The organism is Hydrogenophaga sp., assembly GCF_030373245.1.
In the GTDB taxonomy this organism is placed as follows: domain Bacteria; phylum Pseudomonadota; class Gammaproteobacteria; order Burkholderiales; family Burkholderiaceae_C; genus Hydrogenophaga.
In genome coordinates this window covers 55,416-280,019 of sequence record NZ_JAUCZF010000004.1, presented here as the reverse complement: position 1 = coordinate 280,019, position 224,604 = coordinate 55,416, and the positions used below count along the sequence as shown (strand labels likewise).

220 protein-coding genes and 5 tRNA genes (2 of these 225 running past the window's edge) are annotated in these 224,604 nt (G+C 63.7%); 87 read left to right on the top strand and 138 right to left on the bottom strand.

Annotation, left to right across the window (positions count from 1 at the left end; all coding sequences use genetic code 11):
• Positions 1-225 carry the end of a sigma-70 family RNA polymerase sigma factor gene (locus QUV25_RS11555; RefSeq protein ID WP_300863982.1) on the top strand. It extends 465 nt beyond the left edge of the window, so the window shows 225 of its 690 coding nt (coding positions 466-690); its start codon lies off the left edge, out of view; it ends in the stop codon at positions 223-225.
• A complete protein-coding gene (locus QUV25_RS11550; protein WP_300863980.1) occupies positions 222-569 on the top strand; it encodes a hypothetical protein in 348 nt (115 codons plus the stop codon). The genes QUV25_RS11555 and QUV25_RS11550 overlap by 4 nt, the downstream gene beginning before the upstream one ends.
• Positions 570-641: 72 nt before the next feature.
• On the opposite strand, the gene QUV25_RS11545 is transcribed toward QUV25_RS11550, so the two are convergent.
• Positions 642-1,019, bottom strand: a complete 378-nt coding sequence (locus tag QUV25_RS11545; protein ID WP_300863978.1) for a hypothetical protein — start codon at positions 1,017-1,019, stop codon at positions 642-644.
• A 245-nt stretch (positions 1,020-1,264) separates the two neighbouring features.
• On the opposite strand from QUV25_RS11545, the gene QUV25_RS11540 reads away from it, so the two are divergent.
• Both QUV25_RS11540 and QUV25_RS11535 read left to right on the top strand, forming a co-directional pair.
• Positions 1,265-3,130: a glutamine--tRNA ligase/YqeY domain fusion protein gene (locus tag QUV25_RS11540; protein WP_300863975.1), complete on the top strand. Its 1,866-nt coding sequence runs from the start codon at positions 1,265-1,267 to the stop codon at positions 3,128-3,130.
• Positions 3,131-3,204: 74 nt separating this feature from the next.
• Positions 3,205-5,124, top strand: coding sequence for a P-loop NTPase fold protein (locus QUV25_RS11535; RefSeq protein ID WP_300863972.1), 1,920 nt, complete (start codon positions 3,205-3,207; stop codon positions 5,122-5,124).
• Between the two features lie 43 nt (positions 5,125-5,167).
• On the opposite strand, the gene QUV25_RS11530 is transcribed toward QUV25_RS11535, so the two are convergent.
• Complete coding sequence (locus QUV25_RS11530) at positions 5,168-5,293, bottom strand: excalibur calcium-binding domain-containing protein (RefSeq protein ID WP_300863971.1); 126 nt, start codon at positions 5,291-5,293, stop codon at positions 5,168-5,170.
• Positions 5,294-5,568: 275 nt separating this feature from the next.
• Here QUV25_RS11530 and QUV25_RS11525 point away from each other — a divergent pair, with 275 nt between their 5' ends.
• Positions 5,569-6,048 (top strand): hypothetical protein, encoded by a 480-nt coding sequence (locus tag QUV25_RS11525; RefSeq protein WP_300863970.1) that lies wholly within the window; start codon positions 5,569-5,571, stop codon positions 6,046-6,048.
• A 363-nt stretch (positions 6,049-6,411) separates the two neighbouring features.
• On the opposite strand, the gene QUV25_RS11520 is transcribed toward QUV25_RS11525, so the two are convergent.
• On the bottom strand, positions 6,412-6,813 hold the full coding sequence (locus tag QUV25_RS11520) for a hypothetical protein (protein ID WP_300863967.1): 402 nt from the start codon (positions 6,811-6,813) through the stop codon (positions 6,412-6,414).
• A gap of 130 nt (positions 6,814-6,943) precedes the next feature.
• Here QUV25_RS11520 and QUV25_RS11515 point away from each other — a divergent pair, with 130 nt between their 5' ends.
• The 3 genes from QUV25_RS11515 (at position 6,944) to QUV25_RS11505 (ending at position 8,410) form a co-directional block, all read left to right on the top strand.
• Positions 6,944-7,810 (top strand): helix-turn-helix transcriptional regulator, encoded by an 867-nt coding sequence (locus QUV25_RS11515; RefSeq protein ID WP_300863965.1) that lies wholly within the window; start codon positions 6,944-6,946, stop codon positions 7,808-7,810.
• A 145-nt stretch (positions 7,811-7,955) separates the two neighbouring features.
• Complete coding sequence (locus QUV25_RS11510; protein WP_300863963.1) at positions 7,956-8,246, top strand: nucleotidyltransferase family protein; 291 nt, start codon at positions 7,956-7,958, stop codon at positions 8,244-8,246.
• A complete protein-coding gene (locus tag QUV25_RS11505; RefSeq protein ID WP_300863960.1) occupies positions 8,246-8,410 on the top strand; it encodes a hypothetical protein in 165 nt (54 codons plus the stop codon). Before QUV25_RS11510 ends, QUV25_RS11505 begins: the two co-directional genes overlap by 1 nt.
• 134 nt (positions 8,411-8,544) lie before the next feature.
• Here the strand turns inward: QUV25_RS11505 and QUV25_RS11500 are convergent, their stop codons facing one another.
• Positions 8,545-9,021, bottom strand: a complete 477-nt coding sequence (locus QUV25_RS11500; protein WP_300863958.1) for a DUF995 domain-containing protein — start codon at positions 9,019-9,021, stop codon at positions 8,545-8,547.
• A 139-nt stretch (positions 9,022-9,160) separates the two neighbouring features.
• The gene (locus QUV25_RS11495; RefSeq protein WP_300863957.1) at positions 9,161-9,487 is read right to left on the bottom strand and encodes a hypothetical protein; all 327 of its coding nucleotides are present in this window, start codon (positions 9,485-9,487) and stop codon (positions 9,161-9,163) included.
• Between the two features lie 14 nt (positions 9,488-9,501).
• Between QUV25_RS11495 and QUV25_RS11490 the strand changes: the two genes are divergently transcribed.
• Positions 9,502-10,224: a hypothetical protein gene (locus QUV25_RS11490; protein WP_300863955.1), complete on the top strand. Its 723-nt coding sequence runs from the start codon at positions 9,502-9,504 to the stop codon at positions 10,222-10,224.
• A 171-nt stretch (positions 10,225-10,395) separates the two neighbouring features.
• Here QUV25_RS11490 and QUV25_RS11485 read toward each other — a convergent pair whose 3' ends face one another.
• Positions 10,396-11,007: an excalibur calcium-binding domain-containing protein gene (locus QUV25_RS11485; protein ID WP_300863953.1), complete on the bottom strand. Its 612-nt coding sequence runs from the start codon at positions 11,005-11,007 to the stop codon at positions 10,396-10,398.
• 2 nt (positions 11,008-11,009) lie between these two features.
• Entirely contained in the window at positions 11,010-11,528 is a 519-nt protein-coding gene (locus QUV25_RS11480; RefSeq protein WP_300863951.1) for a DUF4124 domain-containing protein, read from the bottom strand.
• Between the two features lie 16 nt (positions 11,529-11,544).
• On the opposite strand from QUV25_RS11480, the gene QUV25_RS11475 reads away from it, so the two are divergent.
• Entirely contained in the window at positions 11,545-12,519 is a 975-nt protein-coding gene (locus tag QUV25_RS11475) for a restriction endonuclease (protein WP_300863949.1), read from the top strand.
• Between the two features lie 308 nt (positions 12,520-12,827).
• On the opposite strand, the gene QUV25_RS11470 is transcribed toward QUV25_RS11475, so the two are convergent.
• Positions 12,828-14,291 (bottom strand): sulfatase-like hydrolase/transferase, encoded by a 1,464-nt coding sequence (locus QUV25_RS11470; protein ID WP_300863946.1) that lies wholly within the window; start codon positions 14,289-14,291, stop codon positions 12,828-12,830.
• 4 nt (positions 14,292-14,295) lie between these two features.
• Positions 14,296-15,264, bottom strand: a complete 969-nt coding sequence (locus tag QUV25_RS11465; RefSeq protein WP_300863944.1) for a tripartite tricarboxylate transporter substrate binding protein — start codon at positions 15,262-15,264, stop codon at positions 14,296-14,298.
• Between the two features lie 124 nt (positions 15,265-15,388).
• Here QUV25_RS11465 and QUV25_RS11460 point away from each other — a divergent pair, with 124 nt between their 5' ends.
• Positions 15,389-16,114, top strand: coding sequence for a GntR family transcriptional regulator (locus tag QUV25_RS11460; protein ID WP_300863943.1), 726 nt, complete (start codon positions 15,389-15,391; stop codon positions 16,112-16,114).
• A 472-nt stretch (positions 16,115-16,586) separates the two neighbouring features.
• Here the strand turns inward: QUV25_RS11460 and QUV25_RS11455 are convergent, their stop codons facing one another.
• On the bottom strand, positions 16,587-17,015 hold the full coding sequence (locus QUV25_RS11455; RefSeq protein ID WP_300863941.1) for a hypothetical protein: 429 nt from the start codon (positions 17,013-17,015) through the stop codon (positions 16,587-16,589).
• 290 nt (positions 17,016-17,305) lie between these two features.
• Here QUV25_RS11455 and QUV25_RS11450 point away from each other — a divergent pair, with 290 nt between their 5' ends.
• On the top strand, positions 17,306-17,662 hold the full coding sequence (locus tag QUV25_RS11450; protein ID WP_300863939.1) for a rhodanese-like domain-containing protein: 357 nt from the start codon (positions 17,306-17,308) through the stop codon (positions 17,660-17,662).
• Positions 17,663-17,725: 63 nt separating this feature from the next.
• Positions 17,726-18,058, top strand: a complete 333-nt coding sequence (locus QUV25_RS11445; protein WP_300863936.1) for a hypothetical protein — start codon at positions 17,726-17,728, stop codon at positions 18,056-18,058.
• A gap of 147 nt (positions 18,059-18,205) precedes the next feature.
• Here the strand turns inward: QUV25_RS11445 and QUV25_RS11440 are convergent, their stop codons facing one another.
• The 3 genes from QUV25_RS11440 to pcp form a co-directional block, all read right to left on the bottom strand.
• The gene (locus QUV25_RS11440) at positions 18,206-19,159 is read right to left on the bottom strand and encodes a chemotaxis protein (RefSeq protein WP_300863934.1); all 954 of its coding nucleotides are present in this window, start codon (positions 19,157-19,159) and stop codon (positions 18,206-18,208) included.
• 176 nt (positions 19,160-19,335) lie between these two features.
• A complete protein-coding gene (yghU, locus tag QUV25_RS11435) occupies positions 19,336-20,160 on the bottom strand; it encodes a glutathione-dependent disulfide-bond oxidoreductase (RefSeq protein ID WP_300863932.1) in 825 nt (274 codons plus the stop codon).
• A 106-nt stretch (positions 20,161-20,266) separates the two neighbouring features.
• Positions 20,267-20,941 carry a pyroglutamyl-peptidase I gene (gene pcp / locus QUV25_RS11430; RefSeq protein ID WP_300863929.1) on the bottom strand — a complete coding sequence of 225 codons (675 nt, stop codon included), beginning with the start codon at positions 20,939-20,941 and terminating at the stop codon, positions 20,267-20,269.
• Between the two features lie 87 nt (positions 20,942-21,028).
• On the opposite strand from pcp, the gene QUV25_RS11425 reads away from it, so the two are divergent.
• Together QUV25_RS11425 and QUV25_RS11420 are read left to right on the top strand one after the other, a co-directional pair.
• Positions 21,029-21,682 carry a hypothetical protein gene (locus QUV25_RS11425; protein WP_300863927.1) on the top strand — a complete coding sequence of 218 codons (654 nt, stop codon included), beginning with the start codon at positions 21,029-21,031 and terminating at the stop codon, positions 21,680-21,682.
• A gap of 76 nt (positions 21,683-21,758) precedes the next feature.
• Complete coding sequence (locus tag QUV25_RS11420) at positions 21,759-22,205, top strand: SRPBCC family protein (RefSeq protein ID WP_300863925.1); 447 nt, start codon at positions 21,759-21,761, stop codon at positions 22,203-22,205.
• Between the two features lie 12 nt (positions 22,206-22,217).
• Here the strand turns inward: QUV25_RS11420 and QUV25_RS11415 are convergent, their stop codons facing one another.
• Positions 22,218-22,970 carry a tRNA-uridine aminocarboxypropyltransferase gene (locus QUV25_RS11415; RefSeq protein ID WP_300863922.1) on the bottom strand — a complete coding sequence of 251 codons (753 nt, stop codon included), beginning with the start codon at positions 22,968-22,970 and terminating at the stop codon, positions 22,218-22,220.
• Positions 22,971-23,099: 129 nt separating this feature from the next.
• Here QUV25_RS11415 and QUV25_RS11410 point away from each other — a divergent pair, with 129 nt between their 5' ends.
• Positions 23,100-23,474, top strand: a complete 375-nt coding sequence (locus tag QUV25_RS11410) for a DOPA 4,5-dioxygenase family protein (RefSeq protein ID WP_300863919.1) — start codon at positions 23,100-23,102, stop codon at positions 23,472-23,474.
• 95 nt (positions 23,475-23,569) lie between these two features.
• On the opposite strand, the gene QUV25_RS11405 is transcribed toward QUV25_RS11410, so the two are convergent.
• On the bottom strand, positions 23,570-25,744 hold the full coding sequence (locus QUV25_RS11405) for an Ig-like domain-containing protein (protein ID WP_300863916.1): 2,175 nt from the start codon (positions 25,742-25,744) through the stop codon (positions 23,570-23,572).
• Positions 25,745-25,946: 202 nt separating this feature from the next.
• Here QUV25_RS11405 and QUV25_RS11400 point away from each other — a divergent pair, with 202 nt between their 5' ends.
• Together QUV25_RS11400 and QUV25_RS11395 are read left to right on the top strand one after the other, a co-directional pair.
• Positions 25,947-26,210 (top strand): hypothetical protein, encoded by a 264-nt coding sequence (locus QUV25_RS11400; RefSeq protein WP_300863914.1) that lies wholly within the window; start codon positions 25,947-25,949, stop codon positions 26,208-26,210.
• Between the two features lie 103 nt (positions 26,211-26,313).
• Entirely contained in the window at positions 26,314-26,721 is a 408-nt protein-coding gene (locus QUV25_RS11395; protein WP_300863912.1) for a phage holin family protein, read from the top strand.
• A gap of 12 nt (positions 26,722-26,733) precedes the next feature.
• Here QUV25_RS11395 and QUV25_RS11390 read toward each other — a convergent pair whose 3' ends face one another.
• On the bottom strand, positions 26,734-27,087 hold the full coding sequence (locus tag QUV25_RS11390; protein ID WP_300863911.1) for a hypothetical protein: 354 nt from the start codon (positions 27,085-27,087) through the stop codon (positions 26,734-26,736).
• A 654-nt stretch (positions 27,088-27,741) separates the two neighbouring features.
• Here QUV25_RS11390 and QUV25_RS11385 point away from each other — a divergent pair.
• Complete coding sequence (locus tag QUV25_RS11385; RefSeq protein WP_300863909.1) at positions 27,742-28,170, top strand: CBS domain-containing protein; 429 nt, start codon at positions 27,742-27,744, stop codon at positions 28,168-28,170.
• Positions 28,171-28,301: 131 nt separating this feature from the next.
• Here the strand turns inward: QUV25_RS11385 and QUV25_RS11380 are convergent, their stop codons facing one another.
• From QUV25_RS11380 to QUV25_RS11370, 3 genes are all read right to left on the bottom strand, one after another.
• Complete coding sequence (locus QUV25_RS11380) at positions 28,302-29,261, bottom strand: alpha-E domain-containing protein (protein WP_300864233.1); 960 nt, start codon at positions 29,259-29,261, stop codon at positions 28,302-28,304.
• Between the two features lie 50 nt (positions 29,262-29,311).
• Entirely contained in the window at positions 29,312-30,757 is a 1,446-nt protein-coding gene (locus QUV25_RS11375) for a circularly permuted type 2 ATP-grasp protein (protein WP_300863907.1), read from the bottom strand.
• 94 nt (positions 30,758-30,851) lie between these two features.
• Complete coding sequence (locus tag QUV25_RS11370; RefSeq protein ID WP_300863906.1) at positions 30,852-33,299, bottom strand: DNA internalization-related competence protein ComEC/Rec2; 2,448 nt, start codon at positions 33,297-33,299, stop codon at positions 30,852-30,854.
• Positions 33,300-33,478: 179 nt separating this feature from the next.
• On the opposite strand from QUV25_RS11370, the gene QUV25_RS11365 reads away from it, so the two are divergent.
• The 6 genes from QUV25_RS11365 (at position 33,479) to QUV25_RS11340 (ending at position 43,193) form a co-directional block, all read left to right on the top strand.
• On the top strand, positions 33,479-36,940 hold the full coding sequence (locus QUV25_RS11365; protein WP_300863905.1) for a DUF2126 domain-containing protein: 3,462 nt from the start codon (positions 33,479-33,481) through the stop codon (positions 36,938-36,940).
• A gap of 23 nt (positions 36,941-36,963) precedes the next feature.
• Positions 36,964-37,671, top strand: a complete 708-nt coding sequence (locus QUV25_RS11360; protein ID WP_300863903.1) for a mobilization protein — start codon at positions 36,964-36,966, stop codon at positions 37,669-37,671.
• Positions 37,672-37,786: 115 nt separating this feature from the next.
• Positions 37,787-40,393, top strand: coding sequence for a circularly permuted type 2 ATP-grasp protein (locus QUV25_RS11355; protein ID WP_300863902.1), 2,607 nt, complete (start codon positions 37,787-37,789; stop codon positions 40,391-40,393).
• Positions 40,394-40,445: 52 nt separating this feature from the next.
• Complete coding sequence (locus QUV25_RS11350; RefSeq protein ID WP_300863901.1) at positions 40,446-41,462, top strand: transglutaminase family protein; 1,017 nt, start codon at positions 40,446-40,448, stop codon at positions 41,460-41,462.
• Positions 41,463-41,582: 120 nt separating this feature from the next.
• Positions 41,583-42,053: a RidA family protein gene (locus QUV25_RS11345; RefSeq protein ID WP_300863900.1), complete on the top strand. Its 471-nt coding sequence runs from the start codon at positions 41,583-41,585 to the stop codon at positions 42,051-42,053.
• Positions 42,054-42,425: 372 nt separating this feature from the next.
• Positions 42,426-43,193, top strand: coding sequence for a hypothetical protein (locus QUV25_RS11340; RefSeq protein ID WP_300863899.1), 768 nt, complete (start codon positions 42,426-42,428; stop codon positions 43,191-43,193).
• A gap of 164 nt (positions 43,194-43,357) precedes the next feature.
• On the opposite strand, the gene QUV25_RS11335 is transcribed toward QUV25_RS11340, so the two are convergent.
• The 3 genes from QUV25_RS11335 to QUV25_RS11325 all read right to left on the bottom strand — a co-directional run bounded on the left by QUV25_RS11335 (position 43,358) and on the right by QUV25_RS11325 (position 48,955).
• Complete coding sequence (locus tag QUV25_RS11335) at positions 43,358-44,464, bottom strand: crosslink repair DNA glycosylase YcaQ family protein (protein ID WP_300864231.1); 1,107 nt, start codon at positions 44,462-44,464, stop codon at positions 43,358-43,360.
• A gap of 16 nt (positions 44,465-44,480) precedes the next feature.
• Entirely contained in the window at positions 44,481-46,832 is a 2,352-nt protein-coding gene (gene parC / locus QUV25_RS11330; protein WP_300863896.1) for a DNA topoisomerase IV subunit A, read from the bottom strand.
• Between the two features lie 152 nt (positions 46,833-46,984).
• On the bottom strand, positions 46,985-48,955 hold the full coding sequence (locus QUV25_RS11325; protein ID WP_300863894.1) for a DNA topoisomerase IV subunit B: 1,971 nt from the start codon (positions 48,953-48,955) through the stop codon (positions 46,985-46,987).
• Positions 48,956-49,123: 168 nt separating this feature from the next.
• Between QUV25_RS11325 and QUV25_RS11320 the strand changes: the two genes are divergently transcribed.
• From QUV25_RS11320 to bamC, 5 genes are all read left to right on the top strand, one after another.
• The gene (locus QUV25_RS11320; protein WP_300863892.1) at positions 49,124-50,359 is read left to right on the top strand and encodes an MFS transporter; all 1,236 of its coding nucleotides are present in this window, start codon (positions 49,124-49,126) and stop codon (positions 50,357-50,359) included.
• Entirely contained in the window at positions 50,356-50,484 is a 129-nt protein-coding gene (locus QUV25_RS11315) for a hypothetical protein (protein ID WP_300863890.1), read from the top strand. Before QUV25_RS11320 ends, QUV25_RS11315 begins: the two co-directional genes overlap by 4 nt.
• 2 nt (positions 50,485-50,486) lie before the next feature.
• Entirely contained in the window at positions 50,487-51,047 is a 561-nt protein-coding gene (locus QUV25_RS11310; protein WP_300863888.1) for a bifunctional 2-polyprenyl-6-hydroxyphenol methylase/3-demethylubiquinol 3-O-methyltransferase UbiG, read from the top strand.
• 80 nt (positions 51,048-51,127) lie between these two features.
• Positions 51,128-52,015 (top strand): 4-hydroxy-tetrahydrodipicolinate synthase, encoded by an 888-nt coding sequence (gene dapA / locus QUV25_RS11305; RefSeq protein WP_300863887.1) that lies wholly within the window; start codon positions 51,128-51,130, stop codon positions 52,013-52,015.
• A gap of 71 nt (positions 52,016-52,086) precedes the next feature.
• Positions 52,087-53,178 carry an outer membrane protein assembly factor BamC gene (gene bamC / locus QUV25_RS11300; protein WP_300864230.1) on the top strand — a complete coding sequence of 364 codons (1,092 nt, stop codon included), beginning with the start codon at positions 52,087-52,089 and terminating at the stop codon, positions 53,176-53,178.
• A gap of 91 nt (positions 53,179-53,269) precedes the next feature.
• Here bamC and QUV25_RS11295 read toward each other — a convergent pair whose 3' ends face one another.
• From QUV25_RS11295 to QUV25_RS11285, 3 genes are all read right to left on the bottom strand, one after another.
• Entirely contained in the window at positions 53,270-53,662 is a 393-nt protein-coding gene (locus QUV25_RS11295) for a hypothetical protein (RefSeq protein ID WP_300863885.1), read from the bottom strand.
• 237 nt (positions 53,663-53,899) lie between these two features.
• On the bottom strand, positions 53,900-54,409 hold the full coding sequence (locus QUV25_RS11290; protein WP_300863884.1) for a hypothetical protein: 510 nt from the start codon (positions 54,407-54,409) through the stop codon (positions 53,900-53,902).
• 24 nt (positions 54,410-54,433) lie between these two features.
• Positions 54,434-55,573: a cupin domain-containing protein gene (locus tag QUV25_RS11285; protein ID WP_300863882.1), complete on the bottom strand. Its 1,140-nt coding sequence runs from the start codon at positions 55,571-55,573 to the stop codon at positions 54,434-54,436.
• 14 nt (positions 55,574-55,587) lie between these two features.
• On the opposite strand from QUV25_RS11285, the gene QUV25_RS11280 reads away from it, so the two are divergent.
• Positions 55,588-56,121, top strand: a complete 534-nt coding sequence (locus QUV25_RS11280) for an FKBP-type peptidyl-prolyl cis-trans isomerase (protein ID WP_300863881.1) — start codon at positions 55,588-55,590, stop codon at positions 56,119-56,121.
• A 59-nt stretch (positions 56,122-56,180) separates the two neighbouring features.
• Here the strand turns inward: QUV25_RS11280 and dut are convergent, their stop codons facing one another.
• The 7 genes from dut to xseB form a co-directional block, all read right to left on the bottom strand.
• On the bottom strand, positions 56,181-56,630 hold the full coding sequence (gene dut / locus QUV25_RS11275; protein ID WP_300864229.1) for a dUTP diphosphatase: 450 nt from the start codon (positions 56,628-56,630) through the stop codon (positions 56,181-56,183).
• A 14-nt stretch (positions 56,631-56,644) separates the two neighbouring features.
• The gene (locus QUV25_RS11270) at positions 56,645-58,456 is read right to left on the bottom strand and encodes a TRAP transporter large permease subunit (protein ID WP_300863880.1); all 1,812 of its coding nucleotides are present in this window, start codon (positions 58,454-58,456) and stop codon (positions 56,645-56,647) included.
• The gene (locus QUV25_RS11265; RefSeq protein ID WP_300863879.1) at positions 58,453-59,055 is read right to left on the bottom strand and encodes a TRAP transporter small permease subunit; all 603 of its coding nucleotides are present in this window, start codon (positions 59,053-59,055) and stop codon (positions 58,453-58,455) included. The genes QUV25_RS11270 and QUV25_RS11265 overlap by 4 nt, the downstream gene beginning before the upstream one ends.
• A 192-nt stretch (positions 59,056-59,247) precedes the next feature.
• Positions 59,248-60,327, bottom strand: coding sequence for a TRAP transporter substrate-binding protein (locus tag QUV25_RS11260; protein WP_300863877.1), 1,080 nt, complete (start codon positions 60,325-60,327; stop codon positions 59,248-59,250).
• Positions 60,328-60,599: 272 nt separating this feature from the next.
• A complete protein-coding gene (gene dxs / locus QUV25_RS11255) occupies positions 60,600-62,495 on the bottom strand; it encodes a 1-deoxy-D-xylulose-5-phosphate synthase (protein ID WP_300863876.1) in 1,896 nt (631 codons plus the stop codon).
• A gap of 17 nt (positions 62,496-62,512) precedes the next feature.
• Positions 62,513-63,415 (bottom strand): polyprenyl synthetase family protein, encoded by a 903-nt coding sequence (locus QUV25_RS11250; RefSeq protein ID WP_366945658.1) that lies wholly within the window; start codon positions 63,413-63,415, stop codon positions 62,513-62,515.
• Positions 63,412-63,678, bottom strand: a complete 267-nt coding sequence (gene xseB, locus QUV25_RS11245; protein WP_300863874.1) for an exodeoxyribonuclease VII small subunit — start codon at positions 63,676-63,678, stop codon at positions 63,412-63,414. Before xseB ends, QUV25_RS11250 begins: the two co-directional genes overlap by 4 nt.
• Before the next feature lie 290 nt (positions 63,679-63,968).
• On the opposite strand from xseB, the gene QUV25_RS11240 reads away from it, so the two are divergent.
• The 5 genes from QUV25_RS11240 (at position 63,969) to QUV25_RS11220 (ending at position 72,600) form a co-directional block, all read left to right on the top strand.
• Positions 63,969-65,159: an aromatic ring-hydroxylating dioxygenase subunit alpha gene (locus QUV25_RS11240; RefSeq protein WP_300863873.1), complete on the top strand. Its 1,191-nt coding sequence runs from the start codon at positions 63,969-63,971 to the stop codon at positions 65,157-65,159.
• Between the two features lie 141 nt (positions 65,160-65,300).
• On the top strand, positions 65,301-66,191 hold the full coding sequence (locus tag QUV25_RS11235) for a DMT family transporter (RefSeq protein WP_300864226.1): 891 nt from the start codon (positions 65,301-65,303) through the stop codon (positions 66,189-66,191).
• A gap of 86 nt (positions 66,192-66,277) precedes the next feature.
• Positions 66,278-67,129: a sulfurtransferase gene (locus tag QUV25_RS11230; protein ID WP_300863872.1), complete on the top strand. Its 852-nt coding sequence runs from the start codon at positions 66,278-66,280 to the stop codon at positions 67,127-67,129.
• Positions 67,130-67,223: 94 nt separating this feature from the next.
• Entirely contained in the window at positions 67,224-69,872 is a 2,649-nt protein-coding gene (locus tag QUV25_RS11225; RefSeq protein ID WP_300863871.1) for a PAS domain-containing sensor histidine kinase, read from the top strand.
• Positions 69,873-70,029: 157 nt separating this feature from the next.
• Complete coding sequence (locus tag QUV25_RS11220) at positions 70,030-72,600, top strand: PAS domain-containing sensor histidine kinase (RefSeq protein ID WP_300863870.1); 2,571 nt, start codon at positions 70,030-70,032, stop codon at positions 72,598-72,600.
• 186 nt (positions 72,601-72,786) lie between these two features.
• Here QUV25_RS11220 and QUV25_RS11215 read toward each other — a convergent pair whose 3' ends face one another.
• Together QUV25_RS11215 and QUV25_RS11210 are read right to left on the bottom strand one after the other, a co-directional pair.
• Positions 72,787-73,626, bottom strand: coding sequence for a ZIP family metal transporter (locus QUV25_RS11215; protein WP_300863869.1), 840 nt, complete (start codon positions 73,624-73,626; stop codon positions 72,787-72,789).
• A gap of 82 nt (positions 73,627-73,708) precedes the next feature.
• Positions 73,709-74,608 carry a dienelactone hydrolase family protein gene (locus tag QUV25_RS11210; protein ID WP_300863868.1) on the bottom strand — a complete coding sequence of 300 codons (900 nt, stop codon included), beginning with the start codon at positions 74,606-74,608 and terminating at the stop codon, positions 73,709-73,711.
• A gap of 282 nt (positions 74,609-74,890) precedes the next feature.
• Here QUV25_RS11210 and QUV25_RS11205 point away from each other — a divergent pair, with 282 nt between their 5' ends.
• Together QUV25_RS11205 and QUV25_RS11200 are read left to right on the top strand one after the other, a co-directional pair.
• Positions 74,891-76,240 (top strand): FAD/NAD(P)-binding oxidoreductase, encoded by a 1,350-nt coding sequence (locus QUV25_RS11205; RefSeq protein ID WP_300863867.1) that lies wholly within the window; start codon positions 74,891-74,893, stop codon positions 76,238-76,240.
• A 27-nt stretch (positions 76,241-76,267) separates the two neighbouring features.
• Positions 76,268-76,627, top strand: coding sequence for a DUF5368 domain-containing protein (locus QUV25_RS11200; protein WP_300863866.1), 360 nt, complete (start codon positions 76,268-76,270; stop codon positions 76,625-76,627).
• 28 nt (positions 76,628-76,655) lie between these two features.
• Here the strand turns inward: QUV25_RS11200 and polA are convergent, their stop codons facing one another.
• Positions 76,656-79,466: a DNA polymerase I gene (gene polA / locus QUV25_RS11195; protein WP_300863865.1), complete on the bottom strand. Its 2,811-nt coding sequence runs from the start codon at positions 79,464-79,466 to the stop codon at positions 76,656-76,658.
• A gap of 77 nt (positions 79,467-79,543) precedes the next feature.
• Between polA and QUV25_RS11190 the strand changes: the two genes are divergently transcribed.
• The 5 genes from QUV25_RS11190 (at position 79,544) to QUV25_RS11170 (ending at position 84,199) form a co-directional block, all read left to right on the top strand.
• Entirely contained in the window at positions 79,544-79,867 is a 324-nt protein-coding gene (locus QUV25_RS11190) for a hypothetical protein (protein ID WP_300863864.1), read from the top strand.
• A gap of 4 nt (positions 79,868-79,871) precedes the next feature.
• Positions 79,872-80,879 (top strand): homoserine kinase, encoded by a 1,008-nt coding sequence (locus tag QUV25_RS11185; RefSeq protein ID WP_300863863.1) that lies wholly within the window; start codon positions 79,872-79,874, stop codon positions 80,877-80,879.
• An 18-nt stretch (positions 80,880-80,897) separates the two neighbouring features.
• Positions 80,898-81,704, top strand: coding sequence for a BPSS1780 family membrane protein (locus tag QUV25_RS11180; protein ID WP_300863862.1), 807 nt, complete (start codon positions 80,898-80,900; stop codon positions 81,702-81,704).
• Positions 81,701-82,456 carry an iron dicitrate transport regulator FecR gene (locus QUV25_RS11175; protein WP_300863861.1) on the top strand — a complete coding sequence of 252 codons (756 nt, stop codon included), beginning with the start codon at positions 81,701-81,703 and terminating at the stop codon, positions 82,454-82,456. The genes QUV25_RS11180 and QUV25_RS11175 overlap by 4 nt, the downstream gene beginning before the upstream one ends.
• Positions 82,457-82,564: 108 nt before the next feature.
• Positions 82,565-84,199: a DUF11 domain-containing protein gene (locus tag QUV25_RS11170; protein ID WP_300863860.1), complete on the top strand. Its 1,635-nt coding sequence runs from the start codon at positions 82,565-82,567 to the stop codon at positions 84,197-84,199.
• 28 nt (positions 84,200-84,227) lie between these two features.
• On the opposite strand, the gene QUV25_RS11165 is transcribed toward QUV25_RS11170, so the two are convergent.
• Both QUV25_RS11165 and QUV25_RS11160 read right to left on the bottom strand, forming a co-directional pair.
• A complete protein-coding gene (locus QUV25_RS11165; protein WP_300863859.1) occupies positions 84,228-84,524 on the bottom strand; it encodes a hypothetical protein in 297 nt (98 codons plus the stop codon).
• A 185-nt stretch (positions 84,525-84,709) separates the two neighbouring features.
• Positions 84,710-86,971 carry a PhoX family phosphatase gene (locus QUV25_RS11160; protein WP_300863857.1) on the bottom strand — a complete coding sequence of 754 codons (2,262 nt, stop codon included), beginning with the start codon at positions 86,969-86,971 and terminating at the stop codon, positions 84,710-84,712.
• Between the two features lie 210 nt (positions 86,972-87,181).
• On the opposite strand from QUV25_RS11160, the gene QUV25_RS11155 reads away from it, so the two are divergent.
• A complete protein-coding gene (locus QUV25_RS11155) occupies positions 87,182-87,481 on the top strand; it encodes a hypothetical protein (RefSeq protein WP_300863856.1) in 300 nt (99 codons plus the stop codon).
• 6 nt (positions 87,482-87,487) lie between these two features.
• On the opposite strand, the gene QUV25_RS11150 is transcribed toward QUV25_RS11155, so the two are convergent.
• Positions 87,488-89,896, bottom strand: coding sequence for a UvrD-helicase domain-containing protein (locus tag QUV25_RS11150; protein WP_300863854.1), 2,409 nt, complete (start codon positions 89,894-89,896; stop codon positions 87,488-87,490).
• Between the two features lie 281 nt (positions 89,897-90,177).
• On the opposite strand from QUV25_RS11150, the gene QUV25_RS11145 reads away from it, so the two are divergent.
• Positions 90,178-91,155: a GMP reductase gene (locus tag QUV25_RS11145; RefSeq protein ID WP_300863853.1), complete on the top strand. Its 978-nt coding sequence runs from the start codon at positions 90,178-90,180 to the stop codon at positions 91,153-91,155.
• Positions 91,156-91,275: 120 nt separating this feature from the next.
• On the opposite strand, the gene QUV25_RS11140 is transcribed toward QUV25_RS11145, so the two are convergent.
• A complete protein-coding gene (locus QUV25_RS11140; RefSeq protein ID WP_300863850.1) occupies positions 91,276-92,172 on the bottom strand; it encodes an alpha/beta hydrolase in 897 nt (298 codons plus the stop codon).
• Positions 92,173-92,255: 83 nt separating this feature from the next.
• Here QUV25_RS11140 and QUV25_RS11135 point away from each other — a divergent pair, with 83 nt between their 5' ends.
• Complete coding sequence (locus QUV25_RS11135; RefSeq protein WP_300863847.1) at positions 92,256-93,161, top strand: NAD(P)-dependent oxidoreductase; 906 nt, start codon at positions 92,256-92,258, stop codon at positions 93,159-93,161.
• 51 nt (positions 93,162-93,212) lie between these two features.
• Positions 93,213-93,288, top strand: a tRNA-Ala gene (locus tag QUV25_RS11130).
• Between the two features lie 55 nt (positions 93,289-93,343).
• Here the strand turns inward: QUV25_RS11130 and QUV25_RS11125 are convergent.
• The 3 genes from QUV25_RS11125 to orn all read right to left on the bottom strand — a co-directional run bounded on the left by QUV25_RS11125 (position 93,344) and on the right by orn (position 97,810).
• Positions 93,344-95,212 carry a DEAD/DEAH box helicase gene (locus tag QUV25_RS11125; protein ID WP_300863844.1) on the bottom strand — a complete coding sequence of 623 codons (1,869 nt, stop codon included), beginning with the start codon at positions 95,210-95,212 and terminating at the stop codon, positions 93,344-93,346.
• A 346-nt stretch (positions 95,213-95,558) separates the two neighbouring features.
• A complete protein-coding gene (locus tag QUV25_RS11120) occupies positions 95,559-97,145 on the bottom strand; it encodes an inorganic phosphate transporter (RefSeq protein ID WP_300863842.1) in 1,587 nt (528 codons plus the stop codon).
• 74 nt (positions 97,146-97,219) lie between these two features.
• Positions 97,220-97,810, bottom strand: coding sequence for an oligoribonuclease (gene orn, locus QUV25_RS11115; protein ID WP_300863840.1), 591 nt, complete (start codon positions 97,808-97,810; stop codon positions 97,220-97,222).
• A gap of 75 nt (positions 97,811-97,885) precedes the next feature.
• On the opposite strand from orn, the gene QUV25_RS11110 reads away from it, so the two are divergent.
• The 3 genes from QUV25_RS11110 to rsgA are packed head-to-tail and all read left to right on the top strand — an operon-like array spanning position 97,886 to position 100,473.
• Positions 97,886-99,157, top strand: a complete 1,272-nt coding sequence (locus tag QUV25_RS11110) for a M48 family metallopeptidase (protein ID WP_300863839.1) — start codon at positions 97,886-97,888, stop codon at positions 99,155-99,157.
• A 3-nt stretch (positions 99,158-99,160) separates the two neighbouring features.
• Positions 99,161-99,481 carry a 4a-hydroxytetrahydrobiopterin dehydratase gene (locus QUV25_RS11105; RefSeq protein ID WP_300863838.1) on the top strand — a complete coding sequence of 107 codons (321 nt, stop codon included), beginning with the start codon at positions 99,161-99,163 and terminating at the stop codon, positions 99,479-99,481.
• Positions 99,482-99,507: 26 nt separating this feature from the next.
• Positions 99,508-100,473 carry a ribosome small subunit-dependent GTPase A gene (gene rsgA, locus QUV25_RS11100; RefSeq protein ID WP_300863837.1) on the top strand — a complete coding sequence of 322 codons (966 nt, stop codon included), beginning with the start codon at positions 99,508-99,510 and terminating at the stop codon, positions 100,471-100,473.
• Between the two features lie 38 nt (positions 100,474-100,511).
• On the opposite strand, the gene QUV25_RS11095 is transcribed toward rsgA, so the two are convergent.
• From QUV25_RS11095 to rpsP, 6 genes are all read right to left on the bottom strand, one after another.
• Positions 100,512-101,444, bottom strand: coding sequence for a CobD/CbiB family protein (locus tag QUV25_RS11095; RefSeq protein WP_300863836.1), 933 nt, complete (start codon positions 101,442-101,444; stop codon positions 100,512-100,514).
• Between the two features lie 41 nt (positions 101,445-101,485).
• Positions 101,486-102,184 carry a CoA pyrophosphatase gene (locus QUV25_RS11090; protein WP_300863835.1) on the bottom strand — a complete coding sequence of 233 codons (699 nt, stop codon included), beginning with the start codon at positions 102,182-102,184 and terminating at the stop codon, positions 101,486-101,488.
• Between the two features lie 73 nt (positions 102,185-102,257).
• Positions 102,258-102,614, bottom strand: coding sequence for a 50S ribosomal protein L19 (rplS, locus tag QUV25_RS11085; RefSeq protein ID WP_300863833.1), 357 nt, complete (start codon positions 102,612-102,614; stop codon positions 102,258-102,260).
• 141 nt (positions 102,615-102,755) lie between these two features.
• Complete coding sequence (gene trmD, locus QUV25_RS11080; RefSeq protein WP_300863832.1) at positions 102,756-103,532, bottom strand: tRNA (guanosine(37)-N1)-methyltransferase TrmD; 777 nt, start codon at positions 103,530-103,532, stop codon at positions 102,756-102,758.
• Between the two features lie 140 nt (positions 103,533-103,672).
• Positions 103,673-104,263 (bottom strand): ribosome maturation factor RimM, encoded by a 591-nt coding sequence (gene rimM / locus QUV25_RS11075; protein WP_300863831.1) that lies wholly within the window; start codon positions 104,261-104,263, stop codon positions 103,673-103,675.
• 74 nt (positions 104,264-104,337) lie between these two features.
• A complete protein-coding gene (gene rpsP, locus QUV25_RS11070; RefSeq protein ID WP_300863830.1) occupies positions 104,338-104,592 on the bottom strand; it encodes a 30S ribosomal protein S16 in 255 nt (84 codons plus the stop codon).
• A gap of 225 nt (positions 104,593-104,817) precedes the next feature.
• On the opposite strand from rpsP, the gene QUV25_RS11065 reads away from it, so the two are divergent.
• A complete protein-coding gene (locus tag QUV25_RS11065; RefSeq protein ID WP_300863829.1) occupies positions 104,818-105,348 on the top strand; it encodes a GNAT family N-acetyltransferase in 531 nt (176 codons plus the stop codon).
• A complete protein-coding gene (locus QUV25_RS11060) occupies positions 105,345-105,803 on the top strand; it encodes a TM2 domain-containing protein (RefSeq protein ID WP_300863828.1) in 459 nt (152 codons plus the stop codon). Before QUV25_RS11065 ends, QUV25_RS11060 begins: the two co-directional genes overlap by 4 nt.
• Before the next feature lie 11 nt (positions 105,804-105,814).
• Here QUV25_RS11060 and QUV25_RS11055 read toward each other — a convergent pair whose 3' ends face one another.
• The 19 genes from QUV25_RS11055 to QUV25_RS10965 all read right to left on the bottom strand — a co-directional run bounded on the left by QUV25_RS11055 (position 105,815) and on the right by QUV25_RS10965 (position 125,399).
• Positions 105,815-106,888 (bottom strand): putative sulfate exporter family transporter, encoded by a 1,074-nt coding sequence (locus tag QUV25_RS11055; protein WP_300863826.1) that lies wholly within the window; start codon positions 106,886-106,888, stop codon positions 105,815-105,817.
• Positions 106,881-107,891: an Ldh family oxidoreductase gene (locus QUV25_RS11050; protein WP_300863823.1), complete on the bottom strand. Its 1,011-nt coding sequence runs from the start codon at positions 107,889-107,891 to the stop codon at positions 106,881-106,883. The genes QUV25_RS11055 and QUV25_RS11050 overlap by 8 nt, the downstream gene beginning before the upstream one ends.
• Entirely contained in the window at positions 107,888-108,811 is a 924-nt protein-coding gene (locus QUV25_RS11045; RefSeq protein WP_300863820.1) for a hydroxyacid dehydrogenase, read from the bottom strand. Before QUV25_RS11045 ends, QUV25_RS11050 begins: the two co-directional genes overlap by 4 nt.
• A 114-nt stretch (positions 108,812-108,925) precedes the next feature.
• Entirely contained in the window at positions 108,926-109,372 is a 447-nt protein-coding gene (locus QUV25_RS11040; RefSeq protein WP_300863819.1) for a tripartite tricarboxylate transporter TctB family protein, read from the bottom strand.
• On the bottom strand, positions 109,365-110,870 hold the full coding sequence (locus tag QUV25_RS11035) for a tripartite tricarboxylate transporter permease (protein ID WP_300863817.1): 1,506 nt from the start codon (positions 110,868-110,870) through the stop codon (positions 109,365-109,367). Before QUV25_RS11035 ends, QUV25_RS11040 begins: the two co-directional genes overlap by 8 nt.
• Positions 110,871-110,906: 36 nt before the next feature.
• Positions 110,907-111,869, bottom strand: coding sequence for a tripartite tricarboxylate transporter substrate binding protein (locus QUV25_RS11030; protein WP_300863816.1), 963 nt, complete (start codon positions 111,867-111,869; stop codon positions 110,907-110,909).
• Positions 111,870-111,972: 103 nt separating this feature from the next.
• Complete coding sequence (locus QUV25_RS11025; protein ID WP_300863815.1) at positions 111,973-112,974, bottom strand: galactitol-1-phosphate 5-dehydrogenase; 1,002 nt, start codon at positions 112,972-112,974, stop codon at positions 111,973-111,975.
• Between the two features lie 250 nt (positions 112,975-113,224).
• Positions 113,225-114,400 (bottom strand): UxaA family hydrolase, encoded by a 1,176-nt coding sequence (locus QUV25_RS11020; protein WP_300863812.1) that lies wholly within the window; start codon positions 114,398-114,400, stop codon positions 113,225-113,227.
• 41 nt (positions 114,401-114,441) lie between these two features.
• Complete coding sequence (locus QUV25_RS11015) at positions 114,442-114,723, bottom strand: UxaA family hydrolase (protein WP_291011650.1); 282 nt, start codon at positions 114,721-114,723, stop codon at positions 114,442-114,444.
• Positions 114,724-115,194: 471 nt separating this feature from the next.
• On the bottom strand, positions 115,195-115,398 hold the full coding sequence (locus tag QUV25_RS11010; protein WP_300863811.1) for a hypothetical protein: 204 nt from the start codon (positions 115,396-115,398) through the stop codon (positions 115,195-115,197).
• Between the two features lie 138 nt (positions 115,399-115,536).
• On the bottom strand, positions 115,537-116,712 hold the full coding sequence (serC, locus tag QUV25_RS11005; protein ID WP_300863810.1) for a 3-phosphoserine/phosphohydroxythreonine transaminase: 1,176 nt from the start codon (positions 116,710-116,712) through the stop codon (positions 115,537-115,539).
• Positions 116,713-117,006: 294 nt separating this feature from the next.
• Complete coding sequence (locus QUV25_RS11000) at positions 117,007-117,771, bottom strand: SDR family oxidoreductase (protein WP_300863809.1); 765 nt, start codon at positions 117,769-117,771, stop codon at positions 117,007-117,009.
• Positions 117,768-119,384 carry a choline-sulfatase gene (betC, locus tag QUV25_RS10995; RefSeq protein WP_300863807.1) on the bottom strand — a complete coding sequence of 539 codons (1,617 nt, stop codon included), beginning with the start codon at positions 119,382-119,384 and terminating at the stop codon, positions 117,768-117,770. Before betC ends, QUV25_RS11000 begins: the two co-directional genes overlap by 4 nt.
• A gap of 32 nt (positions 119,385-119,416) precedes the next feature.
• Positions 119,417-120,391, bottom strand: a complete 975-nt coding sequence (locus QUV25_RS10990; protein WP_300863805.1) for a tripartite tricarboxylate transporter substrate binding protein — start codon at positions 120,389-120,391, stop codon at positions 119,417-119,419.
• A gap of 62 nt (positions 120,392-120,453) precedes the next feature.
• Positions 120,454-121,767, bottom strand: a complete 1,314-nt coding sequence (gene hisD, locus QUV25_RS10985; RefSeq protein WP_300863804.1) for a histidinol dehydrogenase — start codon at positions 121,765-121,767, stop codon at positions 120,454-120,456.
• 143 nt (positions 121,768-121,910) lie between these two features.
• Positions 121,911-122,969, bottom strand: coding sequence for an ABC transporter substrate-binding protein (locus tag QUV25_RS10980; RefSeq protein ID WP_300863803.1), 1,059 nt, complete (start codon positions 122,967-122,969; stop codon positions 121,911-121,913).
• Positions 122,970-122,994: 25 nt separating this feature from the next.
• Positions 122,995-123,792 (bottom strand): ABC transporter ATP-binding protein, encoded by a 798-nt coding sequence (locus tag QUV25_RS10975; RefSeq protein ID WP_300863801.1) that lies wholly within the window; start codon positions 123,790-123,792, stop codon positions 122,995-122,997.
• 33 nt (positions 123,793-123,825) lie between these two features.
• Positions 123,826-124,605 (bottom strand): ABC transporter permease, encoded by a 780-nt coding sequence (locus QUV25_RS10970; RefSeq protein ID WP_300863800.1) that lies wholly within the window; start codon positions 124,603-124,605, stop codon positions 123,826-123,828.
• Positions 124,602-125,399 carry an ABC transporter permease gene (locus QUV25_RS10965; protein ID WP_366945657.1) on the bottom strand — a complete coding sequence of 266 codons (798 nt, stop codon included), beginning with the start codon at positions 125,397-125,399 and terminating at the stop codon, positions 124,602-124,604. Before QUV25_RS10965 ends, QUV25_RS10970 begins: the two co-directional genes overlap by 4 nt.
• 222 nt (positions 125,400-125,621) lie before the next feature.
• Here QUV25_RS10965 and QUV25_RS10960 point away from each other — a divergent pair, with 222 nt between their 5' ends.
• Positions 125,622-126,629, top strand: coding sequence for a LacI family DNA-binding transcriptional regulator (locus tag QUV25_RS10960; protein WP_300863798.1), 1,008 nt, complete (start codon positions 125,622-125,624; stop codon positions 126,627-126,629).
• 14 nt (positions 126,630-126,643) lie between these two features.
• Here the strand turns inward: QUV25_RS10960 and QUV25_RS10955 are convergent, their stop codons facing one another.
• The 7 genes from QUV25_RS10955 to QUV25_RS10925 all read right to left on the bottom strand — a co-directional run bounded on the left by QUV25_RS10955 (position 126,644) and on the right by QUV25_RS10925 (position 131,446).
• Positions 126,644-127,426: an inositol monophosphatase family protein gene (locus QUV25_RS10955; protein ID WP_300863795.1), complete on the bottom strand. Its 783-nt coding sequence runs from the start codon at positions 127,424-127,426 to the stop codon at positions 126,644-126,646.
• Positions 127,423-128,136, bottom strand: a complete 714-nt coding sequence (locus tag QUV25_RS10950) for a GntR family transcriptional regulator (protein WP_300863793.1) — start codon at positions 128,134-128,136, stop codon at positions 127,423-127,425. Before QUV25_RS10950 ends, QUV25_RS10955 begins: the two co-directional genes overlap by 4 nt.
• Before the next feature lie 68 nt (positions 128,137-128,204).
• Positions 128,205-128,771 (bottom strand): DUF3299 domain-containing protein, encoded by a 567-nt coding sequence (locus QUV25_RS10945; RefSeq protein ID WP_300863791.1) that lies wholly within the window; start codon positions 128,769-128,771, stop codon positions 128,205-128,207.
• Between the two features lie 50 nt (positions 128,772-128,821).
• Complete coding sequence (locus QUV25_RS10940) at positions 128,822-129,064, bottom strand: hypothetical protein (protein ID WP_300863789.1); 243 nt, start codon at positions 129,062-129,064, stop codon at positions 128,822-128,824.
• 5 nt (positions 129,065-129,069) lie between these two features.
• Positions 129,070-130,281: an FtsX-like permease family protein gene (locus QUV25_RS10935; protein ID WP_300863787.1), complete on the bottom strand. Its 1,212-nt coding sequence runs from the start codon at positions 130,279-130,281 to the stop codon at positions 129,070-129,072.
• Complete coding sequence (locus tag QUV25_RS10930; RefSeq protein ID WP_300863785.1) at positions 130,278-130,937, bottom strand: ATP-binding cassette domain-containing protein; 660 nt, start codon at positions 130,935-130,937, stop codon at positions 130,278-130,280. Before QUV25_RS10930 ends, QUV25_RS10935 begins: the two co-directional genes overlap by 4 nt.
• The gene (locus tag QUV25_RS10925; protein WP_300863782.1) at positions 130,934-131,446 is read right to left on the bottom strand and encodes a Fur family transcriptional regulator; all 513 of its coding nucleotides are present in this window, start codon (positions 131,444-131,446) and stop codon (positions 130,934-130,936) included. Before QUV25_RS10925 ends, QUV25_RS10930 begins: the two co-directional genes overlap by 4 nt.
• Positions 131,447-131,531: 85 nt before the next feature.
• Here QUV25_RS10925 and QUV25_RS10920 point away from each other — a divergent pair, with 85 nt between their 5' ends.
• The 4 genes from QUV25_RS10920 to QUV25_RS10905 all read left to right on the top strand — a co-directional run bounded on the left by QUV25_RS10920 (position 131,532) and on the right by QUV25_RS10905 (position 135,314).
• A complete protein-coding gene (locus QUV25_RS10920) occupies positions 131,532-132,389 on the top strand; it encodes an ABC transporter ATP-binding protein (RefSeq protein WP_300863781.1) in 858 nt (285 codons plus the stop codon).
• A 35-nt stretch (positions 132,390-132,424) separates the two neighbouring features.
• Positions 132,425-133,291, top strand: coding sequence for a metal ABC transporter permease (locus QUV25_RS10915; protein WP_300864224.1), 867 nt, complete (start codon positions 132,425-132,427; stop codon positions 133,289-133,291).
• 17 nt (positions 133,292-133,308) lie between these two features.
• Positions 133,309-134,265: a zinc ABC transporter substrate-binding protein gene (locus QUV25_RS10910; protein ID WP_300863780.1), complete on the top strand. Its 957-nt coding sequence runs from the start codon at positions 133,309-133,311 to the stop codon at positions 134,263-134,265.
• Between the two features lie 152 nt (positions 134,266-134,417).
• On the top strand, positions 134,418-135,314 hold the full coding sequence (locus QUV25_RS10905) for an EamA family transporter (protein WP_300863778.1): 897 nt from the start codon (positions 134,418-134,420) through the stop codon (positions 135,312-135,314).
• On the opposite strand, the gene QUV25_RS10900 is transcribed toward QUV25_RS10905, so the two are convergent.
• Genes QUV25_RS10900 through QUV25_RS10890 form a run of 3 tightly spaced genes read right to left on the bottom strand, consistent with a single transcriptional unit; the run spans position 135,311 to position 137,274 of the window.
• Positions 135,311-135,745, bottom strand: coding sequence for a gamma-glutamylcyclotransferase family protein (locus QUV25_RS10900; RefSeq protein WP_300863775.1), 435 nt, complete (start codon positions 135,743-135,745; stop codon positions 135,311-135,313). The genes QUV25_RS10905 and QUV25_RS10900 overlap by 4 nt on opposite strands.
• A 46-nt stretch (positions 135,746-135,791) precedes the next feature.
• Positions 135,792-136,343 carry a peptide-methionine (S)-S-oxide reductase MsrA gene (gene msrA, locus QUV25_RS10895; protein ID WP_300863772.1) on the bottom strand — a complete coding sequence of 184 codons (552 nt, stop codon included), beginning with the start codon at positions 136,341-136,343 and terminating at the stop codon, positions 135,792-135,794.
• 28 nt (positions 136,344-136,371) lie between these two features.
• Positions 136,372-137,274, bottom strand: a complete 903-nt coding sequence (locus QUV25_RS10890) for a LysR family transcriptional regulator (protein ID WP_300863771.1) — start codon at positions 137,272-137,274, stop codon at positions 136,372-136,374.
• Between the two features lie 103 nt (positions 137,275-137,377).
• On the opposite strand from QUV25_RS10890, the gene QUV25_RS10885 reads away from it, so the two are divergent.
• Complete coding sequence (locus QUV25_RS10885; RefSeq protein WP_300863770.1) at positions 137,378-138,580, top strand: acyl-CoA dehydrogenase; 1,203 nt, start codon at positions 137,378-137,380, stop codon at positions 138,578-138,580.
• A 154-nt stretch (positions 138,581-138,734) separates the two neighbouring features.
• On the opposite strand, the gene QUV25_RS10880 is transcribed toward QUV25_RS10885, so the two are convergent.
• The 12 genes from QUV25_RS10880 to QUV25_RS10825 form a co-directional block, all read right to left on the bottom strand.
• Entirely contained in the window at positions 138,735-140,330 is a 1,596-nt protein-coding gene (locus tag QUV25_RS10880; RefSeq protein ID WP_300863767.1) for a cation:proton antiporter family protein, read from the bottom strand.
• 198 nt (positions 140,331-140,528) lie between these two features.
• Positions 140,529-141,005 (bottom strand): DM13 domain-containing protein, encoded by a 477-nt coding sequence (locus QUV25_RS10875; RefSeq protein WP_300863764.1) that lies wholly within the window; start codon positions 141,003-141,005, stop codon positions 140,529-140,531.
• Positions 141,006-141,250: 245 nt separating this feature from the next.
• The gene (locus QUV25_RS10870) at positions 141,251-142,177 is read right to left on the bottom strand and encodes a LysR family transcriptional regulator (protein WP_300863763.1); all 927 of its coding nucleotides are present in this window, start codon (positions 142,175-142,177) and stop codon (positions 141,251-141,253) included.
• Positions 142,178-142,380: 203 nt separating this feature from the next.
• Positions 142,381-143,109 carry an amino acid ABC transporter ATP-binding protein gene (locus QUV25_RS10865; protein WP_300864221.1) on the bottom strand — a complete coding sequence of 243 codons (729 nt, stop codon included), beginning with the start codon at positions 143,107-143,109 and terminating at the stop codon, positions 142,381-142,383.
• Positions 143,110-143,146: 37 nt separating this feature from the next.
• Positions 143,147-143,839 (bottom strand): ABC transporter permease subunit, encoded by a 693-nt coding sequence (locus QUV25_RS10860; protein ID WP_300863761.1) that lies wholly within the window; start codon positions 143,837-143,839, stop codon positions 143,147-143,149.
• A 54-nt stretch (positions 143,840-143,893) separates the two neighbouring features.
• On the bottom strand, positions 143,894-144,628 hold the full coding sequence (locus tag QUV25_RS10855; protein WP_300863760.1) for an amino acid ABC transporter permease: 735 nt from the start codon (positions 144,626-144,628) through the stop codon (positions 143,894-143,896).
• 53 nt (positions 144,629-144,681) lie between these two features.
• On the bottom strand, positions 144,682-145,557 hold the full coding sequence (locus QUV25_RS10850; protein ID WP_300864219.1) for an amino acid ABC transporter substrate-binding protein: 876 nt from the start codon (positions 145,555-145,557) through the stop codon (positions 144,682-144,684).
• Positions 145,558-145,992: 435 nt separating this feature from the next.
• Positions 145,993-146,802 carry an alpha/beta hydrolase gene (locus QUV25_RS10845; RefSeq protein WP_300863759.1) on the bottom strand — a complete coding sequence of 270 codons (810 nt, stop codon included), beginning with the start codon at positions 146,800-146,802 and terminating at the stop codon, positions 145,993-145,995.
• Positions 146,802-148,103 (bottom strand): TRAP transporter large permease, encoded by a 1,302-nt coding sequence (locus QUV25_RS10840; protein WP_300863758.1) that lies wholly within the window; start codon positions 148,101-148,103, stop codon positions 146,802-146,804. The genes QUV25_RS10845 and QUV25_RS10840 overlap by 1 nt, the downstream gene beginning before the upstream one ends.
• Before the next feature lie 13 nt (positions 148,104-148,116).
• Positions 148,117-148,596, bottom strand: a complete 480-nt coding sequence (locus tag QUV25_RS10835; protein WP_300863756.1) for a TRAP transporter small permease — start codon at positions 148,594-148,596, stop codon at positions 148,117-148,119.
• Between the two features lie 30 nt (positions 148,597-148,626).
• Positions 148,627-149,628 (bottom strand): TRAP transporter substrate-binding protein DctP, encoded by a 1,002-nt coding sequence (gene dctP / locus QUV25_RS10830; protein WP_300863755.1) that lies wholly within the window; start codon positions 149,626-149,628, stop codon positions 148,627-148,629.
• 67 nt (positions 149,629-149,695) lie between these two features.
• Positions 149,696-150,709, bottom strand: coding sequence for a D-cysteine desulfhydrase (locus QUV25_RS10825; protein WP_300863753.1), 1,014 nt, complete (start codon positions 150,707-150,709; stop codon positions 149,696-149,698).
• Between the two features lie 257 nt (positions 150,710-150,966).
• Between QUV25_RS10825 and QUV25_RS10820 the strand changes: the two genes are divergently transcribed.
• From QUV25_RS10820 to QUV25_RS10790, 7 genes are all read left to right on the top strand, one after another.
• Positions 150,967-152,451, top strand: a complete 1,485-nt coding sequence (locus QUV25_RS10820) for a potassium/proton antiporter (RefSeq protein ID WP_300863752.1) — start codon at positions 150,967-150,969, stop codon at positions 152,449-152,451.
• 93 nt (positions 152,452-152,544) lie between these two features.
• On the top strand, positions 152,545-153,300 hold the full coding sequence (locus QUV25_RS10815; protein ID WP_300863751.1) for a TetR/AcrR family transcriptional regulator: 756 nt from the start codon (positions 152,545-152,547) through the stop codon (positions 153,298-153,300).
• On the top strand, positions 153,297-154,478 hold the full coding sequence (locus tag QUV25_RS10810) for an efflux RND transporter periplasmic adaptor subunit (RefSeq protein ID WP_300863750.1): 1,182 nt from the start codon (positions 153,297-153,299) through the stop codon (positions 154,476-154,478). The genes QUV25_RS10815 and QUV25_RS10810 overlap by 4 nt, the downstream gene beginning before the upstream one ends.
• 12 nt (positions 154,479-154,490) lie before the next feature.
• On the top strand, positions 154,491-157,685 hold the full coding sequence (locus QUV25_RS10805) for an efflux RND transporter permease subunit (RefSeq protein WP_300863749.1): 3,195 nt from the start codon (positions 154,491-154,493) through the stop codon (positions 157,683-157,685).
• 42 nt (positions 157,686-157,727) lie between these two features.
• On the top strand, positions 157,728-158,432 hold the full coding sequence (locus tag QUV25_RS10800; protein WP_300863747.1) for a protein-L-isoaspartate O-methyltransferase: 705 nt from the start codon (positions 157,728-157,730) through the stop codon (positions 158,430-158,432).
• 24 nt (positions 158,433-158,456) lie between these two features.
• On the top strand, positions 158,457-158,804 hold the full coding sequence (locus QUV25_RS10795) for a rhodanese-like domain-containing protein (RefSeq protein ID WP_300863746.1): 348 nt from the start codon (positions 158,457-158,459) through the stop codon (positions 158,802-158,804).
• A gap of 79 nt (positions 158,805-158,883) precedes the next feature.
• Positions 158,884-160,194: a TolC family outer membrane protein gene (locus QUV25_RS10790; protein ID WP_300864217.1), complete on the top strand. Its 1,311-nt coding sequence runs from the start codon at positions 158,884-158,886 to the stop codon at positions 160,192-160,194.
• A 57-nt stretch (positions 160,195-160,251) separates the two neighbouring features.
• Here QUV25_RS10790 and QUV25_RS10785 read toward each other — a convergent pair whose 3' ends face one another.
• Genes QUV25_RS10785 through QUV25_RS10735 form a run of 11 tightly spaced genes read right to left on the bottom strand, consistent with a single transcriptional unit; the run spans position 160,252 to position 169,931 of the window.
• Entirely contained in the window at positions 160,252-161,532 is a 1,281-nt protein-coding gene (locus tag QUV25_RS10785) for an O-antigen ligase (protein WP_300864215.1), read from the bottom strand.
• A 46-nt stretch (positions 161,533-161,578) separates the two neighbouring features.
• Positions 161,579-162,493, bottom strand: coding sequence for a glycosyltransferase family 2 protein (locus tag QUV25_RS10780; protein ID WP_300863744.1), 915 nt, complete (start codon positions 162,491-162,493; stop codon positions 161,579-161,581).
• Positions 162,493-162,708 carry a hypothetical protein gene (locus QUV25_RS10775; RefSeq protein ID WP_300863741.1) on the bottom strand — a complete coding sequence of 72 codons (216 nt, stop codon included), beginning with the start codon at positions 162,706-162,708 and terminating at the stop codon, positions 162,493-162,495. Before QUV25_RS10775 ends, QUV25_RS10780 begins: the two co-directional genes overlap by 1 nt.
• Complete coding sequence (locus QUV25_RS10770; RefSeq protein WP_300863740.1) at positions 162,705-163,604, bottom strand: hypothetical protein; 900 nt, start codon at positions 163,602-163,604, stop codon at positions 162,705-162,707. The genes QUV25_RS10775 and QUV25_RS10770 overlap by 4 nt, the downstream gene beginning before the upstream one ends.
• Positions 163,601-164,368 (bottom strand): glycosyltransferase, encoded by a 768-nt coding sequence (locus tag QUV25_RS10765; protein ID WP_300863738.1) that lies wholly within the window; start codon positions 164,366-164,368, stop codon positions 163,601-163,603. The genes QUV25_RS10770 and QUV25_RS10765 overlap by 4 nt, the downstream gene beginning before the upstream one ends.
• Positions 164,365-165,165: a glycosyltransferase family 25 protein gene (locus QUV25_RS10760; protein ID WP_300863737.1), complete on the bottom strand. Its 801-nt coding sequence runs from the start codon at positions 165,163-165,165 to the stop codon at positions 164,365-164,367. The genes QUV25_RS10765 and QUV25_RS10760 overlap by 4 nt, the downstream gene beginning before the upstream one ends.
• Positions 165,162-166,295 carry a UDP-N-acetylglucosamine 2-epimerase gene (gene neuC, locus QUV25_RS10755; protein ID WP_300863736.1) on the bottom strand — a complete coding sequence of 378 codons (1,134 nt, stop codon included), beginning with the start codon at positions 166,293-166,295 and terminating at the stop codon, positions 165,162-165,164. Before neuC ends, QUV25_RS10760 begins: the two co-directional genes overlap by 4 nt.
• On the bottom strand, positions 166,295-167,347 hold the full coding sequence (locus QUV25_RS10750; RefSeq protein ID WP_300863735.1) for an N-acetylneuraminate synthase family protein: 1,053 nt from the start codon (positions 167,345-167,347) through the stop codon (positions 166,295-166,297). Before QUV25_RS10750 ends, neuC begins: the two co-directional genes overlap by 1 nt.
• A gap of 19 nt (positions 167,348-167,366) precedes the next feature.
• Positions 167,367-168,170, bottom strand: a complete 804-nt coding sequence (locus QUV25_RS10745) for an SDR family oxidoreductase (RefSeq protein WP_300863734.1) — start codon at positions 168,168-168,170, stop codon at positions 167,367-167,369.
• 20 nt (positions 168,171-168,190) lie between these two features.
• Positions 168,191-168,901 (bottom strand): acylneuraminate cytidylyltransferase family protein, encoded by a 711-nt coding sequence (locus QUV25_RS10740; protein WP_300863731.1) that lies wholly within the window; start codon positions 168,899-168,901, stop codon positions 168,191-168,193.
• A gap of 13 nt (positions 168,902-168,914) precedes the next feature.
• Positions 168,915-169,931, bottom strand: coding sequence for a Gfo/Idh/MocA family oxidoreductase (locus tag QUV25_RS10735; protein WP_300863730.1), 1,017 nt, complete (start codon positions 169,929-169,931; stop codon positions 168,915-168,917).
• A 97-nt stretch (positions 169,932-170,028) separates the two neighbouring features.
• Here QUV25_RS10735 and QUV25_RS10730 point away from each other — a divergent pair, with 97 nt between their 5' ends.
• The gene (locus QUV25_RS10730; protein WP_300863729.1) at positions 170,029-171,435 is read left to right on the top strand and encodes a glycosyltransferase N-terminal domain-containing protein; all 1,407 of its coding nucleotides are present in this window, start codon (positions 170,029-170,031) and stop codon (positions 171,433-171,435) included.
• Complete coding sequence (locus tag QUV25_RS10725) at positions 171,432-172,679, top strand: glycosyltransferase N-terminal domain-containing protein (RefSeq protein ID WP_300863727.1); 1,248 nt, start codon at positions 171,432-171,434, stop codon at positions 172,677-172,679. Before QUV25_RS10730 ends, QUV25_RS10725 begins: the two co-directional genes overlap by 4 nt.
• A 114-nt stretch (positions 172,680-172,793) precedes the next feature.
• Here the strand turns inward: QUV25_RS10725 and QUV25_RS10720 are convergent, their stop codons facing one another.
• A complete protein-coding gene (locus QUV25_RS10720; RefSeq protein WP_300863725.1) occupies positions 172,794-174,188 on the bottom strand; it encodes a phosphomannomutase/phosphoglucomutase in 1,395 nt (464 codons plus the stop codon).
• A gap of 122 nt (positions 174,189-174,310) precedes the next feature.
• Between QUV25_RS10720 and QUV25_RS10715 the strand changes: the two genes are divergently transcribed.
• From QUV25_RS10715 to QUV25_RS10705, 3 genes are read left to right on the top strand one after another with little or no spacing between them, the layout of a single operon-like run.
• Complete coding sequence (locus tag QUV25_RS10715) at positions 174,311-175,855, top strand: DNA-3-methyladenine glycosylase 2 family protein (protein ID WP_300863722.1); 1,545 nt, start codon at positions 174,311-174,313, stop codon at positions 175,853-175,855.
• Positions 175,852-176,373, top strand: coding sequence for a methylated-DNA--[protein]-cysteine S-methyltransferase (locus QUV25_RS10710; protein ID WP_300863719.1), 522 nt, complete (start codon positions 175,852-175,854; stop codon positions 176,371-176,373). Before QUV25_RS10715 ends, QUV25_RS10710 begins: the two co-directional genes overlap by 4 nt.
• A gap of 48 nt (positions 176,374-176,421) precedes the next feature.
• Positions 176,422-177,333 carry a DMT family transporter gene (locus QUV25_RS10705; RefSeq protein ID WP_300863717.1) on the top strand — a complete coding sequence of 304 codons (912 nt, stop codon included), beginning with the start codon at positions 176,422-176,424 and terminating at the stop codon, positions 177,331-177,333.
• 96 nt (positions 177,334-177,429) lie between these two features.
• Here QUV25_RS10705 and QUV25_RS10700 read toward each other — a convergent pair.
• The 9 genes from QUV25_RS10700 to folC form a co-directional block, all read right to left on the bottom strand.
• Positions 177,430-177,506, bottom strand: a tRNA-Asp gene (locus tag QUV25_RS10700).
• Positions 177,507-177,562: 56 nt separating this feature from the next.
• Positions 177,563-177,638: transfer RNA gene (locus tag QUV25_RS10695), tRNA-Glu, on the bottom strand.
• Between the two features lie 75 nt (positions 177,639-177,713).
• Positions 177,714-177,789, bottom strand: a tRNA-Ala gene (locus QUV25_RS10690).
• A 76-nt stretch (positions 177,790-177,865) separates the two neighbouring features.
• On the bottom strand, positions 177,866-179,251 hold the full coding sequence (gene gltX, locus QUV25_RS10685; protein ID WP_300863715.1) for a glutamate--tRNA ligase: 1,386 nt from the start codon (positions 179,249-179,251) through the stop codon (positions 177,866-177,868).
• Positions 179,248-180,477, bottom strand: coding sequence for an O-succinylhomoserine sulfhydrylase (locus QUV25_RS10680; protein ID WP_300863714.1), 1,230 nt, complete (start codon positions 180,475-180,477; stop codon positions 179,248-179,250). The genes gltX and QUV25_RS10680 overlap by 4 nt, the downstream gene beginning before the upstream one ends.
• Before the next feature lie 18 nt (positions 180,478-180,495).
• Complete coding sequence (gene purF / locus QUV25_RS10675) at positions 180,496-181,998, bottom strand: amidophosphoribosyltransferase (protein WP_300863713.1); 1,503 nt, start codon at positions 181,996-181,998, stop codon at positions 180,496-180,498.
• 30 nt (positions 181,999-182,028) lie between these two features.
• A complete protein-coding gene (locus tag QUV25_RS10670) occupies positions 182,029-182,514 on the bottom strand; it encodes a CvpA family protein (protein WP_300863712.1) in 486 nt (161 codons plus the stop codon).
• Between the two features lie 31 nt (positions 182,515-182,545).
• Entirely contained in the window at positions 182,546-183,277 is a 732-nt protein-coding gene (locus tag QUV25_RS10665) for an SPOR domain-containing protein (protein ID WP_300863711.1), read from the bottom strand.
• A 60-nt stretch (positions 183,278-183,337) separates the two neighbouring features.
• Complete coding sequence (folC, locus tag QUV25_RS10660; RefSeq protein WP_300863710.1) at positions 183,338-184,678, bottom strand: bifunctional tetrahydrofolate synthase/dihydrofolate synthase; 1,341 nt, start codon at positions 184,676-184,678, stop codon at positions 183,338-183,340.
• 266 nt (positions 184,679-184,944) lie between these two features.
• Here folC and QUV25_RS10655 point away from each other — a divergent pair, with 266 nt between their 5' ends.
• From QUV25_RS10655 to argG, 5 genes are all read left to right on the top strand, one after another.
• A complete protein-coding gene (locus QUV25_RS10655; RefSeq protein WP_300863709.1) occupies positions 184,945-185,808 on the top strand; it encodes a DUF6502 family protein in 864 nt (287 codons plus the stop codon).
• Positions 185,795-187,024: a DUF5666 domain-containing protein gene (locus QUV25_RS10650; RefSeq protein ID WP_300863708.1), complete on the top strand. Its 1,230-nt coding sequence runs from the start codon at positions 185,795-185,797 to the stop codon at positions 187,022-187,024. Before QUV25_RS10655 ends, QUV25_RS10650 begins: the two co-directional genes overlap by 14 nt.
• A gap of 118 nt (positions 187,025-187,142) precedes the next feature.
• The gene (locus tag QUV25_RS10645) at positions 187,143-187,490 is read left to right on the top strand and encodes an ArsC family reductase (protein WP_300863707.1); all 348 of its coding nucleotides are present in this window, start codon (positions 187,143-187,145) and stop codon (positions 187,488-187,490) included.
• Between the two features lie 120 nt (positions 187,491-187,610).
• Positions 187,611-187,928, top strand: coding sequence for a pyrimidine/purine nucleoside phosphorylase (locus QUV25_RS10640; protein ID WP_300863706.1), 318 nt, complete (start codon positions 187,611-187,613; stop codon positions 187,926-187,928).
• A gap of 37 nt (positions 187,929-187,965) precedes the next feature.
• Positions 187,966-189,303 carry an argininosuccinate synthase gene (gene argG, locus QUV25_RS10635; RefSeq protein WP_300863705.1) on the top strand — a complete coding sequence of 446 codons (1,338 nt, stop codon included), beginning with the start codon at positions 187,966-187,968 and terminating at the stop codon, positions 189,301-189,303.
• Positions 189,304-189,437: 134 nt separating this feature from the next.
• Here the strand turns inward: argG and QUV25_RS10630 are convergent, their stop codons facing one another.
• Both QUV25_RS10630 and murB read right to left on the bottom strand, forming a co-directional pair.
• Complete coding sequence (locus QUV25_RS10630; RefSeq protein ID WP_300863704.1) at positions 189,438-189,971, bottom strand: hypothetical protein; 534 nt, start codon at positions 189,969-189,971, stop codon at positions 189,438-189,440.
• 122 nt (positions 189,972-190,093) lie between these two features.
• On the bottom strand, positions 190,094-191,158 hold the full coding sequence (gene murB, locus QUV25_RS10625; protein ID WP_300863703.1) for a UDP-N-acetylmuramate dehydrogenase: 1,065 nt from the start codon (positions 191,156-191,158) through the stop codon (positions 190,094-190,096).
• Positions 191,159-191,197: 39 nt separating this feature from the next.
• Here murB and QUV25_RS10620 point away from each other — a divergent pair, with 39 nt between their 5' ends.
• Positions 191,198-191,683: a YajQ family cyclic di-GMP-binding protein gene (locus QUV25_RS10620; RefSeq protein WP_291011806.1), complete on the top strand. Its 486-nt coding sequence runs from the start codon at positions 191,198-191,200 to the stop codon at positions 191,681-191,683.
• A gap of 95 nt (positions 191,684-191,778) precedes the next feature.
• Positions 191,779-192,423 (top strand): retropepsin-like aspartic protease, encoded by a 645-nt coding sequence (locus QUV25_RS10615; protein ID WP_300863702.1) that lies wholly within the window; start codon positions 191,779-191,781, stop codon positions 192,421-192,423.
• Between the two features lie 119 nt (positions 192,424-192,542).
• Here the strand turns inward: QUV25_RS10615 and QUV25_RS10610 are convergent, their stop codons facing one another.
• The 4 genes from QUV25_RS10610 to QUV25_RS10595 all read right to left on the bottom strand — a co-directional run bounded on the left by QUV25_RS10610 (position 192,543) and on the right by QUV25_RS10595 (position 195,237).
• Positions 192,543-192,899, bottom strand: a complete 357-nt coding sequence (locus QUV25_RS10610; RefSeq protein WP_300863700.1) for a RidA family protein — start codon at positions 192,897-192,899, stop codon at positions 192,543-192,545.
• On the bottom strand, positions 192,896-193,525 hold the full coding sequence (gene plsY / locus QUV25_RS10605) for a glycerol-3-phosphate 1-O-acyltransferase PlsY (RefSeq protein ID WP_300863699.1): 630 nt from the start codon (positions 193,523-193,525) through the stop codon (positions 192,896-192,898). Before plsY ends, QUV25_RS10610 begins: the two co-directional genes overlap by 4 nt.
• 55 nt (positions 193,526-193,580) lie before the next feature.
• Positions 193,581-194,081 (bottom strand): aminoacyl-tRNA deacylase, encoded by a 501-nt coding sequence (locus QUV25_RS10600; protein ID WP_300863698.1) that lies wholly within the window; start codon positions 194,079-194,081, stop codon positions 193,581-193,583.
• Between the two features lie 103 nt (positions 194,082-194,184).
• Positions 194,185-195,237, bottom strand: coding sequence for an aldo/keto reductase (locus tag QUV25_RS10595; RefSeq protein WP_300863697.1), 1,053 nt, complete (start codon positions 195,235-195,237; stop codon positions 194,185-194,187).
• 163 nt (positions 195,238-195,400) lie between these two features.
• On the opposite strand from QUV25_RS10595, the gene QUV25_RS10590 reads away from it, so the two are divergent.
• Positions 195,401-196,075: an OmpA family protein gene (locus QUV25_RS10590; protein ID WP_300863696.1), complete on the top strand. Its 675-nt coding sequence runs from the start codon at positions 195,401-195,403 to the stop codon at positions 196,073-196,075.
• Positions 196,076-196,294: 219 nt separating this feature from the next.
• Here QUV25_RS10590 and QUV25_RS10585 read toward each other — a convergent pair whose 3' ends face one another.
• A complete protein-coding gene (locus QUV25_RS10585; RefSeq protein WP_366945655.1) occupies positions 196,295-198,109 on the bottom strand; it encodes an AMP-binding protein in 1,815 nt (604 codons plus the stop codon).
• 35 nt (positions 198,110-198,144) lie between these two features.
• On the opposite strand from QUV25_RS10585, the gene QUV25_RS10580 reads away from it, so the two are divergent.
• Complete coding sequence (locus QUV25_RS10580) at positions 198,145-199,062, top strand: alpha/beta hydrolase (protein WP_300863694.1); 918 nt, start codon at positions 198,145-198,147, stop codon at positions 199,060-199,062.
• A gap of 37 nt (positions 199,063-199,099) precedes the next feature.
• Here QUV25_RS10580 and QUV25_RS10575 read toward each other — a convergent pair whose 3' ends face one another.
• Positions 199,100-199,996 (bottom strand): alpha/beta fold hydrolase, encoded by an 897-nt coding sequence (locus QUV25_RS10575; protein ID WP_300863693.1) that lies wholly within the window; start codon positions 199,994-199,996, stop codon positions 199,100-199,102.
• Positions 199,997-200,100: 104 nt separating this feature from the next.
• Here QUV25_RS10575 and QUV25_RS10570 point away from each other — a divergent pair, with 104 nt between their 5' ends.
• From QUV25_RS10570 to QUV25_RS10550, 5 genes are all read left to right on the top strand, one after another.
• Complete coding sequence (locus QUV25_RS10570; RefSeq protein WP_300863692.1) at positions 200,101-200,637, top strand: hypothetical protein; 537 nt, start codon at positions 200,101-200,103, stop codon at positions 200,635-200,637.
• A gap of 138 nt (positions 200,638-200,775) precedes the next feature.
• Positions 200,776-201,880, top strand: a protein-coding gene (prfB, locus tag QUV25_RS10565) for a peptide chain release factor 2 (RefSeq protein ID WP_300863690.1) whose coding sequence is annotated in 2 segments (ribosomal slippage) — positions 200,776-200,856 and positions 200,858-201,880 — 1,104 coding nt in all. Because the reading frame shifts where the segments join, the coding sequence is not laid out codon by codon here.
• A 53-nt stretch (positions 201,881-201,933) separates the two neighbouring features.
• Positions 201,934-204,630 (top strand): aminopeptidase N, encoded by a 2,697-nt coding sequence (gene pepN / locus QUV25_RS10560; RefSeq protein WP_300863688.1) that lies wholly within the window; start codon positions 201,934-201,936, stop codon positions 204,628-204,630.
• Between the two features lie 87 nt (positions 204,631-204,717).
• Complete coding sequence (locus QUV25_RS10555) at positions 204,718-205,725, top strand: class 1 fructose-bisphosphatase (protein ID WP_300863687.1); 1,008 nt, start codon at positions 204,718-204,720, stop codon at positions 205,723-205,725.
• An 11-nt stretch (positions 205,726-205,736) separates the two neighbouring features.
• Positions 205,737-205,812, top strand: a tRNA-Thr gene (locus QUV25_RS10550).
• 237 nt (positions 205,813-206,049) lie between these two features.
• Here the strand turns inward: QUV25_RS10550 and QUV25_RS10545 are convergent.
• From QUV25_RS10545 to QUV25_RS10455, 19 genes are all read right to left on the bottom strand, one after another.
• A complete protein-coding gene (locus QUV25_RS10545) occupies positions 206,050-206,796 on the bottom strand; it encodes a hypothetical protein (protein WP_300863686.1) in 747 nt (248 codons plus the stop codon).
• Between the two features lie 170 nt (positions 206,797-206,966).
• Positions 206,967-207,455, bottom strand: a complete 489-nt coding sequence (locus tag QUV25_RS10540; protein WP_300863684.1) for a thermonuclease family protein — start codon at positions 207,453-207,455, stop codon at positions 206,967-206,969.
• An 11-nt stretch (positions 207,456-207,466) separates the two neighbouring features.
• Positions 207,467-207,910: a hypothetical protein gene (locus tag QUV25_RS10535; RefSeq protein WP_300863683.1), complete on the bottom strand. Its 444-nt coding sequence runs from the start codon at positions 207,908-207,910 to the stop codon at positions 207,467-207,469.
• A complete protein-coding gene (locus tag QUV25_RS10530) occupies positions 207,907-208,569 on the bottom strand; it encodes a hypothetical protein (protein ID WP_300863682.1) in 663 nt (220 codons plus the stop codon). The genes QUV25_RS10535 and QUV25_RS10530 overlap by 4 nt, the downstream gene beginning before the upstream one ends.
• 31 nt (positions 208,570-208,600) lie before the next feature.
• Positions 208,601-208,873, bottom strand: coding sequence for a hypothetical protein (locus QUV25_RS10525; protein WP_300863679.1), 273 nt, complete (start codon positions 208,871-208,873; stop codon positions 208,601-208,603).
• A 264-nt stretch (positions 208,874-209,137) separates the two neighbouring features.
• Positions 209,138-209,917, bottom strand: coding sequence for a hypothetical protein (locus tag QUV25_RS10520; RefSeq protein WP_300863677.1), 780 nt, complete (start codon positions 209,915-209,917; stop codon positions 209,138-209,140).
• 669 nt (positions 209,918-210,586) lie between these two features.
• Positions 210,587-210,940 carry a hypothetical protein gene (locus QUV25_RS10515; protein WP_300863674.1) on the bottom strand — a complete coding sequence of 118 codons (354 nt, stop codon included), beginning with the start codon at positions 210,938-210,940 and terminating at the stop codon, positions 210,587-210,589.
• 76 nt (positions 210,941-211,016) lie between these two features.
• Positions 211,017-211,235, bottom strand: coding sequence for a DNA-binding protein (locus QUV25_RS10510; RefSeq protein WP_300863673.1), 219 nt, complete (start codon positions 211,233-211,235; stop codon positions 211,017-211,019).
• Between the two features lie 142 nt (positions 211,236-211,377).
• Positions 211,378-212,040 (bottom strand): hypothetical protein, encoded by a 663-nt coding sequence (locus QUV25_RS10505; protein WP_300863671.1) that lies wholly within the window; start codon positions 212,038-212,040, stop codon positions 211,378-211,380.
• Positions 212,041-212,134: 94 nt separating this feature from the next.
• Positions 212,135-213,454, bottom strand: a complete 1,320-nt coding sequence (locus QUV25_RS10500) for a tyrosine-type recombinase/integrase (RefSeq protein ID WP_300863670.1) — start codon at positions 213,452-213,454, stop codon at positions 212,135-212,137.
• Positions 213,455-213,745: 291 nt separating this feature from the next.
• Positions 213,746-215,470 (bottom strand): thiosulfohydrolase SoxB, encoded by a 1,725-nt coding sequence (gene soxB, locus QUV25_RS10495; protein WP_300863669.1) that lies wholly within the window; start codon positions 215,468-215,470, stop codon positions 213,746-213,748.
• 90 nt (positions 215,471-215,560) lie between these two features.
• Positions 215,561-216,211, bottom strand: coding sequence for a sulfur oxidation c-type cytochrome SoxX (gene soxX, locus QUV25_RS10490; RefSeq protein WP_300863668.1), 651 nt, complete (start codon positions 216,209-216,211; stop codon positions 215,561-215,563).
• A 15-nt stretch (positions 216,212-216,226) separates the two neighbouring features.
• A complete protein-coding gene (soxA, locus tag QUV25_RS10485; protein ID WP_300864211.1) occupies positions 216,227-217,000 on the bottom strand; it encodes a sulfur oxidation c-type cytochrome SoxA in 774 nt (257 codons plus the stop codon).
• Positions 217,001-217,124: 124 nt separating this feature from the next.
• Positions 217,125-217,436 carry a thiosulfate oxidation carrier complex protein SoxZ gene (soxZ, locus tag QUV25_RS10480; protein ID WP_300863665.1) on the bottom strand — a complete coding sequence of 104 codons (312 nt, stop codon included), beginning with the start codon at positions 217,434-217,436 and terminating at the stop codon, positions 217,125-217,127.
• Positions 217,437-217,497: 61 nt separating this feature from the next.
• The gene (gene soxY / locus QUV25_RS10475; RefSeq protein WP_300863663.1) at positions 217,498-217,953 is read right to left on the bottom strand and encodes a thiosulfate oxidation carrier protein SoxY; all 456 of its coding nucleotides are present in this window, start codon (positions 217,951-217,953) and stop codon (positions 217,498-217,500) included.
• A 31-nt stretch (positions 217,954-217,984) separates the two neighbouring features.
• Complete coding sequence (locus QUV25_RS10470) at positions 217,985-218,323, bottom strand: c-type cytochrome (RefSeq protein WP_300863661.1); 339 nt, start codon at positions 218,321-218,323, stop codon at positions 217,985-217,987.
• 87 nt (positions 218,324-218,410) lie between these two features.
• Positions 218,411-219,508: a c-type cytochrome gene (locus QUV25_RS10465; protein WP_300863660.1), complete on the bottom strand. Its 1,098-nt coding sequence runs from the start codon at positions 219,506-219,508 to the stop codon at positions 218,411-218,413.
• Position 219,509: 1 nt separating this feature from the next.
• Entirely contained in the window at positions 219,510-220,853 is a 1,344-nt protein-coding gene (soxC, locus tag QUV25_RS10460) for a sulfite dehydrogenase (RefSeq protein ID WP_300863659.1), read from the bottom strand.
• Positions 220,846-221,256: a metalloregulator ArsR/SmtB family transcription factor gene (locus QUV25_RS10455; protein ID WP_300864208.1), complete on the bottom strand. Its 411-nt coding sequence runs from the start codon at positions 221,254-221,256 to the stop codon at positions 220,846-220,848. The genes soxC and QUV25_RS10455 overlap by 8 nt, the downstream gene beginning before the upstream one ends.
• 372 nt (positions 221,257-221,628) lie before the next feature.
• Here QUV25_RS10455 and QUV25_RS10450 point away from each other — a divergent pair, with 372 nt between their 5' ends.
• The 3 genes from QUV25_RS10450 (at position 221,629) to QUV25_RS10440 (ending at position 223,898) form a co-directional block, all read left to right on the top strand.
• Positions 221,629-221,919, top strand: coding sequence for a c-type cytochrome (locus QUV25_RS10450; RefSeq protein ID WP_300863656.1), 291 nt, complete (start codon positions 221,629-221,631; stop codon positions 221,917-221,919).
• Between the two features lie 11 nt (positions 221,920-221,930).
• Positions 221,931-223,214 (top strand): NAD(P)/FAD-dependent oxidoreductase, encoded by a 1,284-nt coding sequence (locus tag QUV25_RS10445; RefSeq protein ID WP_300863655.1) that lies wholly within the window; start codon positions 221,931-221,933, stop codon positions 223,212-223,214.
• A 75-nt stretch (positions 223,215-223,289) separates the two neighbouring features.
• Positions 223,290-223,898: a c-type cytochrome gene (locus tag QUV25_RS10440; RefSeq protein ID WP_300863654.1), complete on the top strand. Its 609-nt coding sequence runs from the start codon at positions 223,290-223,292 to the stop codon at positions 223,896-223,898.
• Positions 223,899-224,034: 136 nt separating this feature from the next.
• On the opposite strand, the gene fba is transcribed toward QUV25_RS10440, so the two are convergent.
• Positions 224,035-224,604, bottom strand: the 3' portion of a protein-coding gene (gene fba / locus QUV25_RS10435; RefSeq protein ID WP_300863652.1) for a class II fructose-bisphosphate aldolase. It continues 498 nt past the right edge of the window; 570 of the gene's 1,068 nt are visible here — the last part of the coding sequence; the start codon falls outside the window, past its right edge; it ends in the stop codon at positions 224,035-224,037.

The window sequence follows — 224,604 nt, the reverse complement described above, 5'->3', positions numbered from 1 at the left end:
GAAGCCCCCGCCAGCGACGGGCCCGGCACCGACCCGGCCCGCCTGCAGGCCGCGCTCGGGGCGCTGCCCGCCCGCCAGCGCATGGCCCTGGCCATGTGGGCCTACGCCGACGCGCAAGCGCCCGAGATCGCCACCGCGCTCGACATCGACACCAACGCCGCCCACCAGTTGCTGTTTCGCGCCAAGCGCAGCCTGCGCGAGCGCCTGCAAGAGGCCCAGCCATGAATTCGCAACAGCCCCGCACCAACCCTGCCGACGCCGACGCCACCCTGCGCCAGGCCCTGCAGCAGTCGCTTCACGACACGCCCGCCGCCGACCACACCGCGCTGCAAGACCGCGTCATGGCGCAATGGCAGCAGCGCCACCCGGCCACCGCGCCCGTGCTGGCCGGAGCGCACGGTGGGAACCTGTCGGGTGGCCGCGCTGGGCGGCTGGGGTGGTGGCTGCTGGCCGGTGGCCTGGTGCTGGCCGCAGCGTTGGCGCTGGGCTGGGCCAACCGGAGCGACCCGGTGCTCGACGAGCTGATGCAGCCCGATGTGTTGTCTCAGATCGGGCTGGGCGAGCTGTGAAGTGAAGCGCGCGCCCGAAACGCGCCAGAGCCTCCGTTCACCAGCCTTTGCGCTTGTGAAGCGGCGCTGAGCTCAGCCGCCCACCGCCAGCCAGGTCAGCACCGCACCGACCGCGGCGCCCGCCAGCGGACCGCCCAGGCGCGCGGCCATCGAGGGCGCTGCATCGCGCCGATCTTCCACCGCCGGAAAGTCAGAAACCGTCGGCTGGAAATCGATGGGCTTTTGCTGCGTGGCGGCGCTCTGGCGCAGCGGGCTGCCCGGCGCGGCCCAGCCGGCCCACAGCGCGTGCGCGTGCGCCGGCACCACCGCGCCCAGCTCCACCGCCTTCTCCACATCGCGCCAGCTCAGGCAGACCCGGACCGCGGGCAGGAACACATCGTCCACCTGGGTGGCTTGCCAGCGAGAGGGGTCGTCGTCCACCTGAATCGTGGCCGGTCCGTCTTTGTCCATGGTGGGTCCTTGCTGTTTTTCGGTGTTGTTCTGGTTCGCGCCGGCAGCCGCAGCCGCGGGCCCGATGCGCCGACCATAGCGGCACCACCCTGCCGCCGAGGCGCCTTGTGGCGCCCCTTGTCGGCCTGCTCGCGCACTGCGGCATGCGTCACGCCCCGCGCGGCATTCCGCGCCCCCACCTGTGTGCAGCACGCCACACCCGGCGCCCGGCGATGAGGCGCGCGCCCCCGCCCTAGAATCGCGCCATGAGCACCCACCCCCCGAAAAGCCCGCCCGCCAGTGGCGCCCACACCTCCGACGGCGAAGCCGGCGAACACAAGGTCAGCAACTTCCTGCGCCAGATCATCGAAAAAGACATGGCGCAAGGCACCTACACCACTCGCCTGTGGGGCGGTAGCCCCGGCGACGCCGCGCACCACGCCCAAGGCCAGCCCGACCCGGCCAAGATCCGCACCCGCTTCCCGCCCGAGCCCAACGGCTACCTGCACGTGGGCCACGCCAAAAGCATCTGCCTGAACTTCGGCCTGGCCGAGGAATACGGCGGCGTCTGCCACCTGCGCTTTGACGACACCAACCCCGAAAAAGAAGACACGGAATACGTCAACAGCATCATCGACGCGGTGAAGTGGCTGGGCTACAGCTGGAACGGCGAGCCGGGCCAGCCGAATGCGGATGCCCTGCCCTACCAGGCCAGCGACTATTTCGATTTCATGTACCGCGCCGCCGTCTACCTGATTGGCGCCGGCCTGGCCTATGTGGACGAGCAGACCGCCGAACAAATGCGCCTGGCCCGCGGCGACTTCAACACCCCCGGCACCGACAGCCCGTTTCGCGACCGCACCCCAGCGCAGAACCTGGCGCGGTTTGAAGAAATGCGCGACGGCAAACACGAAGATGGCAGCATGGTCTTGCGCGCCAAGATCGACATGGCCAGCCCCAACATCAACCTGCGCGACCCGGCGATTTACCGCATCCGCCGCGCCACCCACCACAACACCGGCGACAAATGGTGCATCTACCCGATGTACACCTACGCCCACCCGATTGAAGACGCGCTGGAGCAGATCACCCACAGCCTGTGCACGCTGGAGTTTGAAGACCAGCGCCCGTTTTACGACTGGCTGCTCGAGCGCCTGGCCGAAGGCGGCCTGCTGCCCAGCCCGCCGCCGCGCCAGTACGAATTTGCCCGCCTCAACCTCACCTATGTGATCACCAGCAAGCGCAAGCTCGCCCAGCTGGTGTACGACCACAAGGTCAGCGGCTGGGACGACCCGCGCATGCCCACCATCGTCGGCCTGCGCCGCCGCGGCTACACGCCAGAGAGCCTGCGCCTGTTTGCCGAGCGCATCGGCGTGACCAAGAGCGACAGCTGGATCGACTACAGCACGCTGGAAGGCTGCCTGCGCGAAGACCTGGAAAACAAGGCACACCGCGGCATGGCCGTGCTCGACCCCGTCAAGCTGGTGCTCACCAACTGGGCCGAGGCATTCGGCAGCAACGGCTATACCGAAGATTGCACCCAGCCCGCCCTGCCCCACAGCGCGATTGCCGAAGGCCAGACGCCCCCGCCCGACCGGGTGTTCAAGATCGGCAAAGAGGTCTGGATCGAGCGCGAAGATTTTGAAGAAGTAGCGCCCAAGGGCTACAAGCGTTTGTTCCCAGGCAACGTGATCCGCCTCAAAGGTGGCTACGTCATCGAATGCACCGGCGTTGGCGCCAAAGACGCGAACGGCACCGTGACCGAAGTGCACGCCAAAGTGATCCCCGGCACCAAGAGCGGCACCCCCGGCGCCGACAGCGTCAAAGCCAAAGCCGCCATCACCTGGGTGGGCGCGGCCGATGGCGTGCAAGCCGAAGTGCGCCTGTACGACCGCCTGTTCAGCGACCCCAACCCCGACGCCGGCGGCAAAGACTTCATCGAAGCCCTGAACCCCAACAGCCTGAAAGTGGTGACCGCCTACGTGGAGCCCTCACTGGCCGCCGCGAAGCCGGATCAAAGATTCCAGTTTGAGCGGTTTGGCTACTTTGTGGCGGACCGGATGGATCACTTGGCGGGAGATAAGCCAGTGTTTAACCGGGTGACGGGGTTGAAGGATAGTTGGGGTAAATAACGGTCCAATTTTTACGTTTCGCTCCAACTTTAAACTTTTGTGCTTCGCGAAAAATATGATTCCCAGGGGGTGGCATGATTCTGACTGCACAAGATCACAATGAGTCAATAAAAATATTCCTAGATAGATACTGCAATCAAGATGCCAAACCTAGCTACGCGGTAATGCTCAGAGGGCCTTGGGGCAGTGGAAAGACCTGGTTCATTGAAAATTATAGAAAGGAACTCGAAAAGAGAGATAAACGTGTACTCTATGTAAGTTTCTTTGGCATCTCAAAAATCTCCGAAATCAAAGATCAATTTTTTGCACAAATTCATCCGCGGCTAGCTAGCCAAACAGCGAAGCGAGCTTGGGGCATAACTAAAAGCCTCATCAAGGGTACTATAAAAATTGATTTAAACGGAGACGGATCAGACGAAGGTAGCTGGCAAATCTCATTACCAGAGATTGAAAAATGGGCTTCAACCGAGGGTGCCATTTTAGTTTTTGACGATCTAGAGAGATCAAGCATGAAGATTGAAGATGCGCTGGGCTTCATCAATCAGTTTGTAGAACATGACGGATACAGAGTCATCATCCTTGCAAACGAGTCATCGCAACTATCTACTCCCGAGATTGGCTTCAAAAAAATAAAAGAAAAAGTAATTGGAAGAACCTTTCAGATACAACCTGATGCGGATGGCGCCATTCAGCACTTTCTGACCGAGACCAGCAGTCGTGCAGGTAATGAATTTCTAGACAAAAACAAAACTCAACTGCTGGCCATTTTCAATCGAGCCGGATACCAAAATCTTCGCCAACTGCGACAAGCGATTTTTGACTTTTGCGATCTTTGGGATAGTCTTGATAAAAAACAGATTAGTACAAATGAAAAATTTCAAAAGCAACTTATCAATGACTGCATCACATTATCAATCGAGTATCGATCAGGCAGCCTAACAAGCGAGGACATAGGAGAACTTGGCGAAACAAATTGGTCCGCATACCTTGAGCTGAAGAGCAGCAGCGATCAATCAGTGCCTGAGCGCGAGAAAGATAAAGTACTGAAGCGACATGGACTTGAATACGCTCAACCTTTAGCTCTTCCTCCATCGGCATTTCGTGAGTTTTTTGAGACCGGAAACTTATCCGTGGTTTCTGCAACCGATGCTCTGCGCGACAGCCATCTTCTTGCAGACGAATCAACTCCAGCATGGAGACGGCTTTGGTATCTTCGCTCGCTCAGCAACAGTGATTTTGAAAAACTAGCAAGTGAAACTTTTGCTGGAATGAAGTCAGTGAAGAATTTTGATCTTGCGGAGTTGATCCACTCAGCAGCGATTCTTCTAAATTTATCAAGAATCAAATTGATTCGCCAATCAATGCGTCAAATTGAGATTGTTGCACTTAAATCGATAAAAGTTGCCATCTCCAAGGGCGCAATGAAGCCACCATCTCAACGAGAGCTCAATGAATTACTAAGGCACGGGAGTGCGTTCGGTCTTGGATTCACAGCTCGTGACTCAATTGAATTCCGAAAATTTATTAATAACGCGAAGGCGATAATCACAACCGCCAGACGCTCATGGATTCGGCGGCAGATCACCCCTTGGCTTGCGATGCTTGATACCGATGTGGCACGGTGGGCCAAGCAAATTGCGAGAAACTCAGAAGAACAAGTATGGTTTTCTGATGATCCTGTATTTCATCACGTATCTGCACTTCAGTTTCATAGAAAGTTTATCAATCTACAGGTATCTGAACAAGAACTAGTTCAAGATTCTTTCACTGAAAGATTTACACATCCCAACCTTTACGCAGAATGGTTGATCTTGGAGTTACCATTTCTCGTGAAGCTAAAAGGTGAAATGTCCAAAAATTCTTTGCTGAACAGAAAAACTCCGAGACATCTTTCCCACTACACAGCAAGAGCATGGTTTTCACCAAAACTAGATGAGTATATTAGCTCACTAGAGAATTTCAAAAACGAGATTTCAAAGAAGCCGGGAAATTAGGATATTCGGGGGTCAAGATATTGGGGGTAGATTCCAATTCCACTTATCCACCGAACAGCCCCGCGCACCACTGCTGCTCGCACGGAATCCCGTCGCCATCCCCGTCCATTTCCATGCCCGGGCAGTTCTTCAGAAACAGCTTCGCCTTGTATTCGGGGTCAGATTCCAATTAACCCCCGCTCCACTTGCCCCAATTACCAGCCACTGCATCGAAGCCGGGCCTCCACACAGAGCAGAGGCGCTTACTCGTGCTCAACTTAGCTCCTGTCAACAACATCGGGGGCAGGTCTTGACTGTTGCCTGTAGAGGGACGAGCAAGTAAGCTTGAAGAGGTGAAATACATCATTCAGGAGTTCAACTTTTCCCAGAATGACATTTTTTAGCGTAAGGCATCTCGACTGCCAAAAGATGATAAGGCCCGTAAAACCCTCACAGTAGCGGTATATGAAAAAGATGGTCAGAAATGGAGCGGTAAGGGACGCCCCCCCTAACTGGGTTGTCGCAGCAAAGGGGATGGTAGTCTTGAGAAATATCGTATTGCCTGAAATCTCAAAGGAGAGCTTTATGTCAGGTTTCGCCCGTTTCTGCAAACAATGTTTTTTATTGGTCTACAGATTTGTGGTGGGCGTCCTTTCATTTTTAGTCATTATCGGATTATCGCTTTTGGGTATTCTTTTTACGATTGGCCTTTTTATTTTTGGTTGGCAAATCTATGTTTATTTTCGCTCTGGTTTTCGGGTGTCATACTCTATAATTGATGTACTTAAATATATCAATATTGATTGGGCACATCAACCGTCTGACTGGATTGGTTTTTACAATATGTTTGATTCAATACCGGCATCTCTTGGACTAATGGTTGTTGGTCTTATTTTTGCTGGCATTTCTCACGCTTTTGCCGATTCTTTAGATAGGAAAGTTTGAGGTCAGATTCTTTACTTGGTCACCATAGTCGCAGGGGTAACACTCTGCACTGCATCGCTGCATCGGGGTCACTGCACTGGGTCGGTATTCGGGGTCGGTATTCGGGGTCAGATTCCAATTATTGAGTCCGCAAACCGCATCCGCATCGGGGTCACGCACCGGAGTCAGACACCGTCTTGAAAGTCCACCGAGTCCCCAAGCCATCTGGCGCCGAACACCAAACGGCGCTTCAGGGCACCGAAGTTGAATCGAACCCAGGGGTGCCCTGAGGCACTGACCACGGCCAGGGGCCCCTGGGTGTGAGCTCAGAGAAAGGGCGCGCTGGTCGCGCGCCCTCAAGCAGCGCTGGCGAGCCCCGCTCAATCAGGCCACCGCCAGTGGCTGGGGCTGGCGGCTGCCTGCCCACTCCAGCTCGGCCAGAACGAACACAAACACCGCCTGCAGCAGCACCCAGGCCACGCCCAGGCTGGTGAGCGGCAGGCCAGCGCCCCACACCGCCCACACGCTGGCAGCCACCCACACAAAGTTGCCCGCCGCGAGCAGGCGCACGCCCGCCGCCGGGGGAAGCGCGCGCGACGCCAGCGCGCCCGACAGCAGCACCGTGCCACAGCCAATCACGCCCGACACCTGCAGCCAGACCAAGGGCAGGCCAAGCCAATCGGACAACAGACCGGGAAACCCGAAATGGGCCACGGCCATGCCCAGGGCACCGGCGGCATCCAGCCAAAGCACACGACGCAAGGCGGGGACAGACAGATTCAACATGGTGAACTCCTTGAAAAGTTGGAAAAGTTGTAAAGAGGGAAGCGGAGCCGCCATGCTCGGCGCGCGCCCGCAGCGGGTCCATGACCCCGCAGGTCATGGAAGGCCGGCGAGTGGGCTCTACCATGTGCGCATGCACGCCGCCCCTGCCCTCGCCGCTCCCCCCTCTCGCCGCGCCAGCGTCGGCGATCACCTGCGCCACTGGCGCCAGCTGCGCCGCCTGAGCCAGCTCGATCTCGCCAGTGAGGCCGAGATGTCGACCCGCCACCTGAGCTGCGTGGAAACCGGCAAGGCCAGCCCGAGCCGCGAGCTGGTGCTCAGGCTGTGCGAGCGGCTGGCGGTGCCGCTGCGCGAGCGCAATGCCTGGCTGGTGGCGGCGGGCTATGCGCCGATGTACCGGGAGCACGCGATGGACGACCCCAGCATGCAGGCCGCGCGCCGCGCCGTGCAGCACATTCTGGACAGCCACCACCCCTGGCCCGCGGTTGCATTCGACCGCCACTGGAACATGGTGATGGCCAACCGCATGGTCGCGCCGCTGCTGGTGGGCGTGGCGCCCGAGCTGCTGCAGGGCCGTGTCAACCTGCTGCGCATCAGCCTGCACCCGGGCGGCCTGGCGCCGCGCATCGCCAACCTCAACCAGTGGCGCGAACACCTGTTTGCCCGCCTGCGGCAACAGATCCACCAGACCGGCGACGAAGCGCTGGCCGACCTGCTGACCGAGCTGATCGCCTACCCGGCACAACCCGCCAACACCGCGCAGCGCCTGGACGGCGAACACCCCGGCGTGCTCATGCCCTTTCTGTACCAGACACCGGACGGCATGCTGCACCTGATCAGCACCACCACGGTGTTCGGTTCGCCGGTGGACATCACCCTGCAAGAGCTGGCCCTGGAGACATTCTTCCCAGGCGATGAAGCGACCGCCCGCGCCTTGCGCGAGATGGCCGATGGGCTGGGAGATGGTTCGGCGAAGAGCGGAAGCGACACCGGCCGGTGACGGGATTCGGGGTCACAGGATTCGCAGAATTCGCGAATTCGGAAACTTCGGGGTCGGATTCCAATTGATCGCCTATGTCCCGAGCCTGCAAATCGCGTGTCGCTGCGCGCACTGCAAATGCCACCGAATGGCTAAACTCGACCTCATGCGTCCCTCCCTCGCACTTGCCCGACACCGCTCGCAGATTCGCGAGATCGCGCTGCGTCACCGCGTGGCGGGCGTGAGCGTGTTTGGCTCGGCGATCCACGGGGACGACGTGGAAGGCAGCGACCTGGACTTGCTGGTGGAACCCACACCAGCGACCACGCTGCTCGACATTGGCGCCATTCGCCATGAACTCAAGGCGCTGTTGGGCATGGAGGTGGATGTGTTGACGCCCAACGGCCTGCCAGCCAGCTTTCGCGAGCAGGTGCTGCGCGAGGCGGTGCGCCTGTGATGCGCAGCAAGCCGCTGCGCACCGCGGACTACCTGCGCCACATCGCTGAGGCGATCGACAACATTGTGGAATTCGGGGTCTGGAATTCGGTGGAATTCGGGGTCGGTGGAATTCGGGGTCAGATTCCAATTGATCTCACGGTGATTCAGGCCGGCAGGGGCTGAGAGAACGCACATCTGTATGCCTTCGCCCGGCCGCCTCGCTCAACAGCGTCGTTCTGGAAGATTCCGAACCTGCGGAAGTGGCAGAAGCCCAGCCCCGACGCTTGGGGCGAGCCGATGGGCAACGATGACCAAGGTCAAAGAGGTTTGGTACGCGCTCTGGGTGCGGTCAGTCCGACGTAGGTGATGACCGGGCGAGCAAAGGCATGGGTCTGGCTGTACTTTTGGTAGCGGCCATCGGCCTCTTGCCGGATCCAGCGGCACGACTCGTTGTTGTTTTCCATGCGCAGGCACATGCGTCCGTCGGGCATGACGCGCCAGGTGCCTGTGCGTTGCTGGCCCTGTCGCTGTTGCCGCACTTGCCCATTGGGCGCATAGCGGGACACTGAAACCACGCCGTTGGAAAGGTTCTTGGAGGTCACGGTTTTCCCGGCAAACAGCTGTCGGACTTCGGTGGCGGGAAGTTGGCGACCCGCCTGGAAAGCAGGCGGGAGGTGGCTGCAGCCCGCCAGCGTGAGCATGGCCAGCACAGCGGCGCCGCTGCACAGGGCCGATGACCGTCGGCTGCCGCGCAACTTGGAATGCTCGAGGGGTGGTGTGTTCAGAATGAACATGAAGGCTCCTGAAAAGGGGAAGGAACCTTGACAACGGACCGCGGCGGCGGTTATTCCGTTTTCCCTCTGATGGCGGTGACCGCTTCGCGCGACGTTGACCGACCGGCTATTTGGGGTCCGGCTATTTGGGGTCACACGGCTATTTGGGGCTATTTGGGGTCAGATTCCAATTCGGTCGCGAAATCACACGAACAACCGTGTCGTTTTGGCTCGCTTTGGAGACTTGTTTTCGGGCAAAAGTCGGCTCTTCGGTTCGGCTTCGCAACACCTGCATGGCCTGCGCGCGGCGTTGCGTGACCTGCGCGCCATCGTCGGCCAGCCGTCCGGCGGCGGCGACGACCGCTGATCTGCTGCGCTTGGCCTGCGCACGGTGTGTCGGCGGAAGGGCTGTTTTGAAGTGATAACGTCGCGGCTCTCGGGCTTGCTGAACAACCTGAGCGTCTTTTTCTGTCACAACCTGATCCATCCATCGGAGAAAAAATGAATCGATTTCTGGGAGCCATGGCCATCTGTGTTGCCCTTGCAGGGTGCGCAACCGTCAACCCAATGGCATTTGACAAGGGTGCCAAGTCCATCGACACCAGCGAAAAGTCCGTTGTGCTGATGGCCGTTGAGGTCTCTCGATCCGACGACAGCCGCTACGTCCCGAAGCCTATTGCCGTCAAGCTTGAGCTGCCGAATGCCCAAAGCAAGGAAGAGCGGCAAAACTTCAAACTCGATGCGGACAAAGACACGGTGGCAGACGGGGATCGCATCGTCTACCTGACGCGCATGGCTTTGAAACCCGGCAAATACAAGCTGGGCGATGTGACGGGCCTGGCCAATGCGTTCCCTTTTGTCGGGACCTTCGTTGTGCCTTTGTTGATGGACCTTGACGTGAAGCCGAACTCCATCACCTACATCGGGCGGGTAACGGCCAAGCTGCGGCCCAGGCAAGGAGAGGAGTTTCGCGCCGGGCCGGTGGTTCCTCTGATTGACCAGTCGGTGACCGGCCTGTCAGGCGGCACATGGGATGTGACCACGGAGAACCTCTCGCAGAAGGACCTGGCGCTTTACCGCACCCACTTCCCCGCGCTCGCCTCGGCCACCATTGACAACGCGCCTCTCCCGCCTTTCGACCGTGCGGCGGTGCAGCGTTGGTGGGAAGGGGGCACGTCGCCAGCTCCGACGACGCAGCCCGCTCCGGTGGTGCCCAGCAAATAGAGTCGTCCTGGGGCCGCCTTGGGCACTTCAGGGGTCATGGGCCCCTTGAGCCAGTGCCTTTAGATTCTTTGGAGTAAGACTCCAAAGAATCGCTTATGTCGCAGGCCCACAAACCAGCGGCATGTGAACTGAAATCCCAGGGTATTCGGCGTATTCAGGGTCTGATTCCAATCAGCCCCCAACGCACCACTGCTGCTCGCAAGGCACGCCGTCCCCATCACCATCCATCTCCATGCCGGGGCAGTTCTTCAGGAACAGCTTGGCTTCGCCGCAGGACGTCATTTGCGAGCAGTACCGGCGCCCATCGCAATGGAAGGCGGGCTGCTGCTGAATATGCTGCGTTGTTGCAGCAGACTTCGCGCTCATCAGGCCCTGGGGTGCCGCCGCACGCGATGCTTCAGCCCGATTGGTGTACTCACCATAGACGTACCAGCCCACGCCGGCAGCCAGCAGCAACACCACTAAGCCGAAGACTACAGAACTTGAAGAGGTGCGCTGATCGGGTCGCCGGGTTGGGTGCCGCGCCTGTTCCTTGCGGTTCGCCTTGACGAGGAGTGGCACGCCAGGCCGGCGGACCATCACCGCCCGCTTGCGCCCCTCCTTGTCCAGTTCGATCTCGAACGACAGCGGCTCGCCGATGACGGGTATCCACCCATCACGAGGCATGGCGGACACATGCAAAAACAGCTCCTGACCGCCCTGCTCGGCCACCACAAAGCCAAAGCCTCGCTCAGCGTTCCATTTCTTGAGCGTGCCGTTGAACCGGGTGGCGGATGTTTGCATGTTCAACAGCCCAGAGTGCGGAATCGATTCCGAGTCAGAAACAACCGTGTTTCAGCTTCCCCTAGGCTCTTGGCATCACCATTCTTTACCGCAGCTTCTTGGGATGGCAGCCGCGCATCCAGCCATTTGCATTCGAGCTTCACACTGGCAGGTAGCTTGAACCGGCGCTCAAAAATCTTCTTTTCCTCGTGTGACATGCCAGTCAAGGGGCGCATCGCATCGTTCAGCGCTTTCCTGGTTTGCTCCCGTTGAACGTCTGGCCCCTTGCGGCTCACACCACTGGACTTGTCCAGGCCTTGCGTTGGGGTGGTGTCGACGACGGTGGCGCCAAGACAAGGCTCGTTGGAATAGCTCACCTGGCCTTTCGCCGATTCGCATCGGTACACAGGCTGGCCCTGGGCGACCGAAGGTACGCACCCCAAAAGTCCCGCGCACAGTCCAATCAAGTGCGCCGTTTCGCGGTATCTTGTTTTCATGGAATCCTCCCTTTCTGCGTCTGCGGCATCATCGGCAGCAAACACGGCAGGGAGCATACCAATGAGCCAACGCAACCGCGCGAGACGCAACACACGCAAACGCCCTTCTGAACCACTTCTGGATATGGGCATTCGAGCCCTGGCTTTTGCAGGTATGGCTCTGTTTGCGAGCCTGTTCATGAGCGCAAGTCCGGTATTTGGCCCCGCGGCGCGTACCCTGCAGGCGCTTTTGTGGCTGCCTCTGTGTCTCGGCCTCGGTTTGCTGGCGGTCCACTTCCTCGCCAGACGGGTAGCCGCTGACTCCACCGATGCCGCTCCCCAGAAAGTGAACGTCAGCCGCATGCCGACGGACAGACAGCCGTCAGGGAAGGGCATAGTCCCAGTCCGCTCCACGACGACCCGTTCTACTGGCCTGCGCGACGCAGGCACGAGGTCGGAGCAGAAACAACCGAGCACGCTGGCAGATGCGATCCCTCACCAGGCATCGCGCTGGAGTTCCGAAGTCTTCGCGGCTATCGAGTGGCGACGCTTCGAAGCGGTGGTAGAGACGCTGTTCGCGCAAGCGGGCTTCGAAACGCGCTCGCAATCTCACGGCGCCGATGGTGGCGTCGATATCTGGCTGCACTCGAAAAACGCCGAAGGCCCGATATCGGTAGTGCAGTGCAAGCACTGGCAGGGAAAGGCGGTCACAGTGAAAGAGATGCGAGAGTTTCTGGGCGTGATGGTGTCCAAGGGCGTCAAGCGCGGCACCTACGCGACCACCTCACGCTACACAGCCGACGCTCGCGCTTTCGCTCTAGCACACGGTATCAACGCGCAGGACGGGAACGGTCTGCTCAAGCTGATTGCTCAGCGCACGCCGGAGCAGCAAGCACGCCTGCTGGAGGTGGCCTACGAAGGCGAGTATTGGAAACCCACCTGCGCGCGATGCGGGGTGAAGATGACGGAGCGCACGTCAGGCAAGGACGGCTCCGGATTCTGGGGTTGCATGAACTTCCCGCGCTGCAAGAGCCGGTTGCCCATGAGGATGGCCTGATCCTCATCAACGCGTCGATGCTCTCACCCTGGTCCCGGCTCAGCGGACCGCGCCGCCGCACTCCGTGCAGCGTGTCCGACATGATCTGGTGCACTTCCCGCTCTAGCGCTTTAGAACAATAGAGAACATTAAAGGCCAGCCGCGAATGACCCCGTCAGCAGCGCGGTGCGCGAGACGTTGCCCCAACAAACCGCTCGCGTCTGCTCGCCAGAGCCAACCCAGGCGGTGCCGCACCTCGCCCACCTCGCCTCACAGCCCACCTCACACAACGTTGAGCAAGGCTGGGGGCGAGGCTTAGCGGGCCCGCCCTAGATCTTCATGGCCCGTTGCGGCGAGCGGCTGGGTCGGCGGTTGGCAAATAGCGCGCCGCGCTCGAGCCACTGGTGACAGCTGGCGGCGAGTTCGTCGCGCAGGGTGCGAAGTTCTTCCGCGTGCCACAGGTTGTGGACCTCGCTCGGGTCGGCCTGCAGGTCGTACAGCTCGCCTGCGGTGTCATCTAGGTAGATCACGATCTTCCAGCGCCGGTCCCGGCGCATCAGGATGAACTCGCTGCCGGTCTGGATGTGGTCTCGCGCCAGCTCGGCGTAGACCGCGTCGCGGGGCTGGTGGTCGACGCGCTCCGAAAGCGCACCCCACAGGGTGCGGGCTTCGAAGTCGGCCGGTATGGGCAAACCGGCAGCTTCCAGGATGGTGGGCGCCACGTCAAACATCTGCACCAGTTCGTCGCGCGAGCCGGGTTTGATCTGCAGGTTTTTCGACCAGAACAGCAGCGGCACGCGCACCACCGAGTCGTACATGGTCCATTTCTGGATGTGACCGTGTTCACCGAGAGCGTCGGCGTGGTCGGACGTGAAGATGACCAGCGCGTTGTCGAGGTAGCCGCGCGCATCCAGCGCGGCCATGATGCGGCCGACCTGGTGGTCGATCATGCTCACGTTGGCCGCGTAGTGGCGACGCAAGCGCAGCAGGTCGGCAGGGCTCAGGTCGCGGCGCCAGGCGATCGAGTCGAAGTTGAAATCGATCATGTTGTCGCGCAGCGTGTGCTGGGCAGCAGGCTGGGCGCTCAACTCGGCCTCGGTGATGGTGGGTATCGGGATGTCGACGTCGGCGTAGGCTGCCAGCGCGTCGGGCGTGGGGTCGTACGGCGGATGCGGGCCGGGGAAACCGATCTGCAGGAACAGCGGGTCTTCGTTCTTGCGGTCTTCGAGCCACCAGCAGACGGTGTCGCCAATGAAGTTGTCCGGGTGCATGTCGGTATCGAGATCCCAGGCAAAGGCGCCGAGCGCCCGTTTGTAGCCTTCCGGGTCGGCCGCATGCCGGTTGTAGCGGGAGGGCTTGACGAGCTTGCGCGCGTGCAATGCCTTGTCCCATTCGTCGTAGATCGCGCGGTCCCGCTCCTCCAGGAACATCGGCCGGTCTTTGTTCTCCATGATGAGCCGCTGGTGAAAGCCACCCGGCGCGTCATAAGGGTTGATGTGCATCTTGCCGATGTTCACGCAGTGGTAGCCATGGTCGGCCAGCGAGCTCACCCAGGTGGGCTGCCAGGGCTGGAAGTTGCTGAAGACCTGGCAGCCATGCGGGTACTTGCCGGTGAAGAGGCTGGCCCGCGCGCCCACGCACACGGGCGAGGTGACGAAGCATTCGGTGAAGGCGGCGCCCTCGGTCGCCAGCCTGTCGAGGTGCGGCGTCTGCATCCAGGGTGCTCCCAGCGCACCGATGGTGTCGGCGCGCTGCTGATCGGTCATGATCAGAATGATGTTGGGTCGGCTCATGGATTCAGTCCAGCTTCAGTCCGGTGGAGGTGATGACGCGTTGCCATTTGGCGAGTTCCGAGGCCTGGAAAGCCTGGAACTGCGCCGGACCTTGCACCTTCAGTTCATCGCCCTGAGCGGCCAGTTTCTCGCGCAGGGCTGGCGACTTGGCGGCCTCGGCGCTGGCCTTGGCGATGCGCTCCACCACGGCGGCAGGTGTGCCAGCGGGAACGAAAAGGCCAAACCAGGCGCTGGCCACCACATCCAGGCCAGACTCCTTCAGCGTGGGTACGTTCGGAAACGCCACCGATCGCTCGTTGCCCGTGGTCGCCAACACCTTGAGACGACCCGCCTTCACGTGCCCCTGCACCACCGGGATGTGGTTCAGCGTGAACTGCACCTGATTTCCCAGCAAGGCCGTGATGGCCTGTGCGCCACCGGCATAGGGCACGTGCAGCGGCTTGACGCCGAGCGACTGGTTCATGAGCTCCACCGCCAGGTGGGGGTAGGTGCCATTGCCGTTGGAGGAGAAGTTGAGTGTGGCCCCACCAGACTTGACCATCGCGAGGAACTCGGCCAGCGTGTTGACCGGCGAGGAGGCGTTCACACAGAGCGCCAGCGGCCCTTCGCTGACCTGGGTGACGGGCACGAAGTCCTTCACGGGGTCGTAGCGCAGCTGCTTGTAGACCCAGGGTGCGAAGGCGTGGGTCGCCGCACCGCTGAGCAGGATGGTGTAGCCATCGGCCGGTGCTCGCGCCACATACTCGGCGCCGATCGTGCCGCCCGCGCCAGCCTTGTTTTCAACGATCACCGTGGCAGGCAGGGTGCGCGCCAGCTCTTCGGCCAGCACGCGTGCGGTGATGTCGACCACGCCGCCGGGCGGGTAAGGCACCAGAATCCGGACCACCTTGTTCGGGTAATCTTGTGCAAATGCTCCAAATGGCAGACCAAGACACAGGGCCAGGATGTAGGTCCAGCGGAAAATTCGGCTCATGATCGTTCCTTCGTGTGTCTCGATGCCCATCATCGAGGCATAGGTCCTATCGTTCTATAGTTAATCAGACTGGTCAACCTAGGGCGGACCCTGATGCGCATGCCCTGGCGCGACATTGCGTTGCATGTCCTCCTATTTCAAACACAGTTCGAGTCCCCTCTACGCCCAGGTGGCCGATGCGCTGCGCGAGCGCATCGTCAAAGACGTCTGGCCGATCGGTGCCCAGATACCGACGCTTCCCGAACTGGCGCAGGAGTTTGGCGTGGCCCTGGTCACCGTGCGCCTGGCCGTGAAGCTGCTCAGAGACGAGCATCTGGTGGTGGCCGAGCAAGGTCGCGGCACCTTCGTTCGCAACAAGCCCCAGATACATCCGAAGATGCGCGTGGAGACTTCGTTGAGCAAGCTGGCCGATCTGTACCGCGAACTGGCGCCACGCGTTCTGCCCATTGATGAGGGCTTTGCAACGCCACGCCTGGAACCGGACGAAGGGCTGCTGGCGCCCCGCTACCGGTTTCTGCGCCGTGTGCACGCCAGCGAACGACAGACCACCTCCGTCATTTCGGCCTATCTGGACGAGCGAATCTTCAAGCTGGCTCCCCAGCGATTTCGCAAAGAGCTGATCATCCCGGTGCTGATGGACTTGAAGGGTGTGAAGATCGGATCGGCCCATCAGGTGCTGACGATCGGCACCGCCGGCGCAGAGGCCGCAACAGCGCTGAACATTTCCGTCTCGGCACCTGTGGCCGAAGTGCGGCGCGTGTTCTGCACTCCCGATGGCACGGTCATTTACCTGGGCGAGCTGACCTACCGTGGCGACTTCATCCGCGTCGACATGAACCTGCTGGAATAGCCCGGCCAATCCATCCACCGCAAGCCCTCGCAGGGGCCAATCCCTGGACAACCCACCCACGCTTGGCTTCGGAGCAAACCCAGGCTACCCGGCCATGCTCGCTCGGGGTGATGGCCTGCAGCGAACCCTCGCTAAAACTGGGGGCCGAGACTCCGGCGTGAAGACCACCGTGGCCACGGCAGTGGCTTGCAGCCTGTGCCGACGAAACGACCACGAACACCAGGCCGAGCCTGAGAACCACTGGTGGTTTGCAGACGCAGCAGCCGGCATTCATGGACCTGAACCTCGACGCGCTGGGCTAAACCATCAAGAACAGGCCGCTGGTCAATCGCAGCCTGGTGGCGAGCGTTCGCCAGGGCCGTGCTGACCGCTTTTGAGCGCCACTCATGCCGTCTGTTCGGGTCTGAGCCTGTGCGGAGGCGAAGACCGCGGTTGGCGGTCAGATGCCCGATCGGCGAGATCGTCGCCGCACTCAGTGCAGCGTGTCAGACATGATCTGGTGCACCTCTTGCTCCAGCGCCTTCGAAGGAATGATCACCATCTGCTTGCCACCGAATTCAGCGGAGTAGCGCGGTGTCTCGCTGGCGTGCTGGTAGGCCTCGCCGAGCCGCACGATGAGTTTGCCGATCTCGAGTTGCGACAGGTGGTGTTCTTCGGCGAACTCCTTGAGCCCGGTGACCTTGCCGTCGTGAATCCAGGCTATGCCGAATTTCTTGGGTGGCTTGCCGAGGAAGACAAAGGCCTCGTGCTCGGCTGGCACGACTTCCAGGTGGTCCGACACCTTGTGCGCCAGCTCCGCCAGCGGTGCCTTGATTTCATCGAGGGTGGCCATCGCCGCGTTGCCCGCCGGCAGCGGAGGGTAATCGACTTTGTTGCCGAGAAACTTGTCCAGTAGTCCCATGTTGTTCTCCTTGCATGAAGTTGAAAACACAGCCTGGCAACTGCCTTGGGGCCCGGCGCGTGGGAAGGCAGATGGATCGCCAGACGGTTTGACCATAGACCATTGGGGCGAATTTTTCAAATCGGGACATTCGGGGCTTTGGCGGCAGCAAATGCAAAGCCCACACTTGCCTGGCGCAGGACCAGAGGGGCTTGCACCCAAAGGCCCTGTCTGGTGGATACTCCCGGGTGTAGCTTCACCCGGCCTCGACACCGCGCGATGCGTTCGCCACCACAAGGAGTTTCATGGGTATGGATATCGCAGGTTTTGCTCAGCAGTACTGGCCGCTCATGGCCCTGGCACTCTGGTTTGGATACAAGTGGTGGAACGCCCGCAGGGTCAAGGCCCTGTTGCCAGAGCTGGTGAAGAATGGCGCCACGGTGGTCGATGTGCGGTCCGCGGCGGAGTTTGCGGGTGGCAGCGCGCCGGGCTCGGTCAACATTCCGCTGCCTGAGCTGGGCTCCCGCCTCAGCGAGATCCCCACCACGGCGCCAGTGGTGCTGTGCTGCGCCAGCGGCACGCGCAGCGGCATGGCCAAGATGGTCCTGAAGAAAAACGGCTATCAGCAGGTGTTCAACATCGGCAAATGGAGCAACCTGCTGGGCTGATCGTGGCTGGAGATCGGCGTTGGCCTCCGTACCATTGGGGGCAGACACTCCCACGAATTCCGCATGACCCGCCGCCCACGACTGCACCACAACGTCTATGTGATCGAGCTGCGCCAGGACGTGTTGCTCGAAGGCCGCTTCCGCAAGAACAACCCGGGCTACATCGACGGCAAGCCCTGCGTGTACGTGGGCATGACCGGGCTGGACCCGGATGTGCGCTTCGACAAGCACAAGGCGGGCATCCAGGCCAACGCCTATGTGCAGAAGTACGGGCTGCGCCTGCTGCCGGATCTGTACGAGGGCTTCAACCCCATGAGCTACGAAGCGGCGGTGGACAAGGAAATCGAGGTTGGCATCGACCTGCGTTCAGCGGGCTTCGGAGTGTGGCAGGCCTGAGCACAGCGCTGGCTCAATGTCAAAGTGGGTTGGCGCGCTGAGCCATCGGCGTGGCAGGCCATGGACGCCTCGGCGTTGGATGCGCATATGGCTCAGCGCCCGGGGAGGCCCGCTCGCGTCGCACTGAGGCGGCGCGGGCGCTCGCGTTCACTGCCTGAGCACGCCGCGAATGGTCGCGGCCAGCTCCGCGGCCACGAACTTCGCCACATAGCCATCGGCTCCGACCGATCTCACATGGGCTTCGTTGGCCGTGCCGGTGAGCGAAGAATGGATCACCACCGGGATCAAATTGAAGCGCGCGTCCTGCTTGATGTTGCGCGTGAGCGTGAAGCCGTCCATCACCGGCATTTCCAGATCGCTCAGCACCAGCGCCACCTTGTCCTGCACGGTCTTGCCCTCGGCTCGGGCCTCGGCTTCGAGGGTGTGCAGGTAGTCCCAGGCTTCCTGACCGGTCTTGGTCATGACGTAGGGCGTGCCCATGGCGGTCAGGCCTTGTTCGATCATCATGCGCGCCACAGGGGAGTCGTCCGCCGCGAGGATGATGGACCCCGCCGGCAGGCTCACCGTGGCGCCGACCGACTTCGGTGAGATGGCCTCCTCGGGTGCCGGCATGACATTGCGCAGGATCTGCTCGACATCAAGCACCTGGACCAGCCGCGACTGGCCGTTGTCGTCGTCCAGCTTGGCGATGCTGGTGACCAGATTGCCGCCATGGCCTTCAGCGGCCAGCACGTCGCCCCACTCCATCTGCACGATTTCATCCACCTCTTCCACGGCAAACGCCTGGGTGGTGCGGGCGAATTCGGTGACCATGAGGATGGTGAGCCCGCGCTTGGGAACGCAGCCAACGACCGCGGGCAGGTCGATCACCGGGATGATCTGGCCGCGGATGTTGGCCACACCGAGCACGTGGGCCGGGGCGCTGGCCATGGCCGTGATCTTGGGCATGACCAGGATTTCGCGCACCTTGAAGACGTTGATGCCGAACAGCTCCCGGCGGTCTGACCCCTGCGCTTCTCCGAGCCGGAACAGCATCAGTTCGAACTTGTTGTTGCCCGTGAGCTGGGTGCGCGGGTCGGCTTCTTGTTGCAGATTGGTCATGTGGCATGCCAGAGTTGGAGGGATTCGCTCAGGATAGGCTCCTGGACCCTGGCGCCAACGGTGCAACAGCGCCACGAAAACGCTGCTGTTTGCGGGTTCAGCCAGCGCGCGAACGGCGCGACCGGCAACCCAGACGGACTCGCGGCGAGAGGTCGGATTTCGCCGAAATCTGCAGCTCAGTGGCGCTCGGGCACCTGCTCCGCTTCGTCACCCCAGACGCGGTTGATGCTGCGCCCACGCTGCACCGCGGGGCGCGCGGCGATGGCGGCGGCCCAGCGCTGCACGTGGGTGTACTCGTGCACCGAAAGAAATTCGCCTGCGCTGTAGAGCTTGCCTTCGACCAGGGCACCGTACCAGGGGTAGATGGCGATGTCGGCGATGGTGTAGTCGTCGCCGGCCATGTAGGGGCGCTCGGCCAGGTTGCGGTTGAGCACATCGAGCTGTCGCTTGGTCTCCATGGCGAAGCGGTTGATCGGGTATTCGAACTTTTCGGGTGCGTAGGCATAGAAGTGGCCGAAGCCACCGCCCAGATACGGTGCAGAACCCATTTGCCAGAACAGCCAATTCATCACTTCGGTGCGTTTCGCACCTTGCTGGGGCAGAAAGGCGCCAAACTTCTCGGCCAGGTAGACCAGGATGGAGCCGGACTCGAAGACGCGCGTGGGCGGCTCGGTGCTGCGGTCAAGCAGGGCCGGGATCTTGGAGTTGGGGTTGACCTCGACAAAGCCGCTGGTGAACTGGTCGCCTTCGTTGATCTTGATGAGCCAGCCGTCGTACTCGGCACCGGTGTGGCCCAGGGCGAGCAGTTCCTCCAGCATGATCGTGACCTTCACGCCGTTGGGTGTGGCCAGCGAATAGAGCTGCAAGGGGTGTTTGCCCACCGGCAGCGCCTTGTCGCTCGTGGGACCGGCGATGGGGCGGTTGATGTTGGCAAACTTGCCGCCGCTGGCCTGGTCCCAGGTCCAGACGGTGGGCGGGGTGTAGGGGGTCTTGTCGGTCATGGGTGAGCGTTGGTTGGAGGAAGGGGCTCGCCGCGCCAAGGCGCTGGGCAGACCCCTCATCGTATGCGCTGCGCGCCAGGCTTGCTGGCGGCGCAGACAAGCCCGCTCAGTGCGACGCGCCTGCGCCCAGCGAAGCATCCTGCTGCGCCTGCAAAGCGCAGCGCACAGCCAGCGAGAGGCCGCGCACCACCTCATCAAGCGCCATGCTGGGCGTGCCCTGCTTGGGCAGCCACGGCACATGCACAAAGCCACCGCGGGTGTGGCGCAGCGCTTGGCGCTGGTTGAGTTCGTGCATCAGGCCGAAGAACACGTGGTTGCAGACAAAAGTGCCGGCGGTCTGCGAGACCTCGGCAGCGATGCCTTCGCGCTGCAGCGTGGCCAGCATGGCCTTGATGGGCAAGCTGCTGAAATAGGCCACGGGTGCGCCGGGCACCACCGGGGTGTCCACTGGCTGGGCGTCGGCGTTGTCGGCCAGCGGCGCGTCGTTCACATTGATCGCCACGCGCTCCAGCGACAGGGCGCCGCGCTCACCGGCCTGCCCCACGCAGATGACCAGCGCAGGCTGGTGCCGCGCCAGCAAGGCGCGCAACGCCTGCAGCGATTCCCCAAACACGGTGGGCAACTGCGCGGCGACCACGCGGTGGCCGGCAATCTGTCGGCCGTGCAGCGCCTTCACGGCCAGCCCGCTGGGATTGATGGACGCGCCTCCAAAGGCATCAAACCCGGTGAGCAAGACCTTGCGGGCGGGCTGGGTGATGGCTGAACGCGGGCGTGGGGACATCGGCGCAATTTACCTCAGCAGCGGTGATCCGGATGCGCCGAATGCGCGCTAACCTTGAACGCTGCCGTTTGCGAACCAGGAGCCCCGATGCCCACGAGAAAGGCCCAGACGATTCACTCCCAGGCCAGCGACGCCCAGGTCGATGGCCCTTCGCTGTTTGAGCAGGCGTTGCTGCCGTTGGTGGGCAAGATCCCGGCATCGAAAGAGCGCAAGCACAAGGTACCGTTGGACGCCGCGCGCAAGAAGGCCAACGCGGCGGCCGCCAGGGCTGCGATGGCCGCCGGCGCGCTGGCCTTGCCGCCGGGGCCACTGGGCTGGCTGACGATCCTGCCGGAGATGATGGGCGTCTGGAAGATCCAGAAACAGCTGGTGGCCGACATTGCCGCGCTTTATGGGAAACACGCCCAGCTCACGCCCGAGCAGGTGGTGTATTGCCTGTTTCAGCACACGGCGGCGGCCGGGGTGCGCGACCTGGTGGTGCGTGTGGGCCAGCGCACCATCGTGCGCCGCGCATCACCGCTGCTGATCCGCACACTCACGCGCCGCATCGGCGCCAGGCTGGCGCAGCGCGCACTGGGCAAAGGCGTGGCGCGCTGGCTGCCCATCGTAGGCGCGGTCGGTGTCGGCGCTTACGCTTACTACGACACGGCGCAGGTAGCGGCCACGGCGATCGACTTATTTGAAGGCGTGATCGAGGTGGACGCGAAGGTGCTGCCCGAAGACTCACCTTCCCCTGCCTGACGAAACGCAGCCGCTGCCCCGGCCCGATGCAGCGCTGCGCAACCATCCAACCGGGCTCACCGAAATGACAGCTGTCATGACCACCGGAACCGTCACCCTGCACCGCGTTTTCGCGGCGCCACCCGAGCGCATCTACCGCGCTTTTCTCGACGCAGACGCCTGCGCCAAGTTCATGCCACCGCACGGTTTCACCTGCCACGTGTTTGAACTCGATGCGCGCGTGGGTGGGCGCTACCGCATGCAGTTCACCCAGCTGGCCACCGGCCAGGCGCACGCCTTCGGCGGGCAATACCTGGAGCTGGTGCCCAACGAGCGCATCTTGAACAGCGATGTGTTCGAAGACAGCAACCTGCCTGGCGAGATGAGAACCACCATCACACTCAAGGCGGTGTCGGTGGGCACCGACATCCACATCGAGCAGACCGGCATTCCGGCCATGATTCCCACCGAGGCCTGCTACCTGGGCTGGCAGCAAACCCTTCAGCTGCTCGCCCTGCTGGTCGAGGCGCCGGTGGCAGGCTGATCAGAAGACGCCTCAGAGCACGCTGGACATGCGCAAGGCCAGCAGCCGCTGGTGCGCCTGGCTGTCGCGGTCCAGCGGCAGGCTGCACCTGGCGCTGAGGTAGTGGGTGGTGAAGACGTCGAGCCAGGCGGCCAGGGTGTCGGCAGCGTGGCTTTCACCCGCCAGCGCCAGGCACAGCGCGGCCACTTCGGCGGTGCAGAAATGGTCGTCCCGGGTGGAGCGACGCAGGCGGTAATTGGAGCTTTGACCGGGCTGCAGGCTGAGCACCGGCAGAGCATCCAGGTACGGACTTTTGCGGAACATCTTGCGCGCTTCGGACCAGGTGCCGTCGAGCAGCACGAAGAGCGGGCGGCGAGCGCTGGCTGTTTCACCGGAAAGCGGCGGATCAGCCACTGGCAGCGCGTGCATCACACGCGCCGGATCGGCGAACTCGCCAGGAAAGACCAGGCAGGGCTGCCATTGCGGATCGGAAAGCAGCGCCAGCAGGCCCGGGTCGACTGCGGTGCGCGACCAGCCGAAAGCCCAGGTGTCGGCCACCAGGTCGGCCACCAGCCAGCCGGTGTTGCTGGGTTTGAGGGCCTCGATGTCGCCCAGGATCAGGCACACCCCGGCGTGCGTCTCGACCCTGGGGCGCAGGGCACACAGGCAATGGCTGACCACCAGCCGGCAACCGGGGCAACGCCCGCCACCCGAGCCGCGCGCCACATACGGTTTGGAGCTCGCAGCCAGTCGCTCGGCTCGCTGTCGCGCGACGGCGTGGGGCATTACAACGGGCGGCATGGCGAGGGGCAGTGGACGGCTGAGGGCATGCAGGGACTGTATGCCCTTGAAGAGGCGACCAGCAGCCGACCACCGGCACGCCCTAGGCGGCACCGGGCTGGCACCATGGCACCCATGAACCACGCGACCACCCCAGACCCCGTCATCCACGGCTATCACGCCCATGTGTACTTCAACGCCGACACCCTGCCCCAGGCCCGCGCGCTGTGCGAGGCTGCGGCGGCGCGGTTCCCGCTGAAGCTGGGGCGGATGCACGAAAAACCGGTCGGCCCTCACCCGGACAGGAGCTGCCAGCTGGCCTTCAAGGCAGCGCTGTTCCCCGACGTGGTGCCCTGGCTGGCGCTGCACCGCGAAGGCCTGGTGGTGTTCATCCACCCGCTCACCGGGCAAGACCTGATCGACCACCGCGATCGCGCGATCTGGATGGGCGCGGTGCGTCCGCTGGACCTGAGCGTGTTGCCCGAGCGGACCACGAGCTTCGACCTGTAGCACGGCCCCGGGCAGCGAACGAATCTGGATACCGCCAAAAAAAGAGCGCGGCAAACGCCGCGCTCTTTTGCTCAGATCCGCTGGGGCACGCGCACTCAGGGCAGGTAGTTCAGCCCCTCGGGCAGCGGCAGGCTGATCGGCACCTCGAAGAACGGGTCTGCGCCATCGGGGTCGATGGTCAGCGCGCCGTTGCTGCGGAAGAACTCGGCGATCTGAGTCTGGCCCTGCACCGCGTAGCCCACGGTGGCGCCGCCGCCGATGTTGGTCAGGAAGGTGTGCGGGTTCTTGGGCACGGCGGCGTTGGCGGCCACGGCGAGGTCGTTTCGGAAGTAGGTCGTGCGGTCCTGCAGAGCGCCTGCGCGCACCAGGGCGCTGCTGCTCGGGTTGGGCACGGTGCTGTCGCCCTTGGCGAATTGCACGATCACCGGCTTGGCCGCATGACCCCGCAGCGGCTGCTTGCGGATCAGCGGCGCATACGACACCGGGTTGCCCGATTGCTGCACCCACTCGAAGCGATCCAGCACCTCGGCAATGGCCAGTGCGCCGGGCACCGCATTGACCACCGGCGGCAGGTCGCGCAGCGGCATGTTTTCGTTGAAGTTCAGGTTGAACGGCACCGGCACGCCGGGTGTGGGCGGCAAGTTGAGCAGCTGGGGCTGGCGCGTGGCCAGCGCGGCCGCGGTCAGGAACCTGAATGCGCCGAGCCGGGCCACTTCGGTGATGGAGCCGCCCGCCACGTTGGGCACGCCGGCCTGGATGTTGGGCTCCACGCCGAGCAGGATCGTGCCGTAGATGCCGCCGAACGACTGGCCTGCGTAATAAATGCGGCCGGCGTCAAGGTCGGCACCGCCGTCACCGTCCACATCCATGCCCACCTCGACCTGGCGCACCAGCTGCATGAGGTCGATCACGGTCTGGCGCAAGCCGTCGCGGCTGCCGATGGACTCGCGCGGTGGCGCGGCGTTCACGCCTTCGGTGGAGTCGATGGCGCCGTTGCCATCCTGGTCGATGCCACGACCGCCCGCGGGGATGGTCACCGGCGCACCGGCCAATGACGTGATCCGGAGCGAGCCGGCAGCGCCACCGCCATGGCCGACCACGTTGATGGACAGCGTCGCGATGCCGCGCGAGGCCATCACCGAGGCGACGGTCCAGGGGGCGCCGTACATGCTGTCGGTGAAGCCGTGGCCGAAGATCGCCACTGGCCAGCCCGAAGCCGGCTTCTCCCCGGCTGGCACGAACAGCTGGAACACGAGTTCTTTGTGCCCCTGAGCACGCGGCCAGCCCAGCAGCGAGCCCACCGGGGGAATGAACTGCGCCGAGGTCTGGTAGTCGGGCGAGGTGTAGCGGCCGTAGGCCACCTGGTCGATGGCACCGGGCACGATCTGCAGCGCGGGCGTGGGCAGGAAGGTGGTGGTGAAGCTGGGCGCGGTGGAGATCTGGCGCGTGAACTGCATGGCGGCCAGACCGGTCAGCGGGAATACGGCACGCACCGGGCCAGCGTCTGAGCTGCCGATCATGAAATCGGCGGGAGCCGGCCGGGCGTGCTTGATCTGGCGCATGACCTTGACCAGATCACTGGTGCTGGTCTGCGTGGTGAACAGCGCACCGGCCACCACCTGGGTGCGCCCGCGGATGTGGCGCAGGCCGTCGCGCAGTTCGCGCTGGTAGGCCTGGTCGTCGCGGTGGCGAAGGAAGTGGTGACCAAAGGCAAAGCGGCGGTCCCAGCGGTCGCGCACATCGTCTTGCAGGTAGTCGCTGGTCTTGATGCGTTTGCCGCGCGCATCGCGCACGCCGTTGGTCACCGCGAGCACATAGCGCGACCGCTCGGCGAGCAGCTCGTCCGGTTCAAACACCAGGGTCTTGCTGGCCGGGTCCCAGAGGATCTGGTTGATGCCCACTTTCTCGCCAAAGCCGCGCAGGGTCTGCGTGTCGCCCAGGTTGACGAGGAAAACGGTGTCGCTGTTGACGGTGGACACGTCGATGTCACCGGTGAACGGCACGGTGATGCGCGGCTGGGTGGAAAAGCCGTCGAGCGTGTTGATGACGTCGATGTCTGCGCAGTCGCTCACGCGCACCGCACAGTCGGGCTTGGGCAGGTTGACGCGGCGGTAGGTGGCGTTGGAGAAGTCCAGCACGGTGAGCCGGTTGCTCGGGAACGGGCTGGCCTGGTCGTCGAATCGCACCGAGACGCCGTCGGCCAGCGCGGCCACAGGCAGCACGGCGGCGGTCAGGGCTGCGGCCAGCCCTCGGACAAAAAATCGGCTCATGGCTTGTCTCCAGATGTGAGGCCTGTCCCGACCGGGCGGCCCTTTGTTGTGAACAATCGCACGGTGTTTTATAGGCCGATGGTGCGCAAAGCGCCAGCCCTGCTGGTGTAAACCCGCAGGGCGAATACCCCCAGAGCTGTCCCGCATCGGACAGCGACGCCGGCTGGGGACGCGACGCAGTGGCCTCTGCCACACTCACGGCATGTCAACCTCACCGCCCCCAGCCGCTGGCCCGTTCACGCTCGTGGCGGTCAACGAAGCCGTGGTGCGGGTGCTGCGGGCCGACGGCCTGCTCGTGGGCAACCTCAAGCGGGTGGGCGCGGTGTGGAAATTCAAGGCGGTCGGTTTTGACACCAATGGCGCGATCGAACCCGGCGGCGGACCGCTGACCGACCGGCACAACACGGTCTTCGCGCACCTCGACCCAGATGCGGTCAACGCCGCGCTGATGCCGGCCCGAGGCTGAACCCATGCTCTTTGCCCCGTAAGATCAGAATCAGACCGCAGGGCCTGCGCCTCGTGCGCGCCGCGTCTCGCCGACCCATCACCTGCCTTCAAGGCGTCCCTTCATGCTGGCCAATCTCACCCCGTTCCTGCTCCACTGGGGCATCACCGCCCTGTCGCTCTGGGTGGCCAGCCATCTGTTCAAGGGCATCCGTTTCAGCAGCTCGGGGGCGCTGGCGGTCGCGGCCCTGCTGCTGGGTCTGGCCAACGCGGTGGTTCGGCCCTTGCTGGTGCTGCTGACGCTGCCGCTGACGGTGCTGTCGTTTGGCGTGTTCCTGCTGGTGATCAACGCGCTGATGCTGTTGCTGGTGGCCAAGCTGGTGGAGGGCTTCAAGGTCGAAGGGTTCTGGACCGCGTTCTGGGCCAGTCTGTTCATCACCCTCCTGAGCGTGGTGCTGGGGGCTTTTGTGCTGGGTGGCACGCCGGAGTTCACCATCCAGACCAGCCCGGGAGCTGGCACCGGCTGGCTGTGAGCGACACCAACGCTAACCCCCGGGTTCGAACGTCCAGGTTTGGCGCTGGGTCTTGTCGGTGCTGAGGCAGTTGTCCTTGTCGGTGCGGAGGTACTGGTCGGCGTAGGCCTCGTTGCGGATCCACACCTCGTCGCCGCAGTGAATGGCTTCGCCCGTTCGGCCTTTGGGTTTTTCAACGATCCAGTTGGTTTTGGAGCCGTAGTCGTCCCAGTAATAGAGTTGATGCACATCGCCAAACGCGCCCAGAAAGGTGCGCGCCTTCCACTTGCCTTTCCAGACTTCCGTGGTCTTGATGCTGAGCGAAATGCCGTGGGTCAACGGCCGGTTGCCGCCATCGAGCAGAAGCGTCAGCGCCTGGTTGCCCACCTTGGCGCAGTAGTGACACGCAGCCGTTTCGGAAGCAGCGATGCAGCGGTCGTCGGCGTTGCGCAGTTTGACGCGCGCATTCTTCCTGACGACGACCGTCGAGGGTGTTGGCGCCGGTTCGTCCAGGGCCTATTCTGGGGATTCATGCGGGGAGCCGGGCGCATCAGCTCCGAGTGGGTGGTACATCTCGTGTCTCCTGCAGCGGTGGAACGTCGGGTCGAAAGAACTCCACACCACCCAAGGCCAGCAGCGAAAAACCCTGGGTGTGGACGCTGCGTCCACCTGCAGAGCCTGGATGCGCATCCACGGACGGCACGACCGCCTGGGGCGGTAGGCCAAGGGACTCGACAAAACTGCGCTGCTGCGTATGCTTAGGAACTCCAAAACCCGTTGCAGTGGAGACCTGCGGTGAATACCTTTTATTCCTTGTTGGTGCCGCCCGACGCCACCAGGCAGGCCCTGGTACACATGCGCTCATGCTCGCCCAGCTTGGGCCATCGGCATGTAGCGTTGCCCGCCCTGCACGCGGCGATGGCTGGTGATCTGATCCCATTCCCGACCATTCGAAGGTGATGAGCGAACGCATCACAATGGGGCTGAGCTGACGCTCAGCCGAACGCCACCCAACCACCCCGACCTCCAGGAGACACCGCCATGAAGTCTGTTGCCGAACTGCTCGCCGCCCGAAACTCACCGCTGTGCACGGTGTCGCCCGATGCGTCGGTGTTCGAAGCCTTGCAGATTCTGGCCAAACACGGCGTGGGTGCATTGCCGGTGGTAGAGGGCGACAAGTTGATCGGGGTCGTGTCAGAGCGTGACTACACCCGCAAGATCGCACTGGAAGGCAAGAACTCGCGGGAGGCCCGGGTGGCCGACATCATGACCCGCGAGGTCTTGGTGGTGAAACCCACCTCACGCGCCAGGGAATGCATGGCGCTGATGAGCTCAAGGAAGATTCGGCACCTGCCGGTGGTGGACGGCGATCGCCTGGTCGGCATGCTGTCCATCCGCGACATCCTCGACGCCATCATTGCCGACCAGCAGTCCACCATCGAGCAGCTGGAGAGCTACATCCACTCCTGAGCGCCAGGGGCCCGGCGCTGCTGGGTTGCATCAGAGCTGGCGGACGCAGTGGGGATGGCGATCAGGGCCTGTTCCCACCCCAGGGCGCTTGACCCTTGCACGGGCTGCGCGCCGGGCGGGGCCACTTCACATCAGTTGGTCGGCACCAGGAAGTCTTTGCTGATGCTCATACCCAGCTCGTTGACGCGGTCGAGGAACTGGGTGAGGTAGGCGTGCAGACCGGTGGCGAGGATTTCGTCGATGCGCGCGTACTGCAGTTCGGCCTTGAGCTTGCCCGCGCGTCGCTGGGTCTCACCCGACATGTCATTGGCCACGATGCCGAGGCGGTCAACCACCTCGTTGATGCAGGTGGCCATGCTGCGCGGCATGGCCGGGTTCAGCACCAGCAACTCGGCCACCTTCAGCGGCGTGATCACATCGCGGTAGACCTTGCGGTAGACCTCGAAGGCGCTCACGCTGCGCAGGATGGCACTCCACTGGTAGAAGTCGAAGTCTTCTTCCATCGCCGCTGCGTCGCTGGTGTGGTCCTGGTACGCCGCGTGGTACTTCACGTCGAGCAGGCGAGCGGTGTTGTCGGCACGCTCCAGGAAGGTACCCATGCGGTAGAAGTGGAAGGCCTCGTCGCGCAGCATGGTGCCGATGGCCACGCCGCGCGACAGGTGGGATCGGAATTTGACCCACTCGAAAAACTGGCTCGGGTCGCGCTCGAAGGCATTGCCCTTGAGCATGCGCGAGAGCTCCAGCCAGGTCTGGTTCTGGGTTTCCCAGAATTCGGTGGTGAGGGTGCCGCGCACAGCGCGTGCGTTTTCGCGGGCGCCGCGCAGGCACGAGGCGATGCTGGAAGGGTTGCGCTCGTCGCGCACCATGAAATCGAGCACGTTGGAAGCAACAATTTCGGGACCGTATTTTTCGGTGTATGCGGGCGTCAGCTCGCTGATGCGCAGCAGGCCAGCCCAGGCGGCCTGAGCTTCCTCGCTGGACTGCGGCATGAGCGAGGTGTCGTAGTTCACATCCAGCAGGCGCGCGGTGTTTTCCGCACGCTCGGTGTAGCGGGACATCCAGAAAAGATGATCGGCAGTTCTTGACAGCATCATGGTGTTTCCTATTGGGCGGAAGGCGATGGGCGGCGCGGCTGTCGCGCTCAGCGACCTTCCATGATCCAGGTGTCCTTGGTTCCACCGCCTTGCGACGAGTTGACCACCAGCGAGCCTTGCTTGAGAGCGACCCGGGTGAGGCCGCCGGGCACCATCTGCACCTCGGTACCCGAGAGCACGAAGGGGCGCAGGTCGATGTGGCGTGGCGCGATACCTTCCTTGACGTAGGTGGGGCAGGTGGACAACGACAACGTGGGCTGGCCGATGTAGCCGTCGGGTTTGGCGAGGATGGCTTTGCGGAAATCTTCGATCTCGGCCTTGGTCGAGGCGGGCCCCACCAGCATGCCGTAGCCGCCGGCGCCGTGCACTTCCTTGACGACCAGGTCCTTCAGGTTGTCCAGGATGTATTTCAACTCGTCGGGTTTGCGGCCCATGAAGGTGGGCACGTTGTTCAGAATGGGTTTTTCGCCCAGGTAGAACTCGATCATCTTGGGCACGTAGGGGTAGATCGACTTGTCGTCGGCCACGCCAGTGCCTACCGCGTTGCAGATGTTCACATTGCCGGCGCGGTAGGCTTCCATGAGGCCCGCGCAACCCAGCGTGGAGCTGGGGCGAAACACCTTGGGGTCCAGGAAGTCGTCATCGACCCGGCGGTAGATCACATCCACGCGCTGCGGGCCCTTGGTAGTGCGCATGAAGACAAAGCTGTCCTTGACGAAGAGGTCCTGCCCTTCCACCAGCTCCACGCCCATTTGCTGAGCCAGAAAGGCGTGTTCGAAGTAGGCGCTGTTGTACATGCCCGGCGTGAGCACGACCACCGTTGGCGAGCCGGCAGCCGCGGGCGGCGCCACGGCGCGCAGCGTTTCCAGCAGCAGGTCGGGGTAATGCGCCACCGGCGCCACGCGGTTCTGCCTGAACAGCTCAGGGAACAGCCGCACCATCATCTTGCGGTCTTCCAGCATGTAGCTCACGCCGCTGGGCACGCGCAGGTTGTCTTCCAGCACGAAATACTCGCCCACGCCATCAGCATTGGGCGCGCGCACCATGTCGACCCCCGAGATGTGCGCGTACACACCATTGAACAGGTCAACCCCCTTCATCTCGGGTCGGTACTGGGCGTTGTTCAGGATCTGCTCGGACGGGATGTGTCCAGCCTGGATGATCTCCTGGTCGTGGTAGATGTCGTGCAGGAAGCGGTTGAGTGCGGTCACGCGCTGCACCAGGCCCGCCTTCATGTTCCGCCACTCGTCGTTCGGGATGATGCGCGGGATCACGTCAAAGGGAATCAGCCGCTCCATGCCCGCGGCGTCTTCGTCTTTGTCGCCATACACCGCGAAGGTGATACCTACCCGCCGGAAGATGACTTCAGCCTCTTCACGCCGGTCTGCCATCACCTCGGGCGGTTGCTGGGCAAGCCAGCGTGCGTAACCTTCGTAATGGGCACGGACCTCGTCAGGCGAGGCATACATTTCGTCGAACATCGGTCGGGTCATGGGCATTTTCTCCTCCAGGCAGCATAGCAAGGTCCGCGCCAGGCCACTGCATTGATTGCCGCAAGGGTGCGGCTCTCAGCGCCCGGCGCGGCGCTCAGTCCGGGTCTGGCGCGGGTCCTTCGCGGGGCTCCCCACCGCTGAGGTTGGGCGACAGGTGGTGCCAATAGCGCCGCCCCCGCTCGCGTTCACACAGCACCCGATCGGGCTGGTGGCTGCGCCAGGTGGCGGCGCCACAGTCGGGCGAAGTGACCCAGCTCAGGTCGCGCTCCCGGTAACGCGCCAGCACCTCGGGCGCCGGGTGCCCAAAGCGGTTGCGATAGCCCGACTGCACCAGCACCCAGCGTGGCTTGAGCGTATTGAGCAGCACCGGACTGCTGGAGCTGCGGCTGCCATGGTGAGGAGCCAGCATCAGCGAGGCACGCAGGTCGGGCCGCGCCAGCGCCAGCCGGGTTTCGCGCTCGGCATCCAGGTCGCCGCTGAGCCAGGCGGCCTGTTCACCGGCGCGGATCAGCAGCGTGCACGACATGGCGTTGCTGCTGAGCAGGCCGCTGCCATCGGACCGATAGTGCTCGGGCATGGGGTGCAACACCTCGAAGTCCACCCCATCCCACTGCCAGCGCTGCCCCGCCAGGCAGCGCTGATTCGGGTCAGGGTCGTAAGACGACAGCCAGCGCGCCTGCGGCCAGGCGACCCGCACCGCATCGGCGCCGCCAGCATGATCGCTATCGCGGTGGCTGATCATCACGGCATCGGGTTGCTCACCGAGCGCGCGCAGCAGTGGCAGGATCACGCGCTGACCCGCATCGCTCTCGGGCGAATAACGGGGGCCAGCGTCAAACAGCAGGCTGTGTCCCGCGGTGCGCACCAGCACCGCGCTGCCCTGCCCGACGTCGATCGCCAGCACCTCGAATGCGCCGGGCGGTGGCCGTTGCGGGCTCCAGAACAGCGCGGGCACCATCAGCATAAGCCCCGCAGCCCGCACCACCACCGGCCAGCGCAGCACCAGCAGCACCCCGCCGAGCACCGCCGCCAGCGCCAGCGGCAGCGGCGGGATCGCCCGGTGAATCGCCGCCCACGGCCATTGCCCCAGCCACTGCAGGACAAGTCCCAGACCTTGCAAGGCCAGCGAAGCCAGATCCCACAGCGGTGGCAGCAGGACGCCGAGCATGGCCAGCGGCGTGATCAGCAAGGTCACCCAGGGAATGGCGATCAGGTTGGCCGCCAGCCCCACGACCGAGAACTGACCAAAGAGCAGCAACGCCAGAGGCGCCAGCGCCACCGTCACCACCGCCTGCTCGCGCAGCAGCCCCAGAGCGGGTCGGATCGCTCGCCGCACCGCAGACGGATCTTCTGGTGCCGGCAGGCCTGCACCGCGCCGGCCTGCATCGCTGGCGAACAAAATGCCCACCGCCACAAAACTGAGCCAGAAGCCTGGTTGCAAAAAAGCCCAGGGGTCGAGCAGCAGCACCGCACACATGGCCAGCAACCACACCAGAGGCCAGGGCCATTGGCGCGCGGACAGACGCAGCGCCACCACCACACCCAACATGAGCACGGTACGCTGCGCAGGCACACCCCAGCCGGAGAACAGCGCATAGGCTCCTGCCAGTGCGACACCGCCGACCCCAGCAGCCCAGGGCGCTGGCACCGCCAGCAGCAGACCGGGCCGAAGCAACCCCAGCCGACGCCAGCCCCAGCCGACCAGAGCCACGGCCAGCCAGGCGAACATGGTCACGTGCAAACCGGAAATGCTCATCAGGTGGGCCACACCGGTGGTGCGGAACAGGTCCCAGTCTTCGCGCTCGATGGCGCTTTGATCACCCACCACCAGGGCGGCGAGCACACCGGCGCTGCGCGGCTCGTCGACCCGCGCCTCGATGCGCTCGGCCACCCATTGACGCGCCGCCAGCACAGAAAAGCCACTCGCCTGCCCGACACGCTGGGGCTCCGGGTCGCGTGGGCCGCTGCGCACGTAACCCGTGGCGCCAATGCCCTTCTCCCACAGCCAGCGTTCGCGATCCCAGCCGTGCGGATTGCGGTTGCCATGGGGTTGCCGCAGGCGCACGGTCAGCAGCCAGGTTTCGCCCGCTCGCAGCAGCGGCGCGGAAGCAGATGCGTCGCCGCGCGCCGCGCTGAACCAGCTCAGTTGCAGGCGGCGCGGCAGCACCACCGGCTGGCCATCGAGCATGGCCGAATCCACCCGCAATTCAAAGCGCTGCCCCAACGGGGTGGTCTGGGGCAAAGAGGCAATGCGTCCATTGACGCGGATGTCGCGGCCCTCGAGCGCCGACGGCAGTGCCTGGGCAGCATGGAAAGCGGCGCGCGAGCCAGTGACACCGCTGGCACACAACATGCCGGCCAACAGCCAGACCGGTCCTGCGCGCCAGCCTGGCCGCCAGGCGGCCAGCGTCAGCAACAGCGCGCCGAGCAGGATTCCCAGCGCATACACCGGCCAGGGCCAGAGCGCCGTTTGCTGCAACTGCCCGGCCACGCCCAGCACCCAGCCCAGGGGCAGCAGCAACCAGGGTCCGCTCAGGCTCACGGCACGCGCCCGAAGCCAGGTGATCCGGCCGCTCTTCGCACCCGCGTGGCTGCGAAGTCACCGCACCCTGGCGTGAGAGTTGCTAGTATGGGGAATAGACCCCAGCGGCTTCTGCATCCCTGAGAAACCATGGTTTTTTGCTCCCCCTGTTGCTTCCTGACCCTTTGAAAGCCCCCCGCATGGCCATTCACGCTGCCCTGAGCCACATCACCCATTATCGGTACGACCGCCTGGTCGATCTGGGTCCGCAGATCGTGCGTCTGCGCCCCGCGCCGCACTGCCGCTCGAAGATCGTTTCCTATTCGCTCAAGGTGGAGCCAGCGGGGCATTTCGTCAACTGGCAGCAGGACCCGTTTGCCAACTACCAGGCCCGACTGGTCTTCCCGGAAAAGGTCAGCGAGTTCAAGGTCACGGTGGACGCGGTCTTCGAGATGGCGGTCTACAACCCGTTCGACTTTTTCCTCGAACCCGACGCCGAAGAATTTCCCTTCACCTACGCCGCGGAGCTCAAGGAAGAACTGGCGCCCTACCTCAAGCCCGACCCGGTCACACCGCTGGTGAAGGCCTACCTGGACAAGATCGACCGCACAAAACGGCGTACCGTGATTTTTCTGGTCGATCTGAACCAGATGGTCAGCCGGGACATCAAGTACCTGATCCGCATGGAGCCCGGCGTGCAGACTCCGGAAGAAACCCTGCAGCTCGCCAGCGGCTCGTGCCGCGATTCGGGCTGGCTGCTGGTGCAGCTGCTGCGCCACTGCGGTCTGGCCGCGCGCTTCGTCTCGGGCTACCTGATACAGCTGAAGTCGGACGTGAAAGCGCTCGACGGCCCCAGCGGCACCGAAGTGGACTTCACCGACCTGCACGCCTGGTGCGAGGTCTACCTGCCCGGCGCCGGCTGGGTGGGTCTGGACGCCACCTCGGGCCTGCTGGCGGGCGAGGGTCACATTCCGCTGGCCTGCACGCCACTGCCCTCGGGCGCAGCGCCCATCGAAGGTGGTGTGAGCAAGAGTGAGGTCACGTTCGAGCACCACATGGGCGTGACCCGCATCTACGAATCCCCTCGCGTGACCAAGCCCTACACAGAAGAGCAGTGGGCCGCAGTGATGGCGCTGGGCGACACCGTGGACGCCGAGCTGTTTTCGAACGATGTTCGATTGACCATGGGCGGCGAGCCCACCTTCGTGGCGGCCAGTGACCGCGACGCCGCCGAATGGAACACCGACGCCCTGGGCCCGACCAAGCGTGGCTTTGCCACCGAGCTGGTGCACAAGCTGCGGGACGAATACGGTCTAGGCGGCTTTCTGCACTTCGGACAGGGCAAGTGGTACCCGGGCGAGCAGTTGCCGCGCTGGGCCCTCAACATTTACTGGCGCGCCGATGGGGACCCGATCTGGTCCAACCCGGCGCTGTTTGTGGACGAACGCCATCCCACGCACTGCACCAGCGAAGATGCCCAGCGCTTCACGCAAACCCTGGCGCGCAGGCTTGGCATCACCGACCAGTTCATGCAGCCCGCCTACGAGGACGTCTGGTACTACCTGTGGCGTGAACGCCGACTGCCGGTGAACGTCGACCCGTTCAACTCACGACTCGATGACGAGATGGAGCGCGTTCGGCTGCGCCGCGTGTTCAGCCAGAAACTGGACTCGGTGGTGGGCTACCTGCTGCCGCTGAAACCCTCGGCATCCCAACGTCCGGGTCAAGCGCGCTGGACCACCGGCTCCTGGTTTCTGCGCGACGAACGCCTGTACCTGATGCCGGGCGACTCCCCCATGGGCCTGCGCCTGCCGCTGGATTCCCTGCCCTGGGTCAATGAAGCCGACTACCCCTATCAGGTGGAGTTGGATCCGTCGGTTCCGCGTGGACCCTTGCCACTGCACAGCGCCATCGCCGCGCGTTACGTCGCCGGCACCGACCGAGCGGCGGAGGCACCACGAAGAATGCAGACACCCACCGGCCTGGCTTCGCGCATCCCGACGCTGACCGCCAGGGCCGATGGCCAGGCCGAACCGGCCAACTTCGACCGAACGCCAGCGCTGAACGAATCGGCGCACTGGATCACCCGCACGGCGCTGTGCGTGGAGGTGCGCGACCCGCGCCGGGCAAGTGGCCCCAAAGCCGAAATGGTGGGCAAGGCGTCTGCCGTGCTGTACGTCTTCATGCCACCGCTGGAGAAGCTCGAACACTACCTCGAACTGCTGGCCGCCATCGAAGCCACGGCTGAGGAGCTCAAGATGCCGCTGGTGCTCGAAGGCTATCCGCCACCGCGCGACCCGCGCATGAAGCTGCTGCAAGTCACCCCCGACCCGGGCGTGATCGAGGTCAACATCCACCCGGTCACGCATTGGCGCGAACTGGTGAAGAACACCGAGTTTCTCTACAACGCCGCGTTTGAATCGCGCCTGTCGGCTGAGAAGTTCATGACCGATGGCCGCCACACCGGCACCGGCGGAGGCAACCACTTTGTGATGGGTGGGGCAACGCCTGCGGACAGCCCGTTCCTGCGCAAACCCGAGCTGCTGGCCAGCCTGCTGCTGTACTGGCACAACCACCCGTCGCTCAGCTACCTCTTCAGCGGCATGTTCGTCGGCCCCACCAGCCAGGCACCCCGCGTGGACGAGGCGCGCAATGACCAGCTGTATGAGCTGGAAATTGCCATTGAGCAGATCTACAAGAACCGCGAGATCTATGGCCAGACCATGCCGCCGTGGATCGTCGACCGCACGCTGCGCAACATCCTGATCGATGTCACCGGCAACACGCACCGCAGTGAGTTCTCGATCGACAAGCTGTACTCGCCCGATTCGGCCACAGGCCGCCTGGGTCTGCTGGAGCTGCGTGCTTTTGAAATGCCACCGCATCCGCACATGAGCAGCGCGCAACAATTGCTGCTGCGCGCGCTGGTCTCGCGATTCTGGAAGAGTCCGTACCAGGCGCCGGCCACCCGCTGGGGCACCGAGCTGCACGACCGCTTCATGCTGCCGACCTTCATCCAGCAGGACTTTGTCGATGTGATCGCCGACATGAATCGCGCTGGCTACGCGTTTGACGCCAGCTGGTTCGCGCCGCACTACGAGTTCCGTTTCCCCATGATCGGCTCGATCCACTCAGCCGGCATGGAGCTGACGCTGCGCAACGCGCTGGAGCCCTGGCACGTGATGGGCGAAGAAAGCGCGGCGGGTGGCAACGCCCGCTATGTGGACTCGTCGCTGGAGCGCATCGAGGTGCGCATGACCGGGATGAACCAGAGTCGTTATGTGGTGACCTGCAACGGACACGCACTGCCGCTGCAGAACACCGGCACCGTGGGCGAGTACGTCGCCAGCGTTCGCTACAAGGCGTGGAATCCGCCGAGCAGCCTGCACCCCACCATTGGCGTGCACGCACCGCTGACCTTTGACATCGTGGACACCTGGTCCAAGCACTCCATCGGCGGCTGCGAGTACCACGTGGCCCACCCGGGCGGTCTGAGCTACGAAAACCTGCCAGTCAACTCGTTTGAAGCGGAAAGCCGCCGACTGTCTCGCTTCAAGGCCATGGGCCACACACCTGGGCCGATGGTGATTCCTCCGGCCACCATCCACGTGCCCGGCAGCCGAGAGTTTCCGTTCACGCTCGACCTGCGCCACGCCACCTGAACAAACCCAACTCCAACCCAACCATGGCCACTCTCAATTTCATCGGCGGCGAAAAAGGCGGTGTCGGCAAATCGGTTGCCGCCCGCGTGCTGGCGCAGTACTTCATCGACAAGGGCCAGCCTTTCACAGGCTTCGACACCGACAGGTCCCACACCTCGTTTGCCCGCTTTTACGCCGACTACGCGTCGCCGGTCGTGGTCGACAGCTACGAGGGCCTGGACAAGGTCGCGAGTGTGTTCGAGGAGATGCCGGTCAGCGGCGTGCGTGCCAGCGTGATCGTCGATCTGGCAGCGCAGACCGCTGCTCCGCTGTCGCGCTGGATTCGCGATTCCGATCTGCTCGCGCTGCTGGCGAGCATGGGCATCACGGTGAATTTCTGGCACATGGCCGATGCCGGCCAGGACTCGGTCGACCTGCTGGATCGCCTGGTCAATACCTTTGGCCCGGGGCCCAACTACTTCGTGGTGAAGAACGAAGGCCGGGGGAGCGACTTTTCGCAACTGGAGCAATCTCCGGCGCTGAAGAAAGCCCTCGCACTGGGTGGTCGGGTCGTGACACTGGGCCAACTGCACGAAGCCAGCATGCGCAAGATCGACCGCCGCAACGCCAGCTTCTGGTCGGCCATCCACACCACCACGGGCCCCGATGCCCTGGGCATGCTGGAGCGCCAGCGGGTCAAGACCTGGCTGCGCAACACCTACGCCACCTTCGATGCCCTGCCGCTGAACTGATCCGATGGTCCGACTGCGCCTGGCGAACATGCGAATGGCCGATTTTGTGCACCATGCAACGGCGCGCCGGTTCTGAGCGGCTGCGCGCCGGACGCACCGGGCATACTTGGCCGCAGTGAAACCCGAACCCAACGACTCCCTGTTTGGCGACCTCGGCCCCGGCACGCCTGCCGACTGGGCGCTTTCGCTTTCCATGCCCGCCGACCGCGGCCACCACGACGAGCTGCGCGGGGTGGCCATCAACGGCCAGGGCGCACCGGCTGCACTCGCCACCACCTGGGCCAGCTTTTTTGAACACATCGGCGCCGACGGCTTTGCCGACCTGAATCGCCGACACGCCAACCTGCAGCGCCAGATTCGCGACAACGGCGTGACCTACAACGTCTACGCGGACGCCGACCGCGGCCTGCGCCGTCCCTGGGCGCTGGACCTGTTCCCGATGATCGTCGGCGCCGCCGACTGGGCCCATATCGAAGCCGGTGTGCTGCAGCGCACCCGCCTGCTCAACGCCATCATGGCCGACATGTACGGCCAGCGCGAGCTGCTGCAAAAAGCCATGCTGCCCGCCGCGCTGGTGCAAGGCCATCCCGGATACCTGCGCGCCATGCAGGGCGTGACGCCGCCCGGGGGCACCTGGCTGCACATTGTGGGTTTCGACCTCGCACACGGTCCCGACGGCCGCTGGTGGGTGGTGGGTCAGCGCACCCAGGCGCCATCTGGCCTGGGGTACCTGCTGGAAAACCGCATCGCGATCGCTCGCCAGTTTCCCAAGGCCTTCGCCGGCATGAAAGTGCAGCGGCTGGCCGCCAGCTACCGCGCGCTCGTCGAGGGCATCAAACAGCTCACGCCTGAGGGAGAGAACGCCCGCATCGCCCTGCTCACGCCCGGGCCCTACAACGAAACCTATTTCGAACACGCGTACCTGGCGCGCTACCTCGGCCTGACGCTGGTGGAGGGCAACGACCTCACGGTGCGCGACCAGCGCCTCTTCCTCAAGACCCTCAAGGGCCTGGAGCCGGTGCATGCCCTCATCAAGCGGCTGGACGATGAATGGCTGGACCCGCTGGAGCTGCGAGCCGACTCGACACTGGGCGTGCCAGGCTTGCTGCAGGTGCTGCGCGCGGGCAACCTGGTGCTGGCGAACGCACCGGGCTCGGCGCCGCTGGAGTCCAGCGCCCTGCTCGGCTTCCTGCCAGCCATCAGCCGGCACCTGCTGGGTGAAGAATTGCAGCTGCCCTCGCTGGCCACCTGGTGGTGCGGCGAAGACGCTGCGCTGCGCGAGGTGTTGCCGCTGCTCAAGACCAGCGTGATCAAACCCACTTACCCACGCTCAGAGCTGGACACCGCCATGGGCCAAAGCCTGAGTCCAAGGGAGCTGGACGAGTGGTCGGGCCGAATGGCGCGCCACCCGGAAGACCACACGGTGCAGGCCTGGCTGCCGCTGTCACAGACCCCGACCTGGGCCAACGACCGGCTGATGCCGCGCTCGGGCATGCTGCGCGTCTTTGCGCTGGCCGATGGCCCCAACTCCTGGCGCGTGCTGCCGGGCGGCCTGGTGCGACTGGCGCCACGCGGTCAGCTCATCGCCGCCATGCAGCGCGGCGGCAGCAGCGCCGACTGCTGGGTGCAGACCGAGGGCGCGGTGGACCACACCAGCCTGCTGCACTCGGCGCCCAGCACGCTAGCGCTGGCCAGCCAGAGCCGCACAGTGACCAGCCGCGCGGCTGAAAACCTGTTCTGGCTCGGGCGCTACACCGAACGCGCTGAGAACTCGATTCGCATCGCCCAGATCGCGCTCGATGAGCTGGGTGGCGAAGAGGCCAACTCGCCCAGCGTGCTGGCATGGCTCAGCGCCATGGCACAGGAGAATTCGCTGGTCCTGGAGGACGTGCCGTCGGCCGAACAATCGATTCGCGTGTTCACCCGCTCGCTGGTGGCCAACCTCGCGCCGACCGATCCCAAGCTGGCCGCTCAGTCGTTCAGCGTAGGCCACAACCTGCGTGCGCTCAAGGGGGCGGCGTCCCAAGTGCGCGAACGCCTGTCACAAGAGCAGTGGAAGCTGGTCGAGCGCACCGAAGCCACGTTCACGCGCGACTGCGCCGCCCTTTCTCTCGGCACCGACTATGTGAGCGCCGAGGCACGCGCGGCATTGCAGAGCGCCAGCGAACTGCTGGCGGCGATCACCGGATCGCAGACCGATCGCATGGTGCGCGACGACGGCTGGCGCCTGCTGTCCATGGGGCGCCACATCGAACGCATGATCACCCTCTCGCGGGCTCTGGTGCTGGCGATGGAACACGGCTGCGTGCACGATGCAGCCGGCTTCGAGGCGGTGGTGGCCCTGTTCGACAGCACCATCACCTTCCATGCCCAGTACCAGCAGCGCCGCGACATGGTGGCCCTGGTCGACCTCCTGGTGATGGATCGCGACAACCCTCGTTCGATCGCCTGGGTGGTGCAGACCCTGCGCGCACGCCTGGGCAAGCTCGCGATCAGCGCCGCGCCCCATGACGCCGCCCTGGCCCTCGCCCTACCCGACCCCGATACCTGGGTGCTGGCCGACCTGAGCAGCTGGCAACGCACACCCGAAGGGCAACGCAGCTGGACCGAGTTGACCAACCTGCTGGAAAGCTGCGCAGTGGCCGCCAGCGCGCTGTCGGAAGAGATCACGCACCTGCACTTCAACCACGCAGACCGGCGCAACCAGTCGCTGGGAGCCTGACCATGCCACGGCGGATCCATGCCCATCTCCAGCCCTTGTGCGGGTCGCTGTCATGAGGCTGCGCATCCACCACGAGACGCTCTACGACTACCTGGGCACGGTGGCACTGGCCCAGCACATGGTGCACCTCACGCCGCGCGCGGGCGCGGGTCAGCAAGTGCTGCACCACGAGATCAAGATCACACCCGAGCCGGCGACCCGCAGCGAGACCATCGACGTGTTCGGCAACCTGCGCACCTTTTTCTCTCTGCAGGCTCCCCACGAAACCCTCCGGGTGGATGCACAGAGTGAGGTGGAGACCTCCAAGCCCTGGCCACTGCCCGACAACCCGGCCTGGACCGTGCAGAGCTGGGAATGGCTGCGAGAACATTTCCGCTATCGTGTTCAGGCGCCCTACGATCCGGCGAGCGAGTTCCTGTTCGCTTCACCCTACGTGCCGCGCGACGATGCCTTTGCCGCCTTTGCCCGGCCGGTGTTCGCCACGGGCTTGCCGGTGCTGGAGGCAGTGCGCGCGCTGACGGAGCGCATCCACACCGACCTCACTTACGAGACAGCCAGCACCGAGGTCAACACACCGGCGCTGCAAGCGCTGGAACAGGGCAAAGGCGTGTGCCAGGACTTTGCGCACATCATGCTCGGCTGCCTGCGCAGCCTGGGCCTGCCCGCGCGCTACGTCAGCGGCTACCTGCTGACGCAGCCACCACCCGGCAAGCCGAGACTGATCGGCGCCGACGCCTCTCACGCCTGGGTAGCGCTGTACGTGCCGCTGCCCGTCGGATTCATCGCGCCCGACGGTGCGCCCACCAGCGGCCCAGGCGCATGGTTTGATTTCGACCCCACCAACAACCGATGCGGCTGGGGCAGCCCGGGGGAAGATTACGTGACGCTGGCCGTGGGTCGGGACTTTTCTGACGTCTCGCCCATGCGCGGCGTGATCCAGGGTGGGGCCGGTCATGAGCTGGATGTGGCGGTCACCGTGGCCCCACCCGAAGAATGGGCCCAGCTCGCTCCGCGGGCTCCTGCCTCAGAAGCGACGCAGTCGCAGTCGCAATCCAGCACGCCTGGCTGACAACGCGTCGCAAAAAAAGTCGTGTGAACAGGCCCCAGACCATCCGCACGGGCCAGTCCAGACACAGCTCTAAAATCCAGTGAACCCGACCATCCCCCACCGCATTCAGGAGACCTACCGATGAGCATCTACGACAAACTGGCCGAACTCAAGATCGAGCTGCCCCCGGTGTCCGTCCCAGCAGCAGCCTACGTGCCCTTTGTTCAGACCGGCAATCTCATCTTCCTCAGCGGTCACATCGCCAGGCAAGACGGCAAGCCGTGGGTCGGTCAGGTGGGTCTCACCATGACCACCGACGAAGCCAAGGTGGCCGCGCGCGCCGTCGCGATCGACCTCATGGGCACACTGGCCGCCGCCTGCCTGGCCGGGGGCAAAACGCTGGACGATGTGAAGCGCATCGTCAAGGTGCTGAGCCTGGTCAACAGCACCGCCACCTACACCGAGCAACACCTGGTCACCAACGGCTGCAGTGAACTGCTCGGCCAGGTGTTCGGTCCGCAAGTCGGCGCACACGCTCGCAGCGCCTTTGGCGTGGCGCAGTTGCCGTTTGGCGCTTGTGTGGAGATTGAGCTGATTGCCGAGCTGGGCTGACCGAAGGGCTTTGACGAATGGCCGACAGCAGTTACCGTCGAATCTCGGCGAAACTAGGCAGGGCCTAGGCGCATTCCATTGTCAAGCAGCCCTCCCTCAGGACAAGAAGCACAGGAGAGAACATTGATATCCCGATCTGACCCGCCGCAACCCAGCCCATCACGCAGAACCTTGCTGCAATCACTCGCACTGCTGTCCACTTTTGTCGGGGTGGTTGCCTGTGGCGGGGGCTCAAGCGCTGCACCTTCACAAAGTTCCAGCCCAGCTCCAGCACCCACGCCGCCCGGGACGCCTGCGACGCCGTCGCCTCCCGCAGCTTCGCCGCCCCCCAACGGTCCTCGCGTCCCGGTTTCACTGGGCGCGCGCCTTGCCGTGACCGGCCACTCCATCCCTGACGCCGTCATCAAATACCCATGGGCCGGCGTGATCAGGGCAGCTGGTGCCGCGCCTAACATCGTGTCGACGACCGGCCCATTCGCAGGCGCACGTTTCCGCTGGGAAAACCCGTGGCCTGCACCAGACATCGTTCGTGATGTCATGGAAGCGCCCGGCGCATCGTTCGACCTGTTCCTGGGCACTGAGGCGTTCGGTGGCGACTACGACGGCAGGCAATCGGTGGGCGGCATTGCAGAGAATCCTGACATCGGACCTTGGGCCGTGCTGTGGCACAACCTTGCCGCATCGACCGGCGCCCAGACTTTTTACAGCAACTTCTGGCGCAACGATCCCCCGCGCATTTTTGGCGCTTCATGGCGGGCATCTTGCGATCTTGAGGCTCCGCTGTGGGACGGCATCATTGACTACGTGAACGCAAACCGGGCGGGCGGCACAAGCCCGATGCGCCTTGTCCCATGGTTGCAGGTCTACATGGCCGTCCATGACGCCATTCAGGCTGGACAGATCACCGGCATCACGATGGGCAATCTTTTTTCTGACGACGTGCACCCCGACCGAATTGGCAGATGGGTACAGATGGCCACGATGATGTCTGTGATGTACCACCGCCACCCCGACGAAATGCCCAACGCAGTGCCGTTGGAGTTCGGCGGCTTTGAAACCATCAACGCTGGGCTCGCGGCGCAGCTTCGCCCCATCGTGTGGGCAACCTGCCTCGCCACGTCGAGGGCAGGTCTGGCTTGATCTGGCGCGACCTACGGCAAAAGAAGGGGCAAGTGAGCAATTCGCAGTTGTCGATGGGGGCTTGCCTGACGATGGAATGGATGGCTAAGCTGGGCGGCCTGCAACAAGCCAAAGCCTGTCGGTAGCTCGCGCGTGCGCGAAGCCGCTCGTGAACGGAAGTCCTTTCAGACTGTGCCGCCAAGCCCCAGAAAAACCTCACACTCACCCACGCTTTGCTCCAGCGCCGCTTTGAAAGCGGGCCCCCTGGGCTGGCTGCCCACAAAGCCCAGCTCATGACGCAAGCGGCCACCGTCTGCGCGCAGATTCCCCCAACCCAGCATTTTCTCGCCCCACAGAACCGGCAAGGCATAGTGACCCATGGTGCGCTTCGCAGCGGGCACATAGGCTTCGAACTTGTAGGCCCAACCCCAGAGCAATTCAAACCGGTGACGGTCCCAGACCACAGGGTCGAACGGGGCCAGGAAGCGCAGCTGATCGTCAGGCGAGTGGCGGCGCGAACGCGGATTTTCATCGGCGGGCCAGAACCAGCTTTGGCCTTGCACCTGGGCGTGGCCATAGCGGCTGGTAGCGAGCTTGAGCGCTTCGCGCACCTGGGTTTTCAGGTGGGGCGCGCCATAGGCCAGCAGGCGCGCCAAGTACGCCAGGCTTGCCGCAGGCAATGGCGCATAGAGCGCCACCACACGATCCAGCAGGCCTTGCGCCCGCTCGCGCTTCGCCGCCGCGCGGTCGTCCTGCGCCGGATGCTCCACCGCCTCGAACACCCGCGTGCCAGCCTCGCGCCGCTGCACGCGCAGCAAGCCCCGGTAGTGCATGTCGTCCAGCAGGTGCGTGGTGGCTTGCAGGCTGCTGCCCCAGGCGCTGGTGGCGCGGCCGTGATGAGCAAAAGCCTGTTGCACTGTGGCGGGGTGCACCGCACCTCGCTCGCGCACAAAGGCCAGCAATTCGGCGGCGCGTGCCCGGGTGCTGGCATCCCAGGCCTGGCGCGGCACGCGCGGGTGCAGCAGCGCCAGCGTCTCGCGCGGCAGAAATCCGTAGTTGACGAAGCAGTCTTCATCCACATCCAGCTTGGGATAGCGACGCTCCAGGTCGCCCGCCCGGTAGCCTTTGACTCGGTGGCTCAGGATCAGGTCTTGCGCGCGCGCCGGTGCGCGCATGGGATCGGCCTGCACAAATCCCAGCCGCCTGATGGCGACCGGCAGCGTGGTGGGTTTGAACAGGCTGCGCGCGATGGCGTAGCGACGCAGCTCGTCGAGCGTGAGCGGGCGTGCCACACTCACGCTCACGCCGTCACTCCACCCGCGTGATGCGGTTGGGCTTGAAACCCAGATCGGCTGCCTTGCCTTTGCGCGCTCGGGCGGCGCGGGCGTTGTTCAGGCTGCGAATTTCCAGCGTTTCCTCGCGCTCTTTTCCACCCCGGCCAATGCCTTCGATCTTCACGCTGCGCGTGTAGGCGGCCGCGCCGGCCAGGGTGTCTTTGGGCTCCAGGTCGAGCAGCATCAGGCCGCGGCCGCCCTTCTCCATGACCTTGAGCTCGCCAATCTCGAAGGTCAGGATGCGGCCCCCGGTGGAGGCGCAGGCCACATGGGTGGCCCTGGCCAGCGGCTGGCTGCCCGAGCTGTTGGCCGCATGGGACGGCGCGCACACGGTTTCGCCCTCGCCCACGGTGATGAAGGTCTTGCCCGCCCGCTGGCGCGACACCAGGTTGTCGACCGAGGCCAGAAAGCCGTAACCACCGGTGCTGGCCAGCAGCAACTGGGCGTTGGCCGGGCCGGCGAAGTAGTGCACCGGCTGGGTACCGCTTTCCAGCTCGATCAGCGTGGTGATGGGCTGGCCGTCGCCGCGCGCGCCGGGCAGGCTGGCCACTGGCACCGAGTAGACGCGGCCGTTGCTGCCGAAGACGATCAGCGTGTCCACGGTGCGGCACTCGAAGGTGCCGTACAGGCCATCGCCCTCTTTGAAAGCGAAGCTGGTGGCCTCAAAGCCGTGGTTCTGTCGAGCCCGCACCCAGCCTTTGCGCGAAATGACCACGGTCACCGGCTCGTCCACCACCTTGATCTCGGCCACGGCCTTTTTCTCGGCCTGAATCAGTGTGCGGCGGGCATCGGCGAAGGTCTTGGCGTCGGCCTCGATCTCTTTCACCATCAGGCGCTTCAAACTGCCTGGGTTACCCAGGATGTCTTCGAGCTTGCCCTGCTCTTCGCGCAGGTTGCTGAGCTCCTGCTCGATCTTGATCGCCTCCAGCCGAGCGAGCTGGCGCAGCCGGATTTCCAGAATGTCTTCGGCCTGCCGGTCGCTCAGTTTGAAGCGCGCGATCAGCGCAGCTTTGGGCTCGTCGCTCTGGCGAATGATGGCAATCACTTCGTCGATGTTGAGCAACACCAGTTGCCGACCTTCGAGGATGTGAATGCGGTCCAGCACCTTGTTCAGCCGGTGCTGCGAGCGGCGGACGATGGTGGCCTGGCGAAACTCGATCCACTCGGTCAACATGAGCCGCAGCGATTTCTGTGTGGGCCGTCCGTCGATGCCGATCATGGTCAGGTTGATCGGCGACGAGCTTTCCAGGCTGGTGTGGGCCAGCAACGCGGTGACGAGTTCCTGTTGCTCGATGCGGCTGCTCTTGGGTTCGAACACCAGGCGCACCGGCGCGTCCTTGCTCGATTCGTCGCGCACGCCGTCCAGCACCATGAGCATGCTGGCCTTGAGCTGCGTCTGGTCCTGGCTCAGCGCCTTCTTGCCGGTCTTCACTTTCGGGTTGGTGATCTCTTCGATCTCTTCCAGGACCTTTTGCGTGCTCACACCCGGCGGCAGCTCAGTGACCACCAGATTCCACTGGCCACGCGCCAGGTCTTCGATCTTCCAGCGCGCGCGCACCTTGAGGCTACCGCGGCCGGTGCGGTAGGCGTCGGCGATGTCGCTCGGTGGGCTGATGATCTGGCCGCCGCCGGGGTAGTCGGGCCCGGGCAGGATGGTCAGCAGGTCTTCGTCGCTGAGCTTGGGATTTTTGATCAGCGACACGCAGGCATCGGCCACCTCGCGCAGGTTGTGGCTCGGGATCTCGGTCGCCAGACCGACCGCAATGCCAGAAGCGCCGTTGAGCAAATTGAACGGCAGGCGCGCCGGCAATTGCTTGGGTTCTTCAAACGAGCCGTCGTAGGTGGGAATAAAATCGACCGTGCCTTCGTCGATCTCGTCGAGCAGCAGCCCGGTGATGCGCGCCAGCCGCGCCTCGGTGTAACGCATGGCGGCGGCGCCGTCGCCATCGCGCGAACCGAAGTTGCCTTGGCCGTCGATCAGCGGGTAGCGCTGCGAAAAGTCCTGCGCCATGCGCACCAGCGCGTCGTAGGCGGCCGAGTCGCCGTGCGGGTGGTACTTGCCCAGCACGTCGCCCACCACGCGCGCACTCTTGACCGGCTTGGCCGCCGTGTTGCGGTTCGGCCCGCCAAAGCCCAGGCCCATGCGCTCCATGGCAAAAAGGATGCGCCGCTGCACCGGCTTCTGCCCGTCGCACACGTCGGGCAGCGCACGGCCCTTGACCACAGAGAGCGCGTACTCCAGGTAGGCGCGCTGCGCGTAGTTGGCAAGGTTGTCCTCACCCGGCACATCGGCCGGCCGCAAATCAAGTTCAGGGGTGTCGTTCATACAGATTCAACCATTCAGAGGATCGCAGCGAGCGCGAGACGTTCATCACAGAACATCGCGGAGCCGGCTTCGCCGGGCCGCAGATGTTGCCCCCTGGAAGGGGGGTGACGCCAAAGGCGGCGCGGGGGGAGTCCAGCTCGCGGCGCGGGGGGTCAAACATCCACTTCAATAGAGTCGCCGTGCAATTCCATCAGTTCGCGGCGCGACGCGGCCTCGCCTTTGCCCATGAGCTTGGTGATGAGCGCTTCGGTGCCGGCAAAGTCAAGCGAGCCCAGGGTGACGGGCATGAGGCGGCGAGTGTCGGGGTTGAGCGTGGTGTCCCACAGCTGCTCAGCGTTCATCTCGCCCAGGCCTTTGAAGCGGCTGATCTGGCACTTCTCGCGCGCCAGGCCGTCTTTCTCCGCCTTGTCGAGGATGGCGTGCAGCTCGCCGTCGTCCAGCGCGTACTGCTTGACGGCGGGCTTCTTGCCACGGGCCGGCACGTCCACCCGGTACAGCGGTGGGCGCGCCACGTAGACATGACCGGCCTCGATCAGCTTGGGAAAGTGGCGGAAGAACAGCGTGAGCAACAGCACCTGGATGTGCGAGCCGTCCACGTCCGCGTCCGACAGGATGCAGACCTTGCCGTAGCGCAGGCCGCTCAGGTCAGGCGTGTCCAGCGGTCCGTGCGGATCGACGCCGATGGCCACGGCGATGTCGTGGATTTCGTTGTTGGCAAACAGGCGGTCGCGCTCCACCTCCCAGGTATTGAGCACCTTGCCGCGCAACGGCAGGATGGCCTGGCTCTCCTTGTCGCGGCCCATCTTGGCGCTGCCACCGGCCGAGTCGCCCTCGACCAGAAACACCTCGTTGTGCGCCAGGTCGCGGCTTTCGCAGTCGGTCAGCTTGCCCGGCAACACAGCCACGCCGGAGCCCTTGCGCTTCTCCACCTTCTGCCCGGCCTTCTGCCGCGTCTGCGCCGCCTTGATGGCGAGTTCGGCCAGCTTCTTCCCGTAGTCCACGTGCTGGTTGAGCCAGAGTTCCAGTGCCGGGCGCACGTAACTGCCCACCAGGCGCACCGCGTCGCGCGAGTTCAGCCGCTCCTTGATCTGGCCCTGAAATTGCGGATCCAGCACCTTGGCGCTCAGCACGTAGGAGGCGCGGGCAAACACATCTTCAGGCAGCAGCTTCACGCCCTTAGGCAGCAGAGCGTGCAACTCGATGAAGCTCTTGACGGCCTGGAACAGGCCGTCCCGCAGACCGCTTTCGTGCGTGCCACCGGCACTGGTCGGGATGAGGTTCACGTAGCTCTCACGCACCGGCTGACCGTCTTCGGTGAATGCCACGCACCAGGAGGCGCCCTCGCCTTCGGCGAAGCTGTCGTGTCCGCTGTCGGCAAAGCCTTCGCCCTCGAACAGCGGAATCACCGGTTCGCCGTTGAGCGTCTGCTGCAGGTAGTCGCGCAATCCGCCCTTGTATTGCCAGGCCTGCGTGTCCTGGGATTTTTCGTTCACCAGCGTTACGCTCACGCCAGGCATCAGCACCGCCTTGCTGCGCAGCAGATGGATGAGCTCTGCCATGGGCAGGGTGGCCGATTCAAAATACTTGGCATCGGGCCAGGCGCGCACCGTCGTGCCCTGCTTTCGGTCGCCTTCGCCTCTGGGTCTCAACACCAGCGGCTCGACCACGTCGCCGGCCGAAAAAGCGAGTCGGGCGACCTGGCCCTCGCGAAAACTGGTCACTTCAAGCCGGGTCGAGAGCGCGTTGGTCACGCTCACGCCGACGCCGTGCAGACCGCCGGAAAAGCTGTAGGCGCCGCCCTTGCCTTTGTCGAACTTGCCGCCGGCATGCAGCCGAGTGAACACCAGCTCGACCACCGGGGCCTGCTCTTCCGGGTGCAGGCCAAACGGGATGCCGCGGCCGTCGTCCTCCACGCTGACCGAGCCGTCGGCGTGCAGCGTGACCTTGATCTTCTTGCCATGGCCGGCGAGCGCCTCATCAGCCGCGTTGTCCAGCACCTCCTGGATGATGTGCAGCGGGTTGTCGGTCCGGGTGTACATACCCGGGCGCTGTTTGACCGGCTCCAGCCCTTTGAGGACGCGGATTGAACCTTCGGAATAGTCGGAGTTGCTTTGAGTCGCCATAGGGGAGGATTGTACGGGTCAACCCGGGAAACAACTGTGATTACATACAGATTTCACCCCCCAGTCCGCCGGTCATGAGCCATTTGCAGGCGGTCGATGCAGCCGTTTCACGCAGCGCCTGACGCCTGGGTGCGCGCACGTTGGCGGCGATTTCGCTACAGTCGCCCGATGTCCACCTTTTCCCAGGGCGCCCCGCGCCTCACCGCTGCCCAGGTGCTGATCTGCGGCGCCGCCATCGTCACCCTGTCCATGGGCATCCGCCATGGCTTTGGCCTGTGGTTGCAGCCCATCACCCAGGCCCAGGGCTGGACGCGCGAGAGCTTCTCTCTCGCGATCGCGGTGCAAAACCTGTCCTGGGGCGTGTTCGGCATCTTTGCCGGCATGGCGGCCGACCGCTTTGGCGCCATGCGGGTGCTCATGATCGGCGCCGTGCTTTATGCGCTGGGCCTGATGGGCATGGCGCTGACCACCACGACGCTGGGCTTTGCGCTGACCACTGGCGTGCTCATTGGCGCAGCGCAGGCGGGCACCACCTACGCGGTGATTTACGGCGTGATCGGGCGCCAGATTCCGCCCGAAAAACGATCTTGGGCCATGGGCGTGGCAGCGGCCGCAGGCTCGTTCGGCCAGTTCCTCATGGTGCCGGTGGAAGGGTGGCTGATCAGCGGCTTCGGCTGGCAGGCGGCGTTGCTGATCCTGGCTGGCTCGGTGCTGCTGATCCTGCCGCTGGCGCTTGGCCTGCGCGAATCTGGGTTTGTGGGCGGCATGGCGCCGCCGCGCGAGCAGACCATCTGGCAGGCGCTGAGCGAAGCCATGCGCTACCGCAGCTTCCAGCTGCTGATGGCAGGCTACTTCGTGTGTGGGTTCCAGGTGGTGTTCATCGGCGTGCACATGCCGAGCTACCTGAAGGACAACGGCCTGTCTCCCGAGGTGGCGAGCTATGCGCTGGCGCTGATCGGCCTGTTCAATGTGATCGGCACCTACGCCGCTGGCGCACTCGGCCAGCGCGTGCCCAAGCGCCATATCCTGGCTTTCATCTACCTGGCGCGCGCCGTTGTGATCGCCATTTTCCTCGCGGTGCCGCTCACGCCAATGAGCGTTTACGTGTTTTCTTCGGTGATGGGCCTGCTGTGGCTTTCCACCATCCCGCCCACCAATGCCACGGTGGCACAGATCTTTGGTGTGGCCCACTTTTCCATGCTAGGCGGCTTCGTCTTCTTCAGCCACCAGATTGGCAGCTTCATGGGCGTGTGGCTCGGAGGTGTGCTCTACGACCGCACTGGAAGCTACGACATTGTCTGGTACATCGCGATCGCTCTGGGCGTGTTCGCCGCCCTGATCAACCTGCCGGTGCGCGAGACCCCGATCGAGCGCGGACCACAGCGCGCGGGAGCAATGGCGTGAAGCCGCTGGCGCTCAAGGCCTTGCTGTGGTCGGCTGTGGCCATGGCTCTGCTGGGCACGCTCACGCTCTATCAACGGCCCGATTTCCTCGTGAGTCTTGCCGACCAGCTCTGGAGCTGTTTCTGAGCATGCACAAGCACGGTCTTGAGCCGCCATCCGAATGGGTGCAACGTTGGAGCCATCTGGTGCCAGCGGGCGGGTCGGTGCTGGACGTGGCCTGTGGCCATGGCCGGCACATGCGCTGGTTCGCGTCGCGTGGCCACACCGTCACCGGCATCGACCGTTCCCCCGAGGCCATTGCCGCCGTGGCCGATCTCGGCAGAGCCACCCTGGCCGACATCGAAAACGGCCCCTGGCCGCTGACCGGTGAGACCTTCGACGCGGTGGTGGTCACCAACTACCTCTGGCGGGCACTGCTGCCGCGCGTGGTGGAGAGCGTCGCACCGGGCGGCGTTCTGATTTACGAGACCTTTGCCCTCGGCAACGAAACGGTGGGCAAGCCGTCGAGACCCGACTTCCTGCTGCGCGAAGGCGAACTGCTGACCCTCACCGAAGGACTGCGCACAGTGGCGTTTGAGGATGGCTTCTGCACCGCGCCCGATCGCTTTGTGCAGCGCATCGTGGCAACGCGAAAACGGTCCTCGCCATCCACCGCGCCCGAGCGGTTTGCCCTGAAGGCCGCTGAGTAGAATGGCAGGTTGGCGCGCCGCCTCAGGCTCCTGCCTCCAGATACCCTCGCGGACACCGTCCGCCCCGTGAGACCCTTGTCATGAAAACCATCACTGGCAGCATCGTCGCCCTGATCACCCCCATGCAGGCCGATGGCCGCGTGGACTACCCTGCGCTGCGCAAACTGATCGACTGGCACATCGCCGAAGGCACGGACTGCATCGGCGTCGTGGGCACCTCGGGCGAGTCACCCACCGTCACCACCGACGAACACTGCGAAATCATCCGCGTGGCGGTTGAGCAGGCAGCCAAGCGCGTGCCCATCATGGCCGGCTGCGGCTCCAACTCCACCGCTGAAGCCATCAACCTGGCGAAGTACGCGCAAAAGGTGGGAGCCGACTGCCAGCTGCAGGTCGTGCCCTACTACAACAAGCCGACCCAGGAAGGCCAGTACCAGCACTTCAAGGCCATTGCCGAGGCCACCGGCGACCTGCCCATCGTGATGTACAACGTGCCCGGTCGCACGGTGGCCGACATGTCGATCGAGACCGCGCTGCGCCTGGCGCAGCTGCCTGGCATCGTCGGCACCAAGGAGGCCACCGGCAACATCGAGCGCGCTCAGTGGCTGATCCGTGAGGCGCCAGAGGGCTTTGCCATCTACTCCGGGGACGACCCCACCGCAGTGGCACTGATGCTGTGCGGCGGGCACGGCAACGTGAGCGTGACGGCCAACGTGGCGCCGCGCCTGATGCACGAGCTGTGTGTGGCCGCCATCGCCGGCGACGCCAAACGCGCCATGGACATCCAGTTCCGTCTGATGCCGGTGCACAAACACCTGTTCATCGAAGCCAATCCGATCCCGGTCAAGTGGGCGATGTCGCGCATGGGCCTGTGCGGTCAGACCGCACGCCTGCCGCTCACGCCATTGAGTGAAGCGCTGGAACCCTTGGTGGAAGCCGCCCTCAAAGACAGTGGGTTGATCGACTGAACAAGCGCTCGGCCAGCGCTACCTCTTATCTCTTCTTCGAACTGCTCATGCACACACATTTCCTGCGCCCCTTGTCTTCCGCCTCGCGCTTAGGCGCGATTGCCCTGGCCGCCTTCCTGGCTGCGGGTTGCAGCGTGCTGCAGGAAGACAAGATCGACTACCAGAGCGCCAAGAAAGGCAGCTCGCTGGATGTACCGCCCGACCTCACGCAGCTCAGCCGCGATGCGCGCTACCAGGTGCCTGGCACAGTGGTCACAGCCAGTGGTTATCAGAGCGGCACGCCGACCGCCACCGCCGGGCAAGCAACCGCGGTCAACGCCGTGGCCGACGTGCGCATCGAGCGCGCTGGTGGCCAGCGCTGGCTGGTGGTGGACCGCCCGGCCGACAAGCTGTGGGGACCGATTCGCGACTTCTGGCAAGAGAACGGTTTTGTGCTGGAGTTGGACCAGGAAAAGCTCGGCATCATGGAGACCGACTGGGCCGAAAACCGGGCCAAGATTCCGCAGGACATCTTTCGCCGCACCATCGGCCGCGTATTCGAAAGCCTCTATTCGACCGGCGAACGCGACAAGTTCCGTACCCGACTGGAGCGCAGTGGCGAGGGTCGCACCGAAATTTTTGTCAGCCACCGCGGCATGGTTGAGGTCTACGCCAGTGCCCAGAAAGACCAGACGATCTGGCAGCCACGCGCGGCCGATCCTGAGCTCGAAGCCGAGTTCCTGACCCGCCTCATGGTCAAGCTGGGGGTCAGCGAATCCCAGGCCCAGGCCGCCGCGGCGAGCGCGCCGGTACAGGCCGCGGCCCGTCTGGCGACGGTTGACAACCAACCGGTGATCCAGATCGACGAGGGTTTTGACCGCGCCTGGAGGCGTGTCGGCCTGTCGCTGGACCGCAGCGGCTTCACCGTGGAAGACCGAGACCGCAGCCAGGGCATCTACTTCGTGCGTTTCGTGGCACCCAGCGGCGCCGATGCAGAAAAGCCAGGGTTCTTCGGCCGCATCTTCAGCGGCTCCAAGTCCGACGCCTCTCCGGCGCGTTACCGGGTGGTGGTGCGCAGCGAAGACAACCGCAGCAAGGTCAGCGTCTTGGATGGCCAAGGCCAGCCCGACACCTCAGGCAATGCGGCGCGCATCGCCCAGTTGTTGGTGGACGACCTGAAGTAAGCGGTCGACATTCACGACCGACACCGCAACAAAAAAGCCGCCCGAGGGCGGCTTTTTTGCTTGTGGCGCGCGAGGCACGCCAGCCAGCGATTTACTGCGCAGGCTTCACGGCGCCTTTGGCGGCATCTGCAGCGGCTTTGGCAGCTTCAGCAGCCTGGTCGGCAGCCATCTTGGCGGCTTCAGCGGCCTTGTCGGCGGCTTCCTTGGCGGCGTCCATGGTGGCCGCGGCGCTGTCCTTGGCGGCATCCATGGTGGCGGCGGCGCTGTCCTTGGCGGCGTCCATGGTGGCGGCAGCGCCTTCTTTGGCGGCGTCCATGGTGGCAGCAGCGCCTTCTTTGGCAGCGTCCATGGTGGCAGCGGCACCTTCTTTGGCGGCATCCATCGCGGCCGGAGCGGCAGGCGCTACGGGCATTTCTTCTTTTTTACCGCAAGCGGTCAGGGCGATGGCGGCAAGCAAGCTGGCGAGCAGAATGGATTTTTTCATGATGACAGTTCCAATGGATGAGGATGAACAAACAGGCTTTTTTCTCAGGCGCCAACCAAAAAAAAACCCGGATCCAGGATCCGAGCTTGGTTGACCCAGTCGGGTGGCCGTTTTTGAACATGGCCCACTGACTGAACCGAAATCATATCGAGAAATGTGCATCCGTATTTACCCTGATCATCTTTTTCTTTTGGACACGTTTTTGCGTCGCATTCTCGCAACTTTTAATACAAAAGATCACAATCCCAAGGTGGTCGCTGCAAAGGACGGTGCGCCCTTGTGCCAGCAGGCCTCCAGCCGCTCCAGCAAGTTTGTGCGCCTGGGAGCGTCATGACTGCTGACGCCAGTGGAGCGCACCGGGTCCAGCCGCTCCAGCGTCCAGCCAGGTGACCAGATCGCGCTCGGGAGCTCGCTGCCGGATGCGCCCGGGCAGGCATGGGCCTGCACCCGGTGGCCCCAGGTGGTGCGCCACTGCACCATCCGCGGATGGGCCAGCCTCAAGGGACCGAAGTCGCGCGCCAGCAGGCGGATCTCCCGCCCGTTGCCTGCCCAGCGGCCCAGCGCATCGATCACAGCACGCTCCCCCAGCGGCCAGTCCAGAAAATCAGGATCGCTGAGAACCAGGCTTGGCCAGCCCTCTTGAGCCGCTGTGTCCAGCGCCCGACGCACAAGCTCGGTGAAGGCGTTTCGACCTTCGAACCGGCCGACGGGCAGAGGCGAGGGGTTTGCGCTTGGGGTGTCGGTCATGGTGGCTCCTTGGCGACGCGGCGGTCAGTCGTGTGCCAGCTGCAGCCAGCCGGCTTCGAACCAGTCCTTCAAAAGTGCCTGCGCGTCTGCCGAGGCACGCCGAATCTGCTGCTCGGTCAGTTCACGCCGATCGGCCAGATGGTGCATCAGCCGGGCATCGGCGCCGCCGGCCCGAAAGCTTTCCCCGTTGATGAACACATGGCGCTTGTCGTACATCATGCGCGTGCGACGATCGAGTGTCACACGGCCCGGCCGCCAGGCCACCTGGGGTTCATCAAACCAGACCCGGGGTTTGGGCTCGGTCATCACCTCGCCCAGCGCGCAGGCCAGCGAGTGGCTGTCAGCGACCAGACGTTGCAGCGCATCCTGCGCAAAGGCCTGCAAACCGGCTGGCATGGCGCCGGGCGTGGCGGTTGCGGCCTGGGAAGGGTCACGGTACAGCGTCTCGTCTTCGCTGGCTTCGGCCATGCGCTGCAGCAGCTCGGCCGCCAGAGCCCCGCGTTGCGGCGACCGAAAGCCCACCGACACCGTCATGCAGTCGCCGCCAACCGCGACGCCGTCGTGCGCCCAGCGCGGCGGCAGGTACAGCATGTCGCCGGCCCCTAGCAAGTGCTCTTCCTGTGGCTCAAAGTGGCTCAGGATCTTCAGCGGCATGTCGGGCACCAGGGACAGGTCGCGCTGGTGCCCGATGCGCCAGCGGCGCTGCCCGCTGATTTGCAGCAGGAACACGTCGTAGCTGTCGACATGCGGACCCACACCGCCACCATCGCTGGCCCAGGACACCATGACGTCGTCAAGCCGGGCGTCGGGCACGAAGCGGAAACGGCGCAGCAGATCGTTTGCCGCAGGCAGATGCAAGTCCAGCCCCTGGACCAGCAGCGTCCAGCCGGCCTGTTTGAGCGGCGGCAGGACACTGCGCTTGAAAGGCCCGTGACGCAGGCTCCATGCATCGCCCTGCTTCACGATCAGGCGCGACTCCACTGCGGCGTCCCCGGCCATGGCAAACAGCTGGGCGCGCTCTACCGGGGGTAACGCCTGATCGCCCAGAGCCCGGCGGATCAGCAGCGGCTTTTTCTGCCAGTGGCGGAGCATGAACTGATCGGGCGACAGACCGCCCAGCAGGGTGGTGGGCAGCACAGTGGGTGAAGATGCAGCAGAGGTCATGGGACAATTGTCGGATGAAAATCAGCGAACAATGTGTGGTGTCCCTGAGCTGGACACTCAAAGACACCCTGGGCGAGACGCTCGATGTGCTGGAAGAACCGGTGGAGTTTCTCGTCGGTGGCAGCGATTTGCTGGATAGCCTGGAGCAAGCACTCATCGGACGCCGCGCGGGCGAAGCGGTTCAGTTGCAGCTGGAACCCGAGCAGGCGTTTGGCGACTACGACGATGCGCTGTTGTTTCTGGAACCACGCCACCTGTTTCCAGACGAGCTGGAAGCCGGCATGGGCTTCGAAGGTCTGCCCGCTGGCTGCAACGCTGCGGCGCCCAAAGACCGTCTTTACTTTGTGAGCGATATCTACCCGGATCACGTCGTGATGGATGGCAACCACCCGCTGGCGGGCATCGCCCTGCGCATCAGCCTGAAGGTGCACGCGGTGCGCGACGCCACGCTGGATGAAATCGGCCGCGGCACGCTGGGCACCGGCTTTTTTCGTACCGAGATCACCAGTTCGCCAGGCGACACCGACGGTCAGCCGACCCTTCACTGAGCGTTCCGGCACCAGAAAAAAAGGCCGCAAAAAGCGGCCTGAGCAGGTGCGCTGACGGCTCAGCCGCGGCCAGTAGACCCATAACCGCCCGCGCCGCGCTCGCTGGCCACCTCGAAATCGGCAACCACGCGAAACTCGGCCTGCACCACCGGCACGATGACCAGCTGTGCCAGGCGCTCCATGGGCTCGATGGTGAATGGCACGTCGCTGCGATTCCAGGCGCTCACCATGAGCTGGCCCTGGTAGTCGCTGTCGATCAGACCGACCAGGTTGCCCAGCACGATGCCGTGTTTGTGGCCCAGACCAGATCGCGGCAGGATCAGTGCCGCATAGCCCGGGTCGGCCAGATGCATGGCCAGTCCAGTGGGCACCAGCTGCCAGGCATTGGCCGCCAGAGTCAACGGCGCATCCAGACAGGCCCGCAAATCCAGCCCGGCGCTCCCCGGCGTGGCATAGGCCGGAAGCTGGTCCGCCAGCCGCGGATCCAGCACCTTCACATCAATCTGCATCGAGGCCATGGTGCTCAGTTCGCGGGCTTGACCGCTTCCTCCAGAGCCTTGAGCGCGTCCTGCGCTTCCTTGTCTTCCCCGGTGTCCGGCTGCGGAATGGCCGGGTCGACACCGGGCGTTTCACCCAGGGGCACACGCGGCGGCGGAATGTTGCCGACTTCAGGCATGGTGAAGTCCTGCCCTGGCATGTTCTCGAGCATGTTGTCGATCGCGTTCTCGTCCACCACCACCGGCTTGTCGAGGTTGCCGGTCACGATGCCCGGGTTGAGCACGATCACGGTCACCATGATGATCTGCAGAAAGATGAAAGCAATCGACCCTTTGTAGATTTGCCCTGTGGTCACCGCCTTGATCCGCTGCCCGGTCACCACGTCGTCGTAGTCGCTGCGCGCGGCCACGCTGCGCAAGTAAAACAGTGCGAAACCGAACGGCGGCGTGAGGAAGGAAGTCTGCAGGTTCATCGCCAGGATGATGCCGAACCAGATCAGGTTGATATCCAGCTTCTCGGCTACAGGCGCCAGCAGCGGCACGACGATGAATGCGATCTCGAAGAAGTCGATGAACATGCCCAGGATGAACACCAGCAGGTTCACAAACAGCAGGAAGCCGAGCTGGCCGCCGGGCAGCTTGTCGAACAGGTGCTCGACCCAGATGTGACCATCGGCCGCGTTGAAGGTGAAGCTGAAGACGGTGGAGCCGATCAGGATGAACATCACGAAGATGGACAGCTTGGTGCTGTTTTCCAGCGCCTGCTTGAGCAGATTGAACGACAGCGTGCGCCGGCCGGCGGCCATCAGCAAGGCGCCGAGCGCACCCATGGCGCCACCCTCGGTGGGCGTGGCGATGCCGAGGAAAATCGTGCCGAGCACCAGGAAGATCAGCACCAGCGGCGGAATCAGCACGAAGGTCACGCGTTCAGTCAGGCGCGAGAGCAGGCCCAGGCCAAACAGCTTGTTGGCCAGTGCCAGGCCCAGCGCCAGGAATGAACCGATGGTGGTCGAGAGGATGAAGATTTCGTCCCGCGCAGCGGGCATCTCGCGTCCGAGCATCGGGTTCATCACCGATTCGTGCACACGCGACCAGGCAAACGCCACACCCGCGCACAGCACCAGCAGGACCAGCAGCGAACGGTGACCGCTCGCGCCATTGGGCTCCGAGTAGATGCGCGCCTCGGGCGGCAGCGCCGGCACCCACTTGGGCTTGACGAACGCCACCACGACGATGAACAAGAGGTAGAGGCCCACGAGCATCAAACCGGGCAACAAGGCGCCTGCATACATGTCACCGACCGAGCGGCCCAGCTGGTCGGCCAGCACGATCAGCACCAGCGAAGGTGGCAAGGCCTGAGCCAGCGTGCCCGACGCAGTGATGGTGCCGGTGGCAATGGTGCGGTTGTAGCCATAACGCAGCATGATGGGCATGGCGATCAGACCCATGGAGATCACCGAGGCTGCGACCACACCGGTGGTGGCGGCGAGCAGCGCCCCCACCAGCACCACCGCGATGCCGACGCCGCCGCGCAGCGGACCAAACACCTGACCCACCGTTTCCAGCAGGTCCTCGGCCATGCGGCTGCGCTCCAGAATGATGCCCATCAGCGTGAAGAACGGGATCGCCAGCAGCGTGTCGTTCTGCATGATGCCGATCACCCGCAGCGGCAGCGCCTGGAACAGATTGGACGGGAAAAGACCCAGTTCCATGCCGATGAAACCAAAGAACAGCCCGGTCGCCGACAGCGAGAAAGCGACCGGAAAACCGGCTAGCAGGAAGATCAGCAGGCCGGCAAACATCACCGGCACGAAATTGTTGGTCAGCAGTTCGATCATGACGTTGCTCCGGCTTTGCGGGCCTTTTCCTGCGCCGCGATTTCTTCGGCCAGCAATTCGGTTTCACTCGGACCGGTGTGGCTGAGCACGTCGGGTCCGTCGCCCGTGAGGAAGGCAGCGCGCTTGATCAGCTCGGAGAAGCCCTGCAACATGAGCAGCGCAAACCCCAGCGGGATCAGCGCATAAACCGGCCAGCGGATCAGGCCGCCGGCATTGGTCGACACCTCGCCAGAAACATAGGCCTGCGCCAGCACCGGCCAGGCCAGGGTGGCCATCATGTAGCACAACGGGAACAGGAAAATGAGGATGCCGCCGATGTCGATCCAGTTGCGCGTGCGAGCGCTGAACTTGCTCGAGATGAAGTCAATGCGCACATGGGCATTTTTCAGGAACGCGTAACCCGCGCCCAGCAGGAACACCGCAGCGAACAGGTACCACTGGATTTCAAGCCACGCATTGGAGCTGGTGCCTACGGTTTTGCGGATGATGGCGTTGGCGGCGCTGATCAGCGTGGTGGCCAGAACCAGCCACATGGCCAATTTACCGACAAGGATGCTGAAGCCGTCGATCAGACGGGACAGGCGAAGCAGGAGCGACATGAAGAGTCCCCGGTTGGGAGTCGTGAGGGAAGCAAACACAGCGCCCTTGTGCGGACGCCCGACGATGAGGCTTTAGGCCTCATGGCTTCTAGAAAGGATAGACAAGAGCCGCGGTAAGCAACTGGAAAGCTGGAAAATTCGCGCAAAAAACCCCGCACGCGCGGGGTTTTTTGCGACTGCAATCGCAGCCGATTACAGCTTGGCCGACTGCATGTAGCGGTCGAAGGTTGCTTCGGTGAAGCGGAACCACAGGTTCTGGTCCTTGCGGAACGTCGAGTAGTCGGCGTAGATTTTTTTCCACTCCGGTTTGGTGTCGTTCAACTCGGTGTACAGAGCCATCGACTCCTTGTAGGCCAGGTCCATCACCGTCTTCGGGAACGGCAACAGCTTGGCGCCACCAGCGACCAGGCGCTTGAGCGCGCCGGGATTGCGGGCATCGTAGCGGGCCTGCATCTCGGTGTGCGCGTAGGAAGCAGCGGCTTCCACGATCGCCTGGTTCTCCTTCGACAGGGCGTTGAACGCGGCCTTGTTGATGTAGAAGTCAAGTTGGGCGCCGCCTTCCCACCAGCCTGGGTAGTAGTAGTTCTTGGCAACCTTCTGGAAGCCCAGCTTCTCGTCGTCGTAAGGGCCGACCCACTCGGTGGCGTCGATGGTGCCCTTTTCCAGCGCCTGGTAGATCTCGCCACCAGGGATGTTCTGGGGCACACCGCCCATGCGGGTCAGCACGCGACCGGCGAAACCGCCGATGCGCATCTTCAGACCATTGATGTCAGCCGCCGACTTGATTTCCTTGCGGTACCAGCCACCCATCTGGGCGCCGGTGTTGCCGCCAGGGAAGTTCACGATGTTGAACTGGTCGTAGAACTCGCGGAACAGCTTCATGCCGTTGCCGTCGTAGTACCAGGCGGTGAGCTGACGGCTGTTGAGGCCAAACGGGATCGCCGTACCCATGGCGAAGGCTTCGTTCTTGCCGTGGAAGTAATACGGTGCCGTGTGAGCTGCTTCAACCGTGCCTTGCTGCACGCCGTCGACCACGCCGAAGGCTGGCATCAACTCGCCACCCGGGTGCACCGAAATGGAGAACTTGCCGCCCGACATGTCGTTGACTTTTTGCGCAAACACTTCGGCCGCGCCGTAAATGGTGTCAAGGGCCTTGGGGAAACTGGAAGCCAGGCGCCAGCGAATGGCGGCCTGTGCATGAACAGCGGGAGCTGCTCCTGCGGCCAGCACACCGGCAATACCGGCATGCTTGATGATGGAACGACGATCCATGGTGTTGCTACTCCATTTTGAGGGTTTAACTCGACACACTCACCGGATAAGGTGAGCAGGGCAAGGCGCTTAGGCCCGTGCATTGTAAGGATCGCACCCTCCCGAACCGCACGGGTTTTCCCTTGGGAAGGGACCAGAAATCCCTTGAGCCACAAGGTATTTTGGCGCTTTTCCCGAGGGCTGCAAATTGCTTCAACCTACCCCTGAAATTTGCTCACGCGCACATCTGGACCCAGAGCGGCGGGCACCGCCCTTGTGCGCGGTGGTGGCGCTCAGCCCACTGCCTTGAGACCGGGTGCGGCGTCCAGGAAGGATGCAAACCGGTTCCGCACCGAGCGCTCGATGCCCCCGGCATCCAGCCCCAGCATGGACAGCAACTTGGCCGGGTCGCCATGTTCGACAAACTCATCGGGCAAACCAAGCTGCAACACCGGCAGGTTCAACCCATCGGCCTGCAGCGCTTCAAGTACCGCCGAACCTGCACCACCCTGGATACAACCCTCTTCCAGCGTCACCAGTGCCTCGTGGGTGTGCGCGAGTTCGCGCAGCAGCTCCAGGTCCAGCGGCTTGGCCCAGCGCATGTTGGCCACGCTGGCGCCCAGTCGGTCGGCTGCGGCCAGCGCGGGGTGCAGCAGGGTACCAAAAGCCAGGATCGCCACGCCGCGCCCTTTGCGCGTCCACTCGCCCCGCCCATAGGGCAACGGCTCCAGACCAGCAGGCTGAGATGCACCGATGCCGGCTCCTCGCGGGTAGCGCACCGCCACCGGATGTTCGCGCGCAAACGCCGTGCTCAGCAGCTGGCGGCATTCGGCCTCGTCAGACGGACAGGCCACCGCCATGTTGGGGATGCAGCGCAGGTAGGCGATGTCGTAAGCGCCGGCGTGGGTAGCGCCGTCGGCACCGACGATGCCCGCGCGATCAAGCGCAAACACCACCGGCAGGTTTTGCAGCGCCACGTCGTGGATGAACTGGTCGTAGCCGCGCTGGAGAAAAGTGGAGTAGATCGCAACCACGGGCTTGAGGCCTTCGCAAGCGAGACCGGCGGCAAACGTCACCGCGTGCTGTTCGGCGATGCCCACATCGAAATAGCGCGCGGGGAATCGCCGCTCGAACTCGACCATGCCCGAACCCTCGCGCATGGCGGGCGTGATGCCGACCAGGCGCGGGTCGGCCGCCGCCATGTCGCACAGCCATTGACCAAAAACCTGGGTGAAGGTGGTCTTGGGCGCGGTGGCGGGTTTGGTGAGACCCACCGCCGGATCGAACTTGCCCGGACCATGGTAGGCCACGGGATCGGCCTCAGCCAGCTTGTAACCCTGCCCTTTTTTGGTCACGACGTGCAGGAACTGTGGGCCGCTGTCGTGCTCCAGCAAGTGGCGGATGTTTTCCAGCGTGGGGATCAGCGAGTCGAGGTCATGGCCATCGATGGGCCCGATGTAGTTGAAGCCGAACTTCTCGAACAGCGTGGCCGGCACCACCATGCCCTTGGCCTGCTCCTCCAGCCGCTTGGCCAGTTCGAACAGCGGCGGCGCGTTGCGCAGCACTTGCTTGCCCACGCTTTTGGCCGCCGCATAGAACTGGCCGCTCATGAGCTGCGCCAGGTAGCGGTTGAGGGCTCCCACCGGCGGAGAGATCGACATGTCGTTGTCGTTGAGCACCACCAGCAGGCGGCCATCGGCCACGCCGGCGTTGTTCAAGGCTTCAAACGCCATGCCGGCCGACATGGCACCGTCACCGATGATGGCCACGGCATTGCGGTTTTCGCCTTTGATCTTGGCGGCCAGCGCCATGCCCAGGGCGGCCGAGATGCTGGTCGACGAATGCGCAGTGCCAAAGGTGTCGTACTCGCTTTCATCGCGGCGCGGAAAACCGCTGATGCCGTCGAGCTGGCGCAAGGTGTCCATGCGGTCGCGCCGCCCGGTCAGGATCTTGTGCGGGTAGGTCTGGTGACCCACGTCCCACACCAGCCGGTCTTCGGGCGTGTTGAACACGTAGTGCAATGCAACCGTCAGCTCCACCGTGCCCAGGTTGGAGCTGAGGTGACCGCCGGTGCGCGCGACGCTGTGCAGCAGAAAGTCGCGCAGTTCGTCAGCCAATGGCGGCAACTGATGGCGTGCCAGCTTGCGCAGGTCGGCGGGCGACTCGATGGTGGAAAGCAGTGCACTCATGTGGCGGTGTCCAGTGTTCAATGGGTACGACGGCCGACCCAGTCGGTCAGCGCGTGCAGGGGCTCGACGCGGGCGAGCCCGGTAGCTTGCAGGGCCTCGTGGGCCTGAGACAGCAGCCGATCGGCATAGGCCTGGGCCGCCTGCAGACCCATCAGCGCGACAAAAGTGGGCTTGTCGGCTGCGGCGTCTTTGCCTGCGGTCTTGCCAAGGGTGGCGGCGTCGGCGGTGACGTCGAGCACATCGTCGACGACCTGAAAGGCAAGGCCCAATGCAGCGCCGAAGCGCCGCAGTTGCTCGGTGGTCGTTGCGTTGACATGGCCGCAGGCCGCGCCCATCAGGACGCTGGCCTGCAGCAGGGCCCCGGTCTTGAGGCGGTGCATGCGCTCCAGCGCAGTCTGGTCCAGCGCCAGACCGATGCTGGCCAGGTCCACCGCCTGCCCACCCGCCATGCCCTGGGCGCCAGCCGCACGCGCCAACAGGCGACACAAGTCGCTCGCCAGCCGAGGCTCGACGCTGGACTCGGGCACCAGAAGCTCGAAGGCCAGCGCCTGCAGCGCATCGCCCACCAGCAAGGCCTGGGCCTCACCGAATTGCACGTGCACCGTGGGTTTGCCCCGACGCAGCACATCGTTGTCCATGCACGGCATGTCGTCGTGCACCAGGGAGTAGGCGTGGATCAGCTCCACCGCGCAGGCCGCGCGCATCGCTGCCTCGGTCGCGCCGCCCACCGCCTCGCTGGTGCCCAGCACCAGAAGGGGGCGCAGCCGCTTGCCACCATCAAGCACCGCGTAGCGCATGGCCTCGCCGAGACCGCCGGGCGCATCGCTCACAACCCAGGTCGACAAGGCGCGCTCCACGGCGGTCTGGCGCTCGCTGCGCCAGAGCTCGACCTGTGCCTGGGTGTCGCTTGGGTGGTTCAATCCGCGGTCCAGGTCTTGAGCTCACCACCTTCGAGCACTTTGATCTGGTCTTCGACCGCGTCGAGCCGCTCGCGGCAGAAGGCCAGCAGCTGGGCGCCCCGCTGATAGCGCGACAGCAACTGGTCCAGCGGCAGTTGCCCGGCATCGAGCTGGGACACGAGCTGCTCCAACTCGGTGAGCGCGTCCTCGTAGCTGGACGCTATCGCCACCGACTCCGTGGCGGGAGCGGCGGTCTTGGTGGCGCGGGAAGATGGGGGCGTCATGCAATGGTCGTGGTTGATCCCGGTCGGGCGTCTGTTATGCACAGCATCGGACCGGTTGGATCGCGGTTTCGATTTTAGCCCTCCGGCCCCTGAGCGCCCAGCCTGTGCCCCTTTGCCCGTCGCGGGCGCACTCTTTCACCCCCTGGGGTACACTCCCCCCTCATTTTTTTCTACTGACGGGCCCTGGCTGCCCGGAGGGACGCACCACTTCACCCATCCCGCGCGAATTCGTCTTTTCGAGCAGCGCTCACCCTGCCCCTTCATAGGGGGAGTCTCTAGGTCAGGACCTTATGTCTGATTTAAGTCTTCAACTTCAGCAGGCCAGAAGCCAACTCCCGGTTTCCAGCTATTTCGACCCAGCGCTGTTCCAGCGCGAAATGGAAACCCTCTTCCAGCGCGGTCCCCGGTACGTGGGGCACCAGCTGTCGGTGCCCAACCCGGGGGACTACCACGCCCTGCCACAGGAAAAAGGCGGCAGGGCCCTGGTGCGCACAGAACGGGGCGTGGAGCTTGTCTCCAATGTGTGCCGCCACCGCCAGGCCATCATGCTCAAAGGCCGTGGCAACCTCGGCAACACGCAGCCAGGGAGCGCGGGCGGCAACATCGTCTGCCCGCTGCACCGCTGGACCTACAGCGGTGGCCAAAGCTCCTCATCGTTGGGCAATCTGCTCGGCGCGCCCCATTTTTCCCAAGATCCCTGCCTGGACCTGAATCGCTATGGCCTGCGCGAGTGGAACGGCCTGCTGTTTGAGGACAACGGGCGCGACATTGCCACCGATCTGGCGGGCATGGGGCCACGCGCCGCGCTCAGCTTCGACGGCATGGTGCTTGATCACGTGGAGATGCACACCTGCCACTACAACTGGAAGACCTTCATCGAGGTCTACCTGGAGGATTACCACGTGGGGCCGTTTCACCCCGGTCTGGGCCAGTTCGTCACCTGCGAGGATTTGCGCTGGGAACTCAAACCCGAGTATTCGGTGCAGACGGTGGGTGCGCAAAACCTGCTCGGCAAAGCCGGCAGTCCGACCTACCAGCGATGGCACGAACAGCTGATGCAATACCGCAGCGGTCAGCCACCAGACCATGGCGCCATCTGGCTCACCTACTACCCGCACATCATGATCGAGTGGTACCCCCATGTGCTCACGGTCTCGACCCTGCACCCGGTGAGCCCGACCGAGACGCTGAACATGGTCGAGTTCTACTACCCGGAGGAAATCGCGGCCTTCGAGCGCGAGTTTGTGGAGGCGCAGCGCGCGGCCTACATGGAAACCTGCATCGAAGACGACGAGATCGCCGAGCGCATGGATGCCGGGCGCCAGGCCTTGCTGGCGCGAGGCGACAACGAGGTGGGGCCGTACCAGAGTCCGATGGAAGACGGCATGCAGCACTTTCACGAGTGGTATTCCAAAAAGCTCCCCCCCGCGCCGCCTTCGGCGTCACCCCCCCAGAGGGGCGGCGCAATGCGGCCCGGCTGAGCCGGTTCCGCTGCGCCACTAGGCTGAATGCCCACCATGCCTCGACGATTTTTTCAGGCCACCGCAGAACCGGCTTTGCCGGGCTGCCAGTGGCGCCCCCCTGGGGGGGTGACGCCGCAGGCGGCGCAGGGGGGATAGAAAATTCAAGCCCTCTGGATGCTGCTCGCGTCCTTCTTTTTTGCGACCATGGGCGTGTGCATCAAGTACGCGTCCGACCACTTCAACAGCTTCGAGATCGTCTTCTACCGCGGCCTGGTGGGCATGATTTTCTTGATCCTGCTTACGCGCGCGAGAGGCGTTTCGCTGCGCACCCGCCTGCCCATGATGCATTTCTGGCGCAGCCTGGTGGGCGTGATCGCGCTCACCTCTTGGTTCTATGCCATCGCCGCCCTGCCGCTGGCCACTGCGGTGACGCTGAACTACATGAGCAGCATCTGGATCGCGGCATTTTTGCTCGGTGGTGCGGTGCTGATGCAGAAAAACCAGATGCCGCTGCGCCACCAGAGCCCGCTGTTCATCACGGTGCTGATCGGGTTTGCCGGCGTGGCCCTCATGCTGCGCCCCACCTTCAACCCGGAGCAAATGACCGGCGCGCTGGTCGGCCTGTTTTCCGGCATCTTCTCGGCGTTTGCCTACCTGCAGGTGGCAGCCCTGGCGCGCGCTGGCGAACCGGAAAGCCGCACCGTCTTCTACTTCTCGATTGCGGCGGTGGTGGCCGGCGCCTTCGGAATGGCGTTTGCGGGCGTCAACGCCTGGCATTGGCCCAGTGCCCTGTGGCTGCTGCCCATCGGCTTGCTGGCGGTGTTTGGCCAGCTCTGCATGACCCGCGCCTACTCGCGTGGCGCCACCATGGTGGTGGCCAACCTGCAGTACTCGGGCATTGTCTTCGCAGGCTTTTACAGCCTGACGCTGTTCGGTGACGAATTGCCCTGGATCGGCTGGCTGGGGATGGGGCTGATCATCTTCAGCGGCATCACCGCCACCGTGCTGAGGGCACGGGCCATTCCAAACGCGCCGGCCGAAGGTCACTGAGCGCGTGACAGCCTGCACGCGGACACCGCGCCACTAACACTTTGGTGGAATACCGAGGTGTCGGCGAGCGGCGCACAATCATGCGTATGTATGCCACCCTGATTTCCCCAGAGGAGTTGCAGGCCCTGGATCCCGCGTCCGTCCGGATCTTCGATTGCAGCTCCAACCTGACCGATCCAGCCGCCGGCGCCGAGCAATTCCAGTCTGCCCACTTGCCGGGGGCGGTGTTCGCCGACCTGAACCACGACCTCAGTGGCCACGATCCCGCGCACAACGCCAGTGGTGGCCGCCATCCCCTGCCTGATCGCTCCCATTTCGCCACCTGGCTTCGCCGCCAGGGCCTCAACGTCGGCATGCAGGCAGTAGTCTATGACCGCCAGGGTGCGAACTACTGTGGCAGGCTTTGGTGGATGCTCAAATGGTGCGGCCACGAGCCGGTGGCGGTTCTCGACGGCGGTCTCGCCGCCTGGCAAGCAGCGGGCGGTGCGGTGGTGACTGGCTCTGCCGATCCCTGCGCGGAAGGCAATTTCGTACTGGGTGAACCGCTGGTGAAGGTCCTGCACACCGCGGACCTGACGAAGCGCCTGGGCGATCCCGCACAGACCCTGGTCGACGCCCGTGCCAGCGCCCGCTTTCGCGGTGAGGTCGAGCCGCTCGATCCGGTGGCGGGCCACATTCCCGGGGCGCTCAACCGGCCTTTTGCCGACAACATTGGGCCTGATGGCCGGTTCAAGCCAACTGCCCAGCTGCGCGCCGAGTTCGAGCGCCTGCTGGCTGGCCGCGACCCGATGACGGTGGTGCATCACTGCGGCAGCGGCGTGAGCGCCATCCCCAATCTGCTGGCCATGGAGTTGGCCGGGCTGGGAAGGACAGCCCTGTTTCCCGGCAGCTGGAGTGAGTGGTGCAACACACCGGGGCTTCCCTGCGCCCGGACTTAAGTTGCTTGGCGCTGAGTCGATGTCAATAAGAAAGCAGTCCGCCGCCCCGTGCATCGGGAAACCAGGAAGTTTCAATTAAATCTGTCCAACTGCTTTGAAACCTGAAACTCGTGCGTCCACCGCCACTGCAGCGCTGGACGCAGCCGCCCTGCCCACGCTGAAACTGGTTGCCATGTTGATGGCCTCCAGCGGCGGCCTGCTGGCGATCTACATGTATTTCTTTTCAGTCACGCCGCGAAACTTCATTTCGCCCGCGATGATTTGCGTGCTGGGTGGTATCGCCGTCGTTCTGCTTCGTCGCGGGCATGTCCGTCTGGTCGCGCGGCTGATGGTGACCGGGGTGCTGTTGGCGGCGGTGGCATCGGTCATCGTGTTTGGCTCCCTGCGCTCGCCGGGGGTCATGATGTTCGCAGCCGCTGTGGTCACGGCCGGCATCTTCCTTGGTCGCGCGGACCTCATTGGTTCAATGCTATTCACCTTCCTCGCCCTGCCGATTCTCCTGTGGGTCGAGCAACAGGGATTGATGACGGCGCCATCGATGAAGGTTGACCTCAGAACCTTGATCTCTTATCTGACGATCTTCACCGTGATCGCCCTCGTGGTCTACTACGCCCGCGAAAGAACCTGGCGAGCCCAAGAGCAATTGCTGAAAGCACTTGAAGCGCGCCAAAGTGCCGAGCGCGAGCGCGACCGCAGCCTGGAGCGCTTTGCGCACATCTTCCGCACGAGCCCGACGCCCATGCTGGCGCAGTCGGCGCGCAATGGTCTGATCCTGGATGTCAATCCGGCGTTCGAGCGCTGCTATGGCATTGCGCGTGATCAGATCGAGGGCCGTGACGACACAGCTCTCTGGGCCGATGCCAGGCAACGCGACGCCTACGTGCAACGTCTGTTGGAGCATCGCCACGTGCTCGATTTCCAGTGCAAAGGCCTGCGCACGGACGGCACCACCTTCGACGCGCTGCTCTGCAGCGAAATGGGCAACGACCCCGAGGACAAGCTGATCATCACCACGGTCACCGATGTCAGCGCGCAGACGCTGGCACTGGAAAAGCTGAAGCGCTCCGAAGAGCGGTTTGCAAAGGCGTTCAACTTCAGTCCGCTGAAGATGACCATCACCCGGCTGAGCGATGGCACCTTCGTGGAGGTGAATCAGGCACGCGATCCCGTGCAGGGTCTGCAGCGCCAAGAGCTTCTGGGCAAATCCACCCTCGACACCGGTGGCTGGCTGAGCCCGCAGGAGCGCCAGGCGTTCATTGCGCGCATCCTGCGAGAAGGTCATGTGAGCGGCTATGAAACCCGCATGCGGCACGCCGATGGCCAGCTGATCGACGCCAAGATGTGGGCCGAGCGGATCGAGATCGACGGCGAAGATTGCATCCTTTCCTGCTTTGTCAACACCACCGAAGAAAAGCGCCGCGAAGCCCAGCTGATGGCGCTCAGCAGCGGCATGGCTGGCCCGATTGGCGACGCCTTGTTCAGCGCACTCACGCTGCACATGGCGCAGGCGATTGGCGCCGACATGGTCAGCGTGGGTGAACTGGATAGCAACGAGCACCTGCGTACCCTCGCCGTCTGGAGGGATGGCATCCCTGGCAACAACCTCACCGTCCCGCTCGCGGGCTCTCCTTGCGCCGCAGCGCTGGACCAGCCCGATCTGTGTGTCTTTGAAAGCGGAGTTGCGCAGCAATTCGCACAGCACCCGATCATCACCAGCGAGGGTTTTCAGGCCTACATCGGCCAGTCGCTTCGCGATGAAGACGGCACGCCGATCGGTCTGCTCAACGCGTACTGGCGCCAGCCCGTGCAACTGGGTAGCGAGGCCCGCGCCCTGATTGCGATTTTCGCCAGCCGGGCCAACGCCGAGCTGGTCCGCCTGCATCGCGACCGCGAGATCCAGCGCCTCAATGCCGGGCTGGAGCGGCGGGTGCACGACCGCACGACCGAGTTGCAGAAGCTCAACGCCGAGCTGGACTCCTTCGCCTACTCGGTGTCACACGATCTCAAGTCGCCGTTGCGCACAATCGACGGCTTCACCCGGTTGCTGGGCGAGCAGCTGGGCGGGCGCCTGCAGCCTGAGGAGCAGATGCTGTTCGAGCGCGTGCTCGGTGCGACCCGCCGAATGAGCGCCCTGATCGCCGATCTGCTGGCGCTGGCGCGGGTCAGTCAGGGTCGGCTCGAGCTGTCACCGGTGGACTTGAGCGCTCTCGCGAACCAGATCATGATGAGCGAACAAGAGAAGTACCCCGAACGTGCTCTGCGCTGGCAGATTGCGCCCGGCCTGACCTTACATTGCGACGAACGACTGGTTCGCATTGCCCTGGAGAATCTGCTCGGCAACTCGGTGAAATACACCAGCAAACGGACCGATCCGCTGATTGAACTGGGCCAGCTGGGCGGCGAGACAGGCGGGCCCGGCGAACTCTTCGTTAGGGACAACGGCGTGGGCTTCGATATGGCCCAGGTGGACAAGCTCTTCAAGCCCTTTCAGCGCCTGCACATGCCCAGCGAATTCGAGGGCACAGGCATCGGCCTGGCCACGGTGCACCGCATCGTGGAGCGGCACGGCGGCAGCATCCGTGGAGAGGCCGAGCCGGGTGCCGGAGCGACGTTTCGCTTTACGTTGAGCGAAGCTTCTCGACTGGGAACGTCATCGCCGCTCTCGGCAAGCCCTTCTCTGCTCAGCCCTCGCATCGAAGGCAGCGGGTCAGACGCCAGCTTGATCGATGGGAAGGTGGGTTGATGCAGCGCGCTGATGCAAGCCGGTCACCCACGAGGTGTCCTTGTGCCATTCACTGGCAAGAGGCCGCTTCACCATGGCCGGAGCGATGCCAGAAGGCAGTCGCAGCAAAGCGGGGTCCAGATCCGGTCGGTCCAAACGAGTCCGACTGCGAGATGACATGAGCGAGAACTATTCAGCCAGCCTGTTTCAGACGCCCGGTCAGATCGACACGGCGGAGAGCCTGGACACCCAGCGCCTGCGGTCGCTGCGGGTGTTGCTGCTCACGCTGAGCGTCATCGTTCCCGCCATCGTGCTGGCACTCTGGTGGCGTGGCGGGGCCACGGGCATCGCCCTGGTGGCCGCCGGACTCTGGCTGTCGTCGGTGCTCATGCTGTGGCTGTCGCACACCCGCCTGTCGCACCGAGTTCCCCTGCTCATGATCGTCGTGGTGCTGACCGCGGGTATCGCCGGTGTGATCGCCGACGGATCGGTGCGCAGTGCGGGGGTGCTGGTCATCATGGCCGCCGTGATCGGCGCCGGCACCTACTTGAACCAGCGCGCCATGATAGGGAGTGCGCTGGTTGCGGTGACCTCGCTGGGTTTGCTCAACTTCGCCCAGCAGGAAAACTGGATGCACCCGTCTCGTCTGCCCGGTGACTGGGCCCTGTGGCTGACCCAGACCGCCGTGATGGGCTGCCTGCTGGTGATCGTGTACTACGGGCGAACCCGCCTGGAGGCGGCTTTCGAAGCGCAGCAGCGGACTCTGCAGCACTGGGAGCGGGTGGCACTGGCGTTGCAGGAGAGTGAAGCGCGCTTCATGGGCATGTTCCGCAACAACCCGGCGGCCACGCTGGTGCAGCGCGTGGATACCCGGGCCGTGCTGGAGGTGAACGAGGCCTTTGTTCAGATGATGGGCTACTCACGCGAGCGCCTGATTGGCCAGGCGCCGCCCAGCATGTGGGCGGACGAAGCTCAGCAAGCCGCGTTTCGCCAGCAGTTGACCACCCAGGGTCGGGTGCACAACCTGGCCGCGCGCGGCCTGCGCGCCAACGGCGAAGCATTCGACTGCGTGGTGTTCGCCGAATTTGTGCAGGCGGGCAATGATCCGCTGGTGATCACCATGCTGCTGGATGTCAGCGCCGAAGTGGCCGCGCGCCAGGCCTTGAAGAGATCGGAAGAGCGCTTCTCCAAGGCCTTCAACTTCAGTCCACTGGGCATGACCATCACCCGCACATCCGACGGCCTGTTTCTCGAGGTCAACCCGGCCAATGAGCGCGTGCTGGGCTATTCCCGCGAAGACTTCATGGCGCGCACCTCGATGGCAGCCGGGGTCTGGCTGAGCGAGACCGATCGCAACGCCTACATCGATGCGCTGAGTCGCCAAGGGCGGCTGCTGGGCTACGAAACCCGCATGCGAAACAAACAAGGCGAGGCGGTGGACGTGAAGATCTGGTCTGAACTCATCGAGCTGGAGAACGAGCCGTGCAACCTGGCGTTCACCCTGAATGTCAGCGAAGAAAAGCGCAAGGCCGCGCTGCTCATGCGGGTGGCCAAGGGCGTGTCGGCGCAGACTGGCGAGGCATTTTTCCAGTCGCTGGTGCAGCAGCTCGCGCAAGCCGTCGGGGCGCACGGCGCGGTGGTGGCGGAGACCCGACCCGAGGGCGGACTCACTTCGCTGGCCCTGGCCTGTCAGGGGACATCGGACCTGGACGCCACGCTCAACCTCAATGGCTCGCCCTTAACCCGCACCCTGAGCTCGCCCGGACTGTGGTTTACCCAGCTGAGTCCGGACGAGGTGCGGACCCTGTGTCCCGATCCAGATGCCTACCCGCTGCGCTCGTTCGCGGGCGTGGCCATGCGCGATGACGATGGCACCGCGGTCGGTCTGCTCGGTGTGTTCTGGCTGGAGAACACCGAGCCCACCGCCGACACGCAGGCCCTGATCACCATCTTCGCCAGCCGCTGCAATGCCGAGCTGTTGCGCCTGCACCGCGACCGCGACCTGCACAAACTGCAGACCACGCTGGAACAGCGGGTGGCCGACCGCACGGCTGAGCTGGAGTTGCTCAACCGCGAGCTCGACACCTTCGCCTACTCGGTGTCGCACGACCTGAAATCGCCGCTTCGCTCCATCGACGGCTTCATGCACCTGCTGCAGGAGCAGGCCGCGCCGCGTTTCACAACCGACGACCAGATGCTGATTTCTCGCGTCATGGCGTCGGCGCAGCGCATGCACGGGCTGATCAACGACCTGCTGGCACTGGCGCGGGTCAGCCAGACCCAGCTGCAGCGCACCGATGTGAACCTGAGCGAGATCGCCGAGGATGTGATCCGGCAGGAACGGCACCGTGACCCGGAGCACGCCGTGGACGTGAGCATCCAGCCCGGGCTGATCGCCCACTGCGATGCGCGCCTGGCGCAAATCGTTCTCGAAAACCTGCTGGGCAATGCCTGGAAGTACTCGCGCAAGACCCCCCAGCCTCGCATCGAGTTCGGCAGCATGCCCACTCAGCCGGGCGAAATGCCAGTATTTTTCGTGCGCGACAACGGGGCGGGATTTGACATGAGCCGTTCTGATCGCTTGTTCAAGCCTTTCACCCGGCTGCACCAGCCCAGCGAGTTCCAGGGTTCCGGCATTGGCCTGGCCACCGTGCGCCGCATCCTTGAGCGGCATGGCGGTCACATCGCGGGGGAAGGTGCGGTGGGTCGCGGCGCCGTGTTCCAGTTCCTGTTCGGGCACGCCACCTAGGGACTGTGCTCAAAACTCGCGCCGTGCTCGGCTGGGTGCCTGTGGGATGAGGGGAGAGGCGCGGAAACCAAGGCAAGCCTGGACGGCCCGTCTGATGGTGCAGTGAAGCGCAGCGCTTGCAGTGAGTCAGCACCAAACGGGCATGGCGGCCGTGACGACCCCCATCGCCGAGCTTGAATCACCCGTTCAATGCGCGTGATGGGCCAGGCGGCTGACCAGCGTCACCAGCGCGATGCCGGCCCCCAGCCACGCCACCTGCCCTGCGGTCTCGCGCAGGCTCAGGCGCTTCTGCAGTTGCGGGATCAGATCGGCCAGGGCCACGTAGACAAAGCTGCTGGAGGCCAGCACCAGGAAGTACGGCAGGAAGTTCTCGAAACGCGACAACAGGAAGTAGCCGGTCAAACCCCCGATGGCGGTCACCGTGCCGGCCAGCGATACCTTGACCAGCGCCGCACGCTCGGTGCCCGAGGTCTGGCGCAAGACCACCAGATCGCCCATGTGGTGCGGCACCTCATGGGCCAGCACCGCCAGCGCCGCGACCACGCCCAGACGCATGTCGGCCAGGAAAGCCGACGCAATCAGGATGCCGTCACCAAACGCATGCACGCTGTCGCCAGCCAGCACCGTCCAGCCGCCGGCACGTTGTTCACTGCCGTGGGCATGGTGATGGCCGTGATGGTGCCCGGCATGGCCGCCAGCCTCTGCGTGCTTGACCTGGGCGGGCGCTGCCGGGTCGGGAATGCCGTGATGGTGCTCATGGCCGTGGTGCCACAGCTCGGCCTTGTCGAGCAGGAAGAAAAACACCAGCCCGCCGAGCAGCCAGGCAAACAGCTCATGCGCACCCGCCTGGCTCTCGAACGCCTCGGGCAGCAGGTGCATGAACGCGGTGGCCATGAGCGCGCCCGCGGCCAGGCTCAGCATGTGCGTGGTGAAGCGCGCCAGCATGGCAAAGCTCAGGAAGGCAGCCAGCCAGACACTGCCCACGCCAGCGGCCACCGTGCCGAGGAGGATCGCAATCAGGGTCATGGCAAAAAAACCGTTGTGAGCAAGAAGTCAGACACAAAAAAGGGCCGCATCTGCGGCCCTCGTGGCAGCCAGCGAGGCCTGGTCAGGCCACGCCGTGCTGCTTGAACCATTCGACGGCACGCTTCCAGCCGTCCTCGGCCGCTTCCTTGCGGAAGCTGGGCCGGTAGTCGGCGTGGAAGGCGTGCGGCGCATCGGGATAAACGACGAAAGTCGAAGCCTTGGAGGCCGCATTCCCGCCGCTGAGCACGGCCTTCATCTTATCAACCGTGTCAAGCGGGATTCCGGTGTCGGCTGCGCCGTAGAGCCCGAGCACAGGGCCGTTCAGCTTGGCGCCCACATCCACAGGGTGACGGGGTGTGAGGTCCGAGACCTGGCCGACCAGTCGCCCGTACCAGGCCACACCGGCCTTGACCTTGGGGTTGTGCGCAGCGTACAGCCAGGTCTGTCGCCCGCCCCAGCAAAAGCCGGTCACGCCCAGCTTGCTGGTGTCACCGCCGTTGGCCGCTGCCCACTGGACCGTGGCGTCCAGGTCTTGCATCACCTGGGCGTCGGGCACCTTGGAAATCACCTCGGCGATCAGCTTGGCCATCTCGCCGTAGCTCTGCGCGTCGCCCTGGCGCACAAACAGCTCGGGTGCAATTGCCAGGTAGCCCGCCTGGGCAAATCGGCGAGCGGTGTCGGCGATGTACTCGTGCACACCAAAAATTTCCGACAACACCAGCACCACCGGCAAACCGGTCTTGCCTTCGGGTGATGCTCGGTAGGCGGGCATCTTGAAACCGTTGACATCGATCATCACCTCGCCCGTGGTGAGCCCGGTGGAAGGGGTCTTGATCGCCGTCTGCGCCATGATGGGCAGCGCCGATGCCGCATACCCCACGCCGAGCGCGGCTTTCAGGGCGGTGCGGCGGGTGGTGCCTTGGGCGTTCGACTGCCCGGGCAGGAGGGCATCGAGGTCTTGGGTCAGGTTGTCGTTGAGCATGGGCGTCTCCTGAAGGGTGTTGATTGAGGCGGTGAAAGGCGCAGTGCGCAGCCGGATGGATGGCGTGGAAGCAAAAAGGTTCAGCGGGTGCCCAAGGCGACAGACCGCGCTGCATGAAGCCACCTAAACGGGACCGCCAGAAATGCGCACTGAAGGCGGGGAAGGCAGATGCTACAGCGATCGACATCGAACTTTGACAATTGTCAACCGATTCGCCCTGCTCCAAGCCTATAGTTTGACACTCCCAGGGGTATACAAAACCCGCTGCCAAAGGAGACAAACATGGTCGAACCCCGCCGCCCCGATACCCCGGCCTCGCCAATCGAAAAAGAACGTCGCCGCTTCCTGGCCAGTCTGGGTGTCCTGCCGCTGGCCGTGGCGGTGGCACAGACCCCCAGGCCAGCTCAGGCCGACACGCACAAGACACAGGCGCGCATCGTGATCGCCGGTGGTGGTGCTGCAGGCCTGACCGCTGCCAACCGTCTGGCCTCGGCGCTGGACGGCGCCAGGATCACCGTCATCGACCCGAAAAAGGAACACTGGTACCAGCCCGGCTTCACCCTGGTGGCCGCCGGTATCAAGCCCCAGAACTACACCGTCTCGACCACCGCCGACTACCTGCCCAAGGGCGCGGAACTGGTGGCGGAGAAAGTGGCCGAGATCGATCCGGAAGGCCAGAAGGTGGTGACCGAAAGCGGTCAGGTGATTCCCTATGACTACCTCATCGTGGCGCTGGGCCTGGAGCTGAACTACGCCGGCATTCAGGGCATGAACACCGCGCGCATTGGTCAGAACGGCATGGGCAGCATCTACTTCGGGCCCCAGGCCGCATCGGCCACCTATGCTGCGATGTCGCAATTCGCCGACCAGGGTGGCATCGGCGTGTTTGGCCGCCCGGCCGGCGAGATGAAGTGCGCAGGCGCGCCGCTCAAATACACCTTCATCACCGACGACCACCTGCGCCGCCGCGGCAACCGAGGCAAAGCCGAGATCCACTACATGGCGCATGCGAAGTCGCTGTTTGGCGTACCCATCGTGTCCGAGAAGGTGCGCATGCTGTTTGACGATCGCGGCGTCAAGGTGCACCAGGACCATGTGATGCAGGCGATTGATCTGGACAAGCGCATCGCTACCTTCAGCACACCGGCCGGCACACACGATCAGCCTTACGACTTCATCAACGTGATCCCGCCGATGCGCGCGCCCGAAGTGGTGCGCAACAGCCCGCTGCCCTGGACCGAAGGCCCGTTTGCGGCTGATGGCTGGATGGAGGTGGACCGCGAGACGCTGCGTCACAAACGCTACCCCAACGTGTTCGGTGTGGGCGACGTGGCAGGTGTACCCAAAGGCAAGACGGCAGCCAGCGTGAAATGGCAGGTGCCGGTGGCTGTTGCACACCTGATCGGCGACATCACAGGCCAGCCCTCGAAGGCGGTCTACAACGGTTACACCAGCTGCCCGCTCATCACCCGCCTGGGTCAGGCCATGCTGATCGAGTTCGACTACAACAACAACCTGGTCATGTCGTTCCCTGGCGTGATCGCGCCGCTGGAGGAGCTCTGGATCAGCTGGGTCATGAAGACCATGGCGCTCAAGCCCACCTACCTCAGCATGCTGCGCGGCCGCGCCTGAGCCCTGTAACGACCAAGGAGAACCCAGATGCAAGAACTCGATCCGATGGTGTTCCTGGCGGTGTTCCAGGAGATGCTGGGCCCCATGCTGTGGGTGATGCTGCTGGCGGCCGTGGTGGCGGTGGTGGCCCTTGTGACCCTGGTGCTGCGCGAACGCGGCATCGTCTCGCGGCGACTGGTGTACGCCGAACTGCTGGGTCTGCTCGGCGGCGGCGTGGCGCTGGTGATCATGGCCAAGGTGTCGTCCTCAGGCTTCACCGACGCTGGCGGGCCGGCCGACTGGTTTTTGATTGCGCTGGTGTATGGGGTTGGCCTGGTGGCCACCGTCATCATCACCTATGCGGTCATGGGCTGGATGAGACCGCGCCAGCGCAAAGCCAGCGTTTGAGGTGAGCGCTGCGGGGTGAGCAGGCGCTTCAGTGCGCCTGATCCCAGTTGGGTCCCACGCCCACCTCGGCCAGCAGCGGCACCTGGAGCTCGGCCACGCCGGCCATCAGCCTGGGCACCTCGGCTTTCAGCCAGTCGATTTCGGTCTCGGGCACCTCAAACACCAGCTCGTCGTGCACCTGCATGATCATCTTCGAGGCCTTCCCCTGCTGATCCAGCGCCTTTTGCACCTCGACCATGGCGAGCTTGATGAGATCAGCCGCGGTGCCTTGCATGGGGGCGTTGATGGCCTGGCGTTCGAGCGCGGCGAGTTTGGCGCCTTTGGCATTCTGGATATCAGGCAGCACCAGCTTGCGGCCGAACACCGTCTCCACATAGCCCTGCGCCTTGGCCAAGGCACGGGTGTCATCCATGTACTGCTTGACGCCGGAGAAGCGTTCGAAATAGCGAGTGATGTAGTTCTTGGCTGCGGTGTTGTCGATGCCCAGGGACTTGGCCAAACCGAATGTGCCCATGCCGTAAATGAGGCCGAAGTTGATGACCTTGGCGTAGCGACGCTGCTCGTGGCTCACCTCCGTCACGTCCACACCGAACACCTCGGCTGCCGTGGCCCGGTGCACATCTTCTCCCGCCTGGAACGCACGCAACAACGCAGCGTCGCTGCTGAGGTGGGCCATGATGCGCAGCTCGATTTGAGAATAGTCGGCACTGACGATCACGCTGCCCGCCGGCGCCACAAACGCTTCGCGCACGCGACGGCCTTCCGGCGTGCGAATGGGGATGTTCTGCAGGTTGGGGTCGTTGCTGGAGAGCCGACCGGTCACCGCCACGGCTTGTGCGTAGTGGGTGTGCACGCGTCCGGTGCGCGGCAAAGCGAGCTGGGCCAGCTTGTCGGTGTAGGTGCCTTTGAGTTTGGACAGACCGCGGTGCTCCAGCAGCTTGGCCGGCAGCGGATAGTCTTCGGCCAGTTTCTCCAGCACCTCTTCGTCGGTGCTGCGCGCGCCGGTCGCGGTCTTCTTGATCACCGGCATGCCGAGCTTGTCGAAGAAGATCTCGCCCAGCTGCTTGGGACTGGCCAGGTTGAACGGCTGGCCAGCAATGTCGTATGCCTCCTGCTCCAGCGCGTGGATGCGCCGGCCCAGCTCGTGGCTTTGTTTGGCCAGCGTGGGCGCGTCGATCAGCACACCGTTGCGCTCGACGCGGTACAGCGCCTCGCTGCTGGCGATCTCCAGTTCGTAGATGAAACGCAACTTGTCGTCTGCCTGCAATTGCGGCCAAAGAACGCGGTGCACGTCCAGCGTCTGGTCGCTGTCTTCACACGAATACTCAGCGGCCTTGGCCACATCGACCTGCGCAAACGGGATCTGGTGCGCGCCTTTGCCACACAGGTCCTCGTAAGCGATGCCGCTGCGGCCCAGGTGGCGCTCGGCCAGGCTGGCCAGGCCATGGGGCTTGTGCACCTCGAGCACATAACTTTGCAGCATGGTGTCGTGTGCATAGCCCCGCACCTCGATGCCGTGGTTGGCGAACACGTGGCGGTCGTACTTGACGTGCTGCCCGAGTTTCAGATGGGCCGGGTTTTCCAGCCAGGGTTTGAGCCTCGCCAGCACCTCGTCCATGGGCAGCTGAGCCGGCGCGTCAGGCCCGGCATGGGCCAGCGGGATGTAGGCCGCTTCGCCGGGCTTCACGCTGAAGCTGATGCCCACGATCTGCGCCACCATCTCATCCAGCGACGTGGTTTCGGTGTCCACGGCCACCAGCTCCGCCGCCATGACGCGCTGCAGCCAGGCGTCGAACACGTCCCAGGTCAGCACAGTGTCGTAGGCCATGGTCGACGCCGCGCTGGGGCCGTCTGGCGCCGCCTCGTCAAACAGGCCCGGTGCGGCGGCTGCGCCCGGTTTCGCTGCTGAAGGCACCGGTGCGGCCTTCGGCTCGGCACCAGCCACAGACTTGGCCAGCCCCTTGAATCCATAGGTCTCGTAAAAGACGCGCAGCGGCTCGGTCATGGGCTCGCGAATGCGGATCGCCTCCAGCGAGGGCAGGTCGGGCACCCAGCCATTCAAATCGCAATCTGTCTTGACGGTCAGCAGCTGGCGCGCGGTGGGCAACCAGTCGAGCGCCTGGCGCAGGTTTTCGCCCACCGCGCCCGTGATGTTCGCCGCATGGTCCACGATGCCCTGCAGCGAACCGTATTCGTTCAGCCACTTAACCGCGGTTTTTGGGCCGACCTTGTTCACACCGGGCACGTTGTCCACGGAGTCACCCACCAGAATCTGGTAGTCCACCATCAGGCTGGCGGGCACTCCAAACTCTTCCTGCACACCGGCCAGATCGCGCCGCTTGCCGCTCATGGTGTCGACGATGGTGATCTGCTCGTTGACCAGTTGCGCCAGATCCTTGTCGCCGCTGGAGATCACCACCTTCATGCCTTGCTTCGCCGCGGCCACCGCCAGCGTGCCAATCACGTCATCGGCCTCGACCCCGGGCACATCAAGCACGGGCCAGCCCATTAGCCTGACCACCTCGTGGATCGGCGCGATCTGCGAGCGCAGATCGTCAGGCATGGGACTGCGCTGCTCCTTGTAGGCCGGGTAGATCGCGTCGCGGAACGTCGGGCCCTTGGCATCGAACACGCAGGCGGCATAGGCGCTCGGGTAGTCCTTGATCAGCTTTTGCATCATGTTGATCAGGATGCGAATGGCGCCGGTTTTTTGCACCGTGCCATCGGCCAAGGTGGTGCTCATGCTTTCGCCGCCGGCAAAAAATGCGCGGTAGAGGTAGCTGGAGCCGTCCACCAGCAGCAAAACAGGGGAATCGGAGGGCGCAGAGGTGTCAGACATGCGGTCATTGTCGGGGAAATCGCCAGGTGGTCCAGCCCGCAGACCGACGCCCCGGCGCCCCTTGCCTACAATGGGGCATGCTGTCACTGATTCGCTCTTTCCTGCCTGCACTCGCGCTGGGCTTCTGCCTCTCGGCTGGTGCCCAGGCGCCCGTGGCGAATCCGCCGGAAAGCGCACCCTTGCCGCCCGGCCAGCGGGTGCAGAGCATCACCCACGAAGACCAGCTGACCCGCATCGACGAGCTGCGTGTGGGTGGCCAGACCCGGCGCATCGAAGTCCAGCCCAAGAACGGCTCGCCTGCTTACGACATCGCCCCATTGCGAAGCGAGCTGCCCGGTCAGGGCGCCAGCGAGCGCACCGGCAACAGCGGCAAGAGCAGCTGGCGCCTGCTGGACTTCTGACGCCATGGCCGTCTACACCAACGTTCCCTTCGCGGAAGCCGCCGCGCTCCTGCACACGCTCGACCTGGGTGACCTCACGGATTTGCAGGGTATCCAGGGCGGCATCGAAAACACCAACTATTTCGTGACCAGCGAGCGCGGTGGCGCCACGCTGCAACACGTGCTCACCGTGTTTGAGCGCCTGAGCTTTGAACAACTGCCTTACTACCTGCACCTCATGAAGCATCTGGCCCGCCACGGCGTGCCAGTACCCGATCCGGTGCCCGATGCGCAGGGCGAGATCCTGCACAGCCTGCAGGGCAAGCCGGCCGCGGTGGTGAACCTGCTGGCAGGTGGCAGCGACCTGCAGCCCAGCCTGGCGCACTGCGAGGCGGTGGGCGAAACCCTGGCGCGCATGCACCTGGCGGGCCGCGACTTCGACCGACTGCAGCCCAACCTGCGCGGCCTGACGTGGTGGAATGAGACCGTGCCTGTGGTGCTGCCGTTTCTCACGCCCGAGCAGGCGCAGTTGATGCGCGCCGAGCTGGCCTACCAGAACCATGTGGCGGCGAGCGCGGCGAATGCGGCTCTGCCGCGAGGCCCGATCCATGCCGACCTGTTCCGCGACAACGTGCTGTTTGTTGGCGACACGATCAGCGGTTTCTTCGATTTTTACTTTGCAGGCCACGACAGTTTTGTCTTCGACATCGCGGTGACCCTGAACGACTGGTGCGTGCACCACGGCGGCGATTTCGACGGCGTCCACGATGAAGCGCGGGCGGTTGCCTTGATGGGGGCCTACCAGGCGGTGCGGCCGCTTTCCGCCGCCGAGCGCCAGTTGCTGGGCGCGATGCTGCGCGCTGGCGCCTTGCGCTTCTGGCTTTCGCGCCTGTGGGACCTGCACCTGCCGCGCGAAGCTTCCATGCTCCAGGCACACGACCCGGCCCACTTCGAGCGCGTGCTGCGCCACCGGGTGGCGACGGTGCCCACCGCCGTACCCGCCCTGCTCGACACCTGCCTGTTGACCGCCTGAGCCCGACCTGATCACCGCATGAAACTGCAACTCGTTCCCGCCCGCACCGGCTTCACCTGGGTCAAGCTGGGTATGAAGACCTTTCTGCGTCAGCCCCTGGCCATGGCCGGTCTGTTCTTCATGTTCATGGCGGCGGTGTCGGTGCTGTCGGTCGTGCCGCTGATCGGCAGCGCGGTGTCGCTGGTGCTGGTGCCGGCCGCCACCCTGGGTCTGATGGCCGCCACCCGCGAGGCCACCGAGGGTCGCTTCCCCATGCCCGTGATGCTGATCACCGCGTTCCGCTCCGGTGCTGAGCGTGCGCGGCCAATGCTGATCCTGGGCGGGCTGTACGCCTTCTCGCTGCTGATGGTGCTGGCGCTGGGCTCGCTGTTCAGTGACCCGCGAGCAATGCCTGTGGACCTCGCCAACAAGGAGGTCACCCCCGAGATGATGAGCGCCGCGCTGTTCAGTCCGGGGCTTTGGGTCGCCATGCTGTTTTACGTCCCAGTGCTGATGGCCTTCTGGCACGCACCCGCGCTGGTGCACTGGCACGGCGTGAGCCCGGCCAAGAGCCTGTTTTTCAGTCTGGCGGCCTGCTGGGGCAACCGAGGCGCGATGTTCTTTTACGGCATCGGCTGGGTCGGCGTGTTTCTGCTGGGCGGTATGGCGCTCAGCCTGCTCGGCGCGCTGCTCGGTGGCGCGCAGGCCATGCAGCTCATTCTTTACCCAGCGGTTCTGCTCATGGCCGCGATGTTCCACACCTCGATTTTCTTCAGCTTTCGCGACAGTTTTTCCACCGGAGACTCCGTCCGCACGCCCACTTCCCACGTAGGAGACGCCCCATGAGCCAGCACAGCCTGCAAGGCCGCAGCGAAGAAGAAGTCCTTTGGTTCCAGCGCCGCCAGACGCTGCAGGCCGCTGCGGCCTGGACGGCACTGGGTGGCCTTCCTGCCGCCATGGCCCAGCAGCGCAGCAACGTGGTGGAATTTGTGGGCGACGTGCTGCTCAACGGTCAGCGCATGCGCCCGCAGCAGACGGTGCAGACGGGTGACGATCTGCAGACTGGACCGGCATCTCGCCTGGTGTTCGTGATCGGCAACGCGGCGTTCCACGTGCGGCAAAACTCACGTCTGTCGGTGGGCCGGGGCACCACGATCAACACGGTGAGCCTGCTTCGCATGCTGACGGGCGCGGTGGTCAGCGTGTTCGGCCGCGGCAGCAGCCGCACCATCGCCACGCCCACACTCACCGCCGGCATTCGCGGCACCGGCGTGTACACCGAAGTCATGCCCGACCAGCGAACGTATTTCTGCAATTGCTACGGCATTGTGGACGTGGCGACCCGGGGAGAGCGGACGCTGTCGGAGTCCAGCTACCACCAGTCCTTCTGGGGCGAGGTCGACCCCAAAGGGGGACGCGTGATCACGCCTGCCGACGCCATCAACCACACCGACGAAGAGTTGGAGTTTCTCGCCCGCCTGATCAACCAGCGCACCGCCTGGCAGATCGCGGGCAAGAAAGGTGTGAAGGACGGCAAGGGCTACATGGAAGACAAGCCTGGCCAGATGCACCCTGCCATGATGCCGCCGGCGCGCTGAACGCAAGCGGCTGCGCAGCAACGCAGTGGCCGGGCATCAACACGCATACTTTGCTCTTACAATCCGCGCCACCGCCCCCAGCCGGCACCCGCCGGAGCAACAGCCACCATGTTTGACGCCGCCAGGTCTTTCACCCGTGCACTGCGCGTTCTGCTCGGTGCAGCGCTGGTCGCCGGCACAAGTTCGACCGCATGGGCACAGGCTGGAGCGCCGTTTCCGTGTGACGCGCAGTTCTACCAAATCCGCATTGAGACTTCGAGCAACGCCACGTATCTGGTGCGCTACCCGACGCTGACCACGGCGCCTACCAACGCCTATGCCAGCCTGCCCAACGGCCGGTTGCCGCTGCAACTCAATGCCCTCGGATTCAATTCGCGCGACGGCTACCTGTACGCGCTGTCGACAGGCAACTCCGGCAACCTGTACCGCTTGGGGCAGGCGGGTGCAGAGCTTGTGGGCTCAATTGGTGGCCTGACGGGCTTCGGCAACCCCACAGGCGCGGCGTTTGACGAGGGCGGCCGCTACTACCTGGTGGGCCAAGGCGGTGGTGGTATCAGCCCCCTCACGGTCTTTCGCATCGACAACATTCCGCCTGCGGGCACCTCTGCCGCTCTCACGGTGGCGCGTTCCTACGCACTCAGCGGTGCTGCCAACAACTTCGGCGACATGGCATTTTCCACGGCGAGCGATGGCGTCAACGGCATCCTGTACGGAACCACGGGCACCACCCACTACCGCATCCAGCTCAACGACGCAGCCGCCACGGCCAACCTCACCACGCTGGCCGTGGCGCCCAGCGTGGGTGGTATTGGTTCGGCCTTTTTTGACCGACCGTCCAACTCGTTCTTTGTGTTCAACAACGGCACCAACGAGTTTTTTCGCATCGACAACTTCGCCAGCGGCACACCGGCTGCGGTGGCCATCACAGCGATCCCGGCGGCGTTTGTTGGCGCTGCTGGCACGACCGACGGCGCCCAATGCGCTATCGCAACGGTAGAAGAAGCGGACATCAACGTCCGCAAGACGGTCAGCCCGACCACGCCCGTGACATTCGGCCAGACCGTGACCTTCACCGTCTCGGTGGGCAACCTGGGCCCCAGCCCGGCGCAGTCGGTGACCATCGCCGACCCACTGCCCCCAGGCCTCACCCTGACCAGCACCTCCCCCAGCAGTGGCAGCTACGCCTCTGGCGTCTGGACGCTGCCCAGCCTGCCCGCCTTCTTCACTGAAACGCTGACCCTGGTGGCCTCGGTGAACAGCACCGGCACCGGCACCAGTTCCTACGCCAACGTGGCCACCGTCAGCGGCAGCAACCGCTCGGGCACCACCACCGTGGTGGCCCTGCCCGACCCGGTGACTTCAAACAACAGCGGCACGGCCACCGCCAGCGCCAGCCGATCAGCCAACCTGGCCATCACCAAGACCAATACCGTGAACGGCGTCGTCGCCGGGCAGACCACCATCTACACCATCACCGTGAGTAACCTCGAGGGCTTCAACGTGGCCAACGCGGTGCTGCGAGACCCCTCTACCACCGGGCTCGATTGCTCCGCAGCGCCGGCGCCCGCTTGCAGCGTGACGCCGTCTCCGACCGGTGGCACCTGCCCCACGGTGGGCACCTCACCCGGCCAGCTCTCGGTGGCCAACTTGCAGGCAGCGGGCGGGGTGATCATCCCGGCACTCAATGCCGGCGGTCTGATGAGCTTCACACTCACCTGCACCGTCACGGCGACTGGGCAGTGACGGGCGGCCTTTCAGAGATACAGACCGCTCAGCCGGGGTTCTTCGCCCGGTAGTCGCTCAGGGCCTGGGCCAGATCGACGTTTTCCTCGCAGGTCTTGTTGCCATTCAGCTGCTCCAGCACGGCCAGGTGCTTCTCGGCTTCGGCAGGCTGCTTGAGTTGGCTGTAACCCAGCAGGTTGTGCACCTCGGCGTTGCGGGACTCTTCGCGCGCCGCGGTGTTGAGTTCACTCAGCGCATGCACCCAATCCTTGGCCGCAATGGCTCTGCGCGCCAGCTTGAGGCGCCTGGAGACCGTCGGACCGAAATGGGTGAAATTCGGCTGCAAAAGCCACGGGAGCGGCCAGGACGGCTGCGAACAACAGGCCCGGGAGGGTGAAGTTGATGGCTGCTCCAGGCGTTTCGGAACGGGATGGATCGCCCCGCATTCCGCGCGGTCAGGTTGGACCGTGCAGAAAAAAGCCCGAAGCTCCTGACGAAGCCTCGGGCTTGAGGGCGCGCACGCCGCGCCGGTCAGACGCCGATCACGCCGCCGTCGGTGCGGCGGATCACGATGGTCGCCGAGCGTGGGCGCGAACCTGGCCCGTAGCCGGCGTTGGAAGGCCACTGACTGGTGTGGGTGAAGTCGGTTGCGGCGCCAAGGGCTACCGTGTCTTCGCCAGGGTGCTGGATATTCACGAAGATCGTCTTGCCGTCGGGCGACTCGGTCAGCCCGGTGATCTCACAACCCACCGGCCCGGTCAAAAAGCGGCGCAAGCGGGTTTGGCCCAGGGCCGCGCCCAGGAAGGTAGGCGTAGCCTTGCTGTCACTACCGATGCTGTTGTTGACCGTGATGGCCGAGCCATCGCCCACCTCACCGGGGATGGCGGCGAGCAGCATGTTGTTGGTGACATCGCCATAAGCGCCATCATCGGTCTGGATCCAGCAGATGCCGGTGGCCTGGCTGAACCACAGGCCGTCGGGTGACGAAAAGTCGTTGCTGGCCGTAAGGCCCGACAGGTTGATACCCGCACCCGCGTCTTCCTCGGCGCCAAACAGGAAGATGTCCCAGGTGAAGGCCACCGCCGTCGACGCGCCCGCGGCTTCCTTGAAACGGATGATGTGGCCGTTGGGGTTGCCAGAGCCCGCGTTGCCGTCGCTGTCGCTGTAGGCGCGCGGGTTCGCGGCATCGGTTTGCATCACGCTGCGGCTGCTCAGGTTGGTGTTGGTCAGGCAGAAGTACACCTCGCCGTTTTTCGGGTTGATGGCCCCCCACTCCGGACGGTCCATCTTGGTGGCACCCAGCGCACTGGCGGCGTGACGGGTGTTGACCAGTACATCGGCCTGGTTGTCGAAGGTATAGGCGGTGTAGGGGGTGGTCAACGCATCCACCGCCGCTTTGGTGAGTTCGATCCAGGCGCCGCTGCCATCGTCGTTGAATCTCGCCACATACAGCTTGCCTTCGTTCAGGTACTTGTCGCCAGCGACCATGCCACGGCCCACGTCGGCCGGGTCCCACACCGCAGTGGACACGAACTTGTAGATGTACTCGTTGCGCGAGTCACAGCCCATGTAGAAGGCCAGCGGCTGGCCCTCCACCGGGATGCTGCAGACGGCGGCCTCGTGCGCGAAGCGGCCCATGGCCACACGCTTGGCGGGTTGCGCGTTCGGGCGCAGCGGATCGATCTCGACGTTGTAGCCAAAGGTGTTGGGCTCGTTGCGGAAGTCGTCTGCGGCCGTGGCGCCAGAGGCTGACACGTTCCAGCGGCCAAAGCGGTCGTCGGTCGCGGCCGAGGCCACAGCCGACCAGCCTTGCGATCCGGCTGCCGTGGCGGTACCCGAAAGAGGCACCCGGGCCACACCATAACGTGCACGAGACGCCAGGGTTTTGGCGTCAACCGGCGTCGATCCATTGGGCATGAAGAAGTACACCGCCCAGTTCTCCTCACAACCCAGGTAGGTGCCCCAGGGCGTCTTGCCATGTCCGCAGTTGTTGAGGGTGCCGCGTGAGGTGGCACCGCTTGGGTCGTACTGGGTCGCCATGAACGCGCGGATATCGTTAAGGTGCGCAGCCGGGCCGGCGATGCGCATCACCGTCTGCCCGTTGACGCGGCGGTTGAAGGCCGAGTCCGTCCGGTAGCTCCAGGCTCCCGTGCTGCTGCGGTTGATCTCCACCATCGAGACGCCGTGGTGGTTGATCTCCTTGAGCACCTCGGACTCCAGCCGTGTGCCCAGATCCCAGCCACCGAACTGGCTGAACTTCTTGCCGTTCACGCTGTTGGTGGTCTGACCGCGAGCATGGAAGAAGTGCGCGTCGGCCGAACTCTCGTGGTTCACCGCCAGGACCGCACGGCCAGTGTCTTGCGTGGTGTAGTTGCCAGCAGCGTTGATGAAGAAAATGTCCATGCCGTCGTGGTGATCGCCGATGCGGTTCGCCCAGTCATCGGCTTCGGTGCCCTGGTTGCTGTAAGCGGGGGTGAGCGGGTCGATGGTGTCGCCGGTGGCGTGAAGCACGGAGTAGGTGTAACCAGCGGGCAGGATCACATCGTCCAGCAGCGCCTTGTCCACTGCACTGAAGCCCAACTGCGTGGCCGTAGGCGCAGTTGGCGCGGTCGGCGCAGGGTCGTCACCGCCGCCGCAAGCCGCCAGCAGCGGCAGCGAACCCAATGCCGCCAAACCCACGCCACCGCGGATCAGCTGGCGGCGAGAGAGGCCGGCTTGCTGGCTGCGCGCCAACACCTGGGCAAAGTGTTCGTTGGAAGAATGGTTGCAGATTTCGTCGGTCGGGTCGGACATGCAGAGGCTCCATGCGGGGTTGAAAGAAGCCCGAATGGTCTGCTGGCGGCGTGACAAGCCCGTGACGGACCAAGAGCCCGACAGGCCCTTAAGCTTGTCATCTCTTTGTCACGAAAATCAGCGCACAGCCCGGTATCCTTAAATCGTGAATGCTTTGTTCCTCTTCAGGATCTCGCGTCCACGCACTTTTTCGCACACCGGATAAGCCCCATGCTCGCACTCAAAAAAGCCAGAAAACTGATCGAGAAACAACCTGACTCTGTTGCTGCCAAAACCCTGTCTTCCCTGGTGGTCGCACTCGAAACGAACAAGCCGTTTGTTCTAGGCGAGTTGTACCAGCTTGACTACGACGACTTCGGGCTGGCGTTTGAGGTGATGATCGAATGGCGGCTGGACCGGTACTACGCCAGCAAGGTTCGTTTGATCGACGTTTCAGTGCAGGTGGAAGACACACCATCCTCCAAGGCCGGCAAGCACAAGGACAGCCAAGCCGAGAGCAAGTCTGCCTGAGCCGTTTCAGTCGTCGACCGGCGTCAGCTTGGCCACGCTGAGTGCCAGCCACTTCACGCCGTGCCGCGTGAAGTTGACTTGGGCGCGCGTATCAGGCCCAACGCCTTCGAGCGCCAGTACCTTGCCTTCGCCAAACTTGTTGTGAAACACCTTTTGACCGGCCTTGATGTCGGTGCCGCGATCGGGTTCGGGGTTGCTCTTTCCACCCAGACCTTTGGGGTCGCTGCCCGACGCCCAGCCCGGTGACCAGGCTGGCTGCAGCGCCGCGGCGCCACCGCGCCCACCAGACCAGCTGCCAGACGCTGCGGCTGTCCCACCCCAGGCCGGCTGCTGCGGCGTGAGCCATTTCAGACAGGCTTCGGGCAGCTCGTCAAAGAAGCGGCTCTTGAGGTTGTAGCGGGTCTGGCCATGCAGCATGCGCGTCTGCGAATGGCTGAGATAGAGGCGCTTGCGCGCGCGCGTGATGGCCACATACATCAGGCGTCGTTCTTCTTCCAGCCCATCGTGATCGCTCATGGCGTTTTCGTGCGGGAACAGGCCCTCCTCCATACCGGTGATGAATACGCAGTCGAATTCGAGGCCCTTGGCCGCGTGCACCGTCATGAGCTGCACCGCGTCCTGCCCGGCCTGGGCCTGGTTGTCGCCCGACTCCAAGGCCGCGTGGGTCAGGAAGGCCGCCAGCGGGCTGAGCGTCTCGCCCGTTTCAGCATCCGGCGCCAGCGGCTCGTCGAGCAGCGGCGTTGCCGGATCCAGTCCCTGGCTCACCGGGCTTTGCGTCAGGGCCTGGCCCAGTTCATCCACCGGCAGCGCGACCGCGTCGCGGCCAAAACCTTCGATGCTCACAAAGCTTTCGGCCGCGTTGACCAGTTCCTCCAGGTTCTCCACCCGGTCCTGGCCTTCGCGCTCGGTGCGGTAGTGCTCGATCAGGCCGCTGTGCGCGAGCACCAGCTCGATGATCTCTCGCAGCGTACGGCCCTCGGTCTGCTCGCGCATCACGTCCAGCTTCGCCACAAAAGTACCGATGGCCACGCCAGCGCGGCCAGTGACCGCACTCACCGCATCGTGCAGCGAACAACCGGCGCCGCGCGCCACGTCCTGCAGCTGCTCGATGCTCCGCGCACCAATGCCACGCGCCGGGAAATTCACCACGCGCAAGAAGCTGGTGTCGTCGTGTGGGTTCTCCAGCAGGCGCAGATAGGCCAGCGCGTGCTTGATCTCGGCGCGTTCAAAAAACCTCAGACCTCCGTACACGCGGTACGGCATGCCAGCGTTGAACAGCGCCGTCTCGACCACGCGACTTTGTGCGTTGCTGCGGTAGAGAATCGCCATCTCGCGCTTGGGCACATCCTCGCGCGCGAGCTGCTTCATCTCGTCCACCATCCATTGCGCCTCGGCAAAATCGCTGGTGGCCTCGAACACGCGAACCGGCTCGCCAGCGCCGGCGTCGGTGCGCAGGTTTTTGCCGAGGCGTCGGCTGTTGTTGGCGATCAGCTGGTTGGCCGAATCGAGGATGTTGCTGGCGCTGCGGTAGTTCTGCTCCAGCTTGATCTGGTGCGCCACGCGAAATTCGCGCACAAAGTCGGCCATGTTGCCCACGCGTGCCCCACGAAAGGCGTAAATACTCTGGTCATCATCACCCACCGCGAACACCGCATTGCCAGCCGGCGTGAGCCCCTCGATCGGTGGCGTGCTGAACATCTTGATCCACGCGTACTGCAGACGGTTGGTATCCTGGAACTCGTCGATCAGGATGTGCTTGAAGCGCCGCTGGTAGTGTTCGCGCACCGGGTCGTTGTCGCGCAAGACCTCGTAGCTGCGCAGCATGAGCTCGCCAAAATCCACCACGCCTTCGCGCTGGCATTGCTCTTCGTAGAGCTGGTAAAGCTCTACCTTCTTGCGCGTTTCTTCGTCGCGCACCTTGACGTCGCCAGGGCGTTGCCCATCTTCCTTGCAACCGCTGATGAAGTACTGCACCTGCTTGGGCGGAAAGCGCTCATCGTCGACGTTGAACTGTTTACAAAGGCGCTTGATCGCCGAGAGCTGGTCCTGTGTGTCGAGGATTTGAAAGCTTTGCGGCAAGCCGGCGAGCTTGTGGTGCGCCCGCAGGAAGCGGTTGCACAGGCCGTGAAAAGTGCCGATCCACATGCCGCGCACGTTGACCGGCAACATGCTGGACAGGCGCGTCATCATCTCCTTGGCAGCCTTGTTGGTGAAGGTCACGGCCAGGATGCCGCCAGGACCGACCTGCCCGGTCTGCAGCAACCAGGCGATGCGGGTCGTCAGCACCCGGGTCTTCCCCGAGCCCGCCCCCGCCAGGATGAGCGCATGCTCTGGCGGCAAGGTCACGGCGGCCGCCTGCTCGGGGTTGAGGCCTGCGAGGAGCGGCGAGGGAGCGGTGGAATCTTCAAACAGCATGACGGGGATTGTAGGAAGCCCTCAGCGCTGCGACTGCCATATGCCGCTCCATATGAGCCTCATACGCCGCGCAATTCTGCGAGTACCGCACATAGCGCCCTATCCGCCTACAATCAGCCACCGGGCCCAAGCAGTTGCGCCCGGTTTTTTTTCGCCTTGCCAGACCCATCCCGAATCGCGCGAAGCCCCAGGCCACCGCGGAACTGGCTTTGCCAGGCCGCCAGTGGCGCCCCCTTGAGGGCATGGTGCCGAAGGCGCCGCGGGGGTGATTGAAAGTCCTTATGGAAATCTTCGACTACGACAACATCCTGCTGCTGCCGCGCAAGTGCCGCGTGGAAAGCCGATCCGAGTGCGATACCAGCGTTGAACTGGGCGGGCGCAGCTTCCGTCTGCCGGTGGTGCCGGCCAACATGAAGACGGTGATCGACGAGAAGATCAGCCTGTGGTTGGCGCAAAACGGCTACTTCTATGTGATGCACCGCTTCGACCTGGACAACGTGAAGTTTGTACAGCAGATGCGCGATCAAGGCGTTTACGCGTCGATCTCGCTCGGCGTCAAGGCGGCGGACTACGCCACGGTGGATCGCTTCGCGGCCGAAGGACTGGCGCCCGAATACATCACCATCGACATCGCCCATGGCCATGCCGACACGGTGAAGGCCATGATCGGTTATTTGAAAGAAAAGCTGCCGATGTCCTTCGTGATCGCTGGCAACGTGGCCACGCCCGAAGCGGTGATTGACCTGGAGACCTGGGGCGCAGATGCGACCAAGGTGGGAGTGGGCCCGGGCAAGGTCTGCATCACCAAGCTCAAGACCGGTTTCGGCACCGGTGGCTGGCAGCTGAGCGCGCTCAAGTGGTGCGCGCGCGTGGCCACCAAACCCATCATTGCCGACGGCGGTATCCGCAGCCATGGGGACATCGCCAAGAGTATCCGGTTTGGCGCGTCCATGGTCATGATCGGCTCGCTGTTTGCGGGCCACCAAGAGTCGCCCGGGCAGACAGTCGAGGTCGATGGCGTGCTCTACAAGGAGTACTACGGCTCGGCGAGCGACTTCAACAAAGGCGAGTACAAGCACGTGGAAGGCAAGCGCATCCTGGAGCCCGTGAAGGGCACGCTGGCGCAAACGCTCACCGAAATGGAGCAGGACGTGCAAAGCTCGATCAGCTATGCCGGCGGCACCAGGTTGATGGACGTGCGCAAGGTGAACTACGTCATTCTGGGTGGGGACAATGCGGGCGAGCATCTGTTCATGTAAACCCACCCCCGAGTCGCTTGCGGCATGACCCCCAGGGGGCGATACCTGCGGCCTGGCGAAGCCAGTTCCGCGGCATCCCTGAATCAACGCACCTCGATGGCGAGGGGCCTTTGACTCAACTCAGTCTTTGAGCAACTGCTTCGCCAGCTTGTGCAGGCGGTGCCGGGGGTCGACCAGGGCTTCCAGCACGCTGAAATGGTTCAGCCCCGGCAAGGTTTCGCACACGGGCACGATCTCTTTGCCCCAAGCGGATTGAATGAGCTGGTTCTGGCGCACGAACTCATCGCTTTCGTCCGCGCCTGCCACCGCAATCAGCTCACCACGGCCGTCCTGCAGTGGCGGCGCCGCAAAACCTGCGGGGCTGGCCTGGCTCACCTGTCTGGGCGTCAGGCGCAGCGAGTCCTTCAGAAACGGAGTGTGGCGCAGCGGCTCGAGGTCAAATACGCCCGAGATCGACATCGCGCTTTGCACCAGTGCGTCCGGCAGGTCTTGCCCTACCAGTGACCACTGGCAGGCCAGCATCATGGCGGCCAGGTGGCCTCCGGCCGAATGGCCCACCAAGGTGATGCGCTGAGGGTCACCGCCATGTGTACCGATATACCGGTACACCCAGGCCAGCGCCTGCGTCATCTGCAGCGCAATCTGGGGGATGGTGACCGCCGGACACAGTGCGTAGTTGGGAATCACCACGCAAGCGCCCTGTTTGACAAAAGCCGGCGCGATGAAGGAGTGATCGGACTTGTCCAGGCTGCGCCAGTAGCCGCCATGAATGAACACCAAGACCGGCGCAGGCGGGCGCCCGTGTTTGCGCGGCGCGGGAAAGACGTCAAGCGTCTCGCCCGGACCGTGGCCATAGGCCACATCGAGCAGGCATGGCAAGCCCTGGCGCGCCTGAGCGGAGGCCGCCGCCCAGCGCTCAAAATGCGCCGCATGCTCGGGTACCAGAGCACGGTTGTTGTACTGAAGATCCAGCCAGGCCGGATCGGAACGGTTGGAGGAAACGGATTTGAGATTCATGGTCGCGCCATTGTGTCACGCAGCTCTTGGAACCATTGCGCACATGGCGCCTACAATTTTGGGATCGTCCGATTGAGCATGACATGAACCACACCGCACCAGCCGCAACACCTTCCTCACCGACTGTGGCCGTGCTCGGCATCGGCCTCATGGGTTTTCCCATGGCACGGCGCCTGTGCGAGGCCAACATACCGGTGCGCGCCTGGAATCGATCGCGCAGCAAAGCCGAGCGCCTGCTGCCGTTCGGCGCCAGGGTGGCCGATTCGGCTGCCGAGGCAGTGGCACAGGCCGACCTGGTGATCACACTGCTGGAAAACGGTGAGGTGGTGGAGTCGGTGCTCATGCATCCCGATACCCTCGCGGCCATACGCCCCGGCACGCTCGTGATCGACATGTCGTCCATCTTGCCGGCGCAGGCACGTGATCAGGCCCAACGCCTGGCCTCGCACGGTGCACAGCACATGGACGCGCCGGTTTCCGGTGGCACAGTGGGCGCCGAGCAAGGCACACTGGCCATCATGGCCGGCGGCGAGGCTGCCGGTGTAGAACGCGCCCGGCCTGTGCTCGAAGCTCTGGGCAGGCTCACTCATGTGGGCCCTCATGGCGCGGGTCAGCTTGCCAAACTGGCCAACCAGATGATCGTCGGCATCACCATTGGTGCGGTCGCCGAGGCCTTGCTGATGTGCGAAAAAGGTGGCGCCGACATGGGCCAGGTGCGCCAGGCGATCACCGGAGGCTTTGCCGACAGCCGCATCCTGCAGGTGCACGGCGAGCGCATGGTGCAGCGCGACTTCACCAAGCGCGCCGCCATCACGGTGCAGCTCAAGGACATGCGCAATGCCCTCACCACCGCACAGGCCGTGGGCTTCGAGGCGCCGATCACCACCCTCTTCGAGCAGCTGTTTTCGCAGGCGGTAGAGCACGGCCTGGGTGATCTCGACCATTCCGCTCTGTTCGTCGAACTCGCGCAGCGCAACGGCATGCGCTGAGGACCCAATAGCTGCCACCGATCGAACTGGTCTCTGCTAAAGTTTTCGCACGGGGACGTAGCTCAGCTGGGAGAGCGTCGCGTTCGCAATGCGAAGGTCGGGAGTTCGATCCTCCTCGTCTCCACCAAACGAAAAAAAAGCCGGACGAAACGTCCGGCTTTTTTGTTGTTGCTGCAAAGTGCTCAGCGAGGATTGCGGCGCGCCACCGGGCGCGAAGGCGCACCAGCCGGGCGACGCGGTGCAAATTCACCGCGCATCACTGCGCGCTCGCCTGTGCCGCGATCGGCGAAACGATCACCACCGCGATCGTTGCGCGGCGCGTTGGAAAAGCCCGAAGGGCGAGCACCCATGCCAGGAGCACCTCGATCGCCAAAGCCCCGCGGCGCTGGGCGGCTGTCGCCGCCTCGATCGAAGCGGTTGTCAGCGCGCGGCGCGCTGCGCGGGTCGAAGCGGTTGTCAGCGCGAGGTGCATCGTTGCGGTTGCCTTCAAAGCGCGGCGCATCGCCCCGGCCTTCGAAACGCGGACCACGCGCCGGTGCACCGCGGCGATCACCACCAAAGCGGTCATTGCCTCGTGCGTTGGCGTAGTTGCGGCCTGGCGCACCGCGGCCCATGGGCTCATTCATCGGCGCACGCTGGCGTGGCTCCATGCCGGTCACGGTGTCCACGGTGATGCGCTGTCGCGTGAAGGCCTCGATGTCGAAAATCTTGCGGCGATCGCGCATTTCGGCGAAGGTCACGGCCAGGCCATCGCGGCCGGCACGACCGGTGCGGCCGATGCGGTGGGTGTAGTCCTCCGCCTTCATCGGAAGACCGAAGTTGAACACGTGGGTGATGGTGGGCACGTCGATGCCGCGGGCGGCCACATCGGTCGCCACCAGGATCTGCACCTGGCCATTGCGCAGCGCCATCAAGCGGCGGTTGCGCACGCCCTGACTGAGCGCGCCATGCAGTGCGACGGCGGCAAAGCCGACCTGCTGCAAGTCGGTGGCCAGGCCATCGCATTCAATCTGCGTGCTGCAGAAAACGATCGCCTGGTTGATGCTGGTGTCGCGCAACCAGTGGTCAAGAAGTTTGCGCTTGTGGTCGGCGTTGTCGGCCCAGAACAGCTTCTGCTCAATGTTTGCGTGCTGCTCCTGCGGTGTGTCGATCTGCACCTTTTGCACATGCTTGCCGCCTTCGTGCATCACGCGCATGGCGAGTTGCTGAATGCGAGGCGCAAACGTGGCGGAGAACATCATGGTCTGACCGCGCTGGCTGGTCAGGTCGTTGATGTCGGCCAGGTCATCGGAGAAGCCGAGGTCGAGCATGCGATCGGCCTCGTCCACCACCAGAAACTGCACCTGGTCGAGCTTGAGCTGCTGCGAGCGCTGCAGGTCCAGCAGGCGGCCTGGCGTGGCCACCACGAGGTCGGCGTTTTGCAGTTTGGCGATTTGCAGCTGGTAAGGCATGCCACCCACCACGTTGGCCACGCGCAGGCCACGGCAATGGCGCACCAGATCGATCGCATCATGGGCAACTTGCTGGGCAAGTTCGCGCGTTGGGCAGACGATCAGGGCGCCAGGGGTGGCGGCCTTGAAGTTGCGCGGGCTGGTCGGGTCCTTGCGCTTGGGGCGCTTGGGTGCGGCCTCGCCTTTGGCCAAAGCATCCGCTGTAGCGCGTTCGAAATCAGCGCGCTCCTTGGCTTCGGCGGCGGCTTGCTGCTTCAGCAGGGTATGCAACACGGGCAACAGGAAGGCCGCGGTCTTGCCGCTGCCGGTCTGGCTGGACACCATCAGGTCGGCGTAACGCTGCTCACCTTCGGCCAGCATAGCCTTGGGTATGACGTTGTTCTGCACCTGCGTGGGCTGCACGTATCCCAGGTCGGCGCAGGCCTGCACCAGTTCGGGCGCCAGACCCAGCAGTTCAAAACCGTTGGGTTCCGCGGGCGCCGCTTCTGCAGGGTTGTCGGTATCGACTTCGGGCGACAGGATGTCCTCCGTGGCGCCGGGCGTGAAATCGGTTGTTTGTTCGGGCGTGAAATCGCCGCGTTCTTCAAAAGAGTCGCTCATGTTCGTCCTTGCGCTTGGGCGCAATTGATCGAATCAAAGCTCAGGAAATAAGACGCCGCCAACAGTAGGCGAGCGCTCCCGGGCGCTGAATCCGTTCGTGGTTACAAAACATCAACCATCAAACGGGCAACGCGCCATGGGTCACAAGACTTCGGGTGACGCCGGGAGCGATTGACCTCATCCGCATCGCCGCTGGGAGAACCAGGGCGGCTGACGTCCCGCAAGGGGTTGTGTCAGCTGTGTTCGGGAGGCCTGTGTGTGAGGCAGATGCACAAATCATCGCAGTTGCCTGCGAAGCCTCACATTATCGCAGAGTTTTCGGGAAAACCCTAGCGTTGTTTTGCAGTCAGCCCAGAACGGCGGAAACGATGTGGAACAGAATCGCTGCCAGCACCGCAGTGGCGGGCACGGTGATAATCCAGGCAGCGACGATGCGCAGCACCGCCGATCGCTTGACGATTTCCTTGCGGTACGCCTTCTTGAACGCTCGCCGCTCGTTCTTGGCAAACACCGCACCCTCGGTCTGCTCGCGCAATTTGGTGCGCCGCTTCATATCAGCCAGCATGCGCTTCTTTTCTTTCACTTCGGCAGCCTCGAAGCGCTGCAGGTAGGCCTGTACCTCTTCGCGGTCCTCGCCCTGGTGACCTGCGAACACCACCGACTCCATCTTGGCGTAGTTCACCTTGAGCAGCTCGCGCAGAAAGCCCACGCCGAACACCGCGCCGATGGTCACGTGGGTGGTGGACACCGGCATGCCCAGCTGCGAGGCCACGATCACGGTGATGGTGGCGGCCATGGCGATGGAGAACGCGCGCATGTTGTCCAGCTCGGTAATTTCCTTGCCCACCGTCTTGATCAGGCGCGCGCCATAGAGCGCCAGTCCCACCGACAAACCCAGTGCCCCCAGCACCATCACCCACAGCGGCGTGGCGGCCTTGGTGGCGATGGCGCCCGACTTGACTGCCTCGTAGATCGCCGCCAGCGGGCCCACCGCATTGGCCACATCGTTGGCGCCGTGGGCAAAACTCAGCAGCGCGGCCGAGCACACCAGCGGCCAGGTGAACAGGCGATTCACGCCCTGCTTGCTGTTCTCCTGCTGCTGCGCCAGGCGGGCCACCGGTTTGTGAACCACCACCCAGGCCAGCACGGCCATGCCAGCGCCTGCGGCCAGCGCCACCGGGAAACTCACCTTCACCAACTGCCCCAGACCTTTGAGCATCATGTACGTACCGAAGGCCCAGGCCATGACCGCAATCAGCCACGGCACGACGCGCGCGGCGGCCTCAGTCATTTCGCTGCGGTAGGTGATGCTGCGCTTGATGACATACAGAAACGCCGCGGCGATCGCGCCACCCGTCAGCGGTGACACCAGCCAGCTCAGCACGATGTTGCCGATGGTGTCCCAGTTCACCAGACCCCAACCGCCAGCGGCGATGCCCGCGCCCATCACCGCGCCGATGATGGAGTGGGTGGTGGATACCGGTGCGCCGATCGCAGTGGCCAAGTTGAGCCACAGGGCTCCCGCCAAAAGCGCTGAGAACATCATCCAAGCGAACAGACTGGCATTGGCGATCTGTTTGCTGTCGATGATGCCGCCCTTGATGGTGCCCACCACTTCGCCGCCGGCGACGATGGCGCCCATGGCCTCGAACACCGCCGCGATCAGGATCGCCCACCCCATGGTGATGGCACCCGACCCCACTGCTGGCCCCAGGTTGTTGGCCACGTCGTTGGCCCCGATGTTCATGGCCATGTAGCCACCAACCACCGCGGAGATGATGAGCAGCCACACCGCGGGGCCACTGAGCCCTGCCACGTCCACCCCGCGAACCGAGGCATACAGCCCCACCGCCAGCAAAAACGCCAGCGCGGCGCCAAGCTGGAGCACGTCCTGGTACTTCGTCACCCAGCGGATACGAGATTTTTTTGTCATGATTTTTTCATGTGAATCGCACGATTTTGACATGTAGTCAACGTGCCAGAGGCGGCTGATTCCGCACCCGAGCTTCAGCGCAGGAAGTGGGTTCGGTAGTGCTCCAGCTCGTCAATCGACTCGTGCACGTCTGCCAGCGCGGTGTGTTTCTGGTGCTTCTTGAAGCTGGCGTAAACCTCGGGACGCCAGCGCTTGGCGAGTTCCTTGAGCGTGCTCACATCCAGGCAGCGGTAGTGGAAGTAGGCCTCCAGCTGGGGCATGTACTTCACCAGAAAGCGCCGGTCCTGGCTGATGGTGTTGCCACACATGGGTGATCCGCTCTTGGGCACGTACTGGGCAATGAAAGCCAGCAGCGTAGCCTGCGCCTGCTCTTCGTCCACCGTGCTGGCGCGCACCTTGTCGATCAGGCCGCTTTTGCCGTGGGTGCCTTTGTTCCAGGCATCCATGGCGTCAAGCACCTCGTCGCTTTGGTGGACCACCACCACCGGCCCCTCCACGCGCGGCGTGAGCTGGGGACCGGTGATCACCACCGCGATCTCCAGCAAACGTTCATTTTCCGGGTCGAGGCCGCTCATTTCGCAATCGATCCAGACCAGGTTCTGGTCACTCTTGACCAGTGTCGGGAGCGCCAGGGCTGTGGGGAGGGGGGCAGTGGGCAATGTCATGCCAGGATTTTCGCCGATCCTGCCGACTGCCCCGCCGCCAGCGCAGGCAACGGTGCTTCGATAGACTCCCCACCCATGGACAACGCCGCCTGGATCATGACCGCCCTCTTCTGTGCCCTGCTGGTGACTGGCCTGCTCACGCGCACCGCGCTGGCCAGCCGTCAGATGCGCTTTGTGGCACGCCACCGCAACGAGGTGCCGCCGTCCTTTGCCGACACCATCACGCTCGCCGCCCACCAGAAAGCCGCCGACTACACCATCACCAAGTCGCGCTTCGGCCTGCTGGAGACCAGTCTGGAAGCGGCGCTGCTGCTGGGCTGGACCTTGCTGGGCGGGCTGGACTGGCTCAACGGCCTGCTGCTCGACGCGCTGGGTGGAGGCCTGCTGCAGCAGCTGGCCCTGATTGGCTCGTTTGCTTTGATTGGCGGGTTGATTTCCCTGCCACTGAGCTGGTGGTCGACCTTCCGGATCGAGGAGCGCTTCGGTTTCAACAAGATGACGCTCTCTCTGTGGCTGGGTGACCTGGTCAAAGGCACCGCTGTGGGTGTGCTGGTGGGTCTGCCGATCGCCGCCCTGGTCCTGTGGCTCATGAGCGTTGCGGGTCCGGTCTGGTGGCTCTGGGCCTGGGGCGTTTGGATGGGCTTCAACCTGCTGCTGCTGGTCCTGTACCCGACCGTGATCGCGCCGCTGTTCAACAAGTTCGAACCCTTGCAGGACGAAAGCCTGAGAACCCGTGTGCAGGCGCTGATGCAGCGCTGCGGCTTCGCCGCCAAAGGCTTGTTCGTGATGGACGGCAGCAAGCGCAGTGCGCACGCCAACGCGTACTTCACCGGATTCGGCGCAGCCAAGCGCGTGGTGTTTTTCGACACTTTGCTGCAGCAGCTCACGCCACCCGAAGTCGACGCGGTACTGGCGCACGAACTGGGCCACTACAAACACCGCCACATCATCCAGCGCATCGTGATGATGTTTGCCTTCAGCCTGCTGGGCTTTGCGGTCTTGGGCTGGGTATCGGGACAGGCCTGGTTTTACAGCGGACTGGGCGTGACGCCCTCACTGGACGCACCCAACGATGCGATGGCGCTCCTGCTGTTCCTGCTGGTGGTGCCACTCTTCACCTATTTTCTTTCGCCGCTCATGGCTCAGCTGTCGCGCCGCCACGAGTTCCAGGCCGATGCCTACGCCCAGCAACAGACAAGCGGCGCCGACCTGGCCAGCGCGCTGCTCAAGCTGTTCAAGGACAATGCCAGCACCCTGACGCCCGACCCGCTTTACGCGCGCTTCTACTATTCCCACCCGCCCGCCAGCGAGCGCATTGCTCGCCTGCGCACGGCCACCAACGCCTGAGCCATGAACCCCATCCACCAGAACCGCCGCGCCCTCTCCGCCACCGAAATCGTCTCCCAGCTGACCCAGCTCAATGGTGACGCCGCCCAGGGCTGGAAGCTGATCGAGGGCGCGCTGGAAAAAACCTTTCCCTTCGCCAACTACCACGAGACCATGGCGTTCGTGAACGCGCTGGCCTGGGTGGCACACCGCGAAGACCATCACCCGGAGCTGGCCGTCTCCTACGGCCACTGCACGGTGCGCTTCAACACGCATGACGTCGGCGGCATTTCCGCCAGCGACTTCCACTGCGCGGCAGCGGTGGACGATCTGCTCGAGCCCTGAATGCCCGCCCTGTTGAAGGTCGCGCCTTGAGCGCCCCCGTCCGCCAAGCTCCGCAAGCTGCTCGAGAAGCCTTGAAACCCGGGCGCGTCGTCGCCGCCCACGGTCGGCATTGCCTGGTGGAGAGCCCGGACGGCCAGCGCGGCATCTGCCATCCGCGTGGCAAGAAGAACCCGGTGGTGGTTGGTGACCAGGTGCTGTGGCAGGCCAGCGGCGACGAGGGCAGCATCGAGCAGGTGGAGCCCCGGCGCAACCTGTTCTACCGCCAGGACGAGCTGCGGACCAAGTCGTTTGCCGCCAATCTGGACCAGGTGCTGGTGCTGCTCGCGGCCGATCCCGAGTTTTCAGAGCGCCAGCTCGCCCGCGCCCTGATCGCTGCCGAAGCCGAGGGCATTTCGGTGCTGGTGGTGCTGAACAAACAGGATCTTCAACCGGCTTTCGATCGCGCCTGGGCCCGCCTGGCGCCTTACCGGCGAATGGGCGTGACCGTCATGCCCCTGAGCCTGCAGGCTCAGGGAGAACACGGACTTGACGCCTTGCAGCGACAGCTCATGGGTCAGATCACCCTGGTGCTGGGTCCATCAGGCGTCGGCAAAAGCACCTTGGTGAACCGCCTGGTGCCACACGCCAGCGCGCTGACCGGTGAGATTTCGCGGGCACTCAACTCCGGCAAACACACCACGACCAGCACCACCTGGTACTGGACCGATGACAGCCGTCAAACCGCGCTGATCGATTCGCCCGGTTTTCAGGAGTTTGGCCTCAACCACATCGAACCCATGCAGCTCGCGCACTGCATGCCCGACCTGCGCGCAGCGCTCGGCCATTGCCGCTTCTACAACTGCACCCACCTGCATGAGCCTGGCTGCGGGGTGCGAGCGCAGGTGCAAGACATCGGCGAGGCGCCTGCCGACGACGCACACTCCATCGACGCCAACCGCTACCGCATTTACGGTGAGCTGTTCGACGAGCTGTCCAACAAGCGGAGCTACTGAGGAAAGGGAATCGACGTGGCGCGTACGGGTACGCCCGATCAGATCGGCAAACGCGCGAGACTGAGCAAGGCCAGCAGCAGCATCCACAGCACCACCGCCCGCCACACCAGCCCCACAACGCCGCCAAGGTGGGCCAGCTGCGGCTCGGGTCGCCCGCCGTCTTCTGCGTCGGCGAGCTCGTAGCCCAGCGGGCGTGGTGCGAGCCGCACGTTCAGCGCGCCCGAGGTGGCGGCCAGCACCACGCCATCGCCGCCTGGCGCATACAGGGCGGCGTCGCTACGCCAGCTGGCGACCGATTCCTCGAAATTCCCCACCACCGCAAACCCCAGCGCAGTCGCGCGAGACGGCACGTGGTCTACCCACGCCCAGGCCTTGGCCGCCGCATTTTGCAGGGCCGGACTGCGAGAGCTGTCGCTACGCGCCTGCCAGTTGCGCGAGAGGTACTCCACCATGCGGTAGAAGATGGCCCCCGCAGGTCCCAGGCCCAGCAGCCAGAACACAACAAAACTCACCAGCACACCAAACACGTGTCGATGGGCCGACAGCACCGAGTGTTGAATCACCTGTCGCAGCAGCTCCGCACGTGGCAGGCTGGAGACCTCCACCCGCAGCCAGGTGGCCAGTTTCTCGCGTGCGGCGGCCTCATTGCCGACATCCAGGGCTCCCCTGATCTGGCTGAAATGGTGACTGAACTGGCGAAAACCCAGCGTCACATACAGCACGCCGACCAGCCACACAAAGGCCAGGATGGTGCTGAAAGACCAGAGCGCCCAGTACACCCCGCCAGCGATCAGCGTCGGCACACCGACCGCCAGTCCCCATGCGATCCAGCTATGCGAGCTGTGCCCCGCATCAAGATTGCGCCGCACTGCGCGCGCCCAGGCTCGCAGCGCCGAGTGGGCTGCGTTGTCGTAGGCCAGCGGGCGCGCCTGCTCCAGCAAGAGCGCGATGAGAATGGCGAAGAAGCCCATGAACCGATGATAGCGGTGAGCCACCGGGCGCCGAGGCGCGGTCAGGCAATCAGCAGGCGGTAGAAGTTGCGCAACATGCCGGCAGTGGCGCCCCAGATGAAGCGCTCGCGCCCACCGTCCGGAAAGGGGTCGCTGTACGGCATGGAATACCACTCCCGCACGGCACCCGCCCACTCGACCGCGTGGCGCCGATGGTTGCTCGGGTCCATCAGGAAATCCAGGGGTACCTCGAATACGTCATCCACTTCGTGCGGGTTTGGCTGCAGCACAAACCCGGGCTGCACCAGCGCCACCACCGGCGTGACGAGGAAAGCCGTTCCAGTGACGTAAACGGGCAGAGAGCCCAGAACCTCGATGCGATCGGGCGCCAGGCCCGTCTCTTCAAACGTTTCGCGCAGGGCGGCAGCCGTGGCATCGGCATCGGTTGCATCGACCTTGCCACCGGGCAAAGCGATCTGGCCCGAGTGGGTCGACAAATGCGCCGTGCGCTGCGTCAACAGCAACGTAGGCCGCTCGCGCATCACGAGAGGCAGCAGAACAGCAGCCTGTGCCGGCGCGCGCTCGCCGAAACGCCGCTCCTCAGACAGCTCGGGCACCCAGACGGGCGGTGCGGTAAACAGCTCGCGCAGCCCAGCTGGCGTGAATCGGCGCGGATCCACCCGCGCACGAAGCTCGTCGCTGCGTGGTGGCAAGACGGGCACCTGGCGCGGGTCAAACAGCGGGGGAGGCGAAGCACTCATGGGGGTGCAAGCATAGCCGGGACGAAAAAAAGCCGCTCAGGGGAGCGGCCTCTTCGCTGGATCGGCTGAGCGATCAAGCGCCCAGCTTTTCCTTGATGCGTGCCGACTTGCCGCTGCGCTCGCGCAGGAAGTACAGCTTGGCGCGGCGCACGTCGCCACGGCGCTTCACCTCGATCTTGGCGATGCGCGGGCTGTACAGCGGGAAGGTGCGCTCAACACCCTCGCCGTTGGAGATCTTGCGCACGATGAAGCTGGAGTTCAGGCCGCGGTTGCGGCGGGCAATCACAACACCTTCGTAAGCCTGCATCCGCTTGCGCGTGCCTTCGACCACGTTCACGCTCACGATCACGGTGTCACCGGGTGCAAACACCGGAATGTCTTTGTTGAGGCGAGCAATTTCTTCTTGCTCAAGGGTCTGGATGAGGTTCATGGTTTCCTGATTCACGATCATGCCCGCGCTGCACTAAAGGCCACAAATCCGGCAAAAACCCTGTCCAGCCATCTGCCTGAGGCATCCGGTTGCGGGCTGGCCCGGTCATGGCGGCCGGTCAGAGGATCGAAAAGCTTTGCATTATAGCTTTTTCCCAAGCGCCAGAAAAGCCTCATCGGTGGGCGTGAGCCGACCTTGGGCGCGGGCATGGTCCAGCAGGTCTGGGCGGAATTGCGCGGTGATGGCCAGGCTTTGTTCGCGGCGGTGGCGCGCGATGCGCTCGTGATGACCACCCAGCAGCACCTCGGGAACGGGCACCGGCCCGTGTGGCCCTTCCCAGACTTCGGGACGGGTGTGGTGCGGGCTGTCGAGCAGACCATCCAGCGCCGTGTTGAAACTGTCCTGCTGGTGGCTGCCCTCGTCGCCTAGCACACCAGGCATGAGTCGGGCCACGGCATCCAGCAAGGCCATCGCAGCGATCTCACCGCCTGATAGAACGAAGTCGCCCAGACTGATCTGCTGGTCCACGCAGGCATCGATGAAGCGCTGGTCCACCCCCTCGTAGCGACCGCAGAGCAGCACTGCCCCGGTGCTGTTCGACCAGCCCACCACACCGGCATGGTCGAGGCGGGGACCGACAGGAGAAAAGAGCACCAGCGGCGCCTGATCTTCCAAAGGCTCGGCGCGTTCGGCGCGCACCGCCTGCAGGCAGCGCCACAGCGGCTCGGCCATCATCACCATGCCCGGCCCGCCGCCAAAAGGCCGATCGTCCACCCGGCGGTAGTTTCCCTCAGCGAAATCGCGCGGGTTCCACAACTTCACCGCCACCTGACCAGACTCAAAGGCGCGGCGATTGATGCCGTGGGTGAAAAACGGCTCAAACAGTTCGGGGAACAAGGAAATGACGTCGAACCGCATGGACTGGCCCCTAGCGCGCGCCCAGGTTGAGCGTGAAGCGGCCGGCAGATCGCTCGAGACCCGGGCGCCGTCGATCCGGCATTGCCGGATGGCCAGCTTCACCCGTTCGGAGGTGGTCCGCGCAGCGCGTGCGTGGGCGGTCAGTAATCACTTTGCCAGTCGACAGTGATGCGGCGCGCCTGCAGATCCACCGAGTCGACATACGCATCCACAAAAGGAATCATGCGTTCGGCCAGTTGCGGTTTGCCGTCCACGGTGTCGCTGAACTCCAGCACCAGCACGGAATGGGGGCCGGTGGGCATGAGGTCGCGCACCACGCCCATCGGTTTGCCCTCGCGGTTGAACACCGCCAGTCCGATCAGATCGACCCAGTAGTACTCACCTTCGGGCGCCTTGGGAAAGGCACTGCGTGGCAGATAGATCCGCACGCCTTTTAGGGCTTCGGCGGTATTGCGGTCGTCGACCGACTCGAAGCGGGCCACTGCCCCATCGGCGTGCGGCTTGATCTCGGCCACCTGCACCCGAACGCTGCCGGCAAACGCGTCAAAGCCGCGCGCGAAGCGGGCTTCGGGCGGCTGCAAAAACCAGGTGGAGGAAGCAATCAGCGCCTCGGTGTCGGCGCTGTGCGGCTGGATGCGGACCCAGCCCTTGATGCCCCAGGCGTCCTGGATGCGCCCCAGCTCGATCGCATCGTCCGGCAGCGGGGCCGGCTCGAACGGGCTGAGCGACATGCCTGAAAGGACGCAGGTCTTAGGATCAGGTCAGGCAGGGCATCCCGATCGGGCGCAACCTGCCTGGAACCACCTCAGGCCACGGCCTTGGCGGCGTGTTGCTTGACCAGACGCGCCACGGTGGACGACGGCTCGGCACCGACGCCGGTCCAGTAGGTCAGGCGGTCCAGTGCGATGCGCAGCGGCTCTTCACCACCGCGGGCCAGCGGGTTGTAGAAACCGATGCGCTCGATAAAGCGACCGTCACGGCGGTTGCGCTTGTCGGCCACCACAATGTTGTAGAACGGACGGGCTTTTGCACCGCCGCGAGAGAGTCGGATGACGACCATGATTTATCCTTCGGGTGGAGAGGCACCAAGATCGGTACCCCACCGGGTTGTAGAGGCCTAGGCCACCGCAACCCGTTTCATTGCAACGCTTGAGACACACGACTGACCACCCGGTCAGCGAAACGCCACAAAACCCGCGATTATAGCCCTGCGCCAGCGCTCCAGCTCCAGTGAAGCGCTCCTGGGCGAGAGCAACTGCACCGCCCACATCACACCACCGTCCTCATGCCTCTGATTCGCCCCAGCCACGAGCAAGACCTCGCCGCCATCACCCGTATCTACGGCCACCATGTGCTTAAGGGCACCGGCACCTTCGAAACCACGCCGCCCAGCGAGGCCGACATGACCACCCGGCGCGCTGACGTGCTGGCCAAAGGCCTGCCGTGGCTGGTGGTCGAGGACAACGGGGCAGTGGTGGGCTTCGCTTACGGCAACTGGTTCAAGCCCCGCCCCGCCTACCGGTTTTCGGTCGAGGACTCGATCTACATGGCGCCCGAAGCAGCCGGCAAAGGGCTGGGCCGCGCCCTGCTCGCCGAGCTGATGGCCGCGCTGGAGCGTGCCGGCGTGAGACGCGTGATGGCCGTCATTGGCGATTCAGCCAATGCGGGGTCGATCGGCGTGCACAAAGCGCTGGGCTTTGAAGTCGCCGGCACCATTCCGTCTTGCGGTTGGAAGTTTGATCGCTGGCTCGACATTGTGCTGATGCAGCGCAGCCTGGGGGTTGGCGACAGCACGGCGCCGGAGGCTCTGCCATGAGTGGCGCGGCCCGCAACAAGACCCTGGCCGCGTGGCTGGCTGCGCTGTTCGGCAGCCTCGGACTGCACCGTTTCTACCTGCGCGGTCTGGACGACTGGATCGGGTGGCTGCATGCCATTGCCGCAGGCCTGGGTTGGTGGGGCGTGGAGCGGGTGCGACTCTACGGCCAGGACGACAAGCTGTCCTGGGTGCTGATTCCGTTTCTGGGCAGCTCCATCGCAGCGGGCTGCCTGGCCGCCATCGTCTATGCCCTGAGCGACCCAGAAAAATGGGCGGACTGGTTCAACGCCAACCGCCGCCCTTCAGTGCAGGCCGCTGCCACCAACTGGCTGACCATCGCTGCGCTGGTTTTCGCCCTGCTGCTCGGCACGATCGCCTTCATGGGCAGTCTGGCCTTTGGTGTGCAGCATTATTTCCAATACCAGATTGAAGAGGCACGCAAGATCAGCCAGTGACCCTGGCTGGGTCAGCGGGCCCCAGCCAGACCGAGACCCAGCACCGCCAGCAACACAAACAGGCCGATGAACAGCGTCTCGCTGACGAACAGCATCAACGGTTTCCAGCCCAGCTGCAGCAGCTCTTCGATGCTGGTCTTGATGCCAGCCGCCGCGATCGCCAGCACCAGGCACACGCGCGAAGCGTCGGTGGCACCCTGCACCACCACCGCTGGGACCAGTCCGGATGAAGCGAGCAGCATCATCACCACAAAGGCCAGCAAAAAGCCTGGGATCAGGGGCATGTTGAGGTCCTTGCCCTCAGCCGGCTGCTGGCGCCGATAGAGCAGCGAAATCACCATCACCACCGGCATCAGCAGCATCACGCGAAACAGCTTGACCACGGTGGCGGTGTCGCCCGCTTCAGGGCCGAGCATCATGCCCGCGGCCACCACCTGCGCCACGTCGTGGATGGTCCCGCCCAGAAACACGCCCGCCGGCCCGGCCGCCATGCCGAGGACCTGAATCAGCAGCGGATAGAGCACCATGGCCACCGTGGAGAGCACGGTCACCGCCACCACCGCCAGCAGGGTGAAGCGCTCATTGGCCTTGGTCTGCGGCAGCACGGCTGAGATGGCAAGTGCCGCCGAAGCGCCGCAAATGGCCACCGAGCCGCCTGAGAGGATGCCCTCCTCGCGGGTGCGTCCCAGCAGCCTGGCCCACCAGACACCCATGAAGATCGTGAGCACCAGCGCCAACAGGATCACCACCGCCACCTCCACGCCCAGTTGCGACACCTGGTTGAGCGTGATGCGTACCCCCAGCAAAGCCACGCCCACGCGCAGCACCGTGCGGCCACAAAACTCGATGCCGGGTTTGGCCTGCGGGTTGCCATGAATGAAGTGAAACGCCAGGCCGATCAGCAGGGCATAGAGCAGCTGCGGGCCGCCGTAGTGCTCGGAAAGGAAGGTGGAGGCCAGTGCAATGACGCCGCACACCAGCACCCCGGGTGCCAGCACGCGCGAGCGCGCCACCCAGTGCAGCGGGTGCCAGGCCGATCGCTTGGTTGCTGAAGCTGCCGCGCCCTTGTCGCTGGTGTCAGCCATGGGCCAGCGCCCTGAGCAATGCCACCACGGCGTCCGCCACCTCCAGCCCCTGCGCCTGGGCACGCCGACGCGCCACCTCGCGCCGCGCCCCCGGCAGGCGCACGCCCTCGTCACTCAGCATGTCGCCCAGCAGCACTTCGATGCGGTCGAAGTAGCCGTTCTGACCCGCCAGCGCGCCCGGGTCGATCACGATGAAGAGCTGGCCCAGGTGCGGGCGGTTGCCCTCATCGACAAAAAAACTGTCTGCCTCGAAACCAAAGTTGGCGCCAATGAGGGCAGTCACCAGCAGCTCGACCGTCAGTGCCAGCATCGCGCCCTTGGGGCTGGAGGCAGCACCCAGCGGCAGCATGGAGCCCGCGAGTGCGGCCTGGGGATCGGTGGTGGGCTGACCCTGGGCATCAAGCGCCCAGCCGACGGGTATCGACTCACCCTTCTTGGCCGCCAACATCACCTTGCCGCGCGCCACCTCGGACAGGCTCAGGTCAATCAGCAGTGGGTCTGCGTCGCGGCGCGGAAACACGGCAGCGATGGGGTTGGTACCGAAAATCGCATGCCTGCCACCCGCCGCCGGCATCGCAGCGGGCGAATTGCTCAGGCCCAGGCCAACCATGCCGGCATCGGCCACCGCGCGAAGGTGGTCGACCACCACACCGCAATGGTGGCTGTTCATAATGCCTACCAGCGCGACGCCCTGAGTGCGTGCCAGTGCCACCGCTTCGTTCACGGCGAGGTCGCAAGCGGGAAACGCCAGACCTTCCTGCGCATCCACCAGCAGCGCGCCGCCCTTGCGCCGGACCACCGTGGCCTGGGCTGAGCCATTGACGCGCCCGTTGCGCAGATGCGTGGCGTACTGCGTCACCCGCGAGAGACCATGACCGCCCTGCCCCTGGGACTCGGCCAGCACCAGCGCACGCGCGGTACTCGCCGCCATCAGGGAACTGGCGCCAGCGGCTTCCAGGGCAGAGGTCACCAAGGCGCGGGCGTCTTCAAGAGAGAGGTTCATGCGAGTGCCTTGAGCAATTGGTCGGCGATGAGGTGACTCACCCGTTCGTTGGACTCCGAGGTCACACCAGCGATATGGGGCGTGAGCACCAGGTTCGGACAGCCTTGCCAATGCGGCGATGCGGGCAAAGGCTCGGTCTCGAAGACATCGATCGCAGCGCCTCCGAGCGCGCCCCCCTTGAGCGCAGCGGCCAGCGCCAGCTCGTCCACCACTCCGCCTCTAGCGGTGTTGATCAGCACCGCGCCCGACTTCATCCGGCCCAATCGGGAGGCATCGAACAGTCCCCGCGTGCTGTCCACCAGAGGCACATGCAGGCTGACCACATCGGCAAGCACCACCAGCTCATCCAGGTCGACACAACGCACACCAGACTGTCCATAAACGGGCGCGTCCGCCGCCATGAACGCATCGTGGGCAATCACCTGCATGCCCATGGCTTTGGCAAGCCGCGCCGTGAGCTGGCCAATGTGGCCAATGCCCACCAGCCCCAGCGTCTTGCCCGCCAACTCGCGCCCCTGAGACAGAGCCGCACGCGGCCAATGCCCGGCCGCCACCGAAGCGGTGCTGGCGTATCCACCGCGCAGCAGCAACATGGCAGTGGCAATGACGTACTCGGCCACGCTCAAGGCATTGGCACCGGTGGCCGGAATGACCACGAGGCCTCGCGCCTCGCAGGCGGCGACGTCGATGTTGTCCAGTCCCACACCGAGGCGCGCCACGATGCGGCAGCGCCCCAAGGCATCCAGCAGCGCACCCCGCACCTGGGTGCGGTTGCGCACCACCAGGGCATCGGCCAAAGCAGCTTTTTGCAGCAGGCCAGGCGCATCGTCGACCAGGCCGGGTTCGTAGACCACCGTGTGCGATGCGCGCAGGCGGTCGACGGCCTGCTCGTCCATGAACTCACAGATCAGGATGTGCATGGGGAAAAACTTTCAAGTTCAAGAAGTATGATGACCCGGGGACAACGCACTGGCCAGCGAGTGCTGTCGTGCTTGACGCGTCGGCATCAGCGTGCGGCGGGTGGAATCGAAAGGTCAAGGCAGCGGAACCTGCAGCACCATTTTGAAAAGCACGTAGAGCCCCACCAGCACCACCGCTCCGGCGGAGCTGTACAGCATCGCGGTGCGTGGTGTCCAACGGTCGTGTTGCGCAAGCACAAGCAACAGTGCAAAGGCGATTGCACTGCTCGCCAGAAAGCCCAGGGTTGGCAGCGCAAAGGCCCAGCCGAGCATGACGGCCGCCACACCCAGTCGCCGCCCATGAGAGCCTTCAAGGGAACCACTGGCGCGGGTTTTGCCCAGCGCCACCAGCACGATGTACAGAACGCCCAGACCCACGAGCAGTCCGCCAATGGCCCGCGGGAACACCGCGCCCAGGTCGGAAAACTCACCCGAGTAAAACAGCGCGGCTGCGCCCACCACGATCAGCAGCACGCTGCCGATGGCGCCAAGCAGGTCGGGACGTGCCGATGAATCAGCCATGTCTTGCCTGGGCCAGCCGGTTGCGGCGCTTGATCCACAGGGGCCAGAGCAGCCCGAGCACAATGAAGGCGATGATGGCCAGCGAAATCGGTCGGCCAAAAAATTCGTCGAGCACACTGCCCCTGGCGCCGCCGATCAGATGGCCTTGCACAAAGCCACGTTCGGCAATGGCACCCAGGATGAGACCGAGCACGATCGGCGAGGCACTGAAGCCCCACTGGGCCAGGCCCCAGGCCAGCACACCCAGCACCACCATCTGCTGCACTTCGTGCACATTGTTGTGCACGGCGAAGCTGCCCAGGATGGTGAGGAGCGCCACCGCGGGCACCAGCACCGCCTTGGGAATGGCGAGGATGGAGCGGAAGGCAAAGCGTCCAATCAGCAAGCCCACCGGCAACATGATGATGGTGGCCAGAATCAGACCCCAGATGAAGGTGTAGACGATGGGCCCTTGCTGGGTGAACAGCGTGGGACCCGTGCGGATGCCCTGCACCAGCAAGGCGCCCAGGATGATGGCGTCGGGGGGCGTGCCGGGAATGCCGAGCACCAGCGTCGGAATGAAACCACCACCCACAGTGGCGTTGTTGGCCGACTCGGTGGCCACGATGCCATCGGGTTCGCCCTTGCCGAAGTTCGCCCGCCGGGGCGAAGTGCGCTTGGCCTCGGAGTAGGACACCAGCGCAGCAATCGAGCCACCGGCGCCAGGCAGGATGCCGATCACGGTGCCGATCACCGAGCTGCGCGCCAGGTTGAATTTGGACGCCCGCAATGCAGCGATGGCTTCGCGCAACCGAAAGCCCGCCACCTGCTGCGTCGCCTGCAGGTGGCGCACAGGCGTGGCCGCCAGCTCGATCAGCACCGGCACACAATAAAGGCCGATGAGAGCCGACACCACGTCGATACCGCCCAGCAGCGACTTGAACTCGCCCACGTAGCGCACATCGCCACCCACTTCCGCAACGCCCACCATCGACAGCAGCAGCCCCAGACAACCTCCCATCAACCCCTTGACGAGGCTGCCTTCACCCAGGGAGGCGATCAGCGTGAGACCAAAGACGGCCAGCCAGAAGTACTCGACTGGTCCGAACTTCAACGCCACCGTGGCCATGGGCGGCGCCAGTAACAGCAAGAAACCGGCGCCCACCAGTCCACCCACCACAGAAGACAGGCAAGCCAGCGTGAGTGCCAAGTCTCCCTTTCCGGCACGCGCCATCGGATAACCGTCGAAGGTGGTGGCGATCGAAGACGGTGTGCCCGGCGTGTTGAGCAAGATGGCGGCGTAAGCGCCGCCGTAAATGGCACCGGTGTAAATGGCGCCCAGCGCGATGAGCGCGGTGGACGGCGGCATCGAAAAGGTGAAGGGCACCAGCACCGCCACCGCCATGGTGGCGGTGAGGCCGGGCAGCGAGCCGATCACCGTGCCCGCGATCACGCCTGCCAAAGCAAACATGAGGTTCAGCGGGGTCATCGCCTCCAGCAGGTATTCGAAGCTGCCCATGGGGTGTGACGGTGCGCGGTGAAAGGCTCTGCGGGCTTACTTCTTGACGATACCCATGTCCTTCGCCAAGGCCTCGTAGCGAGTCTGGATGCCAGACATGAAAGCAGCCATCTTGTCGGGACCGACGTTCAACATGGCAAACCCGCCCTCTTCCATCTTCTGGATGAAACCCGGGTCGGCATTGATCTTGGCCAGGATGTCAGCCATCTTGGCCTGCACGTCAGGCGGTGTGCTCTTGGGCACGGCAACGCCCCGGTAAGCGCCGCCCACCAGATCAAAGCCCTGCTCCTTGAAGGTCGGGCAGTTGGGCAACTTGGGGTGACGCTTCTCCATCGCCACGGCAAGGCAACGCACCTGGTCACCCAGCTGAATCTGCACCGTGGTGTAGGCCCAGCTGCCGGCCACTTGCTTGCCCAGCAGCGCTGCGTTGGACGGCCCGGTACCACCGAACGGCACGTAGGTGGTCTTGATGCCAGCGAGCTTGTCGAACTGCTGCTGCGCAAGGTGGTTGGCCGAGTTGGTGCCCGAACCCGACAAGGTGGTGGCGCCTGGTGCCGCCTTGGCCCCGGCAACAAAGTCTTTCAGCGTCTTGAATGGGCTGTCGGCCGGCACGATCAGCGCGTCGGGCGTGTAGTGGAACCAGTAGAGCGTGGTGATTTCGTCGGTCTTGTAGCCGACGTCCTTTTGCAGCGGCTGCAACACGATGTGCGGCAAGTTGGTGCCCATGACGGTGTAGCCGTCTGCAGCCATGCCGTTGAGCTGCGACCAGCCTGCCGCACCACCGGCGCCTGGCCGGTACTGGATCGCCATGCTCTGCCCGGTGAGCTGCTTGAACACGGGCTCTTGCAGTCGGGCAGACACGTCGGACTCACCGCCTGGGCCAAAGGGGATGATGTAGTTGACAGTTTTGTCCGGGAAACCGGCGGCGCCGGCCATCGTCGTGGCAGCCACCAGGGCAGCGGCGGTCAGTGTTTTGTGCAGGGAAATGCGCTGGGTCATGATTTGTCTCCTAATTTCTCTCGTTTCAAAAGGCCTCGAAATCCTCGCAATGACAAGGAAGCCGAGGCAGCAAGCCCAATCCAACGGAGCCGACTCGCCAGCCCTAAGGTATCAGAACCACCTTGCTGGTGGCCAGACGGCCACTGTCCAGATCGGCAAACGCCTGCGCACCTTCGTCAAGCGAGACGCTCTGCACCCAGGACAAGTCCCCAAATGCACCTTCATGCAGCAGCTTCACCGTCGCGCGCAAATCGGCTGTGGTGTAGGTGTAGGTGCCCATGAGCGTGATCTCGGCCAGGGTCAGCTTGCGCATGTCGATTTCACTGGCCCAGTCCTGCAGACCCACATGCATCACAACGCCTCCGGGCTTGACGGCTGTCAGCGCAGCGACCCGGGTCAGCTTGCTGCCCACCGCGTCGATCACGTAGTCGAAGCCGTTCTCCTGCGGCTGGGTTTCGCGCGGATCGTAGGTCGCTACGCCAGCGTGCTTCTCGGCCGATCGGCGGCGCAGCGGGTTCACCTCGGCCAGCACCGTATCCCGACAGCCGTAGGTCTTGAGCAACAGCGCTGCCAGCATGCCGATGGCACCCCCGCCGATGATGAGGGTGCGGTTCTCTGGCAGCGGCCGTGCCATGGCTTTGAGGCTCATGTTGATCGCGTGCAGCGCAGTAGCGGCCGGTTCGGTGAGCGCGGCATGCAGGGCGGGCATGTCCTGCGGTATGTCGATCAGCGAGGCCGCCGGGATCGACATGTATTCGGCAAACGCACCGGGCCGCGTCATGCCCACCATGGTGCGGCGGCTGCAGAGGTTGTTGCGGCCTTGCACACAGTAGTCGCAGGTACCGCAGGTGATGAGGGGGTTGCCTGTGACACGCAGGCCCTCCTGGTAGGCGGGCGCCGCGCTCTTGACCACCGTGCCGCAAAACTCATGGCCCAGCACCAGGCCTGGCTTTCGGCGCGGATCGTGGCCATGGAACGCGTGCATATCAGAGCCGCAGATGCCCACCGCATCGATGCGCAAGACCACTTCGCCATCGCACAGCTCGGGTTCCGGCCGATCGAGCAATTGCACTTCCAGGGGCTGGGTGTAGACGAGGGCTTTCACGGGCTGATCTCCGGTTGGCGCAATGGACTTGCTGGGCAGTGTGGCCGCGATTCATCGTGGTGAATTGGCCGATGAACGGTGAGCAGCGACAGCCCTGGTGCGAAACGCCCTGCGGCCTTGAAACCTCGCAAGGCCACTCGCCTGGCCGCTCGCTTCAACGGACGCCCTGGCGCGATCGCCAGGGCACCGAAGAAGCGAAGCTATCCAGACTCAGGTCATCCAGGACTGCCCATCGGTCCGGCATGGGGCATCAAGCGCTCTCGTAGAGGCGCGTCAACACAAACTCGCGGTGGCCCAGGGCTTCGGCCGCCGTGAGGCGTCCGTTGGCCGTTCGCAGCATCATGTCGAGCAGCAGGTCACCGGCTCCGTCCATGTTGATTTCTCGCTGCAGCAGGCCCGAGGTGTCGACGTCAACGTGCTCACCCATCGTGCGCACCGTGCGCGGGTTCGCGCACAGCTTGATCACAGGCACGATCGGATTGCCGACGATATTGCCCTGCCCGGTCGGGAAGAAGTGCACCACGTAGCCAGCAGCTGCGCACAGCGTGACCATTTCGGCTGCGGCCGAGCTTGACTGCATGAACCACAGACCCGGGCCAGAGGGCGTCTCGGCGTAGTCGAGCACACCATCGACCATGCACTTCTTTCCGATCTTCTGGATGTTGCCCAGCGCCTTCTCTTCGATCGTCGTCAGGCCGCCGGCGATGTTGCCCTTGGTCGGCTGCGAGTCGGAAAGGTCCGACGTCTTGTGGCGATCGATCATGGCCTGATAGCGATCAAACATGTCCATGAACTGGGCTTTGACTTCCGGCGTTCTGCACCGCGCGGCCACCAGGTGCTCACCACCTGTCAGCTCACTGGTCTCGCCGAAGCACAGCGTCGTGCCCAGGTCGTACATCTTGTCAAAGGCATTGCCCACGGTGGGGTTCGCGCCGCAGCCCGAGGTGGTGTCGGACTCGCCGCATTTGGTAGACACCCACAGATCGCTGATCGGGCAAACCTCGCGCTGTTTTTCCGAAGCATCCTGAAGCAGTTCGCGGGCGGCTTTCGACGCTTTCATGATGGTGGCGTGGTCACCATTCTGCGAAATCGAGAAGCTCTGGACAGGCTTGCCGGTCTTGGCAATGCCGTCGGCCACGAGCTTGGTCCAGGCGGGTTCGATGCCGATCACGACCACGGCAGCCACGTTGGGGTTGGCGCCGGTTCCGATCAGGGTGCGGAAGTGCAGCTCAAGGTCGGCACCAAACTGCAGGCGGCCATACGGGTGAGGGATCGCCATGGTCCCTTTGATGTTGTTGGCAACCGATTCGCAGGCGGCGTTGGAAATGTCGTCAACCGGGAGAATGATGACGTGGTTGCGCACGCCAACACGGCCGTTTTCTCGGCGGTAGCCGAGGAAGGTGGAGTCTTTGCTGATCATCTGCATTCCTAAATGTGTTCGAGAGGGATTCGGCGCTGGGCGGGCATTTACCAACGCTTGGTTTTGACGTTGTGCACGTGCAGGTGCTCGCCTGCCTTGATCGGCGCGACGACGCGACCGATATCGACGCCGTACTTGATCACGGTGTCGTCCTTGTTGAGATCCCGCAGCGCGATCTTGTGACCAATCGGTATCTCGCTGATGGTCGGCAGCGACACCATCTTGTCCTGCTCCATCACCCAACCGGTCAGCGTCTCGCCGCTCTTGACGCCCTCGACAACGATCGTGCCGACCGAGTCGCCATCTTCATGCACCACGTAATGAATCATCTTTGCTTCCTCATAAGTTGCCGGGATGATTTATTAGACACTCAGGCCCACCGGAAGTCAACTAGATGATTCATATGTTTGTACAGGGTTTCCCTGATTTACTGGGAGTGCGCAGCCAGCTCGTCTGCGAGCAAAAATGAACCAGTGGTTACCGGCGAAAGACCCCTACAGTGATGGCTCCTGCTGCCCACGAGCGCATCAGCGGAGTTCAAGTCATGGCGCTGGGTGCATCACCTGGCAAGCTGCTCGGCACAGGCCCGACGATTGCGCGAGGGCCCGGCTTTCAGGCTTCCGACTCCGGTGAACAAGCGCAGACCTGGATCGCGCTGGCAAGCCGATCAACGGTGTTTCGAATGTCATCCGGCGATCGCGGCACGAGCAACCGGGCGCCACCTGGCGCGCGCATGTGCAGCCCGTGGTCGAACGCGCCAGCCAGCACAGGAGCACCATGCCGGCCAGGCTGTCCGTCGATCACCGCCAGCTCGATGCAGCCAGCCAGGCATTGATCGCGAACACTGAACACCCGGGCAAGGTCGCAAGCTGGTGCATCGCGTCTTCAAACGGCAATGCAAGCAGCCCGGCGCCGGCAATCAGATCGTCCTGCTGCAGCATCTCGCGCATCCGCAGCCCGGCTGCACAAGACACGGCATGACCCGAGCAGGTGCAGCCGTGCATCGGCTCAGTAAGATGTGGCGGACCCTGCAGGATAGCGTCGCGAATTTCCCGGAGCAAGATCACACCGACCAGCAAAGATGGGCAGATGCAGCGCCGCCTCTTGCACCATCGGTTGAGACCTGAGAGCAGTCTCCACTCCTACCGACAGACTTGTTTGGCGCGAGCAGCTTTCATGAACCCTGCCATGAATGAGACCAGTACCTCCACCTGATGCACGCTGACACCGTTGTACAGACTGGCCCTCAGGTACTTGCCCACCCCGAACGGCGTCAGCGTTCTGAGGCCGACGATTCCTCGTTCCCAGCCCTGAATCAGGAAGTCCCGGGTGGTTTCCTCGTCGCCACCGGCAACATCAAAGGGGACGTTCATGCGGCTGCGGATCGATGGATCTGAAATAGGGGTGCCATAGAACCCCTCTGAGCTGCCGATCAGGTTGTAGACCATTGCCGACTTTGCAATCGACCGGCGCTCCATTTCATGCACACCGCCTTGCGCGATCAACCATTGCAGGTAGATGTTGATCACCTCCACATTGAATGTGGCGATGGTGTTCCACAAGTTGCCCTCACGGACATTGGTGGTGTAGCAAAGCACCCCCGGGCAGTGTTGGCTGGGTGTGCCCAACAAGTCCTTGCGAATCACGCACAGGGTGACCCCGGGATGTCCGAGGTTTTTGGACGCGCAGGCATACAGAACGCCGACGTTGCACCCCACCCAGTCGATGGGTTTGGTGGAAAAGTCCGACGACGCGTCAACCACCAAGGGTGCCTTGATGCCCAGCTTGGGAAGCTGGTGCATCTCAATTCCGTTGACGGTTTCGTTGGAGCACAGATACACGTACCTGGACTCGGGATCCAATTGGGCAAACGATGGGTTGTGGGTGAACGTGCCATCCGGGTTTTCGGAGGACACGACGATGGGGCGGCAGTATTTCGATGCCTCGGAGAGTGCACGCTTGGACCAGGTGCCATTGACGAGGTAGGTCGCTTTTTCATCGCCGTTGGGGCACAGGTTGAGCGGAACCGCAGCAAACTGCCCGTGCCCACCGCCGTGCATGAAAAGAATCTCGTACTGATCAGGAATCTCCATCGCCGCACGGCAGCGTTGCACCACGCTGGCGAGAATGTCCAGAAATTCAGGGGACCGATGCGAGAGGTACATGGAGCACATGCGTTCCGCGTCGAACAAGGCCTTGATGGCGGCCTCGACCTCGGCTGCAAGCGATGTGGGCCCAGGGCTGAAGTTCAGCGGCTTCACACCGCTGGGGGGAACCAATGATCCGAGCATCACCGGATGGGTGTCGGCTGGGTTCAACTGGGTTTGATCACGGTGTGCCATTGGATGTGTTCAAGACAGAGGGTTGAGCGAGCGAAGTCTTTGTCCCGGTACCGCAGGCTTCCAAGCCTGCCGTTGACCAGACACGCCAGGTCCGTGTCGGCAAGCGGATCGGCGATGCACTCAGCCCCGGCAAACGCACTCGGGTGCCAACCCGGAAACTTGAAGCGCAGTCCAGCGTGTCGGATCGACGCCATCATCGCCGCGCTGACACCAGCGCGGCGGTGGGCGGCATCCCGAAGGCAGCGAGACCGGGCACAGCCATGGCGTGACTCATTTCGCTGTGTAGCCGCCGTCCAGCATGATGGTCTGGCCGCTCACGTAGGCAGATGCCTCGCTGGCCAGGAAGACGGTCAGGCCATTCACATCCTGCAAAGCACCATTGCGCCCCAGGCAGGTTTGCGCAGCATGCCGGGAAGCCAGCTCGCTGTTGTCGAACACGGGGGCGGTGAGTGCGGTGGGGAAAAAGCCCGGTCCGATTGCATTGCAGGTGATGCCGTGCGGGCCCCACTCGACCGCGATGGCGCGCGTGAGCTGCACGATGCCGCCCTTGCCCGCGCCGTACGGTGCGCTGTTGGGAAAGGCTCGGAAACTCTGCAGGCTGGCGATGTTGATGATGCGGCCCCAGCCGCGCTGCTTCATGCCGGGTGCAAGAGCCTGGGTGAGAAAGAACGGGGCGCTCAGGTGCAGGTGGATCTGGGTCATCCAGCTGGCGGGCGTGATCTCGGCAAACGGTTCGCGCAGGTTCACTCCAGCGGCGTTGACCAGGATGTCCACTTCACCGAGCGCGAGAACATCAGCGGCTCCCTGCTGTGCACCTTCAGGAGTGGCAAGGTCAGCAGCAATCCATTGCGCAGCGATGCCTTCGTCCGCCAGACGTCGAGTTGCAGCCTCGAGCTCTGCGGAGCGGCGCGACACCAAAACGACACTCGCTCCAGCCAGACCCAGGGCGCGCGCCATCGCCTCACCGAGGCCTGAACTGCCACCGGTGACCAGCGCCCGCTTGCCGTGCAGGCCAAACAGCGTATCGAGCTTCATGACCGTGACATCTTCCCGCCGTCAGCATTCGGCTCCAGCTGGAGACTCGCCGCGGGGTCGCGCGGGTGATCGGGTGGATACGCCACCACAAAGGGGAACCGCTTCTTGGCCTTGGTGGCCGTGGTGTTGGGATCCACGGCACCACGCACGTACTTGCGTGCGGCATCCGCCGGCGGCTGGTAGTCCCAAGAAGTCCAGCTCCCCTGCAACAACGACTCCTGGGCAAAAAGCCGACGCTGCTGAGAATCCAGAATGGTCTTCTCGAGCCCGGAGTAATCCCAGCGCTTGAGCACTTCGCTGTGCATGCGGGACTCGACGTCCGCATGCACAGGCTGGCCAGCGAGGTTGGTGCGCTCATCCGGGTCTGCCTTGAGGTCAAACAACATGGCGGGGTCGTGGCGACAGTACACATACTTGTACCCGTCCTTGCGAAGAATGCATGCGGGCGCATAGACACCTTCGCCGAGAAACTCCATCATCACGTCGTCACCCCGCGATGCGTCGGTGCCGTGAAGCATTCCAGCCAGGCTGGTACCGCTCAGGCGGTCAACCGGTGCGACCGGATTGCCTTCGGACACCAGATCGTTGAAGGTTGGCAACAGGTCCATCAGCGACACGCCCCGCTCCTCAACGAGACCCCTCTTCAGACCGGGTCCCGCCGCAATCATGGGCACACGAACCGACCACTCAAAAGGCTGGAACTTGAACCAGGATCCGCGCTCGCCAAGCATTTCACCATGGTCGGAGACCACGAAGACGAAGGTGTTGTCGGCCGAACCTGTGCGATCCAACACCTCCAGAAGGCGGCCGACCTGCGCGTCGAAATAGGAAGTCATCGCGTAGTAGGCGTGCCGCGCAACCCGAATTTGCTCTTCCGAGACATCGTGCTCATCGGCCCTGATCGTGTAAGCATATCGCTTGGACCAAGGGTCCCGATCGGCAATAGGGATGAATGGCACGGTGGGCATCTCGATCTTGTCGTGATCGTAGAGGTCCCAGAACTTCTTGGTTGTGATGAAGGGGTTGTGGGGATGGGTGAACGAGGCCCACAACAAAAAAGGCCTTTTGTCATCGCTGCGGGCCTGGTCAAAGAGCCATTGCTCGGCTCGATACGCCACTTCCTCGTCATAGTCGATCTGCAGATTCCGCTCACACAAGCCTGCTTCAACGATGGAACGAAGACTCATCCTGGACGGCGAGTAAGGTTGCTTGACCTGGGTCCAGTCCGCCGTCCAACCGAAGTCCGAAGGGTAAATGTCGGTGGTCACCCGCTCCTCGAAACCGTGCAACTGTTCAGCCCCGACGAAGTGCATCTTCCCCGACAGGCAGGTGCGGTAGCCCTGGCGACGCAGGTAGTGCGCCAGCGTCAGTGTTGACGAAGGCATATCCGCCGCGTTGTCGTAACACCCCACCTCTGAGGAAAGTCGTCCCGTCAGCATGGCAGCCCGCGAAGGCGCACAAACCGGGTTGTTGCTGTAAGCATTCAGGAACGTCACACCCTGCTCAGCCAGTCTGTTCATGTGTGGTGTGATCAGAGCTGGGCCGCCGTACATGGGAAGCACCTTGGCGGTCAGTTGATCGGCCTGGATCACGAGAATGTTGGGGCGGGACAATTGGTACTCCTGTAACCGCTGGGCTGAGTCGCTCAGTCGATCTTGATCCCCGCCGATTGAACGAAGGACACCCAGTATTTGTGTTCAGAGCGCACAAAAGCTGAGAAGTCGGCCGACGCACTGCCAACGGCCATATCACCCTGCGCCGCGAGCTTTTGCTTGACCTCGGGAACAGCGAGCGCCTTGCGTGCAGACGCGTTCAGGCGCTCCACAACAGCAACCGGCGTGCCCTTCGGTGCCCACAGGCCAAACCAGGTCGTGATGTCAACGCCTGCTACGCCAGCCTCCTTAAGCGTTGGCACATTGGGCAATGCATCGAGGCGATTCGCTCCGGTTACGGCCAGGGCTCGCAACTTTTCAGCCTTGATGAACCCCACGACCAGCTGCGGATTGGCGATGATGTAGCCGACTTCTCCCGCGAGCATGGCAGTCCCAGCCTGAGCACCACCTCGGTACGGCACGTGCACCACATCAATTTTTGTCGCACCGCGAAAGACCTCTCCTGCAATGTGCAAGGCTGTACCGTTGCCAGTGGATGCGTAGTTGATCGTCCCCGGTGCTGCCTTTGCCGCCGCAATCAGCTCAGCCACACTGGTGGCCTTCAGTTGGGGGGATACCGTCAAGACCAACGGACTGCTGGTGAGTTGGGTGATCGGTACAAAGTCGTTGATCGGATCGTAGGAAAGCTTCTGGTACAGGCCCGCAGCAATGGCGTGTGTCGCAACAGACCCGAGCAAGATGGTGTAACCATCCGGTTCCGCCCTGGCCACCAACGAACTCCCGACCGTTCCGCCTGCACCTGCGCGGTTGTCCACAATCACCGCCTGGCCAAGGTCGGTCCGCATCTGGTCCGCAATGACACGAGCAACCGTGTCGAGCGCCCCTCCGGCAGGGAAGGGCACCACGATCGTGACCGGCTTGGATGGGTAGGTTTCCGCCGCCGCCCAAGAGAGTGGGAGCGCCAGGCACAAGGCGAGAAAACCTCTGAAGGTACTGCGTGTGGTCATGATCAATTTTCCAAATCTGTTGTTGGGAAGGCCAGTCGATTCACTCGGTCCCTTATATGGCCTCATACCGATACGGGCTTACCGAGATCGAACGACTGCTCCGGGAAGTACTTTGCGAGTCGGTCGTCTGCAGTGCGCGCGTGGGCTTCCATACCCTCCAGGCGCGAGATGCGAGCAGTGACCAGGCCGATGTCGCGCGCCGCCTCGCGCGTCATCTTCTGCCAGGTGAAGGTTTTGAGGAACTTGTGCACCGACAAGCCACCCGAGTAGCGCGCTGCGCCCTTGGTGGGCAAGACGTGGTTGGGGCCGCTGGCCTTGTCTCCGTAGGCCACGGTGGTCTCTTCGCCGAGAAACAACGAACCGTAGCAGGTCAGCGTCTTGAGCCACCAGTCGAGATCGGCGGCATGCACCTCCAGGTGTTCGCTGGCGTAGCGGTCGGAGATCTCCACCACCTCTTCTCGCGTGTCGCACAACATCACTTCGCCGTAGTCTCGCCAGGCTGAACCGGCGGCGTCGCGCGCGGTGGGTGGCAACGCCTCGATCAGCAGCGGCACCTGGCGCATCACTTCGTCGGCCAGCGTCTTGCTGGTGGTGAACAGCCAGGCTGGCGACTCGTGACCATGTTCTGCCTGGCCCACCAGATCGCTGGCCACCATGGCCGGGTCCGCCGTTTCGTCGGCAATGATGCCGACCTCGGACGGGCCAGCGAACACATCGATGCCGACCTTGCCAAACAGGGTGCGCTTGGCTTCGGCCACGAACTTGTTGCCTGGACCCACGATCACGTCGGCCGGCTTGCCAGTGAACAAGCCATAGGCCATGGTCGCGATGGCCTGCACGCCGCCCAGCGTCATGATCACATCGGCGCCGGCCTTGTTGAAGGCGTAGAGCAAATAGGGGTGCATGGGCCCGCCACGAAACGGGCCGGAGCAGGCAATGATGGTTTTCACACCGGCCGCCTTGGCGGTGGCCACGCCCATGTAGGCGCTGGCGATGTGGGCGTAGCGACCTGCCGGGGCGTAGCAGCCGGCCACATTGACCGGCAGCACACGCTGCCCAGCGGTGACTCCTGGGTGAAGTTCGACCTGGAACTCCGACAGCGAGCGGCGCTGGGCCTGTGCGAAGTCGAACACCTGCTTGATCGCGAAGTCAATGTCGGCCTTGACCTGCTCAGGTACTTCGAGCGCATTGGCTGCGATCTGCTCGGGGGTAACAATGATCTCGCCGCTCCACTTGTCGAGGTCGGCCGCGTACTTGCGCACCGCAGCCTCGCCGTTCGCCTGGATTTCGGCCAGCATGGTGTTCACGACAGCCTGTGCGGTGGCCGTCTCGGTCTCGGGGGTCTTGTCGGCTTTCTTCAGATACGTGATGGCCACGTCGATCTCCTGGGTGGGGTGGGGGCGCTGCGCGAATCAAGGCGAAACGAGTCCCCGTGCACGGCGCAGCGTGCACAAGGCGCTCAGAAAGAGGGTTGGGGGGCCAGACCCCAGAGACCGGCTCAGTGGTCTGGCCCGGGCGCTTACTTGGTCGAGTTGGCCATCTCACGCAGCTTGGGATCTGCCTGCACCAGCTTCATGTACTCGTCGGTCACGAAGTCGGCCACGTTGGGCACCTGCTGCACCGCACCGGTCTCGCGCATGAAGCCCGAGAGTTCGGTGAACCAGCCGTCCATCATGGAGTTGGCGGCGCCACCGGTGCGCTCCATGTTCTTGAGCTGTTGCGCCAAGGTGAACGTCGGGCGTGTCTCGAACTCCTTGTTCATCGCGGCTTCGCTGATGCTCACGCCGCCCTTGGCGTAGAAGTCTTTCATCATGCGGATCGCCTCTGGGCGGTTCACGCTCATCCAGCTCCAAGCGCGCAGGTAGACGGCCAGGAACTTGGCCACGTTCTGCGGGTTTTGCTTGGCGTAGTCACCGCGTGCGATCAGAGCGCCGGGCACGATGGCGCCGCTGTCCTTGCCGCTGCACAGCATCTTGGCACCTGCCTTTTCTTCCACCGTGTAGGTATTGGGTGCCCACATGCCAGCCAAGTCGGAATTGTTGGACGACAGCGCCGAGATGATTTCGGCCTGGCCCATGTTCTTCATCACCACATCAGCCTTCTTCAGGCCGTATTTTTTCAGGCAAGCCTGCACCGCGAAGTCGGCGGTGGAGTTCTGCGTCAGCGTGATGGTCTTGCCCCGCAGCGCAGCCGCCGGGTCTTTGGCGAAATCGGCTGCGGCCTTGGCACTGCCGACCAGGCCATTGGCAGCCGACTCGTCGTTGGTTACACCGATGGTCTTGATGCCAAAGCGCACATGGCCGAGCACGGCAGGCACCGAGCCGGTACCACCCACGTCCCACGAGCCTGCGGCCGAAGCGGCGATTTGCGGCACACCGGCCGGGAAGGTGGAGAACTCGGGCGCCAGGCCCACATCTTTCCACCAGCCCTTTTCGGTGGCGATGTGGAAGGGCAGCGCCCAGTACAACGACGGCTGGTAACTGATCTTGATCGGTGTCAGGGCCTGGGCCTGGGCCACGCCGACCGAACCAAACAACAGGCTCAGGCCAATGGCGGCGGCCATGGTGCTTTTCTTCATATCGCTGTCTCCTTCGGGTTGGGGTTCAATGATCTGTGCCGGCGTGCTCTTCACGCAGCGACTTCCAGATGCGGGTACGCAGATGGACAAAACTTTCCAGGTCCATCACGTCTTCGATCTTGCTGTGGCTGTCCCAGTCTTCGGCTTCACGGACGGACTTCACATCAAGAATTTCCTTGATCTTGCCGGGGCGGCTGGTCATCACCACCACCCGATCGGCCAGGTAGACCGCCTCTTCCACAGCGTGGGTGATGAAGAGCACGGTGCGCGGGTTCTTGCGCGCAAGCTTGACCAGCTCTTCCTGCATCACCACGCGGGTCTGCGCATCGAGAGCGCCGAACGGCTCGTCCATCAGCAGCACTTGGGGATTGAGCGCATAGGCTCGCGCGATAGCCACCCGCTGCTGCATGCCACCGGAAAGCTGGTGCGGGTAAGCGCTCTCGTACCCCTTGAGGTTCATCAGGTCGATGTAGTGAGCAATGAGCTTTTCACGCTCATCTTTGCCCAGGCCTTTGCTGCGCAGGCCGAAGTCGATGTTTTCGTGCACCGACTTCCAGGGAAACAGCGCAAACGCCTGGAATACCACCGCCCGGTCAGGACCGGGCTCGGTGACCACCACATCGTTGACCTTCACTGTGCCGGTGCTCGGAAACTCCAGGCCCGCAGCCATGCGCATGCACGTGGTCTTGCCGCAACCCGAGGGGCCCACGATGGCCACGAACTCTTCGTCCTGCACCGTGAGGTTGATGCCGTCGAGGGTGAGGAAGTCCTTGCCGTCGCGCTGAAACACGCGCGTGACGTCGGTGAACTGAATCGTGGCCATGGGCAGTTGTTGTCGGTAAAGAAAAGAGACGCCTCAGGCGTTGCGGTGTTTGAGCAGCAGGCGCTCCACGCGCCGCAGCAACACGTCGATGACCACGCCCACCATGCCGATGGCGACCATCCCGGCCATCACGGTGTCGGTGGCAATCGCGCTTTGCGCGCGCACGATCAGGTTGCCCATGCCGCTGCTGGCCACAATGAGCTCGGCGCCCACCAGCGACATCCAGCCCAGGCCCGCTCCGATGCGAAGCCCGGCAATGATGGAGGGCACGGCGGCCGGGAACAGGACCTCGGTGATGGTCTTGAAGCTGCCCACGCCGAGCATGCTGGCAGCCTCCAGAAATCTCACATCGACGTTGCGCGCGCCGCGGTAGGCGTTGATCAGGCAGGGCGGGAAGGCACCGGCGAAGATGATGAGCGTGGGGCCGCCGATACCGGTGCCAAACCACAGGGCGGCAAACGGCACCCAGGCCACCGGCGCAATGAAGCGCAAGGCGTCAAACAGCGGGGTCACGATGTCGTCCAGCAGGCGGAACCAGCCCATGGCTAGGCCCAGCGGCACACCGATGAGCGCGGCCAGCCCGAAGCCCATGCCGAAGCGCTGCAAGCTGGCGAGCATGTGATCGTGCAGCACATGACCAGCGAAGGGGTTGTGGGTGAGATCGATCAACTTGGCCAGCACCTCGTGCGGCATAGGCAGGAACTGCGGCGGGGCGAAGTGCAGCGCACGTGCGAGGTACCAGAAGGCAAAGAAGGCCACCGTGCCGATGGCTGTCAGGCGCCAGAATTCTCCGGTTGAGAGCTTGTCGTTCATGCCGCCACCCGTCCTTTGCGCCAGGGCATGGCCCTGTTTTCCAGTTGACCCAACAGCCAGGTGGTGGCCGCGCCGCAAATGCCCACAAACACCATGGCCACCAGGATCATGGCGGGATAGATGTCTTGCGACGCCTGGTTGAGGATGCTGCCCAGGCCGTAGACAGCGCCGATCAGTTCGGCGGCGACCAGCGTGGTCCAACTCGCCTGCAGAGACAGCCGCAAGCCCGTGAAAATCATGGGCAGGCTACCCGGCACCAGCACCTCGGCCACCATGCGCCAGCCCTTGACGCCAAGCATTCGCGCCGCTTCCATCACGGGGGTATCGATGTTGCGCACGCCGGTGTAGCTGTTGATCACCGAAGGCACAAAGGCGGCCACGAAGATCACGAGGATCTTGGAGGCATCATCCAGACCCAGCCATACGATGGCCAGCGGGATCCAGGCCAGAGGCGGGATCGGGCGCAGCAAAAGAAACGCCGGATTGATCAGCGCCTCGGCGCGGCGCGAGTAGCCCATCAGCAAACCCAGCGGAACACCAATACCCACCGCCACCGCAAAACCCATGGCAACCAGCTGCAGGCTGTGGAATACATGCTGGTGCAACTTGCCGTTGCCATAGCCTTCTGCCTGGATGAAGCTGAAAGCACCCCACACCTCTTCTGGGCGGGGGAAGCGCGACGGGTTGATGAATCCGGTGACGGAGGTCGCGAGGTACCACAGCGCCAGCGCCACCACCACCGTGGTCAGGCCGACCACAGTTCGGCGGGAGCTGTTTCGCTGGTTCAAAGCCACATCGCTTCCTTTGTCTCTTTCGCCCGTCCGGGTGCCGGCAGACGTTTTGATTGCGCTCATCAACAAATGTAAGCGCTTGCAGTGACTTTGCATTCACCGCCCTGGCTTGTCAATCGCGATAACCCCGGCCAGGATGAAACCAAGGGAAAACACCTAATCCCAAAACCGCAAGCGCTTGCATTCCGGATCACAACTCCAGGCTGTTGTGGCATGCTGCCCGCCATGAATCAGCGCATCACCATCGAGGATGTGGCTCGGGTAGCCAGTGTGTCCACCGCCACGGTGTCGCGCGTGCTCAGCAAGCCAGAGGTGGTGCGCGCCAGTACGCGCGAGCAGGTGATGTCGGCGGTGCGCCAGCTCGACTACCAGCCCGACGCCGCTGCGCGCGCACTGGCCTCAGGGCGCACCCACACCGTGGGCTGCGTCATTCCCACGCTGGACCACGCCATCTTCGCGCGCAGCACGCAAGCCATGCAGACCACGCTGGCGCGGGCTGGCTACCAGTTGCTCGTAGCCAGCCATGACTATGATCCAGCGATCGAGTTCGAGGTCGTGCGGGTGCTGCAGCAGCGCGGGGTGGATGCGCTGGTGCTGGTGGGCACCGATCACGCACCCGGCCTTTGGAAAGCGCTGCAAGCCTGGGAAAAACCCAGCCTGCTCACCTGGTCGTGCGACGCGCGCCTGCCATCCATCGGTTTTGACAACGAAGCTGCTGCGCGGCTGGCCACCGAGCATCTGCTCGGGCTGGGCCACCGCCGCATCGGTGTCATCTCAGGCCTCACCTCACACAACGACCGCGCACGCAGCCGCATCGAGGGTGTTCGACAGGCACTGAAGAAAGCCGGTCTCAAGCTGTCCCCCAACCTTTTGACCGAGCAGGTGTTCAACCTTGACGGTGGACGCAGCGGGCTGCGCGCGCTGATGGCCGTACGCCAGCCGCCCACCGCCATCTTCTGCGGCAACGACCTGCTCGCCACCGGCGCGCTTCTCGAAGCCCAACGCATGGGGATCAAGGTGCCGCGTCAGCTGTCCATCTGCGGTATCGACAACCACGAGCTGTCTGCCGCGATCAATCCTGGCCTGACCACCATCCACCTGCCCACGCAAGACCTCGGTCACATCACCGCCAACGCCGTGCTCTCCGCCATCGCAGGCGAGGCGATCGCAGCACAGTCCCTGCTGCCGTTTGAACTGGTGGTGCGCGGCAGCACAGGCGCAGCGCCGAAGTAACGCAAGCGTGTGAATCAGCGCGCGAGCAGGTCGCGCCATGGGCCGCTCAGGGATGGCGTGGCGGCAGCAATCTGCGCCGACTGCATCCACGGCAGCCCGTCCAGCGTAAAGACCTCGCCGCCCGCCTCCCGGATCAGCAGCACACCGGCCGCCGCATCCCAGGCACCCATGCCGCGCTCCCAGAACAGATCGACGCGCCCGGCGGCCAGGTAGGCCAGGTCCAGCGCCATGCTGCCGCTTCGGCGTGCGCCCGCCACCGCGCCGAGCACGCGGCCCAACTGGTCGACGTAGTCGGGCAGGAAACCCGCATGAGGCTTGGGAAACACCGTCGCGACCACCGCATCAAGCAAGCGCTGCGGCGAACCCACCCGCATTGGCTCGCCATTCAAGTGCGCCCCCCATCCTCGCGCAGCGCTGAACAGCTCGCCGCGGACCGGGTCCACCACACACCCCACCAGCGGCCCTCCACTCTGCACGAGCGCGATCGACACCGCGTAGTGCGGAAAGTCGCGCAAGAAGTTCATGCTGCCATCGATGGGGTCGACCACCCAGATGCAATCATTCGGTCCTTGCGCGCCCACCGCGCCGCCCTCTTCGCCCAGGAAGCCGTGATCGGGATAGGCCTGCGTGATGCGCTGGCGGATGTGTTGCTCGATCTCGCCGTCGAGTGCACTGAACCAGTCGCCCGCTGCCTTCTCCTGCACCTCTGCACCACGCCGCGCCTGGCGCACGCGCTCGGCGGCTTCCTGCGCCAGCGTTTCGGCAAACCGACGCAGTTCGAGCAGAGATTCCCTCATGGTGGTGCGCTGGCCGAGCTCACGAATTCGTGGGTACGGGTGTCGATGATGGAAATGCGCAGCTCGGCCGGCTTCCGGTCAAAGGTACGCGCGACACGCGCCACGCGCAACACCGGTGAACCCACCGGCAACTGCAGCAATGCAGCACTGGCCGGATCAGCCCCTTCGGCACGTGCGCGCTCGTCGGCGCCCACCACCGTGACACCAAAGGCTCTCTGGTAGAGCTCGTAGATGGTGCCTGGGCGCTGCTCAAACTGCTCGCGGGTCAGCCGGGAGAACAGCGCGCCGTCGAGCGTGATGCGGTCGTGCACCACCGGGCGACCCTGCAGCGACAGCAGGTTCTCGATCCGAAGCACGCGCGCCGAACCTCGCAGACCGAGCGCCTGGGCTTCGTCGGCGCTGGCACGAGCGGTGTCGAAAGCGAGCAAGCAGATCTGGGGAAATTCGCGCGTACCGTCCCGCCGCTCGATCTTGAAGAACTGGTACATGAAGCGGTCGTTGTCCTGCTGGCCAACAAAGGTCCCTCGCCCCTGCTGACGCAGCAACACGTGGTCGGCCACCAGCTCGTCCACCGCGCGCCGCAGGGTGCCGATGGACACGCCGAAGCGTTGAGCAAGCTCGGTCTCATTGGGCAAAGCCTTGCCGGGCTGGAACTTGCCCGACTGGATATCGGCGATCAGCTCGCGCTTGACTTGGTGGTACAGAGCCATCAGAAGGCGGCGGGCTGGGCGACGTAAGACATGGCGCGATTCTATGCACGCGCAGCCGGGTCGCGCCGCTACTTCACACCCACAGCCTCGGTGATGCGGTAATACAGCCCCTGCGGATCGCTCTGCAGCACCTGCAGCTTGCCTTGTACGACCACCGCACCCAGGCTGTATTTCACTGGCTCTCGAGTGCGCACCTCAACCATGCTTTCCGGCCCGCCGGGCGTGCAAAACGAGCAGGTCAGCGGCACCGAAGCGAGCAGAAAATGCCGCTGCATCTCGCCAGGGCCCAGCGGCATCATGAAGCCCTGCAGGCGCACCTGCTTCTGGTTGAGCTTGCGCACCGCAGGCGAATACACCGGCACGATGAGCCGGTTTTCAATGCGCGTCTCGACATCGGTCAGCACCGACCAGGGCACCACGTCGTTTCTTTTGGGCAGCGGCGCAAACGGACTGAGCGGGCTGTGCACGCCCGCGCCCTGTCCATTGGGCACGCTGCCTGGCAACGCACCAGGCGTTGGTGTGGGAGCGGGTGCGGCCGCAGGTGCTGAACCGAGCGGCGAACTCAGCACCTGAGACGCAGCCGGAAGCGCCAGCGCGGCTGACAGCAACAGGGATGATGAACGAAACAGCTTCATGTTCAATGGGTGGCTTGCGCCACCAGGTGGGAGCCCGACACCGCACCCGTTCAATGCTGGTGTTTCATGCCACAGTATTTTCCGATTGCCAGACCCTTGCAAGCGGCCTGAAGTTCCGCCACACACACTTTTTCGCCCTTGCCCGCCTCCAGACACTTCGCTGCGGCCTCGTGAGCAGCGGCCATGGCGCGATGGCGGGTGATGTCTTCCCGGATCTCCTTCTCGGCATGCTGGGCCAGCGCCGCCGTTGACAGACAGGCAACGGCCATGAACCTCATCAAAGACTTTTTCATTCGATTCACCTCGAGTTCAACAACTGGGTCACATCGACCCGATAAGCACTGATGGCCGGCACCAGCGCCGCCACCACCGCCACCCCCAGAGCCAGCAGCGGCACCCACGCTTCAGCGGGAACCCACTGCCAGCCCGAAATGGCCAGCGACTGCTCGGCCATCAGCATCGCACCCATGGCGGCCGCCAGCCCGTGCGCAGCCAGCAAGCCCAGCACACAGCCCATGGCGGCGAGCCAGAGCGATTCCGCCATCAGCAGCGCACCCACCTTCAGGGGCGGCGTGCCCAGCATGCGGAGCATGGCCAGATCGGTCCGTCGCTCTCGCACCGCGCTCCACAGCGCAATGAACACCGAGAGCGCCGCCACGCCCAGCAACACCGCGCCCAGCCCGTTCAGCACCCGAGTACCCACTCCCACCATGCTCAGCAGGCGGGTGATCTCCAGCGCGGGCGCTGCGGCCTGCAGCGCGGTGCCGTCGTTCACGAAACGGGGAAAACTCAGCGCCGCCATCGGCGTGTTGTAGCGCACCAGCGCCATCGTGATCTCGCGCTCGGCGGTCAGGGCAGCGCGGTCGGCATCGTCCATGTCGGCGCTGCCGTGCATTTCGTCGTGCACCTGCCAGACCGACTCGGTGGCGGTGAGCACCAGACGGTCCAGCACGCAGCCGCAAGGCGCGAGCACGCCGCTCACGGTGTAGAGCGCTTCGTCGTGCACCGTGCCACCCATGCCCAAGCCGTGTGCACCTTCGAACGACTGCCCGGTTGCCAAGCTCAGGCTGCGCGCCACCTGCGCACCCAGCACCGCCTGCATCGGTGCGCTCCAGAGCGCGCCCTGCGCCAGACCGGCGCCGTAATGGGCGATGTAGTCCGGTGTGGTTCCGACGATGCGAAAGCCTTGCAGGTTGTCGCCCAGGCTCAGCGGAATCACCTGCGCCAACTGCGGGTGATTCCGCAACCGGTCCACCTCGACCAGCGGGATGTTGCCCGGCGGCACATCGATGTGCAGCACACCGGCCAGGATCAGCTGCAACGGGCTGCCCTTGGCGCCCACCACCGCGTCAATGCCCTGCAGGTCACGCTCGAACGCGCGGTCAATCTGGTCTTTCGCGATCAGCACAAACGCCATCGAAGCCAGTCCCAGGCTGAGCAGCAACAGGTTGAGCAGCGTGGTGAGCGGGCGCGACCACAGGTAGCGCCACGAAAGGCCCAGCACACTCATGCGACTGGCTCCGCCTGCGGCTGACCCAGCGCCAAGGTCTGTGCCCCAGGCAAGGCTTGCAAGACGCGGCTATCGTGGGTTGCAATCACCAGGGTCGCGCCCGTCTTGGCCACACCTTGCTGCAACAAGGCCAGTGCGGCGTCGCAAGCCACATCGTCCAGGCTGGCCGTGGGCTCGTCGACGAGCAGCACCCGAGGCTGGTTCAGCAAGGCTCGCGCCAGCGCCACCCGCTGCGCCTGACCCACCGATAGCTGCGCTGGCTTGCGATCGGCCAGCGCAGCGACACCCAGCGCCTCCAGCACCGCCAAGGTGGCCAGGCGGTCCACCGGCTGGCCAGCAGCAAAAAACACCAGCCCCAGGTTATCGGCCACGCTGAGCGCTTCGCTCAGCAGCAGCTTCTGCGGCAGGAAACCGATGCAGCGCGCACGCCAGCGATCGCGCTGCCCGCCCTGGAGCACCGCCACCGCCTGACCCGCCACAAGCAGCTCGCCTGCACCGGGCGTGAGCAGACCAGCGGCCAGCGCCAGCCAGGTCGACTTGCCGCTGCCCGAAGCGCCGCGCAGCAGCAACGTGCCGCCCTGAGGTACGGACACGTCGGCAAAGCGCAAGGTGGTTGCCGACCCGTAGCGATAGCAGAGACCGCTCGTCTCGATCACCTCAGCGGCCTCTTGTGTTTCGACACGCCCGGCGCTGGCAGGCAGCCGGCGCAGGTGCCGTGAATCGCAACATCGACGCGCAGCCCCTGATGCCCCAGTCGGGCCAGCGTGCGCAGCAAGTCGGTGGCTGCCACCCGGGTCGGAGCACTGCCTTCAGCCACGCGGAACTGGCGGTGACAAGCGTCGCATTCGAAGCGCGGCGCCAGCCCTTGTTCCAGATCGGCCAGGCTATAGCGCCAGGTCCGCACATCGTCGTCTGCCTGGCGCTGCAACACCCCGCAAGCGGCCAGGCGATCGAGCAGCCGGTACAGCGTCACGCGGTTGATCTCCAGGCCTCGGAGCTGCAAGGCAGCCATCGCTTGCGCGTGGCTGAGCATGCCTTGCGGGTTGTTCAGGAAAAGACCGAGCACCGCCCGGGTGGCCAGCGTGCGGCGCAGCCCGGCTCGCTCCAGTCGGGCCTGCAGCTCGGCAGGCACCGCCGCCGGTTCCCTGGGCAATCGCGTGGACATGGGCATCCTTCTTTTGTCGCAACCAAGTTGCGTTAATATCGCTGTTAATGCAATTCAGTTGCAACAGTTTAAACCAAGTCGGTTCATGCAAAACGCCCCCGCGCCTCAGGCCAAGGTCAACTCCACAGCGATCGAACTGCGCGATCTGACGCTGGGCTACGAGCGTCACCCCGCCGTGCACCACCTCAGCGTGACGCTGCTGCCGAGCTCACTGGTGGCACTGGTCGGCCCCAACGGAGCCGGCAAATCCACACTCATCAAGGCACTGGCAGGCACCTTGCGTCCCATCGGTGGCGAGCTGCTGCGACCCGCTGATCAGCGCATCGCCTGGCTGCCGCAACACAGCGGGCTGGACCCGAGCTTTCCGATCGATGTGCGCGGCATGGTCACCCTGGGCTTGTGGCACCAGCTGGGTGCACTGGGCCGCGTCGGACCCCGGCAACGCGCACTTTGCGATGCCGCACTCGCCGCCGTGGGCCTCACCGGATTCGAGGCTCGCCCGCTGGACACGCTCTCGGGCGGCCAGCTGCAGCGCGCCCTGTTTGCCCGTCTGATCCTGCAGGACGCGCCCGTCGTATTGCTGGACGAGCCATTCGCTGCCGTGGACAACCGCACCAGCGCAGATCTGCTGGGTTTGCTGCACCAGTGGCAGGCGCAGGGCAAGACCGTGATCGTGGTGCTGCACGACCTGGCCCAAGTCCGCGCGCACTTCCCGCACACCCTATTGCTGGCGCGCAAGCTGGTGGCGTTTGGTCCGACCGCCGAGGTCCTGACCGAGGCCAACTGGGCACGTGCCCAGCAAATGCGAGAGCCTTTTGACGACGACGCCCCGCTTTGCGCGGCGACCTTGCATCCGCAGGACGATGCACAAACGCATTCTCACGTCCATTCGCATGCGCACACGCACGGCCGCCACGCTCACCAGGAAGAGGCGCTGCCGTGAGCGACCCCGCAGTGTCCCCGTTCCTGGCCTGGCTCATGACCAACCCGCTGCTCGGCCCGCTGGTCGAGTTCGGCTTCATGCGCAGTGCACTGCTGGGCTGCGTGGCGCTGTCGCTGAGCGCAGCTCCCGTGGGCGTCTTCCTGATGCTGCGCCGCATGAGCCTGACCGGCGACGCCATGGCCCATGCCATCCTGCCCGGCGCGGCCATCGGCTACCTGGTGGCGGGCTTGTCGCTCACCGCCATGACCATCGGCGGCGTGTTCGCAGGTCTGGCGGTGGCGGTGGGTTCCGGGCTGGTCTCGCGCAACACAGTGTTGCGCGAAGACACCAGCCTCGCCGCCTTCTACCTGCTGTCGCTGGCGCTGGGCGTGCTCATCGTCTCGGTGCGCGGCAACAGCGTGGACCTGCTGCATGTGCTGTTCGGCACCGTGCTGGCGCTGGACGCCGCGGCGCTGCTGCTGCTCGGCGGCATCAGCGCGGTCACGCTGGTCTCGCTCGCCCTGCTCTACCGCCCGCTGGTGATGGAGTGCCTGGACCCGGGGTTCCTGCGCCAGGTCAGCCGCTGGAGCCCCGTGGCGCACTACGGATTTCTCGGTCTGCTGGTCATCAACCTGGTGGCCGGGTTTCACGCGCTGGGCACGCTCATGGCGGTGGGCATCATGGTGCTGCCCGCCGCCACCGCGCGCTTCTGGGTGCGCCGCCTCGGCCCCCTGCTGCTGCTGGCCACCGCGCTGGCCCTGGCCGCCTGCCTCATCGGCCTGCTGGTCTCGTACCACGCCGACCTGCCCACCAGCCCAATGATCGTGCTTAGCCTGGGCGCGGCCTACCTGCTCTCTCTGCTGCTCGCGCCACATGGCGCCCTGCGCCACCAGCGCCCCGCCTCCTCCCACCTCCAAGCCTGAAACCCTAAGGAAACACCATGTCCATGAACACCCGCCGCGCCAGCCTTCTTTCTGCCATCGGTCTCGCCCTCGCCGCCCTCAGCCCCGGGCTGCAGGCACAGAGCCAGGCACCCATCAAGGCCGTGGCCAGCTTCAGCATCCTGGGGGACATGGTGCAAAAGGTCGGCGGGGACCGGGTGGTGGTGGACGTTCTGGTGGGCCCGGGTGGCGACGCCCATGTGTTCCAGCCCAAGCCCTCGCAGGCCAGGCTGATCGGCCAAGCGCAGATCGTGTTCTCCAATGGTCTCGGCTTCGAGGGCTGGATGACCCGCCTGCTCAACACCGCCAGCTACAAGGGCCGCCATGTGGTGGTCAGCGAAGGCATCAAGCCCATCGAAGCCGAGGAGGCGCACGGACATGACTCCAAAAGCCAAAGCAAGAAAGGCCATGGACACGACCACGGCGAGATCGACCCGCACGCCTGGCAAAGCGTGCCCAACGCCATGGCCTATGTGGGGAACATCGCCAAGGGGCTGTGCGCTGTGGACGCCGCCGGTTGCGACAGCTACCAGCGCAATGCAGCCATCTACGCCGCTGAGTTGAAGGCGCTGGACACCGACATCCGGGCCTTGTGGGCCGTCATTCCCGCGGCGCAGCGCAAGGTCATCACCTCGCACGATGCTTTTGGCTACTACGCCAAGGAATACGGCGTGACCTTCCTGGCGCCGCAAGGCGTGAGCACCGAGAGCGAGGCCTCGGCCAGAGGCGTTGCGCAGCTGGTGCGGCAGATCAAGAAAGTGCAGATCAAGGCGCTGTTCGTCGAGAACATCTCCGACCCCCGCCTGATCGCGCAGATCGGCCGGGAAACCGGGGTCAAGCCCGCGGGCGAGCTGTTCTCCGATGCGCTGACCGACAGCAAAGGGCCGGCGGCCAGCTACGTGTCCATGATGCGAGCCAACTCCCTCGCACTCACCAAGGCCATCGCGGGGCAGTGAGGAAAAATCCATGGGATTGATTCACCACCCCCAAAAAGCCTGCTTGCTGTGATCGTGCTGTCAGGCCTTCTGGGTAGGGGCAGAAGCTCCCTCGCCGTAGGTTAGGCGCCAGGGCGCCTACACTGGGCGCCCATTCACTGCTGGAGTCCCTGTTGCCGTTCACCCATGTGCTGCTGGCGTTGGCGGTGGTATTGGTCTGGGGCACCAACTTCGTGGTGATCCGCTGGGGCCTGGACGAGTTGCCGCCGTTTTTGCTCGCCACCCTGCGCTTTTCGCTGTCGGCCCTGCCGTGGATGCTGTTCATGCCGCGACCCGCCGTACCCTGGAGCCGGCTCATCGCCTTTGGCATCCTGCTGGGAGTAGGCCAGTTCGCGCTGCTGTTCCTGGCCATGCGCAGCAGCATCTCACCTGGCATGGCCTCGCTCGTGATCCAGATGCAGGTGTTCTTCACCATTGGCCTGGCGCTGCTGATATGGCGGGAATCGTTGCGTATGTACCAGGTGGCTGGCCTGCTGCTGGCCGTGGGCGGGCTGGGCGTGATCGCCAGCCACCTCGATGCGGCCGTCACCGGCATCGGTGTGCTCATCGTCCTGGCGGCCGCTTTGGCCTGGGCCTGCGCCAACCTGGTGGCCAAATCGGTGGGCCGCGTCAACATGCTGCACTTCGTGGTCTGGAGCAGCGCTTTCGCGGTGCCACCGCTGTTCGCACTGTCGTGGTGGCTGGAGGGCGCACCGGAGGTGATGCTGAACACGATCCAGCAAACCAGCCCACTGGTCTGGGCCACGGTGGTCTGGCAAGCGGTGGGCAACACGCTGTTTGGCTACGGCGTATGGAACTGGCTGCTGTCTCGTCACAGTGCAGCGCAGGTCACACCCATGGCGTTGCTGGTGCCGGTGTTTGGCATGAGCGCCTCCGCCCTGGCGCTGGGCGAAGCGCTGCAACCCTGGAAGCTGCAGGCGGCAGCGCTGGTGCTTGCCGGGCTCGCGGTGATTGTGTCGTGGCCCAGACTCACCCAGCCGGATGGCGTCAAACCCGTCGCAAAGGGTTAAGGAAGCTCCAGCCGATAGCCCGCCGCGAGCTCGGCGGTGTAGTCGGCAAACGGGCCTTCGATGAGCAGACACTCCACCAGCTGGTGTTCGTGCTTCATGTAAGCATGGGCGAGCAGCACCTCGCCCTCATGCCCCGCCGGCTCCAGCTCCAGCTCAACCCGCGCGTACCCGGTCGGCAGACCCACCTCTTCGAAGGCATCCATGGCCTGCAACGTGGCGTCGTCCACCTCGAACACCTGTCCCAACACGGGTACGCCCTGCCCTGGGTTGTTCATGAGCCAGGGCGCACGGTCTTCCACGGGCAGCTGCACCACATAAAACGGAAACGGATGCCGCGTCCGGTAGGTGCCTGGCACGCGTTTGCCCGGGTTGTAGGCGAAATTGGGGAAGCCTTCTTTCAGGGTGCCATAGACGAAGATCAGCGACGGCATGACGTGTCGGCGTTGAACGGAATCGATCGCGAGTCACCCGCGCGGCTTACTTCGCCAGCCGCGCAAACGTCTTGCGAAACTTCGCCACCTTGGGCGCGGCCACGGCCATGCAGTAGCCCTGGTGCGGATTGCGTTCGAAAAAGTCCTGGTGGTAGTCCTCGGCCGGGAAATAGTGCGCCAGCGGCTGCAGTTCGGTGACCACAGGTCTTCCAAACAGCTTCTCTGTGTTGAGTTCATCGATCAGCGCCTGCGCGGCCTGCTGCTGCTCGGGCGTGGTGAAGTAGATGCCGCTGCGGTACTGCGTGCCCACGTCGTTGCCCTGGCGATTGAGTGTGGTTGGGTCGTGGATGACGAAGAAGATTTCCAGTACTTCGCGCGTGCTGATCCGCGCCGGGTCGTAGGTGACTTTGACCACCTCGTTGCAGCCGGTGCGCCCGGTACAGACCTGCTCGTAACTGGGCGCAGTTTCCTGGCCGTTGCTGTAGCCCGACTCCACATCGGTGATACCGCTCACTTCCTTGTACACCGCTTCGGTGCACCAGAAGCAGCCGCCACCGAGCACGAGGGTCTGGGTCGTTTCTGGGGTGTTCGTCATCATGAAATCCTTCTTGGTAAATGATTCAACTTTATGCCGGTTGCGAGGCGGCACGCACCACCTGAAGAAATGCCCCCAGCGCCGGCGTCTGCTGCGCGCGCTCGCTGCGGGTGGTGCGCCAAAGGCAGTGGGTCTCGTACGGTGGAGTGGCGGTGTCCAGCGGTACAAACACCGCGCCCGGTACACCCGCGGCCTGCAGCGCAGCCGGCACCAGGCCCACGCACAGCCCATGCGACACCACCGAGACCACGCTGAGCCAGTGCCGAAGTTCGTAGCGCAGCTCGGGCGCATAGCCGGCTCCGGCACACAGACCGAGGATGCGGTCGTGGTAGTCGGGCGATACCGCGCGCGCCACCATGGCAAACGGTTCACCTGACAAGGCCTTGAGCGACAGCCGCCGCTTGCGCGCCAGAGGGTGGGCTGCCGGCAGGCAGGCCACAAACGGCTGGCTCGACACCAGGATCTGGCCAAACCCCGGAGGCACGCGCGTGGTGTGCACAAAGCCCAGGTCCAGTCGGTCGTGCAGCAGGTCGATAAGCTGGTCGCTTGAGCTCATCTCGCGCAACACCAGGCGCAGCCGCGGGTGGGCGCCGGCAAAGGCCTGCAGCATCTGCGGCAGGCCGCGGTAGAGCACGGTGCCCGCAAACCCCACCTGCAGGCTGCCGCTCACGCCCTCCGCCACATCGCGCGCCTCGCGCGCGGCCTGCGCCGCCTGCTCCACCAGCGCACGCGCCTGCGGCCAAAAGGCCTGACCTGCTGCGGTCAGCGCCACGCCTCGGCTGTTGCGATCGAACAGCTGCGCACCCACCGAGGCTTCCAGCTGCTGGATGTTGAGCGACAGCGGCGGCTGGGTGAGCCCCAGGCGAGAGGCGGCGCGGCCGAAGTGCAGCTCTTCGGCGAGCACCAGGAAACACCGCAGATGCCGGAATTCCATGAATACGCTTTCTGTATGGCTGAATACAGCTTCGATATTAGACAACTATGCAACTGAGGGCGACAATCGTGCCCACAGAAAAACCCAACCGGAGACCCTCACCATGCTTTCCCCCGTCAAGGCTCCAGCCAAAGCCCGCTTCAGCTGGGACGATCCCTTCCAGCTCGCCACCCAGCTCACCGACGACGAGCGCCAGGTAATGGACGCCGCCCACGCCTACTGTCAGGCGAAGTTGCTGCCTCGCGTGACCGAGGCTTTCCGCCACGAGAAGACCGACGCCGCCATCTTTCGCGAAATGGGCGAGCTCGGCCTGCTCGGTGCCACCATTCCCGAGCAGTACGGCGGCGCCGGCCTGAACTACGTCTGCTACGGCCTGGTAGCGCGCGAAGTGGAGCGGGTGGACTCGGGCTACCGCAGCATGATGAGCGTGCAGAGCTCGCTGGTGATGGTGCCGATCAACGAGTTCGGCACCGAAGCACAGAAGCAAAAATACCTGCCCAAGCTCGCCACCGGCGAATGGATTGGATGCTTCGGCCTGACAGAGCCCAACCACGGGTCCGACCCGGCCAGCATGGTCACCCGTGCCAAGAAGGTGGCCGGCGGCTACAGCCTGAGCGGCAGCAAGATGTGGATCACCAACAGCCCGATCGCCGATGTGTTTGTGGTCTGGGCCAAGGACGACGAAGGCGCCATCCGCGGCTTCATCTTGAACAAGGGCGCCAAGGGGCTGAGCGCACCGGCCATCCACAGCAAGGTGGGCCTGCGCGCCAGCATCACCGGCGAGATCGTGATGGACGGCGTGTTCTGCCCCGAGGAAGACGCCTTTCCTGAGGTGCGCGGTCTCAAGGGCCCATTCACCTGCCTCAACAGCGCGCGCTACGGCATCGCCTGGGGCGCCCTCGGCGCGGCCGAAGACTGCTACTTCCGCGCCCGCCAGTACGTGATGGACCGCCAGCAGTTCGGCCGCCCGCTCGCGGCCAACCAGCTGATCCAGAAAAAACTGGCCGACATGCTGACCGAGATCAGCCTCGGCCTGCAGGGGTGCCTGCGCCTGGGCCACATGAAGGACGAGGGCACGGCCTCGGTGGAGATCACCAGCATTCTCAAGCGCAACAGCTGTGGCAAAGCGCTGGATATCGCCCGCATGGCGCGCGACATGATGGGTGGCAACGGCATCAGCGACGAGTTCGGCGTGGCCCGCCACCTGGTGAACCTGGAGGTGGTGAACACCTACGAAGGCACGCACGATGTGCATGCGCTGATCCTGGGTCGTGCGATCACGGGGATTGCGGCGTTTTCGAACTGACCAGGCGTCCGACGGCAAGTAAAGAGGGCTGCCCAAGGCAGCCCTCTTTACTTGATTTGAACGCGTCAAGGGTGGAGGCAACCAGAGCGCAGAATTTGCGGTCAAACTGAACTTGCAATGGCGGAGATGTCAAGAATCTGCGAGCCCTTCTCGCTCACGCTCCCTGCACTGTCCTCGAATCGTCCACCCCAGCCACAGCGTCATCGGCAAATGCTGTCCCAGCTTCGTCGGCCACATGAAACACCGCATCGGCACCGAGGGCGCGCAACGGCTCCTGCTCGTCGCTGTATTTCACGATGGCAGCGATCCTTCCTGCAAATGCCCGGTGCTTGAGTTGCTGCAAAGCGTATAGGTTGCCAGCATGCGACGGCATGGCCAGCAGCACCAGCTTCAAATGCCCGCTCACGACCAGCTTGTCCCAGAAGTCGGAGTCAACCGCATCCCCTTCGATCACCCGGCGTCCGGCGGCCTGGTGTGCGCTCAGCTTGTCGGGATCGTTGTCCACGCCCAGCACGCGCAGACCGTGGGTTTCGATCAGCCGGTGGTAGGCGCCGCTGCCAATTTGCCCCATGCCCAGCACGACGGCATCGACCTCGCCAAGTCGAATCGGCTGGTCCGCGGCCAGCAGGGTCTGACCTTCCATCCTGGACAAGGGCATCTTGTAGCGCGCATAGAGCGCTTCGCTGGCGGCATTCAGCGGAGCGGCCAGCACAAAGCTGGCGGCCAGCGCGAGCGAGATCACCACCAGCCATTCCGGCGATAACCAGCCTGCTGCGGCTGCGATGGCCGCCACGATGAGACCGAACTCGGAGTAGTTGGTGAGTGCCAGCGTGGACAACACACCGGTTCGCGTGCGAAGTCCAAAACGCATCAGCACCAGGTAGTACAACGCGCTTTTCAGCGGCAACACCATCAAAAGAAGGCCCGCCATGACCACCATGGTCAGGTCGGGCAGCGCACCCAGCCCGACGCTCAGGAAGAAGCCCACCAGGAACAGCTCTTTGAGGTGAAAAAGCGACTTCGCCAGTCCGGCCGTGGCGGGGTGCGATGCCAGCAACATGCCGACGATGAGCGCGCCCAGATCGCCCTTCACGCCCACCGCTTCAAACAGGCTGTAGCCGACCACCAGCGACAGGAAAGCGCCATACAGCACCTGCAAGTCGCCATGGCCTACGCGGTCAAGCGCCACCTTCATGAGCTTGGCCGCGGGCCACAACAACACGAGGCAGAGCGCCCATGGACTGGGCAACTGGCCGGACGAGGCGCTCAGAAAGATGACGGCAAATACGTCTTGCATCACCAGGATGCCGATAGCGATGCGACCGTAAAGTGAGCCGAGTTCGCTTCGGTCTTCCAGCACCTTCACGGCAAACACCGTGCTGGAAAAGCTCAGTGCAAAGCCCAGCAACACCATCGCTGTCCAGCCCAGTTCGGTGGCCATCGCCAAGCCCAACAGCTTGAGAACGAACAACACACTGGCCAGCAAGAGCGTCGAGCCAACGATGTGCAAACTGGCCGATGCCCAGACCTCAGTCTTCAGCAGCGTCTTGATGTCCAGCTTCAACCCAATGGTGAAAAGCAGCAGCGTCACGCCCAGGTTGGCAATGGTGTCCAGCGCGGCGGTGCGCTCGTAGCCCAGGGCGTTGAGCGCAAAGCCTGCGGCCAGAAAGCCGATCAACGGCGGCAGCTTGACCAGTTGCACAGCAAAGCCAGCAGCAAAGGCCAGCGCAATCATCAGAGGTTCCATCATCGTCACAAGCATGGCCCGGGCTGGGCCGACGCTGCATCCTACCGGCAGGCGCAAGGCCGGTTGGCCTTAAGGGTCAGCAGGCCCGCTACTCTGGCACTTCGCCGGGTGCTGCAGCGTCGAGTGGCTGTAGCCTGAACGCCTGTCGGCGGGGCCTCATGCACGCAAAGCCCAGAGCAGATGTGCGGCACAAGACATCAGCTACTTGTACCGAGCTGAGGTAATGAACTCACCGAAAGTCTCGCACCACACGATGACGGTCGTGTACTGCGAGGGATCCACGCCGGGCGGCACGGGTACCAAGAAGTTGTTGAAAGTCTTGACGTCACCCACCAGTGTCATGCGAGATTTCAAGCGATTGAAGTCGCGCTCTGTCTCAATGAACTCAGGCGACAGATAAAGCTTGTAGTCTGGTCCGGGAGCCAGCTTCCCCCGGTGAGAAATCGAAGTCGGGCTCACTGATACGGGTCCTTCACCCCAATGCAAGGCATCGCTGTCCTGGAGATCGCGCCGAAACTCTCCGGTGTAGGTGGCCGCGGCCGCCACCGCTGACACCTGGGCCTCGGTGGGCGCGTCTGGCGCAATGAGGATCGGCAGCGTGTAGATGCCACCCGCAAAACCGAGTGCGCCGACAATGCCATGGGATGCCAGCAGAAGGATGAAACTTTTCGTCTTCATGGGAATGATCTCCATCAACGGCGAGTGAGGCATTGTGCCCCGCGGCATTTGGTGGCCAGCGCAGAAGCCATGGATCGCCAGCTCTCAGAGCACGCTCGGTTGCTGGGCGCTGTGCAGTCTGCTTGGGCGAGAGCACGGAACACAGAATGCACCGAGCGGTGCAGCATTGGCTCAGGGACCCTCATGGGAGGGAATTTCATCGTCGCGATCCGCAAGGGTAAGGTAGCCATACCGAATGGGAAGAATCAAGCGATCGAGGAGCCAGGAATCCCCGAGTCTGTCATTCGCGCGACCATGAACTGGGTCAACAAATCTTGCAGGGCTTGGCCGCCGCGGCTGGCGAAATAGGCCATGATGATCAGCGGCACGGGCCGACCCACGGCACTGAGCTCGCACAAGGTGCCCGCCTTCAAATCCTGAGCGATCAAGGTCCGCGGAAGCCAGGCAGCCCCCTGATGGATCAGCGCCATTTCGCGCAAACCCAGACTGAACTCGCTGACGTACTGCACAGCCACCAGGCGGTCACGCATGAGTTCGGGCATTGCGTGAGCACGCACGGCCTGTCCAAAAAAGCTCTCTGGCGGAAAGCACAACAAGGGCAGTGGCTGACTAGGCTCCAGGAAATCGGCCGCCTCGCACAGCTTGGCGCTGGCAACCAGGACTAACGCATCTTCGCCCAGGGCGCAAGGAGTGGCCATTTGCGGCGGAACACCACTACCCGATTGCGGGCTCTCGTAGCTCACCAAGATATCGGCATGCCCGCGCGCCAGCAGGGCGAGGCACTCATCGCGGTTTTCTGAACGGATTCGAAAGCGCTGCTGGGGTATCTGCGCCCGCCATTGCTCCAGCAAGGTGGGCAAATAGGAAGCGGCGAGGCTGTGTTGCGCCACCATGACGAGGCCAGGACTGTGGGCTGCCTCAGATCGGAGTGAGGCGCGAAACTCGTACACACCCGTCGCCAGGCTTCGAAAGGCTGCCTCGTGTTGCAGGGCCAGCGGCGTGAAGCGCAGCGGTTTGCGCGAACGATCGATGAGATCCACCCCCAGCCACGCCTCCAGCAACTGAATGCGGCGAGAAAAGGCGGGCTGCGAAATGTGGCGCTTTTGTGCGGCGGCAGAAAAGCTGTCGGTTTCAATCAAGGCCAGGTAGTCGTCCAGCCACTTGAGTTCCATGGGCGCTCCGGTGAGTAATGCGATACCCTCAGTCTATTCGGTGCTCCAGTGAACCGGAGGTGCCGCAATCTGCTGATGAAAGGGCATCGGGTCCGCCGCGCACTATGCACCCATGCTCCTACACCTCAACGCCGGAAGGCGGCAGAAAGAACGCTTCGGATCCTGTGCTCGATATCCGGATTCAGTTCGAAAGGAACGGGGCTTCAGTGCTGCAAGATTTTCGACAGAAACGATTGCGCCCGTTCGCTGCATGGTGCACCAAAAAATTCTTCCTTGGTCGCATCCTCGACGATCTCGCCCTGGTCCATGAAGATCACGCGCTTGGCAACCCGCTGCGCAAAGCCCATTTCGTGTGTAACGACCATCATGGTCATGCCCTCCAGCGCCAGCTGCACCATCACGTCGAGCACTTCGTTGATCATCTCCGGATCGAGCGCCGACGTGGGCTCGTCGAACAGCATCGCAATCGGGTCCATGGACAAGGCCCGGGCAATCGCTACGCGCTGCTGCTGCCCGCCCGAGAGCTGGCCGGGAAACTTCTCCTTCTGAGCGATCAGGCCGACGCGATCGAGCAACCTCAGACCACGCTCCATGGCCTCATCTTCGCTGCGGCCGAGGACCTTGACCTGTGCCAGCGCCAGATTGCGGGTGATCGACAGGTGCGGAAACAGCTCGAAGTTTTGAAACACCATGCCAATGCGTGAGCGCAGCCGCGGCAGATCGGTGCCCTTGGCGCCCACGTCGATCCCGTCGACGGTGATGCGGCCCTTTTGAAAAGGCTCCAGCGCATTGACGGTCTTGATCAGGGTGGACTTGCCCGAGCCCGACGGGCCACACACCACCACGACCTCACCTTTGTCGACCTGGGTGGTGCAATCCTTGAGCACCTGGAAGCTGCCGTACCACTTGCTGACGTGGTCCATCTCGATCATGGGCATGTGGGTACTTTCATTTTGGATCTGACTGCGGTCAGCGTGCGATAGCGGTGCGCGCTTGCAGGCGTTTGACACCATAGGACAACAGCAGGCAGATGGCCAGGTAGACCATCGCCACAAACAGGTACATCTCAATCAGGCGGCCGTCGCGCTGGGCGATCTTGCTGGCAATGGTGACGAAGTCCGGCAACGAGATGATGTAGACCAGCGAAACGTCCTGGAACAGCACAATGGTCTGCGTGAGCAGCACCGGAGTCATGTTGCGAAAGGCCTGCGGCAGGACCACCTGAGACATCACCTGCCAGTAGTTCAGACCCAGCGCATAGCCAGCGGAGGCCTGCCCCTTGGGAATGCTCTGAATGCCTGCGCGCATGATCTCGCAGTAGTAGCAGGCCTCAAACAGGATGAAGGTGACCAGCGCAGACGTGAAAGCACCCACCTTGATCGGTGTCGGTGATCCGATGATCCAGGCGCCGATGTAAGGCACCAGAAAATAGAACCAGAAGATCACCAGCACCAGCGGAATCGAACGCAACCCGTTCACATAGACCGTGGCAGTCCATGAGAGCGCCTTGATCGATGACAAGCGCATCATCGCAAGCAAGGTGCCCAGGATGATGCCACCCACCATGGCCAGCACCGTGACCTGCGCCGTGAACGCCAGACCCTGAAAGATCAACACCTGCCAGCTGCGAGCGATGATGTCGAAGTCGAAATTTTCAAACATGGTGGCTCAGCCTTGTCCGATCGTTCAAGGTCGAGTGCAGCAGTCCGGGCGACGTCATGGCTTGCCACCCATGTAGCCGGGTACGGCCACCCGTTTCTCCAGCATGCGCATGGCCAGCACCACGACGCCGTTGACCGCGAGGTAAATCAGGGTGGCAGCTGTGAAGGCCTCAAACACCTGGAAGCTGAACTCCTGCATGGAACGAGCCCGCGCTGTGAGCTCCATCAGACCAATGGTCAACGCCACCGCGCTGTTCTTGATGATGTTCATGAACTCGCTGGTCATCGGCGGCAAGATGATGCGAAACGCCATGGGCAGCAAGACATAGCGGTATGTCTGCGAAAGCGTGAGCCCCAGCGCCGTGCCAGCGAGGGTCTGGCCGTGCGGCAAGGACTGAATGCCGGCCCGGACCTGCTCGGCCACTCTGGCCGAGGTGAAAAATGCCAGCGCCACGACGGCCGTCCAGAAGCTGGCGTTGGGCAGTTGCTTGACCCAGGTGCCGATGTCTTTGGGCAGGAGCTCGGGCACCACGAAGAACCAAAGAAACATCTGCACCAGCAGCGGCAGGTTGCGAAACACCTCCACATACGCGTTGGCCAGTCGCGGCAGCCAGCCACCCGAAAGGGTGCGCAGCGTGCCTACGACCGTACCCAGCAAAAGCGCGAAAACCCAGGCCGTCAGCGCAGTGGCCAGTGTCCAGTTGAGACCAAGCCACAGGGTGTGCAGGTAAGTACCGCTGGCATCTGGGGAAAGCTCCCAGAAAATGCCCCAGTTCCAGTTGTAGTTCATGTGCTCGCCATCACAACAGGACCCCGGAACGCGACCGATCCGGGGTCAGGGGCTTACTTGTAGACAGCCGGATCAGGGGAATCGGTCGGGTTGGCGATCACCCGCTTGAGCGCGTCGCCCATCGGGATGTTGAGGTTGATGCCCTTGGGTGGAATCGGCTGCTGGAACCACTTGGCGTAGATCTTGTTGATCTCGCCACTCTTCATCATCGCAGTCATGGCGCCATCGACCACCTTCTTGAAGGCAGGATCATCCTTGCGCAACATGATGCCGTAGGGCTCAACGGAAAGGGCATCGGCGGAGATCTGCCATTGATCAGGGGTGGGGTGGTTGGCGGCCAGGCCAGCAAGCAAGATGTCATCCATGATGAAGGCTGCGGCTCGACCGGTGCCCACCATCAAGAACGATTCAGCGTGGTCTTTGGCAGCCAGAATATTCAAGCCCAGATTCTGCGCCGCGTTCAATTCGGTGATCTGCTTGATGTTGGTCGTACCTGAGGTCGAGACCACGGTCTTGCCTTTGAGATCGGACAGGGTCTTCAGGTTATCGGCCTTCTTGGAGATGAAGCGGTTGGCCGTCACGAAGCTCGTCATCGTGTAGGCAACCTGCTGCTGGCGTGCAGCGTTGTTGGTGGTGGAGCCGCACTCGATATCGATCGTGCCGTTGGCCAACAGCGGAATGCGGGTGGCGCCCGTGACAGGCTGCATGAGCACCTTCAGGCTGGACATCTTGAGTTCGGCCTTGATGGCGTCGATGACCTTGGCGCACAAATCCAGAGAGTAGCCCATGGGCTGCTGCTTGTCATCCAGGTAGGAAAACGGGATGGAAGCATCCCGGTGGCCAACGGTGATGCTGCCGCTGCTCTTGATCTTGGCCAGCGTGCCCGTGTCTTGCGCGAAGCTGGGCGTCGCGCCGAAAGCCAGAGCCATCGCGCCTGCCAGGGCTGAGGTCCGCAGCACCTGCTTGATTGAAATACGCTTGGTCATCGAAATGCTCCTAGTCATGGTGTGAAGGCGATCGGGTTCAAACCCTTTCTACCCGGTGAATGCCGCCTGATTTTCTGCGGCGAAAACTTCTGGAATGCCCCAACATACAGCGCCTATCCCAGTTCCGTGAAACCAACCATTGCGGCAACCGGAACGATCCAGTGGAAAGAAACCCCCCAGGTGTTTTTCGTCATGGGGAGCGCGCACCAGATACGGCGGCAAGACTGGTTCGCTCGCAAGATATGTCGACATGCGGACTTCGCTCAGTCGGACCAAATGGCACTCGAATTTCATCGGTCGCCTGTTGAACAGATTTTCGAACCATCATCAAGCAATCTTTGTGCCTTGAGAGACGCGTCGCCGAAGAAGACTGACGTCTCAGGCCGTTGCACCTCGCGACGTCGGCTGGTTGCTGGGACCCAGTAAGAAATCCAGCACCAGGGCGTGAAAGAGCTTCGGGTATTCAAGGTGAAGCGCATGAGAGCAATGAGGTAGCACGGCCAACGAGGCCCCTTGAATCTGGCGCCACAGGGTCTCGACCTGGGCCCACTGGTAGCTGCGGTCCTGGTCCCCCCAGACGATGAGTGTGGGCTGGGTGATCTGAGACAGGTGACCTCGGCCATCCCAGCGCTCCATCGCCCAAAGTCCGGCTTCAGCCGCTTGCGCACTGGCTTGTGCCGCCAGATCTCCCAGCGCTTGGGCCATGGGCGAGGCCTCGCGATGCAGCAACCAGGTGGCGCTGATGCGCCGCGCCGTGGCATCAACCCCGTCTTGCGCAAGCCGCTCGCGTGAGCGCGCCATGGTTTCAAAACGCCCAGGCAACAAGCCCAGGGGCCCGGTGCCATACAGCACCAGGCGATTGACGCGCTCCGGCGCAAGGCGAACGACCTCTTGCACGATCATGCCGCCCATCGAATGACCCAGCAGATGGAAGCGCTGCACGCCCAACCCATCCAGACAGGCCAGTACCGCTTGCGCATAGCCCGTGATCTGATCGGGCGATGTCAGGTGACGGCTCTTGCCAAAACCAGGCAAGTCCATGGCGACCACATCCAGGCTCGGGCTCATGGCCTGGACCTCGGCGGCCCACTGGCTGGATCCACCCAGGTAACCATGCACCAGGACCAGCGTTTCACCGCTGCCGGCGCGCTCAACGTGAAGGGTTTCAGGCGCGGTGGAAGCCGTCATCATTTCATGACCGAGGGCAACCACAGGGCCACGTCGGGCAAGGCGATGACCAGGGCGATCAAGACCACCATACACGCCAGGAACGGCAGGCAGCCGATGATCACGTCGCTGATCGGTATCTTTCCTCGACTGATGCCCTGTATCACATAGAGGTTGAGCCCCACAGGCGGCGTGAGCACCGCGATTTCCATGGTGATGGTGAACACGATGCCGAACCAGATGAGGTCGAAGCCGGCCGCGTGCATGAGCGGGTAGATAGTGGGCAGGGTGATGAAGGTCATCGACACCGGCTCCAGAAACATGCCCAGAATCACGTAGAAAGCGATCACGATGGCCAGCACGGCGTAAGGGCTCAGTTCGTAGGACATGAACAGTTCGGTGAACTGCTGGGGCACCCGGTAATAGGTGAGGACGAAGCCAAACAGCACGCCAGCAGACAGCAGCAAGCCCAGGTAGCCCATGGTCCGCATGGTGGCCAGCAGCGACTCGTTGAACCCCTTGAAGCTGAGCCCACCCACCCAGAAAGCCAGCACCGTGGTGACGAGGGCCGCTACGGCTGCCGCTTCGGTGGGGGTGGCGATACCGGTGTAGATGGATACCGTGATCACCAGGCCGATGATAAAGATGGGACCCACAGCGAGCAGCAGGTCGCGCACGCTGGCACGCGGGGATTCTTCAGCATTGGGAATGTGGCTGGGGTACATCCGTCCCCAGATGTAGACCACCAGCGCAAACAGACTTACCAGCACCAGCCCTGGAATGACGCCGGCAATGAACAGGTCACCAATCGACTGGTCGGTCACGATGCCGTAGAACAGCAGAATGAGGCTGGGCGGAATGAGTACGCTGAGCGTGCCGCCTGCGGCCAGCACGCCGCTGGACAGTCGCGGGTTGTAGCCCAACTTCATCATCTGCGGCAGGGCCACGCCACCGATGGTGAGCGAGCCCACCATGGACGAGCCGCACACCGCGCCGAATCCGGCGCAGGCGGCAATGCTGCCGTACGCGGCAGAGCCTCGCACCCGCACGCCCTTGTGCATGAACTGGTACAGGTTGGGCCCGATATTCGACCTGCCTATCAACTCCCCGAGAAATACGAACAGGGGCACCGCCAGCAGGATGTAGTCGATCCACACGCCCCACAGCTTGAGCTGCGTGCTCACCAGCGCGGTAGACCATCCCTGGATGTGCAGCAGAAAGGGCAGGGAAGCCAGAGCCAGGGCAAATGGGATGGGGAGCCCGATGCCGATGAACAGCACAAGAAGCCCCAACAGACCGAGCCCGACGTGATACCACTCCATAGTGAACTCCGGCTCAGTGCCTTGAATGGGACGCGCTGGTGCTGAAAACCACCGCCAGGAATCGCACACCTGCGTACAACGTGAAAAGGAACAGAGCCAGCGTGCCGGGTAACCAGAACAGGTACCGAGGCCAAAGCAGAATTTCAGAGGCGGAGCCCGAATCGAAGGCGCGGTAGGTGGCGTTGGCTGCGGCTATGGAGAAGAACACACCCACCACCAGCATAAGCAGCAGGTTGAAAGCCTCCAGCGCGCGGCGTGCCCGTGGCCCCAGCGCATCCATCAGGAACGACACCTTGGGATAGGCGTTCTCCTTCAGTGCAAACGCCAGGCCCAGAAAGGCCGCCGGGAACAGCAGCATGGCGGTGGCTTCCGTGACCGTACCGTCCGGTTTGCCCAGTACATAGCGCACGAATACACCGTAGGAGATCCACAGCGTCTGCACCACAATGATCGCCGCACCCAGAGCGGCCAGCCCGACAGCCAGCCTTTCCATACCGCGTTGGATATCGGCAAGCATGTGGGTTCAGAGCGCGTTCTTGCTGAACAGCGCGCGCACTTTTCCGGCCAGCTCGGGGCCGCAGCCGGCATCCACCTCGCCGGTCCACTTGCCCACCACACTGTTGAGCAAGGCCTTGCGCTTGTCGGCAGCGATCTTGGTCACGGTGCCGCCTTGCTTTACCGCGTCAGCCATGCTCTCGTCCACCCAGCGCTCGTACTGCGGCTTGAGCCAGACTTCCGATTCTGCGGCCGCTGCCTGCAGGGCCTTCTGATCGGCCGGCGAGAGCGCGTCGAACTTGCGCTTGCTGATCATGTACTGGATGTTGCCGTAGAACAAGTTGGACTGGACCATGTGCGGCATCACACCCCACAGCTTCCAGGCGCTGTAGGTGGCCACACCCATGTTGATGCCATCCACCACGCCGCGCTCTGCGGACTGGAATACTTCCTTGGGAGCAATGAACACCGGCTTGCCGCCCCAGGTTTCGATCATCATCGAAACCATCGGCCCGATGGAGCGCACCAGCTTGCCGTCGAGCTTGGCCAGATCGGTGTTGGCGTTCTTGAACCACCACTCCTGGTCGTAGGAGTAGTTGGAGTTGATGAGAGGCACCAGTCCTGCCTTGGCGGCTTCAGGGGCAATCAGGGCGGCATAGGCAGCATCGAGTTCGATCTGCTTTTTCATGTCGATGGCCACCGGGTACAGGGAAGTGACCCGGTAGCAGGGAAGGCGCTTGTCGGCAGAGACCCAGCTGATGTCGGACACTCCGCCCAGCATGGCGTCCACACCCTCGCTCCAGCCGTGCAGGGTGGAGGAAGGGAAGACTTCCACTTTCACGCGACCGCTGGTCTTGGCGCTGACCAGTTCCGCAAACTTCTTGAAGCCCTGGTAACGAATGTCGACCTCGTTCACATAGGTGGAAAGGCGCAACGTGGTGGATTGTGCGTGCGCCGCAGTCGTCACGGCCGTGGCAGCACACGCCAGCACCGTAGCGCGCAGCAGCAGGGGAGAGGTCGTCTTTTGCATCGTGATTACTCCTGTTGTATGAACCAAAAAAAATCCACTCTGCCGCGCCCGCCTTCGGTGCGGCAGATCAACCCTGCGGGCTGGTCAGATCAAACACCTGCCTGTACCCAAACAAAGCGACCGATCCACCGGTGTGCAGAAAGACCACGTTGTCGGTTGACTTGAAATGCCCTTTGCGAACCAGGTCGATCAGTCCGGCCATGCCCTTGCCCGAATACACCGGGTCGAGCAACAGGCCTTCGGTACGAGCCAGCAACTCCACCGCCTCCACCATGCCTGGCGTGGGCTTGCCGTAACCAGGGCCGACGTAATCACAATTGGCGACCACCAGCTCCCGGGGGACACCGCCGCGCATGCGCATGTGGTCTGCCGTGCGGCAGGCCAGGTCGTGCACCATGGACTCCTGCTTTTCCCGGGGTGCGCGCGTGCCAATGCCCAGCAGCTTGATGTCGCTGTTGACCGCGTGCAGCCCAGCCACCAGCCCTGCCTGGGTGCCCGCGCTGCCGGTGGCATGCACCAGGTAGTCGATCTTCAAGCCCCGCGCCGCCGCCTGACTCACCAGCTCCATGGCCGCGTTGACATAGCCCAGCGCGCCCACCGGAGTTGAGCCGCCACCCGGAACCACGTAGGGTCGCGCGCCGTCGGCCTTCATGCGCTCTGCCACCTGTTCCATCTGCTGCTGCATGTTGGTGCCACCCGGGTGCCGCTCCACCGTGGCGCCGTGCAGGCCATTGAGCAGCACATTTCCGTTGTCGGTGTAGTCCGGATCGGAGCTGCCGGTGCGGTCTTCCAACAGGATGTGGCACTTCATGCCCAGCTTGGCCGCCGCGGCCGCGGTCTGGCGCGCGTGATTTGACTGCGTTGCCCCCTGGGTGAGCACCACGTCGGCGCGGGCGGCAACTGCTTCGGCCATCAGGTACTCAAGCTTGCGTGTCTTGTTGCCACCGCTGGAAAGCCCGGTGCAGTCGTCCCGCTTGACCCACAGTCGCGGTCCACCCAGCAAAGCGGTGAGATTGCCCATGGCCTCCAGCGGCGTTGGAAAGTGCCCGAGCTGGATACGTGGGAAAAGGGACAGGTCCATCGACAACTTTCAATATTCAAGCAATTGGAAAGATGATGTTCCAGTCAATCCCCCTTGTCTAATCGATTTATCGGTTTATATTTTTCGTTTTCTGCATAGTTACCAACGGGAAAACCCCAACAACATGCAGCTTTCATGCCCGAAAATTGTTGGCAACTCGCACTGCAACAGTGCGCGCCTCCAAGCGCAAAGGCCGGAACGCCATGCACCGAAGGACGCCTTCTTTCCAGGCCGCGCTTATCTGATAGCGTCGACCCATGGCCCTCTCGCTTGACTTCCTCACCCTGCCGCTGCTGATTGCGGCGGGGCTGGTGTTCGTGAGCGTGCTGGCTGGGGTCTTTTCCGCTCGGGCCGGGTTTTCATTTCTGCTGGTGTTTCTGGTCGCGGGCACGCTGGCCGGGGTGGACGGACCGGGCGGACTCGTGTTTGACGACTTCCGGCTGAGCTTTGTGGTGGGCAACGTGGCGCTGGCGGTGATCCTGCTGGACGGTGGGCTGCGCACCGACTTCACCACCTTTCGAACCGGACTCAAGCCTTCGCTGCTGCTGGCCACGCTGGGTGTCCTGGTCAGCGCGGGCGTCACGGGGGCGGCGGCCTGGTGGTTGCTGGACCTGAGCTGGCCACTGGCCCTGCTGCTGGGTGCCATCGTGGGCTCGACCGACGCCGCGGCGGTGTTTTCACTGCTCAAATCCTCGGGCGTGAAGCTCAACGAGCGGGTGGCGGCCACGCTGGAGATCGAGTCGGGCATGAACGACCCGATGGCGGTTTACCTCACGCTGACCTTCATCGGCGTGGCACTCGTGGCCACCACGGCGCCAGTGGCTGGCGCCGGGCTGGACGCGATGCAGGTGCTGCGCTCGCTGCTGCTGCAGTTCGGCTGGGGCGCTGCGCTGGGTGTGGCCAGCGGCTTTGCACTGGCCGAGCTGCTCAAGCGCCTGGGCCGCGGCGAAGATGGCGGGGGCGGCATTCGCGCGCTGCTCGTGGTGTCGGCCGGGCTCACCGTGTTTGCAGGTACCACCTGGCTCGGTGGGTCGGGCTTTCTGGCGGTGTATGCCATGGGCGTGATCACCGGCAACCGAGCACGCCGACTGGTGCGCTCCTCGCTCTCGGCCATGGACGGTTACGCCTGGCTCATGCAAGCGAGCATGTTCTTGCTGCTAGGCTTGCTGGTGACGCCGACCGAGTTGCTGCGCACCCTCTGGCCTGCACTGGGTGTGTCGCTGGTGCTGATGCTGGTGGCGCGGCCACTGTCGGTGTGGCTTTGCCTGGCGCCGCTGCACTTCGAGCGGCGCGAGATCGCTTTCATCTCCTGGGTGGGGCTGCGCGGCGCGGTGCCGATTGTGCTGGCGGTGTTCCCGGTGATGGCGGGCGTGCCGGGGGCACAGATATTCTTCAACGTGGCCTTTGTGGTGGTGCTGGCTTCTTTGCTGCTGCAGGGCTCCACCATCGCCTGGAGCGCTCGCCGCCTGGGCGTGGTGCTGCCCGATCCGGAAGACGAGGCGAAGACCCGCGAGGTGTTCGGCGATTTCGTGCTCGACGCGTCGGTACCGGTGGGTCAGCTGTGCGCGTTTTACGGCCTGCCCACCCCGCCCAAGCCGGAGCAATCCGTGGGCGACTGGCTGGCGCTCACGCTGCATCGCCCGCCGGTGGCAGGAGACAGTGCGCACCTGGGCCACGCCGAACTCAGCGTTCGCAGCATGGCCGGTGGGCGGATCCGGCAGGTGGGCATCAAGCTGGAGTGACCCGCCCCCGCACCCGGCCGGGTTGACTTTTCGCAAGGGCGAGGAGAGCGCTTGCGGTACATTAATAACCCATCGGTCATTAACCACCTCTCCATGCCCGTCCACCGCCCCGCGCCTGCCCCGCGCGCGCCTGCCCCTCCCGCAGCTAAGGCGCAGCCACGGCATGAGCGCCGCAAAGAGGCGCGCCCGGGCGAGTTGCTGGAGGCCGCGCTTTCCTTGTTCGTGGAAAAGGGTTTTGCCGCCACACGAGTGGAAGAAGTGGCAGCCCGCGCTGGCGTGTCCAAGGGCACGCTGTTCCTTTACTTTCCCAGCAAGGAAGAGCTGTTCAAGGCGCTGGTGCGCCAGACCATCTCAGGACGATTCACCGAGTGGAACGAGGAACTCAAGCATTTCAATGGCAGCAGCGCCGAACTGGTGCGCTACTGCATGCACTCCTGGTGGGAGCGCATTGGCATGACCAAGGCCGCAGGCATCAGCAAGCTGGTGATGAGCGAGGCCGGCACGTTTCCGGAGATCGCAGCGTTCTACCAGCAAGAGGTGATCGGCCCGGGCCACGACCTGCTCAAGCGGGTGCTGCAGCGCGGTGTGGACAGTGGCGAGTTCAGGCCCATGGCCATGGAGTACGCGGTTTACAGCCTGATCGCCCCGATGATCTTCCTGCTGATGTGGCAACACTCACTTGCACCCTGCTGTCCGGCCAACCAGCAGATCGAGCCGGTAGGCTTCATCGACAGCCAGCTTGATCTGCTGCTCGGCGGCATGCTCGCGCCGGCATTGACGCCCTCCTCCGCGGTCAAAACGTCTAAGAAAACCCCGCCCAAGTCGAAACCCCGGATCCAGACACCATGAACGCCCCGACACGCCGAACCGCCTGGATCAAATGGTTGTTGCTCGCCCTGCTCGTGCTCGGTGTCGCGCTGGGTGTCGCCCGGGCCTTGCAAAAGCGCGCGACACAAACGGCAGCCGCCAGCGCAGCCGCGCAGGCATTACAGACCGACCCGGTGTTTCAGCTGCGACCGCAGGACGTGACCACGGTGCAAACGCTGGCGCTGGACCAGTCCGTGGCCGTCTCGGGCTCGCTGCGTGCGGTGCAAACGGCGCTCATCAAAGCGCGCGTGGCCGGTGAGCTGCAGGGCCTGAGCAAACGCGAGGGCGACACGGTGCGCGCTGGCGAGGTGGTGGCGCGCATCGACAGCACCGAGGCGCAGGCCAGGGTGCGGCAGGCCGAGCAGCAGGCCGCCGCGGCCCGGGCTCAGGTGGCGATCGCGCAGCGCGCTTTTGACAACAACCGGGCGCTCGTGCAGCAGGGATTCATCTCGGCCACCGCGCTGGAGACCACCAGCGGCAACCTCGCCACAACGCAGGCCAACCACCAGGCGGCGCTGGCAGCGCTGGACATCGCCCGCAAATCGCTGGGCGACACGGTGTTGAGGTCGCCACTCGCCGGCCAGGTGGCCGCACGCATGGTGCAAAACGGCGAGCGCGTGGGTGTGGACACGCGGGTGCTTGAGGTGGTGGACCTCTCGGGCTTCGAGATCGAAGCCGCGCTGTCGCCGGCCAATGCCGCCCAGGTGCAGATCGGACAGTTGGCGCGCTTGCAGGTGGAAGGTCTCAGTTCGCCGGTGAAGGCCACCGTGGCGCGCATCAACCCCAGCGTGCAGGCGGGCAGCCGAAGCGTGCTGATCTACCTGGGCGTGCCTGCCGCAGCAGGCATGCGCCAGGGTCTGTTTGTGCAGGGTTCGATCGTGACCGCGACACTCAATGCGCCGGCGGTGCCGCTGTCCTCGGTGCGCAACGACAAGCCCCAGCCTTACATCCAGGTGGTGCGCGACGGCGCCATCGCCCACGTGCCGGTGCCCCTGACGCGCCAGGCTCAGCATGGAGGCGAGCCCATGGTGGTGATCGAGGGGGTGAGCGCCGCGCCAGTGGGCGCGACCGTGTTGCGGGCGCAGGCCGGCCTGATCCGCGAGAGCACAGCCGTCACATTGCCCGACGCAAGCGCGACGGACGTGAAGCCTGCCAACTGAGCGCCGCCTGCCATGTGGTTCACCCAGGTCTCCTTGCGCAACCCGGTCTTTGCGACCATGGTCATGCTCGCCCTGATGGTGCTGGGTGTTTTCTCTTACCAGCGACTGCAGATCGACCAGTTCCCCAACATCGACTTCCCGGTGGTCGTGGTCACCACCGAATACCCTGGCGCCTCGCCCGAGATCATCGAGTCGGAGGTGACGAAGAAAGTCGAGGAAGCGGTCAACGCAATTGCTGGCGTGAACGCGCTGTCTTCGCGGAGCTTCGAGGGGCAGTCGGTGGTCATCATCGAATTCCAGCTGCATGTGGACGGACGCAAGGCGGCCGAGGATGTGCGCGAAAAAATCGCCATCCTGCGCCCGGGGTTTCGCGACGAGGTGAATGAGCCGCGGGTCTTGCGGTTCGACCCGGCGAGCCGCTCGGTGTGGTCAGTTGCTCTGCTGCCAACCGAAGTGGGTGGTCGATCGCCCTCCGCGGTGGAGCTCACGACCTGGGCCGAGCAGACGCTCAAGAAACGGCTGGAGAACGTGCGCGGCGTCGGTTCGGTAACACTGGTGGGTGGCACCCGACGCACAGTCAACATCGATCTCGATTCCAAGGCCATGGAGGCACTGGGCGTGACCGCCGACCAGATCGCCGCGGCGGTGCGCACCGAGAACCAGGACCTGCCGGTGGGCACGCTCAAAACCGCAGAGCGCGAGCGCGTGGTGCAGATGCTCTCGCGCCTGCAAAACCCGCAGGACTTTGGCTCCATCATCGTCGCGCGCCGCGGCGGCAGTCCGGTGCGGCTGGATCAAGTGGCCCAGGTGAGCGACGGCACCGAGGAGGTGGAGAGCCTGGCGCTCTACAACGGCCAGCGTACGTTGCTGCTGCAGGTGCAGAAAGCGCAGGACGAGAACACGATTGCGGTGGTCGACGGCCTGAATGCGGCGGTAAACCAGCTGCAGGCCGAGCTGCCTCCCGGTGTGACGCTGGAGCCGGTAGCCGACGGCTCACGACCCATCCGGGTCTCGGTGAACAACGTGCGTCAGACGTTGATCGAGGGTGCGGCGCTCACCGTGCTGATCGTTTTCCTGTTCCTGAACTCGTGGCGCTCCACCGTCATCACCGGCCTCACGCTGCCGATCGCGCTGGTCGGCACGTTCTTCTTCATGAACCTGTTCGGTTTCACCATCAACATGATCACGCTGATGGCGCTCACGCTGTCGGTGGGTCTTCTGATCGATGACGCCATCGTCGTGCGCGAAAACATCGTGCGCCACGTGCAAATGGGCAAGACGCCTTACCAGGCCGCCATGGACGGCACGCAGGAGATCGGCCTGGCGGTGTTGGCGACCACGCTGTCCATCGTGGCGGTCTTCCTGCCGATCGGCTTCATGGGCGGCATCATCGGGAAGTTTTTCCACGAGTTCGGCATCACCATGGTGGCCGCCGTGCTGATCTCGATGTTCGTGAGCTTCACGCTCGACCCCATGCTCTCCAGCATCTGGCACGACCCGGAGATTGATAAGCACGGCAAGTACGCCGCGCCCGTCAGCTTCTACGACAAGACCATTGGCAGGGTGACCAGCTGGTTTGATCGGGTGCAGGACGACTTGACCGAGACCTACCAGGGCGCGCTGCGCTGGTCGCTCAAGCACAAGCTGGTGACGCTGCTGATGGCGCTCTCCACCTTTGTGGGCAGCCTGTTCCTGGTACCGCTGCTGGGCACAGAGTTCGTGCCCAAGGCCGACTTTTCTGAAACCTCGGTGAGCTTTCACACGCCGGTGGGCTCCTCGCTGCAGGCCACCGAGGCCAAGGCGCGGCAGGTGGAAAGCGTGCTGCGCGAGTTTCCCGAGGTGCGCTACACGCTGTCGACCATCAACACTGGCAACGCTCAGGGAACAATCTACGCCAACATCTATGTGCGCCTGGTGGATCGCAAGGACCGCACGCTCAGCGTGGACGCCATGTCGGCCCGACTGCGCGAACGGCTGCGAACCATCTCGGGCATCACCGTGACCCACGTCGGCCTGCTCGACGCGGTGGGTGGCAACAAGCAGGTGGAATTTTCGCTGCAGGGCGATGACCTAGCCGAACTGGAGCGGCTCACCCAGCAGGTGATGGAGCGCATCCGCCCGATCGTGGGTCTGGTCGACCTGGACGCCAGCGTCAAACCCGACAAGCCCACCGTGGATGTACGGCTCAATCGCGATCTGGCGTCAGACGTCGGCCTTAACCCTGGCGCGGTGGCGAGCAGCCTGCGCACACTGGTCGCCGGGCAGACGGTGGGCAACTGGCGTGCGGCCGATGGCGAGAGCTACGACGTGACCGTGCGCCTGGCGCCAGATCAGCGCGAGCGCACCAGCGACCTCGCGCAACTGCCGCTGGTCGTGGGCGCAGCGGCCGATGGCACAGCGCGCGTGGTGCGGCTGGCGCAGGTAGCCGAAGTGATCGAAGGGACGGGACCGAACCAGATCAACCGGCGCAACCTCAACCGCGAGGTGGCGATCAATGCCAACGTGTATGGACGCTCGGCGGGCGAGGTCTCGGGCGAAATTCGGAAGGCGCTCGACAGCATGAGCTTCCCACCCGGCTACCGCTATGAGTTCGGCGGTTCTACCAAGAACATGCAGGAGTCGTTTGGCTATGCGGTCTCAGCGCTCGCGCTGGCGGTGATCTTCATCTACATGATCCTGGCCAGCCAGTTCCAGAGTTTCCTGCAGCCGCTGGCGCTGATGACCTCGCTACCTCTGACCCTGATCGGCGTGGCGCTCGCGCTGCTGATGTTCGGCTCGACCATGAGCATGTTCTCGGTGATCGGCATCGTGCTGCTCATGGGCCTTGTGACCAAGAACGCCATCCTTCTGGTGGATTTCGCCATCCGCGCCCGCAACGGCCTGGACGGTGCGCCGCCGCTGGACCGAGAAAGCGCACTGCTTCTGGCGGCCCGTGTTCGATTGCGTCCGATCCTCATGACCACGCTGGCCATGGTGTTCGGTATGGTGCCACTGGCCTTTGCACTCACCGAGGGCTCGGAGCAGCGCGCCCCCATGGGCCAGGCGGTGATCGGTGGGGTGATCACCTCCTCCGTGCTCACGCTGGTGGTGGTGCCCGTGGTGTACTGCTACATGGACGATCTGGCCCGTTGGTTGCGTCGGGTGTTCGGCGCACGCCCGGCCGAAACCACCCCGGCTGTCAGCGGTTCCACAGATGGCGCTCGCTAAAATGGTCCAACCTGGTTTAAGATACCCCCCGGAGTACATGAAATGACATCCCCGAACCCGACAACGACCGAATCGTTTGAGCAAGCTCGCTTCAACATGATCGAGCAGCAGATCCGCCCCTGGGAGGTGCTGGACGCTCGCGTGCTGCGACTGCTGGGAGAAATCCGCCGGGAAGACTTTGTGCCCTCCGCGCACCGCGCCCTGGCATTTGCCGACATGGAGCTTCCGCTGACCCATCCGGCAGTGGACGGTCAGGTGATGCTGCCGCCGCGCGTTGAAGCCCGGCTTCTGCAGGACCTAGACATCCAGCCCACCGACAAGGTACTGGAAGTGGGCGCGGGCAGCGGGCACATGGCGGCGCTGCTGGCCAGCCTGGCGCAGCGCGTGGTATCGCTGGAAATCGATGATGGCCTTGCGCGCACTGCCCGGGCCAACCTGCAGCGCGCCGGCATCACCAACGCCGATGTGCGCCTGGCCGACGCCACAGCGCAGAACTTTGCCGCCTGCGCCAGCGAAGCGCCCTGGAACGTGATCTTGCTCAGCGGCTCGGTGGCCGAGATTCCCCCTGCCCTGCTGGCGCTGCTGGCACCCGGTGGAAGGCTCGCGGCGATCGTGGGATACGAGCCGGTGATGCGTGCCACCATCGTCACCCGCACCGGCGAAGCCTCGTTCACCACCGCGCAACCCTGGGACACGATGGCCCCGCGCCTGCGCCACTTCCCCGAACCCTCGCGTTTCCAGTTCTGATCCTGCGCCGAGCGCAGCACAACCATGCAGTCCATCCACCCAGCCCAGATCGACCAGTGGCTAGCGCAGGCCCGAGAGGCCGCCCCCGGCCAGACGCCCTTGGTACTCGACGTGCGCGAGCCCTGGGAACTTCAAACGGCTTCCGTCAAGCCCGACGGCTTTGAACTCATGGCCATGCCCATGCGAAGCGTGCCCGCACGCTTCGCTGAACTCGACCGCCACCGGCCGATCGCCTGCCTGTGCCACCATGGCGCGCGCAGCGCCCAGGTGGTGCATTTTTTGACCAACCAGGGATTTGACCAGGTGATCAACATCCACGGCGGCATCAACGCCTGGTCGCACGAACGCGACCCGGGTGTGCCCCTGTACTGAAGTCGCCCAGACGCTCCAAGGAAAGCCCGTGAACCAGCTCCACACATCCCTCGCCCGACCGCGCTTCTCGCGCCCTGCCCTGAGCCGGCTGACGGCGGGCATCTGCCTGGCGCTGGGGTTCGGCACGGTCCAGGCCCAAAGCCTGGTGGAGCTGTACGAAGCAGCGCGCGGCTTTGACGCCACCTACCTCTCTGCCCGTTCGCAGTTTGATGCCAGCGTGGCTCGGGCCGAGCAGGCGCGCGCTGGCCTGCTGCCACAGGTGGGCTTGGGCGCAGGCGCCAACTGGACCAACCGCAACAGCTCGGTGGCGGCGCTCGACGGCACCAGCAACAGCCAGAACGTGACCCTCTCGGCCAGCCAACCGCTTTACCGCCCGGCCAACCGGATCACCAACGACCAGGGACAGCGCTCGGTAGAAGTGGCCAAGGCGCAGCTGCAGGCGGCCGAGCAAGACCTGATCGTGCGCACCACACAGGCCTACTTTGACGTGCTCGCAGCCGAAGACACGCTCACCTTCGTGAAGGCCCAAAAAGCCGCGGTGTCCGAACAGCTGGCGGCCGCCAAACGCAATTTTGAAGTCGGTACCAGCACCATCACCGACTCGCGCGAGGCACAGGCTCGCTTCGACCTGGTGACGGCTCAAGAAATTGCCGCCGAAAACGATCTGCGCGTGAAGAAGCTTGCGCTGGACCAGCTGGTGGGCAAGAGCGGTACCGCTCCCAAGCCGCTGGTCGCGCCAGTGGTGCTGCCACCGCTGACTCCCGCCGATCCGCAGGCCTGGGTGAGCCAATCGGAAACCCTCAGCCCCAATGTGTTGCAGGCGCAAAAAGGCCTGGAGATTGCGCAGCTTGAAACCCAGAAGGCCGAGGCTGGTCACCTGCCCACGCTGGACCTCGTGGGCCAGTACCAGATCGCCCGCGGACCTTCTGGCATCAGCACGATCCCTGGCACCGTCCGCAACAACAACGCGACGGTGGGGGTGCAGTTCAACATGCCACTGTTCGCTGGCTACGCCATCCAGAATCGCGTCAAAGAAACCCTGTCACTGGAGGAGAAAGCCCGCACCGATCTCGAAGCCGCCAAGCGCGCCGTGGCCCAGGCCACCCGCAGCGCCTATTTCGGCGTGCTCTCCGGCCAGAGCCAGGTCAAGGCCCTGGAGGCAGCGGAATCCTCCAGCCAGAGCGCGCTGGAGGCCAACCAACTGGGTTACCAGGTCGGCGTTCGAATCAACATCGACGTGCTCAACGCCCAAAGCCAGCTGTTCCAGACCAAGCGCGACCTGGCGGTGGCACGTTACAACGTTCTGATCGGAGGCCTGCGCCTGAAGCAGGCGAGCGGGCAACTGAAGGCTGAGGACCTGCAGGGGGTCAACGCGTTGATGGTGCGGTGAGCGGTTTAGGCGCTTGGCTACGCAAGCGGCGCAAGTATCCCACCGCGCTAGAACAAGTCAGTTCGAAGGTGCGTTCGAATCCAGAGGAACCGATCGCAAAAGCAAGAACGGAACGACCACGGCCACAGCAAACACAGAAGTGTAGTAGTTGTGAAACGTGTTGACGTTGGTGAGCCCGCTGACGAAATGCACAGCACCCATGCCGGTCAACGCCAACGAAAGTGGATGCGCGCTCCCCCTAAGCCTCCATCCGACAACGACAAGACCGACAGGAAAGCAAAGCGCCCCGACAAGACCAGGGATGCCATAGGCTACCCACGCCTGAAGGTATTCGTTGTGCATGTGAAAAAGAGCGCCTGCCAAGTCTGCCTCTGCAATCTTGATCAATCGTGAACGCCCTTCAGCGCCCAAGCCCCATACAGGCGATGCAGCACCGGCCTTCAAACCCTGCTCGTATTGGTAAAAACGCGGACCCAAAGTACCCGAGGAGACATCACCCGATCCATAACCTCCACCCAACCTCAAGGAAACCTCTTCAACGGTCGCCACGATACGTTGTACCGGAGCGGGAAGGGGTTTTGTGGAAGTCAGGGCGATGGTCAAGATGGGTATCACCACCAAGAAAGGTGACCAGACGCGAATCGACATCGAACCCCTGTTCCGAGCACCTCGAATCCAGAAGTACACACCCCAGGCCACCGCCCAAAGGATCGCGAAAAAGGCGCCTCTTCTTCCTGCCACAATGAGCGCCAGCGATAGGCCCAAAAGGCTCAGCACAAGCATCCATCTATCTCGGCGGTTGGCTTGCCCATGTACGCTGATAGCCAACGCAATGCACATGAAAAGCGCGAGGCCTGCCCCCCAGTTGACGGCATTTGTGGGGCCTGCGTGACCGGCATAGGTGTATCCGTAGGCCTGCAGAATGGCCAAGCCAGAGGCAACCAACAAGGCACCCGCGAGAAGACTCAAATGGATCGGCTTGGTTCGCCATTGAGCAACCATGGCCCATGAAGCACCCGCCGCCGCCGCGGCGGTCATTTCGAAAGCGACACCTCGAACCGGCTCACCCCAAAACAACTGCATGCCGATTTTCAGTAGCAGACCACCAACGAAGAAGGCTGAGAGCAGCGCAAGCGAAGTTCGCAAATCGTGTAAATCGTGGGGCAAGTCTTTGGCCTTCGACGAGCGCGCGAGCAGCCAAATCACCATGACCACCACGAGAATCCAGGCCAGATTGATCGCTTTGGAGGAAACCGGTGTCAGTGCAATCAACACAGCCAGAAGGGCCAACGCCCCACTCTCGATGAGATTCCTCAGGCTGCTGAAACGGAAGTGCATCAAAAAAAGTCCTCAAAGACCAACATCGAAGGGATTGAAAACAAATCTACGTTCGAGCCGGGCGGCCTCGGTGTGCCATCCGCTTGAGACAAAAGAATCCCCACGCGCAAAGGCGAAACAAGGTTGGGCGAAGTGAGCCGATCAGGTCCGTGGCCATCCCGATTTCACCCGCCTTGACCGCCTTGCGAACAAATCTCGTGACCAAAAACCACCGCATGCGGCTGAAACGGCCAAACCGGTGGGCGTTCTTTTGATGGGTGCGCTGATAGCATGCCAGTGCGCGAAGCTCAGGTGTGGCCACTGTCAGTGGAGTGCCCTCGGCACGCGACGGCATGTATCCCCGATAGACGATGGTCCCAGGATCGACCTCGTACCAGGGACAACGGGAAGCTGCCAGCAATCGCACACAGAGATCGGTGTCTTCGTCAACCGCCTGCTCGGGGTCCAGCCCGCCCATCTGTTGGATCAACAGTCGCTTGATCCACAAGCCATCGCTCAATGCCGCCACCAAGTCACGGGGCGATGAGCCGGCGCGGGGAAGGCCGTTGCGAAGACGTCGCCGAACCCGCAGGCGGTCGGCCGCTTCCCAGATCCCACGCCGCTCGATCGTGCTAGAGAATCCCCAATCGGCCAGCGACGCCGGACCGTTCGGTGACAAGATCCGTTGGCAGTAGTCCTTCACCATCTCGTCGTCGTCATCCAGAAAGAACACAACATCACCAGCGGCCTGCGAAACACCCCAGTTTCTGGCGTTGGCTGCACCACTGGGGCCCGTGTTGGCAAGGACTGTCAGCCGAGCGTCTTGCAGGTGTGCCAAGACCTGTGAGGCCGCCACAATGGACTTGTCGTCCACCACAAACACTTCACCATCGGCGGGACATGCTGCCAGCGCCGACTTCACAGCCCTTAGGAGTAAGTCCTCACGGTTGTGCGTCGGGATGACGATGGTGCAACTGCACATCAACCACCCCAGATGCGGTAGGTGTCCCGAAAGTAGTCCGCACAGGCCTGATTGGCCTCCGTGCGGCCGTAGCCTTCGTGCACGAGCTTGCGCAAAGCTGCCGCCTTCACTTCGTTCGAGTTGCCCTTGGTGCGGATCTTGTCTTCACCACTGAGCAGGATGGCCGCCTTGTCAAGCCTAAACTTCTCTGACTGCTGAAAGTCAAGGCACATCATGGGTTTGCCCGCTCTAGCAGGCCAGCCCGTCTGACAATCTTGTCCTTGATCGAACCCATCTCTTGTCGACTCCAGTATCCAAATCGACCCTTGGCGTCATGGTGTAGCGATCCATCGGGGAGCTGCAGCAGGGTCTCCAGTTTGTGCTCTATTCCGTTGAAGGTCACGGCCACAACACCCTCTCTGCGGCGACGAACCCAGGGCAGCCTGCTTTTTAGCCAACCAAACCACCGAGCTCTGGACAGAAACTCACGTCTGAACATCACACCAAGCGCGTTTGGAACGGGTTTCAGTCTCATTTGTCCGAACCACGAGATAAACAGGTCGTCGTTCATAAGTACCTTGGTATCGGTGGGTCGAGATTCTCTCAGACGATGGAACTCATCGGCAAGGTTGGGCTTCATGTCTGATCGAAATGCCAAGACAGATGAGTTGCCTACAGCCATTCTCCGACCATGCGTGCCACGAAATATCAGGCGCCTGATGAGCCCAAACCCCAACGCTCCGCCCGGGGGCAACATGTAAATATCATTCTTTTCGTTCACGAGACTGGCGATCTTCCCCAAGTCGCCGATCACGACCGTATCAAGATCCAAATAGACCAGTGGCAAACCATTCTCTCGGGGGCCACAGTCAAACAGCGAGAGCTTGATCGTGTAATTTTTCTTGAACTCATCACGATTGAATCGGTCTGAAATCAAGACCTGCTGAACACGGTCATCTATTCCCTCGCGAAGACGATCCGTCATGAGAATGACCCCACCACAGGTGGGCGACTGAGTGTAGGCATTGACCGCCAACACGTTGACGTGGCTCGCAGCGTATTTATCGCCCCAAAGAACCAACACCAGACGCCAATCCACCGTCGGCCTGCCTTGCGCGTTCGGCGAGGTCAATTAACTCGTCCTCCGTGCAGACGCCAGTAGTCGCGCATCCACCCGACTGCGCCTGCGCCGTAGTGGGGAAATCGATCCCAGTTACCTCTCGGTGGGCGGGCTAAATCAACCGGTCGTGGCTTGCCGTGAAAAATCAGGAGGCGAGCACCCTTCGGCGGCGCAGAAGGTGCCAAAAACCGATCGACCAGCAGCGGCCGCCGCAGGTGGTACTTGAAACTCACGAGCCACTCCTGTGGCCAGTATCGAATGCCCTCCACCGCGTGGTGCAGGTATTCCTGCTCAATGATGTGCCGCTTGACCAAGCCGTCGCGGTCTTCGCGCAACTGGGCAACCACATGCTCCAGCGAACCGAGTTCAAAGGCAAACACCGAAGACATGGTGCAAGGATGCCCTGTCCTCTCTTTCCAGGGGTCGTTATCAATCGCCACCAGCGGTCCAGGTTGCTCAAACAGCGCGTCAATGTTGTCCAACAGCACCGTGTCCAGGTCAATGAACAAGGCCCTGCCCTTCAGCTCGTACAGGTCGGCCTTGAACACGCCGAGTTTGGGCCAGGCGCCGTTGTAGTAGTGCCATTCGTCCAGACCGATGTCCGGGATCGGAAACACCTCCACGCCCGAAACGATGCCCTCAGGCTCGTTGGTCAGGCAGACAAAACGAAAATCGCCGGTGATGTACTTCCGGCATGCGCTGTAGAGCACGTTCACGTACTCGGGCGGGTACAGCGTACCCCACTTCATGCAGAGCACCACGCGCGGTGATTTCATAGGGTTTCTCTCAGAGGCAAGGTCAATGCGCGCGGCCAGAGTCTGCCCCGGCGGCCCAGGTAGAACAACCGCAACAGCAGGTTGCGGCTTTGCTCGGCATACTTGGTCCAGCGGCGGCTCAAAGGATAGCGCTTGACTGCGCTGAAATGCTGACCGGTGATGGTGCTTTGCCCCTCGTCCTGAGGGTGGCTCGGAAAGGGCTCCAGACCGAAATGCCGGAGGTCGTACGCCTGCACCCGCTCAAGCTCCCGGTCGATCGGTGCCCGGATGGGCAGTAGTGCGGGGAGCAGGCGCTTCGCCGTTTCTCGCTGCACGAGGTAGGCACCGAAACCGGTGGCCGCACCCAGGTAAGCGTTGAGCCGGTAAGCACCCAAATGCCCCTGGCACACGGGTTGTTTGGCGCGGATCTTGGCGAGCTTGAGCATGTCCCAGTGCGCCTGGCCACGCAAGGCCGTGCGCAAGGCGTCCAGAAAATCGGCATGAAAAACCATGTCGTCTTCCAGCACGAGCAGCGCCTGCGCCTCAGACGCCAGAAAGCGGCGCCAGGCCTGCAGGTGTGAGTGGTAGCAGCCTACCTCGCCGGGCAGCACGTCGCGCCCCACGTGGCGCTGAAAAGCGTCCACGTTCACCGAGCTCAGCAGCTCGTCCCACTGCGCTCGCCCGTCCACCGCGGGCAGCAGCTCATAGGCCAGCCCCAGTTCGGTCAAACGTTCTTCCATACGGGCACGGCGCTCCACCGAACGAGGCAAATTGATAAGCAACACCATGAGGCCAGGCAATTGATGCTCAGCCGTCATGAGGCAAACACCTTTTGCGCGGGCCGCTGCCAATAACTGTGCTCGCGCAGGATTTCAACAAAGCGCTGTGCAGTATCGCCGCCGCCAAACGATTGGTCAGAAGTGTGGGAACAGCCCCATTGCTCCGCCAGAAAGCGGTCAATGGCGTCCACATCAAAAGCCGACGCAGCGGCGATGGAGGGTGCCGAGGCGCGGTTGTTCTGGCGTGTCCCCACATCGAGGCTGGGCAATCCCAGAAAAGGAGCCTCGCGAACGCCCGCGCTGCTGTTCCCTACCAGCACGGCGGCGTGTTTCATGAGCTCGGAAAAGTAGTTGAAACGCATCGACGGGATCAGCCGGAAACGGTCTTTTGGCAGCGTTTCCAGCACCGCGAAAATGCTTTCGGTGCCTGGGTCGTTGTTCGGCAGGATCACCACAAAGTATTTCCCACTCGCCAGCAGTCGATCGAACAAGGCGCGCGCCTGCGCGCCCATGCTGTCCGCCTCGGAGGTGACCGGGTGAAAGATGACGATGCCGTAGTCGTCAAACGGTATGTCGTAGCGGCGCTTCACCTCGTCAATCGTGACGCCAGAAGGTCGGGCGTGGGTGTCGAGTTCGGGCGAGCCGATGTTGTACACGCTATCGGGTGCTTCACCCAACGCTAGCACGCGGGCTCTGGCTGCTTCGGAGCTCACAAAGTGCGTGGCACAAAGCTTGGTGTTGCAGTGGCGGATGCTCTCGTCGATGGTGCCGGATACCTCGCCACCCTCGATGTGTGCAGAGGGGATGTACTTCATGGCGCAGACAATCGAAGCAGCCAGCGCTTCCACCCGGTCGCCATGGATCACCACCAGATCGGGCCGGTGCTCGTGCACAAAGTCGGAAAACCCCAGGAGAGTCTTGGACAGGATGAACTCCTGTGCATCGCCTTCGCGCTGATTCACGAACTCGAAGAACTCGGCCTTCGGAAAGCGCTTCACCTCCAGCCGCGTTTCACCGTAGCGACGCATCATGTGCATGCCGGTGATGAAGAAGCTGATGACAAAGCCCGCCTGCTGCGCAGCCACGGCCAATGGCTCGAGCTTGCCGTAGTCAGCGCGGGTGCCGGTGACGAACAGCAGGCGCTTGCCGGTAACGGGCGCGTCGCTCATCAGGCGTTCGCCAGCGGGGTCACGCCGTCCAGATCGGTCCAGAGCAACTGCTGATTGCGTTTCACGGCGCGGGTGAGCCGGGAGCCGATCAGGCGGTCGAAGTGCTGCACGGAGATTTCGCCCGAGCCGGGGCGGCGTGCCCAGATGTCTGCGGCGGTGATCGCATGCCCGGCGGGCAAATCTTTGTCTGCCACGATGGATCCGCGCGCAAAGCGGTACACGTCTTCCTCGGGGCCGGTGCGCTGCTTGGGGTTGTGCAAGGCCGTGTGGATCTCACGCGAGCGGTCGATCAGGAACTTGAGCTCGGCCGGGTCCATGGAACATAAGATGTCCGGACCCTTGCGGTAGCGCGTGTCGGTGAAATGGCGCTCCAGAATGCAGGCGCCCAGGGCCACCGAGGCCAGCGCCATGGAGGGGCCGATGCTGTGGTCAGAGAAACCGATGACGGCGCGCGGGAAGGCGGCGCGCAAGGCGTTGATACCTTGCAGGCTCACGATCTCGGGCGGCGACGGGTACAGGTTGGTGCACTCCAGCAGCGCATACTCAACGCCCGCTTGGTCGAGCGCCTGTACCGAAGGCCGCATGGTCTCCACCGTCTGCATGCCGGTGCTCATGATGATCGGCTTGCCAAACCCCGCGATGTGGCGGATCAGTGGCAAGTGGTTGCACTCGCCCGAGCCGATCTTGTAGCCAGCCACGCCGATGTCGTTCAGAAAATCCGCTGCTGCGCGTGAGAAGGGCGTGGAAATATAGATCATGCCGAGCGACTCGGCATGCTTCTTGAGCGCGATCTCGTCGTCCTTAGACAGGGCGCAGCGCTCCATCACCTCCCAGATGGACACGTCCGCATTGGGTGGAAAGATCTGCTTGGCCTCATCGGTCATTTCGTCGTCGACGAAATGCGTCTGGTGTTTGACCATCTCGCAGCCAGCGCTGTGCGCCGCGCTGACCATACCCTTGGCCACGTCGAGGCTGCCGCCGTGGTTGATGCCGATCTCGGCGATCACCAGGGGCGGTTGCTGGGGGCCGATCTCTCGGTGGGCGATTTTCATGGGAGTGTGCTCCTGAAGGTCAGACCGCGGTCCAGCCGCCGTCGACAAAAAACTGCTGGCCGGTGGAATACGCCGACGCGTCTGACACGAGGTAAATCATCATGCCCACCATGTCTTCGCGCTTGGCCATGCGCCCCAGCGGCACGCGCGCGGTGTAGCGGCGCACGAACTCGGGGTCGTGGTTGTTTTCCACGCCCCCAGGCACCAGCGTGTTGACGCGGATACCCTTCTCGCCCCAGTAGGTGGCCAGCCAGCGCGTGAGACCGTGCACGCCCGCCTTGGCCGCGGCGTAGCTCGGCAGCGAATTGAACTTCATGCCTTCGTAGATGCGGTGATCGGGGCCGACCACGCCATAGGTGCTCGACACGTTGACCATGCTGCCGCCACCGCTCTTGAGCATGGCCTTGCCGCCTTCTCTGGCCACCAGGTACACGCCGGTGAGGTTGACGCGAATGGCTTGCTCCCACACCGCGAGCGTCGAATCCTCAAACGACGTGAACACAGCACCCTGGCGAATCAGGTGCTCGCCGGTAGCGGCGGCGTTGTTGAGCACCGCGTCAACACGGCCAAACTTTTTCATCACCTCATGGAAAAGGCCGACCACATCGGCCTCCACGCCCACATCGCAGGCCATGCCCCAGGCGCCTGGGCCTTTGGGAGTCTGGATGGCCGCGGCCTTGGCGACCGGATCGGCCGCAGCCAGGTCGGCCATCACCACCTGGGCGCCATGCTCGGCCAGGCCCTGGCAGTAGGCAGAGCCCAAGAGGCCCGTGCCGCCGGTCACCACCACCACCTTGCCGGTGAGATCAAATCGTTGAGTCATGTTGGGTCCTGTGTTGGAGATCAGGTGGGCAGGCCGAGGCGCTTGCGCATCAGGTACTCCACCAGTTCAAAGTCGAACTCGCTGTCGATGTCCAGGCTCTTGGCCGAACCGATGTCGTAGCCTTGGGTGCGGCCGGACAACAGGCCGGTACCACGCCGCAGGTAATCAGGCGACAGCACGTAGATCGACGCCACATGCTCGTACACCTTGGGCGCGTCCTGCCGACGCACGATGGGCTTGGGCAACTGTTTGCAGATGCGCAGGGTGCCGTTCTCGTCGGCCTCCAGCATGTTGAAGTAGGGATTCTTGCGCGCCTCGCAGACGCTGAACACAGCATCCACGCTGGCCTCCTGGAACTGGGCGATGGCGCGCGAAATATCGGCCACGTCGCGCAGCGGCGATGTGCAGTCGAGGTCCACAAACAGGTCGATCGGGTCGCCGGCGAAGTGCGCATCGGTCGCGGCCAGGGCGTGTTGCCACACCTCCCACTTGCCAGCGGTGTCGTTGGCCAGCTCAGCAGGGCGCATAAAAGGCACGTGCGCCCCCGCTGCACGAGACACCTCGGCAATCGCTTCGCTGTCGGTGGAGACCACCACGCGTCCGATCTCCGGGCAGGCGAGCGCCTGCTCGATGCTCCAGGCGATCAGGGGCTTGCCGAGCAGCGGGCGGAAGTTCTTGCCCGCCACGCCTTTGGAGCCGCCGCGCGCGCCGATAACGCAGGTGATGTTCATGTGAGTCAATCTTTCAAGGGGTCACATCATCGGGGCGAACGAAGCGTCGATCCCTGTCAGACTGGTGCGCCGCCAGCGCGATGCGCAGCACCGACACCGCGTCGGCCAACGAGGACGACGCAGGCAGGCTCGGCTTTTCAATGCGCTGCAGAAAATGCGCCATGTGGTCGCGAAACAAGGTGTTGCGCTCGAAGCCGTCGGGTACGCGGTGCACCACCTCGGGCGCGGCGCCCGATCGGGCAAGCGACACGGTGCCTTTCGTGTAGTCCCAGGACAGCACGCCATGGCGACCCACCAGCTCCATCTCGCGCCCGTAGCCGGGGCGCACGTAGTCGAGATGCACCTGGGCCAACACGCCAGAGGCCATGCGCAGGCCGATCTGCGCGACGCCTTCGGTCTCGATTTCCAGCGCCGGCACCACGCGCGTCATGGCACTTACATCCACCACCGGGCCCACCAGCCAGTGCACCAGGTCGAGCTCGTGGATCAGATCGAAAATCACACCTCCGCCCTGCGCGCGGAATGCGCCGTAGCCCTGGCGGTGGTCGGTGCCAGGCCGCCAGTCGGGCAGCCACTGGCCTACAGAGGCACGCAGGTGCATGAGCTCGCCAAGCGCGCCGCTGCCCAGGTAGGACTGCATCCAGCGCAGATTGGGGTGATGACGCAGCATGAAGCCGGCTTCGACCACCAGGCCCTGGTCACACACAGCGCCCACCAGCTCCTTGACTTGCGCGAGCGAAGCGGCGAGGGGCTTTTCAATGAACACGTGTTTGCCCAGGCGCACCGCCTGAAGCGCAACGGCCAGATGCTGGTCGGTGCGGTTGGCGACCACCACCGCGTGCACATCGGACGCCAGGGCCTGCGCCAGGTCGCCAACCAGCCGCACACGAGGATCGAGCAGCACCGGCTGACTGCTCGGAACCCCCGCCGCCGCACGGTAGCTGAAGGCCCGGACATCCACCCCAAGGGCCAGCAGGTTGGCGATGTGCCGCTTGCCAATGGAGCCGGTGCCGACAACCAGAATGTTCATGCGGGGATGAGGGAGATGTTTCGAAGACGTGCGGTACAGGCCAGCACTGCGGCAACGCCCAGGTCGTTACTATACTGGCCCGAGCCCTCCCGCCCGCATGACCGACACCCCGCCCGCTCACCGCCCAAGCCCTGGTCGCATTCCTTTCAGCGGCCCTGTCTCGGCGCTTCTGGTGATCTACCGGGCACTGTGGCACCTGCTGCTGCCGCTGGCGCTGCTCTTCTTGTGGCAACGGGGGCGCAAGGAGCCGCTGTACCGACGCTTCTGGGGCGAACGCCTCGGCAACACCACCACCGAGCTGAAACGCCCGTTGTGGGTGCATTCCGCCTCCATGGGTGAGCTGCGCGGCGCGGCGCCGCTGGTGCATAAGCTCTTGCAGCACGGCCTGCCGATCCTGGTCACCACGCTCACGCCCGCGGGCCGCACCGCCGCTGGCCAGCTGTTCGCCGAGGCGATGGCACAAGGCCGCCTGCAAGTGGCCTATCTGCCCTTGGAGCTGGGGTGGGCAGTGAGACGCTTCATCCGGCAGGTGAGGCCGCGAGCGGCGCTCATGACCGAGATCGACACCTGGCCGGTGCTGCTCACCACCGCGCGGGCCGAGGGCGTGCCGCTGGCCATGGCGAACGCGCAGTACCCCAAAGACAGCTTTGCCCGTGACCGCAAAAAATGGTGGGGCTTTCGGGCCGCGCTGTTCCAGGCCTACGCGCTGGTGCTGTGCAAGTCGGAAACGCACGCGCAGCGTTTCCGAGCGCTGGGTGTCGAGCGCGTGGTGGTGGCGGGTGAGACGCGCTTCGATCTGCCAGTGTCTTCGCAGCAGCTGGCTGCGGCCGACCGGCTCGCACTGGATTGGGGGCTCGCCACCCGCAGACCAGGGGGTCGACCGGTGGTGTGTTTTGCCAGTGTGGTCGTGGGCGAGGACGCGACGTTTGTGAAAACCATGCAGATCCTCTGGCAGACCTTCGACGAAGCGGCTGCGCCGCGCCCGCTGTTCGTCTGTGTGCCGCGCAGCCCGCAGCGCTTCGACGAGAGCGAACAGTTGCTGACGCAGGAGGGCTTGCGCGTGGCGCGGCGCAGCCAGTGTCTCGACGCTGTGCTGACACCAAGCGCCCGCTTGAACGTGGGCGCGCTGGACGTGTTGCTCGGCGACTCGCTGGGCGAGATGTATTTCTACCTCGCGCTGTCGCAGGTGGTGGTGGTCGGGGGCTCGTTCGTGGACACTGGCGCACACAACGTGATTGAGCCGCTGGCGTTGCGCAAGCCGGTGATGGTCGGCCCCAGTATCTGGGGCATTGAATACCCCGGCGTGGAGGCACTGGCCGCGGGCGTGCTGCAGCAGCACAGCGATGCGCCCAGCCTGGCGCACGCGCTGCTGCGCCTGCTGGCCTCGCCCGAGGCCTACACCGAGGCAATGGCAGGTGCAGATGCCTTCTTCGCTGAACACGGCGGCGCCACCGACAAGCACCTGGCCGCCCTGCTGCCCTGGCTGCAGGAGCATGCCCAGTGAGCCAGCGGCCGCTGGCCCTGCGCGCCTACCTGAGCCTGGCGAGTGCGCTGGCACCGGTCTGGCGCTGGGGCCTGCAGCACCGACTGACCCGGGGCAAAGAAACGGTGGCCAGCATCCAGCAAAAGCTGTCGCTGCAGATGCCACCACGACCCGTCGGTCCGCTGGTGTGGGGACACGCCGTGGGCGTGGGTGAGTCGATGGCGCTGGCTGGCTTGTTCCACCGCCTCGGCGAATCGCGGCCCGATCTGCACTTCCTCATCACCACGACCGCGCGCACCTCGGGCGATGCACTGCAGCGGCAAGGCCTGCCCCTGCGATGCCAGCATCAGTTCGCGCCGGTGGACACACCCGAAGCCACGGCCCGCTTCATGGGGCACTGGCAACCGACCCTGGCGCTCTGGTGCGAGATGGACCTGTGGCCCGCGCTGATCACGGCGGCAGACAACCAGGGCGTTCCCCGGGTGCTGGTCAATGCGCGCCTGTCCGAACAATCGCTGCGCAAGCGCCGCTGGGGTCGCTGGATCTACCAGGCCTTGCTGCCCGGCTTTGCGGATGTGTTTGCGCAGAACGCCGAATCCGCGCGAGGGCTGACGTCACTCGGTGCCCGCGCCGAGCGCATCACCGTGAGCGGCACCATCAAGACCCTGTCGCCACCCCTGAGTCACGATGCAGGCGAGTTCGCTCGATGGCGAGGGTCACTGGGTACTCGGCCGATCTGGCTGCTCGCGTCCAGCCACCCCGGGGAAGAAACGCTGGCGCTTCAAGCCCACGAAGCTTTGCGGCAACACAAGCCCGACGCTCTGCTCATCATCGCACCGCGCGTGCCGACCCGCGGCGCCGAGGTGGCCGCCCTTTGTCCACCCGGCACGCCTCAACGCAGCCAGGGCCAGAGCCTGCCGACCACGGCGCCGGTCTACCTGGCAGACACCATCGGCGAGCTCGGCCTGTGGTATCGGCTGGCCCCGGTGGCCCTGGTCGGTGGGTCGCTGGCCCAGGTCGGCGGTCACAACCCGCTCGAGCCGCTGGCACTGGGCTGCACCGTGCTGCACGGCCCCAAGGTCTGGAATTTCAGCGAGAGCTACGCCAGGCTGGATGCGCAGGGCTTAAGTCGGCCGATCAACGACCCCAGCGAACTGGCTTCCGCTGTCCAGGCCGTTTGGTCATCTCCCGGGCCACGTGAGGACAGGCGCCCTCCTGAGCCACAGGCCGACCGCTTGCTTCAGCGCCTGCAAGCACACCTTTGACACCCGCCCGCCGTCACGCCGCGACCGAGGCCAGGACGCCGCCGATCCGGCTCCGCCGGTCGGCCAGCGTTGTCCCCTGGAGGGGGTGACGCCGCAGGCGGGGCGGGGGTGGTCCTAATGTTGTGCAGAGCCCACCACCGCATCCGGCTTGGCCTTCAGCAGCAGCGCCAGCATCACCGCCTCGATGCGGTGCAGCGCCTCTTGCGTGTGCCCCTCGAAGCGCAAGACCAGCACCGGCGTGGTGTTGGACGCGCGGATCAGGCCAAAACCATCCGGCCAGTCCACCCGCACGCCGTCGATGGTGGACACCTTGGCCGGCGGGGCGAATGCTGGGTGCGTGGCCGACAGCGCGACCAGCTGCTCAACCACCGCGTGCGGTTCACCCTCGGCACAGGACACATTGAGCTCGGGCGTGCTGTAGCTGGTGGGCAACGCGTTGAGCACGGCATTGGCGTCGGGACTGCGGCTCAGGATTTCCAGCAGACGCGCACCGGCGTAGCTGCCATCGTCAAAGCCGTACCAGCGCTCCTTGAAAAAGATGTGGCCACTCATCTCACCGCCGAGTGGGCTGTCCAGTTCCTTCATGCGCGCCTTGATCAGCGAGTGGCCGGTCTTGTACACATGGGCGACACCGCCCGCTGCCTCGATCGCCGGCGCCAGGCGTTGCGAACACTTCACGTCGAAGAGGATGTTGCCGCCGGGCACGCGCGACAGCACGTCTTGCGCAAACAGAATCATCTGCCGGTCGGGGTAGATGTTCTGACCGTCGCGCGTGACGATGCCCAGCCGGTCGCCGTCGCCATCAAAGGCCAGACCCAGCTCGGCGTCGGTCTCGCGCAGCGTGCGGATGAGGTCTTGCAGGTTCTCGGGCTTGCTCGGGTCCGGATGGTGGTTCGGGAACTCGCCGTCGACCTCGCTGAAGAGCTCGATCACTTCACAACCCAGGGCCCGGAACAGCGCAGGCGCAGACGCGCCTGCCACGCCGTTGCCGCAGTCCATCACGATTTTCATGGGCCGGCTCAGCTTGACGTCACCCGTGATGCGGTCGCGGTAGGCGTCTGACACATCCACGTGCCGGACCTGGCCGCCCTCGGCACGCTGATGCGATTCGGTCTCCATCGTGCGGCGCAGTGCCTGGATGTCTTCACCATAAATGGCACGACCGGCCAGCACCATCTTGAAGCCGTTGTAGTCCTTGGGGTTGTGGCTGCCGGTGACCTGGATACCGCTCTGGCAGAGGGTGTTCGCGGCGAAGTACAGCATGGGTGTGGTCGCCATGCCGATATCGATCACATCGATGCCCGCGGCCACCAACCCGCGGATCAGGGCCGCCGACAAAGCTGGTCCGCTGAGCCGACCATCGCGGCCGACCGCCACGGCCTGCTCACCCAGGCGCCGGGCCTCGGTGCCAAACGCCAGGCCCAGCGCTTCGGCCACGCCCTCGTTCACGGTGCTGGGGACAACACCCCGGATGTCATAGGCCTTGAAGATCGAAGCGGCAACTTGCATGAAATGATTTCCCTGAACAACGTGAATGACGAACATTGTAGGGATGACCCTGCGCTCAGCGAGTGAGGCAAAAGTCCGGAAATGGCCAGTCAGATCGCCGACTGCCGCGTACCATGAACGCCATGGATCACGCCGCACGACACGCCGACGATGCCCGCTACCGGGCGCTGGCGGCGCATGACGCGCGTTTTGATGGCCGGTTTTTTGTGGGTGTCACCTCCACCGGGATCTACTGCCGACCGGTCTGCCGGGTGCGCCTGCCGCGGCGTGAGAACTGCCGCTTCTTTGACCACGCCGCGCAGGCCGAAGGCGCCGGATTTCGTCCTTGTTTGCGCTGCCGGCCCGAACTGGCCCCGCTGGACCGCCATTGGTCCAACCAGGACGCTTGCAGTATCCTGGTGCGCGAAGCGATGAAGCTGCTGGACGCACCCGCCAGCTGGGCCTTCCCCGAGAGCGGATCACCCTTGCCGGCGCTGGCTCAGCGCCTGGGCGTCAGCGACCGGCATCTGCGCCGCGTCTTCGAGCAAGACCTGGGCGTGTCGCCGCTGCAATACCTGCAGACGCGCCGTCTGTTGGCCGCCAAGCAGTTGCTGACTGACACCCGCCTGCCGGTGCAACAGGTCGCGTTGATGAGTGGCTTCGGCAGCGTGCGCCGCTTCAATGCCGCGTTCCAGGCCCGTTACGGGATGAGTCCCACCCAAATGCGGCCAGCCCTGCGCAACAAGGCATCAACACCGGCTCACCGCACCACCTGCACCGCCCGTCTCGGATGGCGCCCTCCCTACGATGTGGGCGCCATGCTGACCTTTCTGGCGACGCGGCAACTACCCGGCGTGGAGCGGGTCGACAGCGCTGCGTGCCTGTACGCTCGCACACTCTCGCTCAGAGTCGACGGGACCTTGCACACCGGCTGGCTGCAAGCGCACTTCAAGCCTGACGCCAACGCGGTGGAACTGAAACTCAGTACCGGCTTGCAGGCCGTGATGCCCCATGTGCTGTGGCGCGTGCGCGCCTTGTTCGATCTCGACGCCGACCCTCAGGCCATCAACAACACGTTGCGGCACGACTTTCCAGGCGGTGATGGCCTGCGCGTGCCCGGCTGCATGGACGGCTTCGAGCTCGCGGTGCGCGGCGTGCTCGGCCAACAGATCACGGTCGCAGCTGCGCGCACGCTCGCGGCCCGCCTGATCGAGCGCTTTGGCCAAGCGCTGAGCACGCCCGATCCGCAATTGAATCGCCTCTTCCCGACTCCCCAGGCCCTGGCGCAAACCGATCCCGCCGAACTGGGCGCGCTCGGCATCGTGCGCCAACGTCAGGCGGCCATCCGGGCGCTGGCATGCGCCGCTTTCGAAGGCCGGCTCGACCTCAGCGATCAGGCCGACACACCAGCCACGTTGCGAGCCTTGCAGCAGCTACCCGGCATCGGCCCCTGGACCGCACAGTACATCGCCCTGCGCGCCCTGCGCTGGCCCGATGCATGGCCCCCGGGCGATGTCGCGGTGCACGCCGCGCTGGGCCTGTCGCCGCTGCGCGGGCGCCTGGCCGAGCAGAGCGCCGCGCTTCAAGCCGATGCCTGGCAGCCATGGCGGGGATACGCCGTCGTCCGCGCCTGGGCGGGTTGCCACCGATCTGCCCATTCCGCCTCATCCGAAAGCGATCTGTCATGAAACTGGCTCGTACCCTGGTCTGTACCACCGTGGCCTCACCACTCGGCCCGCTGCTGCTGGCCGCCAGCGAACAAGGCCTGGCAGGTTTGTGGTTTGACGATCAGCAACACCATCCCGATACCTACGCTGTCGCCAGCTGGACCATCGATCCAGACCATCCCGTATTGCGCCGCGCAGCGCGCCAGCTTCATGCCTATTTCAGCGGTGAGGCCAGCCCCTTCGACCTGCCGCTGGACCTATCGGCCGGCACCGCTTTTCAGCAAGCCGTGTGGCGCGCGCTGTTGACCATTCCTTCCGGCCACACCGCCAGCTACGGTCAGATCGCTCAGGCCTGCGGCCGCGCCAGCGCGATGCGAGCGGTGGGTGCTGCCATCGGACGCAACCCGGTCGGCATTGTGGTGCCCTGCCACCGCGTTTTGGGCGCTGGTGGCGCGCTCACCGGCTATGCGGGTGGACTGCCGCGCAAATCAGCCTTGCTCCGGCTGGAGGGCGTGAGCATCAATGAGCTGGCTCAGTAGCATCAGTGCGTCGTCGCTGGCAAGCCTGCGAACCCGCATACTCTTTGCATGTCCCCCACCCTGATCGCTGAATTCTGTTTGCTCGCCGCCTTGTGGGGCGCCTCCTTCATGTTCATGCGACTGGGGGCTGCAGAGTTCGGCGCGCTGCCCACAGCGGGTCTGCGTGTGGGGCTCGCGGCGCTGTTCCTGCTGCCGGTGTTCCTGGTGCGCGGCGTGTGGGCCGACTTCCGTCGCAGGGTCCGGCCCATCCTGCTGGTCGGCCTGCTCAATTCGGCGTTGCCGTTTGCCCTTTTTTCGTTTGCGGTGCTGCACATCAACACCGGCCTGACCGCCATCCTCAACGCCACCGTGCCGCTATCGGGTGCCGTGGTGGCCTGGTTGTGGCTGAAGGACCGCCCGGGCGGATCGCGCGCACTGGGTCTGGCGATCGGGTTTATTGGCGTGACGCTGCTGGTACTGGGCAAGTCGGGCGTGGCACCGGTTGGCTCCCTGGCTGCAGGCAACACCGCCATCAGCCTGCTGGCCATGGGGGCTTGCCTGCTCGCCACGCTGTGCTACGGCCTGGCGGCGAGCTTCACCAAGCGCCACCTGGCCGGCGCCCACCCGCTGGCCACCGCCGCGGGCAGCCAGATCGGGGCCACGCTCGGACTGGCCCTGCCCACACTGTGGCTGTGGCCAACCCAAGGCGTGACCCAAACAGCCTGGCTGGCCGTGGCGGCGGTGGCACTGTTCTGCACGGCAGTGGCCTACATCCTGTTCTTTCACATCATCGAACAGGCCGGCCCAGCCAAAGCCTTGACGGTGACGTTTCTGGTACCAGTTTTTGCGCTGATCTACGGCGTGTGGTTTCTGGATGAAACCATCACCAGCTGGACCCTGATCTGCGGGGCAGTGATCATTGTCGGCACGGCGTTGTCGACCGGACTGGTGAACATCCGTTCCCTGACGCACGCTCGCTGACACAGGGGCCTCGCGCCAAAACTCCAGCCAACGGTCCAGGCGCGAACGCGCAACAAAAAACCGCCCAATCTTGCGACGGGGCGGCTTCTGCATGCTTGGCGGAGTGGACGGGGCTCGAACCCGCGACCCCCGGCGTGACAGGCCGGTATTCTAACCAACTGAACTACCACTCCGCAGTGGTGAGGCTTTCGCCTGATGCCTTTCGGCGCCAGACCAAGTGCCACAAACTTGGCGACCCTACGGGGATTCGAACCCCGGTACTCACCGTGAAAGGGTGATGTCCTAGGCCTCTAGACGATAGGGTCAAAACCTTGGAACTTCCGAGTCGGGCATTGTAGCAGTGCGTTATGCAGTTGCTCCTTGGCCCGGCTGTCAAATTGTGGTGGAGGTAAGCGGGATCGAACCGCTGACCTCTTGCATGCCATGCAAGCGCTCTCCCAGCTGAGCTATACCCCCACAGGGCTTGCCGATCGACGCCAGATCGTCACCAATCCGCCGCATTTCAGCAAGCCTCAAATTATAGGACATTTTTTCAGGCGATCCGCAGCCGTTGCAAAACAGTTTCACGATCATGCAGCGCGAGCACGGCGTCTAGCGACGGCGTCTGCGCGGTACCCATGAGCAACACGCGCACCGGCATGGCCAGTTGAGGCATCTTGAGCCCATGTGCCGCGATGGTGGTCTTGATGGCGGCAGACAGGCTGGTCTTGTCCCAGGCGCAGTCGCCAAGCAGAGTCGCCAGCGCCTGGATCGCCGGCTTGACGGCATCGGTCACGTGTTGAGTCAGCTCGTCTGCGTCGGGTGTCACGGGTGCGTAAAAAACCCGCGCCCACTGCGCGAGCGCCACCGTGGTGTCGCAACGGTCCTTGAACAGGCCGCAGATGGCCGGCAGGCGCTCATCGGCGGTAATGCCTCTTGTTGCCAGCTGCTCGGCCACCAGGGCACTGAGCGCACCATCCTCCATGGCCTTCATGTGCTGGGCGTTGACCCAGCGCAGCTTGGCTTCGTCGAACTGTGCCGCGCTGCGGCCCAGGTGGTCGAGGTTGAACCACTCGAGGAACTGCGCGCGACTGAAAATTTCATCGTCGCCATGGCTCCAGCCCAGGCGCGCCAGGTAGTTCACCATCGCATCGGGCAGGTAGCCTTCGTCGCGGTACTGCGTGACCGGCTTGGCACCACTGCGCTTGCTCATCTTGTCGCCCTGCTCGTTGAGCACGGTGGGCAGATGCGCATAGACTGGCGGCTCTTTGCCCAGGGCGCGGAAGATGTTGATCTGGCGCGGCGTGTTGTTCACGTGATCGTCGCCGCGGATCACGTGGGTGATGGCCATGTCAATGTCGTCGACCACCACGCAGAAGTTGTAGGTCGGCGTACCGTCGGGCCTCGCGATCACCAGGTCATCCAGCTCGTCGTTGCGGATCTCGATCTGGCCCTTGACCTTGTCCTGCCAGCTCACCACGCCACCCTGCGGGTTCTTGAACCGCAACACCGGCTTCACGCCTTCGGGCACCGGCGGCAAGACCTTGCCCGGCTCGGGCCGCCAGGTGCCGTCGTAGCGCGGCTTTTCCTTGGCTGCCATCTGGCGCTCTCGCAGCGCATCGAGCTCGGCCATGCTCATGTAGCAAGGGTAGACATGCCCTGCCACGACCATCTCTGCCAGCACAGCCTTGTACCGGTCCATGCGTTGCATCTGGTAGAACGGCCCCTCGTCGTGGTCCAGCCCCAGCCAGCGCATGCCCTCAATGATGACGTCCACCGCCGCCTGTGACGAACGCTCCAGGTCGGTATCTTCGATCCTCAGGATGAACACACCGCCATTGGCACGGGCAAACGCCCATGGGTAGAGCGCCGATCGGATGTTGCCCAGGTGAATGAAGCCGGTTGGAGACGGAGCGAAGCGGGTGCGGACGGTGTTCATGTTCCAGGCAGTGAGAGACCGCGATCGAGATCGGTCGTAATGTCGTCCAGGTGTTCCAGGCCAACCGCCACGCGGATCAGTCCCTGGCTGACGCCCGCGGCCTGGCGCTGCGCTTCGGTGAGTCGCCCGTGCGAGGTGCTGGCCGGATGTGCGACCAGCGTCTTGGTGTCGCCGAGGTTGGTGGAAAGCGACAACAGCTGCATCGCGTCAAGCACCTGAAATGCCCGGGCGCGAGCCTGTTGGGAATCATTCGCCTTGACCTCGAACGACAGCACCGCGCCACCACAGCCAGATTGTTGCGCCATGGCCAGCGCATGCTGCGGATGGCTGGCGAGACCCGGATAAAAGATACGCGCCACTGCCGGATGCGCCTCCAACCAGTTCGCCAGGCCAAGCGCGCGGGCAGACTGAGCCCGCATGCGAATGTCCAGCGTCTCCAGGCCCTTCAGTACCACCCAGGCGTTGAACGGGGAAAGCGTCATGCCCGCGCTCTTGAGCACCGGCAGAAAGGTCTTGGTGACCAGGTCTTGGCTGGCGCAAAGGGCGCCGGCCATCACGCGGCCCTGGCCGTCGAGGTACTTGGTGCCAGAGTGCATCACAAGGTCGGCGCCGAAGTCCATGGGCCGTTGCAGGGCCGGCGTGGCAAAACAGTTGTCCACGCACAGCAGCGCGCCAGCGTTGTGCGCGATATCCGCCAGGGCTCGGATATCGCACACATCGGTGAGCGGGTTGGTAGGCGTCTCGGCAAACAGCAGCCGCGTGCTGGGCTGAATCGCGGCGCGCCAGGCGTTCACGTCGGTCTGTGACACGAAGCTGGACAACACACCAAACTTCGCCAGGTCGGTGCCGATCAGCTTGATGGTGGAGCCGAACATGGACTGGGAACAGATTACGTGGTCTCCCGCCTTGAGCAGCCCCATGCACATCATCAGGATGGCCGACATGCCGGATGCACTGGAGATGCAGGCCTCGCTGCCTTCCAGCGCGGCCAGACGCTGCTCGAAGCTGGCCACGGTGGGATTGCCATAGCGGCCATAGGTGTAGCCTTCTTCATCGCCGGCAAAGCGGCGCGCGGCCGCTTCGGCCGACGGCTGCACAAAGCCGCTGGTGAGGAACAGTGCCTCTGAGTTTTCACCGTACTGGCTGCGCTCTGAGGCTTCGCGCACCGCCAGGGTGTCGCGGTGGAACGAGGAAGATGGGCTGCGCCCGCTGGGCTGGTCACTCATGTCGGCTACCGCTCTCGATCAGGCCGACGTGGCGTTTGGCAAAGCCAGGCGCGAGTGGTCATCTTCACCTTCCTCGGCCTGATCTCGGCCTTGGTTCAGGCTGGCGATGTGTTCAGGCGTGATGTCGCCGGTGACGTAGACACCATCGAAGCACGAGGCATCAAAACCAGACAGCGCGGGGTTCAGCGAGCCAATGGCCTGCTTCATGCCAGCCACATCCTGGTAGATCAGAGCGTCACAACCGATGGCCAGGCGCACCTCGTCCACCGTGCGATCGTGCGCCACCAGCTCGTTGGGCGTCGGCATATCGATGCCATACACATTGGGAAAGCGCACGGGTGGCGCTGCGCTGGCGAGAAATACCTTGCGCGCACCCGCATCGCGCGCCATCTGCACGATCTCTCGGCTGGTGGTGCCGCGCACGATGGAGTCGTCCACCAGCAACACGTTGCGGCCCTTGAACTCAGCCCCGATCACGTTGAGCTTTTGCCGAACCGACTTCTTGCGCACACCCTGCCCCGGCATGATGAAGGTGCGGCCCACATAACGGTTCTTCACAAATCCTTCGCGGTACGGCAGGCCCAGCAACTTGGCCAGCTCCATGGCGCTGGGGCGCGAAGACTCGGGAATGGGAATGACGACGTCGATCTCGTTGGGCGGCACCGTGGAGACGACGCGCTTGGCCAGCGTCTTCCCCAGGTTCAGGCGCGCCTGATAGACCGAAATGCCGTCGAGCACCGAGTCGGGTCGTGCCAGGTACACATACTCAAAGATGCAGGGGTTGTGGCTGACTTTGTCGGCGCATTGCTGGAATTGCATCTGGCCGTCGTTGCCCACGAACACTGCCTCACCCGGCAACACGTCGCGCAGCAGATCAAACCCTGTGCCCTCCAGCGCCACCGACTCGCTGGCCACCATCACGCCAGCGTCGCCCCGGCCAACACAGAGTGGCCGAATGCCGAACGGGTCACGGAACGCGAGCAGCCCATGGCCGGCGATGAGCGCGATCACGGCGTAAGAGCCCCGCACGCGCTGGTGCACGTTGCGCACCGCGGCAAACACCTCGGCTGGTTTGAGCACCATCCCACGCGAAACCTTCTCCAACTCGTGCGCAAGGACGTTGAGCAGCACCTCGGAGTCGCTGTCGGTGTTGATGTGGCGGTGATCGGCCTGGAACAGCTCCTGTTTCAGCGCGTGGGCGTTGGTGAGGTTGCCGTTGTGCACCAGCACAATGCCGAACGGCGCGTTCACGTAAAACGGCTGCGCTTCTTCTTCGCTGTAGGCGTTGCCTGCTGTGGGGTAACGCACCTGGCCAAGGCCGCTGGCTCCCGGCAGGCCGCGCATGTTGCGGGTGCGGAACACGTCGCGCACCATGCCCTTGGCCTTGTGCATGAAAAACTTGCGGTCCAGTTCGGTCACGATGCCCGCCGCGTCCTGACCGCGGTGCTGCAAGAGCAGCAGCGCGTCGTAAATCAGCTGATTGACCGGCGTCTGGCTCACCACGCCCACGATTCCACACATGTTCAGATCCTCAAAGAGAAAAGCCAGAGCTCAAGGCAGATGACGCGATACCGCATCGGGCAACAAGGGCTTCAAAGTGTGCAGCGAAGCGTTCAGGGTTTGGGCCACAGGCGAGGCGCGCCAACCCGCTTGGGCAGTGGGCGGCAGCATGCTCATCACCAGCGTGAGACCGAGCAGGATCACCAGCCCGCGCACCACACCGAACACCCCACCCAGCACCCGGTCGACCGGCCGCAAGCCAACCGACTCGACCATTTTCTTGATCAGCCACGACAAAAGGCCAGCCGCAAACGCCACCGCGATGAACACCACGGCGAAGCCCGCGGCCAGACGCAGCGGCGCAGCTGCGCCATCCATGGGCAGCAGCATCCCGGCTGGTTCGGCCCAGGCCTGCGCCAGCACAAAAGCCAGCACCCATCCAGCCACCGACAGCACTTCGTACACCAGGCCGCGCCACAGCCCAACCAGGGCTGAGACCAACAGTACCGTGAGCAAGGCCCAGTCGATCCAGCTCATGCGACACACTTTCGGGCATGTGCTGCGCCCATCACAGCGTGAGGATGGCGGCAGGGAGCCCCAGCGCCTTGACGCGGGCGGCCACCTTTTCGGCCTCGGCGCGGCTGGCAAACGGCCCCACGCGCACCCGGATGCGCTGGCCCTCAGCCGTGTTGGCGACATGGGTGTAAGTCTTGAGTCCGGCGCGCTCCAGCTTCTGGCGGACTTCTCGAGCACCAGATGCTTCGGCAAACGCGCCCACCTGCACCACCAGGCGCTCGCCGGTGGCTGCCGGCTTGTCGGGCGTCTTGCCTTCGAGCAGGGCCCTGGCCCGATCGGCATCGGCGCTCGGCGCGGGCTTGGCCGCAGGCTTGGGCGCCGCGGGCGCCTCGGCCTTGGGTGGCGGCGCGTCTGCCTTCTTCGCCTCAACCCTGGGCTCGACCTTGGCGGCTGGCTGGGGCTCTGGCCGGACCGGCTCCACCACCTCTTCACGCGCGCCCAGGCTCTCAACAGCACTCAGACTGGGCGCCGCCGGCGGCGCCTCGACGGCTTTCTTGCTGGCGGCCAGCGCAGGTGTCGCGTTCTTGGCGGGGATCTCGATCGGAATATCGACCGAAATCGGCCGCGGCTCGGTGTCAAACAGAAGGGGAAAGCCGACCACGCCGATCAAGACGAGGACCGCGGCACCGATCAGACGGTGTCGAGCACGCCGCCGGACCGCCTCGATGCTCTGGGGCTGTGGCTGGGCGGCTTTGCCGGTGGCGCTGGAGCGGGGAGCAAACATGGGCTGAGGGTGTGGCCGGGCGAACGGGTCGTGGCCGGCAGCACTGGGGCGAAAAGGAGGTCAGGAAGACAGGTGCTTGGCCTGTAGCCGGGGCACGCCGTCCTGCAAAACACCCCCCACCGTGAGGAACGATCCAAAGACCACGATTCTATCAGCGGGGTCGGCGCTGGAGACCGCCGCCTGCAGGGCATCCAGAGGGGTGGCGTGCAAGCCGACCACGGTGCTGACGCGCGCCAGTCCGGGTGCCGGACTGGCCTCGACGATCGGCGCCAGCGCCGCGGCTTTGGCGGCCCGCGTCGGCGGCAGATCGGTGAGGTGCCAGCGGTCGATCAGCGGGCTGATGCGCTCCAACATGGCCGGCAAGTCCTTGTCGGCCATGGCACCGAACACCGCGTGGGTGGTCGGATAAAAACCCATGGCATCCAGGTTTTCCGCCAGCGCGGCCACCGAGTGCGGGTTGTGTGCCACGTCCAGCACCAGGGTCGGCGTGCCCGGCACGATCTGAAAGCGGCCCGGCAACTCCACCATGGCCAACCCATTGCGCACCGCCTGGGCCGTCACGGGCAGACGGCTGCGAAGGGCCTCGATTGCGGCCAGCGCACCGGCTGCGTTGACCAGCTGGTTGGCACCACGCAGCGCAGGATAGGCCAGCCCGCTGTAACGCCTCGCGCCGTGGGAAGGGTGCATGGCCCAGCCCCATTGCTGCTGGTCGCCCGCAAAATGAAAATCCTGCCCCAGACGCCAAAGCTCGGCACCCACCTCCATCGCGCGGTCGAGCACGCTCTGGGGCGGCACCGGGTCGCTCACCACCACGGTCCGGCCGGTGCGCATGATGCCTGCCTTCTCGTATCCAATGGCTTCCCGGTCGGGCCCCAGGTACTCCATGTGGTCCAGCGCGATGCTGGTGATGATGGCGCAATCGTTGTCGATGATGTTCACCGCATCCAACCGCCCGCCCAAGCCCACCTCCAGGATCGCCACATCCAACCCACAGCGCGAGAGGGTGCGCAGAATGGCCAGGGTGGTGAATTCGAAATAGGTCAGACTCACCGTGGAACCCTCGGGGCCTCCCAACCGCGCCGCCTCCACTTCAGCGAATGCCGGCAGCAGATCGCTGGCGGCGACCGCCTCGCCCCCCACGCGGCAGCGCTCCTCGAAGTGCACCAGGTGAGGCGAGGTGTAGACCCCGGTTCGAAAGCCCGCCTGGCCATACACCGCCTCCAGCATGGCGCAGGTGGAGCCCTTGCCATTGGTGCCCGCCACCGTGATCACCGGGCAGTCCATGGCCAGACCCATTCGCTGGGCCACCACCCGCACCCGGTCCAGCCCCAGTTCGATGCCTCGGCTGCCTTGGGGGTGCAGGCGCTCGCAATGTGCGAGCCAGTCTTCAAGCGTGTTCATCCGGTGATTATCCGGCTGCGCCCGCGCCGCCCATGCGCGACCTCGCCAAGGCCCGAGCCTGCGCTCGACGGTCGGCGAACGGAGCTTTTGGGTGGGGCATATGACCCACGATTGGGCCATATGCCCCACCCAACTATTCGCCCAAAGACCTACAGATCGTTGATTTTCAATGAAATACAGCCTTGTCCGACCCTGGCACAGGACGTGCGAGAGCTTCCAGCAAGTGTGCACTTTACACACATCAACAAGTCCAACAGCCCACCGTCATGCTCACCGCGAACACAGCCCTTCAAACCGAACAGGACGCCCTGATGGCGGCCGTCGGCGCCGTGCTGGAACCGCTGGCACAGCTGTGCGTTGCCAGAGGCCTGCCCATCCAAGCGGTGGAAGAACAGATCCGTCAGACCTTCGTGCGCGCCGCCCTGCAGGCTCACGAAACCTCGGGCGCTGCGCCCAACACCAGTCGCCTGAGCGCCGCCACGGGGCTCACCCGGCGCGAGATCACCCGGTTGCTGGAAGCCCAGGCCACCCAGCACCCTCGGCGCCCGTCACCCTCTTCGCAAGTGTTCACCCGCTGGCTGACCGACCCCGCGCTGCGCGACCAGCAACAGCGTCCCCTGGCCCTGCCGCGACAGGGCAGCGCCCCCAGCTTTGAAGCTTTGGCCCAATCGGTCACGCGCGACGTGCGTCCCAGGACGCTGCTGGAGGAACTGTGCCGCCTGAATCTGGTGCGGGTCGACCCGGCCACCGACCAGGTCCTGCTGAACGCCGAATCTTTTGTGCCTCGTGGCGACTGGGCGCGCATGGTGAACTTTCTTGGGCAGAACGTGGGCGACCACCTGCGCGCCGCCACCACCAACGTGCTGGGCGATGGTCAGCAGCACTTCGAACAGGCCATTCACGCCGACGAGTTGTCAGCGCAGTCCATCGGTTCGCTGCACCACATGGTCAGCCGCGAATGGAAGCAGCTGCTCGACACGCTGGTGCCCCAGATCGAAGCATTGATTGAGCAGGACCGCCAGGCCAGCCGCGCCATGAATCAACAAATCCGCATCGGGTTCTTTTCCTGGACCGAACCCATGCCATCACCCGTTTCATCTCAACAAGGAGCTCCCCATGAACAAGCTTGACCAACTTCCCACAGGCTTCACGCGCCGCGAAAGCCTGCTGGCCATGCTCGGGGCCGCTGCAGCCCTGGCCGGTTGCGGTGGCGGCGGTGACGACACCGCTGGCGTCGGACTCGGCGGCACCGGCGCCTTTTCGGTCGGCCCGATCACCGGCATTGGCTCCATCATCGTCAACGGCATCCGCTACGACGACTCCAGCGCCAGCATCGGTAACGACGACAGCCCATTCCGCCGCGAAGACTTCCGGCTCGGCATGGTTGTGGCGGTGCAAGGCTCGCCAGTGGTCAACGGGCGTTCAACCGCCTCGCGCATCGTGCTGACCAGCGAACTGGTGGGGCCGGTGGCCAGCGTTGGCACCAGCAGCTTCGAGGTGCTCGGGCAAACGGTTGAGGTGGACAGCAGCACCGCCTTCGACCCCTCGTTCAGCAGTGGCCTGGGGTCGATCACGATCAACACGGTCGTCGAGGTGCACGGTGTGGCCGGATCGACCGCCAACCGCATCCGTGCCACCTACATCGAGCGCAAATCCTCGAGCTCGGAATACAAACTGCAGGGCGTGGTCACCGCCCACAACGCCACCAGCCGCACGTTCAGCATCGGTTCGCTGAACATGGACTACAGCACCACGCCCGCCGACCGCATCCGTGTCACGCCTGCCGTGGGGGCGCTGATCCGGGTGCGCCTGCAATCTGGACCGGCCAGCACCGCCATCTGGACCGTGACACGCATCCGCAGGCCCGAAGACGACTACAGTGGCTTCAGTGGTGAAGTGGAATTCAAAGGCACCATCACCAGCTTCACCAGCCTGAGCAGCTTCGTCGTCAACGACGTGCCTGTGGACGCCAGCCAGGCGCTCTTCCGCGAAGGCACCATCGGCATTGCGGCGGGCGCGTTTGTGGAAGTTGAAGGCAGGCTGGTCAATGGCGTGTTCGTGGCCACCAGCGTGAAGCCCGACGACGACGGCGCAGGAGCGGTCGGCGGTGGCACCGAATTCGAACTGCACGGCACCGTGTCTGGCGCCACCACCTCCGGCAGCGGCGGCAGCTTCACGCTCACCTCCAGCGGCGGCGTGGTGGTGGCGGTGGACTGGCTCAATGGCATCGAATTCCGCGATGGTGCGGCCGCCAGCCTCACGAACGGCCGCCGTGTCGAAGTCAAAGGATCTCTGACTTCGGGTGGCACTCGCGTCAACGCCACCCGCATCAGCTTCGAAAGCTGAGACAGCAGGGCACGGCCGGTCGGTCGTCCCGATCGGCCGGGCCTTGGCGTTGATCGACGAGCCCGCGCGGCCGCATTGGCCGGCGGATTGCCGTGTCCTGTCGTGCCAGAATGGACGCATGACCACGCTCTACGGCATTCCCAACTGCGACACCGTGAAGAAGGCCCGTGCCTGGCTGACGGAAAACGGTGTCGAGCACCACTTTCACGATTTCAAGAAGCAGGGGGTTCCAGCCACCGATCTCACCCGCTGGCTGGCCGTGGCCGGCTGGGAGAAGCTGGTCAACCGCAAAGGCACAACCTGGCGCGGGCTCGATGAGTCGACGCGCAGCGCGGTGGTGGACAACCGCAGCGCTCACGCGCTGTTGCTCGCGCATGCCAGCGTGATCAAGCGCCCCGTGGTGAACTGGTCAAACGGGGACATCACGGTCGGCTTCGACGCTGCCGACTGGCAGCAGCGCATCTGAACCCGCCACCGGGTGCGCCGTGCGCGCGCAAGTGCCGGGCCGGGCGCCGCGCCGCAGCCTAAAATCGCGCCTTCGCATTCGCCTTGACCTCTTGCCTTCACTTCACACTCCTCCCCCCCCATGAGCACCACCCACATCAGCGGCGTGACCGTCGCCACCCAGGCCAGCGTGTACTTCGATGGCAAGTGCGTCAGCCACGGCATCACCTACCCTGACGGCACCAAGAAATCGGTCGGCGTGGTGTTGCCCGCCACCCTGACCTTTGGCACCGCCGCGCCAGAAATCATGGAGTGCGTGGCGGGTGGCTGCGAATACAAGCTGGCTGGCAGCGACACCTGGCACAGCGTCGGCCCAGGCGACCGCTTCAGCGTACCTGGCCAATCCAGCTTCGACATCCGCGTGAGCGACGCCTTTCACTACATCTGCCACTACGGCTGAACCACAGCCGCTGCCGCGGTTGCATCCCTGCACTTTTATGGCCACCATCCTTCAAAACCTGCCTCTGAATCAAAAAGTCGGTATCGCCTTTTCTGGCGGTCTGGACACCAGCGCCGCCCTGCTCTGGATGAAACAGAAAGGCGCGATCCCTTACGCCTACACCGCCAACCTGGGCCAGCCCGACGAGCCGGACTACGATGAAATCCCGCGCAAGGCCCTGCAGTACGGCGCCGAAAAAGCGCGCCTGATCGACTGCCGCACCCAGCTGGCGCACGAGGGCATCGCGGCATTGCAGTGCGGTGCCTTCCACATCACCACCGCAGGGGTCACCTACTTCAACACCACCCCACTGGGCCGCGCCGTGACTGGCACCATGCTGGTGGCTGCCATGAAAGAAGACGACGTCAACATCTGGGGCGATGGCAGCACCTACAAGGGCAACGACATCGAGCGCTTCTACCGCTACGGTCTGCTCACCAACCCCAGCCTGAAGATCTACAAGCCCTGGCTGGATCAGCTCTTCATCGACGAGCTCGGCGGCCGAGCTGAAATGTCGGCCTTCATGACGGCCAACGGCTTCGGCTACAAGATGAGCGCCGAAAAGGCTTACAGCACCGACAGCAACATGCTCGGCGCCACGCACGAAGCCAAGGACCTGGAGTTCCTCCACAGCGGCATCAACATCGTCAATCCCATCATGGGCGTGGCGTTCTGGAAAGACGAGGTCGCTATCCCGCGCGAAACCGTCACCGTGCGATTTGAGGAAGGCCAGCCGGTCGCGCTCAACGGCCAGACGTTTGATTCTCCCGTCGACCTGATCCTGGAAGCCAACCGCATCGGCGGCCGCCACGGTCTGGGCATGAGCGACCAGATCGAAAACCGCATCATCGAAGCCAAGAGCCGTGGCATCTACGAAGCGCCCGGCCTGGCGCTGCTCTTCATCGCCTACGAGCGCCTGGTCACTGGCATCCACAACGAAGACACCATCGAGCAGTACCGCATCAACGGCCTGCGCCTGGGCCGCCTGCTCTACCAGGGCCGCTGGTTCGACCCGCAGGCCATCATGCTGCGCGAGACCGCCCAACGCTGGGTGGCGCGCGCCATCACCGGTGAAGTCACCATCGAGCTGCGTCGCGGCAACGACTACTCGATCATGAACACCGAGAGCGCCAACCTCACCTACGCACCCGAGCGTCTGAGCATGGAAAAGGTGGAAGACGCTCCCTTCACCCCCGCCGACCGCATCGGCCAGCTCACCATGCGCAACCTCGACATCACCGACACGCGCGCCAAGCTGGGCATCTATGCCCACACCGGCTTGCTGTCCATGGGCGTCGGCACCTCGGAGATCTTCAAGCTCGAAGGCGGCAAGTAAGCACTTCGGATCTCTCAAACAAAAACGGCCCTCCCGTGGGCCGTTTTTTTTGCGCGTACCCGCGTACCAATTCGGTGCTTTCCAACGTGTTCACTCTCCTAGCACACACGGCGGCGCTACGCCTTTTTTTACCTTCAGTCGGGTCGGATGTAGCGGGTAATTGAGAGAAATCCCTGCGCGTCTTGCTCCGAGGAGTTTTTCCATGAGCGGGTTTGTGCGTCTGTATCCATTAAGTTGGTCAACAGCGGCATAACGCCACCACCCATGAGGGGTACGAATCCAGATACCTGAACACTTCGCCCTGTGATTCCAGACAGATACAGAAAGATTCGCTGATCGGCCACGGTCTGGAGTTGCACAGGAGCGAATGATCGTTTGCCAGCCGAGAAGAGGCCGGTAGCGGTTCCCTGAATGACGTACGTACCGGGTTTGAGAAGCAAGACAGTGTGTGCTTCTGGCGGCAATGCAAAGGGCTTCATTCCTTGAACTTGCACTTCAACAGTCTGAGAGTCATGCGGCGTCCGAATGAGGTAGACCACAGACATACCAGGCGGTGGATCCTGCAGCGCAACAGGCGGAGGAGGTTTGAAGTATTCGGGTGGATGTTCGGAGGCACACCCCAACACAATTGACAGAGTCAAAGCCAAAGCTGCATAGCGTAGGAACATCGCTTCCACCTTCCTATGATCGAGCTCAAACCAGAACAATTTCTCGACGCAAACCGCCCCACCCTATGACGATCACCCCATCGGTATGGCGACCAGCTCCGTAAAGCCATACTCGCCATGGATCAAATCACGACAGGCTCCGGCTCGAGCAAGATGCCGAAGCGCTCGTACACACTGGTCTGAATCGCCTTGGCCAGCGTCATCACTTCACCGCCGGTGCAAGGTTGCTCGCGCCCGCCGCGGTTGACCAGCACCAGCGCCTGCTTTTCGTAGACCGCGGCGTTGCCCACGCTTTTGCCCTTCCAGCCGCAGGCGTCGATCAGCCAGCCGGCGGCGAGCTTGATGCTGCCGTCGGCCATGGGGTAATGCACCACCTTCGGGTCGCGCGCGATGATGTCGGCGCACTGCTCGGGTGACACGGTCGGGTTCTTGAAGAAGCTGCCAGCGTTGCCGATCACGGCTGGATCCGGCAGCTTGGCGCGGCGAATAGCCACCACCCAGTCGTAAATCTGCCGGGCACTGGGCTCGCCGATACCGGTCTCGACCATCTTGCGATCCAGGTCCGCGTAACCCAGCACTGGCTTCCACGGCTTGGGCAGCAGAAAACGCACAGCGGTGATCAACGCCCGGCCTGCGAGACCGAAGCTGCGAGCGTCGCTGGGCACGTGCTTGAACACCGAATCGCGGTAGCCAAAGCCGCACTGCGCGGCGTCCAGCGTGAAGAGCTGGCCGGTCAACAGGTCGACCGCATCCAGCGAGTGAAAGCGGTCTTGCAGCTCGACGCCGTAGGCGCCGATGTTCTGCACTGGCGAGGCGCCCACCGAGCCGGGAATCAGGGCCAGGTTTTCCAGCCCGGGCCAGCCCTGGTCCAGCGACCAGGTGACGAAGTCGTGCCAGTTTTCGCCAGCGCCGCCCTCCACCACCCAGGCCTTGTCGGTTTCTGCCACCAGGCGTCGGCCCGCGATCTCAACCTTGAGCACCAGGGTCTTGACGTCGCCGGTGATCACCAGGTTGCTGCCACCACCGAGCACAAACGGCGGCGCCTCGGCGCACGCACTCGCCCATTCCTCGCTGGCCATGAGCGCGTGCAGATCGCTCACGTGGCGAATGCGCGCGAGCCTTTTGGCACGCGCGGCAATGCCAAAGCTGTTGTGCGGCTGCAGCGCCACCTGGTTCTCGACTAACATGGCTAGATTGTCTCATTCAGTCCCTCTGGAACCTTGACCATGCCTTCTTTTGACACCGTTCTTGAAGCCGATTTCGTCGAAGTGAAAAACGCGGTTGACCAGGTGACCCGCGAGGTCGGCACCCGCTTCGATTTCAAGGGCACGAGCGCCGGCATCGAGCTCAAGGACAAGGAAATCACGCTGTTCGGTGACGCCGATTTCCAGCTCCAGCAGGTGGAAGAGGTGCTGCGCAACAAGTTGACCAAACGCGGCGTGGACGCGCGGTTCCTCGACGTGGGCAAGGTCGAGAAGATCGGCGGCGACAAGGTCAAACAGGTGGTGAAGGTCAAGAACGGCATCAGCACCGAAGACGGGAAGAAGATCCAGCAAGCGCTCAAGGCCAGCAAACTCAAGGTGCAGGGCGCCATCCAGGGTGATGCGGTGCGCGTCACCGGCGCCAAGCGCGACGATCTGCAGGCGGCGATGGCGTTGATCCGCAGCGAACTCAAGGACTTGCCACTGTCGTTTGACAACTTCAGGGATTAGATACGCCCCCTGCGCCGCCTTCGGCGTCACCCCCAGGGCGCGGCGCTGGCGGGCCGGCGCAGCCGGACCCGCGGCGCCCTGAATCGAGACACCTCATGCCCAGGCTTCTTTTGCTCTTGCTGCTGTCTGCACTCGTTCCCTTTGGTGCACACGCCCAATCGGTCGCGCTGTCGGGCGTCGCCGGTGGAAAGGCTTTGTTGACCGTCGATGCGTCAGCGCCGCGTTTTCTGAGTCCTGGGCAGTCGCACCAAGGCGTCAAGCTGCTGGCCACGCAGGGTGAGTCGGCCACGGTGGAGGTCAACGGTCAGAAGCAGACCTTGCGGGTGGGCGATGCGCCGGTGAGCGTGGGGCGCGTGTTGCCGCCGAGTGGTGGTGCCCAGCGTGTGGTGCTCACCGCCGATGGCCAGGGACACTTCATGCCGCCTGGCCAGATCAACGGTCGTGCGGTGCAGTTCATGGTCGACACCGGGGCCTCGCAGGTCATCCTGAGCGAGTCGGACGCGCGGCGCATCAACCTCAGCTTCGAACAAGGCCAGCCAGTGCGCGTGAGCACGGCCAATGGCAATGCCACCGGCTACAGCGTGCGGCTGTCCAGCGTGAAGGTGGGGGATGTACTGGCCTACGACGTGGCGGCCATCGTGTTGCCCCAGGCCATGCCATTTGTGCTGCTGGGCAACAGTTTTCTGACGCGCTTCCAGATGCAGCGCGTCAACGACCAGCTGACCCTCGAAAAACGCTAGCGTGGTGTCGTGCGCTGGCCAGTCCAAGGCGCCTCATCTCAGGGCGCCGCGGGGCCGGCGCTGCCGGCCCGCCAGCGCTGCCCTCTGCGGGTGATGCGAAGCGGCGCGAGGCGATCCGCTCAGACCACCGCAGCAGTCACGACGATCTCGATCCGCCACGCCGGATCGGCCAGAGCCGCCTGCACGGTGGCGCGCGGAGGCGCTGATCCTGGCACCACCCAGGCGTCCCAGACTTCGTTCATCGCCGCGATGTCGCGGATGTCGGTCAGGTAGATTTCGGCCCGCAAGATGCGCGACTTGTCGCTGCCTGCTTCCTGCAGGCGCTGCGCCACCTGTGCCAGCACGTCCTGTGTCTGCCCCCGGATGTCGGTGTCGCCCCGCTCGGGCACCATGCCCGCGAGTAACACCATGCCGTTGAACACCGCGGCTTCGCTGTAACGGGTGGCCATGCCGTGGCGCCTGATGTCTGCCGTCATGATTTTTTCGCTCCCAGGCGGCTTTCCTTGCCAGCCAGCAGCCGGTTGATGTTGTCGGCGTGGCGCCAGACCAGCAGCACGCCCATGGCCGCCAGGCTCACCACCATGGCACTGGGCGCGTCCCACGCAACGCGGTGGCCAAACAGGTAAAACGCTGGCGCAAACAGCGCGGTGACGATCGAGGCCAGCGACGAGTAGCGAAAGAAAAACGCGATGATGACCCAGGTGGCCAGCGCGGCCAGCCCGAGCCAGGGCTCGAAACCGACAATGACGCCGGCTGCAGTGGCCACGCCCTTGCCGCCTTGAAAGCGGAAAAACACCGGATAAAGATGGCCCAGGAACGCCGCCAGCCCGACCAGCGCCACCGTGCCGTCCCCCAGACCCCAGGCCTCGCCCCACCACTTCACCGCCACCACAGGCAGCCAGCCCTTGAACGCATCGAGCAGCAGCGTAATGATGGCGGCGGGCTTGCTGCCTGAGCGCAGCACGTTGGTGGCGCCGGGGTTCTTGCTGCCATAGGTGCGCGGGTCGTTCAGACCCATGACTCGGCTCACCAGTACCGCGAAAGACAGCGATCCGATCAGGTAGGCGGCCAGGGTAGCCACCAGCGGGGCAAGCAATTCCAACGCAGACTCCTCTTGTTGTGATGGTGTGGCGACGCGGCTCGCGCGACGCACCGCCCTATTCTGCCAGCGCGCACTGCACTGGCCGCGCACCCAGGGCACCACTCAGCAAGGCCGGATCAAGCCCCACCAGAAAGCCGCGGCGCCCGCCGTTGATCCAGATGCGCGGCAACGCCAGCACCGACGATTCCACCCAGATCGGCATTTCTCGCCTGAGACCAAATGGCGAAGTGCCACCGACCAGGTAGCCGCTGTGCCGGTTCGCCACCTCGGGCTTGCAGGGTTCGATGGATTTGGCAGCCGTCTGGCGCGCCAGGTTCTTGGTCGACACGCTGCGGTTGCCATGCATCAGGACCACCAGCGGTCTTGCTGACTCGTCCTGCATCACCAATGTCTTGATCACCGCATACGGGTCCAGCCCAAGGACCTGCGCGCTGTGCTGCGCGCCACCGCGTTCCAGGTAGTCGTAGGGGTGCTCAGTGAACACGACTCCCTGCGCCTTGAGCCAGGCAGTGGCCGGCGTCTCCGATACATGGGACTCCTCCCGCCGCCGTTTCAAGGCTTCTCCAAGCTCTGGCGCACTTTCAGCGCTGGGGGGTGGCTGGCGGAGCGAGTCACGCGCTGTCGCTCGACGGACCCAGTGCCTGAGGCATAACCCTGTTTCATTGGGCGGGGTCGCGCATCTCCCACCGGATCGCATCGACCGCTTTCAACAGCTCGGGCGAGAGCTGCACATCCCAGGCGTCCAGGCATTCGTCCAGCTGCGCCAGCGAAGTCACACCGATGATGGTGCTGGCCACCTTGGGGTTGCGGTAGCAGAAGGCCAGTGCCAGCTGCGACGGCGTGAGCCCATGAGCGCGTGCCAGCTCGTTGTAGCGCTTGGCCGCAGCCAACGACTCGGGCCGACCCCAGCGTTGCGCCTTCATGCTGTCAAACAGCGCCATGCGGCCGTGCGTGCCGACCAGGCCGGTGCTGTCGTACTTGCCGGTCAACAGACCAAAGCCGAGCGGCGAATACGCCAGCAGCCCCACGTTCAAACGGTGGCAGGTTTCATCAAGCCCGTTTTCATAGCTGCGGTTGATCAGGCAATACGGATTCTGGATCGTGTCCACCCGCGGCAAGCCATGCTGCTCGGCCAGCCGCACGAACTCGTGCACGCCATAGGAAGATTCGTTGGACAGGCCGACGGCGCGAACTTTGCCCGCCTTCACCAGCTTCTGCATGGCTTCAAGCTGCTCGTGCACCGAGGCGCAAGGCTTGTCTTTGCTCGGGTCAAAACTGAGCTGGCCAAAGGCCGGCACGTTGCGCGCTGGCCAGTGAATCTGATAGAGATCGATCACGTCGGTTTGCAGCCGCCGCAGACTGGCCTCGCAGGCGTTGACGATCTCGGCCTCGGTGAGTCCAGAGTTTTCTCCGCGGATCCATGGCATGCCGCGCGATGGGCCCGCGACCTTGGTCGCCAGCACAAGCTTCTCGCGCACCCCCGGATGCTTCTTGAACCAGTTGCCGAGGATGGTTTCGGTGGCGCCGCAGGTCTCGGCGCGCGCTGGCACGGCGTACATCTCGGCGGTATCGAGGAAGTTCACGCCCCGTGCCAGCGAGTGGTCGAGGATCTGGTGCGCCAGGGATTCATCCACCTGTTCACCGAACGTCATGGTGCCCAGGCAAATCGGGGTGACACGAAGCGCCGAGGCGCCAAGAGCAATGGTTTTCATGCAAGTCTTTGTAAAAGCGGGGGATGGATCGGGACAGGTGCGCGCGATAAGACAAGTTTAGGCTTCAATGAGGAACCCTGGCGTCGCGTTCGTGTCCCAATAGGGTGTGCAAAGCGCCAGGCGCTGCATGTTTCCCTCACAACATCTCTTAGAGGAGTCTCCTATGAAAACCCGATTCACCACCACCCTGACCGTCTCCGCCATGGCCGCAGCCCTCACGCTGACGGGCTGCGCTAACATGACCGAAACTCAGCAAGACACCGCCAAAGGCGCTGCCATCGGCGCTGGTGTGGGCGCTTTGCTCGGCGTGGCCACCGGTGGCTCCAAGCGCGCAGGTACCGGCGCGGTGCTGGGCGCCGGCGCCGGCGCCTTGGGAGGCTATATCTGGTCGCAGAAGATGCAGGAGCAGAAGGCCGCCATGGAGCGGGCCACCGCAGGCACTGGCGTGGGAGTGACCCAGACCGCCGACAACCGGCTCAAGCTCGACATCCCGAGCGACATCTCGTTTGACGTGGGTCGCTCGGCCGTCAAGTCCAATTTTGCAGGCGTGCTCAATCAATTCGCCACCACGCTCAATAGCAACCCGGGTACCCAGATCACCATCATTGGCCACACGGACAGCAGCGGCAGCGACGCCATCAACAACCCGCTGTCGGTGGATCGCGCCAACAGCGCACGCGATTACCTGATCGCCCGCGGTGTGGGGGTGACCCGCTTCACCACGGAAGGCCGAGGCTCGCGCGAGCCGGTGGCCGACAACAGCACTGCGGAGGGGCGCGCCATGAACCGCCGGGTCGAGATCTTCGTCGCCGAACCTGCGACAACCGCACAGCGCTGAGGCGACGCTTGGAAAGTCCCTGCAGATGCGGGCGCCCGATGTCGCGATGGACTGCAAGGTGCAAAAGGCAGTCGGGCCGGATGGCCCGACGAATCTTTCCAGCGCCGCAGGCCGTCATAGACCGGTGCGCTGGCGCCGCAAAGGGCTTGTACCGTGTTGCCCGAAAGGCTGCAGAGACGGCGCGCCTCGCCTCCTCATCCGCTGCCATGGGACGCAAGCTCAAGCCCGTCCCTGTTCAGCTTTCTGGAAACGATCCAGTTCCTGCAACCTCAACACGCGACGCTGTACCTTGCCCGTGGTGGTCATGGGCAGGGCGTCGACGAACTCAATGGCCTTCGGGTATTCGTAAGGCGCAAGCTTCCCCTTGACGTGGGCCTGCAGTTCGGCCACCAGGGCCTGCGCAAACGCGGTGTCCAGCAGCGACTGCTCGGGTCGCGCCGCCAGGTACTCTTGCGCCACCACCACATAGGCCTTGACCACAGCGCCTCGCTCGGCATCGGGCTTGGGCACCACGGCCGCGTTGGCAACAGCGGGGTGTTTGACCAGGCAGTTCTCGATCTCGCTGGGTCCAATGCGGTAGCCCGCTGCCTTGAAGACATCGTCGGAACGCCCCTGGTACCAAAGGTAGCCGTCGGCATCGCGCACCGCCAAATCGCCGGTGCGGCACCAGCTGTCGCGCGGCTCGCCGGTGAACTTCGCCCTCGTCGAGGCCTCGTTTTTCCAATACCCCAGAAAGAAAATCGGATCTGGTTCTCCATGCACGTCCAGCCGGTGCACAGCCACATCCCCGGGCACGCCCACGGGACACTCGTGGCCGACGTCATCGATCACCGCGACCCGGTGGCCCGGATAGGCCTTGCCCATGCTGCCGGGTCTGGCGGGGTACAGGCGCGTGCAGTTGCCCACGATGTAGTTGATCTCGGTCTGACCAAACATCTCGTTCACCGTCACGCCAAGCTGCTTCTCACCGTACGCGAACACCGCGTCGCCCACCGCCTCGCCCGCGCTCATGATCGCCTGCAGGCACAGATCGAACTCGGCGCGCGGCTCGGGATAAGCCTTCATCATCGCCTTGAGCGCGGTGGGAAAAAGAAAGGTGTGGGTCACCCGATGGCGCTGCATGAGCTCCAGTGCTGCCTGGGGGCTGAAGCGGCCGTTGTAGGCCACGATGGGCCGGCCGAAATACAAGGTGGGCAGAAGCGCGTCCATCAAGCCGCCGGTCCAGGCCCAGTCGGCAGGCGACCAGAACACAGCCTGTGAGGCCGCGCTCGCATCGTCGGGGTCAAATCCAAACCAGTTCTGGCTGCACACGAATCCGCTCAGGTTGCCGATCAGGGCGCGATGGGGAATGAGCGCACCCTTGGGGTTGCCGGTGGTGCCGCTGGTGTAGATCAGCACCGCAGGCTCTTCGGCCAAGGTGTTGACGGGCTGAAAATCTTTCGGCTCCTGCGCCAGCACTGCGGCCCAGTCCAGTGCACTCGCTTCGCGCGCCTTTGCACCGATGCCAATCACCGTGTGCAGCAGCGGGCAGGTCGCGCTGATGGCCTGCACCGCGTCCAGCGTGCTGCCATCGCACAAGGCCACCACCGCCTCGCTGTCGTGCAGCCGGTATTCGAGCGCCTCCGGCCCAAACAGCTGCGACAGCGGCATACCGACGGCGCCGATCTGCAGCACGGCCATGTAGGCCACCGCGGTTTCAAAGCGCTGGGGCATGACAATCGCCACCCGGTCGCCACGCTGCACTCCGAGTGCCTGCAAGGCGTTGGACAGCCGGTTGGCATGCTCCTGAAGCTCCGCGTAGCTGTGAACGCGGTCCTCCTCACCGGGCGCACATGCGATCACCGCAGGGTTGCTGGCGGTAGCGGGGTCGTGCGCCCAGCGCTGCGCGCAGACCTGCGCCATGTTGAAATGCTCTGGCACGCTCCAGCGGAACTGCTGGTGCAAAGCGGCGTGGGCATCCGGTGGTGAGCGGCGCACTTGCCGCCCAGGGGAACGGCGTGACGCCGCACTGTCGCTGCCTTGACTCTGACGCATGCCCGGTCTCCGTTTCATTCCTTATGATGAATCGAATGTACCAAGCCAGGCGTTCCTCTCGCAGCACGTTTCTCCCGATACGCCAGCTCGACTACCACGTGCGCGAGTGGGGCGAACGCGTGGCCGGTCAACCACCGCTGGTGCTGGTGCACGGCTGGATGGACGTGTCCGCGTCCTGGCAGTTCATGGTGGATGCGCTGGGCGATTCGCGCCACATCATCGCGCCCGACTGGCGCGGCTTTGGCCTGACGCGCCATGCCGCCCCCGCGCCCGACAGCTACTGGTTTCCCGACTACCTGGCCGATCTGGACTGCCTGCTGGACCAGGTGGCCGGCGACCAGTCGGTCGACCTCGTCGGGCACAGCATGGGTGGCAATGTGGCCATGATGTACGGCGGCGTGCGTCCAGAGCGCATTCGCCGCCTCGTGAATCTGGAAGGCTTTGGCCTGCCAGCCACCCGGCCTTCGCAAGCCCCCGAGCGCTATGCGAAATGGATTGACCAGATCAAAGCCTTGCAGCGCGGCGAAGTCGACCTCAAGACCTACGACAGCGCCGAGGGCGTGGCGCGCCGACTCATGAAAACCAACCCCAGGCTGCAAGCCGACAAGGCGCACTGGCTGGCTCAGCACTGGGCAGCGCCCGACGCGCAGAATCGCTGGGTCATTCTGGGCGAGCCCGCCCACAAGATCATCAGCGCCCACCTCTACCACCTGGACGAAGCGCTGGCCACTTACCAGCGCATCAGCGCACCGGTGCTCAGCGTCACTGCCAGCGACGACAGCCTCGGCCAATGGTGGAAAGGGCAGTACAACCTGGCGCAATACCAGGAACGACTGCTCTCCGTGCCTCGCATCCAGCAAGCCGTGGTGCAGGACGCTGGCCACATGATGCACCACGACCAGCCCGATGAACTCGCGCGCCTGATTGACGCATTTCTGAGTCAGCCAGACTGAGCGTCAGCGCCTGCAAGACCGGAGATTGCCGAGGTTGTCAGCGCGGCAGGCTTTGCCGGCACAAGGCCTCGATGTCGCGCCACACCTTGGCATAGGTCCCCGTGGGATCGGTCTGCAGATTGCTGTGGCCCAGCGGCCAGTCAAACCAGTGTTTGGGCTCAGGCGCTTGTTCGTACAAGCGTCGCCCCAGCGCCATTGGCACCGTGTCGTCCTGGCTGCCGTGGAAAAACCAAACCGGCGGGTCCACCGCAGCGATGCGGTCGATGGAGGCCATACGGTCCTTGCCCGTGCGGGCCAGCAGCTGCCCCAACCAGCCCGCCGCGGCCTGCGCCACATCGGGGAAACTGGTCAACGCGCTCTCCAGGACCAGCGCGCAGGTGGCGCGAGAGCCCGCGAGGCGTTCGGCCAGCTTCACCGCAACACCCGAGCCCATGGAATGGCCATACACCACCCAGCGCACCGCCGGCGTGCCGGGGGCTGGCTGCAAAGCCTGCCAAGCAGTCCAGGCATCCGCATGAATGCTGGCCTCATCCGGCAAGCGGGGCGATGAAGCACCCCAGCCCCGGTAGTCCAGCAGGTAGACATCCATGCCCGCTTGCTGCATCGGCGCCGCCTTGGCCAGGTTCTGCCAGGCATGCCGGTACGTGCCGTGCAGATACAGCACCCGCACCGGGCTGGTCTGCCCAGCAACGGCTGGCCAGACCAGCACCTGCACCTGCTCGCCTGGATCGCCTGCCGGCAGCATGATCGCTTCCAGCTCAGGCCGCTGGGCCAGCAATTGCTGCCATTGCGAGGGGTCGGCGAATCGCGACGGCCGGTACAGCTTTTCGCGCTGCCAGGCATCAAGAGAAGCGCAGGCGCCGAGTGCCATCGACAGGCACAGGACCAGCCCTGTTCGACTGGCCAGGCGAAAGAGGAGCCACAGTCGAGCCAAGTGAGCAGTTGTCACCTGACGGACGAGGGAGATAAACGTTTGCTTTTGTATCAATGCCACAATCCTGGCCACCGTCTTCTTACCTGCTTCGAAGCAGCATTGTCATGGGATTGTTGAAAAAGCCATTTACCGGCCTGGCGCTGGGCGCATTGCTGTGGGGCCTTGCGCCCACTGCCTGGGCCATTGACTGGACCGTGTGCCCAGGCTGGGACCAGCCCGCAGGCGAATCGATTGAACAGCACCCGTACGAGGTCTTTTTCTCGCCCCACACGCACCACTGGACGCCGTCGGAGGACCACAGACAGGTGATCGCGGTCAGCGTGAGCCGCATCCTGCCCAAAGAGCGCTTTTGTGGATTCAGCCTGTTCAGCAATTCGTTTGGGCAACCCTCGGCCTACGCCTACACCGGCTGGTACTGGCCAAGGCCGATCGAGTCGATGCCCAAGGTCTACGCATCCGTCAGCGCCGGCATCATGTACGGCTACGTGGGTCGCTTCAAGAACAAGGTGCCGCTGAACGTGGGTGGCTTCTCGCCGGTGGTCATTCCCGCGATGGGCTACCGCCTGAATCCGCGCTTGGCGCTTGAGGTGCAAGTGCTTGGCACCGCTGCCTTGATGTTTGGGGCCACCTGGCGATACTGAGAGCCGTCGGGCAACCTGGGTGCGGGTGCCGCGATGTGCCCTGAGGGCTGTCGTGAGAAAATGCAGGGTTTCGTCGGCCCGCCTTGTTCACCGAGGCCATCGCGCCGCTCCCTTTCCCGATTCCCAAAGAGGCACCCCATGGAAGCAGAACGCATCAACACCATCCGCACCCAACTCGACGACCTGAGCACTCGGGTGGTCGAGCTCCGGAGGTATCTTTGACTACGATGCCAAAGCATCGAAACTGAAGGAAGTTGAAGCCGCCCTGGAAGAGCCCACGGTGTGGGACAACCCCAAGCGAGCGCAAGAGCTGGGGCGCGAGAAGAAATCGCTAGAAGACGTGGTGCTCGTGCTGGACCGCCTGACCAACGAGCTGAGCGACAACACCGAGCTGTTCGAGATGTCCGAGGCCGATGGCGATGACGCTGGCCTGGCGACCATCGAAGGCGAGGCGCGCAAGCTGGCGACCGAGGTCGAGAAGCTCGAGTTCCGCCGCATGTTCAACAACCCGGCAGATCCGCTCAACTGCTTTCTGGACATCCAGGCCGGCGCCGGTGGCACGGAAGCCTGCGACTGGGCCAGCATGCTGCTGCGCCAGTACCTGCGCTACGCCGAGCGCAAAGGCTTCAAGACGACGATCGAAGACGAGTCCGCCGGAGACACCGCAGGCATCAAAGGCGCCACGATCAAGATCGAGGGCGACTACGCGTTCGGCCTGCTGCGCACCGAAACGGGTGTGCACCGCCTGGTGCGCAAGAGCCCTTTCGACTCCTCGGGCGGACGACACACCTCGTTTGCCTCGGTGTTTGTGTATCCCGAGATCGACGACTCGATCGAGATCGAGATCAACCCCGCCGATGTGCGCACCGATACCTACCGCGCCAGCGGTGCGGGTGGTCAGCACATCAACAAGACCGATTCGGCGGTGCGCCTGACACACATCCCCACCGGCATCGTCGTGCAGTGCCAGGACGGCCGCAGCCAGCACAGCAACCGCGACGTGGCCTGGAAGCGGTTGCGCTCCAAGCTCTACGACCATGAGCTGCGCAAACAGCAGGAAGAGCAGCAGAAGCTGGAAGACACCAAGACCGATGTCGGCTGGGGCCACCAGATCCGCAGCTACGTGCTGGACAACAGCCGCATCAAAGACCTGCGCACCAACGTCGAGATTTCTGCCACCCAGAAGGTGCTGGACGGTGATCTTGATCCGTTCATCGAGGCCTCCCTCAAGCAAGGGGTCTGAACACACTGCCGCCGGGGACAATCCGGCGGCCACAAGGCTAATGAGGACATGACATGAGTTCCCTGCGTGAAGGCCCCAGCACCGTGGTGCGCCGCGAAGACTACACCGCCCCCGCCTACTGGATCGACTCCGTGGACCTCACGTTCGATCTCGATCCGGCCAAGACCCGTGTGCTCAATCGCATGCGCCTGCGCCGCAACCCCGAGGTGGCCGCTCAGGCCCTTAGGCTCGACGGCGACGAACTGAACCTGGCCCGTGTGCTCGTCAACGGTGCGGGTTGTTCATTCAAGATGGACGGCTCCACCCTGGTGCTGGAGAGCTTGCCAGAGGGCACCGAGCCCTTCGACCTCGAAGTCTTCACCACTTGCGCGCCCGAAAAGAACACCCAGCTCATGGGCCTTTACGTGAGCCAGGGCACCTTCTTCACCCAGTGCGAGGCCGAAGGCTTCCGCCGCATCACCTACTTTCTGGACCGACCCGATGTGATGGCCAGCTACAGCGTGACGCTGCGCGCTGACAAGGCGAAGTACCCGGTGCTGCTGTCCAACGGCAACCTGGTGGACGAAGGTGCGCTTCCCGACGGTCGCCACTTCGCCAAGTGGGTCGACCCCCACAAAAAACCCTGCTACCTGTTCGCGCTGGTGGCTGGGCTGCTGGTGGCGCGTGAGCAGCGCATCGTCTCGCGATCCGGCAGTCACCACCTCTTGCAGGTGTATGTGCGCCCCGGCGACATGGACAAGACCGAGCACGCCGTGAACTCGCTGATCGCCAGCGTGGTGTGGGACGAGGCTCGCTTCGGACTGCCGCTTGACCTGGAGCGCTTCATGATCGTGGCCACCGCCGACTTCAACATGGGCGCAATGGAGAACAAGGGCCTCAACATCTTCAACACCAAGTACGTGCTGGCCAACAGCGCCACTGGCACCGACACCGACTTTGCCAACATCGAGTCGGTCGTGGGCCATGAGTACTTTCACAACTGGACCGGCAACCGCGTCACCTGCCGCGACTGGTTCCAGCTCAGCCTGAAAGAAGGCCTGACCGTGTTCCGCGATCAGGAGTTCAGCATGGACCTGTGCGCCGAACCTTCGGCGCGCGCAGTCAAGCGTATCGAAGATGTCCGCGTGCTGCGCACAGCGCAGTTCCCGGAAGACGCAGGCCCGATGTCGCACCCGGTGCGGCCCGACAGCTATGTCGAGATCAACAACTTCTACACCGTCACGGTGTACGAAAAAGGCGCTGAGGTCGTGCGCATGATGCAGACCCTGGTGGGGCGCGCTGGCTTCGCCGCTGGCATGAAGGAGTACTTCGCACGCCACGACGGCCAGGCTGTCACCTGTGACGACTTCGCCCAGGCCATGGCCGATGCCAACCCCGACAGCGAGCTGAACCGCCTGCTGCCCCAGTTCAAGCGCTGGTACAGCCAGGCCGGCACACCGCGGCTGCAGGCCCACGGCGTGTACGACGCGGCTTCACGCAGCTACCGCCTCACGCTGAGCCAGCGCTGCGCGCCAACACCAGGCCAGCCAGACAAGGCACCCGCGGTGATCCCGGTGGCACTGGGTCTTCTGGACACCACAGGCCGCGAATTGCCGACCCAGCTGGCACATGAATCCAGCCCGCAACCCGGCACCCGGCTGCTGGTGCTCAGCGAAGCCAGCACCACAGTCGAGTTCGTCAACCTCGACGCCGAGCCCGTGCCCTCGCTGCTGCGCGGCTTTTCTGCGCCGGTGGTGCTGGAGCTGGAGCAGTCCGATGCCCATTGGCTCACCCTGCTAGCGCACGACACCGATCCCTTCAACCGCTGGGAAGCTGGTCAGCGCCTGGCGCTGCAGCGAGCCTTGTCGGCCATCCGTGCGGAAGGCGCGGTGCCGAAGCAACCCCTGGACTCAGCTTATGTGGAAGCCATGCGCACGGTGTTGCGCCACCCGCAGCTCGATGCCGCCTTCAAGGAGCTCACCCTCACACTGCCCAGTGAAACCTATATTGCTGAGCAGCTCGACGAAGTGGATCCACAGCGCGTGCACGCGGTGCGAGAGGCCATGCGCGAACAACTCGCCCACGATCTGCACGACGACTGGGCGCAAGCATTCGAGGCGCATCGGGACAACGGCGCCTACCGCCCCGATCCCTTGAGCATCGGGCGCCGCGCGCTCAGCGGCATGGCACTCACCATGCTGTGCCTGGCCGCTCGCGAGAACGCTGATCCGCTCTGGCCGGGCAAGGCGCTGCAATGTTTCAAGGATGCGTCCAACATGACCGACCGGTTCAATGCCCTGTCTGCGCTGGTCGTGAGCGGCCTGCCCCTGGCACAGGAGGCACTCTCGCGCTTTCACACCATGTTCCGCCACGAAGCGCTGGTGCTGGACAAATGGTTTGCCCTGCAAGCGGGTGCCCCCGATCGCGGTGGTCAGATCCTGCCTGCCGTGCGCCAGCTGATGAATCATCCAGACTTCAACTTGCGCAATCCCAATCGGGCACGCAGCGTGATCTTCAGCTATTGCAACGCCAACCCGGGCGCTTTCCACCGACGCGACGCGTCGGGCTATGTCTTCTGGAGCGAGCGGGTGATGGAACTCGACGGCTTCAACGCCCAGGTAGCCGCGCGGCTGGCGCGTGCGCTGGATCGCTGGAAGCACCTGGCCGAGCCCTACCGCAGTGCGGCCCGCGAAGCCATCGTGCGCGTGTCGGGCAAGCCTGGCCTGAGCAACGATGTGCGCGAGGTGGTGACCCGAGCGCTCGCGGAATGAGCTCCCCACGCTGCGCCGCTTCGCGGGTTGCCCCCTGGCGGGGGCGGTCCCGCGCGACGACCTGTTCTTGTCTTTGACGGATTTCACATGAGCAAAAAAATCTCCCTCACCCGCTACCTGGTCGAACAACAACGCGTTGATGGCCATATTCCTTCCCAGCTTCGCTTGCTGCTTGAAGTGGTGGCGCGCGCCTGCAAAAGCATCAGCCAGGCGGTCAACAAAGGCGCGCTTGGCGGCGTGCTGGGCACGGCCCACAGTGAAAATGTGCAAGGCGAAATTCAAAAGAAGCTCGACATCATCGCCAATGAAGTGTTGATCGAGGCCAACGAATGGGGCGGTCACCTCGCAGCCATGGCCTCGGAAGAAATGGACGCCATCTACGTGGTCCCGAATCGCTATCCCAAGGGCGAATACCTGCTGCTGTTCGACCCGCTGGATGGCTCTTCGAACATCGATGTGAACGTGAGCATTGGCACCATCTTCAGCGTACTCAAGATGCCCGAAGACGATCGCGGCGTGGACGAGGGCGACTTTTTGCAGCCGGGCCGCCAGCAAGTGGCAGCGGGCTACTGCGTCTACGGTCCGCAGACCACGCTCGTGCTCACCGTGGGCGACGGCGTGGCCATGTTCACCCTGGATCGCGAGCAAGGCTCTTTCGTCCTCACGCAGGAGAACATCCGGATCCCGGAAGACACCCAGGAATTTGCCATCAACATGAGCAACATGCGCCACTGGGACGAACCGGTAAAACGCTACATCGACGAATGCCTGGCCGGCAGGGATGGCCCGCGCGGCAAGGACTTCAACATGCGATGGATCGCCAGCATGGTGGCCGACGTGCACCGCATCCTCACGCGCGGCGGCGTCTTCATGTACCCCTGGGATGCCCGCGAACCCAAGAAAGCCGGCAAGCTGCGCCTGATGTACGAGGCCAATCCCATGAGCTGGCTGATCGAGCAGGCCGGTGGCGCGGCGACCAACGGCCGCCAGCGCATCCTGGACATCAAGCCCGGCAGCCTGCACGAACGGGTGAGCGTGATCCTCGGCTCGAAAAACGAAGTCGACCGGGTGACCAGCTACCACGCCCCGCTATAATTTGAGGCTTAGCCGGTGTAGCTCAGTCGGTAGAGCAGCTCATTCGTAATGAGAAGGTCGGGTGTTCGATTCATCTCTCCGGCACCACGTAAAGACTAGAAAGCCCGCTATCCAAAAGATAGTGGGCTTTCTTATTTTCGGTTGCTTGTAGGCAATCTGTAGGCAACTTTCCTAAACTCAGCTCCAGCGAAAGGCTGAAGAAAATCCGCACTCAGCAGGTCTGTCATGCCATTTTTAGCCGCATCAGTCGCTGGGTAGCAGTTACTGCAGCGCACTTGTATGGCCGTATAAGAGACGGACGCGGTCTTGGCGTGTGGCTCGACTTCAATCCGCGAGGTGAAAGTACGGCGCCGTCACGGCCGATATTGAGTCAGCCGGTACGTGCTCGGCATCCGCCAATGCGCCTTCATCGGTTAGCACTTCGTGCATGTACACCTGCAGTGCCTCGGCAAGGCAGGAGCCAAGGTCACTTAGCAGGCCCCCCATGGTGTCGAGCATTTCCCCCAAGCCCCCTTCAAGTGGGTCATCCTCGTCGACCAGCTTCAACATGGGTAGCCCAGCAGCGAACTCTTGCCACTGGAAAAGGGTGTTGCCATATGTGGTCCCAACTATGACGTACGCACCCTCAATGAGTTCAGGGGTGATGTGGGGCAACCACTGCTCCTTGTTCATGTAATGAAAGGCGCGCTGATTCCTTATCTTCACCAGCCAGGGCATCGTGTCATGCTTCTCCCGCGCAGCCTGCCACCTCGCGTCTAGGCCGATTACCCGCGTGAGAAACCGGTCCCGCAGGACAACGTCGACCGATTGTTTCGATAGCGCCTTTATCGCCTCATGGGTTTTCCCGACCAGTAGACGGAGTGAGAAAACAGCCCTGGCAACACCCGCGTCCTGAACAAATGGATGTGCACCAGGAGGCGGAGTTGACGTTATGACCATCTTCTGCAGCAGCATGAGTTCGTTGAAGACATGCCCTGCCAGCGCAAACACATACAACTCGTCTGGAGGGAGCGCCTGGAGCTTAGTAGCTGACAAGCTCAGGCGGTGCAGCTTTACAGTGGGTTGCGTCATCTTGTTGCGCCCTTTCCGGAGGATGTGCAGTATCTATTCACTATGTACGGCGGCAGATTGAGACGATTCCCAATGTTCGCCGGCTTCGTGTAGCTCTGTTCCTTGGCCCCTTCACCAGCTTGCCCAGATACAACGTGGGCTAGACCGCAAAACGCACCGACGACTCAGGCTCACTGGCTGCGCTTTGCCTTGCGGAAGTCCCACGGGGCCACAGGGTCCGCATCTCGCCACAGTCCACGCCTTGCGGTGCGCGCCTCGCGTTCGGCTAGGTCGTACAGCATCCGGTCGCTGGGTGACTGTTCGGACTCATAGGCTTTGTAGTGCCAGGCGAAGCCCCGTTCGACCTGAACGAGGTTCGCGTCCTTGCCATCAATCAGCACCTTGCCAACCGAGCGCCCATAGCGGTCCTGCTTGTCAGTCTCTACCGTCACGGTCTTGGAAAACACCAGCTCTGACAGGCTTTCCTTAGACCGGTTGCCGAAAGCCTGGGCTCTCTCGGGTGCGTCGATTCCAGCCAGGCGCACTTTGTGCTGAACTCGGTCGGCATCAACGATAGTCACAGTGTCCCCGTCTGCAACGCCCACGACCCGGCCCGAAATGGTTTCGGCATGACAAAGGAACGAGAAGCACAGAAGCAGGCTCAGCGTGGGGCTCTTCACGGGGTGTCATCTCAATTGATTGGAGAGCACTTTCCTATCTCAATAGCCGGTGTGTCGTCTCCCTCCGCACGGAGCGGGCCAGCCTTCCCCGGCATATCGTTGAAGTAGCCCATGGTGTAGCTTCGTAGGTAACGGCCGCTTTTTCTGTTGAACTTGAACTCCCCTAGGTTTTCGCAAAAGAGGAAGCCAATCTCTGAGAACCCTTCCGGGCAGAGGAGAGTCGGAGACGAACTCCCCATCTTTTTTACAAGCCACTTTGCGGCGTAGATTGCTTCCTCCCTTTCCGTCGCTTCGGACACCAAATACTTGGAATCAGCTCTGAACGTTCTTACCTCCCAAACCCCACTCGCTTTGTCGAACCCCATACCAGTAGCTTTGTCAGCGACACAGAGGTAGGAGGTGGCCGCTGAGGCCATCACAGGCAACAACAGGGCAAGCGCTAGCACTGCTTTCACTGGGACTCCTTTTGTGCGGTCGTTGCAGCCCCGGCACTCACCTTTAGCAGGTAGACCCGGCGCTTTTCAAGCAATAGGGTGAGGTTGTACTGCGGGTAACGCAGGCTCTTGGTCATGTCGTGAAGCTGCTCCGACGCAGGGGGACCAAGATGAGAAAGCACATCCTCCTCCTTCGAACCATCCCGAATACCAAAAATGGTGGGGCATAGGAAGGAACTCTTTGAGAAACACCCGATAGCGCTTACCCGTCCGCCAGGTTTATCGAAGTACACATCTATGCGCCTGTCACCAAGCACGTAGAACCAAAGGCTTGACTGTTCGTATGTGTCCGAAGGAATGCCACTCTTGCCAACCTCCCAGACGATTTGGTCTTCCTCCCAAGGGGCTGGAGGCGCTGCAGTTGGCAGGGTGGGCGGAGGGGGCAACGCATAGTGAGTTGGCGGGCCGGAGGCGTAGAGCACCTCTTGCTTTTCGTCCCCAAGGTCAAGGTCTGCGTAGCGGTTAGCTTGATACGGCCTATTTTCGATGTACTGATTAACCCAGACGCCAGCAACGAAGAGACAGGCGAGCAATACAAGCCCAGCAAAGCACCACGCAGCCCACTTGCCGAGCCTCTTGATGACGATAAGAGCGGACTCCGCCGATTGAGCACCGGACATTGCTCAATGCTCCCACGTCACCATTCGGATGCTAACCACCCCCGACTCCCCAAAACTTAATGACGAGATAGCCAATCCCGACGAGCGGAACGACTATGACTAACAAGAGAATGAAGAGAGGGAGAATTTCGCCGAGCAGAACGCCAACAAAGCTCAGAGCGAAAAAGCCGACTATGAGACCCAAAAAGACGCCGAGTATCGAGCCACCCACGCCAGCGTAAGAAAACCCAATGACAGCGCCAATAAGTGCCCCAGCGATGGCCGCATGCCTCCAGAACTTATCTAAATATTCTTGCGGTTCCAAGTCACACCTCGCTCACGCTCGACCTTGCCCTAAACGACCGAGAGTTTACTGCCCACAATCTAAGTCGAACCACGAGGGGGAAGCCCAACCCAAGCCATCGTGTGAATAATTGGGCTGCAGCCCCTCTTGCGATGAAGTAGAGAGTGCAACTACATCGTTCAAGTCACCTGCCTCACCCGAGGCTGAACATCTCGCAGGGCTCGCGCAACTACGCGCAACGTTTGACGTGTCCCGCCCTTCCAAGCGTTGCGGCCCACGCGCGCCTTACCGGCTTCGCTCTTTGGCCCTGTGGACTGCTCCCACGGTTTCCAGCTCTTGATGGCTTCGCGCTGCCGCTCTCGCTGTTCCGGCGTCCAAAGTCGTGCTGCCATTGCTCAGTCCTTCTAAAAGTTTGCTTGGCTGGTTTTCAGTTTCTCCGCACGCCTGCGCGGGCGCATGTGCGCGCGTACTGGTCTCAAAATTCGTCGGCACCCCGTTATTCACCTGCTGAGGGCCGTTTGAGATGTTGGCTTGCCGAGCGAACACTACAGGCGGGTTTTTGATGTTGGCGAGCGTCTCCAACGTGTTGCGGCACTGGCTCTGGGCTTTCAGCGCAAGACGCATATAGCTCTCAGCAGCCTGAGGGTAGCTTCCCATGTTGAGACCGGCTCGACAGGCAAGCTCTGCAAACATTGCATTCAGGGCCACGGCCTGGCTGTAGAGCAGAGTCTCCGAACTCTGCAGGCTGCCCGCGTGCACCTCCTTCAGTGTGCTGCGCAGGGCTTTGACTGCCTGTGTGATGCCCACCTCCCCGTTCAACCGCTTGCCGAAGGTTTGCATCAGCATCATGTTGGAGACCATTCCACCCACCGCACTCTCGGCGTAAAGTTTCTCAATGTCTTTGGGGTCTCCCTCAATCTCCAGCACGTGGGTTTTGCTTGCGGACGTGTCGGCAGGCTTCTTCGAGAGTTTTTGCGGTCGCTTAGCTTCAGGACTGCGGGTCTTGGAATTTTGTGTTGTCACCCATTCGGCGGAGACCTCGCGATGTTTCAGGTTGGTGTTCATGCTGGAATTGGTTCGGGTTGGTTTGCGCCCAGCAGGCTGGTGAAAAGCTTTGCCGGGCTGAACTTGAATCGCACATAGCGCCCTTGTCCTGAAGCGCTGAGCAGTTCCTGAAGTGATGCAGGAAAGGGAACAGGAGATGGCATCTCTAGATGGTTCCCGTGAGACGGGATAGAGCGAGGGCCACAAACAGGCTCTATAGACCCGCCAGACGGGACAGAGCGCGGCCGCCCTACACCGCCAGACGGGGCTATAGACGACCTCCCTGTCCCGCGAGACGGGATAAGCGATGCGTTTTGATACGCCCCGCGCCGGAATGTCTCAGCGACTCCAGCGTCATAGCCCGGCAGCTTGTCGAGTCTCCGCCAGGTCACGGCAAACCAGCTCGCCTTGTTCGGTCGGTGGCCCATCACGGTCTGGTGAATGAACCCGGCGGCGGCCAGCTCCCGCGTTGCACGCTGAACCACATCGTGTGAGTTCCACCCGCGCTTCTTCATGTAGGCGCTGGAGGCCAACAGCCTGCCATTGTTGTCGCGAACGAACTGGCGGGCGAACTCCATCAGCAAAGAGCGCGCAGGATGGCTTAAACGGGCGTAGGCGGCGCAATCAAGCACGGTCCAAGGCAACGCCACAAACCCGCCAGAATCGCGTCCTGAGTCGCCTTTGGCTGATTTATTGCGCCCGTTGGCCATAGCTCTCTCCTGCATTACGGGCCAGACGCTTACGGCCAATCTCGTTCAGGCGGTAGCGGCCCGGATGGCATGGCCGACCGTCCCGGTCGATGCGGTCAACGCGCTCAAGGTCGATGCCGTCATGGCCTGTCACCTTCCGGCGCAACTCCAAGATGATTTGCGGGCCGTTTGACGCGCCCGCGATGCGGTCAACGTCTTCTCGCCACACCCACCCTTCAGTGCTTTCAAGGGCACTCAGCACGCGGGCCTGACGTGGCGTAAAACGAAGAGGCTGTTTAGAATCGAGGCTATCTAGGGCGCTCGGGTTTTCGAAAGGAAGCTCGGGCGTTTTCATTCGCGTCCCCCCTTGCGAAACCAGCGGGAAGGGGCGGCGCACCACAGTGCCAGCGCCAGGCGTTTGATGCGGGCCATCATGACGCCAGCCCCAGCACGCGGCGCAGGTCGGAGACTTTCCAAGCAAGACGGCCATTGATGCGGATGCAAGAAACGGGGCCAGTTCCTGAGTTCATCGCCCAGCAGCGCAATGTCTGCGGGCGGCGGTTCAGGTAATAGGCAGCGGCGGCGGTGTCCACTGCCGGGCGGCTAACAGATTCCAGCGGCGGGAACTGTTGAATGGTTGCTGTTGTCATGAGTCACTATCCTTTCGGCTTGATGCCTGTTGAAGTGACTCAATTTCATTTTTGGGGTGTGTAACCCCGTCAAACCGGGTAAGTTACCCGGAGCGCTCTCCATAGGTGAACTGGGTATCAGTCCGGGTATGTTCCGGGTAAATCAGCGCGGGCGCTTGCCGCCTTGCACCAGTTGCGAAGCCCACGGACCGGCTCGCTTTTCTGTGTCGCGTGCGGTCTGTGCCCTGTTGATATCTTTCCTCATGTTGGCGCGGTCAACCCCTTCGCTTTTTGCGAGTCGCGTCAATGCCCCTCGCTTCGCTCGCTTTTCCTCAGCTTCAAACATATCAAGCCACCGGGCGCGGCGTTGCGCTACTGTTTCAGCCACCACGGGCGCATCGCTGGCGCTGGGTGCCAATGGCGCAGGCTCTGCGGCGCTCTGTGCAGGCGAGGCTTGCTCTGGCGCTTCCACTATGACGGAAAGTCCGTAGCACTCCGCAAGCTTGCTGAACTCGACCCGAGTGATGCTGTATTCGGCAAGTGGCTTCCCCGGTCCGAAGTCTTTCCATGTCGGTCGTCGAATCATCCTAGGAACGATTTCAAGCTCTGCCAGCAATGCGGGGAAATCAGCTTCAAGGTACGCCTCCCCTCTTCGTGCATGTGGGTTGTGTACCACTTCCAGAGGTCCCTCCCAGTCAGGCGTTCCGTCCGGCAGCAGCGCCCCATACATATCCACCCCGCCTTCAACTGGTAACGCTGCAGCTATGCTCAATCTGGCTTCTTCAAGACTGATTCGCAAACGGCCATCTAGGCAAATCACGTTCATCTGCACTCCTTCAAGTGCCCTTCAAGGGATGCCCCAGCAGACGGGTGAAGGTGTCCCGCTTTTCAGCCGCTAAACCTAGCTGGGGCAATCCATATTACGCAGCTTGCACAAGCGCCAGCTTGCCGGGTTCCGCCTCGGCATCGAATTGCACACCGGCCAGCTTCAAGATGTGCGCCTCTATCTGCGCAAGAAAAGGGCGCAGGGCATCAACACTTCGCGGCCTGTAGCCCTCGGCTGTTGCGCTGGGTTTGTGGCCCATGACTTGCGCGATAGCCCCAGCGGGAGCCCCAGCAGCCTCACCCAGCAGCGAGAACGAGCGGCGCAACCCGTGAATGGTCAGGGCCTCGATTGCGGCGCTTTGCAGGGCGTTCGCGTGACTGGCGCGGGTGTCGGCAATGCGCCCGGCTTTTCCCGTACTGGCGAACACAAATTCATTGACGCGCGGCAGGGCCGCCAGCAGTTGAGCCAGGTATGGCGTCAGGGGGATGGTGCGGGTCGCCTCCACTTTGTCGGCAATGGTCAGCTTGCGCCATTGAAAATCAACGTCCGCCCACTTCATCGCGGCCATCTCTTCACGGCGGGCACCAGTCAGTAGCAAGGCGCGCAGGTAAACCGATGCGGTGCGGTTGCTCAGTTGCTCGACACCCATCCACCAGCCGGGCACCTGGGCAGCTTCAAGGGCGTCGGTGCGGCGCGTACTGCTTGGCAGGCTCTCCACAATGGCGGCGGCGCGGCCAGCGTCCCGGTCGGTCAGCTTGCGGTATTCCGGCCGAGCACTGCACCAGCGCAGGAAGCCCCGGAACATCATCAATGCGCGGGCGGCTTGGTGTTTGCCCTTCAAGGCTTCGCTGTCAAACCAGCTTTTCAGACTGTCCTCGTTCACACCGGCAAGCGGCAGCGCCAGCAAGGGATACAGCGGCCCCGGTCGCGTCAGGCCCTTCCCTCGCTTTTTCTCGACACCACCCGGCGCGGCCATTGCCTCAAGGTCGGCCCGATAACCGGGCTTCCACGCATCGCGGCGCTTGGGCTTGCCTTGCTTCAAATAAGTCGGCCAAACGTCGCCCACCGTCAAGGCCTCGGCACTTGCTGCGACCTTCAATGCGGCTTTGTCGGCCTGTTGCTGGCGCTCGATTTCGCGGGGGTCTGTGCCAGCATCCACAAGTCTTTTCAGTTCCTGGGCTCTGGTGCGGGCCTTTTCAATGGGCCAATCTGTCGCAGTCCCAATGTTGACGCGCAGGCTTTGCCCGTTCAGGCGCGACTCAAAAACGTAGGTCTTGCGGCCCGTGGGTGACACGCGCAGCGCCAGGCTAGGTGCGTCGGTGTCCCATAGGAAAGCCTGAGATTTGCCCACTGGGCAGGCAAACGCGTCAACCCTCCCGGCTGTAAGCCTCACGCGGTTCTGTTGCTTGGGCATCGTGTGCTCCGAATCTGTAGGCAATCTGTAGGCAGATTCGTCGAATACTGCCATGTACAAATCAACAGTTCATCTGCTTATCTATCGTGTAAGCTGTTGATTTATATATAGTATATCTACAACACTCAACACATGCAAATACAGTACGCCCATCATTCGTAATGAGAAGGTCGGGTGTTCGATTCATCTCTCCGGCACCAAACAGAAAACCCCGCTTCGATTGATCGAAGCGGGGTTTTTTTATGTCCAATCCTGCTTGCAGGACCAAGGCCTGCAGGCAGGAAAACTGTCTCAGGCTGACATTCCCGGGTTGCCCTTCATGCCTACCAGCTTGGGGGTGTTGAGCTTGCGCGGCGTGATGGTCTTGTGGTTCTTGAAGAAGGCCTCCATCACGTCCCAGATCGGCTCGCCCTTGGCGCCTTCGGCCACCGGCGCCCAGCCGGCCACCTTGTAGTTTTTGCCAGCTTCGATGGGCTTGCCCTTGAGCATCATGTTGCTGATCCGCGCGCCGGCACCGGCGTTCGGGTCGCAGGTGTAGGCCAGGCCACCCACGCGCACCATGTCGCCGCCCTGCTGGTAGTAAGGGTCGGGGTTGAAGAGGTTGTCGCACACGTCTTCGAGCACGGTCTTGATCATTTCGCCGCTCATTTCGGTCAGCGTGCTGGTGGGATAGGTGATGGCCACCTGGTCCATCATCAGTTCGCGCGTGATGGACTGCCCTGGCAGGATGGTCGTGCCCCAGCGGAAACCCGGCGAGAACGCCATGTCGGCGCCCTTGACTTCCATCAGCGCGTCGACGATGAGCTGGTCCCACGAACCGTTGAAGTTGCCACGGCGGAACAGAAGGCCTTCGGTGACCGCGAGCTTTTCGTCGAGCTTGTCCTTGAAAGGCGCACGCACCTTGTCGATGTAGGCCTGCATGTCTTTGTCTGCCGGCAACAGGTTGGCGAACACGGGCAACAGCTTGTAGCGGAAGTCCTGCACCTTGCCACCGCGCACGTCGAAATCCAGAACGCCGAGAAACTTGCTGTTGGAACCGGCATTGGTCACCAGGGTCTGGCCGCTGGCGTTCTTGACGATGGTGGGTGCGGGCATGCCGTCATGGGTGTGGCCGCCCAGGATGGCGTCGATGCCGGTGACGCGCGAAGCCATCTTGATGTCGACATCCATGCCGTTGTGCGAGATCACCACCACCGCCTGTGCACCCTTGGCACGCACCTCGTCGACCATCTTCTGCATGTTGTCGTCCTGGATGCCGAAGGTCCAGTTGGGCACCATGTAGCTCGGGTTGGCGATGGGGGTGTAAGGGAAAGCCTGGCCGATCACCGCCACCGGCACGCCGTTCATCTGTTTGATGACGTAGGGCTTGAACACCGGGTCACCGAAGTCGTTGGTCTTGACGTTCTGCGCCAGGAAGTCCAGGTTGCCAGCGAAGTCCTTCTCGATGATTTCCTGCACGCGCTTCTCGCCCAGGGTGAACTCCCAGTGTGGGCTCATGGCGTTGACGCCGAGCAGCTTGCACGCGTCGACCATGTCCTGGCCGTTGGTCCACAGGGCCGTGGCGCTGCCTTGCCAGGTGTCGCCGCCGTCGAGCAGCATGGCGTGCGGCCGACTGGCACGCATCATCTTCACCAGCGTGGCCAAGTGTGCAAAGCCACCGACCTTGCCGTAGGTCTTGGCGGCCTGTTCGAAGTTCAGGTAAGTGAATGCATGCGCTTCTGCCGTACCCGGGCGGATCTTGAAATGCTTGAGCAGCGCTTCACCCACAATGTGTGGTGGCTTGCCCAGCGCCTCAGCTACGCCAAGGTTGAGGTTGGGCTCGCGGAAATAGATCGGCATCAACTGCGCGTGGCAGTCGGTGAAGTGCAGGAAACTGACATTGCCAAACGCGGGCAGGTCGTACATCGCCTGCCCCGCACCGGGCTTGCCGGCCAGCACATCCTTGTGATTCAAGACCATGCCACCGGCGCTGGCCACAGCCAGGACCTGCATGAATTCACGACGGCTGAAGCTCATAAACATTCCTTATCAATTGATCGCTGATATTTGCGGCAAATTTTTTTCACCAAGGCCCGCGTCGGCTCTTGCCGACACGGGCCAGGGGACTCACTGATTGACCGGCGACTTGGGGTCCAGCAGCAAAGCCATGACGTGCTGCAGCTGCTTTTCGGTCAGGATGCCTTTGTGGCCCGCGCGTGGCATTTGCGAGCAGGCGTTGTAGGCCCTGGCGTTCCAGAGCTTGCCCCAGGTGTACTCGACGATCGCCTTGGACGCGGCGGCATTCGGGTCGGTCACGCCGCGCAGCTTGCCGTAGTTGTACAGACTGGGGCCGAGGTTGCCAAAGGAAATCTCCTTCTTGTCCATCTGGTGGCAGTTGTAGCAGTTGCCACCGTTGGCAGCGTCTGCTTTGTCACTCCAGGTCAGGCCTCGACCGCTCTGTGCGATCTTCTCGCCCTCTTTCCAGTCACCGAGGAACTTGCCGTCGCTGGGCATCTTGACTGTCTTGAGCTCCGCGGCCTCGATGGCCTTGGCGGTCTTTTCGTCCAGCGGCTTGCCGGCCACATCGGCAGCGCTGCACAGGCTGTTGGCTTCGTCCGGTTGCAGACGGTCCATGGTGGCAATGCCTTTGGCCTGGAACGAGTTCTGTTTCACCTGCAGGGCAATCTTGTCGTAGTCGGCCCCCGAGGGCGACGAAGAGCAGGCGGCCAGCAACAATGCAGCAGCGGGAATCAGCGCAATCTTCATGGTCTTGTTCATCTTGGGGTCTCCTGATCAGCGCTTGATGGCGGGCACGATGGATTCGGCACCCTGAGCGTTCACGCCCATGTACACACCCAGTGCAATCGTGACGTCGCTGCCGAATTTGGGTTCGGGAAAGCGCTGCTGGCGGTAGCAGTCGTTGAGGCGTTTCTGCATGGTCCACATCTGTGCGTTGGACACGCGGTAAGCCGGCCAGGCGGCAAAGCCCACGCCGTCTCCCGGGTTCTTGGTCAGGTTGGGCAGATCCTGCAGGCGGATACGGCCACCGTCCACACCGTGGCAGGAGGAGCATGAAAAATCGTGTGAGCCGCCGCGCGCGAAGAATGCGCGCTTGCCCACTTCGTACATGACTTTTTCCTTCTCATGGGATTGAGAGAGATTGAAGCGCATGCCCTTGGACTGCGTGGCCACGAAGGTTGTGATCGCGACCAGATTGGCGCCCTCGCCTCTTCCAATGGTGGGAGCTGCTTTGTACAAATCGGCTTCGGTGAAGCCCTGCAGCGTCACCATGCAATGGATCAGTCGGGTTTCCAGATCCATGACTTTGCCGGTGTCCTTGAAATACCGTGGCAGCTCTGTGAATGCGCCCTTGAGCACTCCAGGGCCCTTGCCCAGATCGCATTGCTCCAGCGACGCGTTCTTGGGACCCCGTTTTTGCTTCCAGAGGTCTTCTCCCTTGGCTTCGAAAAGCTCGGCCGGGTTTCCATCCTGAAGCATCTCACGGTACTTGGCGATGCCATCGGCAGCAGAGCTCTGTGCATGCGCAGCGCTCAGTCCGGCGGACATCGCAATAGCCAGCAGGAGCGGGCGGTAGGACATTGGTTTTTTCATCTGGAAGTCTCCTCTTTTTTCACCTAAAAAACAAACGGCCAGCAACGTGTGTGGCTGGCCGTATCGATCACCGCCCAGGTCAGGCGATGGTCGCTTCGTCGGAACGGGATTCGCCCTTGTTGTCGGACCATTTGACGGTGACCTTGTCGCCCTTGGCAGCGCCCTTGAACTTGAACGACAGGAAAGGGTTTTGCGACACGGCGCCGGACCACATGGCCTTGAGCACCGACTTGCCGTTGTGAGTGGCCTCGACATCCTGAATGAAATGGGCGGGGATGAGAGCGCCGGACGCGTCTTTGCGGGTGCCGGGCTCCATGACGTGGGACATCAGCACACGGACAGTGGTTTCGTCGCCTGCGAGGGCGGCACGGATGCGCATCGGATCAGCCATGATGGACTCCTGAATCGAAATGAATGAATGGAATGGGGTAAGTCGGGTGAAGACGGGGCAATCAGCCGCCGCATCCGCCGAGGGTGACCTTGGTTTCTTTGGTGGCCGAGAACAGCTTGCCATCGGCCTTGACCACGGCCACCACGTTGGTGCTCTGACCCATCTTGACGCGCGTCTGCACATCGGCAGCGGTCCCGGCCGCGATCATGAAAGCAGCGGCCAATGGCGTCGGGTTTTTCTCGATGATGAGATACAGGTCGGTGGTGTTGGGCAGCTTGGACACCACGCCCACGGGCACCACGGCGCCGTTTTCGGCGATATCGGGCGACACCACGGTCACCTGGTCGCTGGTGGCTGGGGTGCCACCGATCGCCTTGAGGGCATCGTCCAGGGTCTTGACGGCGAAGCTGGCGCGGTCAACAGCGGCCTGGGCCTGGCTTTGGGTCACGATGCCGAGGGAGACGAGGGTGGCGAAAGCACCCGTGGTCTTGATGGCGGTGCGGCGGGAATTGTTCATGTCGAACTCCTTTGAATGGGATGGATACAGTTTACTTGTCGGGGGCGCCGGCGAGCACCCAGGCAGCGAGCAGTTTCAACTCGTCGTCTTTCAGATTCGGCTGCGCCGGCATCGGCACGGGGCCGTAGATGCCAGAGCCGCCGGACTTGATGCGCGCGGCCACTTTCTCCAGCGCATCGGCCTGACCTTTGTGCTTGGCGACCACGTCTTTGTAAGACGGTCCCACCAGCTTCTTGTCAACCGCATGGCAAGCCAGACAGGCGCTCTTGGTGGCCAGGGCCTTGGCAGCCGCGGCATCCAACGCGTGCGCACTGACCGACATCAGCAGCGCCGACGTGGCCAACGCGATCGATTTCAACAACATTTTCATAGCTTACGGTCTCCTTGGAAAAAGCCGGTTGGGGTTAACGAGTAAATCCGAATATTTAAGCTCGGTACTGGTTGGGCGATCAGACACTCACTTCGCGCCCGCGGCGATCCACTGGGCGATGGCCTTGGCGTCGGCATCACTCAGCTGGGGCTGGGCCGGCATCGGGATCGAGCCGAATACGCCCACGCCGCCGTTCTTGACCTTGCCAGTGAGGTAGGCCTCCAAGTCAGCACGGCCCTTGTGCTTGGCCACCACTTCGTTGAAGCCGGGTCCGACGATCTTGCTGTTGATGCCGTGACACGCCAGGCAGGCGTTGGCACCCAGCAGCGCTTTCACATCGGCTGCGCCGCCGCTGGCTGCGGCCACCACCACCGCCTTGGGCGGTGGCACTGAGCCGACCGGACCCTTGGGCGCAGGCTGGGTGGTGTCAGCACCGCGCACCGGACCCACCACGCGGTTCTGCTCGGCGATGTTGCCGTGGGCGTCGCGCGCAAAGTCGGGCAGGAACGAGCGCACCTTGGGATCGACCTCGCAGTTCTTCATGCAGGCCACGTTCTTCACATCGCCCTTGCCAGTCACCTTCCACAGCGGCTCATGGAACAACATGCCGTTGCGGTTGGGCATGCGCTGCTGCACCTCGGCGATGTTCTTGTCCGAGAGGATGAAGTCGGCCGGAACGACGTTGGCCAGGTTCAGGATGTAGGCCGTGACGCCGAACACCTCATCGGGTGTGAGGGTCTTGGGGTTGTTCCAGGGCATGGCCCGGTTGATGTAATCCCACAGCGTCGAGAGCGTCGCGACTTTCATCATGGTCGTGCGCTGCGGCACGGTGACCGCGGCGCCTTCGACCAGAGCAGCCACCCGGCCGTTCTTGATGTCTTCCTGGGTGGTGCCGCCGACGATGGGGGTGAACACCTCGTTGGACTCACCAAAAATGCCATGGCAGGAAGCGCACTTGTCTTCCCACACCTTGGTGCCGAGGTCAACCGAGCCCGCGCCCTTGGGCAGACCCTTGAAGTCGGGACGCACATCGATGTCCCACGCCTTGACTTCGGCGGGGGTGGCATCGCGACCCATGTTTTGCCAGGGCTTGTCTTGCGCGATAGCGCCCCAGGAAGCGCAAGCCAGGGCAAGTGCAACGAGACCCCGGACGGGGCTGATCAGGTTCTTGTCGAGGATGTTCATGTCAGTACACCTGCACGTTGGAGACTTCACCGTTTTCGGACACCAGCCAGCTCTGGATGGCGTTCTGGTGGTACACAGAGCGCGAACCGCGCACGGCACGCAGCTGGTTGATCTTGGGCTGCACATAGCCTGTGCTGTCGATGGCGCGTGCCTGCAGGATGGCAGGCTTGCCGTCCCAGACCCAGTCGATGTTGAAGCGGGTCAAGGCCTTGTTCAGGATCGGTCCTTCCAGACGGGCGGTGCGCCAGTTGCGCCCACCGTCTGTGCTCACATCCACGCGCTTGATTGAACCGCGCCCTGACCAGGCCAGACCGGTCACGTTGTAGTAACCCTTGTCGAGCAGCGTCTGGCCCGCCGATGGCGTGGTGATGACGGACTTGCACTCCTGGATACCGGTGTACTGGCGGTGCATGCCATCGGGCATCAGATCGATGTAGTGCACCGCCTCGTCTTTGGTGGCGTACTTCTGATCGCCAACCTCGATGCGGCGCAGGTACTTGACCCAGCTCACGCCCTGCACACCCGGCACCACCAGGCGCAGCGGGTAGCCGTTTTCCGGGCGCAGCATTTCGCCATTCATGGCCCAGGCGACGATGCAGTCGTCCATCGCCTGATCGATGGCGATGGTGCGGGTCATCGACGAACCGTCCGCACCTTCAGCCAGCACGTACTTGCCGTTCTTCTTGTCCACACCGCACATTTCCAGCAGGGTGGAAAGCAGCACGCCAGTGAACTCTGAGCAGCTCACCATGCCGTGGGTGTACTGCACCGTCGGCACCGCCACATTGCCCCACTCGGTGGCGCCATTCGCACCGCACTCGATGAAATGGATGCGCGAGACGCTGGGCAAGCGCATCAGGTCGTCCATGGTGAACACGCGCTGGCGCTTGACCAGGCCGTTGACCATCAGGCGGTGCTTGGACGGATCGATGTCCCACCAGCCCTGATGGTGGCGCTCAAAATGCAGGCCGCTGGGCGTGATGATGCCAAACAGACCCTGCAACGGCGTGAAGCTCACCGAGGCCTGGTTGACCCGCGTCAGGCCCGGACTCTGGCGGCGCTGCAGGTTGGCCTCCCACTTGCTGGGCTTGCCGTACCCGTCGGTGACCACCGGCATGCCCAGGCCCGTGGTGTGCTCAGGCAACTTGAGGATGGCGTCTTCGCCCTCGGCAGCCACCGCGCGCGAGGCAGCACCGACCGAGGCGGCCACACCGGCGCCCATGGCCAGGGCCTTGCCCATGAAGCGGCGGCGCGCCTTGCGAGCGTCTTCAATTTGTTCGGGACTCAGAAAATTCTCAGGTGCGGGCAGCACGCGCCCGATCACGTCGCTCAGATCTTTAGACACTGGCTTCTTCCTTGTGGTTGGCAGAGGGAACACGGCGCGTCGAGCCACGGGCTTCCTGGCGCGCGAAAAGGGTTTTGGCGGCAGAGCTGGCGCCCGCGCTGACCGGGCGAACCGCGCCTTCGGCGCGGCTCTGGATCTGTGAGGTGACGCTGCGACACAGCTCGACATACATGGGATCGGCCACCTTGTAGAAGACCTGCGTGCCCTCGCGGCGGCGCGACAGCAGGCCGGCCTGGTACATGAGACCCAGGTGGCGCGACCCATTGGCCTGCGCCAGGCCGGTGGCCCTGATGATGTCGTTCACGCAGCGCTCTTCCTGGCACAGCGCGTGCAGGATGCGCAGGCGCGTCGGTTCGCCGAGCACGCTGAAGTAGCGCGCCACAGACTCGAATACCTCGTGCATGTCATCCAAGAGACTGTCTCCGTCGGGGTGGTGGCGCGGTCGAGGGCGCCGATGTATTCACTATATGATTGAATGCCTATATACAGATTAGTGTAAACCCCAATTCCAACAGAGGCTGACAAGCTGCGCCTGCCTGCACTCGCTTCGCGCGGCAGTGAACCCTCTGACGACAGCCTGACAAATCCTTGCTCAGGCACTCCATTTGCGCTAGGGTTTAACCGGCTCGTTCTGCCAAGATGCCAGTGCTAGCATCAACCATCTAAATATGCGGAAGCACCAATAGAAGGCGCCTCTGGCGCACGTTGGCCAAGCTTCTTCAGATCTGGATTCCCCGGTTCAACCCTTCAAGCGGAGACAACAATGAAGACAAGCATGAAATGGCTGGCAGCAAGCGTGCTGTGCGCCGCGACCGTGGGCGCGCAAGCCCAGGTCAGCCAAGTGCGCATCTGGGCTACAGCCTGCGCCAACTGCCACGGCACCGAGGGCCGCGCGCTCGAAGGCAATGAATCCCTGGCAGGCAAGGACAAGGACGACATGTACCAGAAGCTGATGGACTTCAAGTCGGGTCGCAAGCCCGCGACCATCATGCACCAGATCTCCAAGGGCTACAGCGACGAACAGCTCCAGCAGATCTCCGCCTATTTCGCCGCCCAGAAGAAGTGAGGAGCCATACCATGCAACGCCGTCAATTTGTACAAACGCTGGGCGCCGGTTCTGCCGTCGCCGGTCTGGGCCTCATGAGCGGCTGCGCCACCTCGGGTGGTGGCAGCGGCGCCAAGGTGGTGGTGGTCGGTGGCGGTTACGCCGGCGCCACCGCTGCAAAGTACCTGCGCATGTTCTCGGACAACCGCATCCAGGTCACCCTGATCGAGCCCAACGCCGACTTCATCTCCTGCCCCATCTCCAATCTGGTGCTGGGTGGCCACAAGACCATGGCCGACATCACCACGCCCTACTCCAACCTGGAGAAACGCCACGGCATCAAACTTGTGCGCGACATGGTGGCCAGCATCGATCCGGACAAGCGCATGGTCAAGCTGGCCAGCGGCGGCGAACTGCCTTACGACCGCCTGATCGTCTCCCCCGGCATCGACTTCATGTGGGAAAGCCTGCCTGGCATGGCCAAGCCCGGCGCGCAAGACAAGGTGCTGCACGCCTGGAAGGCCGGCCCGCAGACGGTGGCACTGCGCAAGCAGCTCGAAGCCATGCCCGATGGCGGCGTTTACGCGCTCACCATTCCGCTGGCTCCTTACCGCTGCCCGCCCGGCCCCTACGAGCGCGCCTGCATGGTGGCGAGCTACTTCAAGACCGCCAAGCCCAAGAGCAAGGTCGTGGTGTTCGACGCCAACGACGACATCCAGTCCAAGAAGGGCCTGTTCCTGAAAGCCTGGAAAGACCACTACGACGGCATGATCGACTACCGGCCCAAGCACCGCGTGGTCGACGTGGACGCCGCCACCAACACCTTGAAGTTCGACTTCAACGAAGATTTCAAGGCCGCCGTGCTCAACGTGGTGCCCAACATGCGCGCTGGCGAGATCGCCCGCAAGACTGGGCTGGACACGGCCAACAAGCGCTGGTGCGAGGTCGACTTTCTGACTTTCGAGTCCAAAGCCGTCAAGAATGTGCACGTGCTCGGCGACGCGATCCAGACCGCGCCTGGCATGCCCAAGTCGGGCCACATGGCGAACCAGCACGGCAAGAACTGTGCGGCTGCCGTGGTCGCCCTGCTGGCCGGCCAGGAGCTGCAGGCACTGCCGATCTACGCCAACACCTGCTACAGCTTCGTCACCGCCGAGGAGGCGGTACACGTGGCCAGCGTGCACCGGTACGACGCAGAGAAAAAGACCATGCTCACGGTACCTGGCTCCGGCGGTGTGTCCACCGCCGCCAGCGAGCTCGAAGGCAAATACGCCATGGGCTGGGCTCGCAACATCTGGGCCGATACCCTGGCCTGACGAACTTCAGAATCGCCCCGGTGTCTCACCGGAGCGCTTTTTTTTCGTTCTCAAATATCAGTCAAAAGTGATGCAATGACACCCGTCCGATTCACCGCACTCGCTGGCCTCGTCGTGGCACTGCTCGGCAGCTCGGTTGCCTGGGCGCAGGCCGATGAAGCTCGCGCCAAGAAAATTGCTGGAGGCTCCTGCTTTCTGTGCCATGGCGCACAAGGCGAGTCCACCAGTGAAATCTTTCCCCGCCTGGCCGGACAACACGCCGAATACGTGGCCAAGCAGCTCGCAGCCTTCAAGAACGGGCAGCGCAAGAGCACCGCCATGGCCGAAATGGTGGCCAAGCTCACGCCCGACGAAATGCTGGCCCTGGGCAAGTACTACGAGAAAATGAGTCTGCCCCGCGAAGAGGCCAAAGACCCGCAGCTTGCCGCCATGGGTCGCTACGTCTACCACAACGGCAACAAGTTCAGCGGCGTGCCCTCTTGTGCGAGCTGCCACGGCACAGCGGCCGAAGGCACGGCCAGCCTACCCCGCCTGGCCACCCAGTTCTCGGGCTACATCCACACCCAGCTCAAATCGTTCAACAAGCGCGAACGCACCAACGACAACGCGGTGATGCACGTGGTGGCCGAGAAAATGACCGAACTGGAAATGGCCGCTGTCGCCGAGTACGTGAGCAGCAAGTAGAGCTCCCCCCTGCGCCGCCGCGCGGCTTCCCCAGGGGGACCACGCCCTCGGACCGGCGAAGCCGGATCTTCGGCGTGTGCTGGGCTGGCTTCCCCTCGATGGCAGAGGGGCTTGATACTCCCCTCCCCGCAAGTGGTCACGCCACTTTCGCCGCCAACTCCCCCTTGTCGTAGCGCTTCTGCATCGCCTCCAGGCTGTGCACCTTCGTGATCTTCGATGCCATGCCGGCCGCACCAAACGCCTCGTAGCGCGCGGCGCAGATCGCCTGCATCGCCTTGGTGGCTTCCTTGTAGAACTTGCGCGGGTCGAAGTTCTTGCGGTCTTCGGCCAGGTGCTTGCGGATCGCTCCAGTGCTGGCCATGCGCAGGTCGGTGTCGATGTTGACCTTGCGCACGCCGTTCTTGATGCCTTCAACAATTTCTTCCACCGGCACGCCGTAGGTCTGGCCCATGTCGCCGCCGTACTGGTTGATGATGGCCAGCCAGTCTTCCGGCACGCTGGAGCTGCCGTGCATGACCAGGTGCACGCTGGGGATGCGCTGATGGATCTCCTTCACGCGGTCGATGCGCAGCACCTTGCCGCTGGGCTTGCTGCTGAATTTGTAGGCGCCGTGGCTGGTGCCGATGGCGATGGCCAGCGCATCCACTTGCGTCTTGCTCACGAAGTCGGCCGCTTCGTCCGGGTCGGTCAGCAGCATGGAGTGATC

Bases quoted from the DNA above. Each gene is read 5' to 3' on its own strand.
- QUV25_RS11550 (WP_300863980.1), top strand. From the start codon at position 222: ATGAATTCGCAACAGCCCCGCACCAACCCTGCCGACGCCGACGCCACC.
- QUV25_RS11545 (WP_300863978.1), bottom strand. From the start codon at position 1,019: ATGGACAAAGACGGACCGGCCACGATTCAGGTGGACGACGACCCCTCT.
- QUV25_RS11540 (WP_300863975.1), top strand. From the start codon at position 1,265: ATGAGCACCCACCCCCCGAAAAGCCCGCCCGCCAGTGGCGCCCACACC.
- QUV25_RS11535 (WP_300863972.1), top strand. From the start codon at position 3,205: ATGATTCTGACTGCACAAGATCACAATGAGTCAATAAAAATATTCCTA.
- QUV25_RS11525 (WP_300863970.1), top strand. From the start codon at position 5,569: ATGAAAAAGATGGTCAGAAATGGAGCGGTAAGGGACGCCCCCCCTAAC.
- QUV25_RS11520 (WP_300863967.1), bottom strand. From the start codon at position 6,813: ATGTTGAATCTGTCTGTCCCCGCCTTGCGTCGTGTGCTTTGGCTGGAT.
- QUV25_RS11515 (WP_300863965.1), top strand. From the start codon at position 6,944: ATGCACGCCGCCCCTGCCCTCGCCGCTCCCCCCTCTCGCCGCGCCAGC.
- QUV25_RS11510 (WP_300863963.1), top strand. From the start codon at position 7,956: ATGCGTCCCTCCCTCGCACTTGCCCGACACCGCTCGCAGATTCGCGAG.
- QUV25_RS11505 (WP_300863960.1), top strand. From the start codon at position 8,246: ATGCGCAGCAAGCCGCTGCGCACCGCGGACTACCTGCGCCACATCGCT.
- QUV25_RS11500 (WP_300863958.1), bottom strand. From the start codon at position 9,021: ATGTTCATTCTGAACACACCACCCCTCGAGCATTCCAAGTTGCGCGGC.
- QUV25_RS11495 (WP_300863957.1), bottom strand. From the start codon at position 9,487: ATGGATCAGGTTGTGACAGAAAAAGACGCTCAGGTTGTTCAGCAAGCC.
- QUV25_RS11490 (WP_300863955.1), top strand. From the start codon at position 9,502: ATGAATCGATTTCTGGGAGCCATGGCCATCTGTGTTGCCCTTGCAGGG.
- QUV25_RS11485 (WP_300863953.1), bottom strand. From the start codon at position 11,007: ATGCAAACATCCGCCACCCGGTTCAACGGCACGCTCAAGAAATGGAAC.
- QUV25_RS11475 (WP_300863949.1), top strand. From the start codon at position 11,545: ATGAGCCAACGCAACCGCGCGAGACGCAACACACGCAAACGCCCTTCT.
- QUV25_RS11470 (WP_300863946.1), bottom strand. From the start codon at position 14,291: ATGAGCCGACCCAACATCATTCTGATCATGACCGATCAGCAGCGCGCC.
- QUV25_RS11465 (WP_300863944.1), bottom strand. From the start codon at position 15,264: ATGAGCCGAATTTTCCGCTGGACCTACATCCTGGCCCTGTGTCTTGGT.
- QUV25_RS11460 (WP_300863943.1), top strand. From the start codon at position 15,389: ATGTCCTCCTATTTCAAACACAGTTCGAGTCCCCTCTACGCCCAGGTG.
- QUV25_RS11455 (WP_300863941.1), bottom strand. From the start codon at position 17,015: ATGGGACTACTGGACAAGTTTCTCGGCAACAAAGTCGATTACCCTCCG.
- QUV25_RS11450 (WP_300863939.1), top strand. From the start codon at position 17,306: ATGGATATCGCAGGTTTTGCTCAGCAGTACTGGCCGCTCATGGCCCTG.
- QUV25_RS11445 (WP_300863936.1), top strand. From the start codon at position 17,726: ATGACCCGCCGCCCACGACTGCACCACAACGTCTATGTGATCGAGCTG.
- QUV25_RS11440 (WP_300863934.1), bottom strand. From the start codon at position 19,159: ATGACCAATCTGCAACAAGAAGCCGACCCGCGCACCCAGCTCACGGGC.
- yghU (WP_300863932.1), bottom strand. From the start codon at position 20,160: ATGACCGACAAGACCCCCTACACCCCGCCCACCGTCTGGACCTGGGAC.
- pcp (WP_300863929.1), bottom strand. From the start codon at position 20,941: ATGTCCCCACGCCCGCGTTCAGCCATCACCCAGCCCGCCCGCAAGGTC.
- QUV25_RS11425 (WP_300863927.1), top strand. From the start codon at position 21,029: ATGCCCACGAGAAAGGCCCAGACGATTCACTCCCAGGCCAGCGACGCC.
- QUV25_RS11420 (WP_300863925.1), top strand. From the start codon at position 21,759: ATGACCACCGGAACCGTCACCCTGCACCGCGTTTTCGCGGCGCCACCC.
- QUV25_RS11415 (WP_300863922.1), bottom strand. From the start codon at position 22,970: ATGCCCCACGCCGTCGCGCGACAGCGAGCCGAGCGACTGGCTGCGAGC.
- QUV25_RS11410 (WP_300863919.1), top strand. From the start codon at position 23,100: ATGAACCACGCGACCACCCCAGACCCCGTCATCCACGGCTATCACGCC.
- QUV25_RS11405 (WP_300863916.1), bottom strand. From the start codon at position 25,744: ATGAGCCGATTTTTTGTCCGAGGGCTGGCCGCAGCCCTGACCGCCGCC.
- QUV25_RS11400 (WP_300863914.1), top strand. From the start codon at position 25,947: ATGTCAACCTCACCGCCCCCAGCCGCTGGCCCGTTCACGCTCGTGGCG.
- QUV25_RS11395 (WP_300863912.1), top strand. From the start codon at position 26,314: ATGCTGGCCAATCTCACCCCGTTCCTGCTCCACTGGGGCATCACCGCC.
- QUV25_RS11385 (WP_300863909.1), top strand. From the start codon at position 27,742: ATGAAGTCTGTTGCCGAACTGCTCGCCGCCCGAAACTCACCGCTGTGC.
- QUV25_RS11380 (WP_300864233.1), bottom strand. From the start codon at position 29,261: ATGCTGTCAAGAACTGCCGATCATCTTTTCTGGATGTCCCGCTACACC.
- QUV25_RS11375 (WP_300863907.1), bottom strand. From the start codon at position 30,757: ATGACCCGACCGATGTTCGACGAAATGTATGCCTCGCCTGACGAGGTC.
- QUV25_RS11365 (WP_300863905.1), top strand. From the start codon at position 33,479: ATGGCCATTCACGCTGCCCTGAGCCACATCACCCATTATCGGTACGAC.
- QUV25_RS11360 (WP_300863903.1), top strand. From the start codon at position 36,964: ATGGCCACTCTCAATTTCATCGGCGGCGAAAAAGGCGGTGTCGGCAAA.
- QUV25_RS11350 (WP_300863901.1), top strand. From the start codon at position 40,446: ATGAGGCTGCGCATCCACCACGAGACGCTCTACGACTACCTGGGCACG.
- QUV25_RS11345 (WP_300863900.1), top strand. From the start codon at position 41,583: ATGAGCATCTACGACAAACTGGCCGAACTCAAGATCGAGCTGCCCCCG.
- parC (WP_300863896.1), bottom strand. From the start codon at position 46,832: ATGAACGACACCCCTGAACTTGATTTGCGGCCGGCCGATGTGCCGGGT.
- QUV25_RS11325 (WP_300863894.1), bottom strand. From the start codon at position 48,955: ATGGCGACTCAAAGCAACTCCGACTATTCCGAAGGTTCAATCCGCGTC.
- QUV25_RS11320 (WP_300863892.1), top strand. From the start codon at position 49,124: ATGTCCACCTTTTCCCAGGGCGCCCCGCGCCTCACCGCTGCCCAGGTG.
- QUV25_RS11310 (WP_300863888.1), top strand. From the start codon at position 50,487: ATGCACAAGCACGGTCTTGAGCCGCCATCCGAATGGGTGCAACGTTGG.
- dapA (WP_300863887.1), top strand. From the start codon at position 51,128: ATGAAAACCATCACTGGCAGCATCGTCGCCCTGATCACCCCCATGCAG.
- QUV25_RS11295 (WP_300863885.1), bottom strand. From the start codon at position 53,662: ATGAAAAAATCCATTCTGCTCGCCAGCTTGCTTGCCGCCATCGCCCTG.
- QUV25_RS11290 (WP_300863884.1), bottom strand. From the start codon at position 54,409: ATGACCGACACCCCAAGCGCAAACCCCTCGCCTCTGCCCGTCGGCCGG.
- QUV25_RS11285 (WP_300863882.1), bottom strand. From the start codon at position 55,573: ATGACCTCTGCTGCATCTTCACCCACTGTGCTGCCCACCACCCTGCTG.
- QUV25_RS11280 (WP_300863881.1), top strand. From the start codon at position 55,588: ATGAAAATCAGCGAACAATGTGTGGTGTCCCTGAGCTGGACACTCAAA.
- dut (WP_300864229.1), bottom strand. From the start codon at position 56,630: ATGCAGATTGATGTGAAGGTGCTGGATCCGCGGCTGGCGGACCAGCTT.
- QUV25_RS11270 (WP_300863880.1), bottom strand. From the start codon at position 58,456: ATGATCGAACTGCTGACCAACAATTTCGTGCCGGTGATGTTTGCCGGC.
- QUV25_RS11265 (WP_300863879.1), bottom strand. From the start codon at position 59,055: ATGTCGCTCCTGCTTCGCCTGTCCCGTCTGATCGACGGCTTCAGCATC.
- QUV25_RS11260 (WP_300863877.1), bottom strand. From the start codon at position 60,327: ATGGATCGTCGTTCCATCATCAAGCATGCCGGTATTGCCGGTGTGCTG.
- dxs (WP_300863876.1), bottom strand. From the start codon at position 62,495: ATGAGTGCACTGCTTTCCACCATCGAGTCGCCCGCCGACCTGCGCAAG.
- xseB (WP_300863874.1), bottom strand. From the start codon at position 63,678: ATGACGCCCCCATCTTCCCGCGCCACCAAGACCGCCGCTCCCGCCACG.
- QUV25_RS11240 (WP_300863873.1), top strand. From the start codon at position 63,969: ATGTCTGATTTAAGTCTTCAACTTCAGCAGGCCAGAAGCCAACTCCCG.
- QUV25_RS11230 (WP_300863872.1), top strand. From the start codon at position 66,278: ATGTATGCCACCCTGATTTCCCCAGAGGAGTTGCAGGCCCTGGATCCC.
- QUV25_RS11220 (WP_300863870.1), top strand. From the start codon at position 70,030: ATGAGCGAGAACTATTCAGCCAGCCTGTTTCAGACGCCCGGTCAGATC.
- QUV25_RS11215 (WP_300863869.1), bottom strand. From the start codon at position 73,626: ATGACCCTGATTGCGATCCTCCTCGGCACGGTGGCCGCTGGCGTGGGC.
- QUV25_RS11210 (WP_300863868.1), bottom strand. From the start codon at position 74,608: ATGCTCAACGACAACCTGACCCAAGACCTCGATGCCCTCCTGCCCGGG.
- QUV25_RS11205 (WP_300863867.1), top strand. From the start codon at position 74,891: ATGGTCGAACCCCGCCGCCCCGATACCCCGGCCTCGCCAATCGAAAAA.
- QUV25_RS11200 (WP_300863866.1), top strand. From the start codon at position 76,268: ATGCAAGAACTCGATCCGATGGTGTTCCTGGCGGTGTTCCAGGAGATG.
- polA (WP_300863865.1), bottom strand. From the start codon at position 79,466: ATGTCTGACACCTCTGCGCCCTCCGATTCCCCTGTTTTGCTGCTGGTG.
- QUV25_RS11190 (WP_300863864.1), top strand. From the start codon at position 79,544: ATGCTGTCACTGATTCGCTCTTTCCTGCCTGCACTCGCGCTGGGCTTC.
- QUV25_RS11185 (WP_300863863.1), top strand. From the start codon at position 79,872: ATGGCCGTCTACACCAACGTTCCCTTCGCGGAAGCCGCCGCGCTCCTG.
- QUV25_RS11180 (WP_300863862.1), top strand. From the start codon at position 80,898: ATGAAACTGCAACTCGTTCCCGCCCGCACCGGCTTCACCTGGGTCAAG.
- QUV25_RS11175 (WP_300863861.1), top strand. From the start codon at position 81,701: ATGAGCCAGCACAGCCTGCAAGGCCGCAGCGAAGAAGAAGTCCTTTGG.
- QUV25_RS11170 (WP_300863860.1), top strand. From the start codon at position 82,565: ATGTTTGACGCCGCCAGGTCTTTCACCCGTGCACTGCGCGTTCTGCTC.
- QUV25_RS11160 (WP_300863857.1), bottom strand. From the start codon at position 86,971: ATGTCCGACCCGACCGACGAAATCTGCAACCATTCTTCCAACGAACAC.
- QUV25_RS11155 (WP_300863856.1), top strand. From the start codon at position 87,182: ATGCTCGCACTCAAAAAAGCCAGAAAACTGATCGAGAAACAACCTGAC.
- QUV25_RS11150 (WP_300863854.1), bottom strand. From the start codon at position 89,896: ATGCTGTTTGAAGATTCCACCGCTCCCTCGCCGCTCCTCGCAGGCCTC.
- QUV25_RS11145 (WP_300863853.1), top strand. From the start codon at position 90,178: ATGGAAATCTTCGACTACGACAACATCCTGCTGCTGCCGCGCAAGTGC.
- QUV25_RS11140 (WP_300863850.1), bottom strand. From the start codon at position 92,172: ATGAATCTCAAATCCGTTTCCTCCAACCGTTCCGATCCGGCCTGGCTG.
- QUV25_RS11135 (WP_300863847.1), top strand. From the start codon at position 92,256: ATGAACCACACCGCACCAGCCGCAACACCTTCCTCACCGACTGTGGCC.
- QUV25_RS11125 (WP_300863844.1), bottom strand. From the start codon at position 95,212: ATGAGCGACTCTTTTGAAGAACGCGGCGATTTCACGCCCGAACAAACA.
- QUV25_RS11120 (WP_300863842.1), bottom strand. From the start codon at position 97,145: ATGACAAAAAAATCTCGTATCCGCTGGGTGACGAAGTACCAGGACGTG.
- orn (WP_300863840.1), bottom strand. From the start codon at position 97,810: ATGACATTGCCCACTGCCCCCCTCCCCACAGCCCTGGCGCTCCCGACA.
- QUV25_RS11110 (WP_300863839.1), top strand. From the start codon at position 97,886: ATGGACAACGCCGCCTGGATCATGACCGCCCTCTTCTGTGCCCTGCTG.
- QUV25_RS11105 (WP_300863838.1), top strand. From the start codon at position 99,161: ATGAACCCCATCCACCAGAACCGCCGCGCCCTCTCCGCCACCGAAATC.
- QUV25_RS11095 (WP_300863836.1), bottom strand. From the start codon at position 101,444: ATGGGCTTCTTCGCCATTCTCATCGCGCTCTTGCTGGAGCAGGCGCGC.
- QUV25_RS11090 (WP_300863835.1), bottom strand. From the start codon at position 102,184: ATGAGTGCTTCGCCTCCCCCGCTGTTTGACCCGCGCCAGGTGCCCGTC.
- rplS (WP_300863833.1), bottom strand. From the start codon at position 102,614: ATGAACCTCATCCAGACCCTTGAGCAAGAAGAAATTGCTCGCCTCAAC.
- trmD (WP_300863832.1), bottom strand. From the start codon at position 103,532: ATGCGGTTCGACGTCATTTCCTTGTTCCCCGAACTGTTTGAGCCGTTT.
- rimM (WP_300863831.1), bottom strand. From the start codon at position 104,263: ATGTCGCTCAGCCCGTTCGAGCCGGCCCCGCTGCCGGACGATGCGATC.
- rpsP (WP_300863830.1), bottom strand. From the start codon at position 104,592: ATGGTCGTCATCCGACTCTCTCGCGGCGGTGCAAAAGCCCGTCCGTTC.
- QUV25_RS11065 (WP_300863829.1), top strand. From the start codon at position 104,818: ATGCCTCTGATTCGCCCCAGCCACGAGCAAGACCTCGCCGCCATCACC.
- QUV25_RS11060 (WP_300863828.1), top strand. From the start codon at position 105,345: ATGAGTGGCGCGGCCCGCAACAAGACCCTGGCCGCGTGGCTGGCTGCG.
- QUV25_RS11055 (WP_300863826.1), bottom strand. From the start codon at position 106,888: ATGGCTGACACCAGCGACAAGGGCGCGGCAGCTTCAGCAACCAAGCGA.
- QUV25_RS11050 (WP_300863823.1), bottom strand. From the start codon at position 107,891: ATGAACCTCTCTCTTGAAGACGCCCGCGCCTTGGTGACCTCTGCCCTG.
- QUV25_RS11045 (WP_300863820.1), bottom strand. From the start codon at position 108,811: ATGCACATCCTGATCTGTGAGTTCATGGACGAGCAGGCCGTCGACCGC.
- QUV25_RS11040 (WP_300863819.1), bottom strand. From the start codon at position 109,372: ATGGCTGATTCATCGGCACGTCCCGACCTGCTTGGCGCCATCGGCAGC.
- QUV25_RS11035 (WP_300863817.1), bottom strand. From the start codon at position 110,870: ATGGGCAGCTTCGAATACCTGCTGGAGGCGATGACCCCGCTGAACCTC.
- QUV25_RS11030 (WP_300863816.1), bottom strand. From the start codon at position 111,869: ATGACCCAGCGCATTTCCCTGCACAAAACACTGACCGCCGCTGCCCTG.
- QUV25_RS11020 (WP_300863812.1), bottom strand. From the start codon at position 114,400: ATGCAGATGATCAGCAAAGACTCCACCTTCCTCGGCTACCGCCGAGAA.
- QUV25_RS11015 (WP_291011650.1), bottom strand. From the start codon at position 114,723: ATGATTCATTACGTGGTGCATGAAGATGGCGACTCGGTCGGCACGATC.
- QUV25_RS11010 (WP_300863811.1), bottom strand. From the start codon at position 115,398: ATGCACGGCTGCACCTGCTCGGGTCATGCCGTGTCTTGTGCAGCCGGG.
- QUV25_RS11000 (WP_300863809.1), bottom strand. From the start codon at position 117,771: ATGAAGCTCGATACGCTGTTTGGCCTGCACGGCAAGCGGGCGCTGGTC.
- QUV25_RS10990 (WP_300863805.1), bottom strand. From the start codon at position 120,391: ATGACCACACGCAGTACCTTCAGAGGTTTTCTCGCCTTGTGCCTGGCG.
- QUV25_RS10980 (WP_300863803.1), bottom strand. From the start codon at position 122,969: ATGAAGAAAAGCACCATGGCCGCCGCCATTGGCCTGAGCCTGTTGTTT.
- QUV25_RS10975 (WP_300863801.1), bottom strand. From the start codon at position 123,792: ATGGCCACGATTCAGTTCACCGACGTCACGCGCGTGTTTCAGCGCGAC.
- QUV25_RS10970 (WP_300863800.1), bottom strand. From the start codon at position 124,605: ATGAACGACAAGCTCTCAACCGGAGAATTCTGGCGCCTGACAGCCATC.
- QUV25_RS10960 (WP_300863798.1), top strand. From the start codon at position 125,622: ATGAATCAGCGCATCACCATCGAGGATGTGGCTCGGGTAGCCAGTGTG.
- QUV25_RS10955 (WP_300863795.1), bottom strand. From the start codon at position 127,426: ATGAGGGAATCTCTGCTCGAACTGCGTCGGTTTGCCGAAACGCTGGCG.
- QUV25_RS10950 (WP_300863793.1), bottom strand. From the start codon at position 128,136: ATGGCTCTGTACCACCAAGTCAAGCGCGAGCTGATCGCCGATATCCAG.
- QUV25_RS10945 (WP_300863791.1), bottom strand. From the start codon at position 128,771: ATGAAGCTGTTTCGTTCATCATCCCTGTTGCTGTCAGCCGCGCTGGCG.
- QUV25_RS10940 (WP_300863789.1), bottom strand. From the start codon at position 129,064: ATGAAAAAGTCTTTGATGAGGTTCATGGCCGTTGCCTGTCTGTCAACG.
- QUV25_RS10935 (WP_300863787.1), bottom strand. From the start codon at position 130,281: ATGAGTGTGCTGGGCCTTTCGTGGCGCTACCTGTGGTCGCGCCCGCTC.
- QUV25_RS10925 (WP_300863782.1), bottom strand. From the start codon at position 131,446: ATGTCCACGCGATTGCCCAGGGAACCGGCGGCGGTGCCTGCCGAGCTG.
- QUV25_RS10920 (WP_300863781.1), top strand. From the start codon at position 131,532: ATGCAAAACGCCCCCGCGCCTCAGGCCAAGGTCAACTCCACAGCGATC.
- QUV25_RS10915 (WP_300864224.1), top strand. From the start codon at position 132,425: ATGACCAACCCGCTGCTCGGCCCGCTGGTCGAGTTCGGCTTCATGCGC.
- QUV25_RS10910 (WP_300863780.1), top strand. From the start codon at position 133,309: ATGTCCATGAACACCCGCCGCGCCAGCCTTCTTTCTGCCATCGGTCTC.
- QUV25_RS10900 (WP_300863775.1), bottom strand. From the start codon at position 135,745: ATGCCGTCGCTGATCTTCGTCTATGGCACCCTGAAAGAAGGCTTCCCC.
- msrA (WP_300863772.1), bottom strand. From the start codon at position 136,343: ATGATGACGAACACCCCAGAAACGACCCAGACCCTCGTGCTCGGTGGC.
- QUV25_RS10890 (WP_300863771.1), bottom strand. From the start codon at position 137,274: ATGGAATTCCGGCATCTGCGGTGTTTCCTGGTGCTCGCCGAAGAGCTG.
- QUV25_RS10885 (WP_300863770.1), top strand. From the start codon at position 137,378: ATGCTTTCCCCCGTCAAGGCTCCAGCCAAAGCCCGCTTCAGCTGGGAC.
- QUV25_RS10880 (WP_300863767.1), bottom strand. From the start codon at position 140,330: ATGATGGAACCTCTGATGATTGCGCTGGCCTTTGCTGCTGGCTTTGCT.
- QUV25_RS10875 (WP_300863764.1), bottom strand. From the start codon at position 141,005: ATGAAGACGAAAAGTTTCATCCTTCTGCTGGCATCCCATGGCATTGTC.
- QUV25_RS10870 (WP_300863763.1), bottom strand. From the start codon at position 142,177: ATGGAACTCAAGTGGCTGGACGACTACCTGGCCTTGATTGAAACCGAC.
- QUV25_RS10865 (WP_300864221.1), bottom strand. From the start codon at position 143,109: ATGATCGAGATGGACCACGTCAGCAAGTGGTACGGCAGCTTCCAGGTG.
- QUV25_RS10860 (WP_300863761.1), bottom strand. From the start codon at position 143,839: ATGTTTGAAAATTTCGACTTCGACATCATCGCTCGCAGCTGGCAGGTG.
- QUV25_RS10855 (WP_300863760.1), bottom strand. From the start codon at position 144,628: ATGAACTACAACTGGAACTGGGGCATTTTCTGGGAGCTTTCCCCAGAT.
- QUV25_RS10850 (WP_300864219.1), bottom strand. From the start codon at position 145,557: ATGGCTCTGGCTTTCGGCGCGACGCCCAGCTTCGCGCAAGACACGGGC.
- QUV25_RS10845 (WP_300863759.1), bottom strand. From the start codon at position 146,802: ATGACGGCTTCCACCGCGCCTGAAACCCTTCACGTTGAGCGCGCCGGC.
- QUV25_RS10840 (WP_300863758.1), bottom strand. From the start codon at position 148,103: ATGGAGTGGTATCACGTCGGGCTCGGTCTGTTGGGGCTTCTTGTGCTG.
- QUV25_RS10835 (WP_300863756.1), bottom strand. From the start codon at position 148,596: ATGGAAAGGCTGGCTGTCGGGCTGGCCGCTCTGGGTGCGGCGATCATT.
- dctP (WP_300863755.1), bottom strand. From the start codon at position 149,628: ATGCAAAAGACGACCTCTCCCCTGCTGCTGCGCGCTACGGTGCTGGCG.
- QUV25_RS10825 (WP_300863753.1), bottom strand. From the start codon at position 150,709: ATGGACCTGTCCCTTTTCCCACGTATCCAGCTCGGGCACTTTCCAACG.
- QUV25_RS10820 (WP_300863752.1), top strand. From the start codon at position 150,967: ATGGCCCTCTCGCTTGACTTCCTCACCCTGCCGCTGCTGATTGCGGCG.
- QUV25_RS10815 (WP_300863751.1), top strand. From the start codon at position 152,545: ATGCCCGTCCACCGCCCCGCGCCTGCCCCGCGCGCGCCTGCCCCTCCC.
- QUV25_RS10810 (WP_300863750.1), top strand. From the start codon at position 153,297: ATGAACGCCCCGACACGCCGAACCGCCTGGATCAAATGGTTGTTGCTC.
- QUV25_RS10805 (WP_300863749.1), top strand. From the start codon at position 154,491: ATGTGGTTCACCCAGGTCTCCTTGCGCAACCCGGTCTTTGCGACCATG.
- QUV25_RS10800 (WP_300863747.1), top strand. From the start codon at position 157,728: ATGACATCCCCGAACCCGACAACGACCGAATCGTTTGAGCAAGCTCGC.
- QUV25_RS10795 (WP_300863746.1), top strand. From the start codon at position 158,457: ATGCAGTCCATCCACCCAGCCCAGATCGACCAGTGGCTAGCGCAGGCC.
- QUV25_RS10785 (WP_300864215.1), bottom strand. From the start codon at position 161,532: ATGCACTTCCGTTTCAGCAGCCTGAGGAATCTCATCGAGAGTGGGGCG.
- QUV25_RS10780 (WP_300863744.1), bottom strand. From the start codon at position 162,493: ATGTGCAGTTGCACCATCGTCATCCCGACGCACAACCGTGAGGACTTA.
- QUV25_RS10775 (WP_300863741.1), bottom strand. From the start codon at position 162,708: ATGATGTGCCTTGACTTTCAGCAGTCAGAGAAGTTTAGGCTTGACAAG.
- QUV25_RS10765 (WP_300863738.1), bottom strand. From the start codon at position 164,368: ATGAAATCACCGCGCGTGGTGCTCTGCATGAAGTGGGGTACGCTGTAC.
- QUV25_RS10760 (WP_300863737.1), bottom strand. From the start codon at position 165,165: ATGACGGCTGAGCATCAATTGCCTGGCCTCATGGTGTTGCTTATCAAT.
- neuC (WP_300863736.1), bottom strand. From the start codon at position 166,295: ATGAGCGACGCGCCCGTTACCGGCAAGCGCCTGCTGTTCGTCACCGGC.
- QUV25_RS10750 (WP_300863735.1), bottom strand. From the start codon at position 167,347: ATGAAAATCGCCCACCGAGAGATCGGCCCCCAGCAACCGCCCCTGGTG.
- QUV25_RS10745 (WP_300863734.1), bottom strand. From the start codon at position 168,170: ATGACTCAACGATTTGATCTCACCGGCAAGGTGGTGGTGGTGACCGGC.
- QUV25_RS10740 (WP_300863731.1), bottom strand. From the start codon at position 168,901: ATGAACATCACCTGCGTTATCGGCGCGCGCGGCGGCTCCAAAGGCGTG.
- QUV25_RS10735 (WP_300863730.1), bottom strand. From the start codon at position 169,931: ATGAACATTCTGGTTGTCGGCACCGGCTCCATTGGCAAGCGGCACATC.
- QUV25_RS10730 (WP_300863729.1), top strand. From the start codon at position 170,029: ATGACCGACACCCCGCCCGCTCACCGCCCAAGCCCTGGTCGCATTCCT.
- QUV25_RS10720 (WP_300863725.1), bottom strand. From the start codon at position 174,188: ATGCAAGTTGCCGCTTCGATCTTCAAGGCCTATGACATCCGGGGTGTT.
- QUV25_RS10715 (WP_300863722.1), top strand. From the start codon at position 174,311: ATGGATCACGCCGCACGACACGCCGACGATGCCCGCTACCGGGCGCTG.
- QUV25_RS10710 (WP_300863719.1), top strand. From the start codon at position 175,852: ATGAAACTGGCTCGTACCCTGGTCTGTACCACCGTGGCCTCACCACTC.
- QUV25_RS10705 (WP_300863717.1), top strand. From the start codon at position 176,422: ATGTCCCCCACCCTGATCGCTGAATTCTGTTTGCTCGCCGCCTTGTGG.
- gltX (WP_300863715.1), bottom strand. From the start codon at position 179,251: ATGAACACCGTCCGCACCCGCTTCGCTCCGTCTCCAACCGGCTTCATT.
- QUV25_RS10680 (WP_300863714.1), bottom strand. From the start codon at position 180,477: ATGAGTGACCAGCCCAGCGGGCGCAGCCCATCTTCCTCGTTCCACCGC.
- purF (WP_300863713.1), bottom strand. From the start codon at position 181,998: ATGTGTGGAATCGTGGGCGTGGTGAGCCAGACGCCGGTCAATCAGCTG.
- QUV25_RS10670 (WP_300863712.1), bottom strand. From the start codon at position 182,514: ATGAGCTGGATCGACTGGGCCTTGCTCACGGTACTGTTGGTCTCAGCC.
- QUV25_RS10665 (WP_300863711.1), bottom strand. From the start codon at position 183,277: ATGTTTGCTCCCCGCTCCAGCGCCACCGGCAAAGCCGCCCAGCCACAG.
- folC (WP_300863710.1), bottom strand. From the start codon at position 184,678: ATGAACACGCTTGAAGACTGGCTCGCACATTGCGAGCGCCTGCACCCC.
- QUV25_RS10655 (WP_300863709.1), top strand. From the start codon at position 184,945: ATGCTCACCGCGAACACAGCCCTTCAAACCGAACAGGACGCCCTGATG.
- QUV25_RS10650 (WP_300863708.1), top strand. From the start codon at position 185,795: ATGAACAAGCTTGACCAACTTCCCACAGGCTTCACGCGCCGCGAAAGC.
- QUV25_RS10645 (WP_300863707.1), top strand. From the start codon at position 187,143: ATGACCACGCTCTACGGCATTCCCAACTGCGACACCGTGAAGAAGGCC.
- QUV25_RS10640 (WP_300863706.1), top strand. From the start codon at position 187,611: ATGAGCACCACCCACATCAGCGGCGTGACCGTCGCCACCCAGGCCAGC.
- argG (WP_300863705.1), top strand. From the start codon at position 187,966: ATGGCCACCATCCTTCAAAACCTGCCTCTGAATCAAAAAGTCGGTATC.
- QUV25_RS10630 (WP_300863704.1), bottom strand. From the start codon at position 189,971: ATGTTCCTACGCTATGCAGCTTTGGCTTTGACTCTGTCAATTGTGTTG.
- murB (WP_300863703.1), bottom strand. From the start codon at position 191,158: ATGTTAGTCGAGAACCAGGTGGCGCTGCAGCCGCACAACAGCTTTGGC.
- QUV25_RS10620 (WP_291011806.1), top strand. From the start codon at position 191,198: ATGCCTTCTTTTGACACCGTTCTTGAAGCCGATTTCGTCGAAGTGAAA.
- QUV25_RS10615 (WP_300863702.1), top strand. From the start codon at position 191,779: ATGCCCAGGCTTCTTTTGCTCTTGCTGCTGTCTGCACTCGTTCCCTTT.
- QUV25_RS10610 (WP_300863700.1), bottom strand. From the start codon at position 192,899: ATGACGGCAGACATCAGGCGCCACGGCATGGCCACCCGTTACAGCGAA.
- QUV25_RS10595 (WP_300863697.1), bottom strand. From the start codon at position 195,237: ATGAAAACCATTGCTCTTGGCGCCTCGGCGCTTCGTGTCACCCCGATT.
- QUV25_RS10590 (WP_300863696.1), top strand. From the start codon at position 195,401: ATGAAAACCCGATTCACCACCACCCTGACCGTCTCCGCCATGGCCGCA.
- QUV25_RS10585 (WP_366945655.1), bottom strand. From the start codon at position 198,109: ATGCGTCAGAGTCAAGGCAGCGACAGTGCGGCGTCACGCCGTTCCCCT.
- QUV25_RS10580 (WP_300863694.1), top strand. From the start codon at position 198,145: ATGTACCAAGCCAGGCGTTCCTCTCGCAGCACGTTTCTCCCGATACGC.
- QUV25_RS10570 (WP_300863692.1), top strand. From the start codon at position 200,101: ATGGGATTGTTGAAAAAGCCATTTACCGGCCTGGCGCTGGGCGCATTG.
- pepN (WP_300863688.1), top strand. From the start codon at position 201,934: ATGAGTTCCCTGCGTGAAGGCCCCAGCACCGTGGTGCGCCGCGAAGAC.
- QUV25_RS10555 (WP_300863687.1), top strand. From the start codon at position 204,718: ATGAGCAAAAAAATCTCCCTCACCCGCTACCTGGTCGAACAACAACGC.
- QUV25_RS10545 (WP_300863686.1), bottom strand. From the start codon at position 206,796: ATGACGCAACCCACTGTAAAGCTGCACCGCCTGAGCTTGTCAGCTACT.
- QUV25_RS10530 (WP_300863682.1), bottom strand. From the start codon at position 208,569: ATGTCCGGTGCTCAATCGGCGGAGTCCGCTCTTATCGTCATCAAGAGG.
- QUV25_RS10520 (WP_300863677.1), bottom strand. From the start codon at position 209,917: ATGAACACCAACCTGAAACATCGCGAGGTCTCCGCCGAATGGGTGACA.
- QUV25_RS10515 (WP_300863674.1), bottom strand. From the start codon at position 210,940: ATGAAAACGCCCGAGCTTCCTTTCGAAAACCCGAGCGCCCTAGATAGC.
- QUV25_RS10510 (WP_300863673.1), bottom strand. From the start codon at position 211,235: ATGACAACAGCAACCATTCAACAGTTCCCGCCGCTGGAATCTGTTAGC.
- QUV25_RS10505 (WP_300863671.1), bottom strand. From the start codon at position 212,040: ATGAACGTGATTTGCCTAGATGGCCGTTTGCGAATCAGTCTTGAAGAA.
- QUV25_RS10500 (WP_300863670.1), bottom strand. From the start codon at position 213,454: ATGCCCAAGCAACAGAACCGCGTGAGGCTTACAGCCGGGAGGGTTGAC.
- soxB (WP_300863669.1), bottom strand. From the start codon at position 215,470: ATGAGCTTCAGCCGTCGTGAATTCATGCAGGTCCTGGCTGTGGCCAGC.
- soxX (WP_300863668.1), bottom strand. From the start codon at position 216,211: ATGAACAAGACCATGAAGATTGCGCTGATTCCCGCTGCTGCATTGTTG.
- soxA (WP_300864211.1), bottom strand. From the start codon at position 217,000: ATGTCCGCCGGACTGAGCGCTGCGCATGCACAGAGCTCTGCTGCCGAT.
- soxZ (WP_300863665.1), bottom strand. From the start codon at position 217,436: ATGGCTGATCCGATGCGCATCCGTGCCGCCCTCGCAGGCGACGAAACC.
- soxY (WP_300863663.1), bottom strand. From the start codon at position 217,953: ATGAACAATTCCCGCCGCACCGCCATCAAGACCACGGGTGCTTTCGCC.
- QUV25_RS10470 (WP_300863661.1), bottom strand. From the start codon at position 218,323: ATGAAAATGTTGTTGAAATCGATCGCGTTGGCCACGTCGGCGCTGCTG.
- QUV25_RS10465 (WP_300863660.1), bottom strand. From the start codon at position 219,508: ATGAACATCCTCGACAAGAACCTGATCAGCCCCGTCCGGGGTCTCGTT.
- QUV25_RS10455 (WP_300864208.1), bottom strand. From the start codon at position 221,256: ATGCACGAGGTATTCGAGTCTGTGGCGCGCTACTTCAGCGTGCTCGGC.
- QUV25_RS10450 (WP_300863656.1), top strand. From the start codon at position 221,629: ATGAAATGGCTGGCAGCAAGCGTGCTGTGCGCCGCGACCGTGGGCGCG.
- QUV25_RS10445 (WP_300863655.1), top strand. From the start codon at position 221,931: ATGCAACGCCGTCAATTTGTACAAACGCTGGGCGCCGGTTCTGCCGTC.
- QUV25_RS10440 (WP_300863654.1), top strand. From the start codon at position 223,290: ATGACACCCGTCCGATTCACCGCACTCGCTGGCCTCGTCGTGGCACTG.